Source organism: Pannonibacter carbonis (genome assembly GCF_003012935.1).
Lineage (GTDB): Bacteria > Pseudomonadota > Alphaproteobacteria > Rhizobiales > Stappiaceae > Pannonibacter > Pannonibacter carbonis.
Window position 1 is genome coordinate 1 of the sequence record NZ_PUDR01000009.1, and the last position, 208,665, is coordinate 208,665.

Annotated in this window: 190 protein-coding genes and 2 tRNA genes; 98 read left to right on the plus strand and 94 right to left on the minus strand. The window is 63.8% G+C overall.

Annotated elements, in window-relative coordinates; all coding sequences use genetic code 11:
* Positions 1–111: 111 nt before the first annotated feature.
* Both C8348_RS13370 and C8348_RS13375 read right to left on the minus strand, forming a co-directional pair.
* A complete protein-coding gene (locus C8348_RS13370; RefSeq protein WP_106753856.1) occupies positions 112–483 on the minus strand; it encodes a hypothetical protein in 372 nt (123 codons plus the stop codon).
* A gap of 592 nt (positions 484–1,075) precedes the next feature.
* A tRNA-Ser gene (locus C8348_RS13375) sits at positions 1,076–1,165 on the minus strand.
* Between the two features lie 192 nt (positions 1,166–1,357).
* Here C8348_RS13375 and C8348_RS13380 point away from each other — a divergent pair.
* The 6 genes from C8348_RS13380 (at position 1,358) to C8348_RS13400 (ending at position 5,600) form a co-directional block, all read left to right on the plus strand.
* Positions 1,358–1,588, plus strand: a complete 231-nt coding sequence (locus tag C8348_RS13380; protein ID WP_157950434.1) for a hypothetical protein — start codon at positions 1,358–1,360, stop codon at positions 1,586–1,588.
* Positions 1,589–1,639: 51 nt separating this feature from the next.
* Positions 1,640–2,083, plus strand: a complete 444-nt coding sequence (locus C8348_RS13385) for a hypothetical protein (RefSeq protein ID WP_208983750.1) — start codon at positions 1,640–1,642, stop codon at positions 2,081–2,083.
* Between the two features lie 9 nt (positions 2,084–2,092).
* On the plus strand, positions 2,093–2,776 hold the full coding sequence (gene msrA, locus C8348_RS13390) for a peptide-methionine (S)-S-oxide reductase MsrA (RefSeq protein WP_106753859.1): 684 nt from the start codon (positions 2,093–2,095) through the stop codon (positions 2,774–2,776).
* Positions 2,777–2,907: 131 nt separating this feature from the next.
* Positions 2,908–3,639: a hypothetical protein gene (locus C8348_RS13395; RefSeq protein WP_157950435.1), complete on the plus strand. Its 732-nt coding sequence runs from the start codon at positions 2,908–2,910 to the stop codon at positions 3,637–3,639.
* A gap of 21 nt (positions 3,640–3,660) precedes the next feature.
* Positions 3,661–4,137: a hypothetical protein gene (locus C8348_RS21980; RefSeq protein WP_157950436.1), complete on the plus strand. Its 477-nt coding sequence runs from the start codon at positions 3,661–3,663 to the stop codon at positions 4,135–4,137.
* Positions 4,134–5,600 (plus strand): methyl-accepting chemotaxis protein, encoded by a 1,467-nt coding sequence (locus C8348_RS13400; protein WP_208983751.1) that lies wholly within the window; start codon positions 4,134–4,136, stop codon positions 5,598–5,600. The genes C8348_RS21980 and C8348_RS13400 overlap by 4 nt, the downstream gene beginning before the upstream one ends.
* Before the next feature lie 98 nt (positions 5,601–5,698).
* On the opposite strand, the gene C8348_RS13405 is transcribed toward C8348_RS13400, so the two are convergent.
* Positions 5,699–6,778, minus strand: a complete 1,080-nt coding sequence (locus C8348_RS13405) for an alpha/beta hydrolase family protein (RefSeq protein WP_106753861.1) — start codon at positions 6,776–6,778, stop codon at positions 5,699–5,701.
* A 192-nt stretch (positions 6,779–6,970) separates the two neighbouring features.
* Between C8348_RS13405 and C8348_RS13410 the strand changes: the two genes are divergently transcribed.
* Positions 6,971–8,029, plus strand: a complete 1,059-nt coding sequence (locus C8348_RS13410; RefSeq protein ID WP_106753862.1) for an AraC family transcriptional regulator — start codon at positions 6,971–6,973, stop codon at positions 8,027–8,029.
* Here C8348_RS13410 and C8348_RS13415 read toward each other — a convergent pair.
* Both C8348_RS13415 and C8348_RS13420 read right to left on the minus strand, forming a co-directional pair.
* Complete coding sequence (locus C8348_RS13415) at positions 7,996–8,658, minus strand: nucleotidyltransferase family protein (protein ID WP_106753863.1); 663 nt, start codon at positions 8,656–8,658, stop codon at positions 7,996–7,998. The two genes, C8348_RS13410 and C8348_RS13415, sit on opposite strands and share 34 nt — an antisense overlap.
* 84 nt (positions 8,659–8,742) lie before the next feature.
* Entirely contained in the window at positions 8,743–9,780 is a 1,038-nt protein-coding gene (locus C8348_RS13420; RefSeq protein ID WP_106753864.1) for a M42 family metallopeptidase, read from the minus strand.
* A 168-nt stretch (positions 9,781–9,948) separates the two neighbouring features.
* Between C8348_RS13420 and C8348_RS13425 the strand changes: the two genes are divergently transcribed.
* The 5 genes from C8348_RS13425 to pheT all read left to right on the plus strand — a co-directional run bounded on the left by C8348_RS13425 (position 9,949) and on the right by pheT (position 14,582).
* On the plus strand, positions 9,949–10,191 hold the full coding sequence (locus C8348_RS13425) for an AbrB/MazE/SpoVT family DNA-binding domain-containing protein (protein ID WP_106753865.1): 243 nt from the start codon (positions 9,949–9,951) through the stop codon (positions 10,189–10,191).
* A gap of 2 nt (positions 10,192–10,193) precedes the next feature.
* Complete coding sequence (locus C8348_RS13430; protein WP_198647046.1) at positions 10,194–10,553, plus strand: type II toxin-antitoxin system PemK/MazF family toxin; 360 nt, start codon at positions 10,194–10,196, stop codon at positions 10,551–10,553.
* A gap of 168 nt (positions 10,554–10,721) precedes the next feature.
* Positions 10,722–10,850: a hypothetical protein gene (locus C8348_RS22540; protein ID WP_279629397.1), complete on the plus strand. Its 129-nt coding sequence runs from the start codon at positions 10,722–10,724 to the stop codon at positions 10,848–10,850.
* Positions 10,851–11,003: 153 nt separating this feature from the next.
* The gene (gene pheS / locus C8348_RS13435; RefSeq protein WP_106753866.1) at positions 11,004–12,086 is read left to right on the plus strand and encodes a phenylalanine--tRNA ligase subunit alpha; all 1,083 of its coding nucleotides are present in this window, start codon (positions 11,004–11,006) and stop codon (positions 12,084–12,086) included.
* 78 nt (positions 12,087–12,164) lie between these two features.
* Complete coding sequence (pheT, locus tag C8348_RS13440; protein ID WP_106753867.1) at positions 12,165–14,582, plus strand: phenylalanine--tRNA ligase subunit beta; 2,418 nt, start codon at positions 12,165–12,167, stop codon at positions 14,580–14,582.
* Positions 14,583–14,672: 90 nt separating this feature from the next.
* On the opposite strand, the gene C8348_RS13445 is transcribed toward pheT, so the two are convergent.
* The 3 genes from C8348_RS13445 to C8348_RS13455 form a co-directional block, all read right to left on the minus strand.
* A complete protein-coding gene (locus C8348_RS13445; RefSeq protein ID WP_106753868.1) occupies positions 14,673–15,425 on the minus strand; it encodes an ABC transporter ATP-binding protein in 753 nt (250 codons plus the stop codon).
* Positions 15,419–16,513, minus strand: coding sequence for a FecCD family ABC transporter permease (locus tag C8348_RS13450; RefSeq protein WP_425270819.1), 1,095 nt, complete (start codon positions 16,511–16,513; stop codon positions 15,419–15,421). Before C8348_RS13450 ends, C8348_RS13445 begins: the two co-directional genes overlap by 7 nt.
* Before the next feature lie 127 nt (positions 16,514–16,640).
* The gene (locus C8348_RS13455; RefSeq protein ID WP_208983765.1) at positions 16,641–17,768 is read right to left on the minus strand and encodes an ABC transporter substrate-binding protein; all 1,128 of its coding nucleotides are present in this window, start codon (positions 17,766–17,768) and stop codon (positions 16,641–16,643) included.
* Positions 17,769–17,887: 119 nt separating this feature from the next.
* Between C8348_RS13455 and C8348_RS13460 the strand changes: the two genes are divergently transcribed.
* On the plus strand, positions 17,888–18,691 hold the full coding sequence (locus C8348_RS13460) for a class I SAM-dependent methyltransferase (RefSeq protein ID WP_106753871.1): 804 nt from the start codon (positions 17,888–17,890) through the stop codon (positions 18,689–18,691).
* A gap of 10 nt (positions 18,692–18,701) precedes the next feature.
* On the opposite strand, the gene C8348_RS13465 is transcribed toward C8348_RS13460, so the two are convergent.
* The 5 genes from C8348_RS13465 to putA all read right to left on the minus strand — a co-directional run bounded on the left by C8348_RS13465 (position 18,702) and on the right by putA (position 26,813).
* Entirely contained in the window at positions 18,702–19,754 is a 1,053-nt protein-coding gene (locus C8348_RS13465; RefSeq protein ID WP_106753872.1) for a succinylglutamate desuccinylase/aspartoacylase family protein, read from the minus strand.
* A gap of 3 nt (positions 19,755–19,757) precedes the next feature.
* Positions 19,758–20,663 carry a 30S ribosomal protein S6--L-glutamate ligase gene (rimK, locus tag C8348_RS22280; RefSeq protein ID WP_106753873.1) on the minus strand — a complete coding sequence of 302 codons (906 nt, stop codon included), beginning with the start codon at positions 20,661–20,663 and terminating at the stop codon, positions 19,758–19,760.
* Between the two features lie 57 nt (positions 20,664–20,720).
* A complete protein-coding gene (locus C8348_RS22285) occupies positions 20,721–21,233 on the minus strand; it encodes an ATP-dependent zinc protease family protein (protein ID WP_208983752.1) in 513 nt (170 codons plus the stop codon).
* A 58-nt stretch (positions 21,234–21,291) separates the two neighbouring features.
* Positions 21,292–23,166: an aminodeoxychorismate synthase component I gene (gene pabB / locus C8348_RS13480; RefSeq protein WP_208983753.1), complete on the minus strand. Its 1,875-nt coding sequence runs from the start codon at positions 23,164–23,166 to the stop codon at positions 21,292–21,294.
* 527 nt (positions 23,167–23,693) lie between these two features.
* Positions 23,694–26,813: a bifunctional proline dehydrogenase/L-glutamate gamma-semialdehyde dehydrogenase PutA gene (gene putA, locus C8348_RS13485; protein WP_106753874.1), complete on the minus strand. Its 3,120-nt coding sequence runs from the start codon at positions 26,811–26,813 to the stop codon at positions 23,694–23,696.
* Positions 26,814–26,942: 129 nt separating this feature from the next.
* Between putA and C8348_RS13490 the strand changes: the two genes are divergently transcribed.
* The 4 genes from C8348_RS13490 to C8348_RS13505 all read left to right on the plus strand — a co-directional run bounded on the left by C8348_RS13490 (position 26,943) and on the right by C8348_RS13505 (position 31,113).
* On the plus strand, positions 26,943–27,416 hold the full coding sequence (locus C8348_RS13490) for an Lrp/AsnC ligand binding domain-containing protein (RefSeq protein WP_106753875.1): 474 nt from the start codon (positions 26,943–26,945) through the stop codon (positions 27,414–27,416).
* A gap of 103 nt (positions 27,417–27,519) precedes the next feature.
* Positions 27,520–28,749, plus strand: a complete 1,230-nt coding sequence (locus C8348_RS13495; RefSeq protein ID WP_106753876.1) for an ABC transporter substrate-binding protein — start codon at positions 27,520–27,522, stop codon at positions 28,747–28,749.
* A gap of 10 nt (positions 28,750–28,759) precedes the next feature.
* Positions 28,760–30,466 (plus strand): ABC transporter permease, encoded by a 1,707-nt coding sequence (locus C8348_RS13500; protein ID WP_208983754.1) that lies wholly within the window; start codon positions 28,760–28,762, stop codon positions 30,464–30,466.
* On the plus strand, positions 30,463–31,113 hold the full coding sequence (locus C8348_RS13505) for an ATP-binding cassette domain-containing protein (protein WP_106753877.1): 651 nt from the start codon (positions 30,463–30,465) through the stop codon (positions 31,111–31,113). Before C8348_RS13500 ends, C8348_RS13505 begins: the two co-directional genes overlap by 4 nt.
* 5 nt (positions 31,114–31,118) lie before the next feature.
* On the opposite strand, the gene bfr is transcribed toward C8348_RS13505, so the two are convergent.
* Positions 31,119–31,604 carry a bacterioferritin gene (bfr, locus tag C8348_RS13510; protein WP_106753878.1) on the minus strand — a complete coding sequence of 162 codons (486 nt, stop codon included), beginning with the start codon at positions 31,602–31,604 and terminating at the stop codon, positions 31,119–31,121.
* Positions 31,605–31,676: 72 nt separating this feature from the next.
* Positions 31,677–31,874, minus strand: coding sequence for a (2Fe-2S)-binding protein (locus C8348_RS13515; RefSeq protein WP_106753879.1), 198 nt, complete (start codon positions 31,872–31,874; stop codon positions 31,677–31,679).
* A 151-nt stretch (positions 31,875–32,025) separates the two neighbouring features.
* Between C8348_RS13515 and C8348_RS13520 the strand changes: the two genes are divergently transcribed.
* From C8348_RS13520 to C8348_RS13530, 3 genes are all read left to right on the plus strand, one after another.
* On the plus strand, positions 32,026–32,799 hold the full coding sequence (locus C8348_RS13520; protein WP_106753880.1) for an SDR family NAD(P)-dependent oxidoreductase: 774 nt from the start codon (positions 32,026–32,028) through the stop codon (positions 32,797–32,799).
* Positions 32,800–33,072: 273 nt separating this feature from the next.
* The gene (locus tag C8348_RS13525; RefSeq protein ID WP_106753881.1) at positions 33,073–34,770 is read left to right on the plus strand and encodes a methyl-accepting chemotaxis protein; all 1,698 of its coding nucleotides are present in this window, start codon (positions 33,073–33,075) and stop codon (positions 34,768–34,770) included.
* A 598-nt stretch (positions 34,771–35,368) separates the two neighbouring features.
* On the plus strand, positions 35,369–37,816 hold the full coding sequence (locus C8348_RS13530; RefSeq protein ID WP_198647047.1) for a methyl-accepting chemotaxis protein: 2,448 nt from the start codon (positions 35,369–35,371) through the stop codon (positions 37,814–37,816).
* A 68-nt stretch (positions 37,817–37,884) separates the two neighbouring features.
* Here the strand turns inward: C8348_RS13530 and C8348_RS13535 are convergent, their stop codons facing one another.
* The 5 genes from C8348_RS13535 to C8348_RS13555 all read right to left on the minus strand — a co-directional run bounded on the left by C8348_RS13535 (position 37,885) and on the right by C8348_RS13555 (position 43,922).
* Positions 37,885–38,682, minus strand: coding sequence for an FAD binding domain-containing protein (locus tag C8348_RS13535; protein WP_106753883.1), 798 nt, complete (start codon positions 38,680–38,682; stop codon positions 37,885–37,887).
* Between the two features lie 83 nt (positions 38,683–38,765).
* A complete protein-coding gene (locus tag C8348_RS13540) occupies positions 38,766–41,129 on the minus strand; it encodes a xanthine dehydrogenase family protein molybdopterin-binding subunit (protein WP_106753884.1) in 2,364 nt (787 codons plus the stop codon).
* Between the two features lie 139 nt (positions 41,130–41,268).
* The gene (locus tag C8348_RS13545; protein WP_106753885.1) at positions 41,269–41,757 is read right to left on the minus strand and encodes a (2Fe-2S)-binding protein; all 489 of its coding nucleotides are present in this window, start codon (positions 41,755–41,757) and stop codon (positions 41,269–41,271) included.
* Positions 41,758–41,858: 101 nt separating this feature from the next.
* Positions 41,859–42,557 (minus strand): SRPBCC family protein, encoded by a 699-nt coding sequence (locus C8348_RS13550; protein ID WP_106753886.1) that lies wholly within the window; start codon positions 42,555–42,557, stop codon positions 41,859–41,861.
* Between the two features lie 402 nt (positions 42,558–42,959).
* Complete coding sequence (locus tag C8348_RS13555) at positions 42,960–43,922, minus strand: GAF domain-containing protein (RefSeq protein ID WP_106753887.1); 963 nt, start codon at positions 43,920–43,922, stop codon at positions 42,960–42,962.
* 223 nt (positions 43,923–44,145) lie between these two features.
* On the opposite strand from C8348_RS13555, the gene C8348_RS13560 reads away from it, so the two are divergent.
* The 3 genes from C8348_RS13560 to C8348_RS13570 are packed head-to-tail and all read left to right on the plus strand — an operon-like array spanning position 44,146 to position 46,853.
* Positions 44,146–45,114 (plus strand): class I SAM-dependent methyltransferase, encoded by a 969-nt coding sequence (locus tag C8348_RS13560; protein ID WP_425270820.1) that lies wholly within the window; start codon positions 44,146–44,148, stop codon positions 45,112–45,114.
* Complete coding sequence (locus C8348_RS13565; protein ID WP_106753888.1) at positions 45,111–45,947, plus strand: TrmH family RNA methyltransferase; 837 nt, start codon at positions 45,111–45,113, stop codon at positions 45,945–45,947. Before C8348_RS13560 ends, C8348_RS13565 begins: the two co-directional genes overlap by 4 nt.
* A gap of 39 nt (positions 45,948–45,986) precedes the next feature.
* Positions 45,987–46,853, plus strand: coding sequence for an SDR family oxidoreductase (locus C8348_RS13570; protein ID WP_106753889.1), 867 nt, complete (start codon positions 45,987–45,989; stop codon positions 46,851–46,853).
* Between the two features lie 22 nt (positions 46,854–46,875).
* On the opposite strand, the gene C8348_RS13575 is transcribed toward C8348_RS13570, so the two are convergent.
* Positions 46,876–47,511 (minus strand): peroxiredoxin, encoded by a 636-nt coding sequence (locus C8348_RS13575; RefSeq protein ID WP_106753890.1) that lies wholly within the window; start codon positions 47,509–47,511, stop codon positions 46,876–46,878.
* Positions 47,512–47,868: 357 nt separating this feature from the next.
* Here C8348_RS13575 and C8348_RS13580 point away from each other — a divergent pair, with 357 nt between their 5' ends.
* On the plus strand, positions 47,869–48,069 hold the full coding sequence (locus tag C8348_RS13580; RefSeq protein ID WP_106753891.1) for a cold-shock protein: 201 nt from the start codon (positions 47,869–47,871) through the stop codon (positions 48,067–48,069).
* A 121-nt stretch (positions 48,070–48,190) separates the two neighbouring features.
* Here C8348_RS13580 and C8348_RS13585 read toward each other — a convergent pair whose 3' ends face one another.
* Positions 48,191–49,516 (minus strand): methyl-accepting chemotaxis protein, encoded by a 1,326-nt coding sequence (locus C8348_RS13585; RefSeq protein WP_198647048.1) that lies wholly within the window; start codon positions 49,514–49,516, stop codon positions 48,191–48,193.
* Positions 49,491–50,018, minus strand: a complete 528-nt coding sequence (locus tag C8348_RS13590) for a PAS domain-containing protein (protein ID WP_106753893.1) — start codon at positions 50,016–50,018, stop codon at positions 49,491–49,493. The genes C8348_RS13585 and C8348_RS13590 overlap by 26 nt, the downstream gene beginning before the upstream one ends.
* A 437-nt stretch (positions 50,019–50,455) precedes the next feature.
* Between C8348_RS13590 and C8348_RS13595 the strand changes: the two genes are divergently transcribed.
* Entirely contained in the window at positions 50,456–52,081 is a 1,626-nt protein-coding gene (locus C8348_RS13595; protein ID WP_106753894.1) for a B12-binding domain-containing radical SAM protein, read from the plus strand.
* Positions 52,082–52,102: 21 nt separating this feature from the next.
* Here the strand turns inward: C8348_RS13595 and C8348_RS13600 are convergent, their stop codons facing one another.
* From C8348_RS13600 to lepA, 3 genes are all read right to left on the minus strand, one after another.
* Positions 52,103–52,402: a CcdB family protein gene (locus tag C8348_RS13600; RefSeq protein ID WP_106753895.1), complete on the minus strand. Its 300-nt coding sequence runs from the start codon at positions 52,400–52,402 to the stop codon at positions 52,103–52,105.
* Positions 52,402–52,632 carry a type II toxin-antitoxin system CcdA family antitoxin gene (locus tag C8348_RS13605; RefSeq protein ID WP_106753896.1) on the minus strand — a complete coding sequence of 77 codons (231 nt, stop codon included), beginning with the start codon at positions 52,630–52,632 and terminating at the stop codon, positions 52,402–52,404. The genes C8348_RS13600 and C8348_RS13605 overlap by 1 nt, the downstream gene beginning before the upstream one ends.
* 62 nt (positions 52,633–52,694) lie before the next feature.
* Complete coding sequence (gene lepA / locus C8348_RS13610; protein ID WP_106753897.1) at positions 52,695–54,500, minus strand: translation elongation factor 4; 1,806 nt, start codon at positions 54,498–54,500, stop codon at positions 52,695–52,697.
* Between the two features lie 170 nt (positions 54,501–54,670).
* Between lepA and C8348_RS13615 the strand changes: the two genes are divergently transcribed.
* A complete protein-coding gene (locus C8348_RS13615; RefSeq protein ID WP_106753898.1) occupies positions 54,671–55,198 on the plus strand; it encodes a GNAT family N-acetyltransferase in 528 nt (175 codons plus the stop codon).
* 163 nt (positions 55,199–55,361) lie between these two features.
* Entirely contained in the window at positions 55,362–55,748 is a 387-nt protein-coding gene (locus C8348_RS13620; RefSeq protein WP_106754051.1) for a glyoxalase superfamily protein, read from the plus strand.
* 31 nt (positions 55,749–55,779) lie between these two features.
* Here the strand turns inward: C8348_RS13620 and mepA are convergent, their stop codons facing one another.
* The 5 genes from mepA to C8348_RS13645 form a co-directional block, all read right to left on the minus strand.
* On the minus strand, positions 55,780–56,826 hold the full coding sequence (gene mepA / locus C8348_RS13625; RefSeq protein ID WP_106754052.1) for a penicillin-insensitive murein endopeptidase: 1,047 nt from the start codon (positions 56,824–56,826) through the stop codon (positions 55,780–55,782).
* 88 nt (positions 56,827–56,914) lie between these two features.
* Positions 56,915–58,000, minus strand: a complete 1,086-nt coding sequence (locus C8348_RS13630) for a patatin-like phospholipase family protein (RefSeq protein ID WP_106753899.1) — start codon at positions 57,998–58,000, stop codon at positions 56,915–56,917.
* A gap of 189 nt (positions 58,001–58,189) precedes the next feature.
* Positions 58,190–58,756 carry a GNAT family N-acetyltransferase gene (locus tag C8348_RS13635; protein WP_106753900.1) on the minus strand — a complete coding sequence of 189 codons (567 nt, stop codon included), beginning with the start codon at positions 58,754–58,756 and terminating at the stop codon, positions 58,190–58,192.
* A 77-nt stretch (positions 58,757–58,833) separates the two neighbouring features.
* The gene (locus C8348_RS13640; protein WP_106753901.1) at positions 58,834–59,412 is read right to left on the minus strand and encodes a helix-turn-helix domain-containing protein; all 579 of its coding nucleotides are present in this window, start codon (positions 59,410–59,412) and stop codon (positions 58,834–58,836) included.
* 32 nt (positions 59,413–59,444) lie between these two features.
* Positions 59,445–60,242 (minus strand): class II glutamine amidotransferase, encoded by a 798-nt coding sequence (locus tag C8348_RS13645; protein ID WP_106753902.1) that lies wholly within the window; start codon positions 60,240–60,242, stop codon positions 59,445–59,447.
* Positions 60,243–60,582: 340 nt separating this feature from the next.
* Between C8348_RS13645 and C8348_RS13650 the strand changes: the two genes are divergently transcribed.
* Both C8348_RS13650 and C8348_RS13655 read left to right on the plus strand, forming a co-directional pair.
* On the plus strand, positions 60,583–61,170 hold the full coding sequence (locus C8348_RS13650; protein ID WP_106753903.1) for a hypothetical protein: 588 nt from the start codon (positions 60,583–60,585) through the stop codon (positions 61,168–61,170).
* A gap of 165 nt (positions 61,171–61,335) precedes the next feature.
* Positions 61,336–62,394, plus strand: coding sequence for an aromatic ring-hydroxylating oxygenase subunit alpha (locus tag C8348_RS13655; protein ID WP_106753904.1), 1,059 nt, complete (start codon positions 61,336–61,338; stop codon positions 62,392–62,394).
* 289 nt (positions 62,395–62,683) lie between these two features.
* On the opposite strand, the gene C8348_RS13660 is transcribed toward C8348_RS13655, so the two are convergent.
* From C8348_RS13660 to C8348_RS13685, 6 genes are all read right to left on the minus strand, one after another.
* The gene (locus C8348_RS13660; protein WP_106753905.1) at positions 62,684–63,538 is read right to left on the minus strand and encodes a DUF1186 domain-containing protein; all 855 of its coding nucleotides are present in this window, start codon (positions 63,536–63,538) and stop codon (positions 62,684–62,686) included.
* Between the two features lie 121 nt (positions 63,539–63,659).
* Positions 63,660–66,131, minus strand: a complete 2,472-nt coding sequence (gene hrpB, locus C8348_RS13665) for an ATP-dependent helicase HrpB (protein ID WP_106753906.1) — start codon at positions 66,129–66,131, stop codon at positions 63,660–63,662.
* Between the two features lie 30 nt (positions 66,132–66,161).
* The gene (gene glk / locus C8348_RS13670; protein WP_244294019.1) at positions 66,162–67,202 is read right to left on the minus strand and encodes a glucokinase; all 1,041 of its coding nucleotides are present in this window, start codon (positions 67,200–67,202) and stop codon (positions 66,162–66,164) included.
* 2 nt (positions 67,203–67,204) lie between these two features.
* Entirely contained in the window at positions 67,205–67,660 is a 456-nt protein-coding gene (locus tag C8348_RS13675) for a methylglyoxal synthase (RefSeq protein ID WP_106753908.1), read from the minus strand.
* 150 nt (positions 67,661–67,810) lie between these two features.
* Positions 67,811–68,746, minus strand: coding sequence for a DUF1194 domain-containing protein (locus C8348_RS13680; RefSeq protein ID WP_106753909.1), 936 nt, complete (start codon positions 68,744–68,746; stop codon positions 67,811–67,813).
* Positions 68,747–68,843: 97 nt separating this feature from the next.
* Positions 68,844–69,677 (minus strand): DUF1194 domain-containing protein, encoded by an 834-nt coding sequence (locus tag C8348_RS13685; protein ID WP_106753910.1) that lies wholly within the window; start codon positions 69,675–69,677, stop codon positions 68,844–68,846.
* 447 nt (positions 69,678–70,124) lie between these two features.
* On the opposite strand from C8348_RS13685, the gene C8348_RS13690 reads away from it, so the two are divergent.
* The 11 genes from C8348_RS13690 to C8348_RS13740 all read left to right on the plus strand — a co-directional run bounded on the left by C8348_RS13690 (position 70,125) and on the right by C8348_RS13740 (position 82,038).
* Positions 70,125–71,159 carry a sugar-binding transcriptional regulator gene (locus C8348_RS13690; protein ID WP_208983755.1) on the plus strand — a complete coding sequence of 345 codons (1,035 nt, stop codon included), beginning with the start codon at positions 70,125–70,127 and terminating at the stop codon, positions 71,157–71,159.
* A gap of 114 nt (positions 71,160–71,273) precedes the next feature.
* Complete coding sequence (locus C8348_RS13695) at positions 71,274–72,257, plus strand: BMP family lipoprotein (RefSeq protein ID WP_106754054.1); 984 nt, start codon at positions 71,274–71,276, stop codon at positions 72,255–72,257.
* A gap of 133 nt (positions 72,258–72,390) precedes the next feature.
* The gene (locus C8348_RS13700) at positions 72,391–73,944 is read left to right on the plus strand and encodes an ABC transporter ATP-binding protein (RefSeq protein ID WP_106753911.1); all 1,554 of its coding nucleotides are present in this window, start codon (positions 72,391–72,393) and stop codon (positions 73,942–73,944) included.
* Complete coding sequence (locus C8348_RS13705; protein ID WP_106753912.1) at positions 73,941–75,059, plus strand: ABC transporter permease; 1,119 nt, start codon at positions 73,941–73,943, stop codon at positions 75,057–75,059. Before C8348_RS13700 ends, C8348_RS13705 begins: the two co-directional genes overlap by 4 nt.
* A gap of 10 nt (positions 75,060–75,069) precedes the next feature.
* Positions 75,070–76,044 carry an ABC transporter permease gene (locus C8348_RS13710; protein ID WP_198647049.1) on the plus strand — a complete coding sequence of 325 codons (975 nt, stop codon included), beginning with the start codon at positions 75,070–75,072 and terminating at the stop codon, positions 76,042–76,044.
* Positions 76,041–76,430, plus strand: coding sequence for a cytidine deaminase (cdd, locus tag C8348_RS13715; RefSeq protein WP_106753913.1), 390 nt, complete (start codon positions 76,041–76,043; stop codon positions 76,428–76,430). The genes C8348_RS13710 and cdd overlap by 4 nt, the downstream gene beginning before the upstream one ends.
* Before the next feature lie 45 nt (positions 76,431–76,475).
* Positions 76,476–77,288, plus strand: coding sequence for a purine-nucleoside phosphorylase (locus tag C8348_RS13720; RefSeq protein ID WP_106753914.1), 813 nt, complete (start codon positions 76,476–76,478; stop codon positions 77,286–77,288).
* A complete protein-coding gene (deoC, locus tag C8348_RS13725; RefSeq protein ID WP_106753915.1) occupies positions 77,281–78,063 on the plus strand; it encodes a deoxyribose-phosphate aldolase in 783 nt (260 codons plus the stop codon). Before C8348_RS13720 ends, deoC begins: the two co-directional genes overlap by 8 nt.
* A 1-nt stretch (position 78,064) precedes the next feature.
* Positions 78,065–79,381, plus strand: coding sequence for a thymidine phosphorylase (deoA, locus tag C8348_RS13730; RefSeq protein ID WP_106753916.1), 1,317 nt, complete (start codon positions 78,065–78,067; stop codon positions 79,379–79,381).
* Between the two features lie 306 nt (positions 79,382–79,687).
* Positions 79,688–80,914, plus strand: a complete 1,227-nt coding sequence (locus C8348_RS13735) for a phosphopentomutase (RefSeq protein WP_106753917.1) — start codon at positions 79,688–79,690, stop codon at positions 80,912–80,914.
* 131 nt (positions 80,915–81,045) lie between these two features.
* Positions 81,046–82,038, plus strand: a complete 993-nt coding sequence (locus tag C8348_RS13740; RefSeq protein WP_106753918.1) for an adenosine deaminase — start codon at positions 81,046–81,048, stop codon at positions 82,036–82,038.
* A gap of 21 nt (positions 82,039–82,059) precedes the next feature.
* On the opposite strand, the gene C8348_RS13745 is transcribed toward C8348_RS13740, so the two are convergent.
* Positions 82,060–83,304, minus strand: coding sequence for an MFS transporter (locus C8348_RS13745; RefSeq protein WP_106754056.1), 1,245 nt, complete (start codon positions 83,302–83,304; stop codon positions 82,060–82,062).
* A 240-nt stretch (positions 83,305–83,544) separates the two neighbouring features.
* On the opposite strand from C8348_RS13745, the gene C8348_RS13750 reads away from it, so the two are divergent.
* The 7 genes from C8348_RS13750 to C8348_RS13780 all read left to right on the plus strand — a co-directional run bounded on the left by C8348_RS13750 (position 83,545) and on the right by C8348_RS13780 (position 90,675).
* Positions 83,545–84,786 carry a DUF1688 family protein gene (locus C8348_RS13750; RefSeq protein ID WP_244294010.1) on the plus strand — a complete coding sequence of 414 codons (1,242 nt, stop codon included), beginning with the start codon at positions 83,545–83,547 and terminating at the stop codon, positions 84,784–84,786.
* An 88-nt stretch (positions 84,787–84,874) separates the two neighbouring features.
* Positions 84,875–85,504 (plus strand): uracil phosphoribosyltransferase, encoded by a 630-nt coding sequence (gene upp, locus C8348_RS13755; RefSeq protein WP_106753920.1) that lies wholly within the window; start codon positions 84,875–84,877, stop codon positions 85,502–85,504.
* A gap of 29 nt (positions 85,505–85,533) precedes the next feature.
* The gene (locus tag C8348_RS13760; protein WP_106753921.1) at positions 85,534–86,445 is read left to right on the plus strand and encodes a ribokinase; all 912 of its coding nucleotides are present in this window, start codon (positions 85,534–85,536) and stop codon (positions 86,443–86,445) included.
* A 122-nt stretch (positions 86,446–86,567) separates the two neighbouring features.
* Positions 86,568–87,065 carry a retropepsin-like aspartic protease family protein gene (locus tag C8348_RS13765; RefSeq protein ID WP_106753922.1) on the plus strand — a complete coding sequence of 166 codons (498 nt, stop codon included), beginning with the start codon at positions 86,568–86,570 and terminating at the stop codon, positions 87,063–87,065.
* 68 nt (positions 87,066–87,133) lie between these two features.
* Positions 87,134–88,633: a phosphomannomutase/phosphoglucomutase gene (locus tag C8348_RS13770; RefSeq protein ID WP_106753923.1), complete on the plus strand. Its 1,500-nt coding sequence runs from the start codon at positions 87,134–87,136 to the stop codon at positions 88,631–88,633.
* A gap of 15 nt (positions 88,634–88,648) precedes the next feature.
* Positions 88,649–89,638, plus strand: a complete 990-nt coding sequence (locus C8348_RS13775) for an aldose epimerase family protein (RefSeq protein WP_106753924.1) — start codon at positions 88,649–88,651, stop codon at positions 89,636–89,638.
* A gap of 5 nt (positions 89,639–89,643) precedes the next feature.
* Positions 89,644–90,675, plus strand: a complete 1,032-nt coding sequence (locus C8348_RS13780; protein ID WP_106753925.1) for a histone deacetylase family protein — start codon at positions 89,644–89,646, stop codon at positions 90,673–90,675.
* A 31-nt stretch (positions 90,676–90,706) separates the two neighbouring features.
* Here C8348_RS13780 and C8348_RS13785 read toward each other — a convergent pair whose 3' ends face one another.
* The gene (locus C8348_RS13785; protein WP_106753926.1) at positions 90,707–91,324 is read right to left on the minus strand and encodes an HAD family hydrolase; all 618 of its coding nucleotides are present in this window, start codon (positions 91,322–91,324) and stop codon (positions 90,707–90,709) included.
* A gap of 62 nt (positions 91,325–91,386) precedes the next feature.
* Here C8348_RS13785 and C8348_RS13790 point away from each other — a divergent pair, with 62 nt between their 5' ends.
* Positions 91,387–92,364: a phosphate/phosphite/phosphonate ABC transporter substrate-binding protein gene (locus tag C8348_RS13790; RefSeq protein WP_208983756.1), complete on the plus strand. Its 978-nt coding sequence runs from the start codon at positions 91,387–91,389 to the stop codon at positions 92,362–92,364.
* A 2-nt stretch (positions 92,365–92,366) separates the two neighbouring features.
* On the opposite strand, the gene C8348_RS13795 is transcribed toward C8348_RS13790, so the two are convergent.
* From C8348_RS13795 to C8348_RS13815, 5 genes are all read right to left on the minus strand, one after another.
* Complete coding sequence (locus C8348_RS13795; RefSeq protein ID WP_106753927.1) at positions 92,367–93,554, minus strand: acetate/propionate family kinase; 1,188 nt, start codon at positions 93,552–93,554, stop codon at positions 92,367–92,369.
* Positions 93,551–94,966, minus strand: coding sequence for a bifunctional enoyl-CoA hydratase/phosphate acetyltransferase (locus C8348_RS13800; protein ID WP_106753928.1), 1,416 nt, complete (start codon positions 94,964–94,966; stop codon positions 93,551–93,553). The genes C8348_RS13795 and C8348_RS13800 overlap by 4 nt, the downstream gene beginning before the upstream one ends.
* A gap of 148 nt (positions 94,967–95,114) precedes the next feature.
* The gene (locus tag C8348_RS13805) at positions 95,115–95,738 is read right to left on the minus strand and encodes a TadE/TadG family type IV pilus assembly protein (RefSeq protein ID WP_106753929.1); all 624 of its coding nucleotides are present in this window, start codon (positions 95,736–95,738) and stop codon (positions 95,115–95,117) included.
* On the minus strand, positions 95,732–96,310 hold the full coding sequence (locus C8348_RS13810) for a TadE/TadG family type IV pilus assembly protein (RefSeq protein WP_106753930.1): 579 nt from the start codon (positions 96,308–96,310) through the stop codon (positions 95,732–95,734). The genes C8348_RS13805 and C8348_RS13810 overlap by 7 nt, the downstream gene beginning before the upstream one ends.
* Complete coding sequence (locus tag C8348_RS13815; protein ID WP_106753931.1) at positions 96,310–96,780, minus strand: pilus assembly protein N-terminal domain-containing protein; 471 nt, start codon at positions 96,778–96,780, stop codon at positions 96,310–96,312. The genes C8348_RS13810 and C8348_RS13815 overlap by 1 nt, the downstream gene beginning before the upstream one ends.
* 378 nt (positions 96,781–97,158) lie before the next feature.
* On the opposite strand from C8348_RS13815, the gene C8348_RS13820 reads away from it, so the two are divergent.
* The 9 genes from C8348_RS13820 (at position 97,159) to C8348_RS13860 (ending at position 105,984) form a co-directional block, all read left to right on the plus strand.
* Positions 97,159–97,332, plus strand: a complete 174-nt coding sequence (locus C8348_RS13820) for a Flp family type IVb pilin (protein ID WP_106753932.1) — start codon at positions 97,159–97,161, stop codon at positions 97,330–97,332.
* Positions 97,333–97,433: 101 nt separating this feature from the next.
* Positions 97,434–97,946, plus strand: a complete 513-nt coding sequence (locus C8348_RS13825; RefSeq protein ID WP_106753933.1) for an A24 family peptidase — start codon at positions 97,434–97,436, stop codon at positions 97,944–97,946.
* A gap of 186 nt (positions 97,947–98,132) precedes the next feature.
* Entirely contained in the window at positions 98,133–98,900 is a 768-nt protein-coding gene (gene cpaB / locus C8348_RS13830; protein WP_106753934.1) for a Flp pilus assembly protein CpaB, read from the plus strand.
* Between the two features lies 1 nt (position 98,901).
* A complete protein-coding gene (locus C8348_RS13835) occupies positions 98,902–100,410 on the plus strand; it encodes a type II and III secretion system protein family protein (protein WP_244294011.1) in 1,509 nt (502 codons plus the stop codon).
* Positions 100,411–100,420: 10 nt separating this feature from the next.
* Positions 100,421–101,128: a CpaD family pilus assembly protein gene (locus tag C8348_RS13840; RefSeq protein WP_198647050.1), complete on the plus strand. Its 708-nt coding sequence runs from the start codon at positions 100,421–100,423 to the stop codon at positions 101,126–101,128.
* 22 nt (positions 101,129–101,150) lie between these two features.
* Positions 101,151–102,446 carry a CpaE/TadZ family protein gene (locus tag C8348_RS13845; RefSeq protein WP_106753936.1) on the plus strand — a complete coding sequence of 432 codons (1,296 nt, stop codon included), beginning with the start codon at positions 101,151–101,153 and terminating at the stop codon, positions 102,444–102,446.
* Between the two features lie 29 nt (positions 102,447–102,475).
* Entirely contained in the window at positions 102,476–103,972 is a 1,497-nt protein-coding gene (locus C8348_RS13850; protein ID WP_106753937.1) for a TadA family conjugal transfer-associated ATPase, read from the plus strand.
* Positions 103,972–104,991 carry a type II secretion system F family protein gene (locus C8348_RS13855; RefSeq protein ID WP_106753938.1) on the plus strand — a complete coding sequence of 340 codons (1,020 nt, stop codon included), beginning with the start codon at positions 103,972–103,974 and terminating at the stop codon, positions 104,989–104,991. Before C8348_RS13850 ends, C8348_RS13855 begins: the two co-directional genes overlap by 1 nt.
* Before the next feature lie 12 nt (positions 104,992–105,003).
* On the plus strand, positions 105,004–105,984 hold the full coding sequence (locus tag C8348_RS13860) for a type II secretion system F family protein (RefSeq protein WP_106753939.1): 981 nt from the start codon (positions 105,004–105,006) through the stop codon (positions 105,982–105,984).
* A 118-nt stretch (positions 105,985–106,102) separates the two neighbouring features.
* Here the strand turns inward: C8348_RS13860 and C8348_RS13865 are convergent, their stop codons facing one another.
* On the minus strand, positions 106,103–106,924 hold the full coding sequence (locus tag C8348_RS13865) for a tetratricopeptide repeat protein (protein ID WP_106753940.1): 822 nt from the start codon (positions 106,922–106,924) through the stop codon (positions 106,103–106,105).
* Positions 106,925–107,193: 269 nt separating this feature from the next.
* On the opposite strand from C8348_RS13865, the gene C8348_RS13870 reads away from it, so the two are divergent.
* The 3 genes from C8348_RS13870 (at position 107,194) to C8348_RS13880 (ending at position 109,854) form a co-directional block, all read left to right on the plus strand.
* Positions 107,194–108,543 carry a leucyl aminopeptidase family protein gene (locus C8348_RS13870; RefSeq protein WP_425270821.1) on the plus strand — a complete coding sequence of 450 codons (1,350 nt, stop codon included), beginning with the start codon at positions 107,194–107,196 and terminating at the stop codon, positions 108,541–108,543.
* A 69-nt stretch (positions 108,544–108,612) separates the two neighbouring features.
* Positions 108,613–108,963 (plus strand): MarR family transcriptional regulator, encoded by a 351-nt coding sequence (locus C8348_RS13875; protein WP_106753942.1) that lies wholly within the window; start codon positions 108,613–108,615, stop codon positions 108,961–108,963.
* A gap of 12 nt (positions 108,964–108,975) precedes the next feature.
* Positions 108,976–109,854: a C40 family peptidase gene (locus C8348_RS13880; RefSeq protein WP_106753943.1), complete on the plus strand. Its 879-nt coding sequence runs from the start codon at positions 108,976–108,978 to the stop codon at positions 109,852–109,854.
* Between the two features lie 18 nt (positions 109,855–109,872).
* Here C8348_RS13880 and C8348_RS13885 read toward each other — a convergent pair whose 3' ends face one another.
* Positions 109,873–111,072 (minus strand): DNA recombination protein RmuC, encoded by a 1,200-nt coding sequence (locus C8348_RS13885; protein ID WP_106753944.1) that lies wholly within the window; start codon positions 111,070–111,072, stop codon positions 109,873–109,875.
* Positions 111,073–111,211: 139 nt separating this feature from the next.
* Between C8348_RS13885 and def the strand changes: the two genes are divergently transcribed.
* Complete coding sequence (gene def / locus C8348_RS13890) at positions 111,212–111,730, plus strand: peptide deformylase (protein ID WP_106754059.1); 519 nt, start codon at positions 111,212–111,214, stop codon at positions 111,728–111,730.
* Positions 111,731–111,745: 15 nt separating this feature from the next.
* Here the strand turns inward: def and C8348_RS13895 are convergent, their stop codons facing one another.
* The 4 genes from C8348_RS13895 to C8348_RS13910 form a co-directional block, all read right to left on the minus strand.
* Positions 111,746–112,420, minus strand: a complete 675-nt coding sequence (locus tag C8348_RS13895; RefSeq protein ID WP_106753945.1) for a methyltransferase domain-containing protein — start codon at positions 112,418–112,420, stop codon at positions 111,746–111,748.
* A 159-nt stretch (positions 112,421–112,579) separates the two neighbouring features.
* Positions 112,580–113,164: a hypothetical protein gene (locus C8348_RS13900; RefSeq protein WP_208983757.1), complete on the minus strand. Its 585-nt coding sequence runs from the start codon at positions 113,162–113,164 to the stop codon at positions 112,580–112,582.
* Positions 113,165–113,167: 3 nt separating this feature from the next.
* Positions 113,168–114,346 (minus strand): succinyl-diaminopimelate desuccinylase, encoded by a 1,179-nt coding sequence (dapE, locus tag C8348_RS13905; protein ID WP_106753946.1) that lies wholly within the window; start codon positions 114,344–114,346, stop codon positions 113,168–113,170.
* A 56-nt stretch (positions 114,347–114,402) separates the two neighbouring features.
* Positions 114,403–114,828: a DUF805 domain-containing protein gene (locus tag C8348_RS13910; protein ID WP_106753947.1), complete on the minus strand. Its 426-nt coding sequence runs from the start codon at positions 114,826–114,828 to the stop codon at positions 114,403–114,405.
* 268 nt (positions 114,829–115,096) lie between these two features.
* Here C8348_RS13910 and C8348_RS13915 point away from each other — a divergent pair, with 268 nt between their 5' ends.
* Positions 115,097–115,906, plus strand: a complete 810-nt coding sequence (locus tag C8348_RS13915; RefSeq protein ID WP_244294021.1) for a DUF2189 domain-containing protein — start codon at positions 115,097–115,099, stop codon at positions 115,904–115,906.
* Here the strand turns inward: C8348_RS13915 and truA are convergent.
* The 5 genes from truA to dapD form a co-directional block, all read right to left on the minus strand.
* Positions 115,852–116,703, minus strand: a complete 852-nt coding sequence (truA, locus tag C8348_RS13920; RefSeq protein ID WP_106753949.1) for a tRNA pseudouridine(38-40) synthase TruA — start codon at positions 116,701–116,703, stop codon at positions 115,852–115,854. The two genes, C8348_RS13915 and truA, sit on opposite strands and share 55 nt — an antisense overlap.
* Positions 116,704–116,707: 4 nt before the next feature.
* Complete coding sequence (locus C8348_RS13925; protein ID WP_106753950.1) at positions 116,708–117,241, minus strand: GNAT family N-acetyltransferase; 534 nt, start codon at positions 117,239–117,241, stop codon at positions 116,708–116,710.
* Positions 117,242–117,853: 612 nt separating this feature from the next.
* On the minus strand, positions 117,854–118,792 hold the full coding sequence (gene fmt / locus C8348_RS13930; RefSeq protein WP_106753951.1) for a methionyl-tRNA formyltransferase: 939 nt from the start codon (positions 118,790–118,792) through the stop codon (positions 117,854–117,856).
* 44 nt (positions 118,793–118,836) lie between these two features.
* Positions 118,837–119,469, minus strand: coding sequence for a MarC family protein (locus C8348_RS13935; protein ID WP_106753952.1), 633 nt, complete (start codon positions 119,467–119,469; stop codon positions 118,837–118,839).
* A 237-nt stretch (positions 119,470–119,706) separates the two neighbouring features.
* Positions 119,707–120,558, minus strand: a complete 852-nt coding sequence (dapD, locus tag C8348_RS13940) for a 2,3,4,5-tetrahydropyridine-2,6-dicarboxylate N-succinyltransferase (RefSeq protein WP_106753953.1) — start codon at positions 120,556–120,558, stop codon at positions 119,707–119,709.
* 185 nt (positions 120,559–120,743) lie between these two features.
* On the opposite strand from dapD, the gene C8348_RS13945 reads away from it, so the two are divergent.
* A complete protein-coding gene (locus tag C8348_RS13945) occupies positions 120,744–121,655 on the plus strand; it encodes an EamA family transporter (RefSeq protein ID WP_106753954.1) in 912 nt (303 codons plus the stop codon).
* On the opposite strand, the gene C8348_RS13950 is transcribed toward C8348_RS13945, so the two are convergent.
* The 8 genes from C8348_RS13950 to rpmH form a co-directional block, all read right to left on the minus strand.
* Positions 121,635–122,540: a LysR substrate-binding domain-containing protein gene (locus C8348_RS13950; protein WP_106753955.1), complete on the minus strand. Its 906-nt coding sequence runs from the start codon at positions 122,538–122,540 to the stop codon at positions 121,635–121,637. The genes C8348_RS13945 and C8348_RS13950 overlap by 21 nt on opposite strands.
* 84 nt (positions 122,541–122,624) lie before the next feature.
* Entirely contained in the window at positions 122,625–123,371 is a 747-nt protein-coding gene (locus C8348_RS13955; protein ID WP_198647051.1) for a pyrimidine 5'-nucleotidase, read from the minus strand.
* On the minus strand, positions 123,368–124,267 hold the full coding sequence (argB, locus tag C8348_RS13960) for an acetylglutamate kinase (protein ID WP_208983758.1): 900 nt from the start codon (positions 124,265–124,267) through the stop codon (positions 123,368–123,370). The genes C8348_RS13955 and argB overlap by 4 nt, the downstream gene beginning before the upstream one ends.
* A gap of 123 nt (positions 124,268–124,390) precedes the next feature.
* Entirely contained in the window at positions 124,391–126,532 is a 2,142-nt protein-coding gene (locus tag C8348_RS13965; RefSeq protein WP_106753956.1) for a sensor domain-containing diguanylate cyclase, read from the minus strand.
* A 219-nt stretch (positions 126,533–126,751) separates the two neighbouring features.
* Entirely contained in the window at positions 126,752–127,399 is a 648-nt protein-coding gene (yihA, locus tag C8348_RS13970; protein WP_106753957.1) for a ribosome biogenesis GTP-binding protein YihA/YsxC, read from the minus strand.
* A 124-nt stretch (positions 127,400–127,523) separates the two neighbouring features.
* Positions 127,524–129,314: a membrane protein insertase YidC gene (gene yidC, locus C8348_RS13975; RefSeq protein ID WP_106753958.1), complete on the minus strand. Its 1,791-nt coding sequence runs from the start codon at positions 129,312–129,314 to the stop codon at positions 127,524–127,526.
* 9 nt (positions 129,315–129,323) lie between these two features.
* Entirely contained in the window at positions 129,324–129,764 is a 441-nt protein-coding gene (rnpA, locus tag C8348_RS13980) for a ribonuclease P protein component (RefSeq protein ID WP_106753959.1), read from the minus strand.
* A 69-nt stretch (positions 129,765–129,833) separates the two neighbouring features.
* Complete coding sequence (gene rpmH, locus C8348_RS13985) at positions 129,834–129,968, minus strand: 50S ribosomal protein L34 (RefSeq protein WP_106753960.1); 135 nt, start codon at positions 129,966–129,968, stop codon at positions 129,834–129,836.
* A gap of 421 nt (positions 129,969–130,389) precedes the next feature.
* On the opposite strand from rpmH, the gene C8348_RS13990 reads away from it, so the two are divergent.
* From C8348_RS13990 to C8348_RS14010, 5 genes are all read left to right on the plus strand, one after another.
* Positions 130,390–131,175 (plus strand): TVP38/TMEM64 family protein, encoded by a 786-nt coding sequence (locus C8348_RS13990; protein WP_106753961.1) that lies wholly within the window; start codon positions 130,390–130,392, stop codon positions 131,173–131,175.
* A 59-nt stretch (positions 131,176–131,234) separates the two neighbouring features.
* Complete coding sequence (locus C8348_RS13995; protein WP_106753962.1) at positions 131,235–132,689, plus strand: dihydrolipoyl dehydrogenase family protein; 1,455 nt, start codon at positions 131,235–131,237, stop codon at positions 132,687–132,689.
* A gap of 44 nt (positions 132,690–132,733) precedes the next feature.
* The gene (locus C8348_RS14000; protein WP_106753963.1) at positions 132,734–134,218 is read left to right on the plus strand and encodes a sensor histidine kinase; all 1,485 of its coding nucleotides are present in this window, start codon (positions 132,734–132,736) and stop codon (positions 134,216–134,218) included.
* Between the two features lie 407 nt (positions 134,219–134,625).
* Positions 134,626–134,702, plus strand: a tRNA-Arg gene (locus C8348_RS14005).
* A gap of 363 nt (positions 134,703–135,065) precedes the next feature.
* Entirely contained in the window at positions 135,066–135,554 is a 489-nt protein-coding gene (locus tag C8348_RS14010; protein WP_106753964.1) for an SMI1/KNR4 family protein, read from the plus strand.
* Positions 135,555–135,650: 96 nt separating this feature from the next.
* Here C8348_RS14010 and C8348_RS14015 read toward each other — a convergent pair whose 3' ends face one another.
* Together C8348_RS14015 and C8348_RS14020 are read right to left on the minus strand one after the other, a co-directional pair.
* The gene (locus tag C8348_RS14015) at positions 135,651–137,450 is read right to left on the minus strand and encodes a diguanylate cyclase (protein WP_106753965.1); all 1,800 of its coding nucleotides are present in this window, start codon (positions 137,448–137,450) and stop codon (positions 135,651–135,653) included.
* Positions 137,451–137,575: 125 nt separating this feature from the next.
* Positions 137,576–138,466, minus strand: coding sequence for a LysR substrate-binding domain-containing protein (locus C8348_RS14020; protein ID WP_106753966.1), 891 nt, complete (start codon positions 138,464–138,466; stop codon positions 137,576–137,578).
* A gap of 147 nt (positions 138,467–138,613) precedes the next feature.
* On the opposite strand from C8348_RS14020, the gene C8348_RS14025 reads away from it, so the two are divergent.
* Together C8348_RS14025 and C8348_RS14030 are read left to right on the plus strand one after the other, a co-directional pair.
* Complete coding sequence (locus C8348_RS14025; protein WP_198647052.1) at positions 138,614–145,369, plus strand: DUF4214 domain-containing protein; 6,756 nt, start codon at positions 138,614–138,616, stop codon at positions 145,367–145,369.
* A gap of 370 nt (positions 145,370–145,739) precedes the next feature.
* A complete protein-coding gene (locus C8348_RS14030) occupies positions 145,740–148,073 on the plus strand; it encodes a S8 family serine peptidase (RefSeq protein WP_106753968.1) in 2,334 nt (777 codons plus the stop codon).
* A 13-nt stretch (positions 148,074–148,086) separates the two neighbouring features.
* Here C8348_RS14030 and C8348_RS14035 read toward each other — a convergent pair whose 3' ends face one another.
* Both C8348_RS14035 and C8348_RS14040 read right to left on the minus strand, forming a co-directional pair.
* The gene (locus C8348_RS14035; RefSeq protein ID WP_106753969.1) at positions 148,087–148,317 is read right to left on the minus strand and encodes a DUF2798 domain-containing protein; all 231 of its coding nucleotides are present in this window, start codon (positions 148,315–148,317) and stop codon (positions 148,087–148,089) included.
* 23 nt (positions 148,318–148,340) lie between these two features.
* The gene (locus C8348_RS14040; RefSeq protein WP_106754063.1) at positions 148,341–149,756 is read right to left on the minus strand and encodes a pyridoxal phosphate-dependent decarboxylase family protein; all 1,416 of its coding nucleotides are present in this window, start codon (positions 149,754–149,756) and stop codon (positions 148,341–148,343) included.
* A gap of 180 nt (positions 149,757–149,936) precedes the next feature.
* Between C8348_RS14040 and C8348_RS14045 the strand changes: the two genes are divergently transcribed.
* From C8348_RS14045 to C8348_RS14060, 4 genes are all read left to right on the plus strand, one after another.
* On the plus strand, positions 149,937–151,007 hold the full coding sequence (locus tag C8348_RS14045) for an anhydro-N-acetylmuramic acid kinase (protein ID WP_106753970.1): 1,071 nt from the start codon (positions 149,937–149,939) through the stop codon (positions 151,005–151,007).
* Between the two features lie 41 nt (positions 151,008–151,048).
* Complete coding sequence (locus C8348_RS14050; RefSeq protein WP_106753971.1) at positions 151,049–151,666, plus strand: GntR family transcriptional regulator; 618 nt, start codon at positions 151,049–151,051, stop codon at positions 151,664–151,666.
* A gap of 383 nt (positions 151,667–152,049) precedes the next feature.
* Positions 152,050–153,132, plus strand: coding sequence for a TRAP transporter substrate-binding protein (locus C8348_RS14055; RefSeq protein ID WP_106753972.1), 1,083 nt, complete (start codon positions 152,050–152,052; stop codon positions 153,130–153,132).
* An 82-nt stretch (positions 153,133–153,214) separates the two neighbouring features.
* Complete coding sequence (locus tag C8348_RS14060; RefSeq protein WP_106754064.1) at positions 153,215–154,261, plus strand: P1 family peptidase; 1,047 nt, start codon at positions 153,215–153,217, stop codon at positions 154,259–154,261.
* 295 nt (positions 154,262–154,556) lie between these two features.
* Here C8348_RS14060 and C8348_RS14065 read toward each other — a convergent pair whose 3' ends face one another.
* The 3 genes from C8348_RS14065 to C8348_RS14075 all read right to left on the minus strand — a co-directional run bounded on the left by C8348_RS14065 (position 154,557) and on the right by C8348_RS14075 (position 157,266).
* On the minus strand, positions 154,557–154,958 hold the full coding sequence (locus C8348_RS14065; RefSeq protein WP_208983759.1) for an MAPEG family protein: 402 nt from the start codon (positions 154,956–154,958) through the stop codon (positions 154,557–154,559).
* A 52-nt stretch (positions 154,959–155,010) separates the two neighbouring features.
* Positions 155,011–156,393 carry an L-serine ammonia-lyase gene (locus C8348_RS14070; RefSeq protein ID WP_106753973.1) on the minus strand — a complete coding sequence of 461 codons (1,383 nt, stop codon included), beginning with the start codon at positions 156,391–156,393 and terminating at the stop codon, positions 155,011–155,013.
* A gap of 156 nt (positions 156,394–156,549) precedes the next feature.
* Entirely contained in the window at positions 156,550–157,266 is a 717-nt protein-coding gene (locus C8348_RS14075) for a GntR family transcriptional regulator (protein WP_106753974.1), read from the minus strand.
* A 159-nt stretch (positions 157,267–157,425) separates the two neighbouring features.
* On the opposite strand from C8348_RS14075, the gene kynU reads away from it, so the two are divergent.
* Positions 157,426–158,655, plus strand: coding sequence for a kynureninase (gene kynU, locus C8348_RS14080; protein WP_106753975.1), 1,230 nt, complete (start codon positions 157,426–157,428; stop codon positions 158,653–158,655).
* A 22-nt stretch (positions 158,656–158,677) separates the two neighbouring features.
* Positions 158,678–159,517, plus strand: a complete 840-nt coding sequence (gene kynA / locus C8348_RS14085; RefSeq protein ID WP_106753976.1) for a tryptophan 2,3-dioxygenase — start codon at positions 158,678–158,680, stop codon at positions 159,515–159,517.
* A gap of 63 nt (positions 159,518–159,580) precedes the next feature.
* On the opposite strand, the gene C8348_RS14090 is transcribed toward kynA, so the two are convergent.
* Entirely contained in the window at positions 159,581–161,665 is a 2,085-nt protein-coding gene (locus C8348_RS14090) for a putative bifunctional diguanylate cyclase/phosphodiesterase (RefSeq protein WP_106753977.1), read from the minus strand.
* Positions 161,666–162,278: 613 nt separating this feature from the next.
* Here C8348_RS14090 and kynB point away from each other — a divergent pair.
* The 6 genes from kynB (at position 162,279) to C8348_RS14120 (ending at position 167,739) form a co-directional block, all read left to right on the plus strand.
* Positions 162,279–162,920 carry an arylformamidase gene (gene kynB / locus C8348_RS14095; RefSeq protein WP_106753978.1) on the plus strand — a complete coding sequence of 214 codons (642 nt, stop codon included), beginning with the start codon at positions 162,279–162,281 and terminating at the stop codon, positions 162,918–162,920.
* A 107-nt stretch (positions 162,921–163,027) separates the two neighbouring features.
* Positions 163,028–163,798, plus strand: a complete 771-nt coding sequence (locus C8348_RS14100) for an ABC transporter ATP-binding protein (protein ID WP_106754066.1) — start codon at positions 163,028–163,030, stop codon at positions 163,796–163,798.
* Positions 163,795–164,502, plus strand: a complete 708-nt coding sequence (locus C8348_RS14105; protein ID WP_106753979.1) for an ABC transporter ATP-binding protein — start codon at positions 163,795–163,797, stop codon at positions 164,500–164,502. Before C8348_RS14100 ends, C8348_RS14105 begins: the two co-directional genes overlap by 4 nt.
* A gap of 12 nt (positions 164,503–164,514) precedes the next feature.
* Positions 164,515–165,387 carry a branched-chain amino acid ABC transporter permease gene (locus C8348_RS14110; protein WP_106753980.1) on the plus strand — a complete coding sequence of 291 codons (873 nt, stop codon included), beginning with the start codon at positions 164,515–164,517 and terminating at the stop codon, positions 165,385–165,387.
* A 13-nt stretch (positions 165,388–165,400) separates the two neighbouring features.
* Positions 165,401–166,384: a branched-chain amino acid ABC transporter permease gene (locus C8348_RS14115; RefSeq protein WP_106753981.1), complete on the plus strand. Its 984-nt coding sequence runs from the start codon at positions 165,401–165,403 to the stop codon at positions 166,382–166,384.
* Between the two features lie 149 nt (positions 166,385–166,533).
* Positions 166,534–167,739 carry an ABC transporter substrate-binding protein gene (locus C8348_RS14120; protein ID WP_106753982.1) on the plus strand — a complete coding sequence of 402 codons (1,206 nt, stop codon included), beginning with the start codon at positions 166,534–166,536 and terminating at the stop codon, positions 167,737–167,739.
* A 73-nt stretch (positions 167,740–167,812) separates the two neighbouring features.
* On the opposite strand, the gene C8348_RS14125 is transcribed toward C8348_RS14120, so the two are convergent.
* From C8348_RS14125 to C8348_RS14160, 8 genes are all read right to left on the minus strand, one after another.
* The gene (locus tag C8348_RS14125; RefSeq protein ID WP_106753983.1) at positions 167,813–168,163 is read right to left on the minus strand and encodes a DMT family protein; all 351 of its coding nucleotides are present in this window, start codon (positions 168,161–168,163) and stop codon (positions 167,813–167,815) included.
* A 101-nt stretch (positions 168,164–168,264) separates the two neighbouring features.
* Positions 168,265–168,459: a hemin uptake protein HemP gene (gene hemP, locus C8348_RS14130; RefSeq protein ID WP_106753984.1), complete on the minus strand. Its 195-nt coding sequence runs from the start codon at positions 168,457–168,459 to the stop codon at positions 168,265–168,267.
* Between the two features lie 489 nt (positions 168,460–168,948).
* Positions 168,949–169,404, minus strand: coding sequence for an Rrf2 family transcriptional regulator (locus C8348_RS14135; RefSeq protein WP_106753985.1), 456 nt, complete (start codon positions 169,402–169,404; stop codon positions 168,949–168,951).
* A gap of 102 nt (positions 169,405–169,506) precedes the next feature.
* Positions 169,507–170,628, minus strand: a complete 1,122-nt coding sequence (locus C8348_RS14140) for a LacI family DNA-binding transcriptional regulator (protein ID WP_106753986.1) — start codon at positions 170,626–170,628, stop codon at positions 169,507–169,509.
* Between the two features lie 128 nt (positions 170,629–170,756).
* On the minus strand, positions 170,757–171,935 hold the full coding sequence (locus C8348_RS14145) for a BaiN/RdsA family NAD(P)/FAD-dependent oxidoreductase (RefSeq protein WP_106753987.1): 1,179 nt from the start codon (positions 171,933–171,935) through the stop codon (positions 170,757–170,759).
* A gap of 73 nt (positions 171,936–172,008) precedes the next feature.
* On the minus strand, positions 172,009–173,031 hold the full coding sequence (choV, locus tag C8348_RS14150) for a choline ABC transporter ATP-binding protein (protein WP_106753988.1): 1,023 nt from the start codon (positions 173,029–173,031) through the stop codon (positions 172,009–172,011).
* A complete protein-coding gene (gene choW, locus C8348_RS14155) occupies positions 173,031–173,876 on the minus strand; it encodes a choline ABC transporter permease subunit (protein WP_106753989.1) in 846 nt (281 codons plus the stop codon). Before choW ends, choV begins: the two co-directional genes overlap by 1 nt.
* 88 nt (positions 173,877–173,964) lie before the next feature.
* Complete coding sequence (locus tag C8348_RS14160; protein WP_106753990.1) at positions 173,965–174,933, minus strand: choline ABC transporter substrate-binding protein; 969 nt, start codon at positions 174,931–174,933, stop codon at positions 173,965–173,967.
* Between the two features lie 239 nt (positions 174,934–175,172).
* Between C8348_RS14160 and betI the strand changes: the two genes are divergently transcribed.
* The 3 genes from betI to betB all read left to right on the plus strand — a co-directional run bounded on the left by betI (position 175,173) and on the right by betB (position 179,023).
* The gene (gene betI / locus C8348_RS14165; RefSeq protein ID WP_106753991.1) at positions 175,173–175,808 is read left to right on the plus strand and encodes a transcriptional regulator BetI; all 636 of its coding nucleotides are present in this window, start codon (positions 175,173–175,175) and stop codon (positions 175,806–175,808) included.
* Entirely contained in the window at positions 175,805–177,466 is a 1,662-nt protein-coding gene (gene betA, locus C8348_RS14170) for a choline dehydrogenase (protein ID WP_106753992.1), read from the plus strand. The genes betI and betA overlap by 4 nt, the downstream gene beginning before the upstream one ends.
* A 93-nt stretch (positions 177,467–177,559) precedes the next feature.
* Positions 177,560–179,023, plus strand: coding sequence for a betaine-aldehyde dehydrogenase (gene betB, locus C8348_RS14175; protein ID WP_106753993.1), 1,464 nt, complete (start codon positions 177,560–177,562; stop codon positions 179,021–179,023).
* Between the two features lie 264 nt (positions 179,024–179,287).
* Here betB and C8348_RS14180 read toward each other — a convergent pair whose 3' ends face one another.
* The 7 genes from C8348_RS14180 to C8348_RS14210 all read right to left on the minus strand — a co-directional run bounded on the left by C8348_RS14180 (position 179,288) and on the right by C8348_RS14210 (position 187,695).
* A complete protein-coding gene (locus tag C8348_RS14180) occupies positions 179,288–180,451 on the minus strand; it encodes an iron-containing alcohol dehydrogenase (RefSeq protein ID WP_106753994.1) in 1,164 nt (387 codons plus the stop codon).
* 376 nt (positions 180,452–180,827) lie between these two features.
* Positions 180,828–182,216: an aldehyde dehydrogenase family protein gene (locus C8348_RS14185; protein WP_106753995.1), complete on the minus strand. Its 1,389-nt coding sequence runs from the start codon at positions 182,214–182,216 to the stop codon at positions 180,828–180,830.
* 86 nt (positions 182,217–182,302) lie between these two features.
* Positions 182,303–183,670 carry a glutamine synthetase family protein gene (locus C8348_RS14190; protein WP_106753996.1) on the minus strand — a complete coding sequence of 456 codons (1,368 nt, stop codon included), beginning with the start codon at positions 183,668–183,670 and terminating at the stop codon, positions 182,303–182,305.
* Between the two features lie 84 nt (positions 183,671–183,754).
* Positions 183,755–184,804: a TRAP transporter substrate-binding protein gene (locus C8348_RS14195; RefSeq protein WP_106753997.1), complete on the minus strand. Its 1,050-nt coding sequence runs from the start codon at positions 184,802–184,804 to the stop codon at positions 183,755–183,757.
* 175 nt (positions 184,805–184,979) lie between these two features.
* A complete protein-coding gene (locus C8348_RS14200; RefSeq protein ID WP_106753998.1) occupies positions 184,980–186,320 on the minus strand; it encodes a TRAP transporter large permease in 1,341 nt (446 codons plus the stop codon).
* Complete coding sequence (locus tag C8348_RS14205; RefSeq protein WP_106753999.1) at positions 186,320–186,916, minus strand: TRAP transporter small permease subunit; 597 nt, start codon at positions 186,914–186,916, stop codon at positions 186,320–186,322. Before C8348_RS14205 ends, C8348_RS14200 begins: the two co-directional genes overlap by 1 nt.
* Positions 186,916–187,695, minus strand: coding sequence for an N-formylglutamate amidohydrolase (locus C8348_RS14210; protein WP_106754000.1), 780 nt, complete (start codon positions 187,693–187,695; stop codon positions 186,916–186,918). Before C8348_RS14210 ends, C8348_RS14205 begins: the two co-directional genes overlap by 1 nt.
* A gap of 185 nt (positions 187,696–187,880) precedes the next feature.
* Here C8348_RS14210 and C8348_RS14215 point away from each other — a divergent pair, with 185 nt between their 5' ends.
* The 6 genes from C8348_RS14215 (at position 187,881) to C8348_RS14240 (ending at position 193,246) form a co-directional block, all read left to right on the plus strand.
* Positions 187,881–188,756, plus strand: a complete 876-nt coding sequence (locus C8348_RS14215; RefSeq protein WP_106754001.1) for a MurR/RpiR family transcriptional regulator — start codon at positions 187,881–187,883, stop codon at positions 188,754–188,756.
* Between the two features lie 198 nt (positions 188,757–188,954).
* On the plus strand, positions 188,955–189,590 hold the full coding sequence (locus tag C8348_RS14220) for a TetR/AcrR family transcriptional regulator (RefSeq protein ID WP_244294012.1): 636 nt from the start codon (positions 188,955–188,957) through the stop codon (positions 189,588–189,590).
* Positions 189,587–190,393, plus strand: coding sequence for an enoyl-CoA hydratase/isomerase family protein (locus C8348_RS14225; RefSeq protein WP_244294013.1), 807 nt, complete (start codon positions 189,587–189,589; stop codon positions 190,391–190,393). Before C8348_RS14220 ends, C8348_RS14225 begins: the two co-directional genes overlap by 4 nt.
* A 38-nt stretch (positions 190,394–190,431) precedes the next feature.
* Positions 190,432–191,976 carry an AMP-binding protein gene (locus C8348_RS14230; RefSeq protein ID WP_106754003.1) on the plus strand — a complete coding sequence of 515 codons (1,545 nt, stop codon included), beginning with the start codon at positions 190,432–190,434 and terminating at the stop codon, positions 191,974–191,976.
* Between the two features lie 509 nt (positions 191,977–192,485).
* The gene (locus C8348_RS14235; protein WP_106754004.1) at positions 192,486–192,866 is read left to right on the plus strand and encodes a MaoC family dehydratase; all 381 of its coding nucleotides are present in this window, start codon (positions 192,486–192,488) and stop codon (positions 192,864–192,866) included.
* Entirely contained in the window at positions 192,863–193,246 is a 384-nt protein-coding gene (locus tag C8348_RS14240; protein WP_244294014.1) for a MaoC family dehydratase, read from the plus strand. The genes C8348_RS14235 and C8348_RS14240 overlap by 4 nt, the downstream gene beginning before the upstream one ends.
* Before the next feature lie 17 nt (positions 193,247–193,263).
* Here the strand turns inward: C8348_RS14240 and C8348_RS14245 are convergent, their stop codons facing one another.
* The 3 genes from C8348_RS14245 to C8348_RS14255 all read right to left on the minus strand — a co-directional run bounded on the left by C8348_RS14245 (position 193,264) and on the right by C8348_RS14255 (position 196,214).
* Entirely contained in the window at positions 193,264–194,016 is a 753-nt protein-coding gene (locus tag C8348_RS14245) for an SDR family oxidoreductase (protein WP_106754006.1), read from the minus strand.
* A gap of 38 nt (positions 194,017–194,054) precedes the next feature.
* Positions 194,055–195,527: an aldehyde dehydrogenase family protein gene (locus tag C8348_RS14250; protein WP_106754007.1), complete on the minus strand. Its 1,473-nt coding sequence runs from the start codon at positions 195,525–195,527 to the stop codon at positions 194,055–194,057.
* A gap of 66 nt (positions 195,528–195,593) precedes the next feature.
* Positions 195,594–196,214: an NUDIX domain-containing protein gene (locus C8348_RS14255; RefSeq protein WP_106754008.1), complete on the minus strand. Its 621-nt coding sequence runs from the start codon at positions 196,212–196,214 to the stop codon at positions 195,594–195,596.
* A gap of 372 nt (positions 196,215–196,586) precedes the next feature.
* Between C8348_RS14255 and C8348_RS14260 the strand changes: the two genes are divergently transcribed.
* The 7 genes from C8348_RS14260 (at position 196,587) to C8348_RS14290 (ending at position 203,002) form a co-directional block, all read left to right on the plus strand.
* A complete protein-coding gene (locus tag C8348_RS14260; protein WP_425270822.1) occupies positions 196,587–197,726 on the plus strand; it encodes a substrate-binding domain-containing protein in 1,140 nt (379 codons plus the stop codon).
* Between the two features lie 340 nt (positions 197,727–198,066).
* Positions 198,067–198,846, plus strand: a complete 780-nt coding sequence (locus tag C8348_RS14265; RefSeq protein ID WP_106754010.1) for an ABC transporter ATP-binding protein — start codon at positions 198,067–198,069, stop codon at positions 198,844–198,846.
* Entirely contained in the window at positions 198,839–199,564 is a 726-nt protein-coding gene (locus C8348_RS14270; protein WP_106754011.1) for an ABC transporter ATP-binding protein, read from the plus strand. Before C8348_RS14265 ends, C8348_RS14270 begins: the two co-directional genes overlap by 8 nt.
* A complete protein-coding gene (locus C8348_RS14275; protein WP_106754012.1) occupies positions 199,561–200,589 on the plus strand; it encodes a branched-chain amino acid ABC transporter permease in 1,029 nt (342 codons plus the stop codon). The genes C8348_RS14270 and C8348_RS14275 overlap by 4 nt, the downstream gene beginning before the upstream one ends.
* Positions 200,590–200,599: 10 nt before the next feature.
* Positions 200,600–201,661 carry a branched-chain amino acid ABC transporter permease gene (locus C8348_RS14280; RefSeq protein WP_106754013.1) on the plus strand — a complete coding sequence of 354 codons (1,062 nt, stop codon included), beginning with the start codon at positions 200,600–200,602 and terminating at the stop codon, positions 201,659–201,661.
* Positions 201,658–202,488, plus strand: a complete 831-nt coding sequence (locus C8348_RS14285; RefSeq protein ID WP_208983761.1) for an alpha/beta fold hydrolase — start codon at positions 201,658–201,660, stop codon at positions 202,486–202,488. Before C8348_RS14280 ends, C8348_RS14285 begins: the two co-directional genes overlap by 4 nt.
* 301 nt (positions 202,489–202,789) lie before the next feature.
* Positions 202,790–203,002: a cold-shock protein gene (locus tag C8348_RS14290; protein ID WP_106754014.1), complete on the plus strand. Its 213-nt coding sequence runs from the start codon at positions 202,790–202,792 to the stop codon at positions 203,000–203,002.
* A 603-nt stretch (positions 203,003–203,605) separates the two neighbouring features.
* On the opposite strand, the gene C8348_RS14295 is transcribed toward C8348_RS14290, so the two are convergent.
* The 5 genes from C8348_RS14295 to cysG are packed head-to-tail and all read right to left on the minus strand — an operon-like array spanning position 203,606 to position 208,442.
* A complete protein-coding gene (locus C8348_RS14295; RefSeq protein ID WP_106754015.1) occupies positions 203,606–204,160 on the minus strand; it encodes a DUF934 domain-containing protein in 555 nt (184 codons plus the stop codon).
* A gap of 21 nt (positions 204,161–204,181) precedes the next feature.
* Positions 204,182–204,946, minus strand: a complete 765-nt coding sequence (locus C8348_RS14300) for a phosphoadenylyl-sulfate reductase (protein WP_106754016.1) — start codon at positions 204,944–204,946, stop codon at positions 204,182–204,184.
* Positions 204,933–206,591: a nitrite/sulfite reductase gene (locus C8348_RS14305; protein ID WP_106754017.1), complete on the minus strand. Its 1,659-nt coding sequence runs from the start codon at positions 206,589–206,591 to the stop codon at positions 204,933–204,935. The genes C8348_RS14300 and C8348_RS14305 overlap by 14 nt, the downstream gene beginning before the upstream one ends.
* Positions 206,592–206,643: 52 nt before the next feature.
* The gene (locus C8348_RS14310) at positions 206,644–206,940 is read right to left on the minus strand and encodes a DUF2849 domain-containing protein (RefSeq protein ID WP_106754018.1); all 297 of its coding nucleotides are present in this window, start codon (positions 206,938–206,940) and stop codon (positions 206,644–206,646) included.
* 50 nt (positions 206,941–206,990) lie between these two features.
* Complete coding sequence (gene cysG / locus C8348_RS14315; protein WP_106754019.1) at positions 206,991–208,442, minus strand: siroheme synthase CysG; 1,452 nt, start codon at positions 208,440–208,442, stop codon at positions 206,991–206,993.
* Positions 208,443–208,665 lie beyond the last annotated feature (223 nt).

Here is a 208,665-nt window from a genome sequence, read left to right on the forward strand (position 1 = left end):
ACGGCCTCCAGCGCCACGCGGGCCTTGAACCCAGCATCATGGTTCCTGCGTTTCTTCATGTCCTGATCTCCTCGTTCTTGGAGACCAGCAGACGTCAGATCGTAGCTTCCGTCACTGTCCGATTTTCTGGGGGTAGCTTAGTATATCTCTTTCCTTTAGGACTTTGCCAAGATAAAAATCGGGTGATGGAAAGAAATCTTCTTCGTATTTTGGCACCTTGCATTTGACTAGCTCGCCAAAAACGGTTTCGACGCGCCTTTTCTTGTCGATAAATACGAAGTAAATGTGCGAAAATGCCGCGTTTTTGAGGCTGATAGTGATTTGGGCAATCCACATCGCGAGAACGCCAAAAAACACTAAAACCCAGAAGTCCCTGTCGACCCCGGCTAGGCTTGCAATCGCGAGCACGACGACAATGTCAAAAATAGTAGCGTAAAGAACGCTACTCCAAAGCCTGCGGTTCTGCGCTGACGAAAAATCCATAAGAAAACCTCAACGTTCCGGTCCAAAAATCAAACGCTAGAGCGATTGCAAATCAAGGTCAAAAAGGAACCTTCATGGAAATGAGGTGTGTAGCTGCCCTGCGATACTTTCAAATATGTCGCCTGGAAAATGCCCGGTAAACTCAAGTTCTTTTGCCGGATAGTCACCTAGCTCTGAGCCTAGCTGCGTCTTTGTTGGAAGGCCGCATTGCAGCGCGCTTGGATATATGTGCAACTTTGATGGTGCGGCGCGGGTTTTATCGCGTCAATGCCAAGCTTGCTCGAGGCAGCATAAATGCCGCTGGCCAGATTTCGCGACCATGACTTGCGACCCTCGTCGAAAGTTGCTGCCGTGACTTGTGCCGCACGTATGTCCGTCAACTCCACTCAGCGGGCACACGGCGAATGAGGCTAAAAGAGCGCTATGCATCCGGCAGGTGTTGGCTCAACTTCGTCTCAGCTTCGGGCGAGGTCGGTAAGGGCCAAACCGAACGGGCCTCCTTACGCCATGGATTGCTTTAGGGCTGTTTTTAGGGCTGTCTAATCGACAACCTAAAAAAATATAATGAAATCAATATTTAAGAGAATGAGAATGGCGGACAGAGAGGGATTCGAACCCTCGATACGGTTTCCCGTATACACGCGTTCCAGGCGTGCGCCTTCAACCACTCGGCCACCTGTCCATTCTTCAGCGGCAGGCCGCTCAAGGTGGGCGGAATATACTCAGGACGCCGGGGAGCGCAAGAACTCTTGTGAAGTTTTTTTCGTTCGGCGTTGGCGATTGGCAAAATGGACGGAAAACCCTTGAAAAAACCATGGGAAAAGGCAGTGCCGGACTTGTGCGTTGCCGCGATCGGGCCGGCGAACTAGCTATAGTGGCATCAACGCTTCAGCTGGCGCTACTCGCAGTGCCAGTCGAGGCAGAAGGTCTGCCGGTCGTCATGAAAGGCCTGGCCAGTGGCTGGCTTGGAGGCTGGCCTGGGCTCTGGCTCTGGCTCTGGCTCTGGCTCTGGCTCTGGCTCTGGCTCTGGCTCTGGCTCTGGCTCTGGTTCTGGTTCTGGGGGCTGGCCCCTTGGTCTAACCCTGGGGTGTCAGTCTTGGAGTAGTGGCGTCGCGCTCCTGTGCTGCCCAAGGTAGTTGAAGGCGTTCAGGCTGCGATGGCCCTGTCTGTCCGGGATCTGAAAGCCGAGCGCCGGGTCGGACTTCTGCTCGGACGATGCAGGGCGGTGTTGCCGGGGTTGGCGCCGGTGCAGCTTGAAATGCCGGGAGGATTTTTAATGTTTGCTGTCTTGCGTGCCCTATTCAGGCTCTCGGGTTATTTTTTTCTTGGTGTCGCCGTAGTGGCTGCCGTCGTTGACGGCAGCAAGTCGATTGCTGCGGCTGCCTTTGCCTATACGCCGGTGGGCCAGGTGTGGTTCGAACTGGCGCCAGCCTCGTTGAACATCGCGCAGGCGGCAATCCAGCGCCATGTCAGCCCCGTCCTATGGGATCCTGTCATCCAGACGCTGCTGGGCTGGCCCGTGTGGGTGGTTCTGCCGCCGCTCGCTGTCGCGCTGCTTATCCTGGGCATGCGCCGGCGCCCGGCCGTGTCGTCGGTCTGAGAGGGTGCCATGTCCTTCATGCGTCTACTAAGCCAGAAGTTCACCTTGCCGACCGAGGCCGAGGCCTTGCCGGGCCGGCCGGAGGCTTTTGTGCCACAACTGGATCATGCCGTACTGGGTCGGCCCCTTGGCGGCGCCGTACCGGAAGGCTATCGGACCGCGCTTTTCGGCATGGGCTGCTACTGGGGGGCGGAAAAGCGCTTCTGGTCGGTGCCGGGCGTCCATGTTACGGCAGCCGGCTATGCGGGCGGGCTGACGCCCAATCCAACTGGCAATGAAGTGGCCACCGGCCGCACGGGCCATGCCGAGGTCGTGCGCGTGGTGTATGATCCTGCAACCGTGTCCTTGCGCAAGTTATTGGCCATATTCTGGGAAGGTCATGATCCGACAGAGGGCATGCGGCAAGGCGATGACATCGGCACCCAGTTTCGCTCGATGATCCTGGTTCCCGATCAGGAGGATCTGAGCCTCGTCGAAGCATCCCGCGAAGCCTATGCCAAGGCTCTTGCTGCAGCCGGGCATCCGCGCGCCATCACGACGAGCCTCGCCGTCGACACGACCTTCTACTTTGCCGAGGCCTATCAGCAGCAGCATCTGGCCCGTGTGGAGGGCGCGACTTGCGGAACGCGCGGCTGCGGCGTACCGGCTGGGCCTTTCTTCGACGGCCCCAATCCGGAAGGGCCCCTCGGATGAACGGGGAAGATGATTTGCGCAAGCGGTTGGAACTGGAGTTGGTCCGGTCTGGCCAGGTCATGGATGACAGGGACGAGGCGAGGGCTGTTCCTGTGCGGGCTTCCCGGGCCCGGTTGCAGGATCCGTTCGGCATGCGCCTTCGCGCCAATCTGCTGCAGGCCGTGATTGAAGCGCGCCATGTGTTGGCTGATCTGCGATTGCCTTTGTCGGTGCGCGTTGCCAAGGCGCGGCTGGCGGTGCGGCGGGCACGGTTGCTGTTGAAGGTGTGCCGGGACAGCCTTGGTCCGTCATATGCGGCACGGGCCGCGCGCTTGAAACTCTGCGCGGGCGCCTTGAAAATGCTGGATGCCGAGCCGCAGCGGGCACCGGTCGGACTGGTGTTCACCAGCGGTGCGCCGGAACTGGAAGAGGACCGGCGGATTGCGGAACTGGACGGCCTTTTGCGCCGCTGCGAAGTGGATGCGGTCAGCCTGGCGCCTGGGTTAATTGACGCCGTCGGCGCAGCACAGGCGCTGGCAAAGGCGCGGCGCCAAAGTCTCACCCGCGCAAGGTCCGCCCTGTCCACGCGGGAACCTGAAGAGTGCCGACGCTGGCTTAAAGCACTACGCCGTCAGGCTGAAATGGCCCGTCTGCTGGCGGCCGAATGGCGCGGAGACACCACTCTCTCGTCACTGCAGATCAACGCCCAAGCCGAGGATCTGGCGAGATATCTCAAAGTTGATGCGCTGTATCGCAGATTGTGCGCGCAAAAGGCCAATGGTGCGGTTCCCCTGGCCTCCCCCGAAGCGGTCCGGCTCGAACGCAAGGCGTTGTGGCGTCGGATCCGGGATCGGCAACGCTCGGCGCTCGACACGGGCAACTGATTTCAGGATCACCGTTGAAGGATGGCGCACCAGCACCTGGCCGGTGAGTGCAACTTTCACCTGTCTTTCAGAGTTGTTAACCAAGGTCGTGTGATTCTCTCAGCGTCACCGCCGTGGTTGAAACACATGCGCCCCACAGCCCCATCAACATCAAAGCCGATCTCCGGCCTCGGACGTAGCCTGATCGGGCTGTACTTTGTTGTGGCCTGCGGATTGATGGGCGCTGCAGTTCTGGCTCCCATTCAGGGCAGTCAGGTGGCCGTGTTTACATGGGCGGGTTCGGCGACTGCTGCGGAGGTCGTTGCGCGGGCAAACGGGCAATTGCTGTTGATCTCGGCAAATGGCCGGATTGCCGTAACACCTACTTTGGCGGCCGGCGACATCGGCGCACTTTATGATGCCGGCGCCAGTCTGGTCACAGCCGCATGGTTCGCGAAAGCCTGTATGACGTTAAATGCGGCTGGATTTTCCTTAGATGCAAGCGAGGTAGCGAGATGATGAGCGGATTGGAGAATATTCGCGAGACTTTCGCGAAAGCATTGATGTTTTTTATCTGGTTCAATGTCTTGCTTGTGATCGGGACGGCCCTTTCCAACGATGCTGTTGCCAGCGTCGCCATCGCAGGCATTGCGCTTCTGTTTGGAACCGTGGCAACCGGAACCTGGATGAAATGCGGCACGGCAGCGGAAACGCGGATCGTGTCGGCAATTTCGCTGGCCGGGCTGGTGGCCCTGTTCGTTGCATCACTGGGAGGAGGCGATCCGGCTTCGTCCTTCCAGCTTGATGGCCACATGTATTTCTTCGCCGTCCTCGCCATTCTGGCCGGTTGGGTCGACTGGCGTGCCCTGGTGGCCTATGCCGGCGTCGTCGCAGTTCATCACCTCGTGCTGAATTTTGCCCTGCCGATGGCCGTGTTTCCGGCTGGAGCGAATTTTGGCCGCGTTGTTTTTCATGCGGTCATTGTCGTGGTCGAGGTCGGGGCGCTTTGGTGGCTGACCGAACAGGTATCGAAGGCCTTCCAGGAGGCAGGCACGGCTCTTGCAGCGGCTGAAGCAGCGCAAAGCACTGCTAAGGCGGCGCAAATTGCAATGGAAGATCAGTCCAGCCGCAACGGCGAACGGCAAAAAACCGTCATCGCCCGCATTGCCAGCTTCCGCGGCGAGATCGAAGCCCTGCTTTCCGGTATGTCCGATCGCAGCAAGCAGATGCGTGATGCTTCATCTCAGCTTGGTACCCTGATTTCCGGCACAGCCAGCCAGGCGGCAACGGCAGCCGCCGCCTCCGACAAGGCATCTGACAATGTTCAGACGGTGTCTGCTGCAGCAGAGGAACTCTCGTCGTCCATCTCCGAGATCTCGCGGCAGGTGGCACAGACAACCCAGATCGTGGCCAAGGCAACGGAAGGGGCGCAGACATCGAATGCCAAGGTCGCCAGTCTCGCCAATGCCGCGAGCCGCATCGGTGAGGTCGTCACGCTCATTCAGGCGATTGCCGAGCAAACCAATCTCCTCGCTCTGAACGCGACGATCGAAGCTGCCCGCGCCGGTGAAGCCGGTCGCGGCTTTGCTGTTGTCGCTGCCGAAGTGAAGGAACTGGCCACGCAGACCTCCAAGGCAACGGAAGAGATCGGGGCGCAGATTACCGCGATCCAGGCTGAAACCAAGGGCGCAGTCGAGGCCATCGGGGCCATTGCGCTGACCATGGAAGATGTCAACCGCTACACCGGCGCCATCGCCGCAGCGGTGGAGGAGCAGGGAGCGGCAACCGCCGAAATCTCGCGCAACGTCGCCCAGGCCGCCCATGGCACGGAACTGGTTGCCAGCAACGTCAGTGGCCTCAGCGTTTCGGCCGAACAGACGACCGGTTCCGTATCCAATGTCGCAAGGACGGCAGAAGAGCTTGAGCAGGAAGCTGCCCGGATGCGCTCCATGATCGATACTTTCCTGCGCGACGTCGCCTGACCCGGCAACGACGAGACAAGCAACAGACCGGCGCCCGAACGCGCCGGTCTTTTTGTTGGCAGGGATCTCAAGGTCCCCTCCCGGCCATGGCCGGTTGATCACTTCGCCGCCGGCAGCATGAGGAACTCCGCAATCCGGCTTAGCGCTTCGGTGTGCACGACCTCCCGGTCCGAACCCGCCGGATCATCGCAGATTGCGTCTTCGCCTTCGGCCTGAAGTAAGGCTTCCGCACCGGGCTTGCATAGGGCGAGGAAGCTGTAGTGATGCGCCGGTGCGATGTAGCTGTGGCTGAAGTCGGGGATCAGCTCCGCGAACTTGCCGCCGCTTGCCCCGACATCCGCCGCGATCGGGATTTCGCCAGGCGCCCCCAGGCTGATGACGGCAACCGGAATGCGGATCGCCTTCAGGCTGCCCGCCTTGTAGGACTGCGCCATGGCCGGATCGACGGCAACGCTCCGCGAAATGCGCGGATCGGTCAGCGACTGCTCGAACTCGGCCTGCGGCACGCCGGTCAGGTCCGTCCGGCCCTTGGCGTAGAAGCGGCAATCGACCTTTCCGGGAGCCGGCTCGGCGCAATAGTCCACGAAGGCCTGCTGGCTCGTCTCAGCCCCGGCCAGCGCCAAGGCCGTCACCCCGCCCAGCGAAAAGCCGACGACGGAGATCCTGTCCGTGTCGATGAGCGGGCCAAGTTCCGGGGTCTGCAACAGGCTGGTCAGCAGCGCGCTGACATCCTCGGCCCGCTCCCAGTGGCGGAGGCTGCGGCGCGGCGAGCTGTCGCCGCTGGTGCTGCCTGGATGGTTGACGCCGGCGACGATGAAGCCCCGTGCCACCAGCCCGTTGGCCAGCCAGCTCATGGCGTCGATGTTGTTGCCCGATCCATGCGACAGCAGAACCAGCGGATGTTTGCCCGCCGGATAGGGCGCGCCCATGTTGACCGGGTTGCCGACGAAAACCGGGTTGTCGCCAACGAGGCCGCGATAGGTCTTGCCGCCTGCCGGATACCAGACCGAGGCCGTCAGCGGACCATCCCGGTGCGCGGCCGCGACCTGCAGCCGTTCGTGTCCAGGATCAAGCCTGTCGGCTGCCCCGACCGGCCCTGCCAGGGCGAGGATGAGGCAAACGGACTGCACGAGATGGCGTGTGAGAGTGTGGGCGAAGTTGCGAGAAGTGACGGGCATGCAGATGTCTCCTGTATCAGCGGGAACGCCGAGGCCAGATGACCGGCCCGCGCCGTTTTTGGCGACCTCGAACCGGATTCAGGTCGCCACGAACCGGATCAAGGAGGTAGAGACAGGGAAACGATCGGTCCGGGACCTGCATCTGGACCCCGGATCCGGTCGCGCTGTCGCCACGCACACCCGATTGGCCCGATGCCGAGCTTTCCCGTCCCCGTCTTTGCCGCGGCGATCCTTGCCTGCCTGCTCCTGCGTCTTGTCTGGAGCGGGGAGGGCAGTCGCTGGCTGCGCCTGCTGATCGCCGTCACGGCGGTCCAGTCGCTGATTGCCGCCGCCGTGCAGCACTACGGGATTGTGGAGCTGCGCTTCCTTCAACCCTTCACGGCATCCCTCATTCCGCCGCTCACCTGGCTCGCCTTCGTGCATGGCGCCTTGCGCCCGCTGGCGCCACGGGATGTGCTGGTGCAGCTTGCCGCACCGGCCTTTGTGCTCTTCTGCATCGTCTTTGCCCCGTTGACGCTCGACGCAGTCCTGCCGGCGCTCTTCACCGGCTACGGCCTGCTGATGCTGCATGCGATGCGGAACGGGGCGGACCGCCTGCCGCTGGCCCGGCTGGAATCCAGCGCGCCGTCCTTGCGCTCCTGGCGGCTGCTCGCGATCCTGCTGATCGGATCGGCGGCCAGCGACGTGCTGATCGTCGCCGATATCCTGCTCTTCGCCGGTGACCTCAAGGGCAGCATCACCAGCGTCACGTCCTCGCTGTTGCTGCTCGGCGTCGGGCTGATGGGGCTGGAACGGGCGCAGGATGAACCGGACGTGCCGGCCTCGAGCGAAGACGCCCCAATCGAGGCGGTCGATGGGGCGGACGCGGCGCATCCGAGCGAAGAGGAGCGGCAGCTGGTTGGCCGCGCGTTCGATCTTCTGACGACCTCGCGACTGGCCGCTGATCCGGACCTCACCCTTGCGCGCCTCGCCCGCCGTCTCACGGTGCCCGCCAAGACGTTGTCCGCCGCCATCAACCGGGTCGAACAGATGAACGTCAGCCAGTTCGTCAACCGCTACCGGGTCGAGCTGGCCTGCCGGGCGCTCACGGCCGGGACCAGCGTCACCGAAGCAATGTTCGAGGCCGGCTTCCGCACCAAGTCCAACTTCAACCGCGAGTTCCGGCGTGTCACCGACCAGAGCCCGACCGGGTGGCAGCAGGCAAACGCGGGCCGTGCTCAGGCCTCCGCGTCGTCCCTGCCGATCACCTGAAGTTCGGGCCACAGGCGCTTCAGCCTTGCGCTCTTCTCCGCGTGGGTCTTCGCATTGTCGAGCACCCTGTTCGGCACCAGCCGCATGGCAAAGAGAGTGGCAAGGCCGAACGGCGCGGCGATCTCGATCGCGCCCTGCCCAGTCATCCGGGCGGCAACAGCATGCGTCTTCGACGCATAGAGCGTCAGCGCTTCCGTGCTGCAGGTGAGCCTTGGATAGGCACTGCCGAAGCGCTCGGGATACCAGAGATGCACCCGCGCCTGGTTGCGCGTCTCGATCATCCCGGACAGCGAAGGCAGCGCGCCAGCAACGGCCCGGATCACCCGGTCTTCCGCGTCGTAGGACAGGTCGCCGCCATCGAAATAGGTGACGTCATAGTCCTTGATGCCATGGCCAACCGGCTTGCCGGTCATCAGGTTCCAGGCGTTCTGGTAGATCCCGCCGGAAACGAGCCACGCATCGGGCAGGCGGAGATCGCGGATTGCCTCCAGGATCTGCAGCACCACCGGCATCGCGCCGATCAGCCGGATCAGCGCTGCCCGCCGCTCATCCTCGCTGGCCCGCGCCGGATCGCCCAGCCGGAGCCGGTCGCGGCTGACGTCGTCAAGGCTGGAGAGGCTGGCGGACATGACAAGGCTCCGGGAATCATCTGGACGCCCGGAGCCTTGCACGGCGGCATGGCCGCCGGAAGACAGGAGAGGTGAGGGAGCCGATCAGACCTGCTTCAGATAGGCCGCGATGATGTCGCGGGCAGCTTCCAGGTCCTTCTTGGCGATCATCTCGGTCACCGTGTGGATGTAGCGGGTGCCGACAACGATGCCGACCGCCCGGGCCCCGGCTGCAGCCTGCTGGGCCGCCGCGCCATCCTGGCCGCCAGACCGCAGCATGGTGCGCTGGTAGGGGATCTTCTCGGCAATGGCGAGCGCCTCGATCTCGCTGACCAGCTGGCGGTCGGCGATGAACGAGCCGTCCTTCACATGCAGGCCAAACCCGCCGCCGAGCGTCGTCGTGCGGTCCTGCTCGGGCACGCCCGGCGTGTCGCAGGCCAGGGTCACGTCGATGCCAAGGCCGATGTCCGGCTTGATCGCGTAGGACGCGGTGCGCGCGCCACGCAGGCCCACTTCCTCCTGCGCCGTGAAGGCGACATGGATCTCGCACTCATGCTTGGCCTTGCCGAGCGCGCGGATCGCCTCGATGCCGAGCCAGCAGGCGATGCGGTTGTCGAGCGCCTTGGAGACGATGGTGTCGCCCATTTCCAGCAGCGGCTCGTCCATGGTCACCATGTCGCCGATCTTGACGATTTCCTTGGCCTTCTCGCCAAGGCCCATGTCGATGACGAACTCGTCCGGCTCCGGCACCTTCTTGCGTTCGTCGGGCGAGGAAATGTGGATCGGCCGGCCACCGGGGTTCATCACGGCCTTGAAATCCCCCTTGTCCGTCGACACCAGCACGCGGCGCGAGAACAGGTTGCGCGGGTCAAACCCGCCGACCGGATGAACGTGGACGAAGCCCTTGTCCGTCACATGCGAGACCAGGAAGCCGATCTCGTCCATATGGCAGAGCAGCATCACCTTCTTCGGCGACTTCGACTTCTTGCGCGGATCGCGCCGGCACAGGAGCGAGCCCATCGGGTCGACGGTCACCTCGTCGAACAGGCCCTTGATTTCCGTTTCGATGAGCGCCCGCACCCGGTGCTCGTGACCGGGAACGCCCGGGGTCTCGCACAGCCGGCGCAACAGATCGATGTTCATGGAAGGAATGTTCCTGAAAAGTGATTTGGGAACCATCAGATTAGGCCTGTGTCCAGCGCCGGGGAAGTCTCTTTTGCGGTCGACGGTTACCTTTCCGGTTGTGGAGGGAGCAGCGGGAATGTATCTTCAATGTATATCCAGCGGGTTGCGCCAACAGGAGCTCGTGCCATGATCGCCACAGTCGCCAAATGGGGAAACAGCCTTGCGTTGCGGATCCCGACCGCCTTTGCCCGCGAAATCTCGGCTCGCGAAGGCATGCAGCTGGACATTTCGGTCGTTGACGGCACGCTGGTGCTGAAGCCTGTGGCCGATACCCAGGAGTTTTCGCTCGATCAGCTGCTGGACGGCATCACACCGGAAAGCCTGCATGACGAGATCAGCGGCGGCCCCTCCGTTGGCAACGAGGCCTGACCGTGAGCGCGCGGCCCGATCTGGACGCCTATTGCCCCGAGCGCTTCGACATCATCTGGATCAGCTTTGACCCGCAGCAGGGCAGGGAACAGTCCAAGCGCCGGCCCGCGCTGGTTCTGTCGCCGCGTCGCTACAACACGCTGACCCGCCTCTGCGTCCTGTGCCCGATCACGTCGCAGATCAAGGGTTACCCGTTCGAGGTTGCCTTGCCCGCAGGCGCGCTGACCTCGGGAGCCGTCCTGTCCGATCAGATCAAGAGTTTCGACTGGTCGGCCCGCGCGGCCGCCTATATCGAATCCTGCCCGCAGATCGGTCCCGAGATCCAGGGCAAGATCAAGGCTCTGCTGGGCTTGAACGGGTGACCAAGGCACGATCAACGCAAGGACACCGCTTGACGGACCGCGGCAAGTCAACGGTCACTTTGGTCATCCAGCGCGCCCTCACAAATGGGTCCAGAGGCGACTGGCCAAGCTCATCTTGCCATTGAACACGGGCTGCGTATACTCCCGCTCGCTTCAAGGGGATGCGCCATGACCACCGGCCTTGCCACGACTGGGAACAGCCTCGCCGCCAGCGGAATGCGGGCGAAGCGCTTCGTCGTGCGCCGTCTGCGCAACACGGCCGCCCAGGGCCCGGCCTGCGGACGATTTAGCCGCTGAGGACGCTCTCAGCGCCTCTGACATTCCCGTCCGCCTTCGCCTGCCTTCCTGTGGCATGCGCGCGCATTTCTGCTAAAAGACCCAACGACCTGATCGCCTGCTGCCGGATCCGCCCGCCGAGGACCCGCACATGGCCCAACGACCGAAGAGCTCATGTCTGACATCGACAGCCTTTACACCGAGATTTCGGCCGCCATCGCCGCGGCCACCAGCGAGGCAGCCCTCGAGGAGGTGCGCATCAGCGCCCTTGGCAAGAAGGGCAGCATTTCCGAGATGCTGAAGACGCTGGGCTCGATGAGCCCGGAAGAGCGCCAGACCAAGGGCGCCGCGATCAACGGCCTCAAGACCCGCGTCACCGACGAACTCGCCGCCCGCAAGGACGTGCTCAAGGAAGCCGCGCTCGAGGCGCGTCTGGCCAGCGAGCGCGTCGACGTCACCTTGCCGCAGCGCGCCGCGCCCGCCGAAATGGGCCGCATCCATCCGATCGCCCAGGTGATCGACGAGCTGACCGCGATCTTTGCCGACATGGGCTTCTCGGTGGCCGAAGGTCCGGATATCGAAAGTGACGAGCTGAACTTCACCGCGCTGAATTTCCCGCTTGGCCATCCGGCGCGCGACATGCACGACACCTTCTTCTTCCATCCGGACGAAGCCGGTGAACGCCTGCTGCTGCGCACCCACACCTCGCCGGTGCAGATCCGCACCATGCGCAGCCAGCAGCCGCCGATCCGCGTCATCATTCCGGGGCGCACCTATCGCTGCGACAGCGACCAGACCCACACGCCGATGTTCCATCAGGTGGAAGGCCTCGTCATCGACAAGGGCAGCCACATGGGTCACCTGAAGTGGATCCTGGAGGAGTTCTGCAAGGCCTTCTTCGAGGTCAAGGACATCAAGATGCGCTTCCGCCCGTCCTTCTTCCCCTTCACGGAGCCGTCCATGGAAGTGGACATCCAGTGCGACCGTTCGGGCGCCGAGGTGAAGTTCGGCGAAGGCAACGACTGGCTCGAGATCCTCGGCTGCGGCATGGTGCATCCCAATGTCATCCGCAACTGCGGCCTCGATCCGGATGAGTACCAGGGCTTTGCCTGGGGCATGGGCATCGACCGCATCGCCATGCTGAAATACGGCATGCCGGACCTGCGCGCCTTCTTTGATGCCGATGTCCGCTGGATCAAGCATTACGGCTTCCGCCCGCTCGACCTGCCGACGCTGTTCGGCGGCCTGTCGTCCTGACCCGATCGATCCCTCCCGGCGTGCCGCGCAGGGGCCGTCAGCCCGGCCCGCGCGCTGCCAAAGACACGAGATGACACGATGAAGTTCACGCTTTCCTGGCTCAAGGAGCATCTGGAGACCGACGCAACGCTCGACCAGATCGTCGAGCGCCTGACCATGATCGGTCTGGAAGTCGAAGACGTCACCGACCGCGCCGCCCGCCTCGCCCCGTTCAAGATCGCCAAGGTCGTATCGGCCGAACAGCACCCGAACGCTGACCGCCTGCGCGTGCTCAAGGTCGACACCGGCTCGGGTGAGCTGCTGCAGGTCGTCTGCGGCGCGCCCAACGCCCGCGCCGGCCTCGTCGGCGTGCTCGGCAAGCCGGGCGACTATGTCCCCGGCCTCGACGTCACCCTCTCCGTCGGCAAGATCCGCGATGTCGAGAGCTTCGGCATGATGTGCTCCGAGCGCGAGCTGGAGCTGTCGGACGAGCACAACGGCATCATCGACCTGCCGGAAGATGCGCCGATCGGCATGCCCTTCGCCGAGTACATGGGTCTTGGCGATCCGGTGATCGAGATCGGCCTGACGCCGAACCGCCCGGACTGCACCGCCGTCTACGGCATCGCCCGGGATCTCGCCGCCGCCGGCCTTGGCAAGCTGAAGGAGCGCAAGCACCTGCAGATCCGGGGCAGCTGCCCGTGCCCGACCAATGTCGTCCTCGACTTCGGCGACACGCCGGCCCTGTGCAAGGCCTTCGGCCTGCGCCTCGTCAAGGGCGTCAAGAACGGGCCGTCGCCGAAGTGGCTGCAGGACCGCCTGGTTGCCATCGGCCTGCGCCCGATCAACACGCTGGTCGACATCACCAACTACATGACCTTCGACCAGGGCCGCCCGCTGCACGTCTTCGACGCGGCCAAGGTGACCGGCAATCTGGTCGTCCGCCGCGGCCGCGCCGGCGAGGAGATCCAGGGCCTCAACGGCAAGACCTACCAGGTCGACGACAGCATCTGTGTCATCGCCGATGACAAGGGGCTGGAGTCGCTCGGCGGCATCCTCGGCGGCGAGCATTCCGGCTGCGACGAGACCACCGTCGACGTGCTGATCGAATCCGCGCTCTGGGATGAGAACGGCATCGCCCGCACCGGCCGCAAGCTCGGCGTCAACACCGATGCCCGCTACCGCTTCGAGCGCGGCGTCGATCCGGACTTCATGCTGCCGGGTCTCGAGATGGCGACCCAGATGGTGCTGGACCTGTGCGGCGGCACGCCGTCGGAGGTTGTCAGCGTCGGCCAGGTGCCGGACACCTCGCGCATCATCGACTTCCCCTACCGCGAAGTGAAGCGCCTCACCGGCCTCGACCTGCCGGTTCCGGAAATCAACCTGATCCTCAAGTCGCTCGGCTTCTGGATCTCCGGCAGCGGTGAGACCGTCCGCGTCGCCCCGCCGAGCTGGCGTCCGGACATCGAGGGCAAGGCCGATCTTGCCGAGGAAGTCGTGCGCATTGTCGGTCTCGACCGGGTCGCGCCGACGCCGCTGCCGCGTGGTGGCTCTGTTGGAGCCCGGGTGCTGACAGCCAGCCAGATTCGTCGTTCCCGCGCCCGCCGCACGCTGGCCGCGCGCGGCATGGACGAGGCCGTCACCTGGTCCTTCATCGCCAAGGCCCATGCGGAAGCCTTTGGCGGCGGCGCGCCGGAGCTGGAGCTCGCCAACCCGATCTCCGCCGACATGTCGCAGATGCGCCCGAGCCTGCTGCCGGGCCTGATCGCCGCCGCACAGCGCAACGCCGATCGCGGCTATGCCGATGTCGCCCTGTTCGAGGTGGGGCAGGTATTCCTCACCGCCCGCGAGGATGGCCAGCGCATGGTCGTCGCCGGCGTCCGCCGCGGCACCGCCAAGCTCGCCGGCAATGGCCGTCACTGGTCGGGCTCCGCCGGCAGCGTTGACGTGTTTGATGCCAAGGCCGATGCGGAAGCCGTTCTGGCCGCCGCCGGCGCGCCGGTCGACAAGCTGCAGGTCTTCACCGATGCGCCCGGCTGGCTCCATCCGGGCCGCTCCGGTGCCTTCAAGCTAGGTCCGAAGCAGACGCTCGCCGTCTTCGGCGAGGTGCATCCGCGCACGCTGGGGCTGATGGACGTTGCCGGTCCGCTGGTGGCCTTCGAGATCTATCTCGACGCCATTCCGGAGCCGAAGGCCAAGCCGACCCGCTCCAAGGGCGCGCTCGACATCGCCGATCTGATGCCGGTCCGCCGCGACTTCGCCTTCGTGGTCGACAAGGACCTCAGCGCCGACAAGCTGCTGAAGGCCGCCCGTGGCGCAGAGAAGACGCTGATCGCCGACGTCAACCTCTTCGACATCTACGAAGGGCAGGGCGTGGGCGACGGCAAGAAGTCGCTCGCCATCGACGTGACGCTGCAGCCCAAGGACCGCACGCTGACCGACGAGGAAATCGACGCTGTTGCGAAGAAGATCGTCGCCGCCGTCGAGAAAGCCACCGGCGGCACCCTGCGCGGCTGAGCGGTCTGATCCTGAATGCAGAAGCCCCGCGCGTGACCCGCGCGGGGCTTTCTTTTAAGCATATAATTATTCGGCTAATAAATCGGCGTATTAGAGCGCCGCATCTACGATCAGATGCGACCGGCCATGGCTGCAGGCCTCGATCCGGGCATCGACCCGGTAGACCTCGCGCAGCAGACCGGCCGTGATCACCTCGCCCACCGGCCCGTTGGCCACCAGTCGGCCGTTGGCCACCACCATTGCCTGGTCACAGTAGCGCAGGGCATGGTTGAGATCATGCAGTGCGATCAGCACCGCGATGCCCTGCCGGCGGGCAAGGCCCTGCATGTGCTGCAGCACCTCGATCTGGCGGAACAGGTCCAGAGCCGAGGTCGGCTCGTCCATCAGCAGCACGCGCGGCTTGCGCGCCAGCGCCTGGGCGATGGCGACGAGCTGGCGCTGCCCGCCGGACAGTTGCCCGAGGTCGCGGAAGGCAAGGTCAGTGATCTTCAGCGAGGTGAGGATCTGGTCGATCTCGTCCAACTCGCCGTCGGCAACGCGCCACGAGCCGCCCTGCTTGGCAGCCAGAAGCACGGACTCATAGACCGTCAGCACCGCATTGGCGCCGGTGTCCTGGGGCATGTAGCAGATCGGATGCGACAGGCTGTCCGTCCCCGACAGGCTGACCAGGCCCTCGCCCTTGATCAGTCCGGCGATGCGCTTGAACAGGGTCGACTTGCCGGCCGCATTCGGGCCGATCACCGCCGTCAGGGTGCCGCCCGACAGCGGCCCGGCGGACAGACCGGAGAACACTGCTTGCTTGCCATAGCGCGCTCCCAGCGCCTCGAGCGTCAGGCTCACCATGCGCGCCTCCTGTTGGTGAAGATCAGCGAGAAGAAGAACGGCACGCCGACCAGCGCGGTGATCACGCCGATGGGCAGGATCGCACCCGGGATGATCATCTTCGACAGGACCGACGTGGCCGACAGCATCAGCGCACCGCAGAGCAGCGAGCCGGGCAAGAAGAAGCGCTGGTCCTCGCCCAGCAGCATCCGCGCGATATGCGGGCCGACGAGGCCGATGAAGCCGATGGTGCCGACAAAGGACACCGGGATCGCCGCCAGCAGGCTGACGAGCATCAGCGTTTCGAGCCGCAGCCGCTTCACGTTGATGCCGAAGGAGGCCGCCTTGTCATCGCCGAGCCGCAGCGCCGTCAGCGCCCAGGCCTGACGCGCGAACAGCGGCACGCAGACGACGAGCACGGCACCGGTCACCGCCACCTTGCTCCAGGTCGCCTTGGTCAGCGAGCCCATGGTCCAGAACACCACCGCCGCCAGCGCCTGCTCGGAGGCCAGATACTGCAGCAGCGCCAGAAGCGCGTTGAAGGTGAACACCAGCGCGATGCCGAGCAGCACGATCGTCTCCACCGTCACTCCGCGCAGCGTCGAGACGGCATAGATGAACATCGAGGCCAGCATCGCCATCAGGAAGGCGTTGATCGGCACCATCAGCTCGAGCGCCAGCGGGAACACGGCAACGCCGGCCACCAGTGCCAGCGCCGCGCCAAAGCTGGCCGCCGCCGAAATGCCGAGCGTGAAGGGGCTGGCCAAGGGATTGGCGAGGATGGTCTGCATCTGCGCACCGGCCAGCGACAGGCACGCACCCACCGTGACTGCCATCAGCGCAATGGGCATGCGAATGTCCCAGATCACCACGCGCAGCTGGTCGGAGACACCGGCCGGGTCGATCAGCGCCGACAGAACCTCGCCGAGGCTGTAGCGGGCCGGCCCGAGGCCCATGTCGAGGGCGACGCTGAGGCCAAGCGTTACCAGCATCAGCGCCAGAATGACCAGCCGCCGCGCGGTCAGCGCCCTGTAGCGCAGCCCGCCGGCGTCACCGGCTTCGGCCGGGGTCTTGGCCAGGTTTGTTGTATCGGCAACGGCTACCATCACCGCACCTCACTCGTCAGGATTGTCGCCGGAAGCAGGAAAAGGGCGACTGCCGCCCGGGTGATGCCGTGTGTCATCGCATTGTCCATCTGCGCGAGGGGGCCGGTGTTTCCACCGGCCCTGAATCTGGTCACTTGAGCGAGACGAAGTAGCCCGGGCGGTACTCGACCGGCAGGAAGCGCGTGTGCAGTTCCTTGAAGGTCGCATCCACGTCCACGTCCTGGAATAGCTCCGGATGCAGCCACTTGGCGATCTGCTGCACGGCGATGAACTGGTACGGGCTATTGTAGAACTGATGCCAAATCGCATGGACGTTCTGGTCCTTGACCGCCTTGATGCCGGTGAAGGCCGGGCGCTCGGTCAGAACCGCCAGCTTTTCCTTTGCGCGGACCGGATCAGCGCCGGGGCCGACGCCGACCCACTTGCCGCCCGGAACGAACAGCTCCCAGTTGGACCCGGTGATGATCACCTGATCCGGGTTAGAGGCGATGATCTGCTCCGGGTTGACCGTCCCGAAGGTCCCGGGAATGAACTCGGCCGCCATGTTGATGCCGCCGGCCAGATCGACCATCTTGCCGAAGTTCTCGTTGCCGAAGGACATGCAGCAATCGTCGCTGTAGCCGCCGGCGCGTTCCATGAACACGACGGGCTTCTTCAGATCGCCGGCCTTGGCCAGACGGTCGGTCACCGCCGCCATCTGCTCCTGGCGGAAGGCGACGAACTCCTCGGCGCGGGCTTCGTTGCCGAACAGCTTGCCGATGATGCGCATGGAGGCGTCGGTGTTCTGCATCGGCTTCTCACGGAAGTCGATGTAGACCAGCGGGATGCCGACCTTGGCCAGCTTCTCGATGTAACCGGCCTCTTCTGTCGCCGACTTGGCCTCGGTGTTCATGATGATGACATCGGGCTTCAGCGCCACGGCCTGCTCGATGTCGAAGGTGCCGTCCTTCATGCCGCCGAAGGTCGGGATCGTGGCCATCTCGGGGAACTTCTCGAGATAGGCGTTGTAGCCGTCGAGATCGGCCTTCTTGAAGTCGTCGCGCCAGCCGACGACGCGGCCAAACGGCTTCTCTGTGTCCAGAGCCGCCGTGAAATAGATCTGGCGACCTTCGCCAAGGATCACGCGATCAACGGGAATCGAGACTTCGACTTCACGGCCTGTGATGTCCTTGATCTTCACCAGTTCGCCTGAAACTGCAGTCTCTGCAATCAGGGCGAGCGATACCGCTGCGGCAAAAGCCACATTCTTGAACGTCAGCACTTTGAATCTCCTTAGGGAGGAATGCTGTGGTCTAGTTTTTTATGACTTTCATAGTCAACATTTTTCTTTTAGAAGGCTTCCAGTCTTTCCAATGACTTGCAGGGGAACCCGGCCCGATGACCACGCTTTCACATGGCGCAAACCACGGACTTCGCGAGGAAATCAAGGCCTATTGGTCTGCCCGGGCGGCGAGTTTCGACAGCCAGCCGGGACATGAAATTTTCTCGGAGGAAGAACGCGAGGCATGGCACAGGTTGTTGCGCCGGCATTTGGGGGAGGGCAGGGGCCGCAAGGCTCTGGATGTGGCTTGCGGCACGGCCGTCATTGCACATCTCCTCGATGATCTCGGCTATGCCGTTACCGGTCTCGACTGGGCCGAGCCCATGCTGGAGCTGGCCCGGACCAAGGCCCGCACCCGCGGCCGGTCGATCCGCTTCCTGATGGGCGACGCAGAAAACACCATGGAGCCGGATGCCAGTTATGACGTCATCACCAACCGGCATCTGGTCTGGACTCTGGTCGATCCGCTGCCCGCCTTCCGCGACTGGCACCGTGTGCTGAAGCCTGGCGGCAAGTTGCTGATCGTGGACGGCGATCACGTCAATCCCGGCCTTGCTGCCCGGCTGATCAAGCGGCTCTCGGCATTTGTCGCAAGCCTGTCAGGCGACGGAGCAGTGCAGAACGGTCCCGCTCCCAGCCAGATGGAAACCCATCTGTCGATCCTCTCCCGCGTTCATTTCTCGCAAGGTGCCCGAGCGGAAGAGGTCGTAAAGCTTCTGCGGCAAGCCGGATTCGAGACCATCACGGTCGATACCAACATGCGGGCGATCCACAAGGCGCAGCGGTCCAACTTCAGCTTCCTGAAGGGGCTGGAGCGCTCGATCCAGCATCGCTACGCAATCTGCGCCAGCCGCAGCTGACGCCTTGATATCAGATGATTTCGTCCTCGTCGAAGAGGGTGTCGCGCTCGTGCGCCTCGCCCTCTTCGGCGACCGCCGGGCCAGCGGACGTCAGCTTTGCAACATGGAACAGCGCATCGCCCTGGTTGACCACGGGCAGATGGGAATGACCGATGATCAGCCCGTCAAGCGGGCTGTGCAGCTCGAACTCCGTATCGCCAAAGGGATCCGCGACGACCCCCAGCAGTTCACCCGCCGATGCCCGATGGCCAGACAGTTTCAGTGCCCGGAAGATCCCGCCTTCCGGCGCCCGGATCCAGAAGGACTTGCGTGAGTAGAGCGGCGTCTGACCGGCCTTCAACACCGGTTTCGGCGTCTGTCCGGGCAGCATGCCAAGCCGGTGCATCACCGCAACGATGCCCCGTTCCCCGACGCGGATCGCCTCTTCGTCAAAGCGCAGCGCCTCGCCGGCCTCATACAGCAGCACATCCACGCCCATCGCCAGCGCCGTCTCGCGCAGCGAGCCATGGCGCAGGTTGGCCTCCATCACCAGCGGTGCACCGAAGGCATCGGCAAGCTCACGCATCCGGCCGCTGTAGCGTGCCACACGCAGCTGCGGCAGGTTGGTCCGGTGCAGCGCGGCGGTGTGCAGGTCGATGCCGACATCGGAGCGGGCGACGATTTCCTTGCGGAACAGGTCTGCCAGCTGGGCAGCCAGCGACCCGCGCTCGGAGCCGGGGAACGAGCGGTTGAGGTCGCGCCGGTCCGGCAGGTAGCGTGAATGCGAGATCAGGCCGTAGGCATTGACCACCGGAATGGCCAGCAGCGTTCCCGCGAGGCGGCTCAGCTGCGGCTTCCTGAGGATGCGGCGGATGATCTCGACGCCAAGAACCTCATCGCCATGCACGACGCCGGAGATGAACAGCACCGGCCCGGGCTTCTTGCCATGCACCACCTGCACCGGCAGCGTCATGGGCGTGTGGTTCGACAGCAGGCTGAAGGGCAGGTCCACCGTGCGCCGCTCGCCGGCGGCAATCTCGAAGGGCCCGATCCGGAACGGATCGCGCCGCACGGTGTCGCGCATTCTTCAGCCCTTTCCTTTGGTCTTCGTCTGACCCATCTTGGCGTTCTTCTCGATAAATTCGATGATTTTTCCCGCGACGTCCACCCCTGTCGACTTTTCAATGCCTTCGAGGCCTGGCGACGAGTTGACCTCCATCACGACCGGCCCGTGGTTCGACCGCAGCATGTCGACGCCGGCGACGTTGAGCCCGAGGGCCTTCGCTGCACGGATGGCTGTCGAGCGTTCCTCCGGCGTGATCTTGATCGCCTCAGCCGAACCGCCGCGATGCAGGTTGGAGCGGAATTCGCCGACCCCGCCGTTGCGCCGCATCGAGGCGATCACCTTGCCCCCGACAACCAGTGCCCGGATGTCGGAAGCACCGGCTTCCTTGATGAACTCCTGCACCAGGATATTCACCTTGGCGCCGCGAAAGGCTTCCACGACCGACTTTGCGCTGGACATGGTCTCGCCAAGCACCACGCCGATGCCCTGCGTTCCCTCCACCAGCTTGATGATCGCCGGGGCGCCGCCCACGAGCTTGATCACTTCCTCCGCCTGCTTCGGATCATAGGCAAAAGCGGTCACCGGCAGGCCGATGCCATCGCGGGCCAGGATCTGCAGCGCGCGCAGCTTGTCGCGGGAGCGGCCGATGGCGACCGACTCATTCAGCGGATAGACGCCCATCATCTCGAACTGCCGCAGCACGGCGAGACCGTAATAGGTCACCGACGCACCGATGCGCGGGATCACGGCATCATATCCGGTAACCCGCTCGCCATTGTAGATCACCGAGGGCCGGTGGGACGTGATGTCCATGTAGCAGCGCAGGGTGTTGTAGATGTCGAGCGTATGGCCTCTCGCCTCAGCCGCCTCGACCAGGCGCTTGTGCGAATAGAGGCCCGGATTCCGGGCAAGCATGGCAAGGCGCATGGCAAGTCACTCTCCAGCGAGGAAGCAGCGCCAATATCCCAATTCCATGCGTGTCCGCTAGCGGGATTTTTGTGAAGGTTTTCTGACCCTTCGTCCGGCAAGAAAGCTTCTCGACGGATCAATGATGAGCCGGCTGTGCATTGCCGAGCGGCCCACAAGCATTGGCAGCTTCATGTCTGACCTGTCCGTCAGTGTCAGCTCGATCAGCCATTGTAATCCGGCGAAGGACAAAGTCGTGTGGATAGTCAGCCGCTGCTCCGCATGACCCGACGAGGACTTCACCGTTCGAAGGTCAACGAGCGGGGCGGTGTGCTTCAGCACGCCGCTGGCATCGAGCGTGTCTTCATCTAGGTCGAAGTTGACATGCGGCTGGCCATCGATCTCGATCACCCGCGCCCGGGGCACATGCAGGGCCGAGGAGCGCGCGCCGGTATCGAACTTCGCCAGGAGGCGCGGCACGCCCAGATCCGGCAGGCTGACCCACTCCTTCCAGCCGACCACACGCTTGCCGTCAGCTTCAGCCGGCGCGATGCCGTTGCGCGGAAGGATCGGATTGGTCGGCGTGGTCACGCAAAGGGCTCCAGTCTCGTTCGGACAGCCACGCCGATAGGCGCTATTGCCGCGTCGGTCAAACGGAATTGACGAGCCGCACCCGGATCAGTCCGCGCACGGAATTGCCGACATAGACCGGATCGCCCGTCGTCAGATCCGCCCGCGTCAGGTCGGCTTCTGCCGCAATCCGGCTCTCCAGCAGCGCCGCGCGCAGCGTGCCCGGCAGCACCCCGTGGCGCAGCGCCGGCGTCAGCAGCCGCCCGTTCCGTGCCACGAACAGCGTCGTGAAACTGCCTTCGGTGAGGAACCCGTCAGTGTTCTCGAAGATCACTTCCCGAAGCCCCGGCTGCGCCGCCACCATGCGGCTGCGCGTGCCGTCGTACATCTCCCGGTTGGTGGTCTTGTGATAGTAGAAGCGGTCGCTTGCATCGGTCCGCACATCCGCCAGGCACACATCCCAGACCTCGCCGGGGGCAACGGCCTGCATCGGCGCATGGGTGATCTGGTGGCTGCCGCCGCTGGCCAGTTCCAGCCGCACCCGCGTCAGCCCGGCAAAGCTCTCTGCCACGCCCTGCAGCGCCGCATCCACGGCTGCAAGATCGCAGGTGAAGCCGAAATAGGCGGCCGACTCGGCCAGCCGGTCGAGATGCCGCTCCAGGAGCAGATAGCCCTCGTCCGGGCTCCAGCCGAGCGTTTCGATCAGGCCGAAGGCCGGCGGCTCGGCGGCGGTCAGGAACTTCAGCTTGAGCAGGCACTCGTCATATTCCGGCGCGGCACCGGAATCGAACACCACCCCGGATCCGACGCCGGCCTCGCCCAGTCCGGTGTCGCGCAGCACCAGCGTGCGGATCGCCACGTTGAAGCGGAAGTCTCCCTCGGGCGTCACATGGCCGATGGAGCCCGTGTAGATCCCGCGTGGCCCCGTCTCCTCGGCCTTGATGATCTGCATCGCCGAGAGTTTTGGCGCTCCGGTGATCGAGCCGCAGGGGAACAGGTTGGCGATGATCTCGCCAAGGCCAACGCCGTCCTCCAGCTCGCCTTCGACGCCGGTCACCATCTGGTGCAGGCTCCTGTAGCGCTCGACCGCGAACACGTCATGCACGCTCACCGAGCCGGGCTTGCAGACGCGCGACAGGTCGTTGCGCATCAGGTCGGCGATCATCACGTTCTCGGCCCGCTGCTTCGGGTCACCGGCAAGTGCTGCGGCAATCGCCGCATCCTCGCTGCCGTCGCGCCCGCGCGGGGCGGTGCCCTTCATCGGCCGGGTGCGCAGCCGCTGGCCTTCCCGCTCCAGGAACAGTTCCGGCGACAGCGACAGGATCGCCCGGTCTGCGAGCTGCAGGAATGCCCCATGCGCCACCGGCTGGCGCCGGATCAGCCGGGCAAACTGTGCCGCCGCCGGGCCCTGGTGGCGGAAGCGGGCCCGCATGGTCAGGTTGGCCTGATAGATGTCCCCCACCGCCAGATGGTGCTGCACGGCTGCGAAGGCCCGGGCATAGCGGGCCCGGTCCATGTCGTAGCTGAAGCTGTCGATGGTGCCCTCCAGCGGACCACTCGCCTGCCGCAGCACCTCATCCAGCGCGTCCAGCGACAGGATCTCCGGAGCCTCATAGGCCCCGAACCACGCCAGCGGCTCGCCATCGGCCTGCCAGCTCGCTGCCAGCTTCGGCTCGAAGGCAAAGCCGAATTCATAGGCCAGGAACCCGGCCAGATGCGCACCCGCAGCCTGCTCAGCCTGCAGCCTGGCCAGAAAGGCCTGCGCCTCGTCGAGCGCATGGCAGGTCAGCACCCGCTTCGGCTGCCGGAACACGCGCGCGCGCCGCTCGGTCAGCGCATCGACAAGAATAACCGTACCCGGACCCAGAAGGGAGGCCGGCGCTGCGGCAGGATCGGTCATGGAAAGCGTATCGGCCAAGGCAATCGCGTCATCTAATGTGGGTCGGGTCGACATGGGGCGCAACCGCCGCTCGCCAAGGGTTCCCCCGCTGTTTACACCGCTCCCCGCCCGCGTCAACGCCTCTTCCCGCCAACCAATGGCCGGTTTGCGGCTGTGCCTGCAAACGCGCGCGAAGTGGAGTGCTGCCGCAATGGCCAACGGCGCTCGAAGTTGCTTGTCTTCCGCCCAGCAGCAAGCGCCCCTCTCCCCCCTTGAGGGGGAGATGTCTGCGTTAGCAGACAGAGGGGGGTAGCAGCGCTGCCGCTCAAAACCGACTTTCATGGGATCTGAGAGGCCGTTTACCCCCCTCTGCCCCCTACCGGGGGCATCTCCCCCTCACGGGGGGAGAGGAAGCAAACGCTCGTGTCAATCCGCTCCTGAGAACGATTGAACGCATGCAAACAGACAACAAGCCGCCGCAGTTGCCCGCGGCGGCTTGTTCTTTTGGGCTGCGATGGGGCGCAGGTGCGACAAGCCCCGGTCCAACTGGCCGGGGCCTGACTTGTCCGGACCTCTCCGGGTCCGGGACAAACGGGTGACGCTTACTCGCCGGAATGGGCGAGCAGCGAGGCGTTGCCGCCGGAGGCTGCGGTGTTGATCGACACCACCTGCTCCAGCGCAAAGCGCTGCAGATAGGCCGGGCCGCCAGCCTTCGGGCCGGTGCCGGAGAGCCCGGAGCCGCCGAAGGGCTGGGTGCCGACGACCGCGCCGATGGTGTTGCGGTTGACGTAGACGTTGCCAACCGACAGGCGGTCGACGACGCGCTTCACCGTCGCGTCGATGCGGCTGTGCACGCCGAGGGTCAGGCCGTAGCCGGTGGCCGCAATGCTGTCGAGCATCGCGTCAAAGTCCTTGGCCTTGTAACGCACCACATGCAGCACCGGGCCGAAGACCTCGCGGGTGAGGTCTTCCGGACGGTCCAGCACCACGATATGCGGGGCGACATAGGTGCCGCCGGACAGCGCGCCGCCCGGCACCTTGCCGGCAAACTTGATGCGGCCGAGCTTGTCCATCTGGGCAAGGTGCGACAGGATATTGTCGCGCGCCTCGGCGTCGATCACCGGACCGACATCCGTGGTCGTCAGGCGCGGATCGCCCAGTTCCAGCTCCTTGGCCGCACCCTCGATCATCTCGATCAGATGATCGGCAACGTCTTCCTGCAGATAGACAAGGCGAAGGGCCGAGCAGCGCTGGCCAGCCGAGCGGAAGGCCGAGGTGACAACGTCGTCGCAGACCTGTTCCGGCAGGGCCGTCGCGTCCACCAGCATGGCGTTGATGCCGCCGGTCTCGGCGATCAGCGGCACGATGGGCCCACGCTTGGTGGCAAGCGCGCCATTGATCGCCCAGGCGGTCTCGGTCGAACCGGTGAAGGCGACACCGCCGACATGCGGGTGGCCGGTGAGCGCGGCGCCGACACGGCCGTCGCCGGGCACGAACACCAGCGCCTCTTCCGGCACACCAGCCTCATGCAGCATCTTCACCGCCTCGAAGGCGACGAGCGGCGTCTGCTCGGCCGGCTTGGCGACCACGGCGTTGCCGGCGACGAGCGCTGCGGCCACCTGACCAAGGAAGATGGCCAGCGGGAAGTTCCAGGGCGAGATGCAGACGAAGACGCCGCGGCCGCGCAGGCGGTAACGGTTTTCCTCGCCGGTCGGCCCCGGCATCAGCCGGCCTTCGCCGAACAGGCCACGGGCTTCTGCGGCGTAATAGCGGCAGAAGTCGACCGCCTCGCGGATCTCGGCAATGCCGTCGGACAGCGTCTTGCCGGCTTCCACGGCCAGCAGCGTCATCAGGCGGTCGCGCTTGGCTTCCATGAGGTCAGCCATCTTTTCCAGCGCGGCGGCGCGGGTCTCGACCGGGGTGCGCGACCAGGCTTCAAAGCCCTTGGCGGCAACGACCATCGCGGAGGAGGCGAGGGACACATCGGCCTCGATCACTTCGCCGACGACAAGGCTGCCGTCGATGGGCGAGCGCAGCGGACGCGCAGCGCCAGTTGCCTCGTGGCCGGGGACCAGCGGGCGGGCCGTGCCGGCCGGCAGGCCGACAGCCGCCATGCCGGCGAGAAGCTGCTGCCGCTCGGCTGCGTGGCCCAGTTCAAGGCCGGCAGAATTGGCGCGCGAGCTGCCATAGAGGCCTTCGGGGCGCGGGATGGAACCGTTGCGGGCGCGGTCGCCCCCTTCGAGGATATCACCAGGACGTTGCAGCATCTGACCCACCGGGATGGAAGCGTCTCCGACGATGGAGACGAAGGAAGAATTGGCGCCGTTCTCGAGCAGGCGCCGGACGAGATAGGCGAGGAGATCCTTGTGGCCGCCGACCGGCGCATAGACGCGGCAGGGGAAGCCGTCGCGCTCGACCACGGACTTGTAGAGGCTCTCGCCCATGCCATGCAGGCGCTGGAACTCGTAGCCGCCCTGGTTGCCAGCCATTTCCTGGATCTGGGCAACGGTAAGGGCGTTGTGCGTGGCAAACTGCGGGTAGAGCACATCGCGCGCGGCCAGCATGCGGCGGGCGCAGGCGAGATAGGACAGGTCCGTCGCCGCCTTGCGGGAGAAGACCGGATAGTCGTCAAGGCCGCGCTCCTGCGCGCGCTTCACTTCCGTGTCCCAGTAGGCGCCCTTGACGAGGCGCACCATCAGGCGGCGGTTGTGCAGGCGGGCCAGATCAATCAGCCAGTCGATGACCTCGCGGCCGCGCTTCTGGTAGGCCTGGACCGCGAGGCCGAAGCCGTCCCAGCCATCCAGCACCGGATGCGCGACGATGGCGGCGATGAGGTCGAGCGAGATCTCGAGCCGGTCGGCCTCTTCCGCGTCGATGGTGAAGTTGAGGTTGTAGCCGCGGGCCATCTTCACGAGGTCCAGGACCTTCGGCAGCAACTCGGTCTCGACGCGCTTGCCCTTGGTCGCCTCATAGCGCGGATGCAGGGCCGACAGCTTGACGGAGATGCCCGGGCGGTCCGGCAGCGGCTTTTCGCCGGCGGCCTTGCCGATGGATTCGATGGCCGCCGCATAGGAGCGGAAATAGCGGTCGGCGTCGTCCTGGGTGCGGGCGCCTTCGCCCAGCATGTCATAGGAGAAACGGTAGCCCTTCGGCTCCTGGCCGCTGGCGCGGGACAGGGCCTTGGAAATCGTCTCGCCCAGAACGAACTGGTGGCCAAGCAGGCGCATCGCCTGCTTGGTTGCGGTGCGCACCGCCGGCATGCCGAGGCGCTTGACCAGCGAAGCGAGGATGGTGTCCGGTGTATCCCCGGGGTGCAGCAGGCGCGAGGTCACACCCAGAGCCCAGGAGGAGGCGGACACCAGCCAGGTATCGGACTTCATGCCGTCGCCTTCGCCAAACTTGGCAGCGGCCAGCTTGTCCTCGATCAGCTTGTCGGCGGTCGCCGCATCCGGCACGCGCAGCAGCGCCTCGGCTAGCACCATCATCGCAAGGCCTTCGCGGGTGGTCAGGCCAAACTCGCGCATGAAGTCCTCGACACCGCCGAGGCCCGAGCGCGTGGCGCGCATAGTCTGGATGTAGTCGGTGGCCTTGGCGTCGATGCGGGATTCTGCATCCGGCGACAGCCGCGTTTCGGCCAGCATGCGTTTGACGAGATCGGCATCCTCCGGCGCGAAGTCAGCACGAAACGGGGGGGTGGAATCGAGAGCGCTTGCCGTTGTCACGAGACGTTACTCCGCTTCCGCCACTGGACGCGGCGGGGACCTGATTTTCCGCGAAGATATCAGCGTGGAGGCCTTCTTTTCCGGGTATTTTTGGCATAAAATCCGGGAAATTTAATTTTTGAGGCTGTCATGACTGAAAATTCCACGGATCTGGATCGGATCGACCGCAAGATCCTCGGCGTGCTGCAGACCGACGGCCGCATCACCACCACCGATCTGGCCGACAAGGTCGGCCTGTCCTCGACTGCAACCGCCGATCGGATGAAACGGCTGATCCGCGATGGCTACATCCTGCGCTTCACGGCGGAGCTGAATCCGCAGAAGCTCAATCTGTCGCTGCTGGTTTTCGTCGAGGTGAAGCTGGACAAGACGACGGCGGACGTCTTCGACGCCTTCGCCGCCGCCGTCTCGCGCTCTCCGGAGGTGCTGGAATGCCACATGGTGGCCGGTGGCTTCGATTATCTGGTGAAGAGCCGGGTGCGGGACATGACGCATTACCGGCAGTTTCTCGCCGAGGTGATCCTCAACCTGCCCGGCGTGCGCGAAACCCACACCTATGCGGTGATGGAGGACGTGAAGGACACGCACGTCCTTCCCATCTGACCTGGCCCATGCCAGCGTCACGGAGCTGTGTGTTGACCGTCATCGCAGCGCCAAGGCACGAAGACCTTTAGCAAATTTGAGAAATGTTCCGGGAGTTGTTTCGATGCAGGTGATCCGCCGCCAGTTTTTGCAAGGCCTTGCCACCGTCTCGCTCGTCGCGGTTCTGGCGACAGGCCCAAGCCTCGCGGCCGAGCCAGCAGACTGGGCCGGCATCAAGGAGGCCGCAAAGGGCCAGACGGTCTATTTCCACGCCTGGGGCGGCGAGCCGCGCATCAACGCCTACATCGACTGGGTCGCCGGCGAGCTGAAGCAGCAGTATGGCGTGACACTGGAACACGTGAAGGTCGATGACACCGCCAATGTGGTCGCGCGGGTACTGGCCGAGAAGACCGCCGGCAAGACCAGCGGCGGCGCGGTGGATCTCGTCTGGATCAACGGCGAGAACTTCGCCGCCATGAAGCGCGAAGGCCTGCTGCAGGCCGAGGCCTGGGCCGAACGCCTGCCGAACTGGTCACTGGTCGATGTCGAGGGCAAGCCGACGGTGCGCAAGGATTTCACCGTCGCCACCGATGGCCTCGAAAGCCCCTGGGGCATGGCGAAGCTGGTGTTCATGCATGACAGCGCAAGACTGGCCGAACCCCCGGCCTCGCTTCAGGCGCTGGCCGAGTTTGCCAAGGCGAACCCGGGACGCTTCACCTATCCTCAGCCGCCCAACTTCCATGGCTCGACCTTCCTGAAACAGGCCTTGAGCGACCTTATCGACGACCGCGAAAAGCTGGCCCGTCCGGTCGACCCGGCGCGGTTCGAGGCCGATACGGCCGCGCTCTTCGCCTGGCTCGATGCCCTCCACCCGAACCTGTGGCGCGGCGGCAAGGCCTTCCCGCAGTCCGTCGCGGCCCTCCGGCAGCTGCTGGCCGATGGCGAGGTCGACATCGCCTTCAGCTTCAACCCCGGCGACGCCTCGGCCGCGATCGCCGCAGGTGAACTGCCGGATACCGTCCGCAGTTTCGTGTTTGCTGGCGGCACCATCGGCAACAGCCATTTCGTCGCCATTCCGTTCAATGCCAACGCTCCGGCAGCTGCCAAGGTGCTCGCCAATTTCCTCTTGTCGCTCGAAGCGCAGGCACGCAAGGAAGACCCGGCGATCTGGGGCGATCCGACCGTGCTGAATGTCGCCGCGCTTGCCGATGCCGACAAGGCACGCTTCGCCGCCATTGATCTTGGGAAGGCCGGACTTTCTCCGTCCGCCCTCGGCCCGACACTTCCCGAACCGCATCCGAGCTGGATGGAGGCGCTGGAGGCCGCCTGGGCCAAACGCTACGGCGCACAATGAGCCAGTCACCTTGACGCCGGCGGCTCTACGTCCCGCAACACTGGCAATTGCCGTGTTTCTGGTTGGCCCGGTTGCCGCAGGCCTCATCGGGACCGCCCTGCCGGCGTTGGGCTATCTGCCGGCTGCCGGGGCCAGGGAGATGTCTCTGACGCCCGTGTCCATGCTGATGGAAACACCGGGTCTCAGCCGTTCGGTGTTGCTCAGTCTCGGCAGCGGCCTTGCCGCCACAGCTTTGTCGCTGCTGCTGGTGTTCCTGCTGCTGGCAGGGTGGATGAACAGCCCTGTCTTTAGGGTATTGCGCCGTTTGCTGGCGCCACTTCTGTCGGTTCCCCATGCTGCGGCGGCTTTGGGCCTTGCCCTCGTCATCGCACCGTCCGGCCTGCTGGTGCGTCTTGCTGCGCCTTTCAGTCCGGCGCTCGACCGGCCGCCGGACTGGCTGATCCTGCAGGATCCCTTCGCCCTGTCCCTGACGCTTGGTCTCGTCATCAAAGAAGTGCCGTTTCTGTTGCTGATGGCGCTGGCCGCCCTGCATCAGGTTGATGCCTTGCCGCGCGTGCGCCTGTCAGAAAGTCTTGGCTATGGCCGCATCGCCGCCTTTACTTATGCCGTCGCTCCGCAGCTCTACTGGCAAATACGGTTGCCGGTTCTGGCCGTTTTGGCGTTTTCGACGTCTGTCGTGGACATGGCGCTGATCCTGGGGCCAGGTCTGCCAGCAACCCTGTCCGTTCGTGTCGCCGGCTGGATGGGAGATCCGGATCTTCTCATCCGCATGAAAGGCGCAGCAGCAGCTCTGCTGCAGCTCGGGGTCAGCGGCTTTGCGGTGCTTGTCTGGATCGCCGGCGAGCGGCTGACCAGCAATCTGGTTCGGTACATGGCAACTGGCGGTTGCCGCCTGTCGTCAGACCGGACCGTGCGAGCGCTGAGCCTTGTCTGGATCTATATCCTCGTGGCTCTTGCCGTTGCCTCGCTGAGCGTGCTGGCCCTGTGGTCGGTTGCCGGAACCTGGCATTATCCCGACGTTCTTCCGCGCAGATGGACCGTGCAGTCATGGCTCCTGGCCGGCTCAGATCTGACCAGATCGGTCTCCACGACGTTGGTTCTCGGGCTGTCGGTCAGTCTGGTGGCAGCAGTCGTTGTCGTGGCGATGTTGCAGGAGGGCGTCCGGGCTCGGGGGCAACCGGTTCTTCGCCATGGCGGTGCCTGGATGTCGGCGCTTGTGTTCCTGCCGCTGCTCGTGCCGCAGGTGGCCTTCCTGTTTGGCTTGCAGGTCTTGTTCCTGCAAGCTGGCCTGGACGGCAGCTGGTGGGCCGTTGCCCTATCGCATCTGGTGTTCGTTCTGCCCTATGTCATCTTGTCACTTGCAGGCCCCTGGGCGGCCCTCGATCCGCGATATCGGCTGCTGGCGCTCAGTCTTGGTGCAAGTGAAGCCAAGGTGTTCTGGCGCATCCGCCTGCCGCTGATGCTCCCAGCGCTTGCCACGGCGGTCGCGCTCGGCCTTGCGGTGTCGGTTAGCCAGTATCTGCCGACGCTTCTGGTGGGCGGTGGCCGGGTGGTGACGGTCACCACCGAGGCAGTGGCTCTGGCCAGCGGTGGCAGCAGGCCGCTGATCGCGGTGCATGCGCTGGCGCAAATCGTCTTGCCCTTCGCCGGCTTTGCCGCCGCAGCGCTCCTGCCGCGCCTGCTGGTGCCTCGGCTTTATTCCGGGACGTTTTCATGAGCCCTCTTCGCCCTTCTTCCGGTTTGGCCCTGCAATCGTTGCGGCTGCGGCTCAATGGCCGCGTCCTGGTTTCACTCGACGCGCAGGTTGCCCAAGGCACTGTGCTCACGGTGATGGGCATGTCAGGCAGTGGTAAGTCGAGCCTGCTGGCAGCGCTTGCAGGGTTTGTGGCCGCGCCGTTTCAGGTCGAGGGCAGGATCATTCTCGCCGGGCGCGATGTCACGGACCAGCCGCCTCAACTCCGGCGCATGGGTCTGATGTTTCAGCATTCCCTGCTGTTTCCGCATCTGAGTGTCGGCGAGAACCTGCTGTTCGCCCTGCCACCGGGCGGTTCACGCCACGACCGGCGCGAAAGGATCACGATGGCCCTGACGGAAGCCGGACTGGACGGGTTCTTTACGCGCCATCCGCAGACCCTGTCCGGTGGCCAGCAATCGCGGGTGGCCCTGATCCGGGTGTTGCTGTCGGCGCCACAAGCACTCTTGCTGGACGAGCCGTTTTCAAGCCTTGATGCAAGTACCCGCGACACCATGCGGTGCCTTGTCTTTGAGGCAGCCCGCACCGCCGGGCTGCCTGTTGTGCTTGTCACCCATGACCCGCAGGATGCGGCGGCAGCGGGTGGGCAAATCGTCTCGCTGGACCCGTAAGCCGGCTACTCCGATGCGTCGGCCGGATCGGCCTGCAGCATGCCGTAACGCTCGATACCAATGCGGGATAGCAGTTCCAGTTGGGACTCGAGGAAGTCGATATGGCCTTCCTCATCGGCCATCAGCGTCTCGAAAAGCTTCATGGTGACATAGTCGCCGGCTTCCAGGCAGATCTCGCGTGCTTCCTTGTAGAGCGCCCGAGCGGAATATTCTCCGGCCAGGTCGCACTCGATCACTTCCTTCAGCGACTGCCCGATGCGCAAGGGATCCAGCATCTGCAGGTTGGGATGGCCTTCAAGGAAAATGATGCGGTCGATCAGCTGGTCCGCGTGCTGCATCTCCTCGATGGATTCCTCGCGTTCCTTCTTGGCCAGTTTGCTGAAGCCCCAGTCCGCAAGCAGGCGATAGTGCAGCCAGTACTGATTGACGGCGGTCAACTCGTGGCGCAGCGCCCGGTTGAGGTATTCGATAACTTTGACATCACCCTTCATGACTGTATCTCCCTCATTTAAGTCTTTGAGATGGAGCGCAAAGCAGTCGCCCTATCCTGTTGCCGCGCGTTGTCACGTCTTGCCGTCGTTTGGCATGTCGTGAATGATATCGATGACATTCGGGAAGCATCCGCCGCAGCGCGGCCGGCAGCCGAGCTTGCGGAAAACCGCACCCGGCGTCGGCAGGCGCGCGTCAGGGTCCGACCGCATTTCCTCGGCGGCCTCACGCAGCTGTTTGTCGGACAGGACATTGCAGGAGCAGATGATCATCGTCTTGTCTTGTTTTCCGCCGCACCCTTGCGCCGTGCTTCATCCGGGGCCAAGTCTGTCATGGAACGGACGGGCGGCATAAACTAAAGTTTCTTTCACGAGTCAACTTTTCCCCATCAAGGCCACACGAACTCGGGCCGGAAAGCACATCATGAGCCAGTTGCAGCAGCCGGACAGCCCGGCGGTAGACGCACGTCCAGCCATCGTTCTCACGGGTGCCAGTCGTGGCATCGGTCATGCGACCGTCAAGAAGTTTTCCGCCGAGGGCTGGCGTGTCATCACCTGCTCGCGCCACGCCTTTTCCACCCGCTGCCCCTGGCCTTCCGGTCCGGAGGATCACATCCAGATCGATCTGTCGGATCCTGAAAACCTCGGTTATGCCGTGCAGGAAATCCGCCGTCGGCTGGAGCCGAACGGGTCGAAACTCCATGCGCTTGTCAACAATGCCGGCATCAGCCCGAAGGATGACGGCGGACAGCGCCTCGACAGCCTGTCGACGCCAATGCACATCTGGCGGCATGTGTTCCAGGTCAACTTCTTTGCCCCGATCATGCTGGCCCGTGGCCTGTTCAAGGAATTGGAAACCGCGCGAGGCTCGATCGTCAATGTGACCTCGATTGCCGGCATGCGGGTTCATCCCTTTGCCGGAACGGCCTACGCGACGTCCAAGGCAGCCCTTGCGGCCCTGACACGCGAGATGGCCGCTGATTTCGGCCCGCATGGCATTCGTGTCAATGCAATCGCGCCGGGCGAGATCGACACCTCGATCCTGTCTCCGGGGACTGAGAAACTGATCGACGCCATCCCCTTGCGCCGCCTTGGTCAGCCGGACGAGGTTGCCGAGACCATCCACTTCCTTTGCACGGCGCCCTCCTCCTACGTGACAGGCTCGGAGATCCATATCAACGGCGGTCAGCATGTCTGATTGGTTGGAGATCGGTCGGAGATGCCGGAACGGATTGATACACGGCACGGCGAAGCGATAGTGAGGACGAATCAGGTTGAGCGGCAGGACGGCCTTCATCTGGTTCTCGTTGCGGCAGTTTCATCCGGGCGCAACACGCGCTGATTGCTGCGCAGCCAATGGCAGCCGCAGGGTACAAAAAATCAACAAAAACTGACCAGTGAAACCGGTTTAGGGAAGGCTTAACCGGTCAGGGCTGCAAACTCCCCTGAGGCTGCAATTGGGGATCGCAGAATGAATTTGACCCAACGTAAAATTTCAATTGGTTATCGGCTCTATGGATTGCTCGTCCTGTTTGCGCTCGGACTGGCTGGTCTGATCGCGGTTGAGTCCTGGCGCCAGTCCCATGCCTTGACGGCGTTGAAGCAGGCAGAGTTGCGCAGCCTGACTGAAACAGCCGTAGGCGTTCTGGCTGACCACTACAAGATGGCCCAGGACGGCAAGCTGACCGCAGACGAGGCAAAGAAACGAGCTTTCGATGTTTTGCGTGCCATGCGCTATGGTGGCGGCAACTATTTTGTCGTGCAGAGCATGGCGGCGGGCTACCCCGTTGTGATGCATCCGGCGCGTCCGGATCTGGTCGGCACGGACCAGACGACGCTTGCCGATGCCAATGGCAAGCTGTTTGCCAAGGAAATGGGAGACATTGCCCAACGGGCCGGCAAGGGCACCGTGCAGTATGTCTGGCCGAAGGCCGGCAGTGAGGCTCCCGTTGGCAAGATCTCCTATTTCGAGGCGTTCCGGCCCTGGAACATGTTTGTCCTGACCGGCGTCTATATGGACGACCTTTCGGCAATTTTCTGGGCTGATTTCCAGACGCGTCTGGGTCTCGGGCTTGGTCTTCTGGCGATTTTGGCCGTCGTTGCCGGACTGATCGTACGCTCGATCACGACACCATTGAAGTCGCTTCAGGGTGCGATGCTGGATCTTGCTGAAGGGCAGGTCGATGTCGCAATCCCGGGGCTTGAACGCGGTGACGAGATCGGCGACATGAGCCGCACCGTTGCCGTCTTCCAGACCAACGCCCGCGAACGCAACCATCTTCAGGATGAGCAGGCGCTCGAGCAGAAAGCGCAACACGACCGCCAGATCCAGATCGAATCGGCGGTGACCGAGTTCCGCTCCACGGTTGATGCGCTTCTGTCGGCCGTCGCCCAGAGCACCCATGAAATGGAAACGACCGCCGGAACGCTGTCGAACATTGCAAAGGCGTCTTCGGAACGCACCTCTACGGCGGCCAGTGCGTCAAGCGAAGCGTCGAGCAACGTCCAGTCGGTGGCCAGCGCTGCCGAAGAACTCTCTGCCTCCATTGCCGAGATCAGCGGTCAGGTCGCCCGGACCAGCCAGATCGTTGCCAAGGCAACCCAGAGCACCCTGGTGACAAACCAGAAGGTCTCGTCGCTCGCATTGGCTGCCAACAAGATCGGCGAAGTGGTTACCCTGATCCAGGCGATAGCCGAGCAGACCAACCTGCTGGCTTTGAATGCCACCATTGAAGCTGCTCGCGCCGGAGATGCAGGGCGGGGCTTTGCGGTCGTCGCGGCAGAGGTCAAGGAACTGGCCAACCAGACCTCGAAGGCGACCGAGGAAATCGGTTCGCAGATCTCGGCAATCCAGGCTTCCACCGGTGAGGCCGTGCAGGCGATCCAGGGAATTGCCTCGACCATGCAGACGGTCGATGGCTACACCACCGAGATCGCAGCTTCTGTGGAACAGCAAGGCGCGGCCACCAACGAGATCAGCCACAACGTGCAGCAGGCAACGCGCGGCACGATGGAGGTCTCGGAGGATATTCACAGCCTCGCAGCTTCGGTGAACCAGACCAGCGAGGCGGCAGGCCAGGTTCTGGGCGCATCCGGGCGTGTCAGCGACCAGACCGAGCGTCTGCGTGCCGCTTTTGACCGCTTTGTCACGACTGTTGCCGCAGCCTGACACCGGCGGTCTTGCGTCGAGACCAAGGGGGCCTCGCGGCCCCCTTTTACTTGATGACAAATCTCGACCTCACCGAGGTCATCCCGGCCAAGCGCAGCGCAGAGCCGGGACCGGAGAGTCGAGGTCTCTATAATTCAATGAGTTAAACCCCGTATAGACCTTGGCTCTCCGGTCCCGGATCTCCGCTTCGCTGCGTCCGGGATGACCAAACAGGGTTTGGCAGCAGTTTGAGGGGGCCTCTTGGTCCCCTTTTTTATTGCCCGGGGGATGGACCAGCTGAAATTTATTTCATCGCGAAGCGCAAAAAGTGAAGCGCGGCAAGGCAATAACACCCCAGCGTCAGATCTTGCTGCGGTGCGGTACGAAGTCTGTGGGGGGCAGAGTTTCATTCCCTTGCGGGCGCTACGTAATCCGCGGACATCGGTAAATACTCGTCTGTCAAAAATAACATTGAAAGCAAGAATAGCCGTCAAAATAATGAAAGCAGAATGTTGCTTCAGTCTTGGAGAGTCCTTCTGAAAATATACAGGGCATTAATCTAATGATGCGAGGGGTGGTTGCAATTCGCGCCGCAAATTCAACTTGGAAAGATGCTCTGATGTCTAAATTCGTTCGGATGTTCAACGACACCCGTCTGTTTTTCAAGGTTTCCGGCGGGTTTATTTCGATTGTCCTGTTGATGGCCGTGATTGGCGGGATGGCGATCTACACCCTCATCGGTTTGGCGCAGCGCAGCGAAATCTCCGATCTGGCGCTTGCCTCCATCACCGACCTGCAGAGCCTGTCAGCCGAGCGCGAGGCGTTTTTGCGCAAACCTGGCGCGGAAGCCGGCGACCGGGTCACGCTGGCCCTGACATCCCTTGATACGACCTTGTACGATCTCGGCGCTGGCCTCGCGAACGCCCCCCAGTCGCAGCAAAGCGTTACGGAGGCGCGGGAAAAGGCAACCGCCTTTGCCTCGACATTTGCCGCGGTGCGCCGAGACAGCCAGTCTGTCGAAGACAAGCTCGAGGTGGTCGATCGCGCCACGGCGCAGCTCGATAGCCTCACGCGAACCATTGGCAACGAGCTGCAGCGCCAGCAGCGCGATGCCGCCGATGCATCCATGCTCGCCGAAGCGGCACAGAACGACCTGCGCAAGCTCGGGCGTGTTGGTAGCGACATGCGGGTGCAGATAGATTTTCTACTGCCAATGTTTGGCAAGAATGCAGACTTCAAGCTGAACGAGGTCACTCCTGAGCTGCGTGCCAAGATTGATGAGGCGCTTGTTCAGATCAACGATGGTGCCATCAGGATCGCCACCTCGCGGCTCAAGGTCTTGCCGGAGGAAAAGAGCGCTGCGATGAAATCACACGTGCAGACGCTCGCTTCACAGTTGCCGGCGATGCTGGACGAGACGAACCTGTTCAATCGCATGGGCCAGAAGAAAGACGTTGCCGACAGCCTCAGCTTGCTCGCCAAAGAGACAACAGCGGCACAATTTGCGGTCTACGCTGCGCTCGACAAAGCCTTGGATGGGGCGACGAGCCTGCAGCAGCGACTGGCGGTGCTGACGACGATCGGCCAGCAGGCGCTTGAGATTGCCAGCTCGATCTCGACCGTGAAGAACGGCACGACGAGCTTCCTGACGGGCATGGGCGATGCGGCTCCCGACGCGGTGGAAGCCGAAATCGACATGCTTGGCATGTATGCCATGCAGCTTGAAAGAGCGGCAACGCTGATCCCGGCTGCCGCCGACGCAATCGCCGCCATGCCGCAGGCGCTGGAGGACTATGCGGCGGCATTCACCGAAATCCGCAAGGCCAAGGGTGATCTCGAGGCCAATCGGAGCGAACTCGACCGGCTGACCGTGGTTTTGCAGGACACGGCAACCGGGCTTGCCAGTGCCCAGTCGGCTGCGAACCGGATGGCTGGCGATGTGGCGGTCACAACGATTGGTGTCGCGCTTGGCGTGGCTGTGGTTGTGGCGCTGGCGCTGGCCTTTGTTCTGAACCTTGTGATCACGAAGCCGATCCGGGCCATGACCACCACCATGCGGCGTCTTGCTGAAGGTGACACGGCAACGGCTGTGCCCGGTCTTGAGCGCGCGGACGAGATTGGCGATATGGGCCGCGCTGTCCAGGTCTTCAAGGACAACGCCCTTGAGCGGATGCGCCTTGAAGCCCGGACCCAGGCGGAAACAGAGGCGCAGCGGCGTCGCCAGACGACGATCGAGCATCTGATCGCGACCTTCCGGACGACCTCGCAGGAGCTCATCGGCTCCGTTGAGGGGACGGCCCGCGGGCTTGGGGAAACGGCGCAGAAACTGACCGAAATCTCCCGTGTCAGCGCAACGCGTGCCGACGAGACCGCAGCTGCTGCAGGAACTGCGACCGACGGGGTGGAGAGTGTTGCCAGCGCAGCCGAACAACTGGCCGCCTCGATCAACGAAATCGGACAACAGGTCTCCATGACGACCCAGATCGTTGGTGACGCCACCATCGGGACACGGGACACAAACGGCAAGGTCACCAGTCTTGCCGCCGCAGCCGAAAAGATCGGCGAAGTCGTGACCCTGATCCAGAACATCGCGGCCCAGACAAATCTTCTGGCACTCAATGCGACCATCGAGGCGGCCCGGGCCGGCGAGGCTGGCCGCGGATTTGCGGTCGTGGCGGCGGAAGTGAAGGAACTGGCCAATCAGACATCGCGGGCGACGGAGGATATCTCGGCGCAGATTTCGGCGATCCAGCTGGCGACCGATGAATCCGCTACGGCAATCGCCGGCATCAGCCGCGTGATGGATCAGGTGAACGACTACACCGCCTCCATCGCCTCGGCTGTAACGCAGCAGAGCGCGGCGACAAGCAACATCTCGCAGAATGTCCGCATGGCGGCAGCCGGCACCACGGCGGTGGCCGGGAACATGTCGGCGCTGACCGAGGCTGTCGACGAGACGGCCCGGTCTGCCGAAATGGTCCTTACCGCATCGACCGACGTCAACGGCAAGACGCAGCATCTCAAGCAGGAAGTGGATCGCTTCCTGGCCGCCGTCGCGGCCGCCTGAGGTCAGGACCGAACAAAAGACGAGGCCCCGGAGCGTCATCGCGCTCCAGGGCCTCATTGTCTGTCGTATCAGGCTGCTGCGACAGCGCGCTTGGCCATCACGGTCACGAGATTGGCGCGGTAGTCGGCCGAGCCATGGATGTCGGACAGCATGTCGTCCGCCTGCACGTTGATCGAGGCAACGGCATCTGCGGACCAGTTGGCGCTGAGGGCTGCTTCCATGGCCGGGATGCGGAACACGCCGTTCTGCCCGGCGCCGGTTGCTGCGACGCGGACCGAACCATCCTTGAAGCGGGCGACAAAGACGCCGGCCATGGCATAGCGCGAGGCCGGGTTCGGGTACTTGGCGTAGGCCGACTTTTCCGGCACCGGGAAACTGATCGCGGTGATGATCTCGTTTTCCTCAAGCGCGGTATCGAACATGCCGGTGAAGTAATCTTCAGCGGCGATGTCGCGCGAGCTGGTGTGAACCGTCGCCCCGAGCGCCATCACGGCCGAGGGATAATCCGCTGCCGGGTCATTGTTGGCGACGGAGCCACCAATGGTGCCCATGTGGCGGACATGCGGGTCACCAATACCGCCGGCGAGTTTGGCAAGGCCGGGGATCAGGCGCTGGACCAGCGCGGAGCCGGCCACGTCCGCATGCTTGGTTCCGGCTCCGATGCGCAGGCTGCCGCCTGCCTCGGTGATGCCCTGAAGCTCGGCAATCTGGCCAAGGTCGATAAGATCGCTCGGGGCTGCCAGGCGCTGCTTCATGGTCGGGATCAAGGTCTGGCCGCCGGCGAGGAACTTGCCGTCATCAGCCTTGGCCATCAAGCTGGCCGCTTCGCTGACCGATCCGGCGCGGTGATAATTGGTTTCATACATCGTGTTCGTGCTCCCTTGGGGAAAGCGTGAAGGGGAACCGGGGCTGGCGCTGCCGTATCAGCGCGCCAGCCCGCTGCCGTTGGTCACTCGGCTGCCATCGCCCGGCGGCTGTCCTGGATCGCCTTCCAGACGCGTTCCGGGGTTGCCGGCATGGCCATCTCGCGGATGCCGAGCGCGTCGGTGATGGCGTTGATGACGGCCGGGGGCGAGCCGATCGCGCCGGCTTCGCCGCAGCCCTTCATGCCGAGCGGGTTGCCCGGGCAGATGGTCTCCGTCGTCATCAGCGTGTAGGACGGCACGTCGTCCGCGCGCGGCATGGCATAATCCATGAACGAACCGGTGATCAGCTGGCCGCCCTCGTCATAGGCCGTGTTTTCGAGCAGCGCCTGGCCGATACCCTGGGTCAGGCCGCCATGCACCTGGCCCTCGACGATCATCGGGTTGATGATCTTGCCGAAGTCATCCGCAGCCACGAAGTTGATGATCTGCGTCTTGCCGGTTTCCGGATCGATCTCGACCTCGCAGACATAGGTGCCAGCGGGGAAGGTGAAGTTCGACGGATCGTAGAACGCGCCTTCCTTGAGGCCCGGCTCCATGCCGGCCGGCAGGTTGTGGGCCGTGTAGGCGGCGAGTGCCACCTGGAAGAAGGGCAGGGCCTTGTCCGTGCCGGCAACCTTCAGCTGGCCGCCTTCAAAGACGATGTCGCCCTCGGCAGCTTCCATCAGATGCGCGGCGATCTTCTTGGCCTTTGCCTCGACCTTGTCGAGCGCCTTGACGATGGCCGACATGCCGACCGCGCCGGACCGCGAGCCGTAGGTGCCCATGCCGAACTGTACCTTGTCGGTGTCGCCATGCACGATCGACACACTGTCGGTGTCGACGCCGAAGCGATCCGAGATCAGCTGGGCGAAGGTGGTCTCATGACCCTGGCCATGGCTGTGCGAGCCCGTCAGGACCTCGATGGTGCCAACCGGATTGACGCGCACTTCGGCCGACTCCCAGAGGCCGACGCCCGCGCCGAGCGATCCCACGGCCGCCGAAGGCGCAATGCCGCAGGCCTCAATGTAGCAGGACAGGCCAATGCCGCGCAGCTTGCCACGCCGTGCCGCCTCGGCCTTGCGGGCGGGGAAGCCGGCATAGTCGACAGCCTTCAGTGCCGCATCCAGCGTGGCGTCATAGTCGCCCGCATCGTAGCACATGATCACCGGCGTCTGGTGCGGGAAGGCGCGGATGAAGTTGCGGCGGCGGAACTCGGCCGGGTCCAGCCCGACTTCGCGTGCAGCCGTTTCCATCATGCGTTCAACCAGATAGGTCGCCTCGGGCCGTCCGGCACCACGGTAGGCGTCGACCGGCGTGGTGTTGGTGTAAACGGCCTTCACGTTACAGAAGATGGCCGGGATGTCGTACTGGCCCGACAACAGCGTCGCATAGAGGTAGGTCGGCACCGATGACGAGAACAGCGACATGTAGGCGCCGATGTTCGCGATGGTGTTGACGCGGAAGCCGATGATCTTGTGGTTGGCGTCCAGCGCCAGTTCGGCCTCAGACCGGTGATCGCGGCCATGGGCATCCGTGAGGAAGGCCTCGGTTCGGTCGCTGACCCACTTCACCGGACGGCCAACGCGCTTGGATGCCCACAGGCAGACCATCTCTTCCGGGTAGATGTAGATTTTCGAGCCGAAACCGCCGCCCACATCCGGCGCGATGACCCGCAGCTTGTGCTCGGGCGCGATGTTGTAGAAGGCCGACAGCACCAGGCGCGCCACATGCGGGTTCTGCGAAGTGGTATGCAGCGTGAAGTGCTCCTCGGCCGCATCATAGTCGGCAAGCGCCGCACGCGGCTCCATCGGGTTCGGCACCAGACGGTTGTTGGTGATGTCGAGCCTGGTGACATGGGCTGCCTTGGCGAAGGCCGCGTTGGTGGCTGCCTCGTCACCGATGACCCAGTCATAGATCAGGTTGCCGGGGGCTTCCGGATGCAGCTGCGGTGCGCCGGGTTGCAGCGCCGCGGCCGGATCGACGATGACCGGCAGTTCCTCATAGGAAACGACGACAGCTTCTGCCGCATCCCGGGCCTGACCCTGGGTCTCAGCGATGACAACGGCCACCGCCTGTCCGGCATAGCGCACGATCTCCGGTTCCAGCGCGCGCCAGGCGCCCATCTTCATCGGTGTGCCGTCACGCGAATGGATCATCCAGCCGCAGATGAGGTTGCCGACGCCGTCGCCGACCAGCTGCTCACCCGTGAGCACGGCCTCGACACCGGGCATCTCCAGCGCCGCGCTGGCATCAATCCCGGTGATCCGGGCGTGGGCATGCGGCGAGCGCACAAAAGCCGCAAAGGTCATGCGCGCGGCCGTCATGTCGTCGGTGTACCGGCCCTTGCCGGTGATGAAGCGCTTGTCTTCCTTGCGCAGGGCACGAGCCCCGATGCCTTGAACTCCCATGGACGTTCTCCCTCAGGCAGCGTCTTGCTGCTTGTCCGGCCCGGCTGGTGCCGCCTCCTCACGGCCGTGATCCAGCCTGCCGGTCCAGTTCAGATGTCCCGCGCGGCAACCGCGCAGGTGGGAAACTGAAGCGTGCCGGTTACTCGGCAGCGGTGCGCATGCTGGCCATCTGGTCAGCCGCGGCTTTGATCGCCTTGACGATGTTGTGGTAGCCGGTGCAGCGGCAGATGTTGCCTTCCAGCTCGTGGCGGATGGTTGCCTCATCAAGGTTCGCGCCATGCCGCTCGATCATGTCGACCGCGGCCATGATCATGCCGGGCGTGCAGAAGCCGCATTGCAGGCCATGATGCTCGCGGAACGCCGCCTGCACCGGATGCAGATCTGCCCCGTTGGCCAGTCCTTCAATCGTGGTGACGGTCGCCCCGCCCGCCTGGGCCGCCAGCATTGTGCAGGACTTCACGGCCTTGCCGTTCACATGCACGACGCAGGCGCCGCACTGCGATGTATCGCAGCCGACATGCGTTCCGGTCAGGCCCTGGGCCTCCCGCAGATAGTGAACCAGCAAGGTGCGGTCTTCGACATCCGCCGAGACCTTCTTGCCGTTCACGGTCATGGATACTTTCGCCATGCTTTTGTTCCTCCCTCAGGTCTGCCTGACCGGTTCGCGTCACCGCCAGACAGGGTCATTTCATGTCATGCCAGGACCGGTGGTCCCGCAACTTGTGCCGTCTAGTTTGCCAGCGCCAGCACAGCGATGACGGCGGCCAATGCGATGAGGCCCCACATCATCGGACCGCCAAAGCTTCCTTTCGCGGCGGCTTCCTCAACTTTCTCCTCCGCGTCAATGACGGCCTGGCCAATGTGGTGCTCCATGTCGCCTGCGGCATGAACCACGGCTTCGCCAGCCTGGGTCATTGCGATCGTGCGGGCCTCCTCGATCACGGCGATATCCGGATCGGACGCATCATCCTCTTGGGTTGTCGCCGCAGCGCCAGCAACCATTTCGGAGAACTTGCCGAAGAACTCGTCCGCCATCTTGCGTGCGGTGGAATCGATCAGACGGCTGCCCAGCTGGGCCAGCTTGCCGCCCACCTGGGCCCTTGCGGTATAGGTCAGGATTGTGTCGTCACCGTCCTCGGTCAGCTTCACATCCGCGCCGCCCTTGGCAAAACCGGCGACGCCGCCCTTGCCTTCGCCGGTGATCGTGTAGCTTTCGGGCGGGTTGATGTTCTCGAGCGTGACGACGCCGGTAAAGTGGGCTTTCACCGGGCCGATTTTTGAGGTGACAGATGCCGTCATCTGCGTCGGCGACGTCATTTCCAGGCTTTCACAGCCAGGAATGCAAGCCTTCAGCACCTCGGGATCGTTCAGGGCGTTCCACACATCGTTGCGTGGCGCGGGAATGCGATACTCACCCGACATATCCATGACGGTCCGGCCTCCCTCTGTCGTCTCCGGTCAGTCCGGAGCACTTTCGCGTCGCTGCAAACCGGGCGGAACCTTCCCCCGCTGATCGAAGGGATCGGCTGCGCGCCAGACGTGTAGCGCTGCGCTGCGTCAGCCAAGAGTGTCGGACCTTGGCGCCCCTGACAAGCGGAGACGTGACCCGCATCAGCCATCCGGAGGACGTTGGTCCCCTCGGATCGTTCACACCGGTCACTCGTCTCGCAAGCCGGTTGCGGCCTTGCCCCTCCTCCAGGGGCGGCCCGGCAATGGCTGACGCCGCAAGACTGCGTCCTGAAGCGCAGGCCTGCAAGCGCGGTTCCCTAGCGATAGCCGAGAAATGTCTCAGCCCTGAGACAGGGCGCCGACGCCCGGCTTGCTGGCGGCTCAGTCACTGAGTCCGTGTTGCGCCATCTTGCGATACATCGTCGCCCGGCTGATGCCGAGATCGCGCGCGGCCGCCGAGACGTTGCCCTGGGCGCGAGCCAATGCCCGGCGCAGAGCTGCCCGTTCTGTTCCGCGGCCTTCGCCTTCCTGCTCGCCGAGGTAGGGCGCGGCTGACGGCGCGGCTGCGAGCAGCGCATCCGTCAGTTCCAGTGCCTTGCGTGCCTGCCGCGTTGCGCCGACGATCACATCATCCTTGTCGAGGGCGAGCAGGGAAACGCCCGCCGTGCCATGACCTTCGGCCACGACAATACGGCAGCCATGAAACGCCGACCGGAACAGGTCGCTTTCGACGGCTCTTGCGCTCTCTGCCACGATGAGACCCAGCATCTGCGCGTAAGGCAGTTCCAGATCCCGGCGGCAGCTGGATACATCGAGAACGCCTGCCATTTGACCGGTCGGATCGAAGATCGGCGCCCCCATGCAGCTCATGGCGATGTTGTCGGTGCGGAAATGCTGGTCCTGGTGAATGACCACCGCGCGGCGCTCCGCCGCGCAGGTGCCGATGCCATTGGTGCCCTCCATGGCCTCGCTCCAGACGGCCCCGGTCGCCAGTCCCCAGCTGTCAAAGTCCCTGGCATCGCCGGCCGCGCGGCGGGCCTCGAGGATCAGTCCGTCGGTATCGGTGAGGGCCACGGAGCAGCCGCTGCTGCCGAGCGTGGAGTAAAGCCGCTCCAGCGTTGGCATGGCGATCCGGATCAGGTCCTGCGATCGTTCACGCGCCTGGCGCAGGGAACCGTCCTCGACACGGTGAGCCGACCTGCGGCTGGCAGGATCGAGTCCGTGATAGACCATCGAGCGGCGCCAGGATGCCGCTATGCCTGACGTTGCGGCACAGACCTTGCTGTTGACAGCTTCGGCGACGCGGTCGGCATGGCTGCGCCCGCGTCCAGGAACGCTCAGCATGCGTCTCTCCTCCCTAGACGGGTCTTTCGCCCGTTTGTTCTCCTCTTGAAGGGACAGGCGATCAAATCCCGGTGCTGTTGTCAAAAGCTTTCGCATTTATCGCCGGGAAAGCTGCTCACGTGTCCGTGCAAGGCCGGAAATCGGCCCGGATTGATTGACCGGGCGGCGCGCCCGGCCTAATGGCTTTCTTCTGGTTTTCTTTCGCAGTTGAAAAGGTCACGCCGTGCCCGACACGCCGGTTTCCGCCGCTCCGCAATCTTTGTCCCTTCCGCGCGCCGGCCTGCCGCCGTTGCAGCGCTGGCCCGTCGTGCTCGAAACGGCCGGCTGGAAGGACTACGCCCTCCTCGACATGGGGCGCGGCCAGAAGCTGGAACGCTATGGCCGCTTCACCGTGGTGCGCCCGGAGCCGCAGGCGATGGGCACACCGCGCCTGAAGCCGGCCGTCTGGGAGCGGGCCGACGCGGTCTTCACCGGCGACGTGGACGAGGAAGGCCCCGGCCGCTGGAAGTTCGCCGGCAGCGTGCCCGAGACCTGGGAAATGGCCTATGGGCCGGCGCGCTATTTCGGGCGTTTCATGTCCTTCCGCCATGTCGGCGTGTTCCCCGAGCAGGCTCCGCACTGGGACTGGGTGATGGAGAAGGTGCGTGCGGCAAAGGCCGCCGAGCCGGACCGTCCGATCAAGGTGCTCAACCTGTTCGGCTACACCGGCCTTGCCTCGTTGCTTCCGGCCGCCGCCGGGGCGCAGGTGACCCATGTCGATGCCTCCAAGAAGGCCATTGCCTATGCGCGCGAAAACCAGGACCTCTCGGGCCTGAACGATCTGCCGATCCGCTGGATCCTCGAGGATGCGAGCAAGTTCGTGGCCCGGGAAGTGCGCCGCGGCAGCACCTATGACGGCATCATTCTCGATCCGCCGAAGTATGGCCGCGGCCCGAAGGGCGAGGTGTGGGACCTGTTCGTGAACCTGCCGGAGATGCTGGACATGCTGCGGCAGCTGCTGTCGCCCAACGCGCTGTTCATGATCCTGACCGCCTATGCCATCCGCGCCTCGTTCCTGTCGGTTCATGAGCTGATGGCCGAGACGCTGGCCAGGCAGGGTGGCCTGCTGGAATCGGGCGAACTGGTCATCCGCGAGGAGAACGGCCCGCGCGCCCTCTCCACGTCCCTCTTTTCCCGCTGGAGCGGCGCATGAGCGAAACCTCCCGTCCGCGCGCCGGCGCGGTGAAGCAGATCACCAGCCACTCCAACCCGATCATCAAGGACATCAAGGGCCTGGTGGCGCTGCGCAAGCACCGGACCCAGACCGGCCTGTTCGTGGCCGAGGGGCTGAAACTGGCCACCGATGCGCTCGCCGCCGGCTGGACAGTGCGCTATCTCGCGATCGGTCCGGACGCGCGCGACAACCCGGTGGCGCAGAAAGCCGCCGCCACGGCCAAGGCACGCGGGGCGCTGATCCTCGAGGTAAACACGCCGATCCTCGAGGCGATCACGCGGAAGGACAATCCGCAGATGGTGGTGGGCGTCTACGAGCAGCAGATGATGCCGCTCGAGGCCATTGATCCGCGCGCTTCCACGGTCTGGATCGCCCTCGACCGGGTGCGGGATCCGGGCAACCTGGGCACGATCATCCGGACCGCTGATGCTGTGGGCGCGTCGGGCGTCATCCTCATCGGCGACTGCACCGATCCCTTTGCGGTGGAAGCCGTGCGCGCGACCATGGGCTCGCTGTTCCATGTGCCGCTGGTCAAGACCAGCCCGGACGCCTTTAAGGCCTTCGTCGGCCGCTGGCCGGGCACCGTGGTGGCGACGCATCTGGAAGGCTCGGTCGACTACCGCACCGTCGACTACACCGAGCCGGCGCTGCTGGTGATGGGCAACGAGCAGCAGGGGCTGTCGGCTGACCTCGCCGCTGCCTGCAAGACGCTGGTGCGCATCCCGCAGGCGGGGCAGGCGGACAGCCTCAATCTCGCTGTCGCCACGGGCATTGCGCTTTATGAAATCCGCCGCAAGCATCTCGCCCTATAACGGGGTCAGTGATCAGACTTTCGCAGCAGGAGCCTTGGCATGCGTCTCTTCGTCTTCGGCGTCGGGTTTTCGTCCCGCGGCTTCATCGAGCGGGTGAAGCACCGGTTCGAGTGGATCGGCGGCACGACGCGATCGCAGGACAAGGCCGAGCGGTTGCGCGCCATGGGCGTCGAGCCATTCCTGTTTGACGGCACTGCGCCAGGCGCCGGCGTTGCCGACGCGCTTGCAAGCGCCACCCATGTGCTGTTGTCGATCGGACCGGACGAGGCCGGCGATCCGGCGCTGGTGCACCATGGCCGCGACATCGCCGCCGCCCGGCCGGAGTGGATCGGCTATCTGTCGACCGTCGGCGTCTATGGCGACCACGACGGCGCATGGGTGGACGAGGAGACCCCGTGCAAGCCGGTTTCCAAGCGCTCGGTGCAGCGCGTCGACGCTGAGAACGCCTGGCTCGCCTTCGGCCGGGAGGCTGACCTGCCGGTGCAGATCTTCCGCCTGTCGGGCATCTACGGCCCCGGGCGCAACGCCTTCGAGAACCTCAAGAAGGGCACGGCGAAACGGCTGATCAAGCCGGGGCAGGTGTTCAACCGCATCCATGTCGCCGATATTGCAGGCGCACTGGAGGCCTCCATGGCCCGGCCCCGCACGCGGATCTTCAACGTCACCGACGACGAGCCCTGCCCGCCGCAGGACGTCGTCACCTATGCGGCCGAGCTGATGGGCGTGACGCCACAGCCCGAGCAGGACTTCGCCACAGCTGAGCTGTCGCCCATGGCACGCTCGTTCTACGGCGAGAACAAGCGCGTCTCGAACGCGCGTGTGAAGGCCGAGCTGGGTTACAAGTTCCAGTTTCCCAACTACCGTGTCGCGCTGGAGGCGCTGATGGCGGCCGGCGAGGCTGATTGAGCCGCCAGCCGCCCTCGGAAAGTCACTTCGGCTGTGCAACCATGCGCAGGTAGGGCTTCAGCGTCTTCCAGCCGTCCGGGAACTTTGCCTTGGCCGCTTCATCGTTCAGCGAGGGAACGATGATGACGTCCTCGCCCGAGGTCCAGTTGGCCGGCGTCGCCACCTGATGCTTGGCGGTGAGCTGCAGCGAGTCGATAACGCGCAGCACTTCGTCGAAGTTGCGCCCCGTCGAGGCCGGATACTCGATCTTCAGCTTCACCTTCTTGTCCGGGCCAATGATGAACAGCGAACGCACGGTGAAGGTGTCGCTGGCGTTCGGATGGATCATGCCATAGAGGCTCGCGACCGTGCGGGCGGGGTCGGCAATGAGCGGGAAGTTGAGGGCAACGCCTTGCGTTTCCTTGATGTCGCCGATCCAGGCATGGTGATCTGCGATCGGATCCACCGACACGCCAAACACCTTGACGCCGCGCTTGTCGAACTCGTCCTTCAGCTTGGCAGTCATGCCAAGCTCGGTCGTGCAGACCGGCGTGAAGTCCTTCGGATGGGAAAACAGCACGGCCCAGTGGCCGTCGATCGCTTCATGGAAGCGCAGCGGGCCGGAGGTGGTGTCGACTTCGAAATCGGGGGCGAGATCGCCGAGAAGCAAGGCGGACATGAGACTTCCTTTTTTGACAGGCAGAGCACCGGGCCAGGGCCCGGACATGCAATCAAGAACCAACCCCCTGTTACCTATCACAGGGTGAATGCGCTGACGCCCCTTGAAATTGCCGCAGTCATGTACCACCTTAGCGTGGCGAGTGAGTGTTGCATCCCGTTCTGGATGCGCCTTGTGGCAATCTGCCAGCGAATTAACCGCTGATTAACCAGAAGTCCGCAAACTTGCGTAAGGTTGCCACAAGCCAAAGCTGGCTAGATGCGGCGACGTTTCAATCAAAACTGTCATCAAGACGTTTCAAAGTCCGGCTAGACAGCCGGTGTATAAGACGTAGTGAGTATTAACGGAAGTAAGTCCATGGATCATGGAAACGTAAAATGGTTCGACATGCACCGAGGTATCGGTGCAATCGAACCGCAGGAAGGCGATGATGTGCTGGTCGAGATCGACAGCCTCCGCCGCTCCGGTATCGAGACGCTGAAGGAGGGCCAGCTTGTGGCCTTCGACATGGCGTTCCGGGCCGGGCGAGGCCTTGCCGAGCATGTGAAGGTCCTCTGACGGCCAAGCCCGCAGCGCGCCTTCCCGGCTGCTGCTGCAAGGGCTTCTGTCACGGTCTTAAACGACGAAGGGCGGAGTGATCCGCCCTTTTTTGTTGTCCCAAATATCCCGCTGCAAATTGTCAGGCAGCGTCTCGCCCTTCCAGGGGGCCGCGTTTCAGTGATTGTACAAAGCGGGCCACAACTTCCGTCAGTTCGCCAGCCGTCTGCGCGACATTGCTCGCGGAGTGAAGCACTGTCTCGGCCGAGTCCTGGGTACTGCTGACCGCATTGCTCACCCCGACCACGTTGTCACTGACCTCGCTCGTGCGCTGCGCTGTCGTCTCCACGGTCGTGGCGATCTCGGCTGTCGCGCGGCTCTGCTCGCCGGAGGCGGAGGCGATGATCGACGTGATGCCCTCGATCTCGGCAATCGTGGTCGACACCGTGTCGAATGCGAAGACCGTTTCCCGGCTGGCGCTTTCCACCTCGGCGAGGGACTCCGTGATTTCCTTGGTCGCTTTTGCCGTCTGGCCAGCCAACTGTTTGACTTCATTGGCGACAACGGCGAAGCCGCGCCCCATTTCACCCGCGCGTGCGGCCTCGATTGTGGCGTTGAGGGCCAGCAAGTTTGTCTGGTCGGCGATGTCGGAGATGAGGGCGATGATCGCCGAAATGGCTTCTGTCGATGCCGACAGACCCTTTGCTTTCGCCTGTCCTTGTTCCACCTGCTGGACGGCCTGCCGTGCGATGGTGGCCGAGCGGTTGATCTGGGCACCGATCTCGCGCGCGGACTGGGACAGGCGATCGGTCGCTTCGGAAGCGACGCGGACATTTTCCGAGGCCTCTTCGGTGGCAGTTGCGACGGTTGTCATCCGCTCCGTGTTCGATTGCGCAACCTCATTCAGGTTGCGCGCGGTCCCGGTCATGTCACCGGCCGCCTCTGCCAGTTTCCGCGCGATCTCGTTGACCTCGGCTTCGAATGCACCGGTGGAATGATGAAAGGCACCAACACGGCCCTGGATGGTTTCGGTGGCCTTGTTCATGATTTCGGCACTGCGCAGAAATGCACCTGCAAGCCCGCCAGGCTGGATGCGGCGATAATATCGGTTCTCGTGGATCGCCGACATGGAAGCGGCGGCTTCCCGCATGAAGGCATCCGTCCGGTCGATCAGGTGGTTCAGCGCCAGCAGCAGGTCGCCAAGGTCACCTTTTGCTGACAGGTCATTGGCCCGAACTTCGAAGTCGCCCCAGCCAACGCGTGTACAGACATCCACCGCATGGGCGATGGCGGCGCGGCTCCGCAGCAGCAAGATGACTGCCAGGACCAGAAGGCCAGACGCGGCAAAGGCCGAGGTCGCGGCAAGTCCCGGAGCCCCGGTCAGGGCAGCGGCTGCAGACATCAGACATGCGCCAAGCGCAAGGACAATGGCGACGAGCGCCTTAGAGAGTGTGGATGAATTCATCATAGCTCGTGCCCTTGTCCTGCAGCAGCCCGGTCAGGAGGGCATGTCCGGCCTGCATCCCGATCTTCCGGTCCGGAGCCTGGCGTTCTGCTTCCAGCAGCCTTTCGTAAAGCGGAGTGATGGTATCGCGGATAAGCGTCGGATTGGGGACGCGCCGATTGGAGTGATAACCAACCATCCGGCCAGCCGCGTCGTAGGACGGGGTCACATGCGCCAGGACCCAGTAGTGGTCGCCATTCGCGCACATGTTCTTGACATAGGCGAACACCTCGCCGCCCGCCTCGATTGTATCCCAGAGCAGCTTGAACACGCAGCGGGGCATGTCTGGGTGACGGATGAGGCTGTGCGGGGCGCCGTCGAGGTCTGCCCCGGAATAGCCGGCGATGTCCCGGAAGATCCGGTTGGTGTAGGTGATCCGGCCCTTCAGGTCAGTCTTGGAGACAATCAGATCCTTGTCGCTGAAAAATCGCTCCACGCCTGTTGGCAGGACTTTCTGCTTTGCCATGTGGTTTGTCTCGGTGTCAGGCGCCCAGGAAGCGCCTCCGGTTCCTGTAGATGTGTGACCTCTTGAGGTCGATCAGCCGCACATTGTCGGGAAACAGTGCCGCATATGTCGTTAATCAAGGATGAAGCCGGCTTCGAAACTGTAATCCAGGAACAGGAGCATCACGAAGACTGATATGGGAGACAATATAATTCAAATCGAGATATTTAAGTCTATTTTGTGTGGTATAGATTTTGATACCGTAAAAACATCAATAGCCTGGTCTGGTACAGGATCGAAATTTCTGGATACCGAAGTTGCGTCTCGGCGGAAAGGGCAGGAGCCGCAGTCTTGCCGTTGCGTTTGCGCCCCGTCCTTTTTCGTTGACGTAGCGTTGTCATCTCCTTCCAATGAAGCGGGGCCATAGTGCTCCACCATATGGCGGTGGAGGGGAGAGCATGAGCGACGGGACGACGCCCGCAGGGCAGGCATGCAAGGCCCTGCTCATTTACCCGCGGTTCAACGCCGGTTCCTTCTGGAACTACCAGGCAACCTGCGAACTGATCGGTGCCAAATATCCCGCCCCGCCGCTCGGCCTCATCACGGTGGCCGCCATGCTTCCAGGGTCGTGGGACGTACAACTGGTGGACCGCAACACCGATGAACTGACCGACGATCATCTTGCCTGGGCTGATGTGGTTCTGACCGGCGGCATGCTGCCCCAGCAAGGCGACACCCTGGCGCTGATCCGGCGTTGCCGTGCGGCTGGGGTGCCGGTGGTTGTCGGCGGACCAGATGCGACCTCCAGTCCGCATGTCTATGAGGAGGCTGATTTCCGGGTGCTTGGAGAGGCTGAAGGCATCTTGTCTGCGTTTCTCGATGCCTGGGGCCGGGGTGAGAGACAGGGAACCTTCACAGCGGAGAAATTCAAGGCGGATGTAACCACAAGCCCGGTCCCCCGCTTCGATCTCCTGAATTTCAGCAATTACGTCCAGGTCAATGTCCAGTATTCGCGCGGCTGTCCATTCACCTGCGAATTTTGCGACATCATCGAGCTTTACGGGCGGAAGCCCCGGACAAAGACCAACGAACAGATGCTGGCCGAACTCGGTCGCCTGCATGCCCTCGGCTACCGAGGTCATGTCGATTTTGTCGATGACAACCTGATCGGCAACAAGAAGGCAGTAAAGGCTTTCCTACCTGCCCTTGCCGAATGGCAACGGCAGCGGAAACGGCCGTTCGAAATGTCGACTGAGGCATCCCTCAACCTGGCGGACGATGACGAACTGCTCTCCCTCATGCAGGAAGCGGGCTTCTTCTCGGTCTTCATCGGCATTGAAAGTCCCGATCCCGACGTTCTCAACGCCACCCGCAAGAAGCAGAACACCCGGCGCGATATCGCCAAGAGCGTTCACAAGATTTATGGCGCCGGCATCTGGGTTCTGGCCGGTTTTATCGTCGGCTTTGACGAGGAAAATGACCGGGTCGCCGAGGAAATTTCAGCCCTGATCGAGGAAGCGGCGATCCCGGTGTCCATGGTGGGCCTGCTGTATGCCCTTCCCAACACACAGCTGACTCGCCGGCTGGAGCGGGAAGGGCGTTTGCATGCTGAGTTCGACATTTCCAATGCGGAAACCGACCAGATGGGCGACCAGTGCACGTCGGGCCTGAACTTCGACACGAGGCGCTCGCGCGCCAGTATTCTGCGCGACTATCGTAAGATCGTCGACGACATCTACACGCCCGAGGCATATTTCCGGCGGGTGCGGCGGGTTGCTGATCTCCTCCGCTTGGATGGGGCAAATGGCCAGCTTCTGGGGGCTGGGCTCTTCCATGACCTGAAACTGTTCGGCCGCCTGCTCTGGTCAATGAGTATTCGGCACCCACAGTTCCGGGGGCCGTTCTGGCGGACCTTGGCCTATGCCGCCTCCCGCGATCTGCGCTCGATCAAGCCCGTGCTGATGATGATGGCACTCTATGTCCACCTCGGGCCGTTTTCCCGCTATGTCATGAGCGAGATCGACAAGCAGATCGAGGATGTCGAGCAGGGGCGCTGGACCAGGCCAACTGCTTCGGCAGCTTGATATGACGCGCAGATACCGCGCTTAAAATCCCTGAAACATGAAATCTGTTGCCGCGACAATCGCGTCCGCATGCCGTGACAGATCGGCAACCACGTCTCCGATCTCGGTCAGGGGCACGGCGGCGATGTGCTGCGACAGCAGCGCATAGGACACGCCGCCGATTTCGAACACCGGATTGATCTGGCGGATGGTTTGTCCAAGTTCGGCGACGGGAACCAGCGGTACCAGCACCCGGGTCGTCAGCTTGTCGAGGAGATTGGCCTGCAGTTCAAGGCCGAGCACAGGGCTGTTGCGCAGGCGGCGCACCTGGAAACGGGCCATCAGAACGTCCGGAACCGGTTCAGCGGAAGGCCGTTTCGGGCCACCCAGTCGTTGGCGGCCTCGAAGCCTTCAGCATTCTCCAGTCGCCAGAGCCGTTCCTTTTCGTCCTGGATAGCCCGGTCGATACCAGCCTCAGCAGCCCGGACAACATCCAGTTTGAGGTCAAGCGCACGAGCCATCAACTTGCTGTTGACGGCAATCGTTTCTCGCATTGGCGGCTTTTGCGACATCTTACCCTCGCAGACCCGATACCGAAAAACGGTAGCACGGCACCGGGCTGCAAGAGAAGGGATCACTCTTCCATCTTGAGTGCCTTGATGAAGGCCTCCTGCGGGATCTCGACCTTGCCGAACTGCCGCATCCGCTTCTTGCCTTCCTTCTGCTTTTCCAGAAGCTTGCGCTTGCGGGTGGCGTCGCCGCCGTAGCACTTGGCGGTCACGTCCTTGCGCAGGGCGGCGAGGGTTTCACGGGCGATCACCCGGGCGCCGATGGCGGCCTGGATCGGGATCTTGAACATGTGCCGCGGGATCAGGTCCTTCAGCTTCTCGCACATGGCACGGCCGCGACGTTCGGACTGCGAGCGATGGATCAACATCGACAGGGCGTCGACCGGCTCCTCGTTGACGAGGATCGACATCTTGACGAGGTCGCCTTCGCGATAGTCCGTCAGGGTGTAGTCGAAGGACGCATAGCCCTTGGAGATGGACTTCAGCCGGTCGTAGAAATCGAAGACGACCTCGTTCAGCGGCAGGTCATAGGTGACCATCGCGCGCGAACCGACATAGGAAAGGTCAATCTGGACGCCGCGCCGATCCTGGCACAGCTTGAGGATCGCACCGAGATACTCGTCCGGCGTCATGATGTTGGCGCGGATCCACGGCTCGCGGATTTCCTTGATCTTGACCACATCCGGCATGTCGGCCGGGTTGTGCAGGTCAACCTCGGTGCCGTCCGTCAGGGTCATCTGATAGACCACCGACGGAGCGGTTGCGATCAGGTCCAGATCGAACTCGCGCGACAGGCGCTCCTGGATGATTTCCAGGTGCAGCAGCCCAAGGAAGCCGCAGCGGAAGCCGAAGCCGAGCGCTGCCGACGTCTCCATCTCGAAGGAGAAGCTGGCGTCATTGAGGCGCAGCTTGCCGACGGCCGCGCGCAGATCCTCGAAATCGGCTGCATCGACCGGGAACAGGCCGCAGAACACCACCGGCTGGGCCGGCTTGAAGCCCGGCAGGGCTTCGGCGCAGGGCTTGCGCTCGTCCGTGATCGTGTCACCGACGCGGGTGTCGGCCACTTCCTTGATCGAGCCGGTGAAGACGCCGATCTCGCCAGGGCCGAGTTCCTCGAAGGTGACAAATTTCGGCGTCATGACGCCGATGCGGTCGACTTCATAGGCCGCATTGGTGCCCATCATGCGGATGCGCTGGCCGCGCTTCATCGTGCCGTCGATGATGCGCACGAGCACCATCACGCCGAGATAGGCGTCGTACCAGCTGTCGACCAGCATCGCCTTCAGCGGCGCATCGTGGTCGCCCTTGGGGGCTGGCAGCTTGTGGACGATGGCTTCCAGCACATCGTCGATGCCGAGGCCGGTCTTGGCCGAGATCATCACGGCTTCCGACGCGTCGATGCCGATCACTTCCTCGATCTGCTCCTTCACCCGGTCCGGCTCGGCGGCGGGAAGGTCGATCTTGTTGAGGACCGTGACGATCTCGTGGTTGTTGTCGATCGCCTGGTAGACGTTGGCCAGCGTCTGCGCTTCCACGCCCTGGCTGGCGTCCACCACCAGCAGCGAACCTTCGCAGGCGGCCAATGAGCGCGACACTTCATAGGCGAAGTCGACGTGGCCCGGCGTGTCGATGAGGTTCAGCGTGTATTGCTTGCCGTCCTTGGCGTTGTAGACCAGGCGCACGGTCTGCGCCTTGATCGTAATGCCGCGTTCGCGCTCGATGTCCATCGAGTCGAGAACCTGATCGGTCATCTCCCGGTCCGTCATCGTGCCCGTCATCTGGATGAGACGGTCGGCGAGAGTGGACTTGCCGTGGTCGATATGGGCCACGATGGAGAAGTTGCGAATATTGGAAATGGGCTGGCTCGTCATGGTCGAGCGTTTACCACTCCCTTTGATTTGCGCAAAGGGGATTGCACGGCGAAGACGCGGAGAATTTGCGCTTTCCCGGGCGAAACAGTCTGCCGGCAAACGCCGTATTCCATTCAGGCAGCAAACCGGATAGGCCGAAGGCAGATCCTCGCTGACAAGGACAAACTGGAATGCTGATCCGCCCTGCTTCGTTCGATGACGTCCCCGCCCTTCTTGACATCCACAATGACGCCGTCCGCCGCCTCGCCGCGATCTGGACGGACAAGCAGGAAACGCTGGCCGAGCGTCAGGCCTGGTTCAATGGCCGGTCCGGTGCCGGCCTGCCGGTGATCGTGGCCGTTGACGAAGCCGGAACGATCCTTGGCTACGGCAGCTATGGTCCCTTCCGCGCCAAGGAGGGCTATCGGCTGACCATGGAGCATTCAGTCTATGTGACTGAGGCGGCGCAGGGTCGGGGTGTTGGCAAGGCGCTTATGCAGCGGCTCATCGCCGAAGCAAAGACCGCAGGTGTCCATGTGCTCGTCGGCGCAATCGATTCCGAGAATGCAGCATCAATCGCCCTGCACGCAGGTCTGGGGTTCGAGACGACCGGACGTCTGCCGCAAGTCGGCTTCAAGTTCGGCCGCTGGCTCGATCTTGTGCTGATGACCCTGATCCTGGATGATGCAAAGCCGCCCGCCGCCGGATCGGCTGTCTGAGCTGCTGCCTCCCAAGTTTGCTGCGTAGTGAAGGCTCGACAGGCAAGTTTATCCATGATTTTGTAATCCGCGAGCACCGTCTCGTCTGGTTTATTCGGGAGTGTCGCTGTTAGCCGGGCACCGTCCAGGCAAGCAGATGCCCCTCCCTGACCATGGAATGGAAATGACCTCTCCAGAGTTTTCCGGCATCGGCTTCGGCCGGATTGCCGCAACGCTGCCCGTCCGGGACATGCAGCGGGCCACCGATTTTTATTGCGCTGTCCTCGGCTTTGCGAAGGTGTTCGAGAATGGTTCGCCAGCCGGGTTCATGATTCTCAGGAATGGAGTTGCAGAGCTGCACCTGACCTTGCAACCACACTATGATGCGCCATCCTTCAATGTCGCGCATATGCTGGTTGACGATGTCGATGCCGTGCACGCACTTTGCTTCAAACATGGTCTGCGCATCATCAAGGGACTGCAGGACAAGGGCTATGGTCTTCGGGCTTTTGTTTTTGAGGATCCAGACGGGAACCGGATCGATGTTGGATCCCCTGTTGGTCCGGTCTAGCAGCCTTCCAGAGTCAGCCGTCTGACTTGGCTCAGCGTGCGGTCAGCACGCTGGTGCAGTCCTTAGGCAGCGCCGAGAGCGCCATCGGCCGCTTCTTCTCGACCGGTGGCGGCTTGCCCGTCACCGGATCGAGTTTCGGCACCCAGGGTTCGTCCGACAGCCACCAGGTGAGGTCCGCGCCGCAGCCGTCGCCGGGAGGCGGTGCGTCCTGGTCCGAACAGCCGGTGCTGCCGGCCGGGCAGGCGATGCGGACATGGAAATGATAGTCATGCCCCCACCAGGGCCGCACCTTGTTGAGCCAGGCCCGGTCACCGGTTTCGAATTCGCACAGAGCCTTCTTGATCGCCGGATTGACGAAGATTCGCGCCACGCGTCTGTCCTTGGCAGCATGACGGATCAGCGCAGCATGGCTGTCAGTCCACTTCGACCGATCAACGCTGCGATCTGCCCCGGCCTTGTCCTGCGGATGCTTGACCATCGAGATGGCGGAAATGTTCTCCCGTTCCTCCGCGCTCAGGATACGGTTCGGCATCGGCGTGAGCCAGAGGTCGGCATCAAGGCCGATCTGGTGGCTGGAATGGCCTGATGTCATGGGCCCGCCGCGCGGCTGTGCCAGATCACCGACCAGCAGCCCGTTCCAGCCGAGCGTCGGGGCCGCCTTGGCGAGGTCCTGCAAATAGCGGATCAGGTCCGGATGGCCCCAGTTCCGGTTGCGCGACAGGCGCATGACCTGCCACGTCGGACCGTTGACCGGCAGTGCGTTCGCTCCGGCAAGACAGCCCTTGGCGTAGGATCCGATAGAGCGGGCCGCAAGCGGCGCCGGGCCCTTCATCGCGCCGAAATAGTCCTTGGCCGGAGCATCGCCTTTCAGCGCCGCTGGCGTTACAGGCGCTGCGTCGGGCTGGGGCGAGACTGCCGGCGCAGCTGCGGCGCTGCTGCTGGCCGACGGCTTTGCGGTGGGTACGGGCCCTGCAGCAGCCGCCGGGCCGACAAGCAGCGCAAAGCCGGTGGCGACGGACACCAAGCCAAGGGCAAGCCTTGACCGTATGCTGCAACTCGGACGGCGGCGCAGTGTCATGATCGGATCTCCGCGATGGGCCAGTGGCCCCGGCTTCGAATCCTGCGCCGTAGGCATTTACGTTTCCTTAATCATGCCCCGGCTGCGGTCAAGCGGCGGCAAAGCAGGTTGTTCCGGCCTGCGGCGCGGTATCCCCATGAAGGGCGGCTGCGATGATGGCCGCGAGCCGGTCCAGCACCTGCGCGTGGTCGCGAATGATGAGGTCCGCTGCGCCGTTCAGCAGCAGAAGGTTGCCAGGCCGGGCATTGTCCCAGTCTTCCGCTTCGGCCGGGACGGTGCCGTCGATGCGGATGTAGGTCGGTCCATCCATTTCGTTGAACAGCAACTGGGCCGCTTCGGCAACGCCCTCCGCCTGCGCGCTGGTCAGGATCGACCAGACCGGCGCGCCATTGGAGGGCAGCATCCAGCCATGCGCGCCCCAGTTTTCTGCCTGAGCCGGGTTGATGGCGCGATCCGGGGCATGGCCGACGCCAAGCGACAGGATGACGATGTCACGTGGCGCCCAGCCCTGCCGGCGCGCAGCCGCATAGGCGACCAGAACCGGATCGGCATGGACGACGCTGCCGTCGATGATCGCCTCCTGGCGGCCGAGCGTCAGGTTGTCGAGCCGTGCCGGCTCGAAGAACGAGGGCGCAGCCATTGCGCCGCGCACACCTTGCCAGATGTAGTAATCGTCTGGTCTTGCGCCCGTAACGGTCGGAGTCGTGCCCATCAACAAGGTGCGGCGGTGCTCGATGTCATAGCCGGTCAGGACCAGGTGCGTCAGGGCACTCTGCATGGAGGTCCAGCCGAAGCGTTCCTTCAGCATCTGTTCGAGCAGGCGGGCGTCGTAACGTTCATCGAAGACACCGAACGGATGCGTCACGAAGCGCGAAATCCGCTTGCGCAGGCTGTGGCTGAACAGGGCGCGGGCATCTTCCTCGAAGAACCTGCGCAGCTCGGCAAGCGTTGCCGCAACCTCGCCGTGGCCACCGGTTGCCTTGGGTGCGGCAAGACCAGCGGCAATCAAACCGCCGGTCGAGCTGCCGCACATCAGGTCGAACAGGCGATACATTGGCAGCTCGATGCCAGCCTGTGTCAGCTTTCCCTCCAGCGCTTCCAGAACGCGCAAGGGGATGAGGCCCCGCATGCCGCCGCCGTCGATGGAAAGAATGAACCGTTTTGTCGATGTCATGCCCTGCCTCATTCGTGTGCCGCCAAGCGCCCCCGCATGCGCCCCGAGCCGGAGATCCGGCTGCGAGGGTTGCAGTTTTGGTGAGGAATGAGACTTGGGCAAGGCCGGGGCAAGGCCGGGGCAAGGTAGTTGCCCCGGAACGTGAAGTCAGGGTTAGGGAATGGCAAATGCGCCAAACCCGTCCAGCCGTCAGCCAGGCAACTGGGCAAGCTGCTTGTACATTAAGGTGCAGCCCTCGAACCGCTGCTTGCGCGGGTCGAGGGCGTAGGCCGGAATGTGGCCGATCACCTGATAGCCAAGGTCAAGGTAGAGCTGCTCACCAGCGTCGCCTGTCCGGGTGTCGAGGGTGAGAAGGCTCCGAGACCGGGCTGCGGCGCAGGCTTCGGCTTCCAGCATCAGCGACCGGGCAATGCCCTTGCGGCGGTGCTTGGGGTGAACCAGAAGCTTGCGCACATCGGCGCGCTGCGGCTGGTTGGCCGGCGTATCGGCTGCCAGCTGCACGGTGCCTGCAACCTCATCGCCGACCAGCGCGACGATCAGGTCAACGTCGCCGGCGACAACGCCCGGCAAGACCTTGCCGCGCCAGAAACGCAGCGCGTCGGTGGGGCTGAACGGGTCAACGAAGCTGACACTCGCCCCGTCAAGTACGCAGGCGGTCAGCACTTCGGCAAGGCCAACGACGTGATCTTCAAACGTGTCCGCAGTCAGGCGGACAAGGCGTGCGGCATGGGCCTGCGTTTGCTCGGCAAGGGTCATCTGTCAGCTCTGTTCGTTGGGGTTCATAGGCCGGGATCACGCCCGGACCTGATCTGTGTTTTGGGGTCTGCCGTCGTTCACACCAGAAACAGCAGGTACCGCGCGCCGCTGTCGCCGGGTGTCTCGTAGGAATTGCCGCCGGTCAGGCGGAACCGAAGGCAGTCGCCGGCGGAGAGGTCATGCCGGACGTTGCCAAGTGTCACCGACAGCGTGCCTTCCAGCATCACAAGATGATGCTCAAGGCCGGGCCGGGGCGGGGCGTCATAGGCAATGCGGGTCGCAGGGGGGAGGGTGGACTCCAGCACCTCTCCGGCAAGCGATCGGGCTGGCGGCGAAACGATCCGCCGGCGATAGCCTGTGCCCGGATCCGTCCATAGCACTTGCGCGGCCAGCGGAACGCATGCAGGCGCGTCGTCCTCGACCATCTGCATCAGCCGTGACAGGGTGATGCCATGCGCCGTTGTCAGACGGGCCAGCACCTGGGCCGTTGCGCTGACGTCGGCGTTCTCAAGCCGGGACAGGGTTGCCCTGCTGACGCCGCTGCGCTTGGCAAGGTCATCGAGCGACCAACCCTTGTCTAGGCGCAGCTGGCGCAGCCGCTGGGCAATCTGTGAATCGAGGTCAGCCTCGGGGGGAGATGTGTGCTTGTTTTCCATATTTGGGAATATTTCTCAAATATGGTCGGCCGTCAAGCCTCTGCGAAGGCGTTCTCCAGGCGCAGCGGGCGGGTCGACGCGCCGTCGCAGCTCAGAACATACAACTTGTCCGGTTCCACCGCACGCCAGCGGGCGCAGGCGCCCTCCAGCGGCTCCGATGCAAAGGCGCGGCCGCCGTGGTCGAGGCACTCGGAGAGATAGAGGGTCGGGGCCTGACCATCGTCGGCGAAACGGAACGCGTAGAGTTTCTCGCCTTCGGTGAACACGCAGGTCAGCCGGATCGGCTTTTCTCCGGTCGTGCGTCGCGCAGCGATGTCCAGCACCTGCGACAGTGTCTTGTCCAGCGCGGCCTGCGGATCGGTGTTGAGGCCATTGGTCATCAGCAGCAGGAAGAACAGTTCGCTGTCCGTCGTGCCTTTCCGGCAGGCGTAATAGTCCTCGTCGATCAGCATCTCCATTTCACGGCGAATGCGCGTGAAATCGCCGATGTTGCCGTTGTGCATGAAGGACCAGCGGCCGCAGGAGAACGGATGGCAGTTGTCGCGCGAGGTTGCGCCCGTAGTCGCGGCCCGCACATGGGCGAGGAACAGCCGTGCCTGCACCAGACGGCAGATGCTCTGCAGGTTCGTGTCGGCCCAGGCCGGCAGCACGTCCTTGAACAGGCCCGGCTCGGTCTGGTGGCCGTACCAGGCAATCCCGAACCCGTCGCCATTGACCCTGAGCTTTGCCTCCTGCGCATCAAGGCTCTGGACAAGCAGGGAATGCTTCGGCTTGGCGATGATGTTTTCGAGGGGGATCTCGGTCCCCAGGTAGGCAGCCAGACGGCACATGGATCAACAGGACCTGCAAATGGAGAAACGCACCGAAGGTACCTGGCAAAGGATCCCTCCAATCCCGGCAAGATTAAGCAGGTCGGGTTGGGATGAGATCCGGATTTTTAGGCATTCTTCAGTGGCGACGCCCAAAGTGTCCCATCTGATCGTTAATGGTTCGATACTTTTCCCATGCTGCAAGCCGAACGCCGCAACGAACTCGCTTGGGCTGCTTGCGCCTTCCGGGCAGACGCAGGTTCGAGGTGTCGCAGTGGTTAACGTGATGTTAACCATTCTTTTGCAAGGCTGGTCTCAGGATCTGCCGCAACCGGTGCGCAGACCGTACCGGAGCCATCCGATGCAGCTCTCGATCCAGTCGACGACCACCACTGCAAGCCTCTTTGCCATGCAGCAGGGCAGTCTCGACGCAGGCGGGCGCGGCAAGGCGGGCGGCGCAGACGAGGGGACGGCCAAGGCTGTTCCAGCGACCAATGTCCTCGACCTTGCGGCGAAGAAGGCAGAAGAAGATGCCGTCGTCATTTCGGCGCTGAAGGAGGCGGTCGAGAAGGGCAAGTCCAAGAGCGACAGCGACGACAAGTCCGCCAAGCTTGCCACCGTTGATGACTACATTCAAACCGCCGACAAAATTCGTGGCGCGTTGGGTCAGGACGGCGGAGAGGGCGCAAGTGCTGCCTACGAAAGCGCCACGATCACCGAAACCGTGATCGAAGGCGAGATCGGTGGCCAGAAGATTTCTGCCTCTTTTGTCTCGTTCGACCGGGTCTCCTACAACAGCCAGACCGGTCTGACCTCCCGTTCCGCCAGCGCGATGAATATCGAAGTCAGCGGCAACGGCGTTTCCTCCAGCTACCAGAGCGCATCGGTATCCTCGCTTTACGCCGGCACCGACAAGCAGCTCGGCAACCTGATTTCCGGCTTCGCCTGAGCGGGTAGCAATGCCCCAAACCGGTTAAACCGCGCCATGCGTCCGGAATTGACCGGACAGCCTGCCCCCTTGAGAGACTTCGCCTGACCGGCTACATCCGCATCAATCGGCCGCGTTCCTTGCGGCGGACGCAGCCAAACGTGTGGCAGTCTGGGAGATCAGCGCGTGGACAATCTGAAGGCGGAACTGCTGCGCGGCCTCTGGTACGTGGCCTGCCTCGGCGCCGAGATCAAGCCGGGCGCCATGACTGGCAAGAAGCTGATGGGCGACATGGTGCTGCTTGGCCGTGACAAGGCCGGCAAGGTGTTTGCCCTGCGCGACATCTGCCCGCATCGCGGTATTCCGCTGCGCCACGGCAAGTTTGATGGCGAAACGGTGCAGTGCTGCTACCACGGCTGGCGCTTCAATACGGACGGCGTCTGCGTCGACATCCCCTCGACCCATGAAGACCAGGTCATCGACTTCTCCAAGATCACCTGCGGTGCCTATCCGGCGATCGAGCAGCAGGGCCTCGTCTGGGTCTATTTCTCTGCCGCGGGCGAACGCCCGGAGGACGGCCGCCAGCCGCGCCCGCCGATGCTGCCGGACTTTGATGCCGCCACCGGCCCGGCGCTGCATATCATGCAGCCCTTCGTCTGTTCAGTGGACCACGCGGCGCTCGGCCTGATGGATCCGACCCACGCCGCCTTCGTGCACACATCCTGGTGGTTCAAGAAGAACGCCACCAAGCTGCGTCCCAAGCGCAAGGAATTCGAGCCGTCAGAGCTTGGCTGGGCCATGGTGCGCCACAAGCTGCCGCCGCAGAACATCGCCTACAAGCTGCTGGGCGACGACGTGACCACCGAAATCCGCTACGCCCTGCCGGGCCTGCGCATCGAGCATATCAAGGGCTCGAAGCACTCCGTCGTCGGCCTCACCACCATCACTCCGGTCACGGAAGACGAGACGGAGGTCCGTCAGATGTTCTGGGCATCGATGGGCTGGATCGGACCGTTCAAGCCACTGATGCGGCATCTGATGAACGTGTTTCTCGGCCAGGACCGGCGCGTGGTCATCCAGCAGCGCGAAGGGCTGGAGTACAATCCGAAGCTGATGCTGATCAACGACGCCGACACCCAGGGCCGCTGGTGGATGCAGCTGAAGCGCGAATGGACGGATGCGCAGGCCGAAGGCCGGGAGTTCCAGAACCCCGTACGCGGCCGCGTCCTGCGCTGGATGAGCTGACCGGCAACCGATTTGAACAGGATGAAAAAACCCCTTTGAAGGCAGGGGCTTTAGACTGCTGACACACCTTTCATCTTCATCCCGGGCGCAGCGAAGCGGAGATCCGGGACCGGAGAGCTACGGTCTTCCAGTTTTAACTCGTTGAAATATTAATGCCTCGGCTCTCCGGTCCCGGCTCTGCGCTTCGCCCGGCCGGGATGACGCCGGAGAGGTCTAGGCCTGTCATCAAGCTGAAACGCCCGGCTTACGACCGGGCTCTTTCCGTTTTGATGATCTGACGCGAGGCGTCTCAGTTCTTGTCGAACGGCGTATCGTCTTCGGCGGCCAGCAGCATGGGGACATCCTCCCACTCGGCCTCGTCACCATCCCAGGACCAGTCGCCCAGCATTTCGACGGTGTCTTCGAAGGCATAGTAGCGGTTGGTGGCCAGCCACAGGTCCTTGGCTTCCGCGTCTTCGTTCGACACTTTCAGCGCTTCCAGATGATAGCCGAAGTCTTCCGGGTCGGCTGGACGGAAGCCACCTTCATCCATGGCGATGGTGCCGTTCTCGAACAGCGCGTCGATGATGGGGGCAAGGTCCTCAAAGCCGAGATCGCCGGCGACCGCCACATAGGTGCCCCACATGAAGCTGTCCGGTTCCGGCTTCACCGTGACCGGGAAGTCTGCCAGAAGTTTGCGGGCATGATCACGGTCGACAGCTCCGCTGATCACACCATGCGCCCAGGCCACCATCATGGCATCGCGGGCAAAGTCATCAACCGCATTGTTGCTGAACCCGGCTTCCAGCTGGGCGTAGTCGCCATTGTTGAGCGCGATCAGGATCGGTCCCATCGTCTCGGTCATGGCATCGCCAAAGAGGGCTTCAAGGTCGAGGTTCTCGCTCTGCAGCAACTGCATCAAGGGAGCGAAGGCTTCCTTGGCATCAATGTCGGCGAGGATATGCAGGGCGATAAAGCAGGCATCGCCCTTGGCATCGCGCTGGCTCAAGGGACCCGTGCCGCCATTGGCACGGTCTTCCAGGATGGCCATCAGCGCCGGCCTGGCCGCTTCGGGCGCGTCAAGGCAAGCCTGAACCGCGTCTTCGGGAAAGCCTTCTCCGGCGGTAAAGGCATCAATCAGGCTGGCAGCGTCGAGCGCGGTCATGGTGAAATCCTTGTCTTGCTAAGGCGGTTCCTTTTTCGCCGGAACCTTCATTGCTTGTGTCTTATCACGGTGATCTCGCAGTGGCGATGACGGTTGCACATGTATCGCCAGACCTGTTGGTTCATGTTCCACGCGGTTTTGCGCGCCGGGTGGCTTCCGCGCTGTGTGGATCGTCAGGCCAGGGATGGCGCGGATAGCGGCCCTTCATCTCGCTCTTCACATCCGCCCAGGATCCGGCCCAGAAGCCGGGGAGATCGTGGGTGATCTGGATCGGCCGGTGCGCGGGCGACAGCAGCTCCAGCGTCAGCGGAATGCGGCCATTGGCGACCGAGGGATGCTGCGCCAGGCCGAACAGCTCCTGCACCCGGATTGAGATTGTCGGTCCGGCCTCCGACCCGTAGTCGATCGGCACGCTGGAGCCAGTTGGCGCGGTGAAATGCGAGGGCGCCAGCCGGTCCAGCTCCGCCGCGCCGCCATAGCCCAGAAGCCCCGCCAGCGCGTTGCCCAGCACCTCGGCCGAGACATCGCCGACACGGCTTCGACCAGCCAGATAGGGCGTGAGCCACTCTTGTATCGTCGCCCCCAGCGCCGCGTCCGACAGATCGGGCAGGGTGGTCTCGCCGGCGGCGCGGACAAAGCCGGCCCGTGCGCGCAGCCGCAGCTGGTCGTTGGTCCAGGGCAGCCGCGCGACGCCCCGGCGCGCCAGTTCCTCCACCAGCGCGGCGGTGACCAGCGCCGGGTCCGGGGCACTGATCTGGCGGCTCGCCAGCTCCAGCGCCCGCATCCGCCGCACCCGGCGCGCCCGCACGGCGCCGGAGGGCTCCAGCTTCACCTCGTCTTCTTCGGTGATGTCGGCGGCAAACAACGTCTCGATGTCATCAAGGCCGAGCGGGGCGGCCAGCAGGATGCGCCCGCTCGCAGCCTTGCCCTGGATGTCGGCCACGGCCAGGAAGGGCTCGGCGGCCAACGCCAGTTCTTCCGGCATGTCGGCCCCGCGCCCGTTGGCAAGGCGGAAGCGGCCCCGCTGGCCGCGCTGCTGTGCGACGCGCTCGGGATAGGCCAGTGCCAGCATCTCGCCGGCCTGTTCGGGCAGATCCGCATCGGTGCTTCCCCGGCTCCGCCCGGCCAGATCGCGCCAGCGGGTGGCCAGCGCCCGGGCGTCGCGGGCGCGCGGGCTGCCGTCGGCCCTGAGGCGCCTCACCCGCTCGCGCAGGTCCACATCCTGCCCGCCGAGGCCCGGCTCACTCAGGATCGCGGCGACATCGGCCGCCAGCCGGCCGAGACCCAGTCCTTCGGCCTCCACCAGCATGTGCGCCAGTCGCGGCGCAAGCGGCAGCCGGGCGAGGCGCTTGCCATGCGGCGTCAGGCGGCCGGCGCCGTCCAGCGCGTGACAGCCCTGCAGCAGGCTGCGTGCTTCCTGCAGCGCGGCGGCGGGAGGCTGGTCGGGAAAGCTCAGGCTGGCCGGATCGCTCGTGCCCCAGGCAGCCAGGTCCAGCAGCAGCGAGGAGAGGTCCGCCTCGAGGATCTCGGGCCGCTCGGCGGCGGCCAGCGCCTGTGTCTGCGCCTCGTCCCACAGCCGGTAGCAGACGCCCGGTTCGGTTCGCCCGGCGCGGCCGCGCCGCTGGTCGGCGGTGGCGCGCGCGACGCGCACCGTTTCCAGCCGCGTCAGCCCGGTCTGCGGCTCATAGCGCGGCACCCGTGACAGCCCGCTGTCGATGACGACGCGCACCCCCTCGATGGTCAGCGAGGTCTGGGCGATGGCGGTGGCCAGCACCACCTTGCGCAGGCCGGGCCCGGCCGGCCGGATCGCCAGATCCTGCGCCTTGCCGTCGAGCGCGCCATAGAGCGGGGCGATCTGGACCGCGGGGCCGACCTGGCCCTCCAGCATCTCCGCCACCCGGCGGATCTCGCCCTGTCCGGGCAAGAAGACGAGCAGCGACCCGCTTTCCTCGGCCAGCGCCTTGCGGATGGCGCGGACCACCTGCGGCTCGATGCGCTCGTCCGGACTGCGGCCGAGGTAGCGCGTCTCCACGGGGAAGCTGCGGCCCTTGCTCTCGATCACCGGCGCATCGCCGAGCAGCCGCGCGACGGAGGCCGCATCCAGCGTCGCCGACATCGGCACCAGCCGCAGGTCGTCGCGCAGCACGCCCTGCACGTCGAGCGCCAGCGCGAGGCCCAAGTCGCCGTCCAGCGAGCGTTCGTGGAATTCGTCGAAGAGGACGCAGGCGACGCCGGGCAATTCCGGCTCGTCGAGGATCATGCGGGTGAAGACACCCTCGGTCACCACCTCGATGCGCGTGCGGGCCGAGACCTTCGCGTCCATCCGCACCCGGTAGCCGACCGTCTCGCCGACCGGCTCTCCCAGCGTTTCCGCCATGCGGCGTGCGGCAGCTCGGGCAGCCAGCCTGCGTGGTTCCAGAACGAGAATGCGCTGCCCTGCTGTCCAGTTCGCACCCAGCAGCGCCAGCGGTACCCTGGTGGTCTTGCCCGCGCCTGGTTCTGCGACCAGCACGGCAGACATGTTTGTCTGAAGCACCGCCAGTAAATCCGGCAGCACGGCATCGATGGGCAGCGGTGCGTCAGCCTGGGCCAAGGGTCATGCTCTTTGCGGAAAGGCCCTGGCTCAATGCGGAACGGTCAGCGCCCCGGCGCGTGTCCACTGCCGGCCGGCTGTTCCCACCGCAAACAGGGCAGGTGTACGAGCAAAGGCGGCGAGGCCCTCAAGCGCCGGGTTCTGGTGCCGGATCAGGAAGGTCGGGATCGACGCCATCAGCCCGGAATGGGGAGACTTCGCCTCGAAGGCGGCCCGGAAGCCGCCATCCTTCAGGTAATCCGCAATATAAGACGTGACACCACCGGTGATATAGACGCCGCCGCGCGCCAGAACGGTCAGGGCAAAGTCGCCGGCCACCCGTCCAAGACACCGCGCGAACATCTGCAATGTCTCGACAGCGACAGGATCGCCCTCGCCGGCTGCCCTCGTAATGTCAGCGCCGCGACTGAAATTGCGGTCCATGTTGCGCGCGATCGCGACAGCGCGGGCCAGCATGGGCAGTCCGGTGCCGGACAGAAGCTGCTCGGCGCCGACCCGTCCCTCTATCCGCTCCACATGCGGCCAGATCTCGAAATCGGCGTCCGTCACCGGCCCCAGTTCCACATGCCCACCTTCGCCCGGAACCGGGATCCAGGTATCGGCCGCATGGATCATCGCTGCCGCGCCAAGTCCCGTGCCGGGTCCAAGCACGAATTTGGAGGCTCCAGCGAGGGCGCTGCCGCTGCCGATCTGCTCGACATCCGATCCGGCAAGGCCGGGCAGGGCCAGCGCCTGCGCCTCGAAATCATTCAGGATGACCACGTCCTCAAGCTGCAGGCTGTCGATCATCTTCAGCGGTTCGACCACCCAATGCGCGTTGGTCAGCGGAATCCGGTCTCCGGTGACCGGACCGGCGACTGCGATGACGGCGCTCCTGGGCTGCGGCGCCTTTGCCTCGGCGATCGAGGCACGAATGGCAGCGGTGATATCCGGGAAATCGGCCGTCGCGACGGCCGGCAGCGAAAGCGCCGGCTGGATGGCGTCCATCACCAAGGCAAAGCGGGCATTGGTTCCGCCCACATCGCCGACCAGGACCGGAAACCGGAAGCCACGCGGGCGCGAGGAAGTCAGGCTCATGAACGCAGATCCGCAATCTGGGGCGTGGTGGAGGACGTTGCAAGTCCGGTCAGGCGCGCGGAACGCAGAAGGATTTCTGCCGTCGACAGGTTCAGCGCCATCGGGATGTCATAGACGAGGGCCAGGCGCATCAGCGCCTTGACATCCACATCATGCGGCATCGGCGACAGGGGATCGGCGAGGAACAACAGACCATCCAGTTGTCCCTCGGCAATCATCGCGCCGATCTGCTGGTCGCCGCCGAGCGGGCCGCTCTTCAGGGCGGTGACGTCCAGTTCCGGGCAGGCCGCCTTGACCCGGCCGCCGGTGGTCCCTGTTGCCACGAGACGAAAGGCAGAAAGCTTGTCGCGGTTGCGTTCGGCGAAGGCGACGATCATGTCCTTCTTCGCGTCATGCGCCACGAGTGCCAGTACCGGCTTTTGTACAGAGCGCTCCGTGCGATCTGGCTCCATGCCAAAAACTCCCGTTTCGCTGGGCCGAGAGGCCCGATCTCAATGCTTCGGCACAGCATTAGCCATTTCGCACGGCAAACGCAAAGCGGGAGCTTGCATCATCCAGCATGGAGGTTTTGCCACTGGCCGAAACGAAGCTTCGAGCCGGCTTTACTGGTCTTCGTAACGGTTGCGCATCTGCCACCGGCGTTCGCCTTCCAGGCAAAAGGGATCGATGCCCGTTGCGGCGCGGATGACCCTTGCGGTTTCCCCTGCTGGCGGCAATCCGGCAATTTCAAGCACAAGCTTGCGCCGGATCGCTTCGGCAAACCGGTCTGCGCCTCGCACGGGCACGACAAAGGCTCCAGGACCGCCGATGACGCAGGTCTCGTAATAGACGTCGAGATTGTCCATGTCAGACCAGCTGCCGCTGCGGAGCTTGAGTTGCAGCGGCAAACCGTTGATGACGATACCTCTGGCGATCACCTCGTCACGCGCCACCGGTGCAAAGGTACCTTGGTTGTTCGGGCCATCGCCGGAAACATCTATGACCCGTTTCATGGCCGTGACCGGCATGCGGTCGAACTGGGCGGCGGAGTAAAGCAGAGCATCGCCGATAGCGGTTCGATAGGCCCGCCGCACGGGCGTTTCGGCGAGTGCTGCTGCAAAGTTCGCAGCGTCTTCAGGTGAGCCGATCACATGCCAGTCCACCAGGACGGCCTGGGATTCGCTGCCGGCCCATTCCAGATAGAGGATAGCGATCTTTCCTGTCAGGCCGCTGGCAATCGCCTGCATCACCTCATTTGATGTAATGGCCGCCCGGTAACCGCTGCGCTGCAGGGCAAGCTCGTCCATGTCCATCGAGTAGGAAATGTCAACGGCAAGAACCAGCGCCACATCCACTTCTTCCGGTGTGGTCTGCGCTGTAGCGAGAGAAACGCTCGGACCAAAGGTCAGAAACCCGAGCACCGACAGCAAGGACAGGACGCGTTGCAGTCTGCCGCGAACCGTCTGCCTGCCGCAAGGCTGCGTGATCGGCGCGTGCGCCTGCTTCACACCGTTGTTGCCAATTCCTCCGAGTGTCTGTCGTTCTGGTCTGTCCGTCATGCCGCCTCTTGCCCAGCCTGCCGGGGCCGCAGGAGACGGCCTCCGGATCAGTGTCGGCTGGGATCCGCCCGTGGCAAAATCGCGTTTGCGTGAGCGGTCAGTCGAACAGGGCGCAACTGACTGGTTTGCGTGCCGCTGCCGGGATGACCTGAGGCTGGTTATCCATCAGCCCCGCGATCTCGAGTACGAGTTTCATGCGGATGGCATCCGCGAACCCCTCCTTGGAGCGCACCGGTATGGCAAATGATCCAGGCCCGCCGATCACGCAGTCCTCATAGTAATGGTCGAGGTGCAGCATTGCCTGCCAGGCCGAAGTCTCCGATTTCATCATCAGCGGCAGACCGTTGATGGTGATTCCGGCGGAGATGACCTTGTCGCGCATTTCGGTCACGGTGCCGCCCTGGTTGTTCGGGCCATCACCGGAGATATCGATCACCTTCCGCATGCCTTCATACTTGTTGCTGCTGAAAAGTTGCGCCGATTTCTCGAGTGCGGAGAAGATGGATGTCCGCTGCACCTGACGGATGGGAGCTTCGGCTATGCGGGCCGCGAAGGCTGCTGCGGTCGTGCCGTCTTCGATGACGGTCCAATCGGCCACCGTGAAGTGCTCGCCGACGCCGCCCCATTCGAAATAGGTGACAGCAATCCGGCCGGTCGGGCCGTATTTGATGGCGTCCAGGACTTCCTGCGATGTGATGGCAGCGACATAGCCTGCGCGCTGGACTTCCTGCTCGTCCGTATCCATGGACTGGGAGATGTCGACGGCCAGAACCAGTTCGACATCCACCTCGGCGGCCGGGTCATAGGCCGCGAGACTGCGCGGCAGCGAGCGGTCAAACGCCGCAGCGGTAATCGGGGTCATTGCAAGCATCACCGACGCAAACAGGCCGGTGAGAATGGTCTTTTGGTTTGTGCACAGCGTGAGACGCATGGTTGTTCTCCTTGCCTGGCCGAAGCCGATACCCACGCCTCCCTTGTTCATCGTTGTTGTTGCGGCTAAAGGTCCCGTTAATTTCTAGAACAGCCGATACCTTACGCAGCTCCTCGACATGCGATTAGCTGGCGCATGGATAATTCGTAGCAAAACATGTGCCAGAAAATTAGCCGGCTGGAATGTGCCGGCAAATCAACGGGCGCACGTATTGCGCTTTTTCACGAGGTCGGCAAATTTTGCCCTGTAGGCCGGCAAAATTTGCCGACCTGCTCGATTTCTGCAACTTTACCCGGCAAGAACTGCCTGCTTTTCCGGCGTGCTGCCGCTGGCGTGGGCAAGGCGCTTTCTGGCTCGAATGGGCTCCAGATTGCGGTGCCTCTGCGGTTTTATCCGCTTGACGAAGCCGATATGTGTGGGCAATCTCTCTGAAGAAATTCTCAGCCGGTGAAGAAATTTTCATCGCGCGACACGCCGGAGCAACTGGCGGGAGATCGGGCAAAAGGCCCGGGACGGGGCGAGGCAGTGCAGGACGAGGACTGGACCACCTATTTGTCGATCAGGGCGGCCTGGCTGTCCTTTGTCGGCGGATGCACGCAGGGCGACATTGCCGCCCGGCTTGGTGTGTCGCCGGCCAAGGTGCACAGGCTGATTGCGCACGCGCAGAAGGAAGGCCTGATCCGGTTCCAGATCGACGGTCGTCCCATCGAGTGTCTGGAACTCGAAGAGCAGTTCACCAAAGCCTTCGGTCTGTCGACCTGTATCATCGCTCCCGATCTTGGCGGCTCGGATCCGGCAACAGCCATTCGTGCTGTGGCATCAGTGGCCGGGCCTTATCTTGCGTCTGTCCTGTCGGCCCCGGAGGTGATGGGCGTTGGCGTTGGCATGGGGCGCACGCTCAAGGCAGCAGTGGCCGCGATGCCGCGTATCCATCGGCCGAACCTCTCCGTTATCTCGATTTCCGGCTCGCTGATGCGCAAGCTGTCCGCCAACCCGTATGACGTGGTGCAACAGTTGGCGGAGCGTACCGGCGGCGAGGGATATTTTCTGCCCGTGCCCTATTTCGCCGAGAGTGTCGAGGAACGTGACATGTTCCTTGGCCAGCGCAGTGTGCAGGACTTGCTGGAGCGTGCGCGCCGGTCGAATGTGTTTGTAGTCGGCATAGGCTCGATCGACAACGAAGGGCACCTGGTCCAGCGCGGGATGATCAACAAGTCGGATCAGGAGGGCTTGCGCCGGTCCAATGCGGTAAGTGACCTCATGGGTCGCTTCGTGTCACTGGACGGTCATCATGCGCCAAGTTCACTCGCCGATGTAGCAGTCGGGCTGCATTTCGAGGAAGTGCGTGGTTCGCGCGTTATTGCGCTGGTGGGCGGTGAGGGCAAGGCGGATGCAACGCTTGCCGCATTGCGCACGGGCGTCATTACCGATCTGGTTGCGGATGAAACCCTTGCGAGGGCCCTGCGCGACCGGATCAGTTGAGAGGCCGACGTCCACCGGCATGTCCGGGGATGGGGCCGCTTGTGGGGAAGTAATCGGGACCGGCCATCGGGGCCGTCTCTCTAGTCGGAGGATTGAAGCGTGAAAAAGTTTCTGATGATCAGCGCGGCTTTCGCAGGACTTGCGATCTCTGGTGCTGTGCAGGCGGCTGATGTCAAGCCGGCAGTTCTGTACGATCTGGGCGGCAAGTTCGACAAGTCGTTCAACGAAGCTGCCTACACTGGCGCAGAGCAGTTCAAGAAGGAAACCGGCGTCGAATACCGCGACTTTGAAATCCAGAACGACGCCCAGCGTGAACAGGCGCTGCGCAACTTCGCCAAGCGCGGCCAGAACCCGATCGTTGCCATTGGTTTCTCGCAGGCCAATGCTGTCGAGAAGGTCGCCAAGGAATTCCCGGACATCCAGTTCGCCATCGTTGACATGGTCGTCGACCTGCCGAACGTCCGCTCCGTCGTGTTCAAGGAACATGAAGGGTCCTTCCTCGTTGGCGTGCTGGCCTCGATGGCCTCCAAGTCCGGCAAGGTTGGCTTCGTCGGCGGCATGGACATTCCGCTGATCTCGAAGTTCTCTTGCGGCTACAAGCAGGGCGTGAAGGCGACCAACGCCAGCGCCGAAGTGTTCGAGAACATGACCGGCACCACCGGTGCCGCCTGGAATGATCCGGTCAAGGGCGGCGAGCTCGCCAAGTCCCAGTTCGACCGCGGTGCGGACGTCGTCTATCACGCAGCCGGTGCCACCGGCATCGGTGTGCTGCAGGCTGCAGCTGACGCCGGCAAGCTCGGCATCGGCGTCGACAGCAACCAGAACGCCCTGCATCCGGGTCAGGTCCTGACCTCGATGCTGAAGCGCGTCGACGTGGCCGTGAACAAGGCTTTCGTTGATTCCATGACCGGCAACTGGACCTCGGGCGTTGAAGTCCTGGGTCTGGCTGAAGGCGGCGTTGACTATGCCTACGACGAGCACAACGCAGCCCTGATCACCGATGACATGAAGGCTGCAGTGGAGAAGGCCAAGGCTGACATCATCTCCGGCACCATCAAGGTCCATGACTACATGGCCGACAAGTCCTGCCCGTTCTGAGCGGACTGGAACTGATCGGGCGCGCCGGGTTTCCGGCGCGCCCCCTCGTCTCGTTTCATCTCGTCGCGCCTGACAGCCGGGCGCATGCCATCACGCCGGACCGGTGTCTGACGCCAAGCGCCCGGGAGCACCCATGACCCCAGCTATCGAGCTTCGCAAGATCAACAAGTCTTTCGGGGCCGTTCACGCCAACAAGAATATCGATCTCGTCGTCGGCAAAGGCTCGATCCACGGCATCATTGGCGAGAACGGGGCCGGCAAGTCGACCCTGATGTCCATCCTCTACGGCTTCTACAACGCCGATAGCGGCGACATCCTGGTCGATGGCAAGGTTGTATCGATCACCGATTCCAAGACAGCCATCTCGCTTGGCATCGGCATGGTGCATCAGCATTTCATGCTGGTCGATACGTTCAGCGTGCTCGAGAACATCATCCTTGGCGCGGAAGATGGCACCTTCCTGTCTGGCGGCAGCGACAAGGCGCGCAAGGAACTGGCTCGTCTGGATGCCGACTATGGCCTCAAGGTCGACCCGGATGCATTGATCGAAAACTTGCCCGTGGGTCTTCAGCAACGGGTGGAGATTCTCAAGGCCCTCTACCGTGGCGCCGAGGTCCTGATCCTCGACGAGCCGACCGGCGTCCTGACGCCGGCTGAAGCCGATCATCTGTTCCGCATCCTCGAAGTGCTCAAAAGCCAGGGCAAGACCGTGCTCCTGATCACGCACAAACTGCGCGAGATCATGGCCATCACCGATACCGTCTCCGTCATGCGCCGCGGCGAGATCGTCGCGACGCGCAAGACGTCCGAGACCAGCATGGAAGAGCTGGCCGAGCTGATGGTCGGCCGCCGGGTCTTGCTCACCGTCGACAAGGGCAATGCGGCGCCGGGCGCGCCCGTGCTCAAGGTCGAGAACCTGACTGTCACCGATGCGCGCGGTGTGACCGTCGTGAAGAACGTGTCCTTCGAGGTTCGCGCGGGTGAGATTGTCGGCATTGCCGGCGTGTCTGGCAACGGCCAGTCCGAACTTCTGGAGACATTGGCAGGGATCCGCCGCCCGAAGTCCGGCACCGTCACCATCGGCAGCGAGGTGCTGGATCTGGCCCATCATCCGGTTGATGCTGCCGGCATGCGCGCCAAGAGCGTCGGCCATGTACCGGAAGACCGGCATCGCATGGGGCTCGTCACGTCCTTTGCCGAATATGAGAATGCCATTCTCGGCTACCAGGACGATCCGGCCTACGCGAAAGGCCCGTTCCTGAATCTGGCCGCGATCAAGGAAACGGCAAAGGGCGAGATCGCCAAATACGACATCCGACCGCCCAATCCGATGCTGAAGACCGCGAATTTCTCGGGCGGCAACCAGCAGAAGATCGTGCTGGCGCGGGAAATCGAACGCGATCCCTCGGTGTTGCTGATCGGTCAACCGACACGCGGCGTCGACATCGGCGCGATCGAGTTCATTCACAAGCGCATCGTTGAGCTGCGCGATGCCGGCAAGGCGATCCTGCTCGTGTCGGTGGAACTGGACGAGATACGCTCCTTGTCCGACCGTGTGCTGGTGATGTTCGACGGACGCATCGTCGGCGAGCGCCTGCCCTCAGCTGGTGAGGGCGAAATCGGGCTGCTGATGGCCGGTGTCGACGACGCCAGTGCCGCCGCCTCGCGACAGGGAGACGCCGCATGAGTGCCGGACAATTGCCGCGCTGGGCCGATCTCGGCCTTATTCCTCTGCTGAACCTGACCGCCGCCTTCCTGGTCTCCGGTCTCGTCGTGCTCATCATCGGCGAGAACCCGATCGAGGTTGTCCAGATCTTGCTCTGGGGCTCGCTCGGCTTCGGCGAGGGCATCGGCTTCACGCTGTTCTATGCCACCAACTTCATCTTCACCGGCCTTGCCGTGGCCGTGGCGTTTCATGCCGGGCTGTTCAACATCGGCGGTGAAGGCCAGGCCTATGTCGGCGGCCTCGGCGTTGCTGCCGCCTGCCTGCTGCTTGACCGCATCGTGCCGTGGTGGGTGACGCTGCCCTTCGTGATCCTCGGTTCTGCTGCCGCAGGTGCCGCATGGGCCTTCATTCCGGCCTGGCTGCAGGCCAAGCGCGGCAGCCACGTGGTTATCACCACGATCATGTTCAACTTCATCGCCGCCTCGATGATGGTCTACCTGCTGGTGAACGTCATCGGCAAGGAAGGCTCTATGCAGCCGGAAACCCGCACCTTCGAGGATGGTGGCCGGTTGCCGATGCTGAATGACATCTTCCCCTTCTTCGATTTCGGCACCGCGCCGGTCAACCTGTCGCTGCTCCTGGCGCTGCTGTCGGCCTTTGGCGTCTGGCTGCTGATCTGGCGCACCCGCCTCGGCTACGCCATCCGCACCTTGGGCGCCAACGCCACGGCGGCCGTCTATGCCGGGATCTCGCCTGCCCGCATCATCATCATCACCATGATGATCTCCGGTGGCCTCGCCGGCATGATGGCGATCAACGAGATCATGGGCTCGCAGCACCGCCTGCTGATCGAATTCGTCTCCGGCTACGGCTTCGTCGGCATCGCCGTGGCGCTCATGGGGCGTGGCCACCCGGTCGGCATCGTGCTCGCCGCTATCCTGTTCGGCATGCTCTACCAAGGCGGCGCGGAACTCGCCTTCGAGATCCCCGCCGTGACCCGCGACATGATCCTTGTCATCCAGGGTCTGGTGATCCTCTTCGCCGGTGCGCTGGAATACATGTTCCGGCCGACGCTGGTGCGGATCTTCACCTTCGCCCGCACGCCGGCTTCCTCCGTGCCTGCTGCTGCCAAGTGAGGAGACTGTCATGTTTGATATCTTCTTCTCCTATCCCACCTTCGACAGCATGGCCCGGCTGGCAACGCCCCTGCTGTTCGCCTGCCTCGCCGGCCTTTACTCGGAACGTTCCGGTGTCGTCGACATCGGCCTTGAGGGCAAGATGCTGGGTGCGGCATTTGGAGCCGCCTCGGTGGCCTTCCTGACGGCCAATGCCTGGCTCGGCCTCCTTGCTGGAATTGTCGTAGCCGTCAGCCTCTCTCTGCTGCATGGCTTCGCCTCGATCACCAACCGAGGCAACCAGATCGTCTCGGGCGTGGCCATCAACTTCCTGGCCGCAGGGCTCACGGCTCTCCTGGGACAGGCTTGGTTCGGGCAGGGCGGACGGACTCCATCGCTTCCTGCAGGCGGTCGGTTCCTGGAGATCACGCTGCCTTTCGCCGAAGAAATGGCCAGCGTTCCGTTCATCGGCCGGTTCTACGCGGAGTTTCTTTCCGGCCATAGTATTCTCGTCTATGGAGCGTTCCTTGCGGTGCCCCTCACTTGGTGGGTTCTGTTCCGCACCCGCTTCGGCCTGCGCCTGCGTGCGGTCGGCGAAAGCCCGGCAGCTGTGGACACGGCTGGCATTTCAGTCACCTTCCTGCGCTACCGGGCTGTCATCATCTGCGGCATCCTCTGCGGATTTGCCGGCGCCTATCTCGCAATTGCCCAGTCATCCGGCTTCATCAAGGACATGACAGCCGGCAAGGGCTTCATTGCACTCGCCGCGCTGATCTTCGCCAAGTGGAAGCCGGTCAACGCCATGCTCGCCTGCCTGCTGTTTGGTTATCTTGATGCGGTCGCGATCCGCATGCAGGGCCAGTCCATCCCTGGCATCGGCGAGGTTCCGGTGCAGGTGTTCCAGGCACTTCCCTACGTCCTCACGGTCATCCTGCTGGCCGGCTTCATCGGAAAGGCGATCCCGCCGAAGGCCAGCGGCATTCCCTATCTGAAGGAGCGCACATGAGCCGCGTTGATGAGCTCTTCGCCGCCGCCAAGGCCGCGCGCGAAAACGCCTACGCCCCCTATTCCAACTTCAAGGTCGGCGCGGCCCTCCTGACCGAAGGCGGACGCATCGTGCCCGGCTGCAATGTCGAGAACGCGGCTTATCCGGAAGGTGTCTGTGCCGAGGCCGGAGCGATTTCCGCCATGGTCCTCTCCGGCGAGCAGCGCATTGCCGAGGTGGTCGTCGTCGCCGACGCGGCGCTCTGCACCCCTTGCGGCGGCTGCCGCCAGAAGCTGAAGGAATTCGGCGCCGGGTCGGTCAAGGTCCATATCGCCAACCTCGACGGCATCCGCCGCAGCTTCACCATCGACGAACTTCTGCCTGCCGGCTTCGCGCTTCACGACTGAGGCGGCCGGCGGCCTGATCCCTTGAGCATAAGGACGATGAGACCCATGAGCGGCTCTGGTCACGATTGCGCGGCAGTAGTCCGCGCTGCCCGCCCGGGCACCTATCGCATTGGCATGATCCTCGGCTCCGGCCTCGGCGAGCTCGCCGGCGAGCTGGAAGATGCCGTGCATATCCCGTATTCGAAGCTCCCGGGCTTCCCGGTCTCCACCGTGTCCTCGCATGGCAGCGAACTGGTGGCCGGCACCATGCACGGCGTTCCGGTCGTCATCCTGTCGGGGCGCGCGCATTACTATGAGAGCGGTAACCCCTCGATCATGCGCACCCCGGTCGAGACACTGAAGGCGCTCGGCTGCGAGATCCTGTTTGCCACCAATGCGGCCGGCTCCCTGCGTGAGGAAGTCGCCCCCGGCCATCCGATGCTGATCACCGATCACATCAACTGGTCCGGCCTCAATCCGCTCATCGGCGAGGAGGACGAGAAGCGCTTCCTCGACATGACCACCGCCTATGACCTGGAACTGCGCGCGGCCATGCACCGGGCCGCGAAGCACCAGGGCGAGCATCTGGCCGAAGGCGTCTACATGTGGTTCTCCGGCCCGTCCTTCGAGACGCCGGCCGAAATCCGCATGGCCCGCATGCTGGGCGCTGATGCGGTCGGCATGTCCACCGTACCGGAGGTGATCATGGGTCGCTTCCTCGGGATGCGCGTTGCCGCCATGTCGATCATCACCAATCTCGGCGCCGGCATGCAGGCCCATGGCCTGTCGCATGACGAGACCAAGTCCGTCGCCAAGCTCGGCATGGAGCGCATGAAGCGGCTTGTGCGCGGTTTCGTGAAGGAGATCGCCCATGGCTGACCAGTCCGCTTCCGCCGCACTGGCCGCCCGCGCCCTGGCGCTGGTTGACCTGACCAACCTCAACGACGGCTGCACGGATGCCGACATCGATGCGCTTTGCGCCCGCGCCGTGACGCCGCATGGTCAGGTCGCCGCCGTCTGCGTCTATCCGGCCTTCGTCGCCCGCTCCAAGGCGCGCCTCGCCGGCACCGGCGTGAAGGTCGCCACGGTGGTGAACTTCCCCGCCGGCGGCGATGATACCGCCGCTGTCGTCCGCGAGACGCAGCAGGCCATCGCTGACGGGGCCGACGAGATTGACCTCGTCATGCCCTATCGCGCCTTCGTGGCTGGCCGCCGCGGCTTTGCCGAGGAGCAGATCATCCGCGTCAAGGCGGCCATCCCGGCCCCTGCCCAGCTCAAGGTGATCCTGGAAACCGGCGAGATCGGCGACCCGCTGCTCATCCATCAGGCCTCGCAGGTGGCCATTGCCGCCGGGGCCGATTTCATCAAGACCTCCACCGGCAAGGTGAAGATTAATGCCACGCTCGAGGCGGCGGAGATCATGCTTACAGTGATCGAGGAGACCCGCCGCGATCACGGCCGGCCGGTCGGCTTCAAGCCCGCCGGCGGCATCCGCACGCTGGACGATGCTACCGCCTATCTGGCGCTGGCCGACCGCATCCTTGGGCCCAACTGGGCCACGGCCGCGACCTTCCGCTTCGGCGCCAGCGGCCTGCTCGATGCGCTTCTCGACGTGATCAAGGGCGGAACGGGTTCCGCACGCGAAGGATACTGACATGCTCGCCCAGGAAATCATCCGCAAGAAGCGGGACGGCGGCCAGCTCAGCCGCGAGGAAATCGGGTTTTTCGTCAAGGGTCTGGCCAGCGGTGGCGTCACCGAGGGGCAGGTCTCTGCGCTGGCCATGGCGATCTTCTTCCGTGGCCTCACCATCGACGAGCGCGTGTCGCTGACGCTGGCCATGCGTGACAGCGGCACCGTGCTGGACTGGTCCGATGTCGATGCGCCCGTGCTGGACAAGCACTCGACCGGCGGCGTCGGCGACAATGTCTCGCTGATGCTGGCGCCGGCGCTGGCCGCCTGTGGCGCGGCCGTGCCGATGATCTCCGGCCGTGGCCTTGGCCACACCGGTGGCACGCTCGACAAGTTCGACAGCATCCCGGGCTACAAGACCCAGCCGGACAACGAGCTGTTCCGCAAGGTGGTGAAGGAAGTCGGCTGCGCCGTCATCGGCCAGACCAGCGACCTCGCCCCGGCGGACAAGCGGTTCTATGCCATCCGTGACGTGACAGGCACGGTGGAAAGCGTCGACCTCATCACCGCCTCGATCCTGTCGAAGAAGCTGTCGGCGGGTCTGCAGGGCCTGGTGCTCGATGTGAAATGGGGCACTGGCGCCTTCATGGCGACGCTTGACGATGCGCGCAAGCTTGCGGAAAGCCTCGTGCTTGTTGCCAATGGCGCAGGTCTCAAGACCACCGCGCTGCTCACCGACATGAACGAGCCGCTGGCCTCCGCCGCCGGCAACGCCGTCGAGATGCAGAACGCCGTCGACTTCCTGAAGGGCACCGCCATCGACAGCCGTCTGTGGGATGTCACCGTCGCCCAGGGCGGCGAGCTGCTTGCCACCGGCGGCCTTGCCGCTACGGCCGAAGAGGGCTGCGAGCGGATGCGCGCTGCCTTCGAGAGCGGGCGTGCGGCCGAGAAATTCGCCGAGATGGTCACCGCGCTGGGTGGCCCGGCCGACTTCATGGAGAAGTCGGAACTGTACCTCGCCAAGGCCCCGGTGGTCGCGCCGGTCTATGCCGAGCGTCCGGGCACGGTCATCGGCGTTGATGCCCGCGCCGTCGGCGTGGCGGTGGTGGAACTGGGCGGCGGCCGCCGCACCGCTGCAGACAACATCGACCCGTCTGTCGGCTTCACCGAGTTGGCCGGGATCGGCCATACGGTCGATGCCGACAGCCCGATCGCCATCGTCCATGCCGCCAGCGAGGACGCGGCCCGCAAGGCCGCCGCTGCCCTCAATGCCGCCTATGTCACCGGCGACGCCAATGCGGTTCCGGACAACAGGATCGTGGCTGCCCGCATTGCGCCCTAGGCGCGATGCAAAGAGTGATGCCATTGCGCCCTGGGCGCTGTGCGAATTGAACATGCAATCGCGCCATAGGCGCTGTGCCGGGGTCTCCCCCCACCCCTAACCCCTCCCCACGAGGGGGAGGGGGACTTCCGGCATCAAATGCTGTGGCCTTGATACAGGCTCCGGCCTGCTCCCCTCCCCCTCGTGGGGAGGGGTTGGGGGTGGGGGGCTTCAGCCTCCAAAACGGGGGGGCGGCCGCGATCGCCCGACGCGGTTGCCGAAACAGACCGTCCGAGGCCAGCGCCTCACGATGAAAGGACTAAGGAAATGCCCCGCGCCATACTCGTTGTGCTCGATAGTTTCGGCATCGGCGGCGCAGAAGATGCCGACCGTTTTGGCGATGCAGGCTCCGACACGCTGGGTCACATCGCGGCCCGCTGTGCCGCCGGAGAAGGGGACAAGGCAGGCGTGCGCTCCGGACCGCTCACCCTGCCCAACATGTCGCGCTTGGGCCTCGGCGCAGCAGCACAGCTGTCGACGGGCCAGCCGGTTCCCGGCCTCACGACGGACGTGATCCCGGAGGCCCTGTGGGGCTATGCGGCGGAAGTCTCCAACGGCAAGGACACCCCGTCCGGTCACTGGGAGATCGCTGGCGTGCCCGTGCGCTTCGACTGGGGCTATTTCCCGCCGACCATCCCGACCTTCCCGGCCGATGTGATTGCTCAGATCGTCGCCGAAGCCGGCCTACCTGGTATCATCGGCGACAAGCATGCCTCCGGCACCGAGATCATCGCCGAGCTTGGCGAGGAGCACATCCGCACGGGCAAGCCGATCTTCTACACCTCGGCGGATTCCGTCGTGCAGATCGCCGCCCACGAGGCGCATTTCGGTCTTGAGCGTCTTTACCAGGTCTGCGAGATCACCCGCCGGCTGATCGACCCGTACAACATCGGCCGTGTCATCGCGCGCCCGTTCCTGGGCGAGACTTCGGCGACGTTCGAGCGCACGGCCAACCGGCGCGACTATTCGGTGCTGCCGCCCGAACCGACCCTTCTCGACCGTCTGACGGCAGCCGGGCGCACGGTGATCGGCGTTGGCAAGATCTCCGACATCTTCGCCCATCAGGGCGTGGCCAAGGTGCTGAAGGGCGCCGGCAATGACCAGCTCGTCGACAAGACTCTGGCGGCGATGGACGAGGCCAAGGACGGCGATCTGGTCTTCACCAACCTGATCGACTTCGATTCCCTTTATGGTCACCGCCGCGACGTGCCAGGCTATGCGGCCGCGCTCGAGCATTTCGACGCCCGCCTGCCGGAGATCATGGCGAAGATGCTGCCGGGCGATCTCCTGATCCTCACCGCTGACCATGGCTGCGACCCGACCTGGCGCGGCACGGACCATACCCGCGAGCACGTGCCCGTGCTGGGCTGGCGTCCTGGCGTTGCTGGCCATGCCATCGGCGGCCGCAAGACCTATGCGGACATCGGCGAAACCGTTGCAGATCACCTGGGTGTGGCGCTCGGAGCCAATGGCGTCAGCTTCCTGCGCGCCTGACATCCGGATGATGTTCCTGCTGCGCCCTTGACGGACGCGACGACACGGCGGAAGAACAGTGCGCGGGGCTGGCAACCGGCCCCGCGCTGAGTCGCAGGTGGCGGTTGCCAGCAGTGAGGCACGGACAGCGCATGGCCGGTGAGGTAAACGTCCCGAAGGCGGAACTGCATTGCCACATCGAAGGTGCGGCACCGCCCAGTCTCGTGCGCAAGTTTGCCCAGCGGGAAAACGTCGACGTATCTGCGATCATCGACGCGAACGGCCGCTACATCTGGTCCGATTTCACCACCTTTCTGTCGGCCTACGACCTGGCGAGTTCCGTCTTCCGCCGTCCGGGCGACTATGCCCAGCTCAGCGAAAGCTATTTCCGCATGTTGGCTGCGGAAGGGGCGATCTATGGCGAGATCTTCATCTCGCCCGACCATGCCACAGCGGCGGGCCTCTCTTACAAGGCCTATGTCGAAGGTCTGGCTGCCGGCATTGAGCGGGCGAAGGCCGAGACGGGCATTGAAGGCCGCATGGTCGCCATCGGCGTCCGCCATTTTGGCACGACGGCGGTCGAAAAGGTGGCAAAGGACGTCATCGCCAATCCGCATCCACTGGTCACAGGCTTTGGTCTTGCCGGTGATGAGCGCGAAGGCCATCCGGCCAATTTCGCCAAGGCCTTCCGCATGGCAGGCGAGGCAGGTCTCGGGCTGACGGCGCATGCCGGCGAATTCGGCGGGCCGGAAAGCATCATGGCGGCGCTGGATTTCCTGCGCGTCAAGCGCATCGGCCACGGTGTGCGCGCCATCGAGAACAAGGCGCTGGTCGAGCGCCTTGCAGAAGAGCGTATCGTGCTGGAGGTCTGCCCGGGATCCAACGTGGCGCTTGGCCTTTACCCTGTGCTGCGCTTCCACCCGATCAACCTGCTGCGCCGCGCCGGCGTGCGGGTGACGCTCAATTCGGACGACCCGCCGTTCTTTCACACCACCCTTGGCCGCGAATACTCGCAAACGGCCAAGACATTCGGCTGGAGCCCGGAGGATCAGCGCGCCATCACCCGGACAGCCATCGAGGCTGCCTTCTGTGATCGCGGCACCAAGGAACGCCTGCTCGCCCGCCTCGACAGCGCCAAGACCTGATCGGCGTAGCCTGAGCAGCCCTCAGGCGGCTCGTTCGTCCGCGCGTGGATCCAGCACGGACGATTCCGGTGTCGAGAACCGCGCCGTGGCAATGACGGGCACGAAGTCCGACTTCTCTTCCACCCGCACGGCAGCGCGGCGGGTCATGCGCCAGGCGGTGAACAGCACCATCGCGAGATGCGCCGCCGCCGTGACGTGGAACAGGGCTCCCGGGGTCGATGCGCTCATCAGCGCGGCCGCGGCCACCGGCCCCACCATCGTTCCGGCGCCAAAGATCAGCAGCAGGCCACCCGATGTCTTGAGGAAGTCGCCGGGTGCGGCATGATCGCTGGCATGGGCCAGGATCACCGGATACATCGAATAGATCATCCCGCCGAAGGCCGACACCAGCACGATCACGGCAATCGGTCCCATGCTGTCGGCGACCGACAGGGCCAGTCCGGTTATCGTAGCAAGGATGCCCATGCCCACGAGCACCGCGCGCCGGTCCACCCTGTCCGACAGCAGGCCGACGGGGATCTGGATGATCGCGCCGATGAGCAGCGCCAGTGACATCATCACCGCGATGTCGCTGATCGACAGTCCGATCTTGCGGCCATAGACGGCACCGAGCGTGCCGAACGCGCCGTTGGAGATGCCGATCAGCAGCACCGCGACCACCGCGACCGGCGAATTGCGCCACAGCGCGCCGATGTCGAGCCGTGCCTGCGTCAACGGTGTCGGTGTTGCCGCTGTCGACAGGGCCGTGGGCAGCAGCGACAGCGAATAGATGATCGAGCCGACGACGAAAAAGACGAAGCCCGTCGCATCGCCAAGCGTCAGCAGCATCTGGCCGACCGTTGTCGCCCCCAGGTTGATCATCGTGTAGATCCCGAAGATCTTGCCGCGCGTCTGGTTGGAGGCACGTTCATTCAGCCAGCTCTCCACGATCATCGCGGCCCCGGCGAAGCAGAAGCCGGTGACAGCGCGCAGCGGCACCCAGACCATCGGCGTCAGGAACAAAAGGTTCAGCAGCATGGTGATCGCCGCCACCGAGGCCAGCACGCCGAAGGTGCGGATATGCCCGACGCGTTTGACGATCACCGGAACGGCCAGACAGCCGGCGACATAGCCAACAGCCCAGCCCGCCCCCAGCATGCCAAGCGAGGTGTCGGAAAACCCTTCCGCAAGGCCGCGGATCGGCAGCAGGAGGCCATGCAGACCTCCCGCCATCAGCAGCAGGGCGGAGCCGATAAGGAGGGCGGCAATCGAGAGGACGGTGGACATGAAGGGCATCCAACTGGCGGAACAGGCGTGCGGGGCAGCGCGAAGCACGGTCTTCATGCTGCCTCAATGACTGTGCCTGCGACAAGGCCGCACAGGGGCCGGGCAGTTTTTTCAACCGATGCTTCGTATGCCCGCCGGCGTTTGACTTTTCATTGCCGGCGTTTGCGGACAGAGTTCAAACTCAACCAGAGTTTTCCGCACGGAGCCTTTCATCCGTGCCCTGACGCATCGGATCCTGTCTTGCCGCATCCCGCCTCCGCCTCGCCAGCCCTGTCGCTTCTTGCCGCCTCTGCGGTCAGAGAGCGCGCCAACCGCTTGCTGGAACTGGGTCTTGCCGGTGATCTGGAGCATTTTACGGTCGATCTTTCCCACTTGCCCGCCCTCGCTGACCGGGTGATTGCCACAACTCGTCGCCGCTATCCGGATCTGGCGGTGCCACTGCAATCCTGCTGGCGGCATTTCGAGGCTGGCGGACTGGATCGGTGGGATATGCTGGCGGGGGCCAGGGGCTTTGCCGATGTGCGTGAGATGGGCCGCGCGGCCTTTGACCTCGCCATCGTCTCCTGTGTGACCAACGCACATCCCGGCACATCCTGGCACTATGCCGAGGATGTATCTGGCGAACTGTTCGCAGGGCCGGCAGGCTTGTCCATCGCTTCCCTCGCCATGCTCGCCAGTGGCTTGTTCTCCGCCGTTCCCGAGGACCCCTTGCGCGCCGACGCGCATGCCCTGATGCGGATCGAGGAGGCTGAACTCGTTGCCGGTTTCCAGTCCGGTCCGGGAAACAGGCTTGAGGGGCTGGCCGGACGCATGACCTTGCTTAACCGCCTCGGTGAAGCCATCGGGCTGCGTCCGGACCTGTTCGCCCGTGAGGATGAGCCGCGTCCCGGTGGACTGTTCGACATTCTCTATGATGAAGGCCAGCAGGGCGCGATTCCTGCGGTGCGTATTCTCGATCTGGTGCTGGAAGGCCTTGGCCCGGTCTGGCCGGAGCGGACGGTGCTCAATGGCATCGGCCTTGGCGACACCTGGGGCCACAGCAGGCTTGTGACAGCGGATGCTACCTCGGGACTCATGCCCCTGCACATGCTGTCACAGTGGATTGCCGGTTCGCTGATCGAGCCACTGGCCTGGGCCGGGGTGGAAGTGTTCGAGTTGAGCGCGCTGACGGGGCTTGCGGATCGCGATCATTGTGTACTGTTTCTCGATAGCGGGATCCTCCTTCCGCGCGACTTGGCCGAGGCAAAGCAGCCGCATGAGCCAGGCAGTGAATATGTCACCGAGTGCCGGGCGCTCACAGTCGCCCTGCTTGACCAGCTCGCCTTGTCCATTCGCCGCGAGCTTCAGGCCACGGAAGACGACCTGCCGCTGTCCTGCATTGTCGAGGGGGGCACGCGGGCTGCCGGCCGCGAGATTGCGCGGGAAAAACGCGCCGATGGCGTGGGGCCCGTCAATATCCTCAGCGACGGGACTGTATTTTGATGCCTGACCGGGGCATAGGGGAACACACCAATTGCGGCCGGTGAGGCCGCACAAGAACCGCACACACGGACCGAAGGAGCAAGCCAACATGTCTGGAGCGATTGTCGTCGATCACCCGCTGGTCCAGCACAAGCTGACGATCATGCGCAACAAGGCCACCTCCACCCAAGGGTTCCGCCGTCTGCTGCGCGAGATCTCGACCCTGTTGTGCTACGAAGTCACGCGCGGCCTGCCGCTGACCCAGATCACGATTGAAACGCCGCTTTGCGAGATGCAGGCGCCGACGCTCGCTGGCAAGAAGCTCGTGTTCGCCTCGATCCTGCGCGCCGGCAACGGCCTGCTCGAAGGCATGCTGGATCTGGTGCCGTCTGCCCGCGTCGCCCACATCGGCCTTTACCGCGATCCGGAAACCCTCACCCCGGTCGAATACTATTTCAAGGCTCCCGAAGATCTCGGCGAGCGTCTGGTGATCGTTGTCGATCCGATGCTGGCGACGGCGAACTCAGCCATCGCGGCCGTGGAAAAGCTTAAGGGACGCGGGGCCAACAACATCCGCTTCCTCTGCCTGCTGGCAGCTCCCGAAGGTGTCGCCAAGTTCAACGCGGCCCATCCGGATGTGCCGGTCTACACCGCCTCCATCGATGAGAAGCTGAACGATCACGGCTACATCGTTCCCGGCCTAGGTGACGCGGGCGACCGGATGTACGGCACCAAGTAAGCCAGAACCACTCTGGAAGGAGGCGTGCGATGATCATCGTTTTCGGCTCGATCAACCTTGACCTCGTCGTCATGGTCAAGCGTTTGCCTCTTCCAGGCGAAACCTCGGCGGGTCCCGATTGCCAGACTTTTGCCGGCGGCAAGGGGGCCAATCAGGCGCTTGCGGCCCGGCGTGCCGGGGCACAGGTAAAGATGATCGGGGCGGTCGGAAACGACAGTTTCGCCGCCCCGGCGCTTGCCAACCTCGAGGCTGCTGCCGTCGACCTTTCGGCCCTGCATCGGCTGGAAGGGGCAACCGGGATCGCCATGATCGGGGTGGAGAGCGGCGGCGAAAACCTCATCATCGTTGGCAGCGGGGTCAACGCGCGGGTCTCCGCCGGCTGGCTCAACGGGCAGCTGTCGCCATCCACGACCCTGTTGATGCAGGCGGAAATTCCTCTGACTGAGGCCAGCGCAGCAATCGACGCAGCCCATGCGGCGGGAGCCAGGGTGATCTTCAACACCGCGCCCGCCACAGATCCGGCGGTGGCCCACCTCGCGGCCCGCGCGGATGTTGCCATCTCCAACGAAAGCGAAGCTGCCGACATCGCCCGTATTCTGGGTCTGCCGCATGAGCCTCAGGCCTATGCTGCTGCCCTTGCCGCAACCGGGCGCATTGCGGTGGTCACACTCGGATCAAAGGGTGTCCTTGCGCACGATGGAACATCGCTGTTCACGCTGGCGCCGCCCAAGGTCGACGTCGTCGACACGACCGGCGCGGGCGATGCGTTCTGCGGTGCCTTTGCCGCGGCTCTGGATCGCGGCGGAGACCTCGTGCAGGCCCTGACTGAGGGCGTTGCGGCGGGCAGTCTTGCCTGCACTGTGACTGGCGCACAGTCCAGCGCACCGGCCGCAGGCGATATCGCCCGTCTCGCAGCAACACTCTCCGTCGATCGCCGCTGACGTCTGGTCTCCGGTTTTCCCGGCTAGCCCCTCCTGAACTGACAGGGATGTTCATTGGGCGTTCAGCTTGACCGTCTATTGTCCCGCTCCGGAAAGCTCTGTGGGGTTGAAGCGGAGGCGGGATGGTCCGGTATCTTGTGCTGGTTCTGGTGCTGGTGGCGCTCGTGCCATTCGTACCGCAATGGGCTGGCGACTGGATCTCCAGCCAGAAGCAGGACACATCGCCTGAAAAGGCGGCGCAGTCACAATCACGCACAATGAGGATCCCGGCAGACGCCAGAGGTCACTTCGTTCTTGAAGCCGAAATCAACGGCAAGCAGGTCGAAATGCTGGTGGACACCGGAGCCACTGTCGTGGCCCTGCCGCAGTCCGTGGCGCGTCGAGCCGGCCTGTCGTTGAAGAAAGACGATTTCACGGCATCTGCCACGACCGCGAACGGCACGATTCCTGCCGCGCCGGTTGTCCTGAAGCAACTTCGTCTGGGTTCGATCCGGTTGTCCGAAGTGGAGGCCATGGTGTTACCGGATGCTTCCCTGTCTAAGGCTCTGCTTGGCATGTCCGCCTTGCGCAGGTTGGAGCGCTTTGACATTTCGGGTGACACTCTTGTGCTTGTTCAATAATGTCCAGCCGGCTGTTGATCCCCCGCATTGTTTAGGTTTTCCAATCTGAAGCCCCCAAGAGGTTTTGCATGTTTCCCAAGCCCGAAGCTCATTTGAAGCCCAACACCTACGCCTACGAAGCGCGACCAATGGTCAAGCCGACCGGTTTCCGCGAGTATGACGCGCGCTGGCTGTTCGAAAAGGAAATCAACCTGATGGGCATGCAGGCCCTCGGGATGGGCATTGGTACCTTGATGCACGAGCGCGGTGTGCGCCCGGACATCGTCGTCGGCCATGATTTCCGCAGCTACTCCGCTTCGATCAAGCTGGCTGTGATCAACGGCCTGATGGCGGCTGGCATCAATGTGCATGACATTGGTCTTGCCCTGTCGCCGATGGCCTATTTCGCGCAGTTCGCGCTGGATGTGCCGGCGGTTGCCATGATCACGGCGTCGCACAATGACAACGGCTGGACCGGCGTGAAGATGGGCATCAACCGCCCGCTCACCTTCGGGCCGGACGAGATGGGCCGTCTGAAGGATATCGTTCTCAATGCGACTTTCACCCTGAAGCAGGGTGGCAGCTACCGCTATGTCGAGAACTTCCCGGACATCTACATCAAGGACCTGACGGACCGCGCCAAGCTGAAGCGCCCGATCAAGATCGTGGCGGCTTGCGGCAACGGCACGGCCGGTGCGTTCGCGCCGCGCATTCTGGAGATGCTGGGCGCCGAGGTCATTCCGCTGGATGCCGAGCTGGATCACTCCTTCCCGAATTACAACCCGAACCCGGAGGACATGAAGATGCTTCATGCCCTGCGCGACAAGGTTCTGGAAGTTGGTGCGGAAGTCGGTCTCGGCTTCGACGGCGATGGCGACCGTTGCGGCGTGGTCGACAACGAGGGCGAGGAAATCTTCGCTGACAAGGTCGGCGTCATGCTCGCCCGCGACATCTCGGCGATCTACCCGAACTCGAAGTTTGTCGTCGACGTGAAGTCGACCGGCCTCTTCAACACCGATCCGGTGCTGAAGGCCAATGGCGCGGTGACCGACTACTACAAGACCGGCCACTCCTACATCAAGCGCCGCGTCACCGAGCTGAACGCCATCGTCGGCTTCGAGAAGTCGGGTCACTATTTCTTCAACGCCCCGATCGGCCGCGGCTATGACGACGGCCTGGTGTCGGCTATCGCCATCCTCGACATGCTTGACCGCAACCCGGGCAAGACCATGGCTGACCTGCGCCGTGACCTGCCGAAGACCTGGGGTTCGCCGACCATGTCGCCGCATTGCGACGACGAGATCAAGTACGGCATCGTCGACAAGGTGATTGCCCGTTTCCAGGACATGAAGGCCAAGGGCGAGAAGATCGCCGGCCACGCCATCACGGATCTCATCACCGTCAACGGCATCCGTGTCGTCACCGATGATGGCACCTGGGGTCTGGTACGCGCGTCGTCGAACAAGCCGGAGCTGGTTGTCGTCATCGAGAGCCCGGCCTCCGAAGCGCGCCTGCACGAGATGTTCAAGGCCGTTGACGCCGTGCTCCGGGAGAACCCGGAAGTCGGCGCCTACAACCAGACGATCTGAGCTGGAGCTGTTGGAATGATCCGACCCTTTGGCAGCCTTCACGGCGTCGCCGTCGATGAAGTCACCCTGCGGGCCGGATCGCTGGAAGCCAGCATCCTGACCTACGGGGCCACCCTGCGCGATCTTCGTCTCGCGGGGCGGCCTCTCGTCCTTGGCCTCAACTGCCTTGAAGACTATGTGACCCATGGCGCCTATTTCGGCGCGCTGTGCGGACGCTATGCCAACCGCATCGCCGGCGGACGCTTCATGCTGGACGGCACCGCGTATCAAGTGACCTGCAACGAGCGCAGCCGCACGCATCTGCATGGCGGCGCCACCGGCTTTGACAAGCGGATCTGGACTGTCGACGAGCTGACCGCAGACAGCGTGCTGCTCTCCCTCGTCTCGCCAGACGGTGAAGAGGGCTATCCCGGCACAGTCACGCTCAAGGCGCGGTTCTCCCTTCTTCGGTCAGCCGTGCTGAGCCTGTCGATCACAGCGGTCTCCGACGCGCCCACATTGGTCAACATCGCCCATCACAGCTACTTCAATCTGGACGGCTCGGCCGATGTGCTGGCGCATCGCCTGCAGATTCTCGGCGAGGACTATCTGCCAGTCGACGGCCATGGCGTCCCGACCGGTGACATCGTCCCGGTTGCGGGCTCGGACTTCGATTTCCGCCATCTGCGCAGTGTCTCCGGTCCGCGAACCTACGACCACAATTTCTGCCTCAGCCGGGATGTGGCCTTGGAACCGCGTCTTGCCGCGGTGCTTGAAGGCGTGACATCCGGTGTTTCCATGGAACTCTGGACCACGGAGCCGGGCCTGCAGGTCTATGATGGCTCCGGTCTCGGGCTGCCCTTCACCGGTCCGGACGGCCGCCGGTTCGGCCCGCATGCCGGCCTCTGCCTCGAGCCGCAGCGCTGGCCGGACAGCCCCAACCATAAGGACTTCGCCGGGGCTGTTCTTCGTCCGGGCGAGACCTATCATCAGCTGACCGAGTTCCGTTTTCATCCGGGAGAGTAGACACGATGAAAACCGTTTTCTCATCTTCGCAACTGGTTCACGCGCCGAAGATGGAGATCGCCGACGGCCAATTGACCGAAGCGGTGGAAATTCCCCAGCGCGCGGAAATCGTCCGCGACGAAATCCTTCGCCGCAAGATCGGGCCGATCTGGACGCCGCAGGACTTCGGCCGTGCGCCGCTGGAGCGGGTCCATACGCCCGAATACCTGACCTTCATGGAGACGTTCTGGTCGCGCTGGACGGCCGCGGGGCGTGACCGGGATGCCTTTGCCTATGTCTGGCCCATCCGCCAGCTGCGCGCCACCCCGGCACCGGAGAGCATCGATGGCCTGCTCGGACGCTTTTCCTTTGACACCGGAACTCCGCTGACGGCCAACACCTGGGAGGCAGCAACCGCCAGTGCCAATACGGCGCTGACCGCAGCGCGCTTCCTGCGCGAGGGAGACCGCGCCGCCTTCGCCCTCTGCCGCCCGCCCGGCCATCATGCGGCAGCGGATTACTTTGGCGGCTATTGTTTCCTGAACAACGCCGCCATCGCGGCACAGTGGCTGCGCGACCAGGGCACCGCCCGCGTTGCCATCCTCGACATTGACTATCACCACGGCAACGGCACCCAGTCGATCTTCTACGAGCGGTCCGATGTGATGGTCCTCAACATCCACGCCGACCCCAGGCACGACTATCCCTTCTTCCTCGGCCATGCGGACGAGACAGGCGAGAAGGCGGGCAAGGGCTACACCCAGAATTGGCCGCTGCCGCTCGGCACCGACTGGAGTGGCTACTCGATCGCTTTCGAAGAGGCCTATCGCTGGCTCGGCGTCTATTCGCCCGATGTCCTGATCGTCTCGCTTGGTCTGGACACCTATGAGCACGATCCGATCTCGAAGTTCCGCCTCGTCTCCGACGATTACCTTAGGATCGGCGCCCGGCTTGCCCGCCTTGGCAAGCCGACGCTCTTCGTTCTGGAAGGCGGCTACGCCGTCGACGCCCTCGGCATCAACTGCGTCAACGTTCTGGAGGGTTTCCTGAACGGCTAGGGGCCTTTGCGGGCCACTGCGGAGTACCCCCTCAAACGCCAAACCCCATGCGCCGGAGTTCGAGACGCAATGGCCCGGCTCCGGTGAAATGGATCGCCGCCATGCCGACGGCGCGTGCACCTTCGACATTCTTCAGGCTGTCGTCGATGAAGACGCAGGCCTCGGCGGTCAGGCCGTTCCGCTCCAGCAGCACCTCGTAGATGCGTGGCTCGGGCTTCAGCAGCCGTTCTTCCGCCGACACCACCGTGTCGCGGAAGGAGGTTGCAAGGAACGGAAAGCGGGCCTTGGCCTCCGCGAACTTCTCGTTCGAGAAGTTGGTAATCGCATAAAGCGGCACGTCGCCTTCAGCCAATTCCCCAAGCAGCGCGACTGATCCGGGAACCTCGCCCGGGACCATCTCGTGCCAGCCTTCGTCATAGGCGCGGATCAGGTCCGCATGCTCTGGATAAAGCGCTACCCGTTCTGCGACAGCCTCGGCCCAGCTTCGCCCGCGATCCTGCTCCAGGTTCCAGGCCGGCGAACAGACATCACTCAGAAATTGTTGCCGGGCGTCCGCATCGGGGATCAGCCGGCGATAGAGATGCTCCGGGTCCCATTCGATCAGAACATTGCCGATGTCGAATACGACCGTGGTCACAGGGGAAGTCATGCGGGTGCCTCGAGGCTTGCGGGTGTAGAATGGCAAGAAGAATCAGCAAAGGTGGCCTGAGCATGGCGGCCCGTTTCACCCGTGTCATCCTCGTCCTGGGTATCCTTCTGGCAACTCCGATGCCGTTGCGCAGCCAGGACATTGCGGCCGGGTTCCGGCTCCGTCTTGCTGTTGTCACCGCAGCGCAGGAGGACATGCGCGAGCGGGTCGAGCCATTCCGCGAGGAACTGCAATACCGGCTTGCCTTGCCCGTCGACCTGTTTCTGATGGACACGCTGGGGGCGGCTACCGATGCGCTCGTGCGCGGCGATGTCGATTTCCTGCGCTTGTCCGCCTCCGCCTATGGTGTTGCGCAAACCGCCTGTGCCTGTCTTGATCCACTGGTGGTGCCGATGGACGGGGAGGGGGCGGAAGGGTTTCATGCAGTCATTGTGGCCCGCGCAAGCCAGGCCGCGAGCGTTGCCGATCTCGCCGGCCGGCGTCTTGCTGTCGGTGATCCCGCGTCCAGCGCGGCTTTCCGGATGCCGCTTGCAGGTCTAGTGCTCCAAGGCACTGATCCGGCGACATTCTTCTCGGCCCTCGTCAGGGTTGAAGGACCGCGCGAAGGGCTGCGAGCGCTGTTTGACGGACGGGTCGAGGCGGCCCTGGTCTGGTCAACCCTGATCGGTGATCCCGAGTTCGGCTATTCTGCCGGCACGCTGAACGAGGCCTATCTCTCCACCCGTCTCGACATGAGCCGCCTCAGCGTGGTCTGGCAGTCCCCACGCCTGCCTTATGCGGTGCATGCAGTGCGCAGCAGCCTGCCGCCAGCAGTGCGGGCCCGGCTGCGATCCGTCCTGACCACCTTGATCGACGATGCGCCGGGCGCCTATTTCGCCATCGAACCCGACTTCGGCGGAGGGTTCGCCGCCACAGACGCCGCAACGCTGACCGGAGCCCTGCATCCTTACCGGCCTGAGGCACAGGCCAAGCTGCAGCAACTCTCCGGCACAGCGGCGACGGAGGCCTCCGCCGCACCGGAGGAACTGCCGCAGCCGTGATCTCACCCGATCAGCGTGGCCGTATGCCGGCGGATCATCTCTTCCTCGTTGGTCGGGATGACCAGCACTGCAACGCGTGAACTGTCTGCGGATATGACTGTTTCCCGCGCCGCATTGCGGGCCTCGTCCAGCTCCACGCCGAGCCAGCCGAGGTCGCGGCAGACTGCCGAGCGCACACTCACTCCGTTCTCGCCAATGCCACCCGTGAACACCAGCGTATCAAGCCCGGACAGGATCGCTGCCATGGCACCCAGCTCGCGCTTCACCCGGAAGACGAAATACTCGATCGCCTGCCGGGCTTCGGCTGTTCCCGCCGCCTCCAGTTCCCGCATGTCTTGCGACAGGCCCGAGAGGCCCTTCAGCCCGGACTGCTTGTAGAGGAGATCAGAAATCGCTGCGGCATCCATGCCCTTTTCGGCCATGAGATACAGCACCACGCCGGGGTCGAGCTGGCCACAGCGCGTGCCCATGGGCAGGCCGTCGAGCGCGGTGAAGCCCATGGTCGAGCCGATGCTGCGACCATTGTTGATGGCACACATGGACGCGCCATTGCCCAGATGCGCGACCACAAGCCGCCCCACCACCGCCTGTGGCCGTGTCTGGCGCAGGTGCTCGGTGATGTATTCATACGACAGGCCGTGGAAGCCGTAGCGCCGGACACCCTCGTCATAAAGGGTGCGGGGCAGGGCGAAGGTATCATTCACCCAAGGGTGCGCCCGGTGGAACGCCGTATCGAAACAGGCGACCTGGACGGCCGAGGGAAAGGCCGCACTTGCCGCCCGGATGCCGGCGAGATTATGCGGCTGGTGCAGCGGTGCCAGCGGCACCAGCTTCTCCAGCGCGGCCATGACCTCGTCCGTGACGATCACCGGGGCGTCATGGGCTATCCCGCCATGTACCACCCGGTGACCGACTGCGCTTACCTCAAGTCCCGGGACTGTCTCGGCAATCAGGGCCAGGAGGACGCCGAGTGCCGTCTTGTGGTCATGCCCCTCTTCGTGCGACAGCGGCCGTGACAGGTCCTGTCCGTCCTCAAGCCGGGTTGCCTTCAGCCTTGGCGATGCACCCAAGCCCTCGATCTGTCCGCGAACCAGTTCTGACTGACCGGCATAAAGGTCGAACTTGATTGATGACGATCCTGCATTCAGCACCAGAATGACGGGGTTGCGCTCCGATGACAGGCCGCTCATTCGGCAGGCCCCAATTCGCCAGTCACTGCCGTTTCCCCGGCTTTCAGCCAGTGATCATAGAGCAGCGCCAGGGCACAGGATGCCAGCCGTGCCCGGTCATCGTCCGAGCGGCTGGTCAGTACCACCGGCACCTTGGCTCCGATCACGAGGCCGGCGGCCTCTGCATGGGCGATGAAGGTCAGTTCCTTCGCCAGCATGTTGCCGGACTCTAGGTTTGGCACGATCAGCACTTCCGCGTGACCGGCCACCAGGGACGTGATCCCCTTTGTGCGTGCCGCCTGAAGATCGATGGCATTGTCCATGGCCAGGGGGCCGTCAACAAGACCACCGGTGATCTGGCCGCGTTCTGCCATCTTCGACAGGATGGCCGCATCAAGGCTCGAGGGAATGGCCGGATTGACTGTCTCGATGGCCGAGAGAATGCCAACCTTCGGCTGCTCCATGCCGATGGCAAGGCCGACGTTGATGGCGTTCTGGATGATGTCGACCTTGGTCATCAGGTCCGGCGCAATGTTGATTGCCGCATCGGAGATGATGACCGGCGTCTTGCGGCCGGGAACATCCATCACGAACACATGGCTGATCCTCCGGCTGGTGCGCAATCCGCCGTCGCGCTTGACCACGTGATGCAGCAGATGGTCCGTGTGCAGGTGGCCTTTCATGACGGCGCTGACCTTGCCCTCATGCACCATGGCAACGCCCTTGGCTGCGGCTTCCGATTCATCACTGATGTCGATGATCTCGAATCCGTCGAGGCTCTGGTTCAGCTCCGCTGCCGCCGCCTCGATGCGTGCCCGGGCACCGATCAGGATCGGGTGGATCAGCCCCTCGCGGGCCGCCAGCAGCGCGCCGCCGAGCGAGTTCACATCATCAGGAGCGACAACTGCCGTGATCAAGGGCGGCAGCATGCGGGCATAGCCGATGAGCTTGTCGAAATGCTGGTGGCGCTCGACAAGCAGGGCAGGCAGATCCGTGGCATCAAAAGTGATTGTCTGGTCCGGGGCGGTAACTTCGGCAATGCCGTCCGCAATCACTGTCCCGTCGGTCCGGACGACGGTCGTTGCCAGCCGCACCAGCCGGTCCGCCTCCTTGGCCAGGACGCTGACTGTTACCGTCAGTGCATCGCCGAGAATGACACGATTGCGAAACGTAAAACTCTGTGTCCGATAAACCGTCCCCGGCCCCGGCAGGATGTTGCCGAGGACGGCGGACACGAGGGCGCCGATCCACATGGAGGGGGCAAACGGCGGATCCACGCGGCCATCGCCGGTCCAGTCGGTGTTGGGCAGGTGCAGGGGATTCGTGTTTCCGGAGGCATGCGCGAAGATGTAGAGATCATTCGCAGTACAGACACGGGTCACGGTCGCACTGTCGCCGACAGTGATCTGGTCAAATGTCTTGTTGCTGGCCATCAGCCCTGCTCTTTCGGTTCGAAATGGTGCAGCGCGGGGAGGCGCGCTGCGCACTCCTTTTTGCAGCATTTCGACCAAAGCCCTATGACACAGCGCAAGCCCGGCGACCGCTGTTTTTGGCAGCCGGTCGGGTCAAATCCTGACCGTGCTATTTCATCGTCACGGATTCGGTAAAGCGCGGGCGCAGGAAGTAAATGCCTTCCATGTCAATGGACGTGGCCCGGGGCATGATGTTCTGGGCCAGCTCGGCAAAGGTCGGAATATATTGCCCGTTGGTTTGGCCAACGATCATGGTCGTGTTGGGATTGTTCAGGCCCGACGGAATGCTGATGGGCGGCTTGGAGCCTTTCGTCCAAGGGGTTCCGCCCGATTCATTGATACTCCAGGCAACTTTGGCAGCACCCTTGGCATCGAACTCGATGCTGGCAACGATCACCTTGAGTTTCGAAGCCGAATACGGCTCCATGATCAGGCTGGAGGCATACATGATATCGGTCATGTCCGCCTTCGACACGGTTTCCGCCTGCGCGACAAGGTCAGCAAGCGAGATCGCAACCTGGTTCACTTTCCGTTTGTAATTGAGCGCTTCCGTTGTCTCGGCGGATCCGATCATCAGGATCAGCATGACCGGCAGGGCGAGCGCGAATTCGACGGCCGCGACGCCCCGGCGGTCCTGGGCGAATGAAGCCAGACCGGTCGATTGCGGCGACACCGGGCCATCGGCTTGAGGGTTCACCCGGTCGGGTCTTTTCCAGAAGGTCCAGTTCACCATGGGAAGGGCTCGTTTCTGAAGACCTGCGTGGAATAAAGAAAGCGCTTTGTTCCGGCGTCACCGGGATCGGTTCCCAGCAATGCGGTGAACATCGGCCAGGTGTAGACGGCGCGGGCTACAACGATCTGCCCACCGGTGCTGTTCGTGTAGTTCATTCCACCGGCGAAGTTGCCATCGTTCCCCACCATCGGCGGCAGATTCTTGATCGAGGCAAAATTGTCAAAGGTCCGCACGTCGATCTCGAGCCTGGCGTTGTCGCAGAACGTGGCCATGTTGGCGCAAACATCCGCCTTGAAGCGCGCCTTGTCGAAGCTGGCTTTCTGGGCCTGGCCTGTCTTGATCAGGCGCGTGCTTTCTGCAACCGCGTAATCCAGGGTCCGGTTGACGACAAAGGACAAGCCGAACTCGATAATCCCGGCCATCAGGGCCAGAAACGGGACGATGACGAACGCGAACTCGATCGCAAGGGCACCCTTGCGATCTTTCCTGAACCGGCGGAAAGGACTGCGGCCCTCTGCCCGAAGCGGCGGATTGCCCTCATTCTCAGGCCTGTTTGGCATGACCTTCACCATCAGTTTCCGCCTGCAGCCTGAATGGCCATCTCGTTTCGCGTGGTGATCTGTTTGGAGGTGATTTCAAAAGCATCCTTTTCATCACCCACCTGCGCAGACGCATCGCAATAGGGCGAACAGGCATAGGTGTACCGGTTCGTACCACGCATGACGGTGACCAGATCCGTCGGAGATGGTCCGACATTGATCAACTCGTCAATGATCGGCTTGGAATCCTTGTCGAGGATGATCAGGTTGGTGCTGCCGGCCGTCTTGCCCGTGACGACGACGGTGTAGCGGTCATGCATTGTGACGTCGGCAATCACCGGATTGCCGACGATGACCGTATCCGCCGGTTGCTGGATCTTGAACACTTTTGCCCGGTCCACGAACACGTCAACCGAGCTGTCGCCTGCTAGGGCATTTCCCCAGGTCAAGGTCATCAGTGTCGCGGCAAAAGTTGCAAGGACAGGCATCATCAGGCGGGGCATGAGCCACTCCGTTAACAGGGCAGGCCCCGCGTGGATACGCGCAGCCACTGTTCATCAGGCGAATGGTGCCTCGGTTTGGTGAATGAAGCCCTAACGCAAGGCGCCGGTTTGTACTCATGCCGCTCATTTTCCGAGGATTCTGGCGGAGTATTGGACGTGATGGGAAAGAGTTGCCCTTAACAATCTCAATACAAGTAAAAACGTACATGCTTAATAAACACAAGATTAACCAGAATGACGACTACAGCAAACACCGCTATCGATAGGGACAATTTTAACGAGATCGAAAGATATCGGGGGTAATGTCTCATCATGTTCGAACGGCTGGAAACAAGGCCGGCGAACTAGAGCTGTCAAAACATGTGATAGGAGCAAATCATGCAGAACATTTTCGCCCGTTTCGCCAAGGATGAGTCTGGTGCAACCGCTATCGAATACGGCCTGATCGCAGGTCTGATCTCGGTCGTCATCGTCGGCACTGTTGCCACCATCGGCACCGATCTGGGCGCCGTCTTTACCAAGATCAGCACGGAACTGGCTAAGGCCAAGTAAGCTGATTGCTTGAACGTTGCCCGCCCGGAACCCGGGCGGGCCGGTTGCCAGGCCGTTCCTGGCATTTTTTTTAGCAGCGTTCAGGGCGTGCGAGGTTCCTCATGCTTGAAGCCGCCATTCTTGTTGTCTTTCCGGTGCTAGTTGCATTCGCAGCCGCCTCCGATCTTTTGACCATGACGATCCCAAACCGTGTGTCTCTGATGCTTGCCAGCGCATTTGTTGTCATGGCTATGGCAACGGGTATGCCTTTTGGCCAGTTCAGCCTTCATCTGGTTGCCGGTGCGCTTGTTTTGGTCATATCTTTTGGACTGTTTGCTGCAGGCTGGATGGGCGGCGGTGACGCAAAGGTGGCGAGCGCGATTGCGCTATGGTTCGGGTTGTCGGACCATCTGACGGGTTTCCTCATTCTGACTGCCTTCTACGGCATGCTGCTGACTATTGCGCTCGTGTCCGCGCGCCAGATGCCTTACTTGCCCGGCGTTCTCAGACGGCAGGAATGGGCGTTGCGACTTCACGACTCCCGTAGCGGTATTCCCTATGGGATCGCAATCGCTGTAGCTGCCTTACAAGTTTACCCTCAGTCTAGCTGGTTCAACTGGATCCCTGCTGCCTGATTCAGATTTCGTAAGCAGAGTTTTTGAGGGCCGCGAATGTGTTTCGCGGCCTTTTGATTTTCCATATGTAAATCCTAATTCGTGTTAACCATTCCTACTTATGCTCAATTAACCATGTTTTGACCATTTGCCGCCCACATTACGCAGGAACGCAATCCGTGGCGTTTCGAGTGTGGGTGGTTTGCGATGAAATATGCCCGTCTTCTAGTCCTGGGAGTTGCCCTTGGTGCCGGCCTGCTGGCCGCGCGCATGGTCATGACGTCCGGCTCCGAGGAAATTGTGGCGGATGCCCCCACGGCCGTACCCACGACGTTGCCAGTCCTCGTCGCTAGCCGGGATATCAAGTTGGGTGACCAGATCGGCCAGGGCGATTTCAGCTGGGTTGATTGGCCGATCCAGGTGGTGCCCCAGGGCGCAATCACCCGCGAGGGCCAACCGGATGCCGAGCAGACACTTGTCGGCCAGATTGCCAAGGCCCCCATCTATGTTGGCGAACCGATTAGCGAACAGCGCCTGATCAAGACGGATCGCGGTTTCATGGCTGCGATTTTGCCGAAAGGCATGCGGGCAGTTGCTGTGGCGATTGAATCCGAGACGGCTGCCGGCGGTTTCATCCTTCCCGGAGACAAGGTCGATGTCATCCTGACCAAGGCCGGTCAGACCCAGGGGCGCGGAACGTCCGAAACCATCATGGAAAATGTCCGGGTCCTCGCCATCGACACCACCACGGCCGGTGAGCAGTCCGAAAAGACGCTCGAGCCTGACCGCACGGCCACGCTGGAATTGACCCCGCAGCAAGCCGAAACCGTTTCATTGGCCCAGCAACTGGGCAAGATCTCGCTGGCGCTGCGCAGCGCGCAGGATTCTGCCGATGGCGCACCGGAACAGGGACGGACCCGAGGCGGCGTCAGCTTTGTGAAGTATGGCGTCTCCAGCCAGGTCGGAGGGCAGTGACATGTGGTTCGTCATGCCCCGGCACATCAAGACAACAAAGGACCCGGCGATGATCGTGAAGCGCATAGCCACACTTGCCTTTGTGGCCGTGGCTCTCCTCGCCGCCATGGTTTCGGCATCGGGACCGGTCAGCGCTGAGGATTTCCCGAAGAATGTCTATGTGGCCGCCGGCGACCGGTCTGGCGAACGGCTTTTGCGCGTCGGTCTTGGCCGTTCCGTGGTCATCGAGATCGCCGATCCGGTCGCGGATGTGCTGGTCTCGGACCCGAGCATTGCAGATGGTGTCGTCCGCAGCCGCAACCGCGTCTTCGTCGTCGGCAAGCGCTTCGGCCAGGGCAACATCGTCCTCTTCGGAACGTCTGGCCAGGAACTGGCCTCCTTCAGCGTGCGCGTCGAGCCGGATTCCTCCGATCTCAACGCCATCCTGAAGCGGCTCCTGCCAAATGCCCAGATCCGCGCCGAAACCATCAACGGGAACTACATCCTCACCGGAACAGCGCCGTCGACCGGCGATGCGCAGCGCGCAATGGATATTGCAAACCGTTTTGCCAAACAGGCGACTCAGGCCAGCAAGGGCGGCGGCGCCCAGGCGGGTGCCTCCAGTGGCAGTCAGGAAGATGATCTTGCCGTCCTCAACATGATCACCGTCGCCGGCAAGGATCAGATCCAGCTCAAGGTCACGGTTGCCGAGGTCGAGCGCTCCATCATCAAGCAACTCGGCGTCAGCCTCTCCGGCACCATCGGCGCCGGCAACTTCACGCCATCTTTCAATTCGCCGGCCCAGTTCCCGGTTAACACCGGCTCGGCCGTCCAGTCCGCACTGGGCATGGGCTTCCTGGCCGGCGGCACCAACATCAATGCCCAGATTCGTGCGCTTCAGCGTGACGGTGTCATACGCACCCTTGCCGAGCCGACCCTGACCGCAATCTCGGGCGAAAACGCCAGCTTCCTGGCTGGTGGCGAGTTCCCGATCCCGGTCAGCCAGGACAACGACACCATTGGTCTGGAGTTCAAGAAGTTCGGTGTCGGTCTCGATTTCACGCCTGTCGTCCTCAGCGAGGGCAATATCAGCATGCGCATCAAGACCGAAGTCAGTGAACTGACGGACGAGGGCGCGGTCAATCTCGGTGGCCTCGTGATTCCGGCCATCAAGGTGCGGCGGGCTGAGTCTACTGTTGAACTGCCGTCCGGCGGTACGCTGGTTCTCGCCGGCCTGCTGCGTGAGAGCTACAAGCAGTCGATCTCCGGTGTCCCCGGCCTGATGCAACTGCCTGTCCTCGGCGCCTTGTTCAAGAGCCGTGACTTCCTGCGTCAACAGACCGAACTGGTCGTCTTCGTGACGCCTTATGTGGTGCGCCCGGTGGCTGCCAGCCAGTTGTCGCGTCCGGACCAGAACCTTGCCCCGGCCAGCGACGCGGAGAGCATTTTCCTGAACCGTCTGAACAAGGTCTACAACACGCCGGGTCTCAGGGGAGCATATCATGGCCAGGTCGGCTTCATTTACGAGTAAGGAGCGGTCGATGCGCAATCCGATTATGGCCCTTGGCGTCGTCGCTACTCTTGGCGCGGCACTTGCCGGCTGCCAGAGCCCGCAGACAACGGCTGCCATGGCGTCGAACGACTATCGCCTGCGGCATCCGATCCTGGTGACAGAGCAGCCGGAGACGCTGGACCTGCCGGTCGCCCCCGGAACCCGTCGGCTCAGCCACGACTATACCGGGCGGATTGCCGCTTTTGGCAGTGAAGCTCGGGCGCAGGGCGTCGGCGGTGTCGAGATCCTGGTGCCGTCCGGAGCGGCAACTGAATCCGCTGGCCACGCGCTTGCGCCGCAGATCCGCAGCGCTCTTGCCAAAGGCGGCGTCCCCGCACGCCAGATCGCCGTTCGCTCGTATCCGGTTGGGGATCCGTCCGCCACCGCCCCCATTCGAATTGGTTATTCCAGGGTGAAGGCAAGCGCCGGGACCTGCGGTCATTGGCCGGACAATATCGGCGGCGGCATCGGCCCGAATGTCGACTACTACAACTACGGCTGCTCCCAGCAGGCCAACCTGGCTGCCATGGTCGCCAATCCTGCGGATCTGCTCGGGCCCCGCGCCCAGGGTGCCGCAGACCAGAACCGCCGCGCGGTTGTCTTCGCCAAGTATCGAAGTGGTGAGCAGACCGCAGCCAACTACAAGGAAGGCGATGGCGCCCGGATTTCCAGCGCTGGTGGCAGCGGCGGAAACTGATGACACTTAGGGAGATCAGCCGATGAGCAGCGCGCTCAGTCAGAACCTGCCGGGCGATCCGCTGGATATCGACGTATCCGAGACCGCCAGCTACAGCAGCTACGATGTCCGCTCTGTGCCGCGGATCTCCATCCAGGCCTTCTGCATGGATGCAGAAACGGCCCGCACCATTGAGGCTGCGGGCGAAGACCGGCGCATGACCAAGGCACACCTCAAGGTGCACATGGGCGGCATCCCGGGTGCGGTCGAATTCTATTCCCAAGCCCCAACCCCGAACCTGATCATCCTGGAGGCCGGCGCCAATCCATCGACGCTGATCCCGGAACTGGACCGTCTTGCTGAATATTGCGATGCCGGGACCAAGGTCGTAGTGATTGGCCGGCTGAATGACGTGGCGCTTTACCGCGAACTGATCACGCGGGGTGTCAGCGAGTATCTCGTTGCTCCCGTGTCGATCCTGCAGGTTATCGGTGCAATCGGGGCATTGTACAGCGATCCGCAGGCGGAGCCGCTGGGACGTACAGTGGCCTTTTTCGGTGTCAAGGGCGGAGCAGGTGCCTCCACGATCGCGCACAATGTCGCTTTCGGCATTGCCCGTTCCTTCGAAAATGAAGTCGTTCTCGCAGATCTCGACTTGCCGTTCGGAACGGCTGGCCTCGACTACAATCAGGATCCGCTGCAGGGTGTATTCGAGGCTGTCTCGGCTCCCGAGCGCCTTGATGAAACCTTCCTGGATCGCATCCTGTCGCGATGCTCGGAGCATCTCAGCCTGCTGGCTGCGCCTGCCTCGCTGGAGCGTACCTACGACTACACCGACAATTCCTTCGACCAGCTTGTCGATGTGATGCGCCAGGGGACCCCGTCCATCGTTCTGGACCTGCCGCATTCCTGGAATGGCTGGGTGAGGCATCTGCTGATCGCTGCCGATGAGGTGGTGATGGTGGCGGAGCCGGATCTTGCAAATTTGCGCAATGCCAAGAATCTCGTTGATACCTTGCGGCAGATGCGGCCCAACGATCATCTGCCGCATCTCGTGCTCAACCGTGTTGGCATGCCGAAGCGGCCGGAAATCAAGCCGGACGAATTCGCCAAGGCGTTGAACCTGCCGGTTCTGGCCGCCATTCCGTTTGATCCGCATCTGTTCGGGACCGCCGCCAATAATGGCCAGATGGTTGCCGAGCTGGATAGCCGGCATGCGGTCAACGAAATGTTGAACCACGTGGCGCAGGTGGTGTCGGGCAAGGTCGATCCGCGTAAAAACCGTCGCTCGCCCCTTGGTGCGCTGATGGGGTTGCTGAGAAAAGGCAAGGGAGCCTGACGGCTCGTTGAAGGGATACGGTAAGGACTATGTTCGGCAGACGTGGCACCACGACAACTGGACCCGTGCCCGGCGCGCATCCCGCCCCGGCTGCCGCGCCACAGCGCGAGATGGCAGCCCAGCTCGTTGCAGACCTGCGCCAGCCAGCACCCAATGATGATCAGGGTTCGGCCAAGGCCGCCCCCCCTCCGCCGCCACCGGCACCTCCGAAGAAGGAAGAAGAGCCGCAGCGGCGCCGTTCTGCTGAGTATTACACGACCAAGGCCTCGATCTTTGGCGCGCTCGTCGAGGCCATCGACCTGTCGCAGCTCAGCCGCCTTGGTCCCGAAGACGCCCGCGATGAGATCCGGGATGTCGTCAATGACATCATCGCGCTCAAGAATGTCGTCATGTCCATTGCCGAGCAGGAAGACCTGCTCGAGGACATCTGCAACGACGTCCTTGGCTATGGTCCGCTGGAGCCGCTGCTGGCGCGTGATGACATCGCCGACATCATGGTCAACGGTGCCCATACGGTTTACATCGAAACCGAAGGCAAGATGCAGAAGACCGGCATCGCCTTCCGCGACAATGCGCAGTTGATGAACATCTGCCAGCGCATCGTCAGCCAGGTTGGGCGCCGTGTCGACGAAAGCTCGCCGATCTGCGACGCACGTCTTCCGGATGGCTCGCGTGTCAACGTCATCGCCCCGCCGCTGGCCATTGATGGACCGGCACTCACCATTCGTAAGTTCAAGAAGGACAAGCTGACGCTGGATCAGCTCGTCCGCTTTGGATCGATCACGCCTGAGGGGGCGACGGTCCTTCAGATCATCGGTCGCTGCCGCTGTAATGTGTTGGTGTCGGGTGGTACCGGTTCGGGCAAGACGACACTCCTGAACTGTCTGACGGCCTACATCGACACGACCGAGCGCATCATCACCTGCGAGGACTCGGCTGAATTGCAGCTGCAGCAGCCCCATGTGGTGCGCCTCGAAACACGTCCGCCCAACCTTGAGGGGGAGGGCGAGATCACCATGCGTGATCTGGTCAAGAACTGTCTGCGCATGCGTCCTGAACGCATCATCGTCGGTGAAGTCCGTGGCCCGGAGGCCTTCGATCTCCTCCAGGCCATGAATACGGGTCACGATGGCTCGATGGGGACGTTGCACGCCAACTCGCCGCGCGAAGCCCTGTCGCGTGCCGAATCCATGATCACCATGGGCGGGTTCTCGCTGCCGTCAAAGACGCTGCGCGAGATGATCTGCTCGTCCATCGATATCGTGGTTCAGGCCGCGCGTCTGCGCGATGGGTCGCGCCGCATTACCCACATCACCGAGGTGCTGGGCATGGAAGGTGATGTGATCATCACCCAGGACCTGTTCCTCTACGACATCATCGGCGAGGATCAGAACGGCAAGCTCATTGGCCGTCATCGGTCCACTGGCATTGGCCGGCCGAGGTTCTGGGATCGTGCCCGTTACTACGGCGAGGAGAAGCGTCTTGCCGCTGCGCTTGATGCTGCCGAAGCGACGGAGGTCAATTGATGGACGCGCTGAGGAGCTTCATGAGCCCTGAAGTCATGACGGTTGCCGTGGCGCTTCTCGTCGCCTTCAGCATTGGCGGCATTCTCTATGCCTTGTTTGAGCCTGTCCTTTCCGGCTCCAAGAAGCGCGACGAGCGCCTTGGCCAGATCGCAACCCGCCCGTCCACCATCGCGGAGCGGCGTCCTGTGCGTGACGCAGACCGCCGGCGCAAGTCGGTTCAGGATCAGTTGAAGGATTTCGAGGACAAGCAAAAGGCCCGCAGTAAGAAAGCCTCCAACCTCACGCTCAATGCACGTATCGAGCAGGCCGGTCTCGAGTGGGAAAAAAAGCACTTCATTTACTTCAGTCTGGCATCGGCGGTTGTTTTTGGCCTGCTTGGTATCCTGACAACCGGCTCGCTCCTGTTTTCGGCCGCGTTTGTTTTTGTCGGCGGACTGGGATTTCCCCGCTTCTTTCTGTCATGGCGGCGCAAGAAGCGCTTTGAGGCATTTCTCGTCGAATTGCCGAATTCGGTAGAAATCATCGTGCGCGGCGTCAAGGCAGGCTTGCCGCTCGGCGACTGTATCAAGATTGTGGCAACCGAAGCGCGGGAGCCGGTCGCCAGTGAATTTCGCAAGATCGTCGAGGCGCAGATGATGGGCCTGACGCTCACCGAGGCGGTTGGCCGTCTGCCGGAACGGGTGCCTCTTGCTGAGGCGAATTTCTTTGCCATCGTCGTTGCCATCCAGCAGCAAGCTGGTGGCGCCCTGTCTGAAGCACTCGGGAATTTGGCAAAAGTCCTTCGTTCGCGAAAGACGCTGAAAGGAAAGATTCAGGCGCTGAGTTCAGAAGCAAAATCATCAGCAGGTATTATCGGATCTCTTCCGTTTGTCGTGACGGGTATTCTATATCTTGTTGCTCCAGATTATATAATGCTACTTTTTACTGAAACAGCAGGAAATTATATTATTGCAGGAGGGCTGTTTTGGATGTTTGTTGGAATAATGGTCATGCGAAAGATGATTAACTTTGATTTTTAGGAGTATGGTTTCATGACCCTCGCCGGTCTCAGCGATAGCCAGCTTGTGATCGCCGCTCTGACCATGATTGCGGTGGCGGGGACGCTGTTCACCCTGATCATGCCGATCTTCGAGCGCGATGGCTTGAAGGGCAGGATGAAGTCCGTCGCTTTGGAGCGCGAGAAGATGCGCGCGCGTGAGCGGGCGCGCATGGCAACGGAAAAGGGGCAGGACGTTCGTTCGACCTTGCGCAACCAGCCGAGGCAGCATGTCAAAAGCCTGGTTGATCGTTTGAATTTGAAATCCGCGCTGGCCGATGAGAACACGCAAGATAAGCTGAGGATGGCAGGTTTTCGCGGGGTCGGCCCTCTCTATACCTTCTTGTTTGCGCGTGTTGTAGCTCCAGTGGTGCTGTTCACTGTTGCCTTGTTCTATGCTTTTGCACTTCTGCCCGATACATTGCCAGGATTTACAAAGTTTTGTGCGGCATTGGTTGCTGGCGGGTTGGGCGTGTTTGCACCCAATGTCTACCTGCAGAACCTGATTACGAAACGGCAGCTGTCGATCCGCCGTGCCTGGCCTGACGCGCTTGACCTGATGCTGATCTGCGTTGAGTCCGGCATGTCGATCGAGGCAGCGTTCCGCAAGGTTGCAGAAGAGATCGGCATCCAGTCGATTCCGCTTGCCGAAGAGCTGACACTGACGAATGCCGAACTGTCCTATCTCCAGGAGCGGCGACAGGCCTACATCAATTTTGCCAAGCGGACAGGCGTTGACGGCGTCAAGAATGTCACCATGGCCCTGATCCAGGCCGAGCGCTATGGCACACCGGTCGGGACGGCCTTGCGGGTCATGTCCGATGACGTGCGCGAACAACGCATGCAGGAAGCTGAAAAAAAGGCAGCCTCCCTGCCACCCAAGCTGACCGTTCCGATGATCGTCTTCTTCCTGCCCGTTCTGTTCTTCGTCATCATGGGGCCGGCCGTGATGCAGATCATGGCGACATTCAAGTAAGGCGCCCGACCCGGTTCAGCAGACGTGGCGGCGGCTTTAGCGTTTAAAATTGCGTGGAAGCAAAGCAAACGAGCGCCTGCGATGGCGCTCGTTTGGAAATCAGGGCTTCGGGGTCAGGTCAGCCGCGTTGCGGTGTCCGCCCCTGCGCAGGACCCGCGCCCTGCTGCCGGCGGGCGTCAAGCATGGCGCGGACATAGGCGATGTTCGAGGCAGCCTGTTGCGGGTCAAGCTCCGTCGTTGCGACTTTCTCAGCTTCCTGGAACTTGCCTTGAAGGGCCAGCGTCAGGGCCAGGTTCTGGCGGATCCGGCTGTCGGCGCGCGGATTTTGCGCCGCCCGCCGCAATGCATATTCTGCGTCCGGCAGCTGGCCGGACAGAAGATGGGACATTCCGAGATTGTTGAGGATGGACGGCTCGTCCGGCGCAATCTTCAGCGCTTGGGTGTAGAGCTGACGTGCCCTTGCATTGTTGCCCATCTGGTCATGCACAGCGCCTTCCGCCGACATTAATCGCCAGTCCGGCTGTGTTGGCGACTGCGCATCCTGAAGCACATTCAGCGCCTCCGCAAAGTTGCCTGTCATCGCCAACAGTTTGCCGTAGGCGGATGCGACCTCCCGGTCATTGCCATTCTTGATGATGAACTGGCGCAGAACTGCAGTCGCTTGCTCAAGCTGCCCGTTGCGGCGCAAGGCATTGGCATAGCCGATAGCCGCATTCCGGTCGGCGGGATTGGACTGGTAGGCCCTGCCCCAGCGGTCGACCTCGGCGCGGGCCTCCGACGAGCCGGGGGCAATGTAGTTCACGTCCGGCGCGGCATGGGTCCCGGTGGTTCCGCGTGTTGTCTTGGCACAGCCCCCGACGAGGGTCAGCGCAAGGGCGGTTGCGGCCAGCGTGAGGATCCTGTGCGGACGGGCCGGACGGGTCGCGGCGCTTTCGGACATGTCGGGCTCCTGGGAGAACTCAGGGATGGGCCGCACGACAGGCGACCTTTCTCCGAGCAATATCTCGTTAACCCTAATGCATTGTTAATCGGCTGCAGTTTGCGAAACCGCTACGCAGCTGCCGGCGCCAGATGATTGCAAAGCGCCGGGCAGGGGATTACCTCTGGTACTCCCGCCTTTCGACGCCAAGGAGCGTTTCCGTGTCCGTTTTGCCCGCCGCCCCCGCAAATCTGCTTTGTCCGATCGACGCATCGTCCGTCCTCGTCCGGATCCATCCGGTAACAGTTGCCAGCCTTCCAGCTGTTCTCGATCAGCTCGGAGCCAATGCGGCCGGTTGGGCCACCATCCAGGGCTACAAGGCTGCGGCTGGCACTCTTCTCGTTGTCCCGGGACCTGGCGCGAGCCCCGCTGCCGTCCTGTTCGGTGTACCGGAGGAAGGAACGGCAGATCCGATGGCCGGTGGCGCTCTCGCCGGTCTCCCGGCTGGAGACTACGCCTTTGCAGAAGGGTTTGCTGACGAGGAGCAGGCAGCCGTTGCCTTTGGCCTCAGCGCCTATCGCTTCACCCGCTATCGCTCGGGCGACCAGAAGGAACAGCCGCGCCTGTACCTTGAAGACGAGGCGGTGCTTACCCGTGTCCGGCGCATCGTGACGGCCGTTGCCTTTGTCCGCGATCTCGTCAACACGCCAGCCAATGACATGGGGCCGGCTGAGCTTGAGAGTGCGGCGACCGGGCTTTTTGCAGCGCATGGCGGCACCAGCCGCGTCGTGCTCGGCGATGACCTGCTCTCGCAGAATTTCCCGATGATCCATGCCGTTGGCCGCGCAGCCGACGCCACCCGTGCGCCGCGCCTTATCGACTGCACCTGGGGTGATGAAGCTCATCCCAAGGTCACACTGGTCGGCAAGGGCGTCGTCTTTGACACAGGCGGTCTCGACATCAAGCCCTCCAGTTCCATGTTGCTGATGAAGAAGGATATGGGTGGCTCGGCCAATGTGCTCGGGCTGGCGCATCTGATCATGGATGCAGGGCTCCCCGTCCGCCTGCGCGTGCTGATCCCCGCCGTGGAAAACGCCATTTCCGGCGACGCCTTCCGTCCCGGTGACGTGCTGCCGAGCCGCAAGGGCCTGACGGTCGAGATCGGCAACACCGATGCGGAAGGCCGTCTTGTGCTCGCCGACGCCCTGACCCTGGCCGATGAGGAGGCGCCGGACCTGCTCCTCGATATGGCAACGCTGACCGGCGCCGCCCGTGTTGCGCTCGGGCCGGATCTGCCGCCTTTCTACACGGCCGATGAGGCCCTGGCGGCAGGCATCGCAGAGCATGCCGAAAAGGTTGCGGATCCGCTGTGGCGCATGCCGCTGTGGCAGCCTTACATGAAGTACCTCGACAGCAAGGTCGCGGACATGAACAACGTTAACCAGTCCGGTGCCGGCTTCGCCGGATCGGTCACGGCAGCGCTGTTCCTGTCCCGCTTTGTCGAGAACGCCGCTGCTTGGGCCCATTTCGACATCTTTGCCTGGACGCCGATCGAACGGCCCGGCAAGCCGTCCGGAGGCGAGGGGCAGGCCCTGCGCGCCCTGTTCTCGCTGCTGAGCGAGCGCTATCCGGTCAAATAATAACGCGGGCGAAACGATTGTGTGGTCTGCTTGCGCTGTCCGATTCTCTTGAGGGAGCGCGCCAGACCCATGGCGGTGGAGATCCGCGCCTCGCAGGCGCTCAAGCTCTGGCACGACGTCAATCTTTCCCTCGTCCGCGACGAGGAGCAGGATCTGTCGGCGCGCCAGATCACCATCCTGCTGACCGTCTATCTGGAGCCGCCCCCGCACACGGTGCGGGGGTTGGCTGCCCGCCTTGGCGTCACGAAGCCTGCGATCACGCGGGCGCTCGATACGCTGGGTGGCATGCGGCTTCTCTCGCGCAAGCGCGATGAGGCCGACAAGCGCAACGTCATCATCACCCGCACGGTTGAGGGGGCTCTGTATCTCGACCGTCTGGGCGATCTCGTGGTTGAAAAGGCAAAGTCCCTGCCACGGTGAAGGAGACAGGAAATGCCCGCCACCTTTGACCGCCGCCGTCACCCGGTGCGCGCCGATCTGGCTGCAACAAGTTACCGGGGACGCGTTGAAGCAGAGCGTTTTGCCGATCCCGTCCCCTATCGTGTGACGGCCTCTGCGACAGCGCTGCGCCGTGATCCCCGCCCGGATTGCGGCATCGATACGGAGGCGTTGTTCGGCGAGGTCTTCGACATCTTCGAGACGACGATGGAAGGCTGGGCCTGGGGGCAGTTGCGGACCGACGGCTACGTCGGCTGGCTTTCGTCCGATGACATCGCGCCGCTCGACCAGGTGACAACACACTGCGTCCGCGCCTTGCGCACATTCCGCTACCCCGGACCGGATCTGAAGTTTCCGCCGATCGGATATCTGTCGCTGGGGTCGAAGGTCACCGTTGTCGCACATGCGGAGACGCGGGGGCTAGCCTATGCGCGCCTCGCCGATGGCTCCTTCGTCGTCGCACGTCATCTGGTCTCCGAAGGTCATGTCGAGGCGGACTGGGTCGCGATTGGGGAAAGCCTCGTTGGTACCCCTTATCTCTGGGGCGGACGCTCATCCCTCGGGCTCGACTGTTCGGCCCTGGTCCAGCTGTCGGCGGGCTTTGGCGGCCATGCGCTTCCGCGTGACAGTGACATGCAGGAGGCAGAAGCAGGCACCGCGCTATCCTTCCGCGAGGGGGATCCGCTGCCGGCGGATCTTCGCCGCGGTGATCTGCTGTTCTGGCGCGGGCACGTCGGCGTGCTGTCCACGCCCGATCTTCTGACCCATGCCAACGGCTTCACCATGACCGTATCGCAGGAGCCGCTCGCCGAAGCCCTCGTCCGTATCGGCGCAAAAGAGTATGGCGCACTGACGGGCATTCGCCGCCTTTGAGGCGGCGCCGGGGATGGATCACTCCTCCCCGGCCATCAACCGGATGCGCTCTCCGCTCGCGCTGGGCACGGGCGTGGCTGCGGCGTCTCGCGCCATTTCCCCGAGGTCCAGATCTTCGATCTTGCGGCCGCGCTTGCCGATCTTTTCGGTCGAGATCAGGATCTGGTCGATGTCCTTGTTCGCCTGCGCGAAATGCGACTGCAGCTTGCCGACGCGCTCGTTCAGGCGAACGATGTCATCAGTGAGATGCCGCACCTCGGCCTGGATCAGATGAGCCTGCTCGCGCATCCGCGCGTCGCGCAGGACCGCCTGAATCACCTGGATCGACAGCATCAAAAGGGACGGCGAGACGATCACAACCCGCGACCTGTGCGCCTTCTGGATCAGGTCTTCGAAGTTCTCGTTCAGCTCTGCGAAGATGCTTTCCGAGGGGACGAACAGGAAGGCCGTATCCTGGGTCTCGCCGGGGATCAGATAGCGATCCTTGATGTCGCCGATGTGCTTGGAGAAGTCCCGGCGAAATTGTGTTTGCGCAATCTTCAGGTCCTCGTCGCTGGCGGCCTGTCGCAGCAGGTTGAAGGCTTCAAGCGGAAACTTTGCGTCGATGGCCAGCGGCGGTGCGCCATTGGGCATATGGACGAGGCAGTCCGGCCGAGAGCCGCCGGATAGGGTTGCCTGGAAGCTGTAGCCGGAGGGCGGCAACTGATCCTGGATGATCGCTTCCATGCGCGCCTGGCCGAACGCGCCACGCGTCTGCTTGTTGGACAAGATCGCCTGCAGCTGGCCAACCTGTCCGGACAGGTCGGAGATTGTCCGTTGCGCCCGGTCGATCACCGCCAGCCGCTCATGGACTTGCCTGAGACCCTCATGGGTCTGTTTTGTCGTGTCGGCCATCGACAGGCCAAGCTTGTGCCCCATGCCATCCAGCCGCTCGTTGACGGCACGCATCATGTCCGACTGCCGGGAACCGAAAACCTCGGCCATCGTCTGCATCCGGCCGGTCATTTCGCCTTGTGCCTTCAGCATCTGCGACAGGTGCGACTCCAGCTCCTGGATCCGCTCGGCTGCGACTGCCTCGCTGGTCGCGCCCTCCCGGATCTGGCGCAGCGTCTTGAAGGCGACAAGCAGCAGGATGGCCAGCAGCAGGAGGGCTGCGGTGATGGTGGCTTCCAGCACGCTGACGGGCCGGGTACCAAAGATGAAAAGGGTGTCTTGCATGAAACAAACATAGAACGATTCGGGCGCTTGTGCAGGCCCGCACGTGCAATCAGCGCCTGGACAGCATTTCCTGCTTTTGTGGCTTCGCCACATAAGGAATGCCGTTGACCGTTGGCGCGGCTTTGCCTATCTCGTCTGCATGAGCAAACGCGACATCCTCATCCTCCCTGACCCGGTCCTGCGCCAGGTCTGCAATCCCGTCACAAGCGTGGATGACAGCATCCGGCAATTGGCCGACGACATGCTGGAGACCATGTATGCGGCGCCTGGAATTGGCCTTGCCGCTAGCCAGATCGGTGAATTGAAGCGCCTGTTCGTGGTCGATGTGGCCAAGGAAGATCAGCCGAAGGCGCCGCTTGTCTTCATCAATCCGGAGATCGTCTGGTCTTCGCCTGAGTTGTCCGTCTATCAGGAAGGCTGCCTGTCGATCCCCGAATACTATGAAGAAGTCGAGCGCCCGGCCGAGATCAAGGTTCGCTTCCTGGATCGCACCGGCGGGGAGTGCGAGATCCACGCCGACGGACTGCTGGCAACCTGCATCCAGCATGAGCTCGACCATCTCAATGGCAAGCTCTTCATCGACTATCTGTCGAAGCTCAAGCGGGACCGCGTCGTCAAGAAATTCCAGAAACAGGCCCGTCTGGCCGAAAAGGCCTGATTCCGCGCCCGTGAGCTACTGCGGCAGTCCATGCCGGACGGCCGTAAAGGACTTGGTCAGGCCGAAGAACTTCTCTTTTTCGATTTCGCCGTCCGGGAACAGATAACGCATCTGGCGCAGGTCGAGCATGCGTGCATCCTCGAGCGAGGCCATGGCCTGGTCCAGGTCTGCGGCCTTGGGATAGAAGCCCGTCGTCATGGCAAGGTGAATTCGGTAGCGCAGCGGATCCGGCAGCCAGTGCAGGAACGGCGTGCGCGCATGCGGTTCGACCGGAAAGGCGAAGCTCGGCGTCTGGATCGCATAGGACGGGGCAACGCGGCGGGCTTCCCGCGCGAAGGCCTTCTTGTTGCTCCAGGAACCGACGTGCTCGATCACGGAGTTCGAGAACGCAATATCGTAAGCGTTGTCTGCCACATCTGCGAGGTCACAGGCATTGCCAAGGCGCATGTGGACGTTTTCCATGTCTTCCGGCAAAGGATCTGTCTCGGGAAACAGGTTGACGCAATCGACAGTGATGTTGGCAAAGTCGAGTTCATTGCGCCAGACGAGCCAGAACCCCCTGACCCCGCCGATATCGATGATCCGGCAGTGCCCCTTTACACGAATGACGTCGTCAATCATCCGGGCCAGTGACTGGATACGCTTCTTGCGAAAGCTGTTCTGTGCGGAAACGGGCGACAGGTCGAGCACGCTGAACTCCTGACAAATCAACGGTCCGCGCCTGGGCAAGTTCCCGCGCGGTCAATGAATGGTGACGGCGCGGTTTGCGTGACCTTGCCGAATGACCTGTCATATCAGGCCCCGGATAATTCCCGATTAACACACGGTCGATTGTCGGCCTGATCCTTGTCAGGCGCGAATGACAAGGACACCGATCAGCAGGGAGAGCAAAAAGTCCAGGGCGACCAGTCCGATACAGACACTGGCCGGCGCGCCGAAGGCAATCCGTGCGAGCCGGTAGCGGAAGTGCAGCACCGCGCCGACGGTCAGCAGGCTGATCAGGAGCACGCCGCCCTGGTTGAGGAAACCTGCCAGATGCAGGAGCGCCGCCAGCACAAAGGGCAATGCGCACAGGATGCTTGTCCAGTTGCGCAGGACAATGAAGCGGACGTAGCCTGTCGATAGCCCGAGCGGTCCAGCGAGCAAGGCAAGGATCAGCGGAAACAGGATCCAGTCAAGGCCAAGGGACAGGAACTGTGTAAACCAGAAGACATTCTCGGAGAAAGTTTCAACCGGTATCTGTCCGTCCGACAGAAGGAGCTTCTTTTCCGACTTTACGTTGATAAAATACAGCGGAAGTAACGGAAGAATGGCAAGGAAGGACCGCCAGAATCCAGACATCGACATGTCGAATGCATTGACCGCCGACGCATCACCGCGGAACAGGGCCCAGCTTGCTGCCAGTGCTGTCTTCAGCTCGCCGGGCCGGAACATCGATTACTCCGCAGCTGCAGGGAAATAGGCGTCGAGAAACCGACGGTAGATCGCAGCCAGCTTGTCGAGGTCTTCCATGGCAACACACTCGTTGATCTTGTGCATTGTCTGGCCGACAAGGCCGAACTCGACCACTGGGCAATAGTCCTTGATGAAGCGGGCATCCGAGGTGCCGCCACCCGTCGACAGTTCGGGCCTGCGACCGGTTTCTGCCTCGACTGCGTCGGACAGGCGGCCGATAAGGGTGTCGTCGCGCGTCAGGAAGGACTCGCTGGCGTCGCGCTTGAATTCCAGAGTGTATTCAAGATCTTGCGGTGCGCATGCCTGCAGTGTTGCGGTGACCTTGTCCTTCAGGCTGGCCAGAGTCCACTCGTCGTTGTAGCGGATGTTGAACCGCCCCTCGGCGCGCGCCGGGATCACGTTGAAGGCGGGGTTGCCGACTTCGATGTTGACGATCTCGAGGTTGGACGGCTCGAACCGTTCGTTGCCCTGATCAAGCGTCAGGTTTTCGAGGGCCGAAAGCAGGGTCAGCAGTCCCGGGATCGGGTTGCGCGCCAGATGCGGGTAGGCGACATGGCCTTGCGTTCCGGTCACAGTGACGACGCCGGAGAGCGAGCCGCGCCGGCCGATCTTGATGGCATCACCCAGGGCAGCCGGGTTCGTCGGCTCGCCGACGATGCAGGCATCGAATTGATAACCTTGAGCTTTTGCCCATTCGAGGAGCTTGACCGTGCCATTGACGGCGGGTCCTTCCTCATCGCCGGTGATGAGGAACGAGATCGTGCCGCCGAACTCTAGTCCACGCTCTTCCAGAAACGCCAGCGCTGCGGCGGCAAAGGAGGCGATGCCGCCCTTCATGTCAACGGCGCCGCGCCCGTAAAGAACCCCGCCCTCGATGGTGCCGTCAAACGGACCGTGACGCCAGGCGGTCAGGTCGCCGGGGGGGACGACATCGGTGTGACCGGCAAAGACGAAATGCGGCTTGCCGCTGCCGATGGTGGCGAAGAGGTTCTCGATGTCCGGCGTGCCGGTGTCGGAAAAGGTCACGCGGATAACCGCGAAGCCAGCGGATTGTAGTGTCTTTTCAAGGGCTTGCAATGCCCCGCCCTCGGCAGGTGTGACGGACGGGCAGCGCAGCAGGTCGCGGGCGATGGTGACGGCGGAGGAGAAGGGCTGGGTCATGATGCTTTTGTCTGTAGCCCCGTCAAAGGCCTGGCGTCAATCGGTGAGCCGGGTGCCTAGCTGCGGCGGTAGTAGCTGTTGGTCATCGGGCCGTAGCGATTTGGCCCCGCGTTGCCTGGAAAAAAGCCGAGCGCGAAAATCCCGAGGATGTTGATCACGGGCACGAAGGCAAGCAGCGCCAGCAATCCCGGCAGGCCAAGATCCTGCAGGCGCTTGATGACCAGCGCCAGCTCGACGGCCGTTACGATCAGAAAGAGCAACGGGAACAGAGGGTTGGAGCTGAGGAAATCAGCCACCTGAAGTGCTGCCATGTCCGTTTCAGGCGGCAGCGACTTGACCCACATGTTGGCGGCAATGGCTATGACGATCCATAAAAGGACCAGCGCCAGCCAGTAAGGCTTGCGGCCCAGCCGGCCGATCGGGCTGAGGAACAGCCAGAAAAAGCCGGGGGCCGTGTTGGCCGGGGGAAGATCATGCTGCATCTGGAAACCGGTCTGTTCGGAACGCGTCTTCCCCGCAGGTAGTGCCAACCGGTCGGCGGATCAAGCAGAAGCGTCGGAGAGGCGCAAAAAGAGGCCTTCAGCGTACTGGAAACTACGGTTGGCCTTGCGACAAATTCAGGTCAATCTGGGAGAAAACAACGACCCTTCCGGAGAAAACGCAGCCATGCAGATCGAGGACACCGCGCCCGCTTCTTCCACACCCCCTTCCGCCCCTCCGGCACCTGTGACACGGCCCGATCCGGTGGTGATGGTGATCGAGATGGAGGACATCGTCGACGCACTGGCGGAGGGCCTGCGCGACTTCCGCAGGGCCCCGCAATACGGCCTGTTTTTCGGAGCGATCTATGCGCTCGGCGGGTTGTTCATCATCCTGACCGCCTCCGCGCTGCAGATGAGCTATCTCAGCTATCCGCTCGCCGCCGGTTTTGCGCTGGTCGGGCCTTTCATTGCCTGCGGCCTCTATGAGGTCAGCCGCCGGATCGAGAGCAACCAGCCGCTCAGCTGGTCAGCAGTCCTTGGGGTGATCTGGGCGCAGCGGGGCAAGGAAATCGCCTGGATGGCGTTTGTGGTGCTGTTCGTGATGATCATGTGGATGTACCAGGTGCGCCTGCTGCTTGCGCTGTTCCTCGGCTTCCAGTCCTTTGCCACATTCGGCGAGTTTGTCGAGACCGTGATCTCGACGCCCGAGGGGCTGATGTTCCTGGCGATCGGCCATGTGGTCGGGGCGTTGCTGTCGGTGGTGCTGTTCTCGCTGACGGTGATCTCGTTCCCGCTGCTGATGGATCAGGACCGGGATTTCATCACGGCGATGATAACCAGTGTCCGGGCGGTGGTGGCCTCCCCGGTGCCGATGATTGGCTGGGCGCTGGTTGTGACCGTGACGCTGATCATCTCGATGGTGCCGGCCTTCGTCGGCCTGATCATCACCTTGCCTGTGCTGGGGCATACGACCTGGCACATCTACCGCAGCTGCGTGCTGCCGGCTCCGCCGGTCGAGGCGGATCAGCCGTCCGAGCCCTCGTCGTCATCGTCGTCCACGTCGATTGCATCTGCCTGACCGTTCCCGCGCGCTGCCGCGAGCCAGGCGGCGCGCGAGGCCAGGTCCACCTCGGCCGGCCGGTAGTCCACCCGCGTCAGATAGAGCCCGTCGGGCGGGGCAACCGGACCGCAGGCCTTGCGGTCGCGCGCGGCAAGCGCGGCGCGGACGTCATCGGCGGTCCAGCGGCCTTCGCCGACGAGCTTGAGCGTGCCGACCATCGAGCGGACCTGATTGTGCAGGAATGACCGCGACGCGCATTCGGCAATGACCTCGTCGCCCTCGCGGCGCACGGTAAAGACCTCCAGCGTCTTCTCGGGGCTTTTCGCCTGGCAGCGGGTGTGGCGGAAGGTCGTGAAGTCGTGGTGGCCGATAAAGATCTGCGCGGCCTCATGCATCGCGGCGGCATCGAGGTCCGGCTTCACGTGCCAGACCAGCCCGCGCTCGAAGGTGACCGGGGGAACCCGGTTGAGGATGCGATAGCGATAGGCGCGGCGGATGGCGGAGAACCTTGCGTCGAAGCCGTCATGCATCTTTTCGCAAGACATGACCGCCACCGCATCCGGCAGGCAGTAGAAATTGACCGCGCCCATCACGGTCTCGGTCGGCCAGTCGCGGCTGAGGTCGACATGCGCCACCTGCCCGGTGGCATGCACGCCCGTGTCGGTTCGGCCGGCGCCGCCGATGGTGATGTCCTCGCCGCAGAAGGATTTCACCGCGCGCTCGAGCACGGCCTGGACGGACGGCCCGTTGGCCTGCCGCTGCCAGCCGACAAAGGGGCGGCCGTCATATTCGATGGTCAGCTTGTAACGCGGCATTGCCCTATTCGAACTCCTCGAAGGGAGAGGCGAAGCTGACCTCGACGGGCAGATCGTGGCTGCCCGCTTCGCTGAGGGCCAGCGCCATGAAGGCCGCGCCGGCATAGGGCGCCTGGACCTTTTTTGCCAGCTCAGCATCGAAGCCGAAGCGCGGGTAATAGGCCGGCGGACCCAGAACAAGGACCAGATCCTCGCCAAGCCGGCGCAGGTCCTCAAGACCGGCCCGGATCAGGGCCGAACCTATGCCGGTGCGCTGCAGGTCCGGATTGACCGAAACCGGAGCAAGGCAGGAAATCTGCAGCCGGTGGCCAGGTCCCGCCCCGGTCACGCGGCTGAAGGCGACATGACCGGCGACGCGGCCATCGTCTGTGCGGGCGAGCAACTCGAGCACCAAGGCCCCGCAATGGCGCAGGTTATGCACGAGCCGGACCTCGGCCTCCTGCCCGAAGGCCGCCCGAATGACATCGGCCACCGCCGCCTCGTCACTGGCGCCAACCGGGTGAATGCTGATCCTTGGCGTGTTGCTCAGATCGCTCATACGGTGTCCTTTTTCCTCATTCCGCGCCGCCGCGCTCCTCTCTCCCCTTCAGCGGGAGATGTCTGCGTTAGCAGACAGAGGGGGGTAGCGGCGCTTCCGATCATTCCAGCGCTGCGACAGTCCGTGAGGCCGTTCACCCCCCTCTGCCCCCTGCCGGGGGCATCTCCCCCTCAAGGGGGGGAGAGGACGAGAGGCTGTGCCACACGGTCTTAGCGCTTTCGGTTCTCGCCCTTACCAGGCAATCAATCATCTTCGTCCAGCTTTGTGGCGTGCTGAATATGTCACTCGCCCCAAACACATACCACTCGCCGCCGCGCCCCTCTCCCCCCTTGAGGGGGAGATGTCTGCGTCAGCAGACAGAGGGGGGTAGCGGCGCTTCCGATCATTCCAGCATTGCGACAGTCCGTGAGGCAGCTCACCCCCCTCTGCCCCCTGCCGGGGGCATCTCCCCCTCAAGGGGGGAGAGGACGAGAGGCTGTGCCACACGGGCTTAGCGCTTTCGGTTCTCGCCCCTGTCTGGCGTTGCCACCCACCCCCAACCCCTCCCCACCAGGGGGAGGGGGGCTGAGAGGCTGTGCCACACGATCTTAGCGCTTTCGTTTCTCGCACCGATCAGGCGATTACGTCGCCCGCTGTCAGTTTGGCACCGCGCTGGAATTCCTCGCCCGGCATCGGCTTCTTGCCGGCGCGCTGGACGGTGACCAGTCGGATGGCGCCAGTGCCGCAGGCGATCACCGGATCGCCGGAGACATCCAGCACCGTTCCAGGTGCACCGGACCCATCGGCCAGCTTTGAGCGCAGGACCTTGACCCGTTCCCCCTTGCCGGCGAGCACGGGTTCGCACCAGGCGCCGGGGAAGGGCGACAGCCCGCGGATGTGATTGTGGACCTCGGCCGCCGGCCGCGTCCAGTCGATCCGCGTTTCATCCTTGGAGAGTTTGGAGGCATAGGTCACGCCGTCTTCGGACTGCGGCGTCTGGCCGAGCGCATTGCGCGACAGGGCGGCCAGGGCGCGTACCATGAGATCGCCGCCGAGCGCCGACAGCCGGTCATGCAGCTCGCCGGCGGTCATGTCGGTCCCGATGGCCAGCGTCTCGGACATGCAGACCGGACCCGTGTCGAGGCCGGCTTCCATGCGCATGACCTGAACGGCGGTTTCCGTGTCGCCGGCCATGATGGCGCGGTTGATGGGGGCAGCACCGCGCCAGCGCGGCAGCATCGAGGCATGAAGATTGAGGCAGCCTTCGCGCGGCGCATCCAGCACCGCCTGCGGCAGCAGCAGCCCATAGGCGACCACCACGGCGACATCGGCGTCGTGGCTGGCAAAGATGTCCTGGTCGTCGGTGCCTTTCAGCGATTTCGGCGTGAACACCGGGATGCCAAGCGCCTCGGCGGCTTCGTGCACGGGCGACTTCTTCAGCTCCATGCCGCGGCCGGCGGGCCGGGGCGGCTGGCTGTAGCAGGCGACGATGTCATGGCCCTGGCCGACGATTTCCATGAGGGTGGGCACGGAAAAGTCCGGTGTACCCATGAAGACGATGCGAAGGGTCATGTGCGTCCAGTGTCCAAGTTTGGAGTGCCGCTCTTATGGCGCAGTCAGGCAAGGCCCGGCAACAGCACTTTGAGGCTGGCGACCATCATTTCCATGGCGATGGCGGCCAGCAGCATGCCCATGATGCGGCTCATGATGCTGGTGGCGGTCTCGCCCATCATGCGGCCGAGAAGGGGGGCGGCCAGCAGCGTCGCGGCCATCAGGGCGATGGTGAGGCCGAGCGCCGCGGCATAGGCGATGTCATCCGCCCGGTCGACGGCTTCGCCGCGGAAAATGATCAGCGTGGTGATGGTACCAGGACCCAGCAGCATCGGCACGGCCAGGGGATAGATGCCGGGGTTGCCGGCAAAGGCCTGGCGGCGGCGCTCCTCGTCGGTGCCATGGTGCACGTTGCTCTGCTCGCCCGAAACCAGATTGATGGCAATCAGGAGGATGAGGAAGCCACCGGCCAGGCGGAAGGCATCAAGAGAGATGCCGAACAGCGTCAGGATGGCCTCACCAGTGAAGGACACCAGCACGGCACCGACCGTGAGGCCGGCGATGGCGGTGATGGCGACGCTGCGTTGCTCGGCCGGGGTGCGGCCGGCGGTCAGGCTCAGGAACACAGGCAGGTTCGCCGGCGGGCTGACGATGGCGATCAGTGCGGCAAACATCTTCAGGAAGAAGGCCTGATCCATGAGGACTCCGGTGCAAAAAGCCCGCGCAGGGGCTGGCGCGGGCACATGATGGCATGGGCCCGGTTTACACGCAGAATGGCGGAACAGAAAGGGGGAGGGGCCGTCTGGGTGGGGGACAGGTGTTTTGCGGCTTTGCCCGGAGTTGAGCGCGGGATGGATCCCCGCACGAGGGGCGGGGATCACTGCGGAGAGAGGGGCAAGTGCCCCAATCGGTCCCGGACGACGCGCGGAGGTTGATCAGTCGCGCAGGAGTTCGTTGATGGCGGTCTTGGCGCGGGTCTGGGCGTCGACGCGCTTGACGATAACGGCGCAGGCGAGGCTCGGGCCCGGGGTGCCGTCCGGCAGCGGCTTGCCCGGCATGGCGCCCGGGACCACCACGGAATAGGCCGGCACTTCGCCGATGAAGACTTCACCGGTGGTGCGGTCGATGATCTTGGTCGAGGCGCTGATGAAGACGCCCATGGACAGGACGGCGCCTTCGCGCACGATCACGCCTTCGACGACTTCCGAGCGTGCGCCGATGAAGCAGTTGTCCTCGATGATGACCGGGCCGGCCTGCAGCGGCTCGAGCACGCCGCCGATGCCGACGCCGCCGGACAGATGCACGTTCTTGCCGATCTGGGCGCAGGAGCCGACGGTGGCCCAGGTGTCGACCATGGTGCCTTCATCAACATAGGCGCCGAGGTTGACGAAGGAGGGCATCAGCACTACGCCCTTGCCGATGAAGGCCGAGCGGCGAACGATGCAGCCCGGAACGGCGCGGAAGCCGGCTTCCTCGAAGTTGACACCGCTCCAGCCGTCGAACTTGGACGGAACCTTGTCCCACCAGGTCGCCTGACCCGGGCCGCCCTTGATCACGTCCATCGGGTTGAGGCGGAAGGACAGAAGCACAGCCTTCTTTGCCCACTGGTTCACGTGCCAGGCGCCGTTCTCCTGCTTCTCGGCAACGCGCAGCTGGCCGCGATCGAGAAGGTTCAGCGTGGTCTCGACCGCGTCGCGGGCCTCGCCCCGGGTGCTGGTGTCGATGGTGGCGCGGTTCTCGAAGGCGGCGTCAATGGTGGCGGCAAGCTGGGCAAGATCGTGCGACATGGGTTTGTGCGGCTCCGCAGAGGAATGAAAATCTGTTCGCGCGGATAAAAGGCGGCGTACCGGTTTGAGTCAATGCTTGATGCGACTTGAGAAGCACTCAAGTGCGGCATTGGTGCCGGGCGTCTAGGGTGCAGCGCTGGCGAAGGCGGGAATCGGTCCCGTGTCCACGCCAGCCGGAGCCGGACATGCCCCTGTGGATCGTCGTTACCCTGTTTGCCGCCTTCTGCCAGAACCTGCGCTCGGCCTTGCAGAAACACCTGAAGGGACGGCTCGGCACGACGGGCGCGACTTTCGTGCGGTTTGGCTACGGTTTCCCTTTCGCGCTTGCCTATGTCGGCGTGCTGCATTGGGGCTTCGGCATGGCGCTGCCGGTGCCGGGGGCTGACTTTGCCGTGGCGGCGGTGCTGGGCGGGCTGGCGCAGATCGGCGCGACCTTCCTGCTGGTGCATCTGTTTTCCTTCCGCAACTTCGCGGTCGGGACGGCCTACAGCAAGACCGAGCCGGTGCAGGCGGCGCTGTTCGGCGTCTTGATCCTGGGCGAGCATGTCGATCTCTCCGCCGCGATTGCCATTGCGGTCGGGGTGGCGGGCGTCATCCTCATTTCCATGGCGCGGGTGCCGATGACGGCCAAGGCGATCCTGGCCTCGCTGACGGGCAAGCCGGCGCTGATCGGGCTCGCCAGCGCGGCGTTGTTCGGCGCATCGGCCGCCTTCTACCGTGCCGCCTCGCTGGCGCTGGAGGGGCCGGGCTATCTGATGCAGGCCGCCTATGCGCTGGCGGTGGTGACGGCGTTCCAGTCGGTAGTGATGATCGTGTGGATGGCGCTGCGCGAACCGGATCAGCTGAAGGCGAGCTGTGTCCACTGGCGGCAGGCGGTGTGGGTCGGGCTGGTGGGCGTTGCCGGATCGGCGGGCTGGTTCACCGCGATGACGCTGCAGCAGGTGGCCTATGTGCGGGCGCTGGCGCAGGTGGAGCTGGTGTTCACGCTCGCCTTCTCGTGGTTCGTGTTCCGCGAGCGGGTGAATGGCCGCGAGCTGGCCGGCTGCGTGCTGATCGTGGCCGCGATCCTTGGCCTGTTATGGGGCCGGATGGGCTGAGGCTTGGCCGGTCGCGTCCATTGAGGCGGCGGCGAAGAGCCAGTCGCGGAAGCCGGAGACCGGGCGGCTGAGCGGGCGGCCGGGCGAGCGGACGAACCAGTAGCCGGTGTCGAGCTGCATCACCGGCCAGTCCGGCATGACCAGATGCCCGGCGGCCAGTTCCTGTGCCACGAAGCGGCGGTCGATGGCGATGGCCCCCATGCCGGCGACGGCGGCCTGGATGGCAAGATCGCGGCTTTCCAGCACCATCCCAGACCCGGCGTCCGCGTGTTTCAGCCCGGCGTGGGCAAGCCACTTCGGCCAGTCATCGCGGCGCGAGGCGCTGTGCAGCAGGCGAAGGCCGGAAAGGCCGGGCTGGGCGGCGTTCATCTCGGGCTTCAAGAGGCGCGGCGCCATGGCGACGGCGAGATGCTCGCGCCAGAGCAGCGTGCTCTCGATGCCGGGCCAGTCGCCGGTGCCAAGGCGAATGGCGCAGTCGTAGTTCTCGCGGTCGAGATCAATGACGCGGGTGGTGGCCGACAGCAGCAGCTCCACATCCGGCTGCACCGCCTGGAAATCCGGCAGGCGCGGGATCAGCCAGCGGGTGGCGAAGGTGGAAACGGTCGAGATGCGCAGCTCGGTCCGGCCCCGGCGGCGGAAACTGTCGACGGCGGTCTCGATGCGCTCGAAGGCATCGCCAAGGCCAAGGGCGAGGCGCTTGCCTTCCTCGGTCAGGGTCAGGCCGCGGCCATCGCGCAGGACGAGGGTCGCCCCCAGCTCGCTCTCCAGCTTGCGCAGGAGATGCGACAGGGCCGAGGGCGAGACGCCGAGATCATCCGCCGCCTGCGCCGCCCGGCCGTGGCGGGCGAGGAGCGCAAAGGCATGAAGGGCGCGCAGGGAGACCATGGTGGCTTTCGGCTGATGTGACTTGATATTTTCTCAATACAGCCAAGGACGGTGTTGCGTCTATGGGTGGCGTCTGGGGCCGTCTCAGCCGGTCTTCAGGACCCCCAGCACCGCGTGCAGGAAGCCGCCGAGGTCGTCGGTGGCAAAGTCCACATGGGGGGCGTCCTGGCCTTCCATCTCCCAGGCCTCGCGGAACACCTCGCGTGTGCCCTGCGGCACGATCAGCACGGTGCGCATGCCGAGCTTGTGCGGCACGAGCAGGTTGCGGGTGAGGTCCTCGAACATGGCCGCGCGCGCCGGGGCGACGCCGGTCTTCTTCAGGAACAGCTCGTAGGTCTCGCGGTTCGGCTTCGGCATCAGGCCGGCGGCGACGATGTCGAAGATGTCCTCGAAATGGTCGGTGATGCCGAGGGCCGCGGCCGTGCGTTCCGCATGGGGACGGTCGCCGTTGGTGAAGATGAACTTGCGGCCCGGAAGGGCAGCAATCGCCTCGCCAAGCTTCGGGTCCGGCTGCACCGGCGAATAGTCGATGTCATGGACATAGGCGAGGAAGTCGTCGGGCTCGATCTGGTGTTCCAGCATCAGCCCGCGCAACGTCGTGCCGTAGTCGCGGTAATATTCCTTCTGGCGGATCCGCGCGGTGACCTCGTCGAGCGACAGGAGCCTGGCGATATACTCCGAGATGCGCTTGTCGATCTGCGCGAACAGGTTGACATGCGCCGGGTAGAGCGTGTTGTCGAGGTCGAACACCCAGGCCTCCACGCCGGTGAAGGCGCGAAGGTCGTAGGTGTGGGCGTGGCCGCCCTCGCCGGATCCGGGGGCGCCGCTCACTTGCAGAGCAGCGTGCCGACGCCGCGGTCGGTAAAGAGTTCGAGGAGGACGGCGTGCGGAACCTTGCCGTCCAGGATGACGACGCCTTCCACGCCCCGGTCGAGCGCCTCGATGCAGGTCTCGACCTTCGGGATCATGCCGCCGGAGATGGTGCCATCGGCGATCAGCTCATGGGCGCGGGCAACGGTGAGTTGCTTGATCAGCTTGCCGTCCTTGTCGAGAACGCCGGGGACGTCGGTGAGGAACAGGAGGCGCGAGGCATTCAGCGCGCCGGCAATGGCACCGGCAAAGGTGTCGGCGTTGATGTTGTAGGTGGCGCCATCCTCGCCAGGGGCGACAGGGGCCACGACCGGGATCAGGTCTTCCTTCAGCATCAGTTCGAGCATGGTCGGATTGACGACAGCCGGCTCGCCGACGAAGCCGAGATCAACGATCTGCTCGATGTGGGAATTGGGGTCGACCATGGTGCGCGTCAGCTTGCACGCCTTGACGAGGTTGCCGTCCTTGCCGCAGAGGCCGACCGCACGGCCGCCTTCGGCGTTGATCGACTGGACGATTTCCTTGTTGATCGAGCCGGCGAGGACCATCTCGACGATCTCGACGGTGGCCTTGTCGGTGACGCGCAGGCCGCCCTTGAACTCGGAGACGATGCCAAGACGGGTCAGCATGCTGCCGATCTGCGGGCCGCCGCCGTGGACGACCACCGGATGCACGCCCGACTGGCGCAGCAGGGTGATGTCACGGGCAAAGGCGCGGCCAAGTTCGGCGTCACCCATGGCATGGCCGCCGTACTTCACCACGACGCGCTTCTTGTCGTAGCGCTGCATGTAGGGCAGGGCCTGGGCGATGATATGCGCGTTGCTGAGGAAGTCCTGGCTGGTCATGGGGCTGGTCATGGGCGGTGGCGCTCGCTGCTGCGGTGGCGGGGCCGGCGCGGCACTGCCGCCCGGACGGCCGTTTGGGCCGGTCAGCGTCTATAGCCGGTTTGGCGGGGCTACTCAACGCGCTTTGGCGGGTCCTCAGCCCGCGAATGCCTGGACGCCGGGCTGGCAACGTTCCTCGGATCGCGCGATCTGACGCAGGAAAGCGGCCTGTGATTTCAGCGGTGCCGAAGCCACCAGGAGAAACTCATCGCAGCCGGCGAGGGCAAGGCTGCGCTCTTCGGCGCGAGTGGTCACGCCTTCGGCCGTCACGGACAATCCGAGGTCAAGGGCAAGGCGAGCCAGGGCCTGGGCGAGACGGAACGGAGTGTCCACGCCCGTTTCCATTGCTGATGTCAGGTTCAGACCAACCCGGTCAATGCCCGCAGCAATCAGCTGGGCGGGAGTGGTCGTTCCGCTGCCATAGCCCGTCAGGCCAAGGTGAACGCCATCTCCCTTCAAGGTGGCAAGGCTTGCGAACATGTCGGGCGTCAGGCCGGCAAGCATGCTTGCACTGAGGTCCAGTTGCAGGGCGCCCGGAGCAAGGCCCGAGCGGGCCAGCAACGATCTGACGCGGATGGCAAGCCCTGGATCGGCGAGCTGCGCCGGGGCCAGGCCGACGCGCAGGCGCAGGCGATGGGATGCCAGGCCGTGCCATGCCCTGGCCAGGTTGATCGCATGTTCAAGCAGCCAGTTGGCTGCATCAAGGGCTTCAAGGGATGAGCCAAGTTCCTCGTGCAGGTGATCCAGGACCCGGCTGCTGCCATCAGCGCGGTTCCAGACAGGGACGGCCTGGGCTCCGATCAGGCTGTTGTCCGTAAGGCTGCGGATCTCGCGCAGGCCAATTTCCAGCGCGCCATCCTTGCGGGCCCGCAGGACACTGCGACGCAGGCGGTCAAGATTGTCGATGCGCTCGCGCATGGGCGGCTGGAACACCTTGTAGCGTCCGCGCCCCTCCGCCTTGGCAGCATAAAGCGCGAGGTCGGCATTGCCGAGCAACTGGTCCGGCGTGCCGCCGTCACGCGGCAGCAGCGCGACGCCGATACTCACGCCGCACGCGACGCTGCGACCATCAAAATGGACCGGCTCCGACAAGGCCCGGACGAGCCCCATGGCGCAGTCCTCTATGGCAAGATCGCGCCGCAAGGCAGGGTCGAGAATGGCAAACTCGTCGCCACCCAGCCGGGCAATGGTGGCTTCATCGGAGACACAGGCCCGCAGGCGACCTGAGATGACCTTCAGAAGTTCATCCCCGGCAGCGTGACCATAGGTGTCGTTGATGAGCTTGAAATTGTCGAGATCGAGCAGGAGCAAGGTCGCCGGTTCGCCGTTCTCCTGCCAATCTGCATAGGTGGCATCGACCGCGCTGTGGAAGCCAATCCGGTTTGCAAGGCCGGTCAGGGAGTCGTGACGGGCCAGATACTCCATCTGGCGGCGGCTCTCTTCCTCGATGGTGACATCGCGGCAGATGCCGCGATAGCCGATGAAAGTTCCGTCCCGCCCGAAGCGGGCCCTTGCAGTGATGCTGATACTGTGGACCTGACCGCGGTACATCGTCTGATAGCGCCGATCGCGCAAGGGCTGGGCCGGGTCATGGTTCGCCAGAAGAGCGAGGAGTTCTGGGCTTGCCTCGTATTTGACCTCTTCCGAGCCGCCGTCAGACAGGCATTTCCTGGCGGGTGTGTCGACCTGCGTCGGTAAAAAGGTGACCCCGTGGACCGGATCGTGTTCCCAGACCCAGTCCGATGCAATGTCGAGAAAGTCGCGGAGCCATGTCGTGTGGTTTCGGGTGATCAGGACGCGCGATGCAATGATGCCGAGATGGGACAGCATGGCCCGCGTCGCTTCGTCCAGCCCGTCTGGCCGGGCAGCGTGGTCCTGGACACAAAGCGACGCGATGATATTGCCATTGACGTCGCAAAGCGGAAAGCCGGCGTAATAGTGAAGGCCGGCGGTCACGCTTGGATGATTGGCAAGATGCGGCTCGCGGCGCAGGTCCGGATATTCCACGGCCTTGCCCTGGCGCACCACATCGCAACACAGGGTCTCGTCGGTATTGAGGACAAGGGTTCCCCCGTTACCGGCGTTGATGACGATCGTTTGTGGGCCTTCAAGAATGGCAACAAAGCCGCGGGCGCATCCTGCAATGCCCCGGGCCAGCTCGGCCAATGCCTTCAAATCGAGCTCGTTCGGATCCTCCAGCACCGCCAGCATCGCATTGGCCCGTTCGCCGGAAGTCATCCGTGAAACGTCGCATCCGGCAGGGGCGCTACAGGGGCGGGCCGCCGTTTCATTCTCATCCGGAGCGGAAAACCGTGTCACGTCGCCTGGACCATTGTTGGTTCTGTCAGGCTTACTCTGGCGCGATGCTCGTTAAAGTTACGTGTATGCCGTTAGGTAAAAGTGCGAGGATCAGCCGGAATGCTGCAGGATACATAATTAAAAATACGGATATTAAGTTTATCTTTCCAGCAGATTTGCAATTTCTGCGCGCAGGGTGTCCAGTCCGTGCCCCTTTTCCGAAGAGGTGGTGATGATCATCGGAAAGGCCGCTGGGCGCTTGCGCAATGTCTCTGCGGTCGCATCAAGCAACGTCGCAAGCTGGGTCGGCTTGATCTTGTCGGTCTTGGTGAGCACGACCTGGTAGACGACAGCTGCCTTGTCCAGCAACTGCATGGTGTCGAGGTCGTTCTGCTTGATGCCATGGCGGCTGTCGATCAGCAGGAACACGCGGCGCAGGTTCGGCCGGCCACGCAGATAAGAAAACACCAGTGCCGTCCAGGCGTCGACCATGGACTTCGGAGCTTCGGCGTAGCCGTAGCCGGGCATGTCAACAAGGGTCATGCCGGTCTCGGGCGCAGCGAAGAAGTTCAGCATTTGGGTGCGGCCGGGCGTGTTCGAGGTGCGGGCCAGATCCTTGCGCCCGGTGAGGGCGTTGATCAGGCTCGACTTGCCCACGTTCGAGCGTCCGGCAAAGGTGATCTCGACACCGGCAGAAGCCGGAAGCTGGCGCATGTCGGCGACGCTGGTGACGAAGTTCCAGGGCTTGGCGAACAGAAGGCGGCCGGCTTCGAGCTGATCTTCGGTGAATTCGGGTGTGTGGGTCATCGTACTTTTCTATCCTGTTGCCCGGCTGCCGTCGAGCGCGGCGCCTGGGCATCAATGCAGAACACCCCGTGGACGGCCACGGGGTGTTGCTGGTGTATCCGGCATGGACGGATCAGCCGTCCGTTCAGCCCTTGGTCTCTTCCGCAGGCTTCTTTTTCTTGAACGTGTCGCGCAGGTTGTCCCAGAGTTCCACCTTCACACCCTGCCGCCGCATAATGACATATTGCTGGGCGATCGAGAGGCTGTTGTTCCAGGCCCAGTAGATCACTAGACCCGCCGGGAACGAGGCCAGCATGAAGGTGAACAGCACCGGCATCCAGGTGAAGATGATCTGCTGGGCCGGATCGGTCGGCGCCGGGTTCATCTTCATCTGCACGAACATGGTGACGCCCATGATCAGCGGCCAGATGCCGAGCATCAGGAAGGTCGGCGGATCCCACGGGATCAGGCCGAACAGGTTGAAGATCGTGGTCGGATCCATGGCAGACAGGTCATGGATCCAGCCAAAGAATGGCGCATGGCGCATTTCGATGGTGACGAACAGCACCTTGTAGAGCGCGAAAAACACCGGGATCTGGATCAGAACGGGAAGGCAGCCGGCGAGCGGATTGATCTTCTCCGACTTGTAAAGCTCCATCAAGGCCTGCTGCTGCTTGGCCTTGTCGTCCTTGTACTTCTCGCGAATGTCCAGCATCTGCGGCTGCACGAGCTTCATTTTGCTCATGGAGACGTAGGACTTGTTGGCCAGCGGGTAGAAGACCAGCTTGACGAGAACCGTCACCAGCAGGATGGCGACGCCAAAGTTGCCGACGAGATGGAACAACCAGTCGATGACGAAGAACATCGGCTTGGTCAGGAAGTAGAACCAGCCCCAGTCGATCAGCAGCTCGAAGCCTTCGATCTTCAGCGTGTCCTCGTAGGCGTCGATCAGCTTGGTTTCCTTGGCACCTGCAAACAGGTAGGACACGGCCTCGCCATTGGCGCCCGGCTGGACGGCAACAGCATCGCCAAGGAAATCGGCCTGGTAGATGTCGGTGCTGGCATTGTAGCTGAAGCTCGGCTCGAAGCTGGTGCCGCGAACCGGGGCGAGGCTCGTCGCCCAGTACTTGTCCGTGATGCCCAGCCAGCCCTTGTCAGACTTGCCCGGCTTGATCTGCTTTGCTTCCTGAACCTCGTCGTAGTCGACTTCGGTGAGGCCCTTCTCGCCGACAACGCCGATCAGGCCTTCATGCAGGATGTAGAAATTCTCGGTCTTCGGTTTGCCGCGGCGGGCGATCAGGCCGTAGGGGTACAGCGACACCGGCGCCGCCGTGCTGTTCGAAACGCCCTGCGTCACCGTGAACATGTAGTTCTCGTCGATGGCGAAGCTGCGGGTGAACACCAGACCCGCGCCGTTGTCCCAGGTGAGGGTGACCGGCGAAGAGGGGCTGAGCGTGGTGCTGCTGGCGCTCCAGACAGTGTCCGGGCCAGGCAGGGCGACGGTGGCGCCTGCATCGGCGACCCAGCCGTAGTCGGCGTAATACGCCTGCTGAGTGCCCTTCGGCGAGAACAGCACAATGGTCGGGCTCGTCGGGTCGACCGTCTCGCGGTAGTCCTTCAGACGAATATCATCGACGCGGCCGCCGGTGAGGTTGATCGAGCCGGAGACGCGCGGGGTGTCGATCGGGACACGGGCAGAGGCGGCCAGGGCGGCATCACGGGTCTGGGCGACAGACTGGGCCCCATCAGCGCCGGGGATGGCCGCCGAGCCGGCAGGTACGGGCGCTTGCGGGTTTGCGGCCTGGCGCGCGGCTTCCTGCTGCGCGAGTTCGGCCCGCTGCTGCTCCATCTGCGGCCCGACAATGAAATATTGCCAGCCCAGAAGGATGACCAGCGACAGAGCGATGGCGATGAACGTATTGCGATTGTCAGCCATGAGCTGCCGTCACCCCTTGTGTTTGTCGGCCTTGTTGCGTTCCGGACCTGTTGTCTTTTCCGGGGCCTTGCCGCCCGAACGACCTGTGCCAGATCGTTGGCCGTGCCGTGGCCGCGCGCTCTTTGGATCAAGCGCCGGCTTGAGCCCCGACATAAGGTCACGAACGAGATCGGTAAAGGGCAGGGACAGCGCGGCCCGACGGCCGATGATGACAAAATCAGCACCCTGCGGCACCGTGTCATCGCCAAGCTGGGCGACTGCAGCCCTGAGGCGGCGTCGAATCCTGTTCCGCTCCACCGCGTTCCCGGTCTTCTTCGTGACCGTGTAGCCCACGCGCGAGGTGGCATCCTCGTCACCGCGCGCAAGGCCCTGTAATGCAAAAGCGCGCCGGTCTGTCCGTCCACCAGTGGCGACGGTCAGAAACTCGGAGCGCTTTTTAAGAGTTTTCATGATTGGCTGCGGCGGCGTTGTTGGTCCATGTCCCAAAAGGTCCGGTCACAAGCGCCGCGGCCGGGCGCTTTACGCGCTCAGGCGCTTGCGGCCCTTGGCCCGACGACGGGCGAGAACCTGACGGCCATTCTTGGTCGCCATGCGGAGGCGGAAGCCGTGACGGCGCTTACGAACGAGGCGGCTCGGCTGATACGTACGCTTCATTTTTGTTATCCGCGCCGTCGCGCGGCCCTTTTGGATTAAGAAAGTCTGGGCTGGAAGCACCACGACCTGCCAGACACTTTCAGTCATGTCCAAGCGGACATAGGCTTACGGTCTGGACAAGGGGGTGCAAGTCCGGGTCGAGCGCGCTTATACGGGGGCTCTGGCCCCAAGTCAACGCGTTCCACACGCATTCCGACCATCGGGCAGATGCGCATGGCCGGATCCACCACTTCATCACGGGGTGGTGAGCGTGGTGAGGCACTCGCCTCAAATATCGGTGACAGCAACGCTTTTGCCAGGCTTTGGGGGTAGTGTCCGTGCCAGATACTCTTGCCGTGTCCTTTGCTGCCGCAGCTGCAGAATTGTTTCCTTGGCAATGTTGTCCCGCTTGCAGCACCATCATACAGGCCCGCCAGACCCCATGCCCGACCCTGACCAGACCCGTCGATTCCCAGTGGCGCCCCTGCTGCGCTGGGGTGCGCTCGGCCTCCTCGCCGGCCTGACCCTGACCGGATATCTCAACGGCTGGCATGAGGCGCTCAGTCTCTCCGGCCTGATCCGGCATAGGGAGGCCCTAGCAACCTATGTCAGTGGCAACCGGCTGGAAGCCATGGCGGTGTTCGCGCTGGCCTATGCTGCTGTGGTGGCCATGTCATTTCCCGGAGGGGCTCTTCTGACCGTTGCTGCCGGCGCAATGTTCGGCTGGTGGATGGGCGGGCTGGTGGCAGTCACAGGGGCGACGGTGGGGGCGACGGTCGTGTTCCTGATCGCCCGCTCGTCGCTTGGAACGGTGCTTGCGCGGCGGGCCGGGCCCTTCGTGCGCAAGCTGTCCGACGGCTTCCGCCGGGATGCGGCAAGTTACCTTCTGTTCCTGCGGCTGACGCCGGTGTTCCCGTTCTGGCTGGTGAATATTGCCCCGGCGCTGTTTCAGGTGCCGCTCGGCATCTATGTGCTTACAACCGCAATCGGTATCTTGCCGGGAACCTTTGCCTTCGCCATGGTCGGGTCAGGCTTTGACAGTGTGATCGCTGCGCAGGAGGCGCTCGATCCGGGCTGTGCGGCGCGCGGCAATTGTCGCGTCAGTCTGATGGCGCTTCTGACGCCGCAACTGGTGACGGCTCTGGTGGTCATGGGGCTCGTGGCGCTCCTGCCGGTGGGGCTGCGCCTGTGGCGTCGCAAGCGCAACGGTGGCAGCGCAGAGGAATGACGCAGGACAAGAACCGGAACGGTTGGCCTGCACGGGGACTGAACAACCGAGGAGGGGCAATGTCGCGCCAGTTGACGCCGGATATCTGTGTAATCGGGGGCGGGTCGGCCGGCCTGTCGGTGGCCGCCGGAGCTGCGGCTTTCGGGGTGCCGGTCGTGCTGGTCGAGAAGGGCCTGATGGGCGGCGACTGCCTGAACACCGGCTGCGTGCCGTCCAAATCGCTGTTGGCAGCCGCCACCCTGGCCGCCAGCCGGCGAGCCGGAGAGGCCCTCGGCATTGCTCCGGTGGAGCCTGTGGTCGATTTCGCCGCGGTCAAGGCGCATGTCCGCTCCGTGATCGATGCGATTGCCCCGCATGATTCCCTCGAGCGCTTCGAGGGACTGGGGGTCACGGTGCTCAAGGGCGGCGGGACATTCACGGCCAAAGACACGCTCTTGGTGGGGGAAACGACCATCCGCGCCCGCCGCTTTGTTATTGCCACCGGGTCACATGCCTTCATTCCGCCAGTGCCCGGGCTTGAGGCCGTGCCTTATTTCACCAATGAGACCATTTTCGATCTGCAGACTTGCCCCGAGCACCTGCTGGTGCTCGGCGGCGGGCCAATAGGTCTGGAAATGGCGCAGGCGCATCGCCGGCTCGGCGCGCGGGTGACCGTGCTGGAAGCCGGGCATGCGCTCGGACGGGATGACGCCGAACATGTGCCGCTGGTCATCGAGGCGCTGAAGGCCGAAGGCGTGGAGTTTCTCGAGCGGACCCATGTTGTGCGGGCCGAAGCCACCCCCTCCGGCATCAGCCTGGCTGTGGAATGGCCTGAGCAGGGTGGCCGCTCCGATGGCGTCGGGCGCCTTGGCCATGTCGAGGGATCGCATCTGCTGATCGCCACCGGTCGGGCGCCCAGCCTTGCCGGCCTTGGGCTGGAGCAGGCCGGGGTGGAGTTCAGCGCGCGCGGCATCAAGGTCGACGAGGGACTGCGCACCTCCAACCGCCGCATCTATGCCATCGGCGATGTCATCGGCGGCATGCAGTTCACCCATGTGGCGGGCTATCACGCCGGACTGGTGTTGCGCTCGGCGCTGTTCCGGCTGCCGGCCAAGGAGAACCGGGAAATCATACCCTGGGTGACCTACACCCAGCCCGAGATCGCCCAGGTCGGCCTTCTGGAGCGCGAGGCGAGCAAGCGCTACGGCACCCGGCTGAAAACCGTGCGGGTGGACTATTCCGGCAATGACCGGGCCCAGGCCGACCGCAAGACAAATGGCAAGGTCAAGCTGATGGCGGGCCCCGGAGGTCGGCTGGTGGGGGCGTCGCTGGTCGGCGCCAATGCCGGCGAACTTGCCAACCTGTTGTCGCTGGCCGTGTCGCAAGGCCTGACGATGAAGCAACTCGCGGGCTTCATTGCGCCTTATCCGACCTATGGCGAGATCATCCGCCGGGCCGCCGTGAGCTATTACGCCGACTTGCCGAAGCGCGCTCTGGTCAGGGCTGTGATACGGTTGCTGCGGGTCTTCGGCTAGGGGGCGGCGATGCAAACTCAGCGGACCGACAGGGAACAGGGCTGATGGACCAGCAGTCCTCGGACCACGCGGCGCAGATATCCCGGCCGGTGCAGGCAACAGCAAACACGGCCAAGGGCAGGGCAGCGGTACAGCGCCGCATCAGCGGCCTGTCCGGCAAGCTGCTGCTCCTGACCATCGTCTTCGTCATGCTGGCCGAAGTGTTCATCTATGTTCCGTCGGTTGCCAATTTTCGCAACACCTGGCTGACTGACCGGCTGACCACGGCGGGCGTTGCCGCCTCGGTGCTGAGCGAGACCAACACCATCGCTCCCAGACTGCAGGAGGAACTGCTGCGCACCACCGGCGCGCTGGCCATTGCCCTTGTTGAAGGGGAACGGCGCAGCCTGATTGCCATGAGCAGCCTGCCGCAGGACATCGGCATGGTCATCGACATGCGCGACGAAACGCCGATGCGTGCGATCGTGGACAGTTTTGCCATCCTGCTGGGCTCCGGCGAGGGGCTGATGCGGGTGATCGGCAAGGGGCCGATGAGCGGCGGGCGCGGCATCGAGCAGGTCGATATCGTGTTGCCGATCGAGCTGCTGCGCCGGGATATGCTGGGCTTTTCGGGCCGCATCCTGGCGCTGTCGCTGTTCATCTCCGGCCTCACCGCCGCGCTGGTCTATATCGCCCTGCGGGCGCTGTTCGTGCGGCCGCTGCAGCGGCTGACCCGGGCCATGCAGGTGTTTGCGGAGAATCCCGAAGCGAGCGGGCAGTTGCTGCAGGACAGCCTGCGCGGCGATGAAATCGGTGATGCCGAGCGCCGTTTTGCCGAAATGCAGGACACGCTGGCCCGCACGCTGCACCAGAAGCAGAGGCTGGCCGACCTCGGCCTTGCGGTGTCGAAGATCAACCACGACCTGCGCAATCTTCTGGCCTCGGCACAACTGTTCATCGAGCGGCTCGAGAATGTGCCCGATCCGACCGTGCGGCGGCTGGCACCGAAGATCCTGTCGACGCTCGACCGGGCCGTCACCTATACCCAGGCCGTCATGGCCTATGGCAAGGCGCAGGAGGCCACGCCGAACCGCCGCCTGGTCCGCCTCGCCCGCGTGGCGGCGGATGTGGGCGAACTGCTCGCCCTCGCCGATCACCCGATGATCGACTATGACGTCGCCATCGACCCGGCCCTGGAGATCGACGCAGACCCGGAGCAGATCTTCCGTGTTCTGCTCAATCTGGTGCGCAACGCCATGCAGGCGCTGGAGGCGGTTCCCGACGAGGCCCTGGTCTGCCGCATCCACGTCAGCGCGGAGCGGGCGGGGCAAAACATCGTCATCCATGTCGCCGATACAGGACCAGGCATCCCGCCGGCGGTCCGTGCAAACCTCTTCCGGGCCTTCCAGAGTGCAGCCCGGAGCGGCGGCACCGGACTGGGGCTCGCGATTGCCTCCGAACTGGCGCGGGCGCATGGCGGTTCCGTGCGGCTTGAGGAGGCCGGCGTCGGGGCAACCTTCCGCATTGACTGGCCAGACCGGACAAAGTGACAGCGACTGCGGCCGTCCCCGGGAAGCTGACCGCGACTTTGGTTGGAACTCTGGCTGCAGCTTTCAACGCCGTCGCGCGGACGGCGATCCTGCAAGGGCGGCAAGATGCCGTTCAGACCCGGAATCGGCCACGTGCTGTCAGAATGGGCGCCAAGGTGTTTTGCCGGTTGAGGTTTTCCACCTCTGTGCACAAGCAGAATCGCGCAGAAATCCGCGCTGTCAAAAAAAGTTTCAAATGCCCGCTTGCCAAGCGGCTCAGGTTTGAGTAGGTACGGCGTCGTTCGGAAGCGCCTCGCACCGGGGTGCCAACGAACTGTTGCCTGCAGCGTCTGCCATGACATAGCTCGTCAGACATGCTCGCAACCCGGCGCTGGATCCAACAGCCCGGACATGCCGCAAGGCACTGCGCGCCCGTAGCTCAGCTGGATAGAGCACCAGACTACGAATCTGGGGGTCAGGAGTTCGAATCTCTTCGGGCGCGCCATTTCTTTTCGCAAAATAATATGCTTGTTGCCGGTCGCGGATTGCCGATCAGATTAGCTCCCTTTGCGCTATCGAATCCGGCGAAGTGCTGCAGGTCGTGGTGTATTCAGACAACACCTCCTTCGCTTGATGCATTGCTCTTGCCAATTTTGCACTTTTTGCGTGATCCTTTTTTCAGCGCCCTCTACAGATGCGAGCGTGATTCAAATCATAGTAGTTCGGGCCAGGTCTTTTAAAAGAGGGTTGTGCGAGGTTAATTGTGAGAATCCGATTTGGGCCTGTGAATGGCTCGGTGCTGAGTTGTTTGAAGTTCTTGAAATATAGATAAGTATAATTCTGATGTTCGGGCTACGGAAGTATTTTCATGAGCGTTCTTGTTGAGTTTTCGCGTAAATGGTGCCATCCAGAATATGCGGCAACCCCAGTCGAATTGACTGAATTGATTGATATCGAGGCATTGCTCCAGATTAAGCTTCCCAAGGATTACATGGAGGAAGTTTTGGAGGCTGGTTTGCCGAGCCCAACACTTGCCTTGTTGTCGTCGGCCCTTGAGGCAGAGTTGGCACTACCTACTGTGTCTGAGCTCAATCCGCCGTTGGAGATCGTGCGCGAGACTAAGGCTTGGCACGAGATTGGTATGCCAAAAAATCTTATCGCGATTGGCAACGATTGTTGCGGTAATAAATTTTGCTTTGTCCTGCATGATCTCCAGAACGGGTGCCGACCCACTGCACCGGTGTATTTTTGGGATCATGACTTTGATGAAACCAATCTGATCGCTGACAGCTTCAGAGACTGGATTTCTATGTACCTCGGCTCCTGGGCGGATGGCCTAGATTACCGGAATTTTTGAACTGCAGGATTTGTTTTACAACGCCTGATGCGACGCATCTTTGGCGTAGGCACGGCAGGGCCGCATTTGCCTGCGCCGCGCCGGCGTTGACGCCGATCAACCGAAGGCTTCAGCCTGTTCGGAGCGGCTGGCTTCCATGCAGGTGCGGTTGCGGCCCTGGTCCTTGGCTTGCAGCAAGGCCAGGTCGGCGCGGCTGCGGGCGGTGGCGATGGTGCCGCCTTCCGGGCAGGAGGCGACGCCGATGGAGACGGTGACGGTGCCCAGAATGCGGCCGCGATGGGTCAAGGGCGATGTGGCAATGCGGGTGCGGATGCGCTCGGCCATGCGTCGTGCCGAGGCGGGGTCCTTGTCCAGCATCAGGATGGTGAATTCCTCGCCGCCAAAGCGGTAGCACAGCCCGTCATGGCCAACGAGCTCTACGATGATGTCCGCGACGGCGCGCATGACGATGTCGCCGGCATCGTGGCCGAACTCGTCGTTGAAGCGCTTGAAGTGATCGATGTCGATCATCAGGCAGGACAGCGCGCGGGACTCGTTGTCCTGGGTGAGCGTGTGCAGGGCCTCGTCCAGCGAGCGGCGGTTCAAAAGGCCCGTCAGCGCATCCTGGACGGCGAGCCGGGTCAGTCTTTCCCGGAGCTGCAGGTTGGCGATGGCAAGGCCGAGGTTCTCGGCGATGATCTCGAGATAAAGCCGGGCGTCCTGCACGGCAGCGCCCGCATCGTTGCTGCCTTCGAGATAGAGCAAACCGATGGTGTCGCTCTGGGCCATCAGCGGAACGCAGAGGCTCGGCAGGTCGGTCTGGCCGATATGCGCACAGGGCACGTCATTCTCCGCATCCTTGCTGACGTGGGGACGGCCGCGGCGCAGGCCCCAGCAGTCCTTCACGGGGATGCGCTCTGCCCCGCCTTTCGGCTCCAGCCAGGCGCTGAGCGGCGAGAGGGCCGTGTGGCTGTCGTTGATCACATAGAGACAGCCGGACAGATGCGGAAACAGCTGGGGCAGGAATCTGCCGACGACATCGGCCAGTTCGGCCAGCTTCTCGCAGGCCTGAAGCCTGTGCATCATCTGCAGGATCAGGTCCTTGGTCAGCAGGTCGCGCTGGCGTTCGGCATCGAGCCTTGCCCGTTCCAGCCCGTTGTCGCGGAAGACCTGGATGGCGTCGTTCATTTCGCCGATCTCGTCGCGGCGGCTATCGCGCGGGACCTCGACGGCAAAATCCTGATTGGCAAGGCGATTGACGATGCCTGTCATGCGCTGCAGCGGCAGGGCAACGCGGCGCCTCAGGATGAAATACAGCACGGCAAGGAATACGGCGGCCGTCAGGCTCAAGGTGATGCGGGCGATAAGGCCGAAGAGATCGCTGCGGGCATGCAAGGCGCGCAGTTCCTGTTCCGTCCGCCGGTCCGTCAGCTTGCGGAACTCCTCGACGGCGGAGATTAGGTCCAGATGTTCGCGATAATGCTCATCGCCGAACAGGATCGCCTGGGCCTCGATCTTGTTGCCGGCGCTGAAGGCTGCGATGGCCCGCAGTTCGATGGCGTCGAGCTCGTCGGCGTCCTTGCGGATGCGCTGCAAGAGCTGCATTTCCTCGTCGGTGACGCCGAGGGCCCGAGCCTCGTCGATGGCTGCCTCACGCCGCCGTTCCTCGGCTTCGGCGACATGGAAGGCGGCAAGATGCCGGGGATCGCCACGCATGACATAAAGCCGGGCCTCGTCGGTGCGCAATTCCGCTCCGAGCGCCAGATCCTCCGCCATCTTGTCCAGCGCCAGCAGATGCTCGACTGCGATCCGTTCATTCGTCGCGCTGCGTGATGACAGGATGAAGGCAAGACCGGACAGGATCGTCAGGACGAGCGTGACGCCATAGGCCCAGTTGGTGATTGTCGATATGCGCATGAGCCCTCGCCGCATCCTGCCTGCTTTGCAAGTAGACAGCGGTCTTGCGGGCGTCGCAAGTTCGCAATTTGCATGTCAGACGTGTGTATAGGTTGTGGCTTTCAGGCGTCGTTTTGAGGCGGCAATCACTTCCTGTTCGACAGTTCGCCGGCATAGACAAGGGCGATGTCAAGGAACTCGCGGATCACCGATGCGCGGCGGCGGTCCTGCCGGGTCACGACATATTCGGTCAGGTGGGTCGTGCTGTCTTCGATGTCGAGGGGCACGACCGCAAGCCGCGGGTCTGGCACGCAGTCGCTGGAGACCATGAGTGTGACGCCGATGCTGCGGGCAATGGCTTCCCGGATGGCTTCGCGGGAGGAAATCTCCACAACCGAGCGCGGTGTCAGGTTGCGCGCCTGTAGCTCTGCCTCGATCGCCGCGCGTGTCATGCTCCGTTTCTCGCGCAGGATCAGGGTCTCCTCGTTGAGCTGTGCCAGACTGACGGAACGCAGGTTTGCAATGGCATGGCCTATGGGTACTACGGCCATCAAGGGCTCGGAGTTGAGCGGCTGCAGATAGAAATTTCCCCCAGCGGGAGGTGTCACAAGGATGGCCACGTCCATGTTGGCCGCTTCGAGCTGTTCGAGCACGCTGCCGCCGGGCTGAATCCGGATCGATACCTCGATGTTGGGGTATTTTTGCCTGTAACGGTGTAACAGCTCGACAGCGTGCATCGGGGCATCGGCGCCGATACGTAGCCGTCCAGCGTTCACACTATTGTTTTGATTCAACAAATTCTCGATCTCATCCCAGCTGGTCATAAGCTGGCTAGTCATCTTGAAGAGGCGTTCGCCAATCGGCGTCAAACGCAGCCTTCGCCCCTCACGCTCGAACAGTGCGACACCGAAACGATCCTCCAAAGCCTTGATATGTTGCGACAACGTCGGTTGCGTCACCGAAAGGCGGCGGGCGGCCCGGCCGACACCACCTTCGGATGCAGTGACATGGAATGCGCGTAATTGCTGAAATTTCATAGGTAAAACCTATCACGCATAATCGTATTTTCAAATGGCATTTCGCAATGGTTGACGGTTTGTAAACGCCAACGCCGCCGGTCCCGGGAATTTGCACCCGGATCCCTCTGCCCCTCCTGGTGGCTAAATTTGCAAATGGAGCCAGTCATGAGCACCCCCGTTTTCAAGCGTTTGTCGGACACGACCCTGCCGTCGCCAAAGGACAAGTTCATCCTCAAGGCCGACCGACTGGCCAAGACCGAGGCGGTCGAGGTCAAGATTGACGGCCTCGCAGGCCCGGCCAAGGACTTCTCGCTGGTCTATGATCTGCTCGTGCCGACCGCTGGAATCAAGGGCGGTTTTGCCTCGCTGCTGCAGTTGGGCGCAGCCGGGACGAGCGACGCTGACATGTTCCTGAAAGGCTCGGCCGGCAACTTCCAGCTCGGCATTGACAGCAACTACGACGGGGCCCTGAAGGCGGATGCCTGGAACCGGGTTGTGGTCACTTTCGCCGATAATGGTGATGGCACGTCGACACTGTCCAAATATGCAAACGGCACCCTGCTGGATACGCAGAAGCTGCCGACGCCCCGCTTCACGATGAGTGACGCCACTGGCCTGCGCCTTTTCAATGACGAAGATGGCGAGACCTGGGGTCTCGACCTGTCCGCGTTTGCGGTGGTTGCCCGCACGCTGACCGGCGCCGAAGTAACAGCGCTTGGTGGCAGCAAGATGGGCCACATCCTGTCCGACAAGGAAGCGGTGCCGCATGCCGAATTCGACTTTGCCGCAGGCGCGCTGACCGCTAGCCGCGGTGCAGGCAGCATGACGGCCATCGGCGAAGGTGCTCCGGTGAAGGTTGTCTCCATGGCAACGGCCGGTCAGGTCCGGCTGCCCGATCAGGATCTGTCGATCCTGTCCTACCCGGCGACCGACGGCCTGGAAAACGGACTGGTGATCCGGACCGACGGCACTTCGCCAGTGAAGAACTTCACCGTTTCCTTCGACATGCTGGTCGAGAAGACGGCCGGCATGAACAAGTTCGGGTCGCTGTTCCAGGTTGACATGAAAGGTGACGGCGAGACGTTCCTGCGCAATGACGGCGACAGTTTCTCCATCGGTCTTGGCGGCAACTATTCCGGCCAGCTCGAGTTCGGCGCATGGCTGCGGCTGACTGTTACGGTTGAAGAATCCGATGCTGGCAAGTCGCTGCTGACCTATTTTGCTGATGGTAAGAAACTCGGCACGGCAACGGTCGACACGGCCCGCGCGACCATTGACCCGAAGCTTGGCCTGACCCTGTTCAACGACGACGATGGCGAGACCTGGCCGGTGCATGTCAGCTCGGTTACCTACGCCGGGATTGCGGCCTCCGCCGATGATATCGAGGAACTCGGCGGCGTTACATTGGAAGGCCCGCCCGACATGAGCGGTCTGGGGTTCAATTTCGTCAAGTTCGGCTTCGAGAAAGGCGATCTCTCCGCCTCCGCTGGCAAGGGTACGCTGAAGCCCTATGAGACGCCCGGCGATACCGACCCGGGCGATGGCGGCACGACCCCGGTGGATCTGAAGGTCGTGGCTCCGCTGGCCGATAGCCTGGTGAAGGTCGGCGCGGATGACAAGGTCATTGATCTCAGCAAGGTGTTCGAGGGCAAGGACCTTGCCTACAAGGTCACCACCTCCGACGGCGCCGTTGTCGAGGCCAAGATCGACGCCAGCGGCCTGATGACCCTCGACTTCGGCAAGCTTGGCGTGTCCGACCTCTCGATCACGGCGACCGACGCCACCGGCAAGTCGGTGACCGACAACGTCCGCTATCTGGTGACGGGCGACAAGGCCTACACGATCGCCGTGTTCCCGGACACGCAGGACTACACCGACGACCCGATGGGGGCGCAGGTGTTCAAGAACATGACCAAGTGGATTGCCGACAACGCTGACAACCAGAACATTCAGTTCCTTGCCGGCGTAGGCGATATCACCCAGTGGGATGCCGAAGGGCAGTATGCGATCGTCAAGCAGGCGCTGGCCAACGTCGACGGCAAGGTGCCGTTCCTGCTGCCGCCCGGCAACCATGACGGTGGCGGTCACTCGCGCGAGTACATCAATTACAATAAGTTCTTCGACCTGACGAAGATCAAGGCCGAGAGCAAGACCTTCGGCGGGGTCTATGACCGCGAGCCGAACAGCTACCAGAACAACTACCACACCTTCACCGCCCCGGACGGGCAGAAGTGGCTGGTGATGGGTCTGGAGTTCGGCCCGCGTGATGACGTGTTGCGCTGGGCAGATGACGTGCTGAAGGCAAATCCGGATCACCGCGCGATCCTGACCACCCATGCCTATACCAACTGGGACGGCATTCACGATCCGCTGGGCAAGCCGCTCAACGACGAAGGCGCTGGCCATGACTATGCCGTGCGCACCGATCCGGGCGATGCCAATGACGGCGAGACGATGTGGCGCGATGTCGTCACCAAGAACCCGAATGTGGTTTTCACCTTCTCCGGCCACATCTTCGGCGACGGTGCCGAGACGACGATCCGCTACAACGACTTCGGCGGCACCGTCTACAACATGCTGATGAACTATCAGGATGGTGTGTCCCGGGAGATCACCGGCGCAGGCAACGAAGCCAAGGGCGGCAACGGCGGCAATGGCGCCATCCGCCTGATCACCATCGATCCGGAAAACGACACGTTCTACACCGGCACCTATTTCACCGAGCTGGACACCTACCTGACCGGCGGCCGCGGTGGCATGACGCTGGACCGCGACGGTCTCAAGGGGCCGTATGTCGGGCATCAGGAAGTCTATACCGACGCAGGTGTTGCCGGTGACATGCTGGTGGCCGGCCGTGCGGATGCCGGTCCGGACCAGTCGGTCGACGCGAGCGGCAAGGAGAAGGTCCTCGTCACCCTCGACGGCTCGGCCTCCAAGGCACCGGCCGGTGGCAGCCTCGCCTACGAATGGCGCGATGCGGACGGCAAGCTCGTTGGAACGGGCGTCCAGGCACCGGTCGAACTTGCCTCGGGCCGCCATGAGTTCACGCTGACGACCCGCGATAACAATGGCCGGACACACCAGGACCAGGTTCAGGTTTTTGTTGACGGCAAGGACACGTTGCTCATCGACACCTTCAACGATGGCAACCTGCATGGCTGGAGCAAGCTCGACGCGCTCGGCAATTCGCTGCCGCAGCTGGTGGCGGGCAAGCCCGCCGACTTCAACCTGCCGGATATCACTGGTGGTACGGCAACCATCGCCAAGGTGCCCTCGCTGCCGAAGAGCACCGGGCTTCTGGTGGTTCCGGAGGGAACTCCGGCGGACGGCGGAGCAAAGTTCGATGCCTTCACGCTGATCTATGACATCTTCCTGCCGAAGGGCGGGAAAGCCTTCACCAGCCTGTTCCAGGGTGACACGTCCAACAGCTCGGACGGCGACATCTTCATCAAGGAAACCGGTGGGGATGCCTATGGCATCGGCATCGGCGGCAACTATCCGGGCGGCATCAGTGTTGGTGCCTGGCACCGCCTGACCTTCACCATCGAAGGCGACAAGATGGTCAAATATGCCGACGGCGTCATGGTCGGCGAACAGTCGATCGGCAATGACCGCTATGCCTTTGATCCGAAGAAGGGCTTCCTGCTGTTTGCCGATGAGGATGGCGAGACGAATGACGTCTTCATGTCGTCCTTCACCTTCACCGAGAAGGTGCTGACCAAGGATGAGGTCGCCGGTCTTGGCGGTCCCGATGCCAAGGGGCCGATGCTTGGTGCGGGCGATCCCAATGCCTTCCAGATCGACTTCGGCGGCACGGGCAACAGCCTGTCCTTCGGCAACGCCAGCGTCGCCATCACCAAGCTGCAGGAGACCGGCTGGCTGGTGAAGGGCTCGTTCTACAACAACCCGACCAATCCCTACTCGGATGGTGCGCTGTTCGACCAGACCAATTCGCCCGACGCCAAGATGCTGATCTGGGGTGCCGGCGAGGCCAAGGCCTGGACGGACTACACCTTCGAGGTGGCAATCAACTCCTATGACGATGATGTCGTCGGTGTGCTGTTCCGTGTTGCGGACGCCTCCAACCACTACATGCTGACGCTGGACACGCAGAAGAATGAGCGTCTGCTGGTCAAGGTACAGGATGGTGTGGCGACTGAACTGGCCCGCGAGGCCAATGGCTACCGCTTCTACGATGAGATGCGCGTCAAGGTGACGATTGTCGGCGACGAGATCCGGGCGAGCATCGACGGCGAGGTTCTTTTCGGGGGGCCGGTCACGGATGCCAATCCGCTGATCGCAGGCACGATTGGTGTTATCTCCAAGGACCAGACCATCACCGAGTTTGACGACGTTGTGGTCACAAAGGCCGTGCTGACGGCAGATGCCGGTGAAGCGATCCGTGTGCTCGACCTTGACGGTGATGGAACGGCAACCGTCAGTCTCGACGGTGCCAACTCCTTCGGCCCGTCCGGCGTGACGAGCTTCGACTGGAGCGCCGGCGCGGCAACAGCCTCCGGCAAGTCTGCGGCTCTGGATCTGGCCGCCGGTAAGCATTCCGTGGCGCTGACGGTCAAGGACGCTGACGGCAAGGCCAGCACCGACACGGTCAAGGTGGAAGTGGTCGGCAAGGATCGTATCCTCATCCACGACACCTTCTCCGACGGCGACATGGACGGCTGGACCGTCAAGGACACCGGTGATCTCGGCGGTGCATCGGACTGGAAGGTCGATGGAGGCCGGCTCGTCCAGGCTGGCGGTATCACTAGCCGGGAACTGACCTGGAAGGGCGCCTCGGCCGCCAACGTCTGGGAACGCGGCTGGAGCCCGCTCGGTGACGGCATCTACGCCCTGCACCAGGGCACCGCAGCGCTGTGGCAGGATGGCTATGCCTGGACCGACTATTCGGTCGAGGCCAAACTGGTGGCGCCGGCCAAGGGCGGCATGGGCTTCATGCTGCGCTATCAGGACGCCAACAACTACTACAAGCTCGAAGTGGACGCCAAGAATGGCCTCACCACGCTCGTGAAAATGCTCAATGGCCGCGAGAGCTTTATCGACCGCGCGCGCAATACGTATACGCCGGGCGAGACCGTCGACCTGCGTGTCGACGTGCAAGGGTCGAAGTTCTCGGTCTGGCTTAACGGCCTGAACCTGTTCCCGGACGTGGCCGAGGACCGGTCCATCGCGTCGGGCACCGTCGGCCTCTATGCCTGGGGCAATCCGGGTGTCAGCTTCGATGATGTTACCGTCATCGCCTTGCCGGCACCTGCATCCGGCACGAATATGGCGCCGGAACTCCTGCTGTCGGCAACAAGCCTGACCTTGGCCGAGGGGACTGTCACGGCGGACCGCGTGCTGGCGGATGTCACAGTGGTTGACGACGGGATCGGGACGAATGTGATTTCGGTGTCGGACAGCCGGTTCGCGGTGGAGAACGGCAAGCTGGTGCTAAAGGCCGGATCTGTGCTGGACTTCGAGGCCGGCTCCACGATCACGGTGAAGGTGTCGGTGGACGATGCCTCGATCGGCACGGGACCTGAGGACATCGAGACCTTCACGCTGACGCTGACCGATGTGGTGGAAGGTGGAACTGGTGGGAGTAATGGCGGTGGCAACAACAACGGAGGCGGCAATACCGATCCGGTGACGCCGAACCAGCCGGTACCGGGTGTTACGGACGGCAACGACACGCTGACCTACACCACGACGCTGCCGCGCCAGATCGACGGCAAGGGCGGGTTCGACACGGTGCGTCTGCCGCTGGCCTTCGATCAGGTCAGGATTGTTCCGGCTGATGGCGGGTTCCGTATCGAGCCGCTGAAGGACGGGCTGTTCAACTCGATCTATGTCATCAATATCGAAGCCGTCGAGTTCCTGGGCGGGGTGACGGCGCCGAACGATCCGGCTTCTGTCCGCCGGGTGGCGCTGGACAGTTCGAAGGAAGCAGCGGCCGTGCACCGGCTGTATGACGCGGCCTTCAGCCGGGATCCGGACACGGCCGGCCTGACGCATTGGGCCAAGATGCTGAAGGGCGGCGAAAGCCTGTCGAGCGTGGCGGAGATGTTCGCCTTCTCGCCGGAGTTCACCCGTGGCCAGACGCTCTCCGACGACACGTTCGTGGCCCGGGTCTACGAGAACGCCTTCGGCCGGGCGCCGGATGCGGCGGGGCTTGCCCACTGGGTGAAGCAGCTGCAGGGCGGATCGAGCCGGGGCGAGATCCTCGTCGCGATCTCGGAAAGCCAGGAGCATGTGAAGAGCCAGGATGCGGCCGTGAAGAACGGGGTCTGGATCTTGAGCGAAGGTGTTGAATATCGCGGTACGGCAGGAGCCGACACGATCAAGGTGGCAAGCCTGCCGGCTCGGGTTGATGGCGGCGCTGGCATTGACACGGTGGTGTTCACGGCGAACTTCGCGGATGTGAAGATCCTGTCGGCGGACAAGGGCTTCGAGGTGATCGGCACCAAGGGCGGCCAGTCGGCGTCGCTGAGCAACGTGGAGCACCTGGTCTTCGGCGACGGCACGGAGCTGAAGCTGGACACCAGCGCCACGTCGGCCAAGCTGGTGCGCCTGTTCGATGCTGCCTTCGACCGGCCGGGCGACATCGCGGGCCTCAGCGGCTGGGCGAAGGCGCTGAGCGAGGGCAAGGCGAGCCTTGCCTCGATCGCCGATGCCTTCGTCAAGTCGGCGGAGTTCGCTTCTCGCTTCGGCGCGAACCTGTCGGACGCGGGCTTCGTGCAGGCGGTCTACGAGAACGCCTTCGGCCGCTCTGCGGAGCCGGCGGGTCTGGCCGGCTGGGTCAAGGCAATGGGCGAGGGCAAGTCGCGCGGCGACGTGCTCACGGCGATTGCCGAGAGCGCGGAACACATCCAGCTCACCGGCAACGTCACCGACGACGGCGTCTGGCTGATGGTCGCCTAAGCGCGATCAAACCCATCAGGGGCCGTCCCTTCCGGCCCATGCACAAGGCCTCCCGGAGCAATCCGGGGGGCTTTTGGTGTTGGGCTCGCGTTCGCTTGCACAGACACGCTGGATTCCGGATCTGCGGTTCGCTTCGCTCACCTTGTCCGGAATGACGAGGTTGGCAGGGAATGCAGAGGCGAGACCGAATGATTCATGTGCAGATTTTTAGGTAAACAGATTGTTTCGATCTGCTTTCCTGTTTTATGTATTATGATATGCATAACCTTTACATGACTTAACTCGGCTATAATGACTTGATTACCAAGTGAATAAACCGTTGATATAGCATAAAAGATTAGTGTTGCCTCGAAAGAACTTGAGGCGGCACATGCGTATCGACACTTATGCCCTGACTGGTCAATGGTATCTGGATGGTGCAGGCCAGGTCTCCGGGGCAGGGCGCGTGCACCTGAACCTCGGATCGGTCTGGAGCCAGACGGGTGGCGCGGGCATTTCAGTGGCGATTGTCGATGATGGCGTTGATCATCGGCACGTTGGCCTTAGAGAGGCCACGGCCAAGCTGTTTGCACAGACCGAAGCGCGTACGGGCGTCGACGGTGATCCCGTCGGTTTCGGCAATGGCCATGGCACGGCCGTCGCCGGCATCATCGCCGGGTCTGCGGCAACCGGTGGGCCTGTCGGCATTGCGCCGGGTGTCGATCTTGCCTCGCTGCGGATCTTTGGCGAGGGCGGCCTGTCGATCCGTCAGGCCATGGGGCAACTGGCGGACTACGACATTGCCAACAACAGCTGGAGCTATTCGGTCGGCCTTTATCAGGCGTCGGCGTTCGGTCAGATTTCCTACTGGTCAGCCATTCGCTCAAATGTTGAAGACGCGCTGGTCAATGGCCGCGGGGGGCTCGGCACGATCATCGTCAAGTCGGCGGGCAATGGTCGGGGGGAAGGGCGATTTGGCACCGATGACCTGATCGCCAACATGGACGGCATCATCAGCGTCGGCGCGACGGATCATGCCGGAAAGGTTGCGTTCTATTCGACACCAGGCAGCAACATTCTCGTCAGCGCCCCGTCGTCCGGTGGCGGGCGCAGCGTCAAGACGCTCGATGTAACCGGCGCCGCCGGCTATGCCTCCGGAGACATTCATGATGGCTTTGGCGGCACGTCGGCTGCCGCGCCGATGGTCACCGGTGTTGTCGCGCTGATGCTGGCGGCCAATGCGCGGCTGACGCAGGCCGATGTTGCTGACATTCTGGCGCTGTCGGCACGGCCGACCGGCGCACTGCCGGGGGCGGTGCCCACAGGCTATGAGCAGCATACAAGCCAGATCAATGGCGCTGCCAACTGGAACGGTGGCGGGCTGCATTTTTCCAATGACTACGGCTTCGGCCTTGTCGATGCGCATCAGGCGGTTCGCATCGCGGAGACCTGGGGCATTGGCCGGACGGCTCAGCCGCAGACGCAGCTTGATGCCGGTTTCACCGACTGGGCGCTGGATGCCAGCGGAACGGTGGCGCGGGCGACGGTGACAATTGCCGATGGTTTCGTGCTGTCGACGGCTGTGCTCGGGCTGTCCATGGCATCCGGGATGGAAGCGCTGCGTGATGTGTATCTTGTCTCTGCAGATGGATCCCGCAGCCTCGTACATCGGACCAACAAGGCGATTGATACGGCGGGCAGCGACTTTGCCTGGGAGTTCCTCACGCAACTGCCGCGCGGAGAAGAGGCAACAGGCACCTGGACCGTGGAACTGCAGTTCTCACGCGCCGTGACGTTGCCGGCGCTCGGCGTGTCAGCAACGCTGGAACTCGATGGACGGGCCGCAACTCAGGACAAGGTAATCTATTTCACGGCAGACAATGGCCGGTTCGGCTCGGGTTTGCTCGCCGATACGGGTAGCGCCGTCACGATCAACGCCGCAGCCATCAGCGAAGCAAGCCGGATCGACCTGACCGGAGCCGGAGAGACCTGGCTGGGTGGACGGACACTGGCGATCAGTGCGCCGACGAAGGTCACGACCGTGGTGACAGGTGACGGCAATGACCGCATCGTTGCCCATGATCAGGGCGTTATCATCTGGTCGGGGCGCGGAGACGATGTAGTGCTGGGTGGCGCCGGCAATGATGTCTTTATAGATGGGGCAGGAAACGACCTCTATGACGGCGGGCTCGGACTGGACGTGCTGCTGGTCGACAGCCTGTATGATGCCGCAATCTTCAAGATAAGTGTTGCTGAAGGCAACCGGATCCTGATGCAGCATGCAGATGAACTGGATCAACTCAACAGCATCGAGCGCATCGGCTTCAAGGACGGCACCATGCTGGCCTTCGACAATGACGGCACGGCGGGGCAGCTCTACCGGCTGTACCAGACCGCGTTCAATCGCACCCCGGACGCCGAAGGCTTCCGCAGCTGGCTCGACGTGGCCGACAGCGGCACCAGTCTCATGGACATCGCCGATGCCTTCACACGCTCGGCCGAGTTCAACGCGATCTACAACAGCTTGCCGTCCACCCGCGAGAAGGTGGCCGCCTTCTACAGCAACAGCCTGGGCCGGACGCCGGATGAAAACGGCCTCGAGGCCTGGAGCACCATGGTGGCCTCGACCCGCACCGCGGATGCGACCCTGCTGCTGGGGTTCTCGGAATCTGCAGAGAAGCGGCTCCTGACTCAGTCCCTGTTCGACGACGGGTTCCTGTTCTGAGCCGGTCTTTGCGTCAGTGGGCGGCCTGACGCACCAGCCGGGCCACAAGCTTGCGCGCAAGCGGGGCGACAACCAGGATCGTGGGGAAGGCAACGGCCCAGGCAACCAGCCAGCTCTGAAGCCAGAGCGGCACGAAGCCGGGATCGAAACCGAAGGCTCTGAAGGTCGCGATGCCTGAAACGATCAGGGACATCAGCCCCGATACGATCAGGCCGAACAATACGGGTGCAAATCTCGGGTGCATTGCTGTCTCCTGTCGCGCCGGGCTCAGTTCAGCCCACGCGCGATTTCCGTGATCACGTCAAACGCCATCATCACGTCGTCCCGGGTGCAATCGAACTGCCCCGCCTGGAAGCGAATGACGAACCGACCGTCGACCATCGTTTGCGTCAGGTAGATGCGGCCATCATCATTGATGGCCGTGATCAGCCGCTGGTTCAATGCGTCAAGTTCGCCCGATGAAGCGCCGGGATCATAGCGGAAGGAAAACAGCGACAGCATCGGCTCGGTGATGATCTCGAAGTCGGGCTCGCCGCGCAGTTTTTCGGCCAGTTCCTGCGCCCAGGCGACATGATTGCGGATCATCTGGCGCAGGCCATCAAGTCCGTGGGCGCGGATCAGGAACCAGAGTTTCAGCGCGCGGAAGCGGCGGCCGAGCGGCACGGACCATTCCGAATAGTTGATGATGCCGTCCTTGCCGTGGGTCTTCAGATAATCCGGCCGGATCGCCAGGGTGCGCACGAGGCTGTCGGGATCGCGGATGTACTGCACCGAGCAGTCGAACTGGGCGCCGAGCCACTTGTGCGGATTGAGCACCAAGCTGTCGGCCCACTCGATGCCGCGCCAGTGGTCGCGCAATTCGGGGCAGATCATGGCAGCGCCCGCCCAGGCGGCGTCCACATGCAGGAATAGGCCGTTGTCGCGGGCAATCGGCCCCAGTTCAGTCAGGTCATCGGTGCCGCCGACGCCGGTTCCGCCGACGCAGGCGATGAGCCCGGCCGGAAGGTAGCCGGCCGCCCGGTCCGCCGCGATGGCGGCCTTGAGCGCGTCCGGGTCCATGGCGCGGGCGGGGCCCTTCACCGGGATGCGCACCAGATTGTCGCCGCCGATGCCGGCGATCCAGATCGCCCGGTCAATCGAGGTGTGCACCTCGCCGGAGGCATAGACGCGCAGGCGCGGGGCCCCCGACAGGCCATCCGCATTGCCGCGCCAGGCGAGTGCCCGTTCGCGCAGGGTGAGGACGGCGGCAAGGGTTGCGGAGGAGGCGGAATCCTGGATGACGCCGTGATAGCCCTCGGGCAGGCCGAGCCCCTGGCGCAGCCAGTCAAGCACGCGGGTTTCCAGTTCGGTCGCTGCCGGTGACGTCTGCCACAGCATGCACTGCGCCGCCATGGCGGTGACGAGATACTCTGCGATCACCGACACGGGTGCGGCGTTGGCCGGGAAATAGGCGAAGAAGCGCGGATGCTGCCAATGGGTCATGCCGGGCAGGATGTCGCGCTCGAAATCGGCGAAGATGGTCTCCATCGCCTCGGCGCTGTCCGGCGGCGAGGCTGGTACCTTCGCCGCGATCTCGCCCGGCTGGGTCTGGGCGCGTACGGGCCGCTCGCGCAGACCCTCGCGGTAGTCTGCGCTCCAGTCGGCGGCACGATGTGCCCAGTGACGAAACTCGCTCTTGTCCACGCGCATCCTCCCAAATGGCTCGGTATTTTCGGTAGGGGTAGACGCGCCGACCGAGCGTGGCAAGGCGTGTCTTGCCGGGCGCGCGTCTGGCGCGCGTCTGGCGCTTGGCTCAGGCTGTGGATTTGGTTAGGCTTTCGCGCGAATGCGGACAGGACCGCATCACCTGAACCCGGAGACACCATGGAACCCCTGACGGTGCTTGGCACGATCAGCGGCACGTCCGCTGACGGGATCGATCTGGCGGAGATCCGGACAGACGGGGTGCGAATGCAGGCCGCAGGGCTATCGCGCACATTGCCCTATCAGCCTCAGACCCGTTTAGCCATCCTGGCCGCGATTGCCGCAGGTCCGGCGGCGCGCAGTGGCTGGAAGGCCTTGTCGGATGCCGTCACCGAAGACCACCAGACCACGATTGCGACGTTCCTCGACGAGACCGGCAACCGCCCGGATCTCGTCGTCTTCCATGGCCAGACGATCTGGCATGATCCTTCGGCGGGCGAAACCGTGCAGCTGGGTGATCCGCAGCAGCTGGCCGACGCATTGCGCCTGCCGGTGATCGGTGATCTGCGTCAGGCGGATGTGGCAGCGGGCGGGCAGGGCGCGCCGCTGGTGCCGGTGTTCCACAAGGCGCTTGCCGGCAAGCTGCGCCAGCCCCTGTGTTTCCTCAACATCGGCGGCGTCTCCAACCTGACCTATATCGATGGTGAGGACCTGCTGGCGTTCGATGTCGGCCCGGGCAATGCGCTGCTCGATGATTTCGTCCGCCGCTCCGGCGTTGACGACTTCGACCGGGATGGTCGCTGGTCGGCTGGCGGGCACGTGGATGTGGCGCGGCTGGTGGTCGCTCTGACGCACCCCTATTTTGCCCAGCCGGCGCCGAAGTCGCTCGATCGGAACGCCTTTTCGCTGAAATGGGTGGAGGGCATGAGCCTGCTCGATGGCGCGGCGACCCTGGCGGCAATCACCGCCGAGGCGGTCGCCCGCGCGGTTGCCCTGTTGCCGAAGGAACCGAAGCTATGGGTCGTCTGTGGCGGCGGCCGGCGCAATCCCTCCATCATGGCAGAACTGGCGCAACGCGTGCCCGGCAAGGTGGAAAATGCCGACGCGCATGGCATCGATGGCGATGCTCTGGAAGCGCAGGCGATGGCCTTTCTCGGGGCAAGGTTCATGGCCGGACTGCCGACGAGCTATCCGGCAACAACGGGCGCCCGCGAGCCGGTCATTGGCGGGCGGCTGTACCGGCCGCGCTGAGGCGCTTTTCAATGGGCGGGACACCGGTTAGACAGGGTGCCATGAACGGAGCAGAGATCTACAAGCGTCTCGTCGAGGCCATCGAGGACCGCACGCTGAAGCCGGGCGACCGGCTGCGCGAGGCAGACCTTGCCGAAACCTTCGGCGTCAGCCGCACGCCCATCCGCGAAGGCCTGAAACGGCTGGAGGCGCAGGGGCTTGCCGTGCACGAGCCGAACCGGGGCATGGTGATCCCGACGCTGGATCACGGTCAGATTTCCGAAGTCTATTACATGCGCGAGGTGCTGGAAGGCACGGCCGCGCGGCTGGCAGCCCAGCATGCCTCCAACGCCGAGATCGAGATCCTGCAGGACCTGGTCGAGGCTGACCGGCAGCGCATCGCCGACGAGGCCTCGCTGGTGCGCTCCAACCGCGAGTTCCACCGCCGGCTCTATCTTGCCTCGCACAACCGCTATCTCGTCGGCCTGATCGATCACCTGCGCCTGTCGATGATCCTGATGGCCGGCACCACGCTGGACACGCCGGAGCGCCGGGAAACCGCCGTCGAGGAACACGCAGCCATCGTGCGGGCCATTGCGGACCGCGATTCCGACGCCGCCGAAACCCTCGCCCGCCGCCACATCGAACGGGCAGAAAAGACCCGGCTGAAGAAGAGCTGAGGCGGGAGAGCTATCACCTATGTGGCCAGACGGCTTTTGAGGCCTCTCAGCCCCCCTCCCCCTCGTGGGGAGGGGTGGGGGGCACGGGAGGCCATCAGGTCACAAAGCGCCTGAAGTAAGCCTAGTCAGAAACGTAAGTTCCCTGGATTTACGTCCGCTCCCCCCACCCCCAACCCCTCCCCACGAGGGGGAGGGGAGCGATAGGCCTCGATCAATGTCGTCTGCCGGCTGCGACCGACTGCAATGGGTCATTGTGCTTTGGCCTGCCTGCATACGCCTCCCCACCGCAATGCACCCTGTTTGTTTTGACGTGGCATCTGGCCAAATCGCCGTCCGGGTGGTTAATCTTGGGCCACAACCGCGAAGACGGGGAGGAGAACAGCATGCAACGTCGTGAGTTCCTGAAAGCCGGTGCGATTGCCGCTGCCGCCAGCCCGCTGCTGGCAGCGCCTGCGATTGCCCAGGCGACACTGAACCTGAAACTGGTCGGCGGTTTCCCGCGCGGCTTTCCGGGCGTTGGCACCGGTGCCGAGAAGCTGGCCAAGCGCATCGAGGGCATGACCGACGGCAAGGTGAAGATCACCTATTACGGCGGCGGCGAGCTGGTTCCCCCGTTCGAGGTGTTCTCGGCGGTGTCGAGCGGGGCGGCCGACATGGGCCATACGGCGCCCTATTTCCACGCCGGCAAGGTGCGCTCGGCGATGTATTTCACCACGGTTCCCTACGGCCTTGACCAGACCGAGCTGTCCGGCTGGATCAGTTATGGCGGTGGTCAGGAACTGTGGGACGAGGCCTATGCGCCGTTTGGCGTGAAGTCCTTCTATGCCGGCGGCTCCGGCGCGCAGGCGGGTGGCTGGTTCAAGAAGCCGATCGAGAAGCTCGATGATCTGGCCGGCCTCAAGATGCGCATTGCCGGGCTTGGCGGCGATGTCATGCGCAAGCTGGGCGTCAACACCGTGCTGACGCCTCCTCCGGAAATCTATCCGGCCCTGCAGTCCGGTGTCGTCGATGCGGCAGAATTCGTCGGTCCGTGGAACGACGTGGCACTCGGCCTCTACAAGGTTGCGCCCTATTACTACCTGCCTGCCTTCCATGAGCCGGGACCGGCGCTGGAAATGATGGTGAACCAGAACGTCTGGGGCAACATGTCGCCGACGCTGCAGGCGATCTTCGCCAGCGCCGCCAAGGCGCAGGCCGAGGACACGATTGCCGAGTTCCGCTACAACAACACGCGCGTGCTTGCGGATCTGGTGACCAAGGGCGCCAAGGTCTCGGCCTTCCCGGCGGATGTGGTGGCGGCGCTGGGCAAGGCCTCGCAGGAGGTGCTCGAGGCGTTCCCGAAGGGCGACCCGATGTCGGAAAAGATCCACGGCGCCTATGTCGACTACATCAAGCAGTGCTCGGCCTATACCAAGGCGATGGAAGGCCGGATGTATGCCGACCGTGCGGCTGTCTGGGGCTCGTAAGCCGCGTATCTGATCCAATCGGAAGGCGGCGGGATGGTCAGCATCCCGCCGCCTTTCCTGTCTGAGCAGAATGGAAGTGACCATGTCTACCCCATCCATCCGCCCGCGCTTGCGCGATCTTGGCCGCTCGATTGGCCGTTTTGCTCCGGGAGCGCTCAATGCGATCACGGATGTGGCGGGCGTTCTGGTTGGCCACAGGACCGTGATCGAAGGCGACCGGATCCGCACCGGGGCGACGGCGATCCTGCCGCACGGCGGCAACCTGTTTCAGGACAAGGTGCCGGCGGGGTTTGCGGTGCTGAACGGCTTCGGCAAATTCGCCGGGTCGACCCAGGTGGAGGAGCTGGGCGAACTGGAAAGCCCGATCGTTCTGACCAACACGCTGGCGACGGGGCGGGCCATCGAGGCAATTCACACGCATCTTCTCGGGCTTGCCGGCAATGAGCGCGTTGTCTCGATCAACGCGGTCGTCGGCGAGACCAACGACAGCCGCCTCAATGACATCCGCGCAGGGCGGCCAACTTCGAGGGAAATCGGTGAGGCCATTGCCTCTGCATCCGGTGGACCGGTGGCGGAAGGGGCCGTCGGCGCGGGAACCGGCACGGTTGCCTTCGGGCTGAAGGGCGGCATCGGCACGGCCTCGCGCGTGGTCGAGGTGAAAGGCTATGGTGCGGCAACGCTCGGCGTGCTGGTGCAGGCCAATTATGGCGGAGACTTGCGCATCGACGGCGTGCCGGTTGCAACGATGACGACTGCCGATGTGGATGGGTCGATTGTCCTCATTCTGGCAACGGATGCGCCGCTGTGTCCGCGCAACCTGAAGCGCCTTGCCGCACGCAGCTTTGGCGGTCTCGCGCGGACCGGCGCGGCCCTGTCCAACGGGTCAGGCGACTATGCACTGGCCTTCACGACCGCCGAAAGCCTGCGCCTGACGCCGGAGCGCCGGGCCGGGGTGGCGCCCTTCGGCGGCATCGGCAATGACCAGATCTCGCCGCTGTTCGAGGCGGCCATCGAGGCGGCGGAAGAGGCGATCCTCAATGCGCTGCTGGCCGCTGGCAGCATGGATGGCTTCGATGCAGGGCGCATGAAGCCATCACGGTTTGAAGGTCTGGTGTTGCCGCCTGTCTGAGCGCAGACGAACCAACGATGGCTGATGAGCTGCGCTGAGCCCTCATACCGTCCCGCAAGGGTAGGGCTGTCAAATGTGTGGCCAGACAGTTTTAGAAGCCTCTCAGCCCCCCTCCCCCTCGTGGGGAGGGGTTTGGGGGTGGGGGGCGGACTTAAATCCAATTACCGACGTTACTGACCAGGATGATCTGAGGCACCTTGTGATCCAACGGCCTCCCGTGCCCCTCACCCCTCCCCATGAGGGGGAGGGGGCTGAGAGGCGCTTACACTGGTTCAAAAGCGTTTTTGCTGCTTCATCAGCCGGAGACGGCGAGATAGAGGCTGGTGAGTGCGGTGGCGGCGATCACGCCGAAGGTGGCGATCATGCCGGCCATGCGAAACTTCAGGTTTTCGGCCGTCTGGGATACGCCATAGGCATGGCTGAGGCGACCGGCGAGGAGAACCGCGCCATAGCCATGCAGCAGCTCGAAGGGCGCGCCCTGCAACTCGCACAGGGCCAGCAGCAGCAGCGAAAATGGCACGTACTCGGCGAAATTGGCATGCACCCGCACGCGGCGGGTCAGATCTGAATCCCCATCATGCCCGAGGGCGACCCTGACGACCTTGCGCCGGTTGATCACGCGGAACGAGAGATACAGGAACAGCAGCGCCAGCAGCGCGGCATAAACGGGCGTGACGATCAGCAGCAGGGAATCCAAGGCGACCTCCGGGGCAGGGGACGAGTGGCAGGATGCGGACGGATCCGCACGGTCAGCACTCGACGATATTCACCGCGAGGCCGCCGGTCGAGGTTTCCTTGTATTTTTCCGTCATGTCCAGCCCGGTTTGACGCATGGTCTCGATGCAGCCATCGAGCGGTACGAAATGGGTGCCATCGCCGCGCAGGGCGAGCGAGGCCGCCGTCACGGCCTTGACCGCGCCAACCGCGTTGCGTTCGATGCATGGCACCTGCACCAGCCCGCCAATCGGGTCGCAGGTCATGCCCAGGTGATGCTCCAGCGCGATCTCGGCGGCGTTCTCGATCTGCTCGTTGGTGCCGCCAAGCGCCGCGCAAAGGCCTGCAGCGGCCATGGCTGACGCCGAGCCGACTTCCCCCTGGCAGCCGACTTCGGCGCCGGAAATCGAGGCATTGGCCTTGATGATGCCGCCGATGGCCGCAGCGGTCAGCAGGAAGGTGCGGATGCCGGCCTGATCCGGGTTGGGGCAATGGTCGAGGTAGTAGCGCACCACCGCCGGGATGACACCGGCCGCGCCATTGGTGGGGGCGGTGACCACCCGGCCGCCGGCGGCATTTTCCTCGTTCACCGCCATGGCATAGACGCCGAGCCAGTCCATGATCGTGTGCTTGAAGGGCGAGTTGGAGCCGTGGTCGGCGAGCAGCTTTTCGTGAATGGCGCGGGCGCGGCGCTTCACCTTGAGCCGGCCAGGCAGGATGCCGTCCTGCTTCAGACCACGGTCGATACAGGCATTCATCGCGGCCCAGATGCGGTCGAGATCGGCCTGCACCTCATCGGCGGGACGGGCGGCGCATTCGTTGGCCCATTTCATCTGCGCGATCGTGAGGCCGGAAGCCTTGCCCATTTCCAGCATCTTTGCCGCATTGGGGAAGGGATAGGGCACGTCCTGCTGTGCAAGGTCGTTGCCGCCGGACCGGCTCTGGCTGATTTCCTCGGCGCTGGCGATAAAACCGCCGCCGATGGAATAGAGCGTCAGATCGGTGAGCACGGCACCCGCTCCGTCGAGAAGGCTGAACACCATGCCGTTGGAGTGCAGCGGCAGGGCGGGGCCGAAGTCGAAGATCAGGTCTGCGTCCGGATCAAAGGCGAGCATCGTGCCGTCGAGTGCCTTGATCTCCTTGTCGCGCGCGAGGCGCTCCAGCATCGGCTCCACCTCTTCCGGATCCAGCCGGGAGGGAACCTGGCCCATCAGCCCGAGGCAGATGGCCCGGTCGGTGGCATGGCCCTTGCCGGTGAAGGCGAGCGAGCCGTGCAGCCGGACCTGGACCCGCGCGGCTGCTGCCGGCAGAGGATCAATGGCGGACAGGAACCTTGCGGCCGCAACCATCGGGCCAACGGTGTGGGAACTGGAGGGGCCAAGACCGATCTTGAAGACGTCGAAGACGCTGATGAACATGGATTTCCGCTGCCTGTGCGCCGCCGGGTCCTGCCCGGCGCGGGCGGATCATGCCCATATTTCGTGCTCCCGTCACCCGGCAGAAAGACGGGTTGTCCGGCCGTGCCGGTTTCGCACCATTTCGAGGTCGTAAATGCGGACCGCTGGCGGAGTGGTTCAGGCTTTCTTCGGCGGCGTGGGCCAGAGCTTTTCGTAAACGGCTTTCGAGAAGCCGACATGTTCGGTCAGGAGCCGTTCGGCGAGATCCGAATCCCGCGCCAGGGTTGCTTCCATCAGCAGCGTGTGATGGGCAAGGCCAAGCGTTGCTTCGTAGGTGGCGCGGATGGTGCCATCGCTGTCGTCCATCATCTGCTGACGCACGTCGGGCGCGCTCAGCATGTTGCGATGGTGTCGGCGCAGCTGGGCCGAGATCTGGGACGCGAACAGCGTCAGCCAGGGTGCCTTGGAGCCAGCCAGAAGTGCGGCGTGGAAGGCGTCATGCCGGGTTTCCCAGAGATGGATCTCAGTCAGGCCTGCGTCCGGGGCCGGGGTTGGCGTGGAGGCAAGACGGTGATGCGCCGCGACCACGGCCGCCGCCCAGTCGTCGTCACCCTCGGCAATCGACCGCGCGAGAAGACGTGTCTCCAGCGCCAGGCGCGCCTCCTGCAGATCCTTGAGGCTTTCGGCAGATACACCAGCGACGCGGAAGCCGCGGTTTGGCGCCAGGACAACAAGCCGCTCGGCCTCCAGCCGCGACAGCGCCTCGCGCAAGGGCGTCCAGCCGAAGCCGAAACGGTCCTTCAGGCTGGAGACGGTCAAGGGGGCGTCCGGCGGCAGGCTGCAGTCAAGGATGGCGGCCCGAAGTGCGAGATACGCATCCTCAGTCTTGGGCATGAATGTCTCCCATGGCGGTCATTCATACGTGCTTCAAAATATATCAAGCGTCAAATTATATATAATCATGTTGCGCGAGGCGCGGACGCCTGTTAGCTTTCTGCCACTCAGGAGCGGAAGACCGCGCCGCACAAGCCAAGGGCAATTCGAGGAGCGCATATGACCAGCCACTTGACCACTCACCCGCTCGACGCCGGAGACAAGCTGGCGGCCAAGCGTGCGGCCTTCGATCTGCCGGAAGGCGTGATCTATCTCGATGGCAACTCGCTCGGCACTCTGCCGGCGCATGTGCCGGCCCGGATCGAAGAGGTCATCCGCAAGGAATGGGGCACCAGCCTCATCCGCGCCTGGAACGCCCATGGCTGGGTCGAGATGCAGAACCGCATCGGCGACCGTATCGGCCGGCTGGTCGGTGCGGCCCCCGGACAGGTGGTGGCGGGCGATAGCACCTCGATCAATCTGTTCAAGGTGTTGTCCGCTGCGCTGGCGCTGCGGCCGGAGCGCAAGGTGATCCTGTCGGACACCGGCAATTTCCCGACCGACCTCTATATGGCGCAGGGTCTGCGCGACCTGCTGGACAAGGGGCATGAACTGCGTCTCGTGGCACCGGAAGACGTGGCCGGCGCGATCGACGAGACCATCGCGGTGACGATGATCACCCAGGTCGATTACCGGACCGGCCGCCGCCACGACATGAAGGATCTGACCCAGCGCGCCCATGCTGCCGGCGCCATCGCCATCTGGGATCTGGCGCATTCCGCCGGTGCCTTCCAGGTGGAGCTGGATGCCTGCGAGGCCGATTTCGCCATCGGCTGCGGCTACAAGTATCTGAACGGCGGTCCGGGCGCTCCGGCCTTCCTCTATGTCGCCAAGCGCCATCAGGGCGTGGCGCATCAGCCGCTGGCCGGCTGGCACGGCCACGATGCGCCGTTCGCCTTCGATCTCGACTATCGCCCGGCTCATGGCATCGACCAGATGAAGGTTGGAACGCCGCCGGTGCTGTCCATGGCCGCGCTGGAAGCCGCGCTCGACGTGTTCGACGATGTCGACATGAACGTGCTGCGCGCCAAGTCGGTGTCGCTGTGCGAATTGTTCATCCGGGAAGTGGAAAGCCGCTGCGAAGGCCTGGAACTCGCCAGCCCGCGCGACGCCAACATGCGTGGCAGCCAGGTGTCGTTCCGGTTCCATGAAGGCTATGCCCTGATGCAGGCGCTGATCGCGCGCGGCGTCATCGGCGATTTCCGCGCGCCCGACATCGTCCGTTTCGGTTTTACGCCGCTCTACGTGTCCCACGCCGACGTGGTCGCTGCCGTCGATATCCTCGCCGACATCCTGGCCACCCGTGCCTGGGACCGGCCCGAGTACAAGACCCGCGCGAAGGTGACCTGAGATGAGCGACGCCAAATGCCCCATGGCCCCGAAGGCCTATGATCCGGCAGACGACGGAGCCCAGATGAGCTTTGATGGTCGCATGTCCTATGGCGACTATCTCTCGCTGGACAAGATCCTGTCGGCGCAGAAGCCGGTGTCGACGGCGGATGACGAGCTGCTGTTCATCATCCAGCATCAGACTTCGGAACTCTGGATGAAGCTGGCCTTGCACGAGCTCACCGTCGCCAAGGCCCGGATCGCTGCGGATGACGTTCAGCCGGCGTTCAAGCAGCTCGCACGTGTCGCGCGGATTTTCGAGCAGCTCAACTCGGCCTGGGATGTGCTGCGCACCATGACGCCGAGCGACTACACCACGTTCCGCAATGCGCTGGGCCAGTCCTCGGGCTTCCAGTCGTTCCAGTACCGCGCCATCGAGTACATGGTCGGCAACAAGAATGCCGCCATGATGCGCCCGCATGAGCATGTGGACGGGGTCTATGCTTGGCTCGAGGCGATCCGGCAGGACACCAGCCTCTATGACGAGGCGATCCGGCTGCTGGCCCGCAACGGCTTTTCCATCTCGGATGCGGCGTTGAAGCGGGATGTATCGGCGCCTTACCAAGCGGACGAAAGCGTGCGCCTGGCCTGGATCGAGGTGTACCGCGATCCGGCGCGCTACTGGCCGCTGTATGAGCTGGCGGAGAAGCTGGTCGATTTCGAGGACTATTTCCGGCGCTGGCGCTTCAACCATGTGACCACGGTGGAACGCGTCATCGGCTTCAAGCGCGGTACGGGCGGCACAAGCGGGGTTAACTACCTCAAGCGCATGCTGGACGTGGTGCTGTTCCCCGAACTGTGGGCGCTGCGCGCCGACCTGTAACGACGGGGTGCCTTCGATGTCGGAGTGCTCGGCCCATCGCCGGCACATCCGCCGCGTGGGCGGTCAGGAGCGAAGCACCCTCAGCCCCTGGCCGTCCCGCATCTTCGCCAGCATGTCCTGGCGTTCGCGATTGGTGTCATAGAGCCGCAGGAAGTCGTCATAGGGCACGGGCCGGCTGAAATAGAAGCCTTGGTACTCGTCACAGCCGTTCTCGACCAGCCAGTCGAGCTGTTCGCCCAGTTCCACACCCTCTGCGACGATCCGCACGTTCAGGACCTGACCCAGCGAGACGATAAGCCGTGTGATCGGCGCCGTATTCTTGAGGTCGCGGATGAAGGTCTGGTCGATCTTCAACACGTCGATCGGATATTTCTGCAGATAGGCGAGATTGGAATAGCCGGTGCCGAAGTCATCGATGATGATCTGGTAGCCGTGGTTCTTCATCCGCTGCAGCGCGGTGCGGATCATTTCGCTGTCGCCGAGCAGGACGGATTCCGTGATCTCGAAACCAAGCCGTTCCGGGTTGCAGCCGGTGTCCAGCGGCAGGCGCAGGATCTTGGTGATCAGGTCCGGATCGGAAAACTGGCGCGGGCTCAGGTTGATCGACAGGGAAATGTCGATGCCTTCGGCCTGCATCTGGGCCTGTTGCCGGGCGACATTGCGATAGACCCATTCGCCAACGTCGATGATCATGCCGGTTTCCTCGCAGGCCGGAATGAAGGACAGCGGTCCCAGCAACCCGCGCTCGGGATGTTGCCAGCGGATCAGGGCTTCGGCGGAGACGATGGCACCGGTCTTCACGCAGAGACGCGGCTGGTAATAGAGAACGAACTCGTCGCGTTCCAGGGCGCGCCAGAGGTCCTTCTCGAGCGTCACTTTTTCCTCGAGCCGCTGGCGCAAGTCCATCGAGAACGGCGTAACCTTGCTCGACTTGTCGTTCTTGGCCTCGAACAGCGCCAGGTCGCAGTGGCGCATCAAGGTGTCCATGTCGGTGCCGTCGTCAGGGCAAATGCTGAGGCCGACCGCGAGCTTGGTGTGCAGCACGTGACCGGCAATGTCCATCGGCTCCAGGAACAGGTCGATCAGCTGGCGACCGAACTCTTGCGGATTGAGCGTGCCGGTGCGGTCCGGGATGCAGACAAGGAACTCGTCGCCGCCAAGGCGGGCTACCGTGCCGCGTTCGGCCACGAAGCCGGACAGGCGCCCGGCCACGGCCTTCAGCAAAAGGTCGCCAACGGCGTGGCCCAGTGTGTCATTGACGGTCTTGAAACCGTTGAGATCGATGAAATAGAGGTAGAGGCTCTGCAAGCCGCTGGTCGCACCCTGGATCATCTTCGGCAGGTGCGCCTGCAGGAAGACGCGATTCGGCAGGCCGGTCAGAAGGTCATGGTCGGCAAAGAAACGCGCCCGGTCCTGGGTTTCCTTCAACTCGGTGACGTCGATCTCGCTGACGAGATACGCCTGGACGCCGGTGACCGCATCCCGGCAGATCCGCGCGGTGATCTCGTGCCAGCGGATGCCGCGATTGGTGCGGGTCTGGGCAACCACCTTGCAGTCCGAGCCATAGTCCAGCGCCCCGGTCAGGGCATCGGCCACGGTCGCGTCCACCAGTCGGTTGTGCAGGGTCAGGTCTGGTTCGATCTGGGAAGCGCGCGAAGCGGGGTTACGGTAGAGCGGGGCCCCGTTGCGGGAAAACAGCGAGATCATCACCGGTGTGTGCAGCAGCGCCTCGGCACTGCGCAGCGTCTCCGGCCGGATGTCGTGATTGACCGTGCCCTCGCACAGCATCGCCATGCGGCCATCGCGCAGCCGCAGCCCGCGGAATACCACCTGAAGCGTCTTCGGGATGCCGTTCGGATAGATGGTCCAGTTCTCGGAGAAGGTTGCATCCCCGCGGCAGAAATCTGCCCGGTACTGGTCAAGGCGCTCTGCGACGGCACGGGACATGTCGGCGCCCAGATCCCGCTTGCGCAGCTCTGACACGCTGGCCGACCCCCAGACATCAAGGGCACTGTGGTTGGCCCAGACGATGCGCTTGCGATCAAAATCGAATACCCACATCGCCGTTGCGATCCGGTCGACCTGAGCCATCAGCTCGCGGGGGTCGATCGTGTCGATCAAGTTGATGTCGGCTTCGGTGAGCGTCATGTCATCCTGCCTGGCGATCAAGCGCGATGCCGTTGGGAGAGGGCCTGCCGAAGGACAATGATCCAGGCGGGGAAGCCTCAACAGCCTCTCGCCTTCTCGCTATCCCTGTCCAATTGCGGGCTTGTGTCAACGGGCTCACGTCTCAATTATGGATTGCACCAATCGTAATCAACTTTCCGAAAAAAGTGTGGTTTAAGACTTAACGCCCTCAGTTAATATTCGGTGAAACAGATTGTAAGTGTTTAAAAAATTTGAGTGGTTCTGATCATCTGACTAGACAATGCAACTGTATCGATCCGGTCTGGAATATATATATCGTTGGCAGGCGTGTTGTTCGATTCAGTTCATTGCGCCATCAGGGCGCGCACTCATTTTCGTTCATGCGAAAGTACATGAGGGGCGCAGACGACGTCGCGTTCGTGGTCAGTTGCTGCGCTTTAAAGCTGTTTCCGGTGCGTTGTGAAGGTAAGTCAGGAAAGAATATCCGGCCGGCTGCCGCATCAATCCTTGCCCGGAGACATTCTCGCATTGCGAGCGGGGTAAAATTATATATTATCCGTGCTGCGGTCATTTTCGTGCGTGGTCAGCGCATGTGCCGTGTGTCCGGCTTGGGATGGGAGGTCTCTTGCGCAACATAATTGATATAACACCGCCCTTGCGTGCGGCGTCTGCCGTGTTTCCGGGCGATGCGCGCTATGAGGCCCGCACCACGTTTGCAATGGGACCGGGATGTCCGGTGAACGTCACGGCCTTTACCATGTCGGTGCATTGTGGTGCTCATGCCGACGCGCCACTGCATTATGCGGCCGGGGCGGCATCGATCGACCAGGTGCCGCTGGACGACTTCGTCGGTCCGGCGCGGGTCATCGATGTCCGGGGCGCGAGCGCCCTGGTCGGGCCGGAGACGCTCGCCGGTCGCCTCGAAGGGGTGCCGCAGCGCGTGCTGCTGCGGCTGACCGACGGACTGGATCCGGATGTCTGGCCGACCGGGTTCCGCGCGCTTGCCCCTGAAACGGTCGAGTTGCTGGCGGCGGCAGGGGTCCGCCTGGTCGGCGTCGACGTGCCATCGGTGGATCCAGAAACTTCCAAGGATCTACCCTCACACATGGCATTTTTTCGCCACGACATGCGCATTCTGGAAAATCTTGACTTAAGTAAAGTTCCGGAAGGTGAATTTGAGTTGATTGCGCTGCCCATCCCGTTAGAAGGGCTGGATGCTGCGCCTGTACGGGCAATTCTGAGGTCGTTGGCCTGAAGCCTCACGACCGGAGGAGTGTCCGTAGGGAGCGGGTGCAAGCCAAGATGAAAAACCTGAAAACAACAACAGGGCGCCAGGTGCGAGCCGGCGGCGGGGATGGACAGATGCTGGAACTTGACCAGCTTGTGAAGCAGTTCGGTGGATTCCGGGCTGTCGACAAATGCAGCTTCAGTGTCCGGGAGGGCACGATCACCGGTCTCGTCGGTCCAAACGGGGCGGGCAAGACGACACTTTTCAACCTGATTGCCGGGGCCTTTCCGCCAACAGCCGGCAAGATCCGTTTCCTCGGTGAGGATGTCACCGGACTGCCGGGCAATGAACTGTTTCATCGCGGGCTGGTGCGCACCTTCCAGATCCCGCACGAGTTCCACCGGCTGACGGTGCTCGAGAACCTGATGATGGTTCCCCCGTCCCAGCCCGGCGAGAAGCTGCTGGCCAACTGGCTGAGCTGGGGCAAGGTGCGGGATGCAGAGCGTGTGGTGGAAGCCCGTGCTCTGGAAACGCTGAAGTTCCTGGAACTGACCCATGTGGCCGATGTGCGCGCCGGAAACCTGTCCGGCGGCCAGAAGAAACTTCTGGAACTCGGTCGCACCATGATGACCGACGCCAAGCTGGTGCTGCTTGACGAGCCGGCCGCCGGCGTCAATCGCACGCTGCTGCGCAAGCTCGAGGAGAAGATCCAGATCCTCAACAAGGAGCGCGGCTACACGTTCATTCTGATCGAGCACGACATGGAAATGATCGAGAAGCTGTGTGACCCGGTCATCTGCATGGCCGAGGGCAAGGTTCTGATCGCTGGTGACTTCCAGACCGTGCGCTCCGACCCCCGGGTGCTTGAGGCCTATCTTGGCGAAACCCAGGGAGATGCGGCATGAGCGTGCTTTTGAACATGCAGGATCTGGTCGGCGGCTACGGCGAGGCCGACATCCTGCAGGGCGTGTCGATGGTCGTGCACGAAAAGGAGATCGTCGTCATCGTCGGTCCGAACGGTGCCGGCAAGTCGACGGCGATGAAGGCGGTGTTCGGTCTGCTCACCATCCGTGGCGGCTCGATCCGCTTCGATGGCGACGACATCACGGGCTGGGCCCCGAACCGCATCGTCCAGCGCGGCATCTGCTATGTGCCGCAGGTGGAAAACATCTTCCGTGAAATGAGCATTCACGAGAACCTGGAGATGGGCGCCTTCCTGCGCAAGGGCGACCTCAGCGCCGGTTTCGACCGGATCTATACCCTGTTCCCGGACCTGAAGGAGCGTCGCCGCACCCTGGCCGGAAACCTCTCCGGTGGCCAGCGCCAGATGGTGGCCATGGGCCGTGCCCTGATGCTGGATCCCAAGCTTCTGCTTCTGGACGAACCGACGGCCGGTCTTTCGCCGAAATACATGGAACAGATCTTCCAGATCAGCCGGGACGTGCGCGACACCGGTGTCGCCATCCTGCTGGTGGAACAGCATGCCAAGCAGGCGCTTGCCTTTGCCGACCGGGCCTATGTCCTGGCATCGGGGAGCAATCGCCATGAAGGCACCGGCGCTGAGCTCCTCGCCAACCGCGAGGTCGCTGAAATGTTCCTCGGCGGATGAGGCGGACGACCCATGACCGTGATTGATTTTCTCAACTTCCACATCGTGCCGGGCATCGTCATCGGTTCGATCTACGCGCTGGGCGCCGTCGGCATCACGCTGATTTTCGGCATCCTGCGCTACGCCCATCTGGCGCATGGTGACCTTGCAACGTTGGGCGCCTTTCTCGCATTGGCCCTAGTGCAGCTCCTGGGCGTGCCGCCGCTGGTGGTGCTTCCCTTCGTGATCGTCCTGACCGCCGGTATTGCCGTCGGCATCGACCGTGTCTTTTATGACGCCTTCCGCGAGCGGCCGAAGATCATCACCGTAATGTCGTCGCTCGGCATTGCGCTGATGATCCGGGCGGTGGTGCAGGTCGTCTGGGGGGTCAACACCCAGACCTACACCCGTGGCCTGGTCAGGCCGGACGATTACTTCGGGCTGCGCCTGCGCGACCGCGAGATCTACACCGTCGCGGCGATGATCGGACTGGTCGTTGCCCTGCAGCTGTTCCTGAACCGCTCCAAATGGGGCAAGGCCATGCGCGCCATGTCCGACAACCCGAACCTGGCGCTGCTGTCGGGCATAGACAACCGCAAGGTCGTCATGCTGACCTGGATCATCTCCGGCGGCCTGTGCGCGGCGGCTGGTGTCTTCCTCGGCCTCAACACCGAGCTGAAGCCGATGATGGGCTGGTCGATGCTGCTGCCGATGTTTGCCGCTGCGATCCTGGGCGGTGTCGGCCGCGTCGAGGGCGCCGTGCTTGGCGGCCTGATCGTCGGCATCGCAGAGGAACTGTCCGTGCTGGTTCTGCCCAGCGAGTACAAGGCCGCGATGGCCTTTGCCATCCTGCTCGTGATGCTGCTGGTCCGTCCGACCGGTCTGCTGCGCGGCAAGGTGCTCTGAGGGGAGGCGAGAGATGGAACTGGCTCTGGGACTTGCCAACTACGCGCTCTTCATGGGCGTCTTCATCGGCATCTATGCCATCCTGGCCCTCGGGCTGAACATCCAGTGGGGCTATTCCGGCCTCTTTAACGCGGGCATCGCAGGGTTCTTCGCCGTTGGCGCCTATACCTCCGCGATCCTGACTAGCCCGCATGCGGCCGGTCGCATCGGTGGCTTTGAATTGCCGACGCTCGTCGGCTGGGTTGGTGCCATGGCGGTGGCCGGACTGGTGGCCTGGCCAATCGGCAAGGTCTGCCTGCGCTTCCGCTCCGACTATCTCGCCATTGCCTCGATTGGGATTGCCGAGATCATCCGCCTGGTGATCAAGTCGGAAGACGTGCTGACCAACGGGGCCAAGGGCATCAACAACATCCCGCGCCCCTTTGGCGACCTGCCCTATGTGCAGTCGCAGATCGCTTATCTGGCCATCGTCATCGTGGTTCTGGCCGTTGTCTATGTGGCGGTCGAGCGGCAGTATAACGCGCCCTGGGGCCGGATGATGCGGGCCGTGCGAGACAATGAGGTCGCCGCGACCGCCATGGGCAAGGACATCGCCTTCCGCCGGTTGCAGGCCTTCATCTTCGGGGCGGCCCTGATGGGGCTGGGCGGCGCGCTGTTCGCGCATTTCAGCCGCTCGATCACCCCGGAAGCGATCGACCCGATGGTCGCGACCTTCCTTGTCTGGATCATGTTGATCCTTGGCGGATCGGGGAACAATCGCGGCGCGATCCTCGGGGCGGCGGTTGTGTGGATCATCTGGTCCGTTTCAGAGATTGCAACCGACCGGCTGCCGCATGAATATGCGGTTCAGGCGAAATACATCCGTGTGTTTCTGATCGGGCTGATGCTGCAGCTGGTGCTGCGCTACCGCCCGGAAGGTCTCCTGCCCGAACCGCTGGGCGGTGCGCGCAATGCGCCCGCTGCGACGGCCAAGGCAACGCCGCGCAACGGGCATTGACGGCTTCGGTGCGGCGGGGCAGGTCCTCACGCCGCATCAGGAAAAGGTCCCCGGCAACAAGGGGACCGATCACCGAGCAGGATCCCGGCTTGACCGGTTCCTGCTTCAGAGGGGCGCATAGCTCCTGGAACAAGAAGTGGAGGTTTGAAATGAATAAGAAGGTTCTGGCTCTCGCCGGTTCGCTCCTGGCGGCCACCGCACTCACCGGCACGGCCGCTCAGGCTGACGTCAAGATCGGCCTGCTCGGTGGCATCACCGGCCCGATCGCAGCCATGGCGCCGGCCATGCTGCTGTCCGCTGAACTGGCAATTTCCGAAGTGAACGGCCAGGGCGGCATCGGCAACGGCGAAAAGCTGGTGCAGGTCACCGGTGACAGCGCCTGCAACCCGCAGAACGGCACGGACGCCGCCACCAAGGCCGTCAACATCGACGGCGTTGTCGGCCTCGTCGGCCCGCACTGCTCGGGCGCCGTGATTGCAGCTGCCAACTCCGTCGCCATCCCGGCCGGCATCGCGCTGATCACCCCGTCGGGCACCTCGCCGGAAATCACCAACCTGAAGGACAACGATCTGGTGTTCCGGACCGTTCCCTCGGATGACTATCAGGGCCGCGCCCTGGCCCGTTCGCTGAAAGAACAGGGCATGGACAGCGTTGCCGTTGCCTATCTGAACAATGACTATGGTTCGGGCCTGGCCAACGCGTTCAAGTCCGAGTTCGAAGCCATCGGCGGCAAGATCACAACCTTCGCTGCGCATGAAGGCGAGAAGGCTTCTTATCGCTCGAACCTGGCAGAACTCGCCAAGGGCGGTTCCGACACTCTGGTCATCTTCGACTATGGTGATGGCAGCGGCCTGACCATGCTGCGTGAAGCGCTGGAAAACGGCTTCTTCACCAACTACGTCGGCGCGGACGGCATGAAGTCCGATGCTCCGATCAAGGAACTGGGCGCCAACAACCTTGGCACCTTCCTGGCTTCGGCGCCGGTTGGCGAAAAGTCCGATTCGCTTGATGTCTTTGCCAAGAACTTCAAGGACATCGGCGGCGACCCGGACGCGGTCTTCGTGACCACCTCCTATGACGCCACGTTCCTGATGGCTCTGGCCATCGAGAAGGCCGGCGGCGACAAGTCCAAGGTCGGTGCAGCCCTGCGCGAGCTGAGCTCCGCCACCGACGGCGAAGCCGTGATGCCGGGCGAATGGGCCAAGGCCAAGGCGTTGATCGCTGAAGGCAAGCCGTTCGTCTACAAGGGCGCAGCCGGCACCTACAACTTCGACGCCGCTGGCGACGTTCCGGGCGTCTACGCCCTGTTCAAGGTCGGCGCCAACGGCTTCGAAAAAGTCGCTGACATGAAGTAAACCTGCCACTCCGGTGCAGGTTCAGACGCCGGCGGTCCCACAAGGGCCGCCGGTTTCTTTTTGTCCGGGCGGTTCACCACTTCTGAAATATGAACCAGGCACCGGCGGCGATGAGGGCAAAGCCGATGAGATGGTTCAGGCGGATGGGTTCGCCAAGATAAAACACGGAAAACACGGCAAAGACCGAGAGCGTCAGGACTTCCTGGATGGTCTTCAACTCGGCGGCGCTGAAATAGCCATGGCCGATCCGGTTGGCCGGCACCTGCAGGCAATATTCAAAGAAGGCGATGCCCCAGCTTGCCAGGATGACCAGCCACAGGGCGGTGCCCTTGAACTTCAGGTGGCCGTACCACGCGAAGGTCATGAAGATGTTGGAGGCCAGCAGCAGGCCGATGGTTGTCACGGGAACAGGAAGCGATGTCATGGCAGGATCCACAGGGAAGCCGGGTGGACGTCTCCACCCTGTCTCCATCTGCTAGCCGCTTCGCTTGACGGCAGCAACTGCTGTCGCCGGCTCGGCACCTGTCACTTGGTGAGAATCAGCTTGCCCAGTTTGGTGATGGTCAGCCGGTAGGTCTCCTCATTGTGCCGGATGCGGATTTCACGATTGCCCCGGAACAACGTCGCGCTGTCCATCTGGCTATTGTCCTCGCGCGGCGCTGCGACCTTGCGCAAGGAAGGAAGGGTAAGCTTTGCCTGGCGTGGATTGGCGTCTGCCATCTGGTTTCCCCGGTACTTCAAGAGTTTAGAGGCGTTCCAAGTTGCGAGTGGCTCGCAACAATTAACTTGACTCTAATACTCAGAATAAAGTACCAAGACAAGGCCTGAACGGCGCTGCCCCGGAAATCGCGTCCTCCGGCCCGGCGTCTCAGGCAGGACTGATCACCAGTCAAAATGCCAGGCAAGCCAGCTGTTTTCTCCTCTCCCTCAAACGGCAAGCCAGCCCGGTATTTTTAGTCGATATTCGTGACCGGTGTGAACCGGCATAACGCCCTCGGCCTCCCCGAAGTCATCCCGGCCAAGCGCAGCGCCGAGCCGGGACCGGAGAGTCCAGATATCCATCTTTCAATGATTTCCCGCCCCCGGAGAGACCTTGGCTCTCCGGTCCCGGATCTCCGCTTCGCTGCGTCCGGGATGACGATAGAGGGCTTGTCAGAAGGCTGCGCCGGTTGGAGATCGGCGTCGGGCCTTGCGCGGTGCTGCGCAGGATCAGCTGGCGGCAGCCATCGGTTCGTCGATATGCAGCAGCTGGCGCAGGTCGAGGCGATTTTCGGAGATGTCGTGGATCGTCTTTTGATCCAGCACGTCCATGAAAGCCTCAAGCGCCTCGTGCAACACGCCGTTGAAGCCGCAGGTGGTCAGGATCGGGCAATCCTTGCGGCCGGAGTTGAAGCACTCGGCCAGATAGAACGAGTCTTCCGCAGCGCGGACAACTTCGCCGATCGTGATCTTTTCCGCGGGCCGGGCGAGCGTGATGCCGCCGTTGCGACCGCGAATGGTCTTGATGAGATCCGCATCGACCAGGACCTTCATGATCTTGAACAGATGCGTTTCGGACATGCCAAAGCTGGAGGCGATGTCAGCCACCTTGCTGGGCCGGTCAGGATTCGCAGCGCAGTACATCAGCGTGCGAACGGCGTAGTTGGTTTGTTGAGTAAGGCGCATAGGTTTAGATATGTCCACTGCCGGCCCTTGCGTCAATGGGCATGGTGAGCCTGAGGCTCAAATTTTGCCTTGGCAGGATGATTGGGCGTGGCAGCGCCGGATTCAGCCGGCTTTGCGCCGTGGCAGGGCAGCCGGGGCAGCATCGACGGTGGTGGTCTTGTCTGCCTTACGGGCACCATCGACCGGCGGCAGGTTCTCCGGCAGGAAGATGTCGATGCCGATCCGCTCCTGGGCATCAAGGATCGGCTGCCCGTCGATAAGCGCCTTCAGCACCCGCACGGCACTGCGGATCTCATGGCCTGGATCCTGCGCGATCAGCGCTGAAATCGTGCCGCGCTCCAGCGCAGACCGCGTGTAGGGCGTCAGCTCATGGGCGATGAAGGTGATCTCGCCAGCGCGGCCACTTTCCTCAAGCGCAGCAATGACGCCGCGATTGCCGGCACCCATGTTGTAGAGGCCGGTCAGATCAGGATGCTCGACCAGCAGCTTTCGGGTGAGATCATAGGTCCGGTCATTGTCGTCGCGGCCTTCACGGACGCGGACAGGCTCAAAGTCCGGATAAAGCTCCTCGAAAACCTCGAGGCAGCCGCCGTGGCGCTCGGCGTGGTCACGCAGGCCCAGCGATCCGGCAATGAAGCCGATGCGCGCCCGGTGCCCCTGCCGGTTGCCGGCGAGGAAGCGGCCAAGAAGGCGCCCTGCAACGCGGCCGGCGGCCATGTTGTCGATGCCGACGAAGTGCGCGCGCGCGGAGGCCGGATGATCCGACACCAGCGTCACCACAGGAACGCCGCGCAGGGTCAGCCGGTCAATGCCAGCCCGAACCTCGGGCGAGGAGGGCGCGACAACGGCGACCCCGTCACAGCCGGTGCGATCCAGCAGGGCGAGCGTGCTGGCGACGGAATGGCTGTCAAAGGCATCAATGTCCTGAACGGTAAGGGCGACCCGCTCGCCGGCAACGCGCGAGGCAATGCGCTCGGCCTCCTGGCGCAGGTCGGTCATGAAGGCGTTCGGGCCGTTCGGGATCAGGAAGGTGAGGCGATAGAGCCGGCGCTTGGCAAGATTGGCGGCAAAGACATCGGGCGTGTAACCGAGGGCCTTCACGGCTGCCTCGACCCGCTCGACCGTCACAGCCCGGACACCAGGGCGCCGGTTCAGGACCCGGTCAACGGTTGCCAGGCTGACGCCGGCCGTTCTCGCCACATCGTGAATGGTGATCCGCTGCATGGTCTATCGCCCTCAAACCCCATGCGAACTATAGCGCAGGCAACGGGTTTGTCAGCCATTTTGTTGCAATGCAAAAAGCTATGCCGGCTGATGAGAACGCCTGCAAATCCGCCAATGAGGGGCGCTGCTCAGAGGCTGGAGCCTGCAGCATGGCCAGAGGCCCAGGCCCACTGGAAGTTGAACCCACCGAGATGGCCTGTCACATCAACCACTTCGCCGATGAAATGGAGGCCGGGAACCTTGGTCGCCGCCATGGTTTTCGATGACAGCTCGTCCGTATCGACCCCGCCGAGCGTGACTTCAGCCGTGCGATAGCCTTCTGTCCCGGCGGGCAGCAAAGACCAGGAATTGAGCCGGTCGGCTGTCTGGCGCAGCACCTTGTCGGAGAGATCGGCAAGGCGCCCGCCGAGGCCGTATTCGGAGGCGAGTTCCTCCGACAGCCGGCGCGGCAGGATGTGGCCGACGGCGGTGCGGATGTCCTGTCGGCCTTGCGCCTGCTTTGCCTCCTTGAGCGCAGCGAAGACATCGGTGCCGGGAGCAAGATCAACGCTGATCGGCTGGCCTTCGCGCCAGTAGGATGAAATCTGCAGGATTGACGGCCCGGACAGGCCACGATGCGTGAACAGCAGGCCTTCGCGGAAGGATGTCTTGTTGAAGCGGACGACCGCATCCACCGACACGCCAGCGAGCTTCTGGCACAGGGCCTTGTTGGCGTCGGAGAAGGTCAGGGGCACAAGCGCGGGACGGGGCGGCACGACCTTCAGTCCGAAGCGCCGGGCAATATCATAGCCGATGCCGGTGGCACCCATCTTCGGGATCGACGGCCCGCCGGTGGCAACCACCAGCGACGTCGCCTCGACGCGGCCGCGCGAGGTCTCGATGGCAAAGCGGTCGTCGGGCTTGCTGATGTCGGTGAAGCCTGTCTCCAGCCACAGCTTGCCGCCGGCCTTCTCCATCTCGGCGAGCAGCATCGTGATGATGTCCTGCGCACTGTCGTCGCAGAAGAGCTGGCCGAGCGTCTTCTCGTGCCAGGGGATGCGGTGGCTGTCGACCAGCTTGAGAAAGTCTGCCGGCGTATAGCGCTTGAGCGCCGAGACACAGAAGCGCGGGTTCTGTGACAGGAAGTTCGCCGGGCTGGCGTGGATGTTGGTGAAGTTGCAGCGGCCGCCGCCGGAAATGCGGATCTTGTCCGCTGCGCGCTTGGCATGGTCAATGACGAGCACGGACCGACCGCGCTTGCCGGCCTCAATAGCGCACATCAGGCCGGCGGCGCCGGCACCCAGGATCAGGACGTCAACTCGTGTCATCGCTGGCTTATAGCAAGAGGCAACGGACTTGCCTCCTGCTATTCGCGTGCGATGGTCCACCTGCGGTGCCGCGTCAGCCCATGCAGCCGAGCAGTTCCGCCTCGCCGATCTGGCCGACCGGGCGGCCGTTGTCGATGACAAGGACCGGACCGGAGACCGCCCGCTTCAGGGCAATGACCTGCCGCAGCGGCGTCACCAGCTCGCAGTTCGAGCTGCTGGTGGCGGATGCGGCAACCGGGCTCATGATGTCCTGGGCGCGCAACACGTTGAGCGGGTTCATGTGCGCGACGAATTCCGCCACATAAGGCGTCGCCGGACGGCGGACGATTTCCTGCGGCGTGCCCAGCTGGATCACCCGCCCGCCCTCCATGATGGCGATGCGGCTGCCGATCTTGGCGGCCTCGTCGAGATCATGGCTGACGAAGATGATGGTCCGGTGCAGGGTCTGCTGCAGCTGGATCAGCTCGTCCTGCAGCTTGTCACGGATCAGCGGATCCAGCGCGGAGAAGGGCTCGTCCATCAGGAGGATCGGTGCGTCCGTGGCAAAGGCACGGGCAAGGCCGACGCGTTGCTGCATGCCGCCGGAGAGTTCGTGCACCTGCTTGTTGCCCCAGCCGCCGAGGCCGACCAGTTCGAGCTGGGCAGCGACGCGCTTGCTGCGTTCGGCAAGGCTGACGCCTGCCAGCTCCAGGCCGAAGCCGACGTTGTCGGAAACGGTGCGCCAGGGCAGCAGCGCGAATTGCTGGAACACCATGGCGATGCGGCTGCGGCGGAGGCGGCGCAGGCGCTCCTCGCCGCAGGTTGCCGGATTGACCATGCTGTCCCCGTCGCGCACGAGCGTCTCGCCCCGGATGACCGGATTGAGCCCGTTGACTGCGCGCAGCAGCGTCGACTTACCGGAGCCGGACAGGCCCATCAGCACGATGACCTCGCCGGGCATGATGTCGAAGGTCGCTCCGGCGACGCCCAAGGTCTGGCCGGTTTCGTCCTGGATCTCGCGCCGGGTCTTGCCGGCATCGATCAGCGGCAGCGCCCGGTGCGGTTTCGAGCCGAAGACGATGTCGACATTGCGGAAGGAAACAATCGGATCGCTCATCAGCGGCCTCCCGTCGGACGATTGAGGCGGAAGAACCGGTCCAGCACGATGGCGATCAGGACGATGGCGACGCCGACTTCAAAGCCCATGCCGATGTTCACGGTGTTGAGGGCGCGCAGGGTCGGAACGCCGAGGCCGTCAGCGCCGACGAGGGCGGCAATCACCACCATCGACAGGGACAGCATGATCGTCTGCGTCAGCCCGGCCATGATCTGCGGCAGGGCATAGGGCAGCTCGATCTTCCACAGGAGCTGCCAACGGGTGGCGCCAAAGGCGTGACCGGCCTCGAGCAGCTGCGTGGGCGTCGAGGAGACGCCGAGCTGGGTAAGGCGGATCGGGGCGGGCAGGGCAAAGATGACCGTGGCAATGAGGCCCGGAACCATGCCGAGGCCGAACAGGATCAGCGCCGGGATGAGATAGACGAAGGTCGGGATCGTCTGCATCAGGTCCAGCACCGGCTGCAGCGCGGTGTAGAACTTCGGCTTGTGCGCGGCCAGCACGCCGATCGGCACACCGACAAGCATGCAGACCGTGGAGGCGCCGAGCACCAGCGCAAGGGTGTTGGTTGTCTCTTTCCAGAAGCCCAGGTTGATGATGATCAAGAGCGACCCGAGGACGAACAGCGGGAAGCTGAGGTTGCGGCGCACGACGAAGGCCAGAACCGTCACGGTGCCGACAACCACCAGCGGATCCGGTGTCTGAAGGACATAGAGTATGGCGCCGATCATGGCCTCGAGGGCGACGGCAATCCCGTCAAAGAACCAGGACGCATGGGTTGTCAGCCAGTCGACGAAGGCCTTGGCCCATTGCCCGAATGGCAGCTTGTAGCTCGTCAGAAAATCCAAGGGTCACCTCTCCCTGCCGAGGTCAGGTCCGCCACAGGTGCGGGTCCGGCTGAACCGGCATGTCCGGTTCAGCCGGAAGCTGCTTGTCTCAGAGGCCGAGGGCCAGCTTCACCGCGTCCATGGCGCTCTCGCCGTCGCGGGTCTTGACGTCCTTGAGCCAGCCTTCGATGAGCTGCGGGTTGGCCGACAGCCAGCTCTGGGCGGCAATGGCCGGATCCTGGCCACCGTCGAGGATCTTGCTCATGATCTCGTTTTCGAGCGCCAGAGTGAAGTTCAGGTTTTTCAGGAACTGGCCGACATTCGAGCATTCCTCAAGATAGCCCGCGCGGACATTGGTGTAGATGGTCGCGCCGCCGAGATCGGGGCCGAACACGTCGTCGCCGCCCTCGAGATAGGCGATCTCGAAATTCGAGTTCATCGGGTGCGGCTCCCAGCCGAGGAAGACGACGTCTTCCTTGCGCTTGGTGGCGCGGGAGACCTGGGCCAGCATGCCCTGCTCGGAGGATTCCACGATCTGGAAGCCCTTGAGGCCGAACTGGTCGCCATCAATCATGCCGAGGATGAGGCGATTGCCGTCGTTGCCGGGCTCGATGCCGTAGATCTTGCCGCCAAGTTCCTCCTGGAACTTGGCGATGTCGCCGAAGCTCTTGAGGCCCTTGTCATAGGTGTATTTCGGCACGGCGAGGGTGTATTTGGCTCCTTCAAGGTTTGCCCGCACGGTTTCGACGGACTTGTCATCGCGATAGGGCGCAATGTCGGCTTCCATCGTCGGCATCCAGTTGCCGAGGAACACATCAATGTCCTTGTTCTTCAGCGACGCATAGGTCACCGGAACCGACAGAACCTTGACGTTGGTCTCGTAGCCGAGCGCAAGGAGAATGGTGGAGGCGACGGCGGTGGTCGCGGTGATGTCGGTCCAGCCGACATCGGAGAACCGCACGGTCTTGCAGCTGTCCGGCTCGGCGGCCTGGGCGTGTGTTGCAGTCGCCAGTCCCATGGCGCCCGTCATGGCCAGGGCCAAGGCTGCGCCGGTGATGGAAGTGAATACGCGCTTCATCCGGTTGTCTCCCGCTCTTGTATGGCGCCCCGGTACACGGGGTCGTTCGCCGGTGTTCAGTCCCAATGAACCCCGGACGGACATCTCAAACAATGGGCAACCGATTGATTTAGCCGTCTTTGCGGCAGGTTTGCCCCTCTGGTGAGACTTAATGAACCATTGACTGTTGGCTTTGGCAAGTTTTGATTGATTGATCGTTCAATTAAAAATAATCATCTAGGATCATTGGGGAGAACGACATGCCAAGGATCGGGATGGAGGCCGAGCGCAGGCGCAGCCTGATCGCGGCGACAGTCGATGCGATTCACGAACAGGGCTATTGCGACGTGACGATCGCGCAGATCGCGCGCAAGGCCGGCGTGTCGGGCGGGCTCGCACATCACTATTTCGGCTCCAAGGATCAGCTCCTTGCCGCCACCATGCGCCATCTGCTGCATGAACTGGGCGAGGGCATCCGCGCGCGTCTTGCCGAGGCGCATACACCTCGTGCGCGGCTTTCGGCGATCATTGCCGGTAACTTTGAAACCGGGCAGTTCCGCGAGGCCGTGATTGCTGCCTGGCTGGCGTTCTACTCGCAGGCCCGCACCAATCCGGCGAGCCAGCGTTTGCTGCGCATCTATTCCGCCCGCCTTGTCTCCAACCTGACGCACAGTCTGCGTAGCTTTCTGCCATTGCCGGACGCGCAGCTCGTGGCCGAGGGAACGGCCTCGATGATCGACGGGGTCTGGATCCGCCGCGCACTGAAGGAAGCGCCGCCCGATCCCGAGGCTGCCATCCGCCTCGTCGAGGATTACGTAGAGGCACAGATCCTGCTGCACCGGGCCCGGGCGTCCGGGGCCACAACGCCACAGTCCGACGGGGGACGCCCTGAATGAACGACACGTTTGACTTCATCATCGTCGGGGCCGGATCGGCCGGCTGCGCGCTGGCCTACCGCCTGTCGGAAGATCCGAAGAACCGCGTCCTGGTGCTGGAGTTCGGTGGAACGGATGCCGGGCCCTTCATCCAGATGCCGGCGGCGCTGTCCTATCCGATGAACATGAGCCGCTATGACTGGGGCTTCCAGAGCGAGCCCGAGCCGCACCTCGGCGGGCGCATTCTGGCAACCCCGCGCGGCAAGGTGATCGGCGGCTCGTCCTCGATCAACGGCATGGTCTATGTGCGCGGCCACGCGCGCGACTTTGACACCTGGGAAGAGATGGGCGCCAGCGGCTGGGGCTACCGGCATGTGCTGCCCTATTTCCAGCGCCAGGAAGAGACCCCGACCGGCGACGACGGCTTCCGGGGCCGCTCCGGTCCGCTGCATGTGCAGCGCGGCACCAAGTGGAACCCGTTGTTCGATGCCTTCATCAAGGCCGGCAAGCAGGCGGGCTACGAGACGACGGGTGACTACAACGGCCAGAAGCAGGAAGGCTTCGGCGACATGGAGATGACCGTGAAGAACGGTCAGCGCTGGTCCGCCGCCAATGCCTATCTGAAGCCGGCGCTGAAGCGCGGCAATGTGGAGATCGTCACCGGGGCCTTTGTCCGCCGGGTGGTCATCGAGAACGGCCGGGCGACCGGCGTCGAGTACCAGCGTGGCTCCGGCCAGCCGGTCACGGCGCGGGCAGCGCGGGAAGTGATCATTTCCGCCTCGTCGATCAACTCGCCCAAGATCCTGATGCTCTCCGGCATCGGGCCGGCCGCGCATCTGCGCGAAATGGGCATTGACGTGGTCGCGGACCGGCCGGGCGTCGGCGCCAACTTGCAGGATCATCTGGAACTCTACATCCAGCAGGCCTGCACCCAGCCGATCACGCTCTACAAGCACTGGAACCTTGTTTCCAAGGCTCTGATCGGGGCGCAGTGGCTGTTCACGCGCAAGGGGCTTGGCGCCTCGAACCAGTTCGAGGCCTGTGCCTTCATCCGCTCCAAGGCCGGTGTCGAGTATCCTGACATCCAGTATCACTTCCTGCCTTTCGCGGTGCGCTACGACGGCAAGGCAGCGGCCGAGGGGCACGGGTTCCAGGCCCATGTCGGGCCGATGCGCTCCAAGTCGCGCGGCCGCATCCGCCTGACCTCGGGCGATCCGTTGGCCAAGCCCTCGATCCTCTTCAACTACATGTCGCACCCGGACGACTGGGCCGACTTCCGCACCGCGATCCGACTCACGCGCGAGATCTTCGGTCAGGAGGCCTTCACGCCCTATCGCGGCCGCGAGATCCAGCCGGGTGCCGGCGTGCAGAGCGACGTGGAGCTGGACAATTTCATCCGCGAGCATGTGGAGAGCGCCTATCACCCCTGCGGGTCCTGCCGCATGGGGGCCGCGAGCGATCCGATGGCCGTGGTGGATCCGGAATGCCGGGTGATCGGCGTCGAGGGCCTGCGCGTGGCCGACAGCTCGATCTTCCCGCAGGTGACCAACGGCAACCTCAATGCCCCGTCGATCATGGTGGGCGAGAAGGCCTCGGACCACATTCTCGGCAAGATCCCGCTTGCGGCATCCAATCTGGCGCCCTGGATCCATCCGCAGTGGCAAACGCGTCAGCGTTGAGCCATCCTGCGACCCAACGAACAGCAGGAGGCTTCTGCCAAGGCAGTGGCCGGTCCTGTTTCCCCCTTCTGACCGACTTGCAAGGACGACCTCATGCGCGCCCAGCCCCGAGCCTCCCATTTCATTGGCGGCGGATATGTCGAAAGCCCGAATGGCGCGGCCTTCGACAGCCTCTATCCCGCCACCGGCGACGTCATCGCCCGCCTGCATGCCGCGGATGACCTGACCATCGAGGCCGCCATCTCGACCGCACGGGAAGGCCAGAAGATCTGGGCTGCCACCCCGGCAGCCGAGCGGGGCCGCATCCTGCGCCGGGCGGCGGAGATCCTGCGGGCCAACAACCGCGCCCTGTCCGAGCTGGAAACGCTCGACACCGGCAAGCCGCTGCAGGAAACGCTGATCGCCGATGCGGCCTCCGGCGCCGATTGCCTTGAATATTTCGGCAATCTCGCCGCGACGCTGACCAGCGAGCACATCGACCTTGGCGGCTCCTTCGCCTACACCCGCCGTGAGCCGCTCGGCATCTGCGTCGGCATCGGTGCGTGGAACTATCCGATCCAGATCGCCTGCTGGAAGGCAGCCCCTGCGCTGGCCTGCGGCAACGCCATGATCTTCAAGCCGTCGGAAGTGACGCCGCTGAGCGCGCTGAAGCTGGCCGAGGCGCTCTTGGAGGCCGGGGTTCCGGCCGGTGTCTTCAACGTGGTGCAGGGCGCAGGCGATGTGGGCGCCAAGCTCGTCTCGCATCCGGCGGTGGCCAAGGTCTCCGTCACCGGCTCGGTGCCGACCGGGCGCAAGGTCGCGGGCCTGGCAGGCAGCAACCTCAAGCATCTGACGCTTGAACTCGGCGGCAAGTCGCCGCTGATCCTGTTCGAGGACGCCCATCTCGACAATGCCGTGTCGGCCGCGATCAATGCCAATTTCTATTCCTCGGGCCAGATCTGCTCCAACGGCACCCGCGTCTTCGTGCATCGCAGCCTGAAGGAGGCCTTCCTGAAGCGGCTGGCTGAACGCACCGCAAACGCCGTGCTGGGCGATCCGCTGGACGAGGCGACCAATATCGGCCCGCTCGTCTCGAAGCCGCAGCTCGACAAGGTGCTGGGCTATATCGAGATCGGCAAGGCGGAAGGCGCGCGGCTTGTCTGCGGCGGCGGGGCAGCACACGTGGCGGCCTTCCCGGAGGGCTGGTTCGTGCAGCCGACCGTCTTTGCCGATGTGAAGGACGACATGCGCATCGCCCGGGAAGAGATCTTCGGCCCGGTCATGTGCGTGCTCGACTTCGACAGCGAGGACGAGGTCATCGCGCGGGCCAATGCGACCGAATTCGGTCTGGCCGCCGGTGTGTTCACCCGCGACATCCAGCGCGCCCACCGGGTGATCGCACAGCTTGCCGCCGGCACCTGCTGGATCAACGCCTATAACCTGACGCCGATCGAAATGCCCTTCGGCGGCATGAAGTCCTCCGGCATCGGCCGCGAGAACGGCCATGCTGCCATCGGCCACTACAGCCAGGTGAAGAGCGTCTACGTCGAGATGGGGGACGTCGCGGCGGCGTTTTGAACCGTCCGCCGCCTGCTGCTTTCGCAAGTGCTTGAGGTGAGGCTGTCCCCCCACCCTCAACCCCTCCCCACGAGAGGGAGGGGAACCGAGAGGCCTTGCCCGAAGAACATGGTTCAATCTGCTTGAGGCGCTGCCGCCCCCCTCCCCCTCGTGGGGAGGGGTAAGGGGTGGGGGGAACGGTTTTAAAAACACTCAGACACCTGAAAGCAAGATGGCCGGACACAAGGCCCGGCCATCCAGTTATTTAACCCGGAACTTGCCGGATCAGAGCTTGCCTTCCAGCGCCGCGTCGAAGATCGACAGAGCGGCGTCGCGGGTCAGTTCGACCGGGTTGCCGCCGGCGGTCGGATCGACGATTGCCATGTCGGCGATGAGGTCGCGCTTGGCGCCGTCGACGCCGAGGCCGCCGATGGTGTGCGGCACGCCGAGGTCGGAGCGCATCTTCAGGATATGCGCCTGGAAGCCGTCGAAGCCGCCGGCAATGCCGCAGAAGGCCGCCAGACGCTCGATCTTGGCCTCGATGGCCGGGCGGTTGAACTTCAGCACATAGGGCATGAACACGGCATTGGTCATGCCGTGGTGCGTGTCAAAGAGCGCGCCGACCGGGTGGGACAGGGCGTGGATGGCGCCGAGACCCTTCTGGAAGGCAACGGCACCCATGGCGCCCGCGCTCATCATGTGGCCACGCGCCAGAAGGTCGGAGCCGTTGGCGGCGACGATCGGCAGGTTGTGGATCGCCAGACGCGCGCCTTCGACCGCGATGCCTTCCGACATCGGGTGATAGAACGGCGAGCACAGCGCTTCCAGGCAGTGGGCGAGGGCGTCCATGCCGGTGCCGACGGTGATCATGCGCGGCATGCCGGTGGTCAGTTCCGGATCGCAGATGACATAGGCCGGCAGCATCTTCGGGTGGAAGATCACCTTCTTGGTGTGGGTCGCCTCGTTGGTAACGACGCCGGCGCGGCCGACTTCCGAGCCGGTGCCGGCCGTGGTCGGCACGGCGACGATCGGGGCAATGCCGGCCGGATCGGCGCGGGTGTACCAGTCACCGATGTCCTCGAAGTCCCAGATCGGGCGGGTCTGGCCGGACATGAAGGCAATCAGCTTGCCGGCATCGAGGCCGGAGCCGCCGCCAACCGCCAGCACGCCGTCATGGCCGCCGGCCTTGTAGGCGGCAACGCCTGCGGAAATGTTGCTGTCGACCGGGTTCGGCTTGACGTCGGAGAAGACGGCGCAGTCGATGCCATCGGCTTTCAAGAGCGCGACCATGTCGGCGATCATCGGCAGCTTCGCAAGGCCCGGATCGGTGACCAGCAGAGGGCGCTTCATGCCCGCGAGCTTGACGACGGCAGGCAGTTCCTTGATGCGGCCCGCGCCGAAGCGCACGGCGGTGGGATAGGACCAGTTCACGGACGGAAGGGCAGTCATGGGTCGGGCTTTCAGTCAGTTGGTGCGTTGGGGTCAACGCGGTGGATGGTGTTGAACAGGGAACAGGTCGGGCGTTGCCATCCCATTGTCCCTTGAAGCTTGGCTCATCCCGGGCAACTGGCAGAGCCTCAACCCCTCTCCCCCCTTGAGGGGGAGATGCCCCCGGCTGGGGGCAGAGGGGGGTATCGGTCTGTCAAGTCATCCTGCGGTGATCATGCGCTGAAGCGCTGGCACCCCCCTCTGTCTGCATTCGCAGACATCTCCCCCTCAAGGGGGGGAGAGGGCGCTGCGGCCAGCAGGCCAGTCGCAGGGCAGCTCCGGTCTCTTTGCCTGTTCCCCATTCCCATGCGGCGAGGGGAACAGGCGGGTTTCAATCTCAGTGCTCGAGGCGCAGGTGGTAGGACTTCGGGCGCGTCAGGTTGGCAAAGCCGACTTCCGACAGGGCGGCACCCTTGCCGGTGTCCTTCACGCCAGTCCAGACAAGGCCCGGATCCACGTAGTCGCAGCGGTTCAGGAACACAGTGCCGGTGTCGATCTGGTGACCGATGTTTTCGGCGGCCACGGCATCCTCGGTCCAGATGGACGCGGTGAGGCCATAGGGGCTGTCGTTCATGAGCTGGATCGCCTCGGCGTCGTCCTTCACCTTCATGATGCCGACGACCGGGCCGAAGCTTTCCTCACGCATCACCGACATCTGGTGATTGACGTTGGTCAGCACCTGCGGGGCGAGGTAAGGCGTGCCGGCCTTGTCCATGGCAAAGGCAGACATGTCGATGTGGGCCTTGGCGCCCTTGCGGATCGCTTCCTCGGTCTGCTCGCGGACCCAGGTGGCAAAGCGGGTCTGGGCCATCGGGCCGATGGTGGTTTCCGGATCGAGCGGGTTGCCGAGCTTGTAGTCGCGCGTCATGGCGACGAAGCCATCGACGAAGGCATCGTAGCGGCTTTCGTGCACATAGATGCGCTCGATGCCGCAGCAGCACTGGCCGGAGTTGAAGAAGGCGCCATCGACGAGGTTGGCGACTGCGTAGTCGAGATCCGCATCGGCCATGACATAGGCCGGATCCTTGCCGCCAAGCTCCAGGCCCATGGTGGCGAAGGTGCCGGCCAGTGCCCGCTCGATGGCCTTGCCGCCGGCAACCGAGCCGGTGAAGTTGACATGGTCGATGACGCCGGAGCCGAGCAGCTTCTCGGTGCCGTCATGCGACAGCACGATGTTCTGGAACACGCCCTTGGGCAGGCCGGCCTTCTCGAAGGCGGCAGCGAAGCGCTCGCCGACCAGCAGCGTCTGCGCGGCGTGCTTCAGGATGACCACGTTGCCCGCCATCAGCGCCGGGAAGATGGCGTTGCCGGCGGTCATGAAGGGGTAGTTCCATGGCGCGATGACCATGACGATGCCGAGCGGCTCCATCTTGAGGTAGCGCTTGAAGCCCGGGCGGTCGTTGCGTTCGATGTTGGCCAGCGCGCTTTCGGCAATGCTGGCCATATAACGGGTGCGCTCGGTGAGGCCACCCTTCTCGCCGCCGTAGCGCACCGGCCGGCCCATCTGCCAGGCCAGTTCGGTGACGATGTCGTCGTTCATCGCCAGGAGGGCATCAAGCGCCTTGAGGCAGAGGTCAACGCGGGTGGCAAGCGGGGTCGCAGCCCAGCCGGCCTGCGCGCTGCGGGCGGCGGTGACCACCCGTTCCACCGCGACAGCGTCCAGCGCCGCGCGTTCCGCATAGACCGATCCGTCGACCGGCGAGATGAGTTTGATCGTGTCCGACATGGGTCACCTTCAAAGAAACACCGCCGGGTGCCGGCGGCTGCAGTGTTCGCCGGGACGGCGGCCCGGGTGATCCGGGCCAGCCCTCCTCAGGCGCGTTCAAACCCGCGGGCGATCTCGTAATCGGTCACCACGCGGTCGAATTCTTCCTGTTCCCATTCGCCTGCGCGCAGGTAATGGTCAACCACCTTGTCACCGAAGGCCTCGCGCAGCATGGACGAGGCATTCAGCGCCGAAAGCGCGTCGCGCAGGCTGCGGGGGATCTGCTGGGCCTTTTGCGCTTCGTAGAGATCACCGGTCATGGGCGGAGCCAGTTCCAGCTTTTCCTCGATGCCGCGCAGGCCTGCCGCAATCTGGACGGCAAGTGCCAGATAGGGATTGAGGTCGGAGCCGCCAATGCGGCATTCGACGCGCACGCCCTTGGTATCCTCGCCGCAGAGCCGGAAGCCGGCGGTGCGGTTGTCGATCGACCAGACCATCCGCGTCGGCGCGAAGGTGCCCTTCTGGAAGCGCTTGTAGCTGTTGATATAGGGCGCCAGGAAATAGGTGTAGTCCGGCGCATATTTGATCAGCCCGGCCATGTAATGGCGCATCAGGTCCGACATGCCATGCGGCTTGGACGGATCGTAGAAAGCCGGCTTGCCGTCCTTGGTCCAGAGCGACTGGTGCACATGGGAAGACGATCCGGTGCGGTCCTTGTGCCATTTGGGCAGGAAGGTCGCGCCGTGGCCCTGCTGCCAGGCAATCTCCTTCACCGCGTGCTTGGCGATGGAGTGATAGTCGGCGCAGTTGAGCGCGTCGGCGTAACGGATGTTGAGTTCTTCCTGGCCGGCCTCGGCTTCGCCCTTGGTGTTCTCCACCGGGATGCCCGCGGCATAGAGATGGTTGCGCAGCGGGCGCATCACATGCTCTTCCTTGGTCGTCGCCAGGATGTGGTAGTCCTCGTTATAGGCCGAGATCGGCTCCAGGTCGCGGAAGCCGGACTTGCGGATCTCGTCGAAGCTCTTGGCGAACAGGAAGAATTCCAGCTCCGTCGCCATCATGGCGGTAAACCCAAGCGCATCGAGCCGGGCAATCTGCGCCTTCAGCATGGCGCGCGGGGAATGCGGCACATCGGCGTGGGTGTGATGGTCCTGCACATCACAGAGCACCATGGCGGTGCCTTCGAGCCACGGCACCAGGCGCAAGGTGGAAAGATCCGGCTTCAGGATGTAGTCGCCATAGCCGCCCGCCCAGCTGGTCGAGGCATAGCCGGGCACGGTATACATCTCGAGGTCGGTCGCCAGGAGATAGTTGCAGCCGTGTGTCTCCTCGTGCGCGCTCGACAGGAAATGCTGCACGTGGAAGCGCTTGCCCATGAGGCGGCCCTGCATGTCGACCATGCAGGCGAGCACGGTGTCGATCCTGCCTTCGGTGGCCGCCACTTTCAGGGCGTCGATAGTCAGATTGCCAGCCATCTGGATGTACTTTTCTTGTTGTCCGGAGAAGGTCACTGCGGAGGCAGCCCGGACCGCGCTGCGGCCTGGGCTGCCAGCATTGCATCAGCCGTTGCGATAGGGCTGTCCGGCTTTCGACATGACGTCGTTGTACTTCTTGATGATCTCGACCACCTGGGCCTTGACCGGCGACTCGGCGGCGATCTCGTCCCAGAAGGCAAGCGCGGCCTGTTCGACAACCACCCACTCATAGTCCGGGATCGAGGTCAGCTGCAGCTTCGACCCATTGACGCGCAGGTCTGCCTCACCGCCCCAGTACCACCACTGGCGATAGAGATGGGAGCTATCCATCGCGAGCTGCAGCATCACCTTGAGGTGATCCGGAAGTTCGTTCCAGCGGTCGTTGTTGGCGAAGAAGTGGCCAACCCAGGCGCCGGAGATGTTGTTGGTCAGGAAGTACTTGGTCACATCGGCCCAGCCGACCGTGTAGTCCTCGGTGATGCCCGACCAGGCGATGCCGTCGAGCTCGCCGGTCTGCACCGCCACCTGGATGTCTTCCCAGGGCAGGGTCACCGGCACGACGCCGAACTGGGTCAGGAAGCGGCCAGCGGTCGGGAAGGTGAATATGCGCTTGCCCTGCAGGTCTTCGAGCTTGTTGATCGGGTCCTTGGTGGCGAAGTGGCACGGGTCCCAGGCGCCGGCAGAAATGTGCTTCACGCCGACCTTGGCATACTCGTCTTCCCAGATCTTCTTCAGGCCGTACTGGTTGAACAGCACCGGCACGTCGAGGGAATACCGGGTGGCAAAGGGAAAATAGCCGCCGAACACGGTGACTTCCGTCGGCGAGGCCATGGAATCGTCATCCGACTGCACGGCGTCGATGGTGCCCTTCTGCATGGCGCGGAAGAGTTCGGAGGTCGGGACCAGCTGGTCGGCATAGAACAGCTCGATTTCCATCTGGCCATTGGCCGCCTTGTTGAAGGCATCGATGGCCGGCTTGATCACGTGTTCGCCGAGCGCAGGGCCGGCATAGGTCTGCAGGCGCCACTTGATCGGGGCCTGGCCCAGCACGGCCGGGGCCGCGAGGGTGGTTGCGCCGGCTGCGGCAACGGTCGTCAGGCCGGCATTCTTCAGGAAATCACGTCTGCTCGTCATGTCTAGTCACTCCCCTTTTTCGGTGATCCAGACCCCGGGCGGGGTGGCCTTTGGCCGTTATTTTTGCCCGGCGGGGTCGTCCGCATGTCGAAATCGTGTCAGTCAGGCCGCCAGAGGGCGGCTCTTGCTTCCTCCCTTGCCGCCCGGGCCATACCGGTCCGGACAGCGTCTTCCGCTACCTTGCGTAGACCAAGCCTGGCAACCACAAGGCAATCTGCGGGAAAATCATGATCATCGCCAGCGCCAGCGTCATGATCAGCGCGAACGGAATGATCGAGGCGTAGATGTCGCGCATCGAGAATTCCGGTGGCGCCATGGCGCGCATCAGAAACAGGTTGTAGCCGAAGGGCGGCGTCATGTAGGCGATCTGCGTGGTCACCGTGTAGAGCACGCCGTACCAGATCAGCACCTGGTCCGCCGGCATGCCGAGATCGAGCTTGGCGACCAGCGGCACATAGAGCGGAGCCACGATGACCAGCATGGCCGTGTCATCGAGGAAGGTGCCCATCACCAGGAACGACAGCTGCATCAGGATCAGGATCATCCAGGGATTTAGGCCGAGTTCGCTGGTGAAGAAATACTCGATGGCCTTCACAGCGCCGAGGCCGTCGAACACGGCGCCGAAGCCGAGGGCAGCCAGGATGATCCACATGAACATGCAGGAAATGAACAGGGTCTGCTTCACGCAGGAGTGGAAGATCACCCAGGTCATCCGGCGCTTCGCGAGGGCGACGCCGAAGGCCGTCAGTGCGCCGATTGCAGAGCTTTCGACAAGGCTGGTCCAGCCGTTGACGAAGGGCACCATCATGACCAGGAAGATGCCGATCGGCAGCAGCCCGGCAGTCAGCAGGCGCAGCTTTTCCGGCAACGGAACATTGCGTTCCTCGGCCGGAAGCGGTGGTCCCAGCTCCGGCTGCAGGCGGCAGCGGACCAGAACATAGACGATGAACATCGCCGCCATCATCAGGCCCGGAACGACGCCGGCAAGCCACAGGTTGCCAACCGGCTGCCGCGCGATCATGGCGTAGAGCACCAGAACCACGGACGGCGGGATCAGGATGCCGAGCGAGGATCCGGCCTGGATCACGCCGGAGATCATGCGCTTGTCATAGCCACGCCGCAGCAGCTCCGGCAGGGCGATGGTCGCGCCGATGGCCATGCCGGCGACCGACAGGCCGTTCATCGCGGAGACCAACACCATGAGGAGAATGGTGCCGATGGCAAGGCCGCCGCTGACCGGGCCCATCCAGACGTGGAACATGCGGTAGAGGTCTTCCGCGATGCGTGATTCCGACAGGATGTAGCCCATGAAGATGAACATGGGCAGGGTCAGCATCGGGTACCAGTTCATCAGCTTGATGGCCTGGGCGTAAGGGATGTCGGTCGAACCGGTTCCCCAGAGGGCCAGCGCGGCAATGGCCGCGACACCGCCGATGGCGCCGAAGACGCGCTGACCGGTCAGCATCATCAGCATCATCGACGAGAACATGAAGATGGTGATCATCTCGTAGGACATCAGATCGTCTCCCCGCGAAGGCGCGCGATGTCCTTGATGAGCTCGGAAATTGCTTGCAGCAGCATCAGGAAGAACCCGAAGGTCATGATCACCTTGATCGGCCACATATAGGCGCGGAACGCCGTGCGGCTGCGCTCCAGATGGCCCATCACCTCCGAGGCCCCATCCGGCCCTCCGGTGACGAAGGCCACGATGAGATCGCGATAGAATTCAAAGGGATGATCGCCGAAATAGCCCAGCGAGAATGCCGTCGATGTCAGCGACCCATACAGCAGGACGCCGAGATAGAAGATCAGGAGGAACACCGTGATCGAGTCCATCCAGGCCTTCTTGCGCAAGGACCATTCGGCATAAAAGAGGTCCATGCGCACATGCGCCCCTGCCTTGAGCGAGTAAGGCCCGCCAAGGACGAAATACGTGACCATGGCAAATTGCGCGAGCTCAAGTGTCCAAAGCGAAGGGCGGAAGAAGGTCTTGGACACGGATGACCAAAGCAGGATCGCCATCATGACGAACAGGCCATACATGATGACCCGGCCAAGGCCCATGTTGAAGCCATCCACCCAACGGACATAGGCGCGCGCAAAGCCCGGCATCAGGAGCGCTCCGCCAGAGCGGGCAGGCTGTCAGCCAGGATCTTGCCCAGCCGCTGGCCCCAGGCCGTCTCGGCCTCCGGCGTCGCGACATCGGTGTTGCGGATCTCGATCATGGCGCAGGCGCGGCCCCGGGATTCGCCGTGGCGTGTCAGGGTGTAGTAGACGCCATCCGCTGGAGAATAGGGTTCGTTGTCGCCGACCGTCAGATCGCCCGGTGCCTTCAGCGCCGCGATCATCGCGTCGCCGAGCCGCCGGTCCTTGTCGGCAATGATGCCGATTTCCCAGGGGCGCGAGACGCCCTTGTAGACCGGGGTGTAGGTGTGGACGGAGACGATGACGCTGCGCTTGCCGGCCAGCGCCCGCTCCGCCACCAGCGCGTCGATGGTGTCATGGAAGGGCACATGCACCAGATCGATGCGCTGTTTGCGATCCTGTTCGCTCAGGTTTTCGTTGCCGGGAATGCGCGTGGTTTCGCTGATCGCCGGGATGAGGTCATGCGCCGCGTGGTCGCGATTGCAATCGATGATCAGGCGTGAGATGCGAGGATAGACGAGCGGCGCGTCGAGAAGGCGCGACATCTCCTGGGCCGTGCCAAGCGCACCCGGGTCCCAGGCGATATGCGCCACCCGTGCCTCGGCGCTCAGGCCAAGATCACCATAGGCCTCGGGAATGAAATTCGAGGCGTGGTCGCACACAAGAACATAGTCACTGCTGCCGCTGCGGTTTTCGATGGACACAGGTGTCCCGTTGCCGGCAAGCGGCCGATCCGGCTGCGCCATGCTGCCTCCCCATCTGGATGCGGCCGTCTGTTCATGTTTGTATTTTTTGTTACAGAATTGCGTAGACGGCCACGCTGTGTATGATTTGATACAAGGAGGCGGCGCCTGTCAAACATAAAACATCAAAATGGCCGATCAGGCCAGGCTTGCGCCGGACGCAAACAAGCGCGACAGGGGGGACACGGATGGACCAGACCTTGGTCGAGGAAATCCGGGAGCGGCTGGACGAGTTCACCACGACGGAACGGCGGGCCGCACAGGCGTTGCTGGCCAATTTTCCGCTGCTCGGCCTGCAGACCGTGGCGCAGTTTGCCGGTGCTGCCGGCGTCAGTTCGCCGACGATCCTGCGCTTCGTGGCAAGGCTCGGTTTTCCGGGCTTTCCCGAATTCCAGCGACGGCTGAAATCCGAACTGGAGAACCAGCTGAAAGCGCCGCTGGCGCGGGACCTCGCGTTGCCAGCCGGGGACACGGGCTGCGGCAATGCCTTTGCCGACAAGCTGGTCGAGAACCTGCGCGAGACATTCCAGCATCTGCCCGAACGGGAAATCGAGGCCTTCGTGCGCCTGCTGGCGGATGAGAGGCGGACGGTCTACCTGCTGGGGGGGCGCTTCACCGATGCGCTGGCCCGCTACATGGCGGCGCATCTGCGCATCGTCCGGTCCGGTGTGCACCATATGGCCGGGCAGGAAAGCAACTGGCTCGACCAGCTCATCGGCATGGGGCCGAAGGACGTGCTCGTCGTGTTCGACATCCGCCGCTACCAGGCAGGCATCGTGCGCTTTGCCGAGGCGGCGGCAAAGCAGGGCGTGACGGTCGGCCTCATCACCGACAGCTGGATGTCGCCTGTAGCGCGCATTTCCCAGCATGTGCTGCCCGTCCGGGTGGCCGTGCCGTCGCCCTGGGATTCGTCGACGGCGCTGATGGCTGTCGCGGAAGTGCTGATTGCCGGTGTGACCAAGGAAAACTGGCAGCGCAGCGAGCAGCGCATGCAGGCGTTGGAAGCCCTGCGCAACGGGGACGACCCGGTGCGGCCTGACATTGGAGATGCGCCCGAAGACTGACGCTTGCCGTCATTTGCCGTCTTGTGCGAGAGCTTTGGTGCGACCGGCTTGCATTCAGCGTCAAAACATGAATAGTGATTCATGTTTCATGTTGGTGCAGCTTCAAGCGCGCCGGCCAGACAAAGGTGTCCCGTGAGCGAACGCAGGCGTCAAGTCCGATCTGAAGCTGCCAGCGCAAGGCCGCGCAAGACGAAGGCCGTGCCGGATGCACTGCCGGCGGCCGAAGACGAACCGCGCGGCATCCAGCCGAAGACGGCGCGCGGCGAGGCGACGCGGCGGGCGATCCTGGATGCGGCCGAGCGGGTGATCGGCGCGAAGGGCTTCAGCGAGGCGTCCATCGGCGCGATCACGCGCGAGGCCGGCTGTGCGCAGGGCACGTTCTACATCTACTTCAAGGGCAAGGAGGAGGTGTTCTCCGAACTCGTCCTCGAGATGGGCCGGCTGGTGCGCCGGGCCCTGACCCAGGCAACCGCGAACATTCCGGACCGGCTGGCGGCGGAAAAGGCGGGCCTGCGCGGCTTCCTCGACTTTGTTGCCGCCCATCCGGATCTCTATCGCATTATCCAGGAGGCGCTGTTCGTCGATCCGGCGGCCTATCGCGCCTATTTCAGCAGTTTCGCGGAAGGCTACCGCTCGGCACTGGCCGATGCGGAGGCGGCCGGGCAGATCCGGCCCGGCGATTGCGATGTTCGCGCATGGGCCCTCATGGGGATTGCCCGTGCGCTCGGCGAGCGTGCGGTCATCTGGGAGGACCGCACGCCCGTTGCCGAGGTGGTGGACGCCGCGCATGACCTGATCGTCCATGGCCTGCAGCCGCGCGGGGACAAGCCGTGAGCCTTGCTGCGACCGAGGCGGCCGGGCCGCTGGCGGCGCTGCAGCTGGACGGCGGGCACGCCCGCATCACGCTCTCCCGCACCCGCCGCCACAATGCGCTGGTGCCGGAGCTGCTGGCTGACCTGCGTGCCGCCATAGCGGTGGCGCGGCAGTCCGGGGCAAGGGCGCTGGTGCTGGGCTCCTCGGCGCGCAGTTTTTCGATCGGCGGCGACATTGCCGGGTTTCTTGCCCATGCGGGCAGTGCTGCGGAACTGAGCGCCTATGCCGCTGATCTGGTGGGGGAGCTGAACGGGGCGATCCTTGACCTGCTGGCCTTCCCGATGCCGGTGCTGACGGCGCTCACCGGCCCGGTTACCGGCGGCTCGACCGGACTGGTGCTGGCGAGCGATCTGGTCGCTGCCGATCCGTCCGCGTTCATCCAGCCCTATTACGTGGACATGGGCTTTGCGCCCGATGGCGGCTGGACCGCCCTGCTGCCCGACCGGATCGGCACGGGCGCGGCCCTGTCGATCCAGGTTCTCAACCGCCGGATCAGCGCCGACGAGGCACTGCGTCTGGGTCTGGTCAGCGAACTGGCCGCACCGGGCGGGGTGGAGGCGGTGATTGCCGGCTGGCTCGCCGCCCTGGAGGTCAAGGATCCGCGCAGCCTTGCCGCCACCCGGGCGGGCGTCTGGACGCCGGAGCGAGTGTCAGTGGTGGCGGCGCGGCTCGAGGCCGAGCGCCAGCGGTTCCTGGCTCTTGTCCCCCACCCCGACACGCTGGCGCGCATGCGCGACTTTGCTGCGGGGAGCGCCCGCACCTGAACGCGGCCGGATGGCCGGACCACATCTCTGGAGGACCGATGGATCACGTGACCGACATGGCCGCCCGCCGGGCCGAACTGACCCCGGACCGCGTCGCCTTCATCGACCAGGCAACGGGGGAGAGCCTCACCTTTGCCGAGGTGGAGCGGCAGGCGAGCCGGCTGGCCGCTGCCCTTCTCGACAGGGGGCTGGTGGAGGGGGCAAGGGTGCCGATCCTCAGCCTCAACCGGCCGGAGTTCTTCATTGCGCTGTTTGCGGCGCAGAAGGCGCGGCTCGTGCTGGTCCCGCTCAACTGGCGTCAGCCCTTTGCCGAGCTGTCGCCGTTGCTTGCCACTTGCCGCGCGCATGTGCTGCTGCATGACACGGCCTTCACGGACGTCGCCCGCGAGCTGGCCGCCCGCCATGGCCTTGCCCGCATCGGGCTGGAACCCGGCATGGACACGCCCTTTGTGCTGGCGGATCTGATTGCCGACGCGGAGGCATCCGCTGCTGCCGCTGTCTCGGGGCGACCCGTCAAGGCCAGCGCGCCGTGGTATCTGCTGTTCACGTCGGGCACCACGGGCCTGCCCAAGGCGGTGATCCAGACCGCCGGCATGGCCTGGGCCAATGCGGTGAACTATGTCCAGGCCACCGATCTCAGCAGCACCGACACCTCGGTGAACTATCTGCCGCTGTTCCACACCGCCGGCATCAATCTCCTCACCCTGCCGCTGTTCCTGTTCGGTGGCCGCTCCACCATCCTGCGCAAGTTCGAGGCCGATGACGTGGTGCGGCTGATCGACGAGGGCGAGGTGACCGCCTTCTTCGGCGTGCCGGCGATCTATCAGGCTCTGGCGCTGCATCCGCGCTTCGGTGATCTCGACATTGCCCGCCTGCGCTCGCTGGTCTGCGGCGGGGCGCCTGTGCCGGAAAAGCTCCTCAGCGAATATCAGGCGCGCGGCGCCACCATCTGCAACGGCATGGGCATGACCGAAACCGGGCCGACGCTGTTCATCATGGACCCGGCCCATGCCAGCGCCAAGCTCGGCTCGGTCGGCAAGGCGCAGATCCTCGCCGAGGTGCGGCTGGAGGGGGCGGACGGGCGCGTTGTCGAGGGCGCCGGGGAGGGCGAGCTGCAGGTGCGCGGTCCCGGCATCACGCCGGGCTACATGGACAATCCTGAGGCGACGGCCGGTTCTCTCACTGGAGACGGCTGGCTGCGGACCGGCGACATCGCCCGGCGCGATGCGGATGGCTATTACTTCATCGTCGACCGCATCAAGGACATGTACATCTCCGGCGGCGAGAACATTTACCCGGCCGAGGTCGAGCGGGTGCTGCTCACCCATCCGGCCGTGCTGGAGGCCGTGGTCATCGGCGTGCCGGACGAAAAATGGGGCGAGGTCGGCGCGGCCTTCCTGATTGCCCGTCCCGGCGCGGCGCTGGCGGTGACCGACCTGCCCGCCTGGTGCCGCGAGCGGCTCGCCGCCTACAAGGTTCCCAAGAGCTTCTCCCTCGTCACCGACCTGCCCCGCACCGCCGCCGGCAAGGTGCGCAAGAACATCCTCAAGGACAGGCTGGGGGAGGGATCTCCACACGGGTGAAGCAACGGCTCTGCAGCCTCTCCGCCCCCCTCCCCCTCGTGGGGAGGGGTGAGGGGTGGGGGGAACCGCTCAGGATCGCGGGGCACCTTCATGATCTTGACCAGAGCCTCGGGATGAACACCGGCCAGATAACCACCTCTGCAGCCCCCCACCCCCGACCCCTCCCCACAAGGGGGAGGGGAGCGGAGAGGCCCCGCAAGAGACCAAGCCCCAAAAGTACGGAGACCCGAATGGCCCTTCCAGTTCCTCTCGCCGCAGCGCCCCTCTCCCCCCTTGAGGGGGAGATGTCTGCGTTAGCAGACAGAGGGGGGTGTTCTGCCGTTCGGCATACTCGGCGTTTCGAGTGACCGGCTAGTCCGCTTACCCCCCTCTGCCCCCTGCCGGGGGCATCTCCCCCTCAAGGGGGGAGAGGGGGCCGAGCCAGCCCTTCGACCTGCCCTTGTCCCACCGAGGGGGAGGGGAGCCGAGAGGCTCCGCAAGAGACCAAACCTGAAAATCCGGAGACCCGCATGACACCAGCCGATCCCTTGCCGCATCGCCGGTCCTGGACGCCGAGCCAGGCGGAGTTTGATGCCTTTGCCGCCGTGTCGGGAGATGACAACCCGATCCATGTCGATCCCGCGTTTTCCGCCCGCACTCGTTTTGGCCGCACGGTGTCGCACGGGATGCTGATCTACACCCGCGTGTTCGGGCTGCTGGGCGAGCTGTTTCCCGGGCGCCGGCATCAGGCGCAGGCGCTGATGTTTCCCCATCCCGCCTTTGCCGGCGAGGAACTGGTGATCGCGCTGGAGCGGGGCGAGGCGGCTGGCACGGTCGGCATCCGCGTCAGCCGGGCGGCGACAGGCGAAGAGGTTCTGACCGGTCTGGCAACGCTCGAAGGAGGCGCATGATGGGCTTTGTGGTGGGTGAGAGCGCGAGCCTGACGCGCAGGTTCTCGGACGCGGATCTGGCCGCGTTCTCGCGCCTCTCGGGCACGGTGGTGTCTCCGGCGGAGGGGGTGCCGGGACCGCTGATCGGGGCGCTGTTTTCCTGTCTCCTGGGCGTCGACCTGCCGGGGCCGGGCACCAACTATCTGAAGCAGGAGATGCGGTTTCTCGCGCCGGTGCCGCTCGATGTGGAGCTGACCGCACGGGTGACGATCACCCGGCTTCGGCCGGAGAAGCATCTGGTCGATCTGGAGACGGTCTGTGAGTTGCCGGATGGCACGCGCGTCTGCGAGGGCCGCGCCCTCGTTTATGTCGAGGACGCGGTGAAGCGGCTGGAGGCCTGAAAGGACGGGCCGGCCGCTCAGATGCAGCGGCCGCCGTCGACTTCAAGCGCGACGCCCGTGATGAACTCGGCCTCGTCGGAGGCGAGCCACAGCGCGGCATTGGCCATGTCCATCGGCTTCGACAGGCGGCCAAGCGGGATCGAGGCCTTGAACTGGGCCCGCTTTTCCGGCGTGTCTTCGCCCATGAAGAGATGCAGCATGCCCGTCTCGCCGGCCACGGGACAGAGCGCGTTGACGCGGATGTTCTTTGGCGCGAGTTCCACGGCCATCGACTTGGAGGCGGTGATCGCCCAGCCCTTGGAGGCGTTGTACCAGGTGAGACCCGGCCGGGGCCGCAGGCCGGCGGTCGAGGCGGTGGTGAGGATGACGCCGCCGCCTTGCGCTTCCATGATGGGCACCACGGCGAGGGTGGACAGGTAGATCGCCTTGGCGTTGACGGCGAGGATGCGGTCGAACTCGTCCTCGCTCACCTCCAGAAGTGACTTGTTGCGGTGGGAATAGCCGGCGTTGTTGATGAGGATGTCGAGCCTGCCGAAGCCCTCGGATGCGGCCTTGACCATGCGGTCTACATCGGCGCGCACCGTGACATCGGCGGTCACAGCGACGGCAGAAGCGCCGATCTCGCCGGCGACGCGGGCTGCGGCCTCGCCGTTCAGATCCGCCACGACCACCCTTGCGCCTTCCTCGGCAAAGCGTTTCGCGATGCCCTCGCCGAAGCCGGACCCTGCTCCGGTGATTACCGCCACCTTGCCCGTCAGCCTGTCTGCCATGCCTGTTCCTCCCCTGTTTCGATTAGTTATTTTGCTGGCTAACCATGGCGCAGGACGAGGGTCTTGGTCGCCGAGAATTCATACAGCGCCTCGAAGCCTTTCTCGCGGCCGTGGCCGGATTTCTTGAAGCCGCCGAAGGGCAGCTCGATGCCGCCGCCCGCGCCATAGGCGTTGACGAAGACCTGACCGGCGCGGATCTGCCGCGCGACGCGCACGGCGCGCTGGCCATCGCGGCTCCACACGCCGGCAACAAGGCCGTAGTCGGTGCCATTGGCGAGCCGGATCGCCTCGGCCTCGTCGCGGAAGGGGATCAGCGACAGGACCGGGCCGAAGACTTCCTCCCGCGCCAGTAGATGCTCGGGCGGCACGGGGCCATAGATCCGGGCCGGCACGTAAAAGCCGCTGTCCGGTGCATCGGGGGCGATGGCGCCTTCGGCAATGAGGGGAATGCCGTCGTTGGCGGCCCGCTCGACAAAGGACCGGACCCGGCGCAGCTGGCCTTCCGAAATGAGGGGGCCGAGATCAAGATCGCGGTCATGGGGACCGGCGACCAGCGTGCGCACGCGGGCACGCAAGGCATCGGCGAGCGGCTGCCAGATGCCCTGCTGCACCAGGACCCGGCTGCCAGCCGAACAGGTCTGGCCACAGTTCTGGATGATGGCATTGATGATGACCGGGACGGCCTGCTCGAGATCGGCATCCTCGAAGACGATCTGGGGCGACTTGCCGCCCAGTTCCAGCGTGCAGCCGATGTGGTTGCGCGCCGCCGCCGTCTGGATCATCACCCCGACTTCCGGCGAGCCGGTGAAGGTGAGGAAATCAAGGCCCGGATGGTTGGCAAGGGCAGCGCCGGCCTCGTGGCCGAAACCGGAGACGACGTTGAAGACGCCGGCCGGAAAGCCGGCCTCCAGCGCCAGCTCGCCGACACGCAGGACGCTGAGACAGGCATCTTCCGCCGGCTTCAGCACCAGCGTGTTGCCCATGGCGAGGGCTGCCCCGGCGACGCGGCCCATGATCTGCGCCGGATAGTTCCACGGGATGATGCCGCCGACGACGCCGAGCGGTTCGCGCAGGGTCATGGCGAGGAAGCCGTCGGCGGTGGGGATGGTGTCGCCCATCACCTTGTCGGCTGCGCCGCCATAGAATTCGAAATAGCGGGCGAGGGCGACGATGTCGGCCTTGCCCTGACGCAGCGGCTTGCCCGCATCGAGCGATTCGAGGGCCGCCAGTTCCTCGGCGTGTTCGCTGACCAGCGCGGACAGCCTGAGCAGCAGGCGGCCCCGCTCCAGCGCGGTGAGGCGCGGCCAGGGACCGTCGTCGAAAGCGCGGCGGGCGCTGGCAACGGCCCGGCCGACATCGGCGGCGTCGCAGCGCGGAACACGGGCGATGAGCCGGCCATCCGAGGGGCAGAGGCTGTCAAACCGGTCATCGCCGGTGGCGGGGCCAACAATCCCGTCAATGACGGCTCCTGGCAGCAGAATCTCGCGTGTCTGGACCGTCTCTCCCGGCATCGTTCCCGCTCCCGTTTCGGTTGTCTTTTCGAACGCTAGCGGATGCAACGGGGGGCCGCAATGCGCTCAAGGGGGAGAGACGGCGGGAAACCGGTCCGGGTGTCTCAACATGAGATGCTGCAGCAGGATGACCGACTTGGCATCGCGCAACTGGCCCGTGCGCAGGAGATGTGCGGCTTCCGCAAAGCCCATTTCCAGCACCTCGATGTCCTCGCCTTCCTCCGCAAGGCCTCCGCCACTGGCCCGCGCCGCGCTGTCATAGGTGGCCAGGTAAAGGTCAGCCCGGGCGCCGAGAATGCCCGGGCTGGTGTAGCTCGCCATCACATGGGTCAGCGTCAATGCCGTGACGCCGAACTCCTCCAGCAGTTCGCGGCGTGCGCCCTCTTCCGCATCCTCGCCCTGTTCCAGCCGGCCGGCACAGGCCTCCAGCGGAAACGGATCGTTCTGGTCCACCAGCATCGGCAGGCGCAGCTGGCGGCACAAAAGCAGTCTTCCCTCAACGGGATCAACCGGCAGCACCGCCACCACATTGAGCCCGTAGCGGACAACTTCGCGGGTGAGGTCCTGGACGGACCCGTCCCGGCGGCGCTGGCGGAAGGTGATTTCCTCAACGCTTGCCCGGCCCCGGTACACCTCGTGGCGGGACAGGATCTCGACGTCGGGCACAGTGTTGTCGGGGGCGGTCATGCGATGGTCATGCTCCTGTCTTGGTCGCACCGCAGCTTAGCCGATGGCACGAACTGCACCAGACGCGAAACTGTCATTTGACATGACGCATGATTCAGGTTTCATATTCTCTCGTCCGGTGACCGTGGTGCCGTCTGGCGTCTCCAACTCCAGGGAAGACAGCCAGTCTCGCAGTTCGGCATGAGCCCCATCGCCATGGTGGCCCCGTCAGAGGGCCCGACAGGATTTGCGGGAGCCGGACACATCAGGAGCGCGGGGGAGCGCGCTCCGGCACTCGGGAGGATGTTGCCAATGAACTCGACCTTGCATTCGAAATTGCGACGGATGGCTCTGGCCACCGTTTTGGGGCTGGCTGTTGCCGGACCTGTCACGATGGCAGGACAGGCACAGGCGGAGGACATCCGCATCGCCCATGTCTATGACAAGACCGGCGCGCTGGAAGCCTATGCCAAGCAGTCGCATATCGGCCTGATGATGGGCCTCGAATATGCCACTGGCGGCACCATGGAAGTGAACGGCCGCAAGCTGGTTGTCATCGAAAAGGACACCCAGACGAAGCCGGACATTGCCAAGGCCGTGCTGGCTGAGGCCTATGGCGACGACAACGCCGACATCGCGGTTGGTCCCGTTGCCTCCGGTGTTGCGCTGGCCATGCTGCCGGTTGCCGAGGAATACGAGAAGCTGCTGATCGTCGAGCCGGCGGTGGCCGACAGCATCACGGGCGAAGCCTGGAACCGCTACATCTTCCGCACCGGCCGCAACTCCTCGCAGGACGCCATTGCCAACGCGGTCGCCCTCGGCAAGGAAGGCGTGACCATCGCCACGCTGGCGCAGGACTACGCCTTTGGCCGTGACGGCGTTGCGGCCTTCCGTGATGCGCTTGCGCCGACCGGCGCCAAGCTCGCCGTCGAGGAATATGTCCCGACCGACACCCAGGACTTCACCGCCAGCGCGCAGCGCATCTTCGACCAGATGAAGGACCAGCCGGGCCGCAAGTTCCTCTTCATCATCTGGGCCGGTGCCAACAACCCGATCGGCAAGATCAAGGCGATGGAGCCGGAGCGCTTCGGCATCGAGATCGCCACGGGCGGCAACATCCTGGCTGCGATGGCTGCCTACAAGGCGCTGCCGGGCATGGAAGGGGCGACCTATTACTACTACGACATCCCGAAGAACCCGGTGAACGACTGGCTCGTCACCGAGCACCAGAAGCGTCATGAGTCCCCGCCGGACTTCTTCACCGCCGGTGGCATGACCGCAGGCATCGCTGTTGTCGAGGCACTCAAGAAGGCCGGTTCGACGGACACTGAAGCGCTGATCACGGCGATGGAAGGCATGGAATTCCAGACGCCGAAGGGCAAGATGGTGTTCCGCCCCGAGGACCATCAGGCGCTGCAGTCGATGTACCACTTCAAGATCAAGGTTGACCCGGCCGTGGCCTGGGGCATCCCGGAACTGGTGCGCGAGCTGACGATCGAGGACATGAACATCCCGATCAAGAACAAGAAGTAAGCTTGTGACTGCAAGCGGCGCCCTCTCTTGCTCCTCTCCCCCTCGTGGGGAGGGGGTGGAGGTGGGGCCGGACACACCAAACAGGCTTTGGTCCGGAGTATCCCGTTAAGCCGCAGCCCCCTCTCCCCCCTTGAGGGGGAGATGCCCCCGGATGGGGGCAGAGGGGGGTACCAGGCGCTCTCGACTCGCGCTGACTGCGCTGGACCGCCGTAACCCCTCTCTGTCTGCTGCCGCAGACATCTCCCCCTCAAGGGGGGAGAGGGGCGCTGCGGCTCGCCGGAGCTGCTGTGGCCCCGGAACACCAATCTCGCCTTCCCCCAACCCCGCATGGAACGATCCAGTGGCGCGTGAACATCCCATTCTGGAAACCCATGAGCTGACGATCCGCTTCGGCGGGCATGTGGCCGTGGATCATGTCAGCTGTGCGTTCGAGCGCGGGACGCTGACGGCCATTGTCGGGCCGAATGGTGCCGGCAAGACGACCTACTTCAACCTGATTTCCGGCCAGCTCCGGGCGAGCCATGGCAAGGTGGTTCTGAACGGTCAGGACATCACCCGGATGAGCGTGCCGGAGCGGACGCTGAAGGGGATCGGCCGCGCGTTCCAGCTCACCAACCTGTTTCCGACCCTGACAGTGCGCGAGAACGTGCGCCTGGTGGCGCAGGCCAGGGCGAACCTTGGCCTTGATCTCTTCTCCATGGCCGACAGCCACGTGGAGCTGATCGAGCGGGCCGAACATGTGCTGGCCGAAGTGCGCCTGCTCGACAAGGCAGACCAGACCGTGAGCGCCCTGCCGCATGGCGACCAGCGCAAGCTGGAGGTGGCGCTGCTGATCGCGCTGGGGCCGCAGGTGCTGATGTTCGACGAGCCGACCGCCGGCATGAGCGTCGACGAGGTGCCGGTGATCCTGAGGCTGATCCAGGAGCTGAAGGCCGACAAGGATCGCACGATCCTGCTGGTCGAGCACAAGATGGACGTGATCCGGACTCTCGCCGACCGCATCATCGTGCTGCACAACGGGGCGTTGGTCGCCGATGGCGAACCGGCCACCGTGATCAATTCGGCCGTGGTGCAGGAAGCCTATCTCGGCAAGCGCGTGACGGAGGCCACCCATGGCTGAACCGCTTCTGACGCTGGACGGCGTCCATACCCACATCGGGCCCTATCACATCCTGCAGGGCGTTTCGCTGACCGTGCCGCAGGGCGGGGTATCGGTTCTGCTTGGCCGCAACGGCGCCGGCAAGACCACGACGCTGCGCACCATCATGGGCCTGTGGCGGGCAAGCCGGGGTGAGGTCCGCTTTGATGGCCGCGACATCACCCAGCTGGACACACCGTCGATCGCCCGCGCCGGCATTGCCTATGTGCCGGAAAACATGGGCATCTTCACGGACCTGACGGTCGCGGAGAACATGATGCTCGCCGCCACGTCCGGCCCGATCGATGCGAAGCGGCTTTCCTGGGTGCAGGATCTGTTCCCGCCGATCCGCAATTTCTGGAATTCTTCGGCAGGCACCCTCTCAGGCGGGCAGAAGCAGATGCTGGCCGTGTCGCGGGCGATCATCGAGCCGCGCCGCCTGATCCTGATCGACGAACCGACCAAGGGGCTGGCCCCGGCGATCATCGTCGCCATGACCGATGCGCTGCGCCAGCTCAAGGAAACCGAAACCACCATCCTGCTGGTCGAGCAGAACTTCGCCATGGCCTCAAGCCTCGGCGACACGGTGGCCGTGATGGATGATGGCCGCATCGTGCATGCCGGCGACATGGCCACGCTGGTGGCCGATGCCGGACTGCAGGAACGGCTGATGGGACTGAGCCTGGAGGCGCATCAATGAGCGAGACCCTGATCCGGCCCCGCATCGAGGCGCGGCCGCTTGGTGAACGGCTGGCGGAAAAGCTGCCGCTGCTGCTGGTTCCCCTGCTGATGCTGGGCGGGCTGGTGGTGACGGGCAATCCGTCGACCTGGGCAACGCTGACGGTGGCGGGCCTCGCCATGGGGCTGATGATCTTCATCATGGCTTCGGGCCTGACGCTGGTGTTCGGCCTGATGGACATCATCAACTTCGGCCATGGAGCCTTCGTCGCGGTCGGAGCGTTCATCGGCTTCACCGTGCTGACGTGGCTGTCCGGATGGACCGGGCATCCGTCGGTGCTGATGAACCTGGCGGCCATGCTGATCGCCGTGACGGTGACCATGCTGGCGACGGGCCTGATAGGTTACGGCTTCGAGAAGGTGATCATCAAGCCGGTCTATGGCCAGCACCTGAAACAGATCCTCGTCACCATGGGCGGCATGATCATCGCGCAGCAGCTCATCCATGTGGTCTGGGGGCCGGATGCGCTGCACCTGTCGCGGCCGCTGGCGCTGCAGGGCTCCTGGGTGATTGGCGATGCGGCCATCGAGAAGTACCGCATTGTCGCCGTCGGGGTCGGGCTGGCGCTGTTTGTCGCCATGCGGCATGTGCTGAAGCACACCAAGGTCGGCCTGCTGGTGCGGGCCGGGGTGGAGAACGGCGAGATGGTGGAAGCGCTCGGCTACCGCATTCGCCGGCTGTTCCTCGTGGTGTTCATGGTCGGCTCGGCGCTCGCCGGTCTCGGCGGCGTGATGTGGGGCCTCTATCAGGAAACCATCACCGCGCACATGGGCTCGGAAATCATGGTGCTGGTGTTCATCGTCGTCATCATCGGCGGTCTCGGCTCGGTCGAGGGCTGTTTCATCGGTGCGCTGCTGGTCGGGCTTCTGGCCAACTACACCGCCTTCGCCGCGCCCAAGGTGGCGCTGGTCTCCACCATCGGGCTGATGGTGGTGGTGCTGATGTGGCGGCCGCAGGGTCTCTATCCCGTCGTCAAGGCCAAGTGAGGAGCGCGCCATGCTGATGAAACTCCTGTCCGGCGACCGGCCGGCAAGCCCGGTCCTCACCGTTCTCCTGCTTGTCATCCTCATCGGTCTTGCCTTTGCCCCGTTCCTGTTCCCCGGCAGCAAGCCGCTGGAGACGGCGGCGCGGATCTGCATCTTCATCGTGCTGGTGGCAAGCTATGACCTCCTGATCGGCTACACCGGCATTGTCTCCTTCGCCCACACGATGTTCTTCGGGCTCGGCGCCTATGGCACCGCGCTCGGGTTGTCGCTCGGCGGGGCAAGCTTTGCCGCAGCCGGTCTTGGGGCCCTCGGCGGCGTGGCGCTGGCGGCTGTTCTGGCGCTCGCCATCGGCCTGTTCTCGCTTCGGGTGAAGGCGATCTTCTTCGCCATGGTGACACTGGCCATCGCCAGTGCTTTTGCCGTGCTGGTGTCGCAGCTCTCCTTCCTCACCGGCGGCGAGGACGGGCTCAACTACAAGATCCCGCGCGAACTGACGCCGGCGTTCAAGCTGTTCGCGGAGCCGGTGCTGGGTCTGCGCATCGATGGCAAGGTGCTGAGCTATTATCTCATTTTCGGCGTGGCGCTGGTGCTGTTCCTGACCTTGCTCCGGATCGTCAACTCGCCCTTCGGCCGCGTGCTGAAGGCGGTGCGAGATAATTCCTTCCGCGCTGAAGCCATTGGCTACAAGGTGGTGCGTTACCGGACGGCCGCGACCGTGCTCTCTGCCGTCATGGCCGCGATGGCCGGCGTGCTGCTGGCACTCTGGTTGCGCTACACCGGGCCGGCGACGACCCTGTCGATGGAGATCATGGTCGATATCCTGCTGATGGTTGTCATCGGCGGCATGGGTACGATGTACGGGGCAGTGCTGGGTGCGGTGATCTTCATCCTGGCGCAGACCTACCTGCAATCCCTGATGGGCCTGGCGGAACAGGCAACGGCGGGCATTCCGCTGCTGCCTGACCTGGTTGCTCCCGACCGCTGGCTGCTGTGGCTTGGCGTGCTTTTCGTGCTGTCGGTCTATTTCTTCCCGACCGGCATCGTCGGACGGCTCCGCGCAGGCAAGGCATGATGCCCATGGTGAGCCATGGCGTGAGTGCCCGGGGCCTGTTTTTCCGGGAGGCAGGGCCGAATGGGGCGACCTCTCCCGCCATCGTGCTGCTGCACGGGTGGTCCTGTCACGCAGGCTTCTTCGAGCCGCAACTGCAGGCGCTGTCCGGCAAGGCGCAGGTGCTCGTTCCCGATCTGCCGGGACATGGGCAGACAGGGGATGCGGCGGGCCTCACCATCGAGGCGGCTGCGGATGCTGTGATCGAACTGTTGCAGGACCGCGATCTGTCGAATGTTGTCCTGGTCGGATGGTCGATGGGCGCGCATGTCGCCTATGCGCTGGCAGAGCGCCATGGCACCTCCCGGCTGAAGGCTCTGGTCGCGCTCGACATGACGCCGAAGGTTGTCAACGACGCCACCTGGCGCGGCGGCGTTCGCGACGGGCTGGACATCCTGCACAATGCCGAGGTTCTGGAGGCCATCATTCCGCGTTGGCCGCAAATGGCCGAACGGATCGCCGCGCGGATCTTTGCGACCGGACGGAAACCGGACCCGCAGACCCTTGCCTATGCCCGGCGCGAGGTGCTTGCGGCAGATCCCGCCCTTCTGAAGCCAATGTGGGCGTCCCTGACGGCACAGGACTTCCGCGCCTTCCTGCCCCGTCTCGATTGTCCGCTGCATCTCGTCTGCGGTGGCCAGAGTGCGCTCTATGACGCCAGCGTCGCAGACTGGCATTCCGACAATGTCCCCGGTGTTTCCGTGCATGGCTTCGGTTCGTCAGGTCATGCACCGCACCTCGAGGAGCCCGAGCGGCTGAACCGACTGTTGCTGGGTCTGATCGCACTGTGACAGTCTTGCGCGGGGTCTCCCGCGCGGGAGTGCCGCTTTGCAAGCAATGGCCTGTGCCGTGCCGGCGAACCTTGCAAGGGGCTGACTGGCTCCCTATCTCCCGCCCATCGGCCCAGCTTCTGCCAGCCGTACGGGCATCGACCCAGACAGTTTGGGACCCGGAAAGACTGGTTTGACCGGCGCCTGGCGCTAACTCGTTCTGCCTTTCCCGTTTCTGCCTTGACTGCATCGTTGCCGTATCGCCGCAAGACAAGCTTGCGGCGGTCGACCTGACTACGACTATCCGGGAAAGGATACCGCCATGCGCGAAACCGGCACCATCAAGTTCTTCAACCATGACCGTGGCTTCGGCTTCATCACGCCGGAAGGTGGCGGCAAGGATGTGTTCGTGCACATCTCGGCCTTCGAGCGCTCTGGTCTCGGCACGCCGGAAGAAGGCGCCAAGGTGACCTTCATCACCGAAGACGACCGCCGCGGCCGTGGCAAGCAGGCTGCCGATCTGGCTCTGGCCTGATCCGCGAGATTTCAAGGAAACGGGGCGGCCACTGGCCGCCCCGTTTTTGTTTGATTGCCGTGCAGGCCGTTCTCGCCCGTCATGGTCGGGCTTGTCCCGACCATCTGCAAGCCATTGATCTGCATAGATCCTCGGCACAAGGCCGAGGATGACGGTGGAAAGGTTTCAGGTTTGTCAGCAGCCTGACGGGGCGGCCACTGGCCGCCCTGTTTTTGTTTGGGCGATGATCTGCGCGGCATCTTCGACTTTGGCAAAGCCGCAGCAACCTTCTCCCCGGTAGGGCAGGGCGATTGCATGTGATGTCTGTGACGTGTTCGATGTGAACGACTGTGCCGAGAAAGTTTGAACTGCCGGAGCCTCTCAGCTCCCCTCCCCCTCGTGGGGAGGGGTTGGGGGTGGGGGGAGCGGACTTAAATCCAATTGCTGACGTTACTGACCAGGCTGGTTTTAGACGCCTTGTGATCTAACGGCCTCCCGTGCCCCCCAACCCTCACCCCTCCCCACGAGGGGGAGGGGGGCTGAGAGGCCTCGAAAGCCGTCTGGCCACACATGTAGTTCCCCTGCCCTCACGGGGGAGAGTGAGCTCGGGCGACGATCAGTGCCTTACTCGGCGGCCTGGTCGACCTTGTGCAGGTCGGAGGGGCGGCGGGCCCAGGGGCGGGTGCCGGCGGGGATTTCGGCAACACTGCCAACCGGCTGGAGGTAATGCGTGACTTCCGGCCATTCGCCTGCGCGAAGCGAGGCTTCCACCTGCGGCTTGACGATCTCGAAGCTGGACACGCCGCAGCGGCGCATCAGCGGGATCTGGTCAAGGATGAAGTCGCCGATGGCGCGGATGTCACCGGCGTAGCCAAGCTGTTCGCGCAGGATGCGGGCCGCAGAAAAGCCGCGCCCGTCGGTGAACTTCGGAAACTCCACCAGCACGCGCGGCAGGCGGGCCAGATGCGGCTCCAGCAGCTGCACGTCCTCACCGGCAGCAACCAGCACCGCAGCGCCGTCACCAAGCGCAACAAGGCGCTCGGGATCGGCAAGGAAGCGTGACAGCGGAACCATCAGCTTCACCCCGTCGGCAGCGGGCTGAGTGGGCAGCTCTGCGTCGGCCTCAAGGCGCACCCAGGCTTCTTCGGTAAAGGCGCCATTGGCGTAGATCTTGGTCATGCGAGGTGCGTCCTTGCAGCGTCACGTGTTGCCCGCGCCCGGCAGCGGGCTCGAGGACAGGGAAAGATGAATGCCGCATTCGGTCTTGGCCTGACCGCGCCAGCGTCCGGCGCGCGGGTCTTCCCCCGGGGCGACCTTGTCGGTGCAGGGCAGGCAGCCGATGGACGGATAGCCCTCGGCGACCAGCGGATGCGGCGGCAGGTCATGCAGCTTGGCGTATTCGAGAATGTCGGCCGCCGTCCAGTTGGCGAGCGGGTTGACCTTGACGCGGCCATCTTCGGCCTCGAACACGGGCAGGGCAGCGCGGGTGGCGTTCTGGAACCGCTTGCGGCCGGAGATCCAGGCGTCAAAGCCCTTCAGCGCACGGGCCAGCGGCAGCACCTTGCGCAGGTTGCAGCACGCATCCGTGTCGTTCATCCAGAGCATGCCGGCCGGGTCGATGGCGGTCAGCTCGTCCCGCTCGGGCCGTGCGACGCGCACGTCGGTGAGGCCAAGCTTCTCGACCAGCGCATCGCGGTAGCGCAGCGTCTGCGAGAACAGCTTGCCTGTGTCGACGAACAGAACCGGCGTCGACGGATCGACCGCCGCCACCATATGCAGCAGCACCGACGAGTCGGCTCCGAAGGACGACACCAGCGCGATGCGGCCGCTGTAGTGGCTGTTGATGGCGTCGCTCAGGATCTCGAGCGGCGCCGCGCCGTCATACTGGGCCGCGAAGACGCGGGCTTCCGCGCCCGCCCCCAGATCCGGGTCGAGGGCCAGTCCGGCCAGATCACTCAGCCCCATAAAGAGCCTCCTTGAACGGGTCTTCGCCGAGGCGGCGGTAGACGTCGAGGAAAGTCTCGTCCTTGGAGCTGCGCAGCTTCAGGTAGGTGTCCACCAGCGTTTCGATGGCATCCACCACCTCGTCGGAGGAGAAGCCGCGGCCGATGATCTCGCCGATCGAGGACTGCTCGTCAGCCGAGCCGCCGAGCGTGATCTGGTAGAACTCCTCGCCCTTCTTCTCGAGGCCGAGAATGCCGATATGGCCGACATGGTGATGGCCGCAGGCGTTGATGCAGCCGGAAATCTTGATCTTCAGCTCGCCGATGTCGCTCTGCCGCTCCGGTGCGCCGAAGCGTTCGGAAATCCGCTGTGCCACCGGGATGGAGCGGGCCGTGGCAAGGGCGCAATAATCCATGCCGGGGCAGGCGATGATGTCGGTGATGAGCCCGGCATTGCCCTCCGCCATGCCGGTCTTCACCAGCACGTCGAAGATTTCCGGCAGGTCATCCAGCGCCACATGCGGCAGGATGACGTTCTGCTCGTGGCTGATGCGGATCTCGTCGAAGGCATAGCCCTCGGCGAGATTGGCGATCACGTCCATCTGCGCGTCAGTCGCGTCGCCCGGGATGCCGCCGATCGGCTTCATCGACAGGGTCACGCTGGTGTAGCCCGGCACCCGGTGCGGGTTGAGATTGTGCGCCACGAAGCGGGCGAAGGCCGGGTCGGTGGCCTTGCGCGTCTCGACCTTGGCGCTCGTCCCGGCGCGCGGGTCCAGCTGCGGCGGGGCGAAATAGGTCGCGATGCGGCGCACTTCCGCGTCCGGCAGGCGCAGGATGCCGAAGCGGATCTTCTCGAACTCCGCCTCGATATCCGCCTTCAGGTCTTCCAGGCCCGTCTCGTGCACGAGGATCTTGATGCGCGCCTTGTACTTGTTGTCGCGGCGGCCATAGCGGTTGTAGACGCGCAGGATCGCTTCCGAATAGGCCAGAAGGTCTTCTTCGGGCAGGAAGTCGCGGACCTTGCGGCCGATCATCGGCGTGCGGCCAAGACCGCCGCCGACGAACACGACAAAACCGATCTCGCCGGCCTCGTTGCGGGCGAGCTGCAGGCCGATGTCATGCACCTGCACGGCGGCGCGGTCATGCGGCGCGCCGGTGATTGCGACCTTGAACTTGCGCGGCAGGAACGAGAATTCCGGATGCAACGACGACCACTGGCGCAGGATCTCCGCATAGGGGCGCGGATCGGCGATCTCGTCGGCGGCAGCACCGGCGAAATGGTCTGCCGTCACGTTGCGGATGCAGTTGCCGGAGGTCTGGATGGCATGCATCTCGACTTCGGCCAGCTCTTCCAGGATGCGCGGCGTGTCCTTCAGGCTCGGCCAGTTGAACTGGATGTTCTGGCGCGTGGTGAAGTGGCCGTAGCCCTTGTCATAGGTGCGGGCGATATGCGCCAGCTTGCGCATCTGGCGGCTGTTCAGCGTGCCATAGGGGATGGCGACGCGCAGCATGTAGGCGTGCAACTGCAGGTACAGCCCGTTCATCAGGCGCAGCGGCTTGAACTCGTCTTCCGACAGCTCGCCCGACAGGCGGCGGCGCACCTGGTCGGCGAACTGCGCGGTGCGTTCCTGAACGAAGGCCTGGTCGAATTCATCGTAGCGGTACATGGCGCGTCTCCGGCAGGCGGAAGGCCGATGCCTTCCCCCGCAAATCTCGTTGTCAGGCGGTCTCGCGGGCCTGCTTGCCAAGGGCGGGATGGGTGGTGGGGCCGGCGGCGCGGATCTTCTCGCGGAAGCGCGCCGGTTCGAGCCGTCCATCGGTCTCGATCACGTCGATCTCGTAGGGCTCGACGATCAGCCGGGCGGCAACAGCCTGTGCCCCAAGGGCGAGCGCAGCGGCAATCTCGTCCTTGTCCGCAAGCACGCGCGCTTCGCCGATCAGTTCGACCCAGGTGCCCTCAGGACCCTGGAACACGACCTCGCCGTCGATCAGACGGTTGGCGGTGATGACCTTCATTCCTCTCTCCTCAGGCCGCCCCGCGACGGGCAGCCACTTGTTCTGCGCCCTCAGGCGGCGATGGTGGCCCGCAGGCGCGGAGCAATCGGGGCGGCCTTCGACAGGGCCGCATGGGCGACGGCCTCGCCGATGACGATCAGCGTCGCGCCGGAAATATCCGCACGCTCACCGAGCGCCGGCAGGTCGGCAAGCGTGCCGGCAAACTGGCGCTCCTCCGGATGGGCGGCGTTCTCGATGATGGCGACGGGCGTGGTGCCAGCAAGGCCGGCCTCCATCAGCCGCTGCGACACCGCTGCGGCCACGGTGCGTCCCATGTAGACGGCAACGGTCGCGCCCTTCAGCGCCAGCCCGGCCCAGTCGGGCAGGGTCTCGCTGTCGGCGTTGTGGCCGGTTGCAAACACCAGCGTCGAGGCGACCCCGCGCAGGGTCAGCGGGATCTGGGCCGAGGCGGCAGCGGCAAAGGCAGCGGTGACGCCGGGCACGACTTCAAAACCGATGCCGGCGGCGCGCAGGGCGTCCATTTCCTCGCCCGCCCGGCCGAACACCAGCGGATCGCCGGCCTTCAGGCGCACCACCTTTTGGCCGTCCTGCGCCAGCTCGACCAACACGGTGTTGATCTGGTCCTGCGGCACGGAATGGGCGCCCTTGCGCTTGCCGACCGAAATGCGCTGCGCATCGCGCCGGCCCATGGCCACCACGGCTTCCGGCACCAGCGCGTCATAGACGATGACATCGGCTTCCTGCAGCAGGCGCTGGGCCCGCAGGGTCAGGAGATCCTCGGCGCCGGGACCGGCGCCCACCAGCCACACGAAACCGCTCTCGTCCTGGGCCGCGTTCAGCAGGCGCTGCGCTTCCACGCGCGCCACATCGGCACGGCCGGCATAGAAATTGGTGGCGACGGGGCCGGAGAAGAACTTTGCCCAGAAGCGGCGGCGCGTCGCGCCATCGGTCAGGACGCGGGCGGCTGTCTCGCGCAGGCTCTCGGCCAGACGGGCAAGATCACCGGTCGAGCGCGGCAGCAGGCCCTCGATGCGGGCGCGGATATGCCGGGCAAGCACGGGGCCGACGCCGGTGGAGGTGATGGCCACGGCAATCGGGGCGCGGTTGACCAGCGCGCCGGTGTAGAAGTCGCAAAGCTCTGGCTTGTCGACCGCGTTGGCGGGAACGCCGAGAATGCGGGCGGCCTCGACGACGGCGCGGTCCAGCCGCTCGTCCTCGCGGGCGGAGAATACCAGCGCCACGCCGTTCAGGTGGCGCGGGCGGAAATCCTCGGCAATGTGATGCGCGCCAACGGTGGCGATGACCTCGGCCAGCTCTGGCTCGATCTCCGCGGACACCACCTCGATGATGGCGTTGGTCTCGCCCAGGAGCCGCACCTTGGCGGCCGCTTCGCCGCCATGTCCAACGACGAGGACCCGCCGGTCCGCCACCTTGTGGAAGGCGGGGAACACGTCGAGGCGCGACAGGCGCTTCAGATCGGTCGTTTCGCTGCGAACGGACATGGCCGCACTCCGGGCGATGAAAAACTATGCTCAAGATACCGGGACCTTTCGCAAAATACCGGGCATCGTTTTTCAAAGTTCTGAAGCGGGGGAGAAAATGCTCCTGTGTCAGCGAATTTTACCGGAAATGGCGGGGGAGGCGCGGCCGGGGGGGGGCGGGGGGCCCCCCCCCGCGGGCGCGCGGGGGGGGGGCCCCCCCGGGGGGCGGAAACAAAGCCCGCCC

What these genes read in the sequence shown, in the direction of transcription:
- C8348_RS13370 (WP_106753856.1), bottom strand. Translation starts at nt 483, where the DNA reads ATGGATTTTTCGTCAGCGCAGAACCGCAGGCTTTGGAGTAGCGTTCTT.
- C8348_RS13385 (WP_208983750.1), top strand. Translation starts at nt 1,640, where the DNA reads ATGGCCCTGTCTGTCCGGGATCTGAAAGCCGAGCGCCGGGTCGGACTT.
- msrA (WP_106753859.1), top strand. Translation starts at nt 2,093, where the DNA reads ATGTCCTTCATGCGTCTACTAAGCCAGAAGTTCACCTTGCCGACCGAG.
- C8348_RS13395 (WP_157950435.1), top strand. Translation starts at nt 2,908, where the DNA reads ATGCGCCTTCGCGCCAATCTGCTGCAGGCCGTGATTGAAGCGCGCCAT.
- C8348_RS21980 (WP_157950436.1), top strand. Translation starts at nt 3,661, where the DNA reads ATGGCGCACCAGCACCTGGCCGGTGAGTGCAACTTTCACCTGTCTTTC.
- C8348_RS13400 (WP_208983751.1), top strand. Translation starts at nt 4,134, where the DNA reads ATGATGAGCGGATTGGAGAATATTCGCGAGACTTTCGCGAAAGCATTG.
- C8348_RS13405 (WP_106753861.1), bottom strand. Translation starts at nt 6,778, where the DNA reads ATGCCCGTCACTTCTCGCAACTTCGCCCACACTCTCACACGCCATCTC.
- C8348_RS13410 (WP_106753862.1), top strand. Translation starts at nt 6,971, where the DNA reads ATGCCGAGCTTTCCCGTCCCCGTCTTTGCCGCGGCGATCCTTGCCTGC.
- C8348_RS13415 (WP_106753863.1), bottom strand. Translation starts at nt 8,658, where the DNA reads ATGTCCGCCAGCCTCTCCAGCCTTGACGACGTCAGCCGCGACCGGCTC.
- C8348_RS13420 (WP_106753864.1), bottom strand. Translation starts at nt 9,780, where the DNA reads ATGAACATCGATCTGTTGCGCCGGCTGTGCGAGACCCCGGGCGTTCCC.
- C8348_RS13425 (WP_106753865.1), top strand. Translation starts at nt 9,949, where the DNA reads ATGATCGCCACAGTCGCCAAATGGGGAAACAGCCTTGCGTTGCGGATC.
- C8348_RS22540 (WP_279629397.1), top strand. Translation starts at nt 10,722, where the DNA reads ATGACCACCGGCCTTGCCACGACTGGGAACAGCCTCGCCGCCAGCGGA.
- pheS (WP_106753866.1), top strand. Translation starts at nt 11,004, where the DNA reads ATGTCTGACATCGACAGCCTTTACACCGAGATTTCGGCCGCCATCGCC.
- pheT (WP_106753867.1), top strand. Translation starts at nt 12,165, where the DNA reads ATGAAGTTCACGCTTTCCTGGCTCAAGGAGCATCTGGAGACCGACGCA.
- C8348_RS13445 (WP_106753868.1), bottom strand. Translation starts at nt 15,425, where the DNA reads ATGGTGAGCCTGACGCTCGAGGCGCTGGGAGCGCGCTATGGCAAGCAA.
- C8348_RS13460 (WP_106753871.1), top strand. Translation starts at nt 17,888, where the DNA reads ATGACCACGCTTTCACATGGCGCAAACCACGGACTTCGCGAGGAAATC.
- C8348_RS13465 (WP_106753872.1), bottom strand. Translation starts at nt 19,754, where the DNA reads ATGCGCGACACCGTGCGGCGCGATCCGTTCCGGATCGGGCCCTTCGAG.
- rimK (WP_106753873.1), bottom strand. Translation starts at nt 20,663, where the DNA reads ATGCGCCTTGCCATGCTTGCCCGGAATCCGGGCCTCTATTCGCACAAG.
- pabB (WP_208983753.1), bottom strand. Translation starts at nt 23,166, where the DNA reads ATGTCGACCCGACCCACATTAGATGACGCGATTGCCTTGGCCGATACG.
- C8348_RS13490 (WP_106753875.1), top strand. Translation starts at nt 26,943, where the DNA reads ATGACTGAAAATTCCACGGATCTGGATCGGATCGACCGCAAGATCCTC.
- C8348_RS13495 (WP_106753876.1), top strand. Translation starts at nt 27,520, where the DNA reads ATGCAGGTGATCCGCCGCCAGTTTTTGCAAGGCCTTGCCACCGTCTCG.
- C8348_RS13505 (WP_106753877.1), top strand. Translation starts at nt 30,463, where the DNA reads ATGAGCCCTCTTCGCCCTTCTTCCGGTTTGGCCCTGCAATCGTTGCGG.
- bfr (WP_106753878.1), bottom strand. Translation starts at nt 31,604, where the DNA reads ATGAAGGGTGATGTCAAAGTTATCGAATACCTCAACCGGGCGCTGCGC.
- C8348_RS13515 (WP_106753879.1), bottom strand. Translation starts at nt 31,874, where the DNA reads ATGATCATCTGCTCCTGCAATGTCCTGTCCGACAAACAGCTGCGTGAG.
- C8348_RS13520 (WP_106753880.1), top strand. Translation starts at nt 32,026, where the DNA reads ATGAGCCAGTTGCAGCAGCCGGACAGCCCGGCGGTAGACGCACGTCCA.
- C8348_RS13525 (WP_106753881.1), top strand. Translation starts at nt 33,073, where the DNA reads ATGAATTTGACCCAACGTAAAATTTCAATTGGTTATCGGCTCTATGGA.
- C8348_RS13530 (WP_198647047.1), top strand. Translation starts at nt 35,369, where the DNA reads ATGTCTAAATTCGTTCGGATGTTCAACGACACCCGTCTGTTTTTCAAG.
- C8348_RS13535 (WP_106753883.1), bottom strand. Translation starts at nt 38,682, where the DNA reads ATGTATGAAACCAATTATCACCGCGCCGGATCGGTCAGCGAAGCGGCC.
- C8348_RS13540 (WP_106753884.1), bottom strand. Translation starts at nt 41,129, where the DNA reads ATGGGAGTTCAAGGCATCGGGGCTCGTGCCCTGCGCAAGGAAGACAAG.
- C8348_RS13545 (WP_106753885.1), bottom strand. Translation starts at nt 41,757, where the DNA reads ATGGCGAAAGTATCCATGACCGTGAACGGCAAGAAGGTCTCGGCGGAT.
- C8348_RS13550 (WP_106753886.1), bottom strand. Translation starts at nt 42,557, where the DNA reads ATGGATATGTCGGGTGAGTATCGCATTCCCGCGCCACGCAACGATGTG.
- C8348_RS13555 (WP_106753887.1), bottom strand. Translation starts at nt 43,922, where the DNA reads ATGCTGAGCGTTCCTGGACGCGGGCGCAGCCATGCCGACCGCGTCGCC.
- C8348_RS13565 (WP_106753888.1), top strand. Translation starts at nt 45,111, where the DNA reads ATGAGCGAAACCTCCCGTCCGCGCGCCGGCGCGGTGAAGCAGATCACC.
- C8348_RS13570 (WP_106753889.1), top strand. Translation starts at nt 45,987, where the DNA reads ATGCGTCTCTTCGTCTTCGGCGTCGGGTTTTCGTCCCGCGGCTTCATC.
- C8348_RS13575 (WP_106753890.1), bottom strand. Translation starts at nt 47,511, where the DNA reads ATGTCCGCCTTGCTTCTCGGCGATCTCGCCCCCGATTTCGAAGTCGAC.
- C8348_RS13580 (WP_106753891.1), top strand. Translation starts at nt 47,869, where the DNA reads ATGGATCATGGAAACGTAAAATGGTTCGACATGCACCGAGGTATCGGT.
- C8348_RS13585 (WP_198647048.1), bottom strand. Translation starts at nt 49,516, where the DNA reads ATGATGAATTCATCCACACTCTCTAAGGCGCTCGTCGCCATTGTCCTT.
- C8348_RS13590 (WP_106753893.1), bottom strand. Translation starts at nt 50,018, where the DNA reads ATGGCAAAGCAGAAAGTCCTGCCAACAGGCGTGGAGCGATTTTTCAGC.
- C8348_RS13595 (WP_106753894.1), top strand. Translation starts at nt 50,456, where the DNA reads ATGAGCGACGGGACGACGCCCGCAGGGCAGGCATGCAAGGCCCTGCTC.
- C8348_RS13600 (WP_106753895.1), bottom strand. Translation starts at nt 52,402, where the DNA reads ATGGCCCGTTTCCAGGTGCGCCGCCTGCGCAACAGCCCTGTGCTCGGC.
- C8348_RS13605 (WP_106753896.1), bottom strand. Translation starts at nt 52,632, where the DNA reads ATGTCGCAAAAGCCGCCAATGCGAGAAACGATTGCCGTCAACAGCAAG.
- lepA (WP_106753897.1), bottom strand. Translation starts at nt 54,500, where the DNA reads ATGACGAGCCAGCCCATTTCCAATATTCGCAACTTCTCCATCGTGGCC.
- C8348_RS13615 (WP_106753898.1), top strand. Translation starts at nt 54,671, where the DNA reads ATGCTGATCCGCCCTGCTTCGTTCGATGACGTCCCCGCCCTTCTTGAC.
- C8348_RS13620 (WP_106754051.1), top strand. Translation starts at nt 55,362, where the DNA reads ATGACCTCTCCAGAGTTTTCCGGCATCGGCTTCGGCCGGATTGCCGCA.
- mepA (WP_106754052.1), bottom strand. Translation starts at nt 56,826, where the DNA reads ATGACACTGCGCCGCCGTCCGAGTTGCAGCATACGGTCAAGGCTTGCC.
- C8348_RS13630 (WP_106753899.1), bottom strand. Translation starts at nt 58,000, where the DNA reads ATGACATCGACAAAACGGTTCATTCTTTCCATCGACGGCGGCGGCATG.
- C8348_RS13635 (WP_106753900.1), bottom strand. Translation starts at nt 58,756, where the DNA reads ATGACCCTTGCCGAGCAAACGCAGGCCCATGCCGCACGCCTTGTCCGC.
- C8348_RS13640 (WP_106753901.1), bottom strand. Translation starts at nt 59,412, where the DNA reads ATGGAAAACAAGCACACATCTCCCCCCGAGGCTGACCTCGATTCACAG.
- C8348_RS13645 (WP_106753902.1), bottom strand. Translation starts at nt 60,242, where the DNA reads ATGTGCCGTCTGGCTGCCTACCTGGGGACCGAGATCCCCCTCGAAAAC.
- C8348_RS13650 (WP_106753903.1), top strand. Translation starts at nt 60,583, where the DNA reads ATGCAGCTCTCGATCCAGTCGACGACCACCACTGCAAGCCTCTTTGCC.
- C8348_RS13660 (WP_106753905.1), bottom strand. Translation starts at nt 63,538, where the DNA reads ATGACCGCGCTCGACGCTGCCAGCCTGATTGATGCCTTTACCGCCGGA.
- C8348_RS13675 (WP_106753908.1), bottom strand. Translation starts at nt 67,660, where the DNA reads ATGGAGCCAGATCGCACGGAGCGCTCTGTACAAAAGCCGGTACTGGCA.
- C8348_RS13680 (WP_106753909.1), bottom strand. Translation starts at nt 68,746, where the DNA reads ATGACGGACAGACCAGAACGACAGACACTCGGAGGAATTGGCAACAAC.
- C8348_RS13685 (WP_106753910.1), bottom strand. Translation starts at nt 69,677, where the DNA reads ATGCGTCTCACGCTGTGCACAAACCAAAAGACCATTCTCACCGGCCTG.
- C8348_RS13695 (WP_106754054.1), top strand. Translation starts at nt 71,274, where the DNA reads ATGATCAGCGCGGCTTTCGCAGGACTTGCGATCTCTGGTGCTGTGCAG.
- C8348_RS13700 (WP_106753911.1), top strand. Translation starts at nt 72,391, where the DNA reads ATGACCCCAGCTATCGAGCTTCGCAAGATCAACAAGTCTTTCGGGGCC.
- C8348_RS13705 (WP_106753912.1), top strand. Translation starts at nt 73,941, where the DNA reads ATGAGTGCCGGACAATTGCCGCGCTGGGCCGATCTCGGCCTTATTCCT.
- C8348_RS13710 (WP_198647049.1), top strand. Translation starts at nt 75,070, where the DNA reads ATGTTTGATATCTTCTTCTCCTATCCCACCTTCGACAGCATGGCCCGG.
- cdd (WP_106753913.1), top strand. Translation starts at nt 76,041, where the DNA reads ATGAGCCGCGTTGATGAGCTCTTCGCCGCCGCCAAGGCCGCGCGCGAA.
- C8348_RS13720 (WP_106753914.1), top strand. Translation starts at nt 76,476, where the DNA reads ATGAGCGGCTCTGGTCACGATTGCGCGGCAGTAGTCCGCGCTGCCCGC.
- deoC (WP_106753915.1), top strand. Translation starts at nt 77,281, where the DNA reads ATGGCTGACCAGTCCGCTTCCGCCGCACTGGCCGCCCGCGCCCTGGCG.
- deoA (WP_106753916.1), top strand. Translation starts at nt 78,065, where the DNA reads ATGCTCGCCCAGGAAATCATCCGCAAGAAGCGGGACGGCGGCCAGCTC.
- C8348_RS13735 (WP_106753917.1), top strand. Translation starts at nt 79,688, where the DNA reads ATGCCCCGCGCCATACTCGTTGTGCTCGATAGTTTCGGCATCGGCGGC.
- C8348_RS13740 (WP_106753918.1), top strand. Translation starts at nt 81,046, where the DNA reads ATGGCCGGTGAGGTAAACGTCCCGAAGGCGGAACTGCATTGCCACATC.
- C8348_RS13745 (WP_106754056.1), bottom strand. Translation starts at nt 83,304, where the DNA reads ATGTCCACCGTCCTCTCGATTGCCGCCCTCCTTATCGGCTCCGCCCTG.
- upp (WP_106753920.1), top strand. Translation starts at nt 84,875, where the DNA reads ATGTCTGGAGCGATTGTCGTCGATCACCCGCTGGTCCAGCACAAGCTG.
- C8348_RS13760 (WP_106753921.1), top strand. Translation starts at nt 85,534, where the DNA reads ATGATCATCGTTTTCGGCTCGATCAACCTTGACCTCGTCGTCATGGTC.
- C8348_RS13765 (WP_106753922.1), top strand. Translation starts at nt 86,568, where the DNA reads ATGGTCCGGTATCTTGTGCTGGTTCTGGTGCTGGTGGCGCTCGTGCCA.
- C8348_RS13770 (WP_106753923.1), top strand. Translation starts at nt 87,134, where the DNA reads ATGTTTCCCAAGCCCGAAGCTCATTTGAAGCCCAACACCTACGCCTAC.
- C8348_RS13775 (WP_106753924.1), top strand. Translation starts at nt 88,649, where the DNA reads ATGATCCGACCCTTTGGCAGCCTTCACGGCGTCGCCGTCGATGAAGTC.
- C8348_RS13780 (WP_106753925.1), top strand. Translation starts at nt 89,644, where the DNA reads ATGAAAACCGTTTTCTCATCTTCGCAACTGGTTCACGCGCCGAAGATG.
- C8348_RS13785 (WP_106753926.1), bottom strand. Translation starts at nt 91,324, where the DNA reads ATGACTTCCCCTGTGACCACGGTCGTATTCGACATCGGCAATGTTCTG.
- C8348_RS13790 (WP_208983756.1), top strand. Translation starts at nt 91,387, where the DNA reads ATGGCGGCCCGTTTCACCCGTGTCATCCTCGTCCTGGGTATCCTTCTG.
- C8348_RS13795 (WP_106753927.1), bottom strand. Translation starts at nt 93,554, where the DNA reads ATGAGCGGCCTGTCATCGGAGCGCAACCCCGTCATTCTGGTGCTGAAT.
- C8348_RS13800 (WP_106753928.1), bottom strand. Translation starts at nt 94,966, where the DNA reads ATGGCCAGCAACAAGACATTTGACCAGATCACTGTCGGCGACAGTGCG.
- C8348_RS13805 (WP_106753929.1), bottom strand. Translation starts at nt 95,738, where the DNA reads ATGGTGAACTGGACCTTCTGGAAAAGACCCGACCGGGTGAACCCTCAA.
- C8348_RS13810 (WP_106753930.1), bottom strand. Translation starts at nt 96,310, where the DNA reads ATGGTGAAGGTCATGCCAAACAGGCCTGAGAATGAGGGCAATCCGCCG.
- C8348_RS13815 (WP_106753931.1), bottom strand. Translation starts at nt 96,780, where the DNA reads ATGCCCCGCCTGATGATGCCTGTCCTTGCAACTTTTGCCGCGACACTG.
- C8348_RS13820 (WP_106753932.1), top strand. Translation starts at nt 97,159, where the DNA reads ATGCAGAACATTTTCGCCCGTTTCGCCAAGGATGAGTCTGGTGCAACC.
- C8348_RS13825 (WP_106753933.1), top strand. Translation starts at nt 97,434, where the DNA reads ATGCTTGAAGCCGCCATTCTTGTTGTCTTTCCGGTGCTAGTTGCATTC.
- cpaB (WP_106753934.1), top strand. Translation starts at nt 98,133, where the DNA reads ATGAAATATGCCCGTCTTCTAGTCCTGGGAGTTGCCCTTGGTGCCGGC.
- C8348_RS13835 (WP_244294011.1), top strand. Translation starts at nt 98,902, where the DNA reads ATGTGGTTCGTCATGCCCCGGCACATCAAGACAACAAAGGACCCGGCG.
- C8348_RS13840 (WP_198647050.1), top strand. Translation starts at nt 100,421, where the DNA reads ATGCGCAATCCGATTATGGCCCTTGGCGTCGTCGCTACTCTTGGCGCG.
- C8348_RS13845 (WP_106753936.1), top strand. Translation starts at nt 101,151, where the DNA reads ATGAGCAGCGCGCTCAGTCAGAACCTGCCGGGCGATCCGCTGGATATC.
- C8348_RS13850 (WP_106753937.1), top strand. Translation starts at nt 102,476, where the DNA reads ATGTTCGGCAGACGTGGCACCACGACAACTGGACCCGTGCCCGGCGCG.
- C8348_RS13855 (WP_106753938.1), top strand. Translation starts at nt 103,972, where the DNA reads ATGGACGCGCTGAGGAGCTTCATGAGCCCTGAAGTCATGACGGTTGCC.
- C8348_RS13860 (WP_106753939.1), top strand. Translation starts at nt 105,004, where the DNA reads ATGACCCTCGCCGGTCTCAGCGATAGCCAGCTTGTGATCGCCGCTCTG.
- C8348_RS13865 (WP_106753940.1), bottom strand. Translation starts at nt 106,924, where the DNA reads ATGTCCGAAAGCGCCGCGACCCGTCCGGCCCGTCCGCACAGGATCCTC.
- C8348_RS13875 (WP_106753942.1), top strand. Translation starts at nt 108,613, where the DNA reads ATGGCGGTGGAGATCCGCGCCTCGCAGGCGCTCAAGCTCTGGCACGAC.
- C8348_RS13880 (WP_106753943.1), top strand. Translation starts at nt 108,976, where the DNA reads ATGCCCGCCACCTTTGACCGCCGCCGTCACCCGGTGCGCGCCGATCTG.
- C8348_RS13885 (WP_106753944.1), bottom strand. Translation starts at nt 111,072, where the DNA reads ATGCAAGACACCCTTTTCATCTTTGGTACCCGGCCCGTCAGCGTGCTG.
- def (WP_106754059.1), top strand. Translation starts at nt 111,212, where the DNA reads ATGAGCAAACGCGACATCCTCATCCTCCCTGACCCGGTCCTGCGCCAG.
- C8348_RS13900 (WP_208983757.1), bottom strand. Translation starts at nt 113,164, where the DNA reads ATGTTCCGGCCCGGCGAGCTGAAGACAGCACTGGCAGCAAGCTGGGCC.
- dapE (WP_106753946.1), bottom strand. Translation starts at nt 114,346, where the DNA reads ATGACCCAGCCCTTCTCCTCCGCCGTCACCATCGCCCGCGACCTGCTG.
- C8348_RS13910 (WP_106753947.1), bottom strand. Translation starts at nt 114,828, where the DNA reads ATGCAGCATGATCTTCCCCCGGCCAACACGGCCCCCGGCTTTTTCTGG.
- C8348_RS13915 (WP_244294021.1), top strand. Translation starts at nt 115,097, where the DNA reads ATGGTGATCGAGATGGAGGACATCGTCGACGCACTGGCGGAGGGCCTG.
- truA (WP_106753949.1), bottom strand. Translation starts at nt 116,703, where the DNA reads ATGCCGCGTTACAAGCTGACCATCGAATATGACGGCCGCCCCTTTGTC.
- C8348_RS13925 (WP_106753950.1), bottom strand. Translation starts at nt 117,241, where the DNA reads ATGAGCGATCTGAGCAACACGCCAAGGATCAGCATTCACCCGGTTGGC.
- fmt (WP_106753951.1), bottom strand. Translation starts at nt 118,792, where the DNA reads ATGACCCTTCGCATCGTCTTCATGGGTACACCGGACTTTTCCGTGCCC.
- C8348_RS13935 (WP_106753952.1), bottom strand. Translation starts at nt 119,469, where the DNA reads ATGGATCAGGCCTTCTTCCTGAAGATGTTTGCCGCACTGATCGCCATC.
- dapD (WP_106753953.1), bottom strand. Translation starts at nt 120,558, where the DNA reads ATGTCGCACGATCTTGCCCAGCTTGCCGCCACCATTGACGCCGCCTTC.
- C8348_RS13945 (WP_106753954.1), top strand. Translation starts at nt 120,744, where the DNA reads ATGCCCCTGTGGATCGTCGTTACCCTGTTTGCCGCCTTCTGCCAGAAC.
- C8348_RS13950 (WP_106753955.1), bottom strand. Translation starts at nt 122,540, where the DNA reads ATGGTCTCCCTGCGCGCCCTTCATGCCTTTGCGCTCCTCGCCCGCCAC.
- argB (WP_208983758.1), bottom strand. Translation starts at nt 124,267, where the DNA reads ATGACCAGCCCCATGACCAGCCAGGACTTCCTCAGCAACGCGCATATC.
- C8348_RS13965 (WP_106753956.1), bottom strand. Translation starts at nt 126,532, where the DNA reads ATGACTTCCGGCGAACGGGCCAATGCGATGCTGGCGGTGCTGGAGGAT.
- yihA (WP_106753957.1), bottom strand. Translation starts at nt 127,399, where the DNA reads ATGACCCACACACCCGAATTCACCGAAGATCAGCTCGAAGCCGGCCGC.
- yidC (WP_106753958.1), bottom strand. Translation starts at nt 129,314, where the DNA reads ATGGCTGACAATCGCAATACGTTCATCGCCATCGCTCTGTCGCTGGTC.
- rnpA (WP_106753959.1), bottom strand. Translation starts at nt 129,764, where the DNA reads ATGAAAACTCTTAAAAAGCGCTCCGAGTTTCTGACCGTCGCCACTGGT.
- rpmH (WP_106753960.1), bottom strand. Translation starts at nt 129,968, where the DNA reads ATGAAGCGTACGTATCAGCCGAGCCGCCTCGTTCGTAAGCGCCGTCAC.
- C8348_RS13990 (WP_106753961.1), top strand. Translation starts at nt 130,390, where the DNA reads ATGCCCGACCCTGACCAGACCCGTCGATTCCCAGTGGCGCCCCTGCTG.
- C8348_RS13995 (WP_106753962.1), top strand. Translation starts at nt 131,235, where the DNA reads ATGTCGCGCCAGTTGACGCCGGATATCTGTGTAATCGGGGGCGGGTCG.
- C8348_RS14000 (WP_106753963.1), top strand. Translation starts at nt 132,734, where the DNA reads ATGGACCAGCAGTCCTCGGACCACGCGGCGCAGATATCCCGGCCGGTG.
- C8348_RS14010 (WP_106753964.1), top strand. Translation starts at nt 135,066, where the DNA reads ATGAGCGTTCTTGTTGAGTTTTCGCGTAAATGGTGCCATCCAGAATAT.
- C8348_RS14015 (WP_106753965.1), bottom strand. Translation starts at nt 137,450, where the DNA reads ATGCGCATATCGACAATCACCAACTGGGCCTATGGCGTCACGCTCGTC.
- C8348_RS14020 (WP_106753966.1), bottom strand. Translation starts at nt 138,466, where the DNA reads ATGAAATTTCAGCAATTACGCGCATTCCATGTCACTGCATCCGAAGGT.
- C8348_RS14025 (WP_198647052.1), top strand. Translation starts at nt 138,614, where the DNA reads ATGAGCACCCCCGTTTTCAAGCGTTTGTCGGACACGACCCTGCCGTCG.
- C8348_RS14030 (WP_106753968.1), top strand. Translation starts at nt 145,740, where the DNA reads ATGCGTATCGACACTTATGCCCTGACTGGTCAATGGTATCTGGATGGT.
- C8348_RS14035 (WP_106753969.1), bottom strand. Translation starts at nt 148,317, where the DNA reads ATGCACCCGAGATTTGCACCCGTATTGTTCGGCCTGATCGTATCGGGG.
- C8348_RS14045 (WP_106753970.1), top strand. Translation starts at nt 149,937, where the DNA reads ATGGAACCCCTGACGGTGCTTGGCACGATCAGCGGCACGTCCGCTGAC.
- C8348_RS14050 (WP_106753971.1), top strand. Translation starts at nt 151,049, where the DNA reads ATGAACGGAGCAGAGATCTACAAGCGTCTCGTCGAGGCCATCGAGGAC.
- C8348_RS14055 (WP_106753972.1), top strand. Translation starts at nt 152,050, where the DNA reads ATGCAACGTCGTGAGTTCCTGAAAGCCGGTGCGATTGCCGCTGCCGCC.
- C8348_RS14060 (WP_106754064.1), top strand. Translation starts at nt 153,215, where the DNA reads ATGTCTACCCCATCCATCCGCCCGCGCTTGCGCGATCTTGGCCGCTCG.
- C8348_RS14070 (WP_106753973.1), bottom strand. Translation starts at nt 156,393, where the DNA reads ATGTTCATCAGCGTCTTCGACGTCTTCAAGATCGGTCTTGGCCCCTCC.
- C8348_RS14075 (WP_106753974.1), bottom strand. Translation starts at nt 157,266, where the DNA reads ATGCCCAAGACTGAGGATGCGTATCTCGCACTTCGGGCCGCCATCCTT.
- kynU (WP_106753975.1), top strand. Translation starts at nt 157,426, where the DNA reads ATGACCAGCCACTTGACCACTCACCCGCTCGACGCCGGAGACAAGCTG.
- kynA (WP_106753976.1), top strand. Translation starts at nt 158,678, where the DNA reads ATGGCCCCGAAGGCCTATGATCCGGCAGACGACGGAGCCCAGATGAGC.
- C8348_RS14090 (WP_106753977.1), bottom strand. Translation starts at nt 161,665, where the DNA reads ATGACGCTCACCGAAGCCGACATCAACTTGATCGACACGATCGACCCC.
- kynB (WP_106753978.1), top strand. Translation starts at nt 162,279, where the DNA reads ATGGGAGGTCTCTTGCGCAACATAATTGATATAACACCGCCCTTGCGT.
- C8348_RS14100 (WP_106754066.1), top strand. Translation starts at nt 163,028, where the DNA reads ATGCTGGAACTTGACCAGCTTGTGAAGCAGTTCGGTGGATTCCGGGCT.
- C8348_RS14105 (WP_106753979.1), top strand. Translation starts at nt 163,795, where the DNA reads ATGAGCGTGCTTTTGAACATGCAGGATCTGGTCGGCGGCTACGGCGAG.
- C8348_RS14110 (WP_106753980.1), top strand. Translation starts at nt 164,515, where the DNA reads ATGACCGTGATTGATTTTCTCAACTTCCACATCGTGCCGGGCATCGTC.
- C8348_RS14115 (WP_106753981.1), top strand. Translation starts at nt 165,401, where the DNA reads ATGGAACTGGCTCTGGGACTTGCCAACTACGCGCTCTTCATGGGCGTC.
- C8348_RS14120 (WP_106753982.1), top strand. Translation starts at nt 166,534, where the DNA reads ATGAATAAGAAGGTTCTGGCTCTCGCCGGTTCGCTCCTGGCGGCCACC.
- C8348_RS14125 (WP_106753983.1), bottom strand. Translation starts at nt 168,163, where the DNA reads ATGACATCGCTTCCTGTTCCCGTGACAACCATCGGCCTGCTGCTGGCC.
- hemP (WP_106753984.1), bottom strand. Translation starts at nt 168,459, where the DNA reads ATGGCAGACGCCAATCCACGCCAGGCAAAGCTTACCCTTCCTTCCTTG.
- C8348_RS14135 (WP_106753985.1), bottom strand. Translation starts at nt 169,404, where the DNA reads ATGCGCCTTACTCAACAAACCAACTACGCCGTTCGCACGCTGATGTAC.
- C8348_RS14140 (WP_106753986.1), bottom strand. Translation starts at nt 170,628, where the DNA reads ATGCAGCGGATCACCATTCACGATGTGGCGAGAACGGCCGGCGTCAGC.
- C8348_RS14145 (WP_106753987.1), bottom strand. Translation starts at nt 171,935, where the DNA reads ATGACACGAGTTGACGTCCTGATCCTGGGTGCCGGCGCCGCCGGCCTG.
- choV (WP_106753988.1), bottom strand. Translation starts at nt 173,031, where the DNA reads ATGAGCGATCCGATTGTTTCCTTCCGCAATGTCGACATCGTCTTCGGC.
- C8348_RS14160 (WP_106753990.1), bottom strand. Translation starts at nt 174,933, where the DNA reads ATGAAGCGCGTATTCACTTCCATCACCGGCGCAGCCTTGGCCCTGGCC.
- betI (WP_106753991.1), top strand. Translation starts at nt 175,173, where the DNA reads ATGCCAAGGATCGGGATGGAGGCCGAGCGCAGGCGCAGCCTGATCGCG.
- betA (WP_106753992.1), top strand. Translation starts at nt 175,805, where the DNA reads ATGAACGACACGTTTGACTTCATCATCGTCGGGGCCGGATCGGCCGGC.
- betB (WP_106753993.1), top strand. Translation starts at nt 177,560, where the DNA reads ATGCGCGCCCAGCCCCGAGCCTCCCATTTCATTGGCGGCGGATATGTC.
- C8348_RS14180 (WP_106753994.1), bottom strand. Translation starts at nt 180,451, where the DNA reads ATGACTGCCCTTCCGTCCGTGAACTGGTCCTATCCCACCGCCGTGCGC.
- C8348_RS14185 (WP_106753995.1), bottom strand. Translation starts at nt 182,216, where the DNA reads ATGTCGGACACGATCAAACTCATCTCGCCGGTCGACGGATCGGTCTAT.
- C8348_RS14190 (WP_106753996.1), bottom strand. Translation starts at nt 183,670, where the DNA reads ATGGCTGGCAATCTGACTATCGACGCCCTGAAAGTGGCGGCCACCGAA.
- C8348_RS14195 (WP_106753997.1), bottom strand. Translation starts at nt 184,804, where the DNA reads ATGACGAGCAGACGTGATTTCCTGAAGAATGCCGGCCTGACGACCGTT.
- C8348_RS14200 (WP_106753998.1), bottom strand. Translation starts at nt 186,320, where the DNA reads ATGTCCTACGAGATGATCACCATCTTCATGTTCTCGTCGATGATGCTG.
- C8348_RS14205 (WP_106753999.1), bottom strand. Translation starts at nt 186,916, where the DNA reads ATGCCGGGCTTTGCGCGCGCCTATGTCCGTTGGGTGGATGGCTTCAAC.
- C8348_RS14210 (WP_106754000.1), bottom strand. Translation starts at nt 187,695, where the DNA reads ATGGCGCAGCCGGATCGGCCGCTTGCCGGCAACGGGACACCTGTGTCC.
- C8348_RS14215 (WP_106754001.1), top strand. Translation starts at nt 187,881, where the DNA reads ATGGACCAGACCTTGGTCGAGGAAATCCGGGAGCGGCTGGACGAGTTC.
- C8348_RS14230 (WP_106754003.1), top strand. Translation starts at nt 190,432, where the DNA reads ATGGATCACGTGACCGACATGGCCGCCCGCCGGGCCGAACTGACCCCG.
- C8348_RS14235 (WP_106754004.1), top strand. Translation starts at nt 192,486, where the DNA reads ATGACACCAGCCGATCCCTTGCCGCATCGCCGGTCCTGGACGCCGAGC.
- C8348_RS14240 (WP_244294014.1), top strand. Translation starts at nt 192,863, where the DNA reads ATGATGGGCTTTGTGGTGGGTGAGAGCGCGAGCCTGACGCGCAGGTTC.
- C8348_RS14245 (WP_106754006.1), bottom strand. Translation starts at nt 194,016, where the DNA reads ATGGCAGACAGGCTGACGGGCAAGGTGGCGGTAATCACCGGAGCAGGG.
- C8348_RS14250 (WP_106754007.1), bottom strand. Translation starts at nt 195,527, where the DNA reads ATGCCGGGAGAGACGGTCCAGACACGCGAGATTCTGCTGCCAGGAGCC.
- C8348_RS14255 (WP_106754008.1), bottom strand. Translation starts at nt 196,214, where the DNA reads ATGACCGCCCCCGACAACACTGTGCCCGACGTCGAGATCCTGTCCCGC.
- C8348_RS14260 (WP_425270822.1), top strand. Translation starts at nt 196,587, where the DNA reads ATGGCAGGACAGGCACAGGCGGAGGACATCCGCATCGCCCATGTCTAT.
- C8348_RS14270 (WP_106754011.1), top strand. Translation starts at nt 198,839, where the DNA reads ATGGCTGAACCGCTTCTGACGCTGGACGGCGTCCATACCCACATCGGG.
- C8348_RS14275 (WP_106754012.1), top strand. Translation starts at nt 199,561, where the DNA reads ATGAGCGAGACCCTGATCCGGCCCCGCATCGAGGCGCGGCCGCTTGGT.
- C8348_RS14280 (WP_106754013.1), top strand. Translation starts at nt 200,600, where the DNA reads ATGCTGATGAAACTCCTGTCCGGCGACCGGCCGGCAAGCCCGGTCCTC.
- C8348_RS14285 (WP_208983761.1), top strand. Translation starts at nt 201,658, where the DNA reads ATGATGCCCATGGTGAGCCATGGCGTGAGTGCCCGGGGCCTGTTTTTC.
- C8348_RS14290 (WP_106754014.1), top strand. Translation starts at nt 202,790, where the DNA reads ATGCGCGAAACCGGCACCATCAAGTTCTTCAACCATGACCGTGGCTTC.
- C8348_RS14295 (WP_106754015.1), bottom strand. Translation starts at nt 204,160, where the DNA reads ATGACCAAGATCTACGCCAATGGCGCCTTTACCGAAGAAGCCTGGGTG.
- C8348_RS14300 (WP_106754016.1), bottom strand. Translation starts at nt 204,946, where the DNA reads ATGGGGCTGAGTGATCTGGCCGGACTGGCCCTCGACCCGGATCTGGGG.
- C8348_RS14305 (WP_106754017.1), bottom strand. Translation starts at nt 206,591, where the DNA reads ATGTACCGCTACGATGAATTCGACCAGGCCTTCGTTCAGGAACGCACC.
- C8348_RS14310 (WP_106754018.1), bottom strand. Translation starts at nt 206,940, where the DNA reads ATGAAGGTCATCACCGCCAACCGTCTGATCGACGGCGAGGTCGTGTTC.
- cysG (WP_106754019.1), bottom strand. Translation starts at nt 208,442, where the DNA reads ATGTCCGTTCGCAGCGAAACGACCGATCTGAAGCGCCTGTCGCGCCTC.